Below are 230686 nucleotides of genomic sequence, written 5' to 3'. Positions count from 1 at the left end.
TGCGGCATCAATTCCCGAATTTCATCATCAGTCAGATATGACATAGCCGCCCCTCATCGTTTGCGATGCCCGGTCATACTCTCAAACACACCGTCACGTAATATCAGCGCGTGCAGTAATGCCGCCGCCAGATGTCCCACTATGGTCACAAACAGCAACAAGGCCACGAGCGTATGCAGTGAACGTAACAGAGCATAGGCATCGTTATTGATGGGCAGTATGGGAGGTAATACTATGCCGCTTCCAATTGTTATCGGGTAGCCAGCTGCAGAGAGCATCGCCCAGCCAATCAGAGGCTGAGCCAGCATCATCGCATATAATGCCCAGTGTGAAAGATGAGCCAGCGCGCGCTGCCAGACTGGAATCGAGCGGGGCAAGACTGGCGTTGCGGTAAAGAAACGCAACCATAAGCGCACTAACACCAGCAGCAATATCATCAGACCCAGCGGTTTATGAAGAGAGACCATCAGCGCGTGCAGCGAAGAAACAGTAGATACCATAGCGACGCCAATAAACAACATGGTCAGAATCGCGATCGCCATTAACCAGTGCACCACGCGCAGCGCGGGGTGAAAATGCGTAACCTGTTTCATAATGCGTGTCCTGACTGTTCAGACTGCTCGCGGGTGCGAAGATTGTAAGATTTGGCATAAGCAGCCGAACGCCCATTGAGGAGCGGATCGCTGGAGCCGGTTATGCCATCTGGCAGGATCAGAGGGTCGTAATTGATATCATTACATGCTCCCTGCTGCTGCGGCACCGCACGCTCTATGCGGAGCGTTCCGGCATTGATTGTCTGCCGGTCAGCGGGCCAGGCTTTGGATGCATCGTCCTCAGGATCGCCTGCGCTGGCTAAAGTGATAATTAAATCCCATTCCAGCGGCGCACTCTCCAGGCGCTGTTGCAGATCTGCCTGCAGAAAGTTTTTATCCTTCCTCTCCGCAGCCGTTATTGGCTGACGCGGCGTGTGCGGCACCATACTCCACCGAACCAGATGTTTATTATTTCCTTTATCGACAAAGAAGAAGGCGTTAAGGCTATTAAACCGATCGCTGCCCCAGCTGGATGAGGGGACGTACTGTTTTGCCCAGCTCAGAAACGGGGCGATTTCCGGATGCTTATGAAGGAGGTCTTGCATAGCTGTCGGGCTCGGTTTTCCTGTCGCCGGGTCGGGTCGCGAAGCTATCTGCTGGTCATAAAATCCCTGCGCCGTTGACACCGGGAAAAACGGAATAGCATTCATCCCGGTGCGCCATTGCTCTCCATCTGCCAGCTGAAACAGTAGCGCCATACTGCGGACAGGAACGGCATAATCGGCTGCGTCCGGGTTACCGCCGGCAATCGCGAACCGCCCCGTCACCGGCGTATTGATCCCCTGCGCAAAGAGCGCCGCGCGTGAGAGGCCACTGGCGTTACCGCTGGAAATAAAATTGCCCACCACGCATACGCCTTTGGCATGATTGCGGCGGTAGCCCGGGTGTTTTCCGCCCGACTGCTCAAGAACGTTAATAAGTTTATCAGCGGAGAGGCGCTGCGGGGCCAGCCAGCCACCGACCCATAAAAACAGAAGTATCAGTGCCAGCGGAACGGCAGCAACCAGTAAAAGGCGTGCCAGTTTATGCCTGAGTGAGGGTAAGGAGTGCGACATGTTAGGGGCTCATCTGTGTGCTAAGAGCAGATAAAACGAACCAGCGAGCAGCTTATTCCCGTTGCCAGATAATTTTTTATGCAATGTCAGAGGGCGAGCGGTAAGTCGTTATTTCTACAGACAGTCATATGCCTACTGAAAATTAGCGGCGGGCAGGGAAACAGAACAGCAGCACAGGACGTCGGGTTATAAAAACAGGATGTTAAAGGGCAGGCAGATGCTTTGCCCCCGGCTGTCTGATAACAGAAAAGGGGGCGTCTAAACAAAACCTCTGCCTATGAGGCTATCGTGCCGCGCACGATAACTTTCCCGGGTTTGCTGTCACTGTCCGAAACGCGCCGGATAGCCAGATTGAGCGCCTGCCAGGCTATCTCCTGCAAATCATGGGTAAAGCAGGGGAAATGGAAACCGTAAATCTCAGCGTGGGAGACCTCATCAATACTGAAGAGATTGACCTGCTCCATAAGCCTGAGCTTATGTTCGATACAGGCTTTAACGATACCCAGCGAAATCTGGTTATTACAGCCGACAAAATAATCCGGGGCCGCGTGGCTGCTAAGCCAGCGGCTGGTTTCACGCCAGGCAGCATCCATAAAAAAATCGGCATGCAGAACTTCAAACGATTCCACCTTGCCCAGCAAAGCCGCCTGTAAACCGGTCACCCTTTCGCGCGCCACGTTTGAATTTTCTGGCCCGGAAACCACGACGACCCGCTTTGCCTGGTGCTCCAGCAGCCAGCGTCCGGTCTGCAAACCACAGTCCAGATTATCGATATAGACGCCGCTGCAATGCGAAGCCTGCAGTTCGCGATCGACCAGCACCACTGGAATATTGAGTATCTCCAGCCGCTTCATATAGGCAGGATGATAGTTAACGTCATTGGAAATCACCGAAAGGATGATGGCATCAACGTTATAACCAATCAGCTTATCGATAATGCGGTCTTCCGCTTCTTGCGATTCATACGAGTCAAACACCAGCGTGTCGTAACCCATTTTTTGCGCTTCCAGCGTCATCAGCCGCGTCAGCCCGCCAAAAAAGGGGTTAGCCATATCAGGATTGACGATGCCGATTGTTTTACTCGCTTTCGCTCGCAGGTTGCGTGCGGCGGCATTCACCACATAGCCAAGCTGTTCAGCCGTATCGCGAATGCGTTGTAGCGTTTCCGGATGCACTTTCTCAGGCTGCGAAAAAGCCCGGGAAGCGGTAATTTTACTGACGTTCGCTTGCGCGGCGACGCTTGCCAGCGTCGCCTTTCGTCCCCGACCTGCTGCCAATTGCGGCTCCTTTATTAAAACACATCATTTTGTATCATTTACAAATCATGACAGATCCAGTGGCGGGAAGCTAACGCTGATTTTTATGCCAGTCGGTTAACACGGGGATCGGTAAAAATATCCAGTTCATCGCGGCTCTCGGATGAGAATTCCGAGACAACGGCGCCCTTATCGCCTGCCTGGAACCAGTGGCGGGTATCCGGCGGAATAGTGTACTGCTCTCCTGGCCGCAGTAAAACGTAGCGGGTACAGGTATACCAGGCTTCGCTGCCTTCTGGCACCTGACAAACCGGCTGCCCGTCGGCATCGTTTTGGGTCAGGCTGTCATCATCGACAAACAGATAGACCTCGCCCCAGCGACAGCGAAACGTTTCCTGCTTGCCTGGCGTCCCCTCGAACGGCGGGTGCCGATGTTCTGGGCAGGTCTGTCTGGGAAACAGCACCAGCTCTTTGGCGCAATAGCGCGGCGAGTTTATATAGGTCAGCAACTGCAGGCCGGAAGCGGGGTAGTCCGGCAATCCAAACGTCGCGACCTCAATGCGATTTACCTCTTCATCCGTCAGCGTTATCTCAGCCTGTCGCAGGAAATTAAACGTCTGTTGTACATATTCATTCATCGCTTTCATGGCGTCCTCACTTCATCATAATGGTATCGATATCATTTATTGCAGGCTGAGCAGCGATAATCTGTGATCGCCTTCAATGATATTCATCCTGTGGTAGCTGGGTTGTTTACTTATTTGACGAATATTTAACAGGCGTCACGGTTTTATAGCATTTTTTTCGACAGTATCGCCGCATCGCAATGATATCGATACCATTAAAATGATCTTAAAAGGAGCGGAGATGAAAGCGTTAGTACTGGCAGAAGCGGGCAAAATAGCTATTGAAAATCGCGAGTTTGATGAGACGCTTGGCGACAACGACGTCGAAATCAAAATCCATTCCGTAGGCATTTGCGGCAGTGACGTTCACTACTATCAGCATGGCCGTATCGGTCCTTTTGTCGTTGAGGCACCGATGGTACTGGGTCATGAAGCCTCTGGCGTCGTGCTGGCTACCGGCAAGAATGTCACACACGTTAAACCCGGCGATCGCGTCTGCATGGAGCCGGGCATTCCTGACCTTAATTCAGCCCAGTCGCGCGCCGGGATATACAACCTTGATCCCGCCGTTCGCTTCTGGGCGACGCCGCCGGTGCACGGCTGTCTGCGCGAAACCGTCATCCATCCTGGCGCTTTTACCTTCAAGTTGCCGGACAACGTCAGCTTTGCGGAAGGTGCGATGGTAGAGCCGCTGGCAATTGGCATGCACGCCGCTACCAAAGCGGGCATCAAGCCTGGCGATATCGCGCTGGTGATCGGCGCCGGTCCTATCGGCGTGGTGACGGCGCTGGCCGCGCTGGCAGGTGGATGCTCAGACGTCATCATTTGCGATCTGTTTGATGAAAAGCTGGCGGTCGCCGCTAACTATGATGGGCTGCACGCCGTCAATATCAAAAGCGGCGACCTGGCCGCTAAAGTAGCTGCGCTAACCAGCGGCAACGGCGTTGATGTGGTGTTTGAATGCAGCGGCGCTAAACCCGCCATTGCGACCCTGGCGGAACATGCCGCGCCTGGCGCGACCGCAGTGCTGGTTGGCATGCCGATCGATGCCGCACCAATGGATATCGTGGCCGCGCAGGCGAAAGAGATCACCTTCAAGACCATATTCCGCTACGCCAATATGTATCCGCGCACCCTGCGTCTGCTGAGCAGCGGCAAGCTGCGCGTGCAGCCGCTGATTAGCCAGACCTATAAATTTAGCGAAAGCGTCGCCGCCTTTGAGCGCGCGGCGGCCGGTAACGCCTCTGATATCAAAATCATGCTGGAAATGGAGTAACCCATGTCGCTCTTTGCTGGCATTGACTGCGGAACACAGGGCACCAAAGTCGTGATTGTCGACAGCGAGCAGGGCGCGATCCTCGGTGAGGGCAGCGCTGCTCACCCTCTTATCAGCGACTCAAACGGCCGCCGTGAACAGCAGGCTGGCTGGTGGATCGAGGCGCTTGTCGCCGCATTCCATCAGGCGGTTTCCCACGCGGGCGTGGATGCGCGCCAGATCAAGGCGCTGGGCGTATCGGGTCAGCAACACGGCTTTGTGCCGCTGGACGAGCAGGGCACGGTGCTGCACAACGTCAAGCTGTGGTGCGACACCGAGACCGCTGATGAAAACGAGGCGCTGCTGGCGCAGCTGGGCGGCGTAAGCGGTTCGCTGGCACAGTTAGGATTGATGGTGGCGACCGGTTATACCGCTTCGAAAATCATCTGGTTTAAACAGCAGCATCCAGAGCTCTGGTCCCGTCTGCATACCGTGCTGCTGCCGCATGACTACCTTAACTTCTGGCTGACCGGAGAGCGCGTAATGGAGTATGGCGACGCTTCCGGCACCGGCCTGCTGAACGTGCGCACCCGCGAATGGGATCGACGTATCGTCGACCTGATCGACGACAGCGGACGCCTCTGGAATGCGCTGCCGCCGCTCAAAAGCGCTGAAAGCTGTATCGGCACGCTGCGTTCAGAAGCGGCGGAAAGGCTGGGGCTCTCTACCGCCACGCGCGTCGCGACCGGCGGCGGCGACAACATGATGGCCGCTATCGGCTCCGGTAATATCGCGGTCGGCACCCTAACCATGAGTCTCGGCACGTCCGGCACGCTGTTCGCCTGGTCCGCTGCGCCGGTTGTCTCCGAATCAGAAATGATTGCCGGTTTCTGCTCCAGCACCAACGGCTGGCTGCCGCTGATTTGTACGATGAATGTGACGTCGGCGACCTCTGCGGTGCAGGCGCTGCTGGAGGAAGATGTCGACGGATTTAATCGGCTGCTTGACCAGGCTGAGCCGGGCGCTGGCGGATTAGAGATGCTGCCTTTCTTTAACGGCGAGCGCGTGCCGCAGCTGCCTTACGCGCGCGCCAGCCTGCACAACCTCGACAGCGACAACTTTACTCGCGCCAATCTCTGCATGGCTGTGGTGGAAAGCGCCACCTACGGGCTGCGCTACGGCATGGAACTCTTTCAACGTCAGGGCATATCACCGCGCGAAATCCGACTCACCGGCGGCGGGGCCCGCAGCCCGCGCTGGCGACAGATTGTGGCGGACGTGATGAACTGTCCGGTGGTTTGCCTGCAGGTAAAAGAGACGGCGGCGCTGGGCGGAGCGATTCAGGCCATGTGGGCCACCGCGCTGGCGGAGGAGCCCCACCAGCAGGCCGACGGCGTGCTCAGCGACCTGTGCCAGCGTTTTGTTTCGCTTGATGAATCCACCCGCGCCGCGCCTGATGCCAGACGTCAGCCGCAGTATGACGCGCTTTATCAACGCTACCTGCAACGCCTGCAACAGGCTTACCCGGAGGCATCACTGTGACACGCGACCCGCAAACCCAACAGCCCGCTTACCTGCTGGAAGTCACTGGCGTAAAAAAAGCGTTTGGCCCGGTCGTGGCATTGAAAAACGCTGAGTTCGCCCTGCGGCGGGGTTCTATCCATGCGCTTTGCGGCGGGAACGGCGCCGGAAAATCGACCTTCCTGAGCATCCTGATGGGCTTTATTCAACCTGACGGCGGCAGCATTTTCATCAACGGCGAACGCTGCGAGTTTCATCATCCCAGGGATGCGCTGGCCGCCGGGATCGCGATCGTGCAGCAGGAGTTAAGCGCGATCCCCGATCTGACTGTGGCAGAAAATATCTGGCTGGGACGGGAGCCGCGTCGCCTGGGGTTTGTTGATTTCGCCACCATGAACCAGCGCACGCGCGACCTGCTGAAAGAGCTCGATTTTCACCTCTCCGCCACTGAAAAAATGCGCAACCTGAGCGTTGCCGAACAGCAGCTGGTGGAGATCGCAAAGGCGCTCTCGCATGCGGATGCCGACATTATCATCATGGACGAACCCACTTCCGCGATAGGGGAAGAGGATGCCAAGAAAATTTTCCAGACGATCACCCGGCTGGCGCAGAAGGGAAAAGGGATCATTTACGTCTCGCATCGGCTGTCCGAAATTTTCCAGATCGCCGACAGCTACACCATCTTTCGTGACGGCGCTTATATCCATGAAGGATTTATCGCTGATATCACCCGCGAGCGGCTGATTGAACACATCATTGGCGGCGAATATGACAGCGAATTTGCCAAGTTTAATCAGCCGGGCGAAGAGGTGATGATGGAGATTAAAAACCTGCGCTGGCGTAACAAGATCAAGGATATCAGCCTGCATCTTAAGCGGGGCGAGATCCTCGGCATTTATGGTCTGGTTGGCTCGGGACGCAGTGAGTTTCTCGATCTGGTATTCGGCATCAACCATGCCGACAGCGGCACTATACAGCTGGGCGATACCCTGCTTGGGCGCCACTCACCGAAAGAGGCGATTAAATGCGGCATCGCCTATGTCACCGAAGATCGCAAACAGACAGGACTGGTGCTGTGCCGTTCGGTCAGCGAGAACATCAATATTTCCTCCTTTAGCGCCATCAGCCGGTCGGGCTTTATCAATGAAAAGCGGGAACGGGATCGCGCCAGCGAGATGATCAAACGCTTTAACGTCAAAACGCCGGATGGCGATCACATCGTCGGCAACCTCAGCGGCGGCAATCAGCAGAAGGTGGTGCTGGGACGCTGGGCGCTGCTTGATCCAGACGTTTTGCTGCTGGATGAACCTACGCGCGGCATCGACGTCGGGGCCAAAAAAGAGATCTACCGCTTTATGTCGGAATTTGCCCTGAAAAACAAAGGGATCATCATGGTTTCCTCCGAACTGTCGGAAATCATCGGCATGAGCGATCGCATTCTGGTCTTCCGCGACGGGCAGGTGGCTGGCGAATTAACGGCGGCGCAGGCCACCCAGGCCGAGCTGATGAAGCTGGCGGTATAACAAAGAGATAACAAGATGAACGGTACACATTCAATGACACCCGGGGTTTCGTTTTTTACGCGCAATAAGCGCCGTATGCACAAGTACGGCATCATTATCGCGTTCTTTGTGCTCTGCCTGATTGTTGCGGCGATCGGCGAGGTTCAGGTAGCGAAGGGCGCCTGGACCAGCAACTACTTCCTCAGCAATGAAAATATGCTGATTGTACTGCGGCAGGTATCGATCAACGGCATTCTCGCTATCGGCATGACCTTCGTCATTATTACCGCTGGCGTGGATCTCTCGGTGGGATCGGTACTGGCGCTGAGCGGTATTGTCGCCGCACGCTTCGCCACGAATAACAGCGGGATGGCGATTGGCGACACCGCGCATGCGGTCATGATGCCGCTCATTATCGCGCTGGGTATCGGCATTATCTGCGGCCTGATTAACGGCACGGTGCTCGCCCGTTACCGCCTGCAACCCTTTATCGTCACGATGGGCATGCTCTCGGCAGCGCGTGGCCTGGCCATGCTGACCACCGACGGCAACCCGGTTTCACAGCTCAATCGCGACTTCCGCTGGCTGGGAAATGGCTACGTTGCGGGCATTCCGGTACCGGTGATCATTTTTATGGTGCTGTTTGGCCTCGCCTGGCTGCTGCTCAACAAAACCATTTTTGGTCGCTACATCTATGCGGTGGGCGGTAACCCCAAAAGCGCCCGTACCTCCGGCATTAGCGTGGTGCGCATCAAGGTGCTGGTTTATACCCTGTGCGCCGGGCTGGCAGGCGTTGCGGGCCTGATCCTGACTGCCCGTACCGGCTCCGCCCAGACCAATGCCGGCGCAGGTTATGAACTGGACGCTATCGCCGCCGTTGTGATTGGCGGCACCAGTATGGCAGGCGGCGTTGGCACTCTGCTCGGCACCTTCTTTGGCGTGTTGATAATCGGCGTGATGAATAACGGCCTCGATCTGCTGGGCGTGCAGTCCTATTACCAGCAGATCATTAAGGGCGCCCTGATTGTAGTGGCTGTATTACTCGACCCTTCGCGCAAACAACAGCGCGATTAACCCTACTTATATAAAAACCCGACCAGGAGATAAGAATGAAAATAAGCAAAATGGCATTGCTCGCCTCGGCAATGATGATGGGCCAGATGGCGGCGGCACAGGCTGCGCCGGTAAAAATCGCGGTGCTGATGTACGGCAACAAAGCTGAGTTTGTCCAGCTAATGGAACGCTACGGCAAAGAGCATCCGGCAGTGAAAAGCGGCGATGCGGTATTGACCTTCTATGATGGCCGTTACGACGCTTCGGTACAGAATGACCAGGCCGCTACCGCTATTCAGACTCGCGCTGACGCCATTATTGTTAACCCGATGGATTTTGAAGCCAATATCGACATCGTAACCAATGCCAACGAAGCGAAAATTCCGGTAGTCGTGACCAATGCCCGCCTCAATACCGAAGAGATGACGTCGGAAGTGGTCTCGAACGACGAACTGGGCGGCTATCTTGAAGCTAAAGCGGTGCTGGATAAGCTCCAGTGCAAAACCAAAAAAGTGAATGTGGTTATCATCGAAGGGCCGAAGGGCGGCAGCGGTGAAATTCAGCGTGGTAAAGGCAACGACAAAGCCATTGCCGAATGTGGCCCAGGTCAGGTGACCGTGCTGGAGCGTAAGACCGCCAACTGGTCGCGCGCCGAAGCGCAGCCGCTGATGGAAAACTGGCTGCAGAAACATCGCGGGAAAATTAATGGCGTAATTGGGCAGAACGATGAGATGGCGCTGGGCGCTATCGAAGCGATCAAAGGCGCCGGGCTGAACGTAAAAGATTTTGCCATCGCGGGCGTTGACGGCGTCTCTGATGCCATCCACGCGGTGCAGGCTGGCGAAATGGTTTCCATCCTTCAGGATGCGAAAGGGCAGATGCAGGGCGCTATCGACGTCGCCATGCGCGCGGCGAAAGGCGACAGCTATAAGCCTGAGTCCGATATCTGGAAACAGTACGCGAAAGAACTGGCCTGGAACGGCGGCACCAGTAAGCACTATTACATTCCCTGGACGGTGGTAACGCCGGAGAATGCGCAGCAGCTGCTGGATGCGCGCAAATAAAAGGCATCAGATAAGCGCTTTTGTCGGGCAACAAAATGGCTGGCAAAAGTTGTCGAAGTAAGAGGTTCAGGCGGGTGGAGAATGAGATAAGGCATTCTCCGCTTCTGCTTTAACCAGAAAACGCTCGCCCGACCGAATAATCATTCAGAACCCTTCCTGCCGCAAAAATAGTGTAATTTTTTTGCAACTTAAATCAATTTTCGATCAGCGACTTAAACGCAAACGGGCCGCCACGCGGCGTTTCTTCAGGGTTCGCGGTTAAAGCCGCCATCAGACAGGCCGATAAATTATACAGTTTCCATGAGGTATGTATCGGTAATGTTAACAATCAACCACAACGAATATGCCGCGCTGGCAAGTAAATCAATGAATAAAAGCGCGTCAGTACTGGATGAGGTTATTGAAAGGCTCTCATCAGGCTCACGTATCAACAGCGCAAAAGATGACGCAGCGGGACAGGCGACCGCTAACCGCATGACGGCCAACGTCAATGCGGACAGTGCGGTTTCGCGCGGCCTGAACGACGCTATCAGCTATGCGCAAACCGCAGAAGGCAGTTTAGGTACTGTCAGCGATATGCTTATTCGCGCGAAAAGCCTGGCGATCCAGGCTGCCAACGGCACGCTCTCCGATGCCGACCGCGCCAGCGTTAATACCGAGTATCAGCAGATTCTGGCAGGCATCACGGATATTTCTGAGCAAACGGAGATTTTTGGTCAGTATCCGCTGGCCACCGACGATCCCGATCTGCCTCCTGCACTGTTAGGCAACGTGCAGCCGATCAAAAACAGGTTTCCCGTTGCGGGCCAAAGTTACTCGTTCACCTCTGGCGTGGTGCCGCTGGCCTATATCCCCGCGGGTGCCACCCACATTACCATCAGCATTGACTCGCTGAGCCAGGATGATGACCTGCAGCTGTTCACGCGCGACGGCAAACATCTGGTGGGTACGCCGATCAACGGCAGCGATCCCGACTACACATGGGTGAGTAAGGGGATTACCGATGACGCTACCGCGACCGCTTCGCTGTTGACCAACGCTAACGGCTTCGCCAGCGGCGCTGCCTATGACGATTCGCAGCTGCTTCAGGGCGGGGCGAGCTGGGCGCTGAACGGCAGCGCCTCAATGAGCTATAACGGCATGAACATCAGCTACAGCGGCGATGGGGATCGTTACGAAGACAAAACCACCGGCGACTATAACAACGGCGCTATCCTCAGCAATCCGCTGGAGCGGATTAGCCTGGATAACGTCACCGAAGATCTGATTGTAGTGGTGGTCGGCAATGGTTCCTTTACCAGCCAGCTCACCTGGGGCATGCTGCCGGAACCGACCACCACGCCAGCGGATCCGCCGAAGCAGAGCCGACCGTTCGACGTAGTGACCAGCGCCGATTTCGGTCAGCAGATGCAGACTGACACCCTTGAGCCAACGCCGGCTGATTTGAAAACGCTGGGCCTCAAGAATACGACGCTGTTAACCCCTGGCGATATCTCCGTCACGATGAAAGCGCTGGATGCGGCGCTGGATAAAGTCAGCGCTTATCGCTCTCAGTACGGTGCGAAGATCAACCGTTATGAATCGAATAAAACGGTTCTGGCGCAGCAGAGCATCGACACGCAGTCGGCGCGCAGCCGCATTCAGGATGCGGACTACGCTCAGGAAGCGAGCCGTCTGGCCCAGGCGCAAATTTTGCAACAGGGTCAAAACGCGGTGATGAAGATTGCCAATCAGACGCCGGATATGGTGCTGGCGCTGCTGCGTAGCTAACGCTTTTTTCTGTCGTTCACTCTCCGTCACGCCAGTTTCACGTGCTTTCTCCTCTCTCCTCCGTATGACCAGGGATGGTTTTCTCCCACTCTTCAGGGCTGTTACGCCACAGCGTATCTGCACTCCTCAAGTGAAAGTCTTTGCGCTTAACGCCGCTGTTTCGCTAACGCCTCCTCTCTTATTCTTTCTCTCACGCAAGGCAGCCTGATGAAAGGCGGCCCTGATAAATGAAGCGAGAAATTTTAAACCCTCATAAAGGAAAAGAAGCCATGAACACTGTAAAATCCGCCCTGATCGTCGCCATGCTGTCATCTGTATCCTTCGGCAGCTTTGCTCAAACCATTACCGCAACGGGTTCAACGCTGGATGAGGCTGAAGCGCGTATTGCCCGGCAGGCGAAACAGGCAGATTCCACCTATAAAATCACCGAAAGTTACGCCGGGAATCAGGTACATATGACGGCGGAATTATTTAAATAGCAACGGCACTGAGTGAAAAAGGCCATATTTAAATGGCCTTTTCTCATTACACGCCCTGATTGCCCGCGAAGTAGCGACGCTGTTAGCTCCTCACTAAACGTCTTCTCATTACTGAATTATCTCTTCGCCCTTCCAGCCAAAACCTCTTTTAACCGCTTTCTCTCTTTTCCTTTTATCCTGCCCTGAGCGATAGTCGTCCGCCGCGATTTTCACTCGCCGAGTGAAAGTGTTGATGTCGCCTCCCCGTTTTTCCGCGCATAAGGCTCCCGTAATCTCCCGGTAACGAAACCGCAGCAGCCCGCTGACCGGTGCAATTCACTACTGGGATGGAAAATGCATACAACAAATATATTGAAAACCGCAGTGGCGCTCTCTGTCGCCTTGGCTATCGGAAGCGTCGCCGCAGCGACGCACAGCAGCAGCCCGCTGGCGCTCGACCAGCTGGCGCAGGACCGCGCTATCGGTAAGCCAGAGGTGGTGACAACCTTTAACGGCGCCATGCCCACCGGCGTTACCGTTACCCGAGAGGGCCGTATCTTCGTCAACTTCCCGCGCTGGGGGGATAACGTCCCTTTTACCGTCGCGGAAGTGAAGAATAACCGTCTGGTTCCCTACCCGAATGCGGCGGTAAACCGGGCAGATAACGCCAAGCCTGGTTCGCATCTGCTGAGCGTGCAGAGCGTCGTGGCGGATGGTCAGGGAAGGGTGTGGATACTGGATACGGCCGCGCCGGGTTTCTCGCAGCCTGTCGCAGGTGGAGCGAAGCTGGTGGCGGTGAATCTGAAAACTAACCAGATTGAAAAAACCGTTATCTTTCCGGCAGAGGTGATCAGGCCCGCGACCTATGTGAATGATATGCGCTTTGACTTCCGCATCGGCAAAGCAGGCGTGGCCTACGTTACCGACTCATCACTCTCTGGTACCGGCGCGATTATTGTCATCGATCTTGAGAGCGGCAAGGCGGTGCGTCGGCTGGAGGGCGATCGCTCAACCTCGCCTGAGCCTGGCTTTTCGCCGGTCGTTGAGGGCGAGACCCTGCTGCAGCGCCATGCGGACGGCACAACCGCGCCGTTTAGCGTGGCTTCCGACGGCATCGCTCTCTCCCCGGACGGTCAAACGCTCTACTTCAGTCCACTTTCCGGTCGTCATCTTTATGCGGTATCAACCGCACTGCTGCGCGATCCGCAGGTGACAGAGGCGCAGCTCTCCGCAGCGGTCAAAGATTTAGGTGAAAAGGGCGCGTCTGACGGGCTGGAAAGCGATGCCAGCGGCACGCTTTATGCGGGAGACTATGAGCGCAATGCTATCCGCAAACTGCCCGTCGGCGGTCAATGGACCACCCTTGCGCATGGCCCGGCAATCCTCTGGCCGGATACGCTGTCGGTCGGGCCGGATGGCTATCTCTACTTCACCGTAAACCAGCTGAACCGTCAGCCTGGCTTCCACGGCGGTAAAGATCTGCGCCAGAAACCCTACGCCCTGTTACGCGTGAAGATTAACGCGTCGCCGGCACCGACGCGCTAACCGGGAGCAGGGGCCGCAGGCCCCTGTTATTCAACCTCACAGGCGCAAGGCGGGATAACGGCCCGTGATGCTGATAAAAATGAATTTAGTGAAACAGGCTTTTCACCGAAATCACCATAAGCAGCACGCCGCCAGCGATATTGACATATTTTTTCAGGCGCACAGGATCGGCGTTCCTGGCTGAAAATATCAGAGTATGGCTGACGGCAATAAGCCAGAGACTCATTACCATGACGTGCACGGACGCCAGCGCCAGATAATCAGCGATGCCGCCCTGATGACCGGCGAACTGCGAAACAACCGTCAGATAAAACATAACGGCTTTGGGGTTGAGAATATTAGCCAGCCACGCCTCTTTTACCGTAACGGAAACGACGCCGCCCTCAGGTGACGCCTGCCTGGCTTTGATACCGCTGCGAATGAGTTGTATGCCTAACCAGAGAAGATAGAGCGTGCCTGCAATGCGCAAAACGCCAAAAAGCGCCGGTACCGATGCAAGCACAGCGGTAATACCGAGCCCGATAAGCAGGGCATGGGTGTAGATGCCCAGCGCAGTGCCGGTCAGCGTGCTGAAAAGCCCTTTACGTCCACTGGCGAGCGCGCTATTCATCACCAGCGTAAAGCTCGCCCCAGGCGAGAGGGCGACAGGCAACAGCGCGGGGATAAAGCCGGAGAGATTGATATCCATCGTTTCAAATTAGCAACTTCCCACCTGCCGCGCTAAATATTTACGGCGAGACGGGAAAGATAAACAGAGCAACGCCTTTACCCGGCGCGGTCTGGCTTATTGATGACGGGCAGCTTTTACTTATCCCGTCCGGCAGTCCAGGGATTAAACGCAGGTTCGCTGTTTTTTTCGGCTGCGGGCTTATCCAGCGATTCCAGATAAAGCGCTTCAACTTCGGCGCGCGCCCAGGGCGTACGGCGTAAAAATTTCAGACTGGATTTAACGCTCGGATCCTTCTTAAAGCAGTTGATATTGATCCGCTTGCTCAGTTCCGGCCAGCCAAAGCGCGTCACTAACGCATTTACCTGCATCTCCAGCGTGACGCCGTGCAGCGGGTCTTTAGCGCGATGATCGGTCATGAAAATTCCTCTTTATATAGAGCGCGAAGGTTACAAGAAAGCCGAAGCAGCAGCAATCAAAGGCTATTCAGAGTACACTCATCGCTGCGAATTCACTCAGGACGGTACGTTATGAACGATAAAAAGATGATCTCCATCGACCAGTTCGACGCGGATGAGCGGCTGGCGGTTGAAGGCGTTTTAAAAGGTTTAACAGAGAAGTATCGCCAGCGCACCGGCAAAGAGCCTGATGCAAAGAAAGAGAAAGAGTTTACCGCCGAAGCCAGGCAGCAGATCATGAGCGTTAAGCTGACTAAAGAGAAAGCCCGGGCGGATAAAGCTAAAAAGGCGCCGACGCGCAGAAAAAAACCGGAAGCGATGAAAGAGAGCGAAGTCAGCGATTTCAGCTGGAAGGCCTCGGTTATTAAAGGCCGCCGCTAGCGGGCCGTTAAAAGGGGCTGCGTCAGTCTGGCTGATGCGAGGAGAGAGACAAAATAACGAGTATGAATAAGCGCGCATCTTATTCATACTCTGCATGCTCATCTGTTAACTGCAGCGCGTCCGGGCGTGGGCGCGCCTGTCAGGCGCATCGTTTTACGATTCGGCTTCGGTCAGCGAGTACTTCTGGCCCCATGCTAAACGTTTTATAAAAACGCACCTCCGATCCACCCCGCCGCGTATAGATATCTGCGAACATCGAATCTTCCCAGGTATACACCGACACCCTTTCGTTTTCATGTTCAAGGTGCGTGGTATTATCTTTCTGCACAACGTCGGTGGAAGACCAGCCGCGATAGATGCATTCACTTAACTGTCCGGCGCTTTTATCGCTAACCTGATTAAAATCAGCGGATTTCATTCTTGTCTCCTGCGGCGTTACCTGGCAGCCGCATAAGAGAAACAGGGCGATCAACAGCGGTAACTTATTATTACGCATCGGAAAGCTCCCCGTCAGATCTGAATAATGCAAAGGCCGGTTGTTTTGCCAGAGGGTTAATTGCTACACCTCAGGGCTTAATATGAGTATATGAGAGGGCGGGTTATTTACCAGATGCTGGAACTATTATTAATAACGCCTTTCTTTTTAATTAAACCTTTAACTATGGATGATTTTAAAAAAGGCGGTGTGTTGCTGCGCACAGTTTCAAGCGGCGGCCCGACAGCGGAGTGAACCGCTTCGGACGCGCGCGGAAAATTGTTTTTTCTGCAGAAAAAGCGTGACGTTAAGCGTCACGCGCAAGATAGAAAATGAGGAATATGCCCGGCGCGCTTTCTACCTCCAGCGCGGTATAGGTGTAATGATTTATCTTTCCGTCGTTATCGATGATCGCTTTATTTCCGGCGCCGACTTTATTGACGTTCTGAACGTGCCACATTGTGCGGAACAGCTCGCTGCGCGCAGTAAGATCGCGGATCACCTTTTCAAACTCTTCGCTATGATTACTGGCGGCGTAATAGGCGCGGAACGCGGCGATGTTGTGTCTGGCCGCCTGGTCCCAGTCATGAATTTTCTTTTTATACCCATCATTAATAAAAATCAGCTTCAGGGAATTGCGGTCCTCTTCAGGAATGGTTGACCAGTCGAATATCTGGGCGCGAGCCGCCTCATTCCAGTAAAGAATGTCCATATTGGCGCGGCGAATAAACGCGGGATGTGGCGACAGGGCATCGACCATGGCCGTTACCTCGCATGGGATAACCGCATTGATCGCCGGCGTGTTCCTCTTACCGAAAATCAGGGCGTCGAGATAATCCTGCTCAGTGGGGGAGAGCTGCAGCACCTTGCCAATGCGCTGCAGCGCTGCAGAGGAGATGCGAATGTCGCGGCCCTGTTCCAGCCAGGTGTACCAGCTGACGCTGACGGCGGCGAGCTGGGCGACCTCTTCTCTGCGCAGGCCCGGTACGCGGCGATGACGGTTGCTGAACCCATAATCTTCCGGATTAACGCGCGCGCGATAATAAACCAGAAAGTTTTTCACATTCTCATTGCGCGTCATTTGTACTCCTGGGTATGACCTCTGGTCATAGGATAATTCGCCCCATTTTTGGCTAAGCCCTGCGGTTTTATTATGGCCGCAAGATTAAGTGACTTAGCGAGCAAAAAGCAAAATATGTCGATTCAACCTTTATCTGAGCAGGAACATTTGAGCCATCGCCCGCCGGGCGCCATCGGCACGCTGTTGACCGGCATTCTGACGCTGGTGGCGGTGATGGGAATTGGCCGCTTCTCTTTAACGCCGCAAATCCCCCTGATGATAAAAGAAGGGGCGTTAACGCTCTCCAGCGCAGGCATTCTGGCGGCGATGAACTATATCGGCTACTTACTGGGTGCACTTCACGTCAGCCGTTTAAAAAAACATCATGCGGCTTATTTAAAGATCGGCCTGGCGGCAACAGTTGTGGTGACGCTACTCTCTGCCACGACCGGGAATTTTGTTTTGCAGTCTCTGTTTCGTTTTATTTCCGGCGTGGGCGGTGCATGGGCGCTGATTATCGTGACCTCATGGACACAGCTGACGCTGGCGACGCATCAGGCGCCCCGGCTTTCAGCTGCGGTTTTTACCGGCCCCGGCATCGGCATTACGTTAACCGGTCTGCTGGCATGGGGCATTGCCGCATGCGGCCTGCACGCTTCACAGGCCTGGTTTGTCTACGGAGTGACGGCCGCCGCCGCCGCGCTGCTTATTTTTAGCCGCCTGCCGCGCAGCCTGCCCGCTTCAGCCCGGCCGACTAAGGCGGAGCCGTTCAGCCGCAACCTGAAATATCTGCTGGCAGCCTATAGCCTGGCGGGTTTTGGCTATATTTTGCCCGCGACCTTTTTATCCCAGATGGCGCATAGCTTTTTTACCAGCGGCAATCAGGCTGCGCTCTTCTGGCCGCTGTTTGGTCTCGCTGCGGTAGCGGGTGTTTTACTGGTTATCGCCTTCGCTTCACGTCTCAATACCCAGCATGCGCTGGCGGCTGCGATGATCGTGCAGGCGATGGGCGTCGCCAGCGTGGTGATATTTCACGATGTTAAAGGACTGCTTATCGCCACCTTGCTGACCGGCCTGGGCTTTCTCTCGATAATGCAGCTCACCATGCGCCTTGCGCGCAATATCTCGCAGGGCGCCATTGCGCGAACCGTGGCGGTGCTGACCTCAGGCTATGCGACTGGACAGCTGGTCGGCCCGCTGGTGTCGTCGGCGAGCGTAACGCTGTTTCACTCGCTGCATCCTGCGCTGCTGCTGGCTGCGGCCGGTCTGGCGTTCGGCGGGCTTATGGTGGCCGTCGCGATTAAACGCTAAAAAAGCGGCGCTGCTCTGGTTGTGCGGCGGCTTCTGCTGCAGAATCGGCGTCAGTTGACAAAGGGACAATCAGATGGCGCGCACTCATACTATCGTAACGCTGGCCAGACGAGCCGCTATCGGCGTCGCCGTTCTGCTGCTGGTTTTTTTCATCGGTCGGATTTATCAGTCGGAGCAGGGGCCGCCGCTGCATCTCTGGCACAGCTGGGTTGCTGATGAGATGACGCCCGCTGAGATGGACCGCGCCAGCTTTGCCGATTACCAGCGGCAGGAGGCGCGCATCTTTCAGGATATGAAAGTTAACCTTAACGATGCGTTGAGCGAGGGGGATAAAAACGCCCTGAACCGCTTTTATCCGGGCAGCGCGGTCTACCCGGCGCATTTCCAGACCGACTGGAACCGTTCGTTTGTCCTGATGCCCAAAGGTGAAATTCGCGGCGCGGTGGTGCTGTTGCATGGTCTTACCGACTCGCCCTATAGCGTGCGCTATCTCGCAGAAGATTATCGGCAGCGTGGGTTTGTCGCCGTTGCGCCGCGTCTGCCGGGACATGGTACCGCGCCAGGATCGCTCACGGCGGTAAGCTGGCAGAGCTGGATGGCGGCGACCCGGCTGGCTGTGCGGGAAGCGACCCGCCTGGCGGGAGCGCAACGACCGCTTCATCTGGTGGGCTATTCAAACGGCGGCGCGCTGGCGATGAAGTATGCCCTGGAGAGCCTGAGCGATCGGCAGCTGCGCGCGCCGCAGCAGATCGTTTTGCTGTCGCCGATGATCGGCGTTACCGGCTACGCCCGCTTTGCCGGGATTGCGGGCTGGCCCGCACTTTTTCCTGCCTTTGCCAGAGCGGCCTGGCTTAACGTTCTTCCCGAATATAACCCTTTTAAATATAACTCTTTTCCTGTCAACGCCGCGCGTCAGTCCTGGCTGCTGACGCAGTCGTTGCAGGCGCAAATTGTGCAGGCGTCAAACAGTGGGCAGCTTGCCGCGCTTGCGCCTGTGCTCACCTTTCAGTCGGTCATGGACGCCACGGTCAGCACCCGCGCGGTTGTCGATGCGCTTTATCGTTATCTGCCGCGCAACGGCAGCACGCTGGTGATCGTCGATATCAATCAGGCCGCTAATATGAGCGCGTTATTCCGCGCGCCTCTCACCACGGCGGTCAGTCGTCTGCTCCCTTCCGCGCCGCGCACCTGGCGTAGCGTGGTGATAACTAACCGGACGCCTGACACATACGAGACGGTCGCTCGCACTCTCCCGCCGGGTGAGGCGGCAGAGCGGGTAGAACCGTTAAAGCTGTCATGGCCGCAGGATATGTTCTCTTTATCGCATATCGCTGTGCCTTTCCCTTTGAGCGACGCCCTCTATGGCGAACAGCCCGACGAGCCGAACCGCTATGGCATCTCGCTGGGCATGATCTCGCTGCGCGGGGAAACCGACAGCCTGACGGTAGGGCCGGAAACCTTTATGCGGGCCACCTCAAATCCTTTTTTCAGCGACATGATGGCGCGCATAAACGCGCATATTTCCTGCAGCAGCGCGGCGGATTACCTTGCCTGCATCGGCCGGTAACGCTCGGCCAGCCACCCGCCAGACAAAAAAGCCCGCGCAAGGCGGGCAGCAGAGAGTGTCTTTAGTTTCTTGATTTCGTAGGCAACACGTTGCTGTGTGTTACTGCTTTAGCATAGCGCAGCGGCACCGATTTTCGCTGTGAGGAACGCAACGTTCTGTCGATATCTCTGAAAGGCGATAACGGCGGCAGGTCAAAAAAAGCATTTATACTCATCATTCTGCTGGTTCGCTGAGGACGTTGTGATGAAGCAAGATGAGATCTTTCTGTCCGATATGACACGCATTTTTTTGGGACAGACACCGCCCGTTTTTTTACTGGAAGTCGTCGGCCGCGCCGTTCTGTTTTTTGTGCTGATTATTCTCGCCATGCGCCTGCTGGGCAGGCGCGTCGCCTCGCAATATACGCTGATTGAGCTTTCTGCCGTGATCGCGCTGGCAGGCACCATCGGCGTTCCGCTGCTGGATGAAAAACGCGGCCTGCTGCCGCCGTTGCTGATCGTGGGCGGTATCGTCGCGTTGCAGCATCTTCTCGGCATGCTCAGCGTGCGTAACCGTCGCCTCGATCAGCTTTTGACAGGCCGCGCCAGCGTGGCGCTGAGCGAAGGCCGACTCGATCTTGATTCGCTGCAGTCTACCGCGCTGTCGCGTGAAAAACTTTTTTCGCTGCTGCGCGGACGCGGCGTGCAGCAGCTGGGTCAGCTGAGCCGGGTCTATATTGAACCTTCGGGCGCCCTGACGCTGGTATGGAGCGACACGCCGGGTGCCGGACTCGCTATTGTGCCTGAAAGAGACAGCGAACTGCGCGAGGCGATGCGTGACAGCGAACACTGCGTCTGTACGCGCTGCGGCCAGCTTGAAAGCGCGGGCTTTGAGGAAAACTGTCGCGCCTGCGAAGCCAGGCAGTGGGCGCCCGCATCCATTACGCTGGAGGACTGACCTTTTATGGAAATGCTGCATAAGTGGCTGATTGGCGAAGCGCCCTGGAGCTTTGCTTTCGAAGTGCTGCTGCGTTTTGTCATTATCTATCTGGCGCTGCTGATTGTGTTGCGTCTTATGGGACGCCGGTTTGCCGGTCAGCTCAGCATCGTTGAGCTGGCGATCATGGTGATGCTCGGTGCCGCCATCGGCGCGCCGCTCCAGACCCCGGAAAAGGGCATTCTGCCTACCGTAGTGCTGCTGGTGACGCTGGTAGGCTGCTTTCGCCTGCTTTCCTGGCTCACTTTTCGCTCGCATAAGATGGAAATCCTCAGTCAGGGCGACGCCACGATGCTGGTGCAGGACGGCAGGCTGGCGCAGGAGCATTTGCGTCACGCGGAGCTTTCCCGCGCGCGCATTTTTTCCGAACTGCGCGCGCTGGATATTCAGCACCTTGGCGAAGTGCGGCGTGCCTGGCTGGAGCCGTCTGGACGCGTCAGCCTGCTGCGCTATCGACAGCCGCGCTCCGGACTGTGGATCCTGCCGGGTCAAAGCAAAGAGTTTGACCAGCGCATCCTGGTGGATAACAGCTACGCCTGCGGCAACTGCGGTTATGTTATTGAACAGCGATCGGCACCGGAGGAAGCGTGCCGCTACTGTCGGCATTCGCACTGGGAGCGCGCTGTTAAACGGCTGGGCACCGATAAACTCTATCAGGAGCGATCGCGAGAAGCGCAGAATGACGATACGGCGGCGTAGTCAACATCAGGCCGTCTGCTGCTTAAGCAAACCTTTCTCAACGGCCAGGCCTGAAACGCCAGCCACGCTGACTTATGCAAAACGCAGCAGCGGCTTGCTGGTTCTCCCGGCGGAACGCCACTCTGTAATGGCCGCACGCCAGTCGTCGAAGGCGTAGCAGGTTGCGCTGCCTGTTATGCTTTGCGCCAGCGCTGGCCAGAGACGTGCAAAGATAGCCTGCCACGCCTGGGCGTCCATCGCCGGAAGGTAGTTTCTGATATGGAACCAGTGAACGCGCGGTAGAGCCTGGCGCAGAGGGAATGCCTGCCCGGAGAGCAGGCCGTAAGAAATAAACTGGCCGGATGTCGGCATCCGTTCCCGTATCTCTTCCGCCAGCGCGCCGCCCGTCGCGTCATATACCAGCGCGGCGCGGGCAGCATAGTGGTGCAGGGCTGCGCTGTCGTTCTGCTGTACCGGCGTTATGCCGCACGCCTCCAGCCGCGCGGCATGGACCGGTGAACGATGAACGCCCGTCACGGAAAGCGCGCCCGCCTTAAGCGCCCACTGTCCCGCCAGCAGCGCGCAATCACTGCCAGCCGCCGTAAGCAGCAGGTGTTTACCCGCAGGCGAAAAGTGGTCGAGCATCAGCCGGGCCGCAAGGGGATTGATATAAGCGCGTGCGGCCAGGGTGTCGTCTATATTCTCCGGCACCCTGATCACCCTGTCGGCAGGAACGTCGGTAAAGCGTTGCCAGGTTCCTTCGCCCCGCAGGGCCAGCACGCGTTTGCCGAGAAGAAAGGCGTGGGAGGGGGGCGCTTCGGTGACGACGCCTGTGCCTTCATAGCCAGCGATTTGCGGCAGCGCGATGCGGTGCTGGTAAGCGCCGGTTATCGGAATTAAATCAGAGGCGTTAACCGGCGCGAGGCGCATTTTAACCCGGACAGCGCCCGCGGCAAGAGGCGGTTTCGGTGCCGCTTCCAGAGAGAGAACCTGTTCAGGCTCACCGAAATGTCGATACCAGAGAGCCTGATTAAGCTTCGATTCTTCAGCGCCTGTTTTCATGGTTTACCTTGATCCTGACTCATCTGCACTGCCTGTACAGTCCCTTTTTAAAACAAGAAGTTAGTCGCTCGAAAAGAGTGGCGGAGACTGCCGCTAGAAAGGGCGGTCGCGCCATTGAATACATCGTTTTTCTTGCGCTCCGTTTGGCTTAACGCTCCGTTTTTGCCTATATCTGGATATTAACCCTATGCGTTATTGCCAGAATCTGGAGCGTTATGCCGTCACTCCGCGATACTCAACCTGCCTCTGCACAGGTGCTGTACCACGCCTTTGTCCTGCTACTGGTCACCGTCGCCGGACTGACCGACTCCCTGCTTTATCAACACAGTAAAGAGCTTCTGGCGGTCTATATTACTGGCGATACCAGCAAACTGGCGCAGTCTCTCCAGCAGGGCGATGTTGCTAAGGCGCTGCCATTGCTCGGCATTATATTCGCTTTTTTTATCAGCACCACGTTTACCGCCTGGCTTGGCAACCGGCTTGCTGGCCGACGGGCACCCGTTCTGCTGGCGCTGGTCGCGCTGCTCTTTTTTGTCGCCTGGCCTGCCGGCGCGCCTGATTACCCTTATTCGCTGGTGGTGCTTATCGCTCTGGCGATGGGCGCGCTCAACCAGGTTTGCAGCCAGGAGTCTGGCGTGACCTTTATGACTGGCACGCTGGTCAGACTGGGCCGCATCCTGGCCAAAGGAGAGGTTGCCACGGCCGCGCCGCTGGCGCTTCGCTGGCTGGTCTGGCTGTTATCAGCCTGGGCAGGCGCGCTGCTTGATGCCCGGTTTCCCCCATTCGCCTTACTGGTTATCGCCATCTGGTCGCTGATGCTGGCTGCGTTCAGCCTGTTTAGCGCCATTGAGCGATGCTTTACCACTCAGGACGCCTGAAAAGGAGACACTATGTCGCATAAATCACCGAAGTTCGCATCTGCTGGCCCAGGAACCGCGACCGGCCCACAGCTGCCCGTTGCGGGCAAACCGCTCCCGCCGCAGCCGATAGATATCGGCCGCGTTGAACAGCAGAGTATTACCTTTGAAAACTGGAAAGGCGCGGGCGATCGACCTGAGCCGCAGCCGCAAACGCTGCGCGCGCCAGAAAAACGCCTGGGCGTGGCGATTGTCGGGCTGGGACGTCTGACGCTTAATCAGATCCTGCCCGCTTTTCGCCAGAGTCAGCTTGCGCGTCCGGTTGCCCTCGTTTCCGGACATCCAGAAAAGGCGCGCGTCGTCGCGGAGCAATATGGCATCGATCCGGCTGCCATCTATGGCTACGACGAGATGGCGCGCATGGCGGAAAACAGCGAGATTGAGGCGGTGTATATCGTGACGCCCAATGGCCTGCACCGCGATCATGCGCTGGCGGCGGCAAAAGCAGGCAAGCATGTGCTGTGCGAGAAGCCTATGGCGAATACCTCGGCGGAGGCGCAAGAGATGATCGCAGCCTGCCGGGAGGCTGGCGTCAGGCTGATGATCGCCTACCGCTGCCAGTATGAGCTGTTTAACCTTGAGACGGCGCGCCTGACTCAGTCCGGCGAGCTTGGCGCGCCGCGCATTATACATGCGACCAATACACAGGTGCACGGCTCGGGCGACCAGTGGCGCGTTCGCGCCGCGCTGTCAGGTGGCGGCGCGCTGCCTGATATCGGCCTCTACTGTCTTAACGGCGTGCGCACCATGCTGGGGGAGGATCCCACCGAGGTGTACGCGCAGATAGTGAATCCAGTAGGAGATGAGCGCTACAAAGAAGTAGAGGAAACCCTCTCCTTTATGCTGCGTTTTCCTTCAGGCGCTATCGCTAACTGCGCGACCAGCTACGGCGCGCATGAGTGCAAAAATATGGAGATTCGTCTCGAGAAAGGGTCGCTGGAGCTGGAAAATGCGTTTGCCTACCAGGGACAACGTCTTTATGTGGCCCAGCTTCAGGATGGCCAGGAGCAGATGAGTGAGATCCGGCTCGCGCCGCAAAACCAGTTCGCGCTGGAGATTGACCACTTCGCTGACTGCGTCTTGCATGACCGCACGCCGAACACGCCGGGCGAGGAGGGCTTGCAGGATCATCTGTTAATGGAGGCGATCTATCGTTCCGCGCGGGAAGGCGTGCCGGTTAAGATCGATGCCGCATCCGCGCATCCGCCCGTTCCTGCCGACGCGCGTTAGTTAGCAGGCCGCGCCTGGGGTTAGCGATCCAGTTCATACTGAACGGAGAGCTGGCCTTTTTTCTCTTTGATCTTAAGGATGCGAATGGTGCCGATCTCCGCCGTATTCAGCACATGGGTGCCGCCGCAGGCGTAAGGCTTGAGATCGCCCCAGGTCACCAGGCGTTTGCCTGCTGCTTCGCTGATGGCGCGTCTGTCGCCGCGCTTAACCAGCGCCGCCACGTCTGCGGTGAGGTCGTCAACCGTGACGGGGAGTAAGGCTCCAGCGGGTTCGAAAACGATGCGTCCTTCACCCGGCTTATGGTTGCCTTTTATTCCCAGCCAGCCATATTTTTCCCCCGCCAGTCCAATAAGATGACCGGCTGAGTGGTAGCGGGAATGGAACGCGCGCAGGTCGGCATCCACCCTTAAATGCGCCGGACCGATTTCCAGCGCGCCATCGGTGAAATGGACAACCTCATCGCCATCCTGCACCGCCTGCAGCATGTTTACGCCGTTGATGGTGCCTCTGTCAGAGGGCTGCCCGCCGCCCTGAGGATGGAACAGCGTCGCGGAGAGAATGACGCAGAAGCGATCTTCGCCCTGAGGCGTGCAGCTTATTACGCTGGTCTCGGTTTCAAGCGCATCGCTGTTGTAGTAGCGTTTTTCTGTCACGGCGACTCCTGTCAAACGAAAGTAAGGCAGCAGCATACCTGAGTCTGCAGGTGATAAAAAAGGGGGGCGTTGTTGCAGTGAGGGGGAGAGACAGTGCGCGAGCATCCCTGCTCAACATACAGTCCGTTAAATAGCTTCGCGGAACTCCGGCCAGGCGACGGCGGCGCCGGTATCGCTGAACAGGCGGCCCTGGAAGTTGATCACGCCCGCTGCTTCCAGCCACATCCACTCTTCCGGACGCTCGATACCGGCGGCGATGACGGTAATTTCCAGCGCCGAGCAGCATTTGATAATGGCCTGCACTACCGCCTGTTTCGGGCCGCTGCGATGCACATCGCGAATAATACCCGCGTCGATACGAATGCGGTCAGGCTGTATGCGCGTCAGCATCGAGAGTCCTGCCGAACCGTCGCCGAAGTTATCGATCGACAGACTGATGCCCGCTTCCTTAAGTTGTCTTACCGCGATCGAAAACGCATCGAGCTGAGAAATCACCTCAGTTTCGCTGACGCCGATAATCACCTGTTCCGGCACCAGGTCGGCGCTGCGGATTTCATCCACGATAATGCGCACCGCTTCGGGAATCGCTACCAGCGTCATTGGCAGCAGGCTGACGTAGAGCGGCATGCCTTCCGGGCAGGCTCTGCCCGCCTGGGCGAAGGCCTGTCTGGCGGCATTCAGACTCGCCTGATATTTTGGCAAGCCTTCAAGCGCGGTGCCGTCGCCGAGCGTCGCGATAGCTTCGATCGCCGTCACCTGGCGACCCAGCGGGTCGATAACCGGCTTAAAGGTCACGCCGCGATCGACCGGCCATGCCTCTGATGCGCCCGTTTGATCGGCAATGAAATCCCAGTATTCAACCGGCGGCACTTCAAAATAATTCTCTTTTTCGCGCGATTCGACAAAGGTGCGCAAAAACTGCAAACCACGATCGTCATAGGTCAGACGATAGCGCGATGTCCCTTTATCCAGCACCGCCTGCAGCACGGTTGAGCGATCGTGTTCGCGCAGGTCGAACAGCTCCATACCCGCGTTGCCGAAACGGCGTGACGGCGAATAGTCGCGCATCAGTTCCACTACGTTATGGTGACGTTTGTCGTTGCAGATTCTGCCATAGATATCCAGCACGCCCGCTTCCGGTCCTTCAAGGATCTGAAAAAAGTGGGTGCCGTTGAACAGCAGAATACCCGTTACCTGATGTGAGGCGTTAAGCAGGCTTGCCTTCTCCACCATACCCGGCAGGGATTTGACTGGAACCTCGTCAGCGATGTGGCTGCGATAAATTATTGTTGTAAGCATGAATGCTCCGGTTTCGTGATTGTCGACGTCACCTTAACAGCTACAGGCAGGGCAACGCCAATTAACGCTGATTAATTTGTGCGTTAACAGGATTAAAGCGGTCTGTTCTGCCAATAAAAGCTAAATAAAAAAGGAAATTCAGCCAATTTCCCCCAGGGGTAGAGGTAAAAGTTAATGATTATCCATAATGCAACTGACTGTATTTGCTGTTGATTAAATTTAAAGTATCAGGTTTTTCCGCTTTACCGCTTCGCTTTACGTGGAGTTACATATTTTGCTGAATTTAGGACTCATCTTGCCGATCTCTTTTTCGGGATAAAAGCCGCTTCTTTACAAAAATAATAAATGTGTACAAGTTCCCAGGTCACTAAACTGACAAATGAGGTTATGCAAAATTCGGAAAAGGAGGAAATTACGTGTTATTTCGCAACGATGAGATAGGCCACGCCATTATTGGCGAAGCGGTTATCAGCCTGGCTCTCGGTGAGAAGGAAATAAGCGTTGAGACACTCATCGCTGAGCTTAGTCTGATGGCGGAAAATGAAACGCGTGCCGCAAGGCTCACTGAAATCACGGAGGCCAGACGCTGGCTAAAGCGTTATCAGCATCATGACAACCGGGATCGTACCGAATTGCACTGGCTGACGGTAGCGAGTCGGGAAGATAAGGGAAGACACAGCGAAGACGTTATTCGGCTCCGGTCGGAAAACGACGATGAAAGATAACCTCATTATCGGGCGCGTCTGACGCGTCCCGGCTGGAGATCGTTGTCAGGGAAGACACCCGCTTTATCCGCCTTTTCGTTACCTGCCTGTAAAGTTGTACAACTTTACTAAACCTTCTTTTCGCCGCTTTAACGCATGGTTAAGCAGCTGTAATGACAGATTAAGCACTTTTTGCACAAAAATAAGACCTGTACAACCTCGTAAAGGCTGTACAACTTTGTAAGAGTTGTATAACTTTACTGCAGGCTCTGATGAGCACTATTTAATCAATTGTTAACGCAGAGGATTTACCATGCGCCATAACGTCGTCATTTCAGACACAGTTCGCTATATCAGCAACGCTGCGCAACCGTCGCAGCAGGAAACTCTGGGTCAGGTTGTGACGGAGATCCTGCGCGCCGGTCAAAATCTTAACCGAAAAGCGCTCTGCTCGCGCCTTATCCGTCGCCTGGAGCTGGCTTCTGGCCCGGAAGAAGAGCAGCAGCTTCACCAGCTTATCGGTATGCTTTTTTAATCGCTCATCTTCGCGGCGATCATTTTTTATTCAGGTTAACGCTCAGGCTTCAACGGATTCGCCTGACCTTAACATCCTTGTTAACGGCACTGCTATTCATTTCGCAGGCCATACGATAAGAATAGCTCATGCAAACATACACTCATTCTCAGCGTACCCTCTCTGCCGAAGCCGAAATTCTTCACCATTTTCGCGAGGCGGGCGATCGTCTCGAGGCGGAATCCCGGGTGCTGGACGCCGCTATTCGCGATATTGTTATCCACGGAAAGCGAGTGACCAGCAAAGCGATCATTATCTATCTTATCGCTGAGCTGGAGAGCACCAATGATGTTGTACAGCTCGACGTCCTGCGCCACTGCCTGGAAATCGTGGTTGGACGCACGCCGGACGACGAAGGCATTTGATCAGCGATGCGCCGTCTGGCCTGCAGGCGTCGGCGCGGCAGTTTCAAACTGGCCCTGCGACGCCATAACGGAGCAGCTCAGCGCGGCGGCAAGGGAAACGGCAATCCAGATTTTCATGGCTCTCTCCTGTTCTCTTTTCGTTAAGCGTCTTAAGCCTGGCACGCGAGCGCGCCAGCGAAAGTCGTTATAAAGATAAAAGGATTTTTCTGAGAGCGGCTGGAGAGGGGAACGGCGAACAAAAGCTGCCGGTCTTAGTGCAGCAATCTTTCTGCCGCAGGATGACCCGACAGCGATTCATGCGATCCGTAATGAGCGCGTAGTTCATCATGCACTTGATTGATGGCGTGACGCATCGCCATCAGGCGCTCACTGTCCTGTTCTGTTTTTAGCTGACGTTGCAGCGTTTCCGTCACGGCGCGCCAGGAGATCTCCGCACCTGCACTCACTAACTGCATGACAGCTTCGCCAATAACGATATTGGTCATCTTATCTGGTGAATGATTTTCCATATTTCCTCGTCTCGCCCGAAATATGCAAAAAGCTTAGCACAGGAAAACCTGGTTGCAGGCCGTTCCTGCGCTAAACGACCGCTATCGCCGGAGACGATAAATATCTGCGAAGTAGAGATAGCCTTTTTTATCGTACTGGCTCTTCAGACGCGTCTTCTCTTCATCGCTAAGAACGTTGCCAGCAAGCAGCGATTGAATAAAGGCCTCGCGTACGTGAACTTCCATATACCAGTCGCCGGTGTAGCAGTTTTTCAGCGCGCCTTTATCAATATCTTTTACTTTATATGAGGGGTTGATATGGAAAAAGAAAAAGAAATTACAGATGGCGAATATTACGCAGCAGACAATATATTCAATAGTGCCGAATGAGGAGGAGTAAAGCAGCACGCCCATAGTGATAATAAACAAAAAACACATTAAGCCATAAAGGCCCGGGTATTGCTTAATAAAAGAAACGTCAAAATAGGGGCGGTCGTTGCGATTTTCAGCGCGGTTAATTTGATCCAGCTCCTGCTGCAATAAGCTCTCTAATTCACTATACATGTAACTGCTCTCTGCTAAAAATAACCCCAAAAGTATAGATGAATTGCCTTTGTTTAGACACCGCTTTTTAAGCGCAAAACAAAGGCAACCCGTTAACAATAGAGCGAAGCGTTAATCGGGATAATTGCGCAACCGGCCTACCGCCAGGAAAAGCTGGCTGCTGCAAAAAAGATAAAATATCAGCTCAGCTCAAGCGCCTCGATGACCTCAGCGACTTCGCGCCTGTGCGCGGCCGAAAGTGGCTGAAGCGGACGAGGCAGCGCGTCGTGATCGGTCAGTCCGAGTATCCCCGCGGCGGCGGCCATTACGCGAATGCTGCCGCCGTGCTTGCGGTACAACGCCCAGAGCGGATCCAGGCGCGAAGATAGCTGCATGACTCGCGCACCATCGCCCTGCGCGGCAGCAGTGGTGATCGCTTTCGCCGTATGGGGAAAGAGACCGCCGCAGACGGAATACCAGAGATCGCAGCCGGCATTGAGACCCGTCCCGGCGAAGGCGTCGCCGCTTACGCCAAGGCTGACTCGCTGCGGCAGAGCCGCGCGCAGCTGCCTGATATGGGCATGCGCCTTATCCGTATCGGCTGGCACGCCGGGAATTTTAATTGACCGTACGCCGGGCAGCGCGGCGATGCGCTGATAAAGCTCAACGGAGAATTCAACGTGCGTCGTAGCAGGATTGTCGTAAACGCAGACTGGAACCGAAGCGTGCCGCGATACCGTTTCGAATAAGCCAAAAACTTCATCGTCGTTCAGCTTTTGATAACTGACCGGCGGCAACAGCAGCGCGCTGGCGCCCGCGCGTTGAGCATCATCAACCAGGTGCAGCACTTCAGCCGTGCTGACTACGCCGACGCAGACCATCACTGGAATATTATCGGCATGCTCGACGGCCAGAGCGGCGACGCGCGCTCTTTGCTGTCGTGTCAGATAGGCGTAGCTGCCCGTCGAGCCCAGCGCGCCGATCGCGTCAACGTTTGCCGCCGTCAGACGCGCAAGGATGCGGGTAAACCCTTTTTCGTCAACGCCCGATGCTGTAACGGGCGTAAGGGGAAAAGCGCTCAGGCCGGTAAACATAGCAGGGTCCTGGTCTCGTTTAATGGAAGGTTCAGCGCGCTTTATCATGCGCCGTCATAGGCAAAGCGAGCGGAATATCATTCGCGCAGGTGTAGCTATGCGGCGCGTCCGATATCGCCACAGCTGAGCAGCCCGCCTGCAGCGTAAAAGCTTCGTCATTGTCCGTTAGCAGCAAGGTCCCGGCGGCGATATGAAGCCGTTCTGGGTTTTCCTGCGGATGGCCGGGAACGCTGCGGCTCATCATTGCTGACAATACGGAAGCCACCGATACCTGTAAAGAAGGAGAGCCTGTCTGAGCAGGCGCTTGCAGTGCTTTACGCTGCTGACTAACGGGCTTGATAAGGTGATGCCCGGTACAGGCGTTCACGCAGGTTGAGCCGATATAAACGCCTGTTTGGCCCTCAGGCTCGGGAAGAGAAAATAAAATGGGTATCGGTTTCGCTGATTAAATAAAGGTTTTTCGCTTCGCCGCTGGGCGAAACAAACACCACATCCTGACCAATGCTGAGCGGCGCAAACGCCTCAACCGGCTGATTATCTTTCTGGATCTCGAGCAGCATACGCGATTCAAAAGCGCGATCGGCAACGGTGTCGAGATGATAGTGGCAGCTAAAAGAAAGCTCAGGCTTATCGAGTATATAAAACTGTCCGGACGGCATAAGCTTGACCTCGTCAGTTAAAACAGCGCGGCAAAAAAGCCGGTGATTGATTTAGTGTAGCTATAAAAGCAGGGAGGAGCGTCAGAAAAGAGGAAGCGGCCGCCTGAATGCTTGCGGCTTTAAGTTAGCAGGCTAATAATCGCATGCGCAAAAAAGGTTAAAGTCAGCATAAGTTTTTATGAGACTATTCTTAAGCCCCTTCAAGAGCTAAGCCATTACGAGTGCCGGAGATAAGCGCCGGGTGGGGCGTATCCCTGACTTCTGGTCCCCTTTTTATGCGAGGACGGACAGGAGCAAGAAAAATCGCCATTCCATGGCGAACAACATCCTGAAGGTACCTTACTCAGAATTACCCGGCGGACGACGGCTTTTTTGGCCACCTTTCCGGCCCGCTTCCCTGGCTCTGTCAGGATTGTTCCTGAAATTGCCTCCGCTGGCTTTGCCTCCTGCGCTGCCTGCTTCTTTTGCGCGTTCCGGATCGTTAGCAAAATTACCAGCACCGCCTCTGTACTTCTGTTGTGTCATAGACAGAACTCCTATCAATGTTCCATTAGATAAAAGGACTAGCTAGTCACCCTTTAAGCGTAGCCCGGGGTTCTCTCTACGCAAGTGAACATCACAGCAAAAGGTGCGGTTTTTCGGGAACTTAACAAAGCTGCAGGGCGTGCCGCTGCGCGCAGCGGCATAATGAAAGAAAAAGGTGCAATTGTCTGAAACGCCAGGTATTCAGGCGTAAGGCGAGCGATTTTCTTCAGATGGCTGAGCGCGATGGCGCGAAAGACGCCAGAAATCAGAGCCGGAAGGGTGCTGATAGATGCGCAGCGAAAACAGGCCGACGACCGCATAGATATACTCAAAAATCGCCGACTGCGAGTTTTCATAATCGGCCCACAGCGTTGACGAGGTAAAGCAATAAACCTCGATCGGCAGGCCATCGGGCGAAGGCTTGAGCGCTCGCACCACGATATACATATCTTTGCGAATATCGTCGCGCTGCGCCAGCCATGCCGTCAGGTAGTGGCGGAACACGGTAAGATTGGTCATGCCGTTTTCAATAAACCAGCGATCGCCCACGGCGCTGATATCACGACCGTCGAGCAGCGCAGAGAGCGGTTCGCTGACGCCGCGCAGCTGCACCATCGACTGCAGCATCTCCTGATTGACGAAAGTGACGGAGTCGAGGTCGAGATAGAAGCTGCGCATAATACGACGCGCTCCCGATGAAAACATCGCCTGCCAGTTGGTGTAGGTTTCCGTCAAAAAATTCTTGGTGGGAATGCGGGAAATGGTATTGTCCCAGTTGCGAATAGTAATGGTATGCAGCGCGATATCCGTTACTTCGCCGCTGAGATTTTTATCCGGCATCTCAATCCAGTCTCCCAGCTGCAGCACATCGTTAGAGGAGACCTGAATATTAGCCACCAGCGACAGCAGCGTATGCTGAAAAACCAGCATTAAAACCGCCGCGGCCGCGCCCAGACTCGAAATAATAATCACCGGCGATTTATTCGACATAATCGCCAGGATCATAATCGCCGAAAGAATATGCACAAAGATTTTGCCGATCTGGATATAGCCTTTAATCGAGTGATTCTTGCGCTTCGACTTTTTTGAATAGGAGATGTTAACGATCTCCAGCACTTCATTAAAGAACAGCGATAAATAGACGAAGAACAGGATGCCGCATAGCGTCCTGATGGCTATTTGCAGATGCTCGGGCAGCTCGGGCATAAACTGCAACAGATAGTAGACGGTGATGACAGGAATAAAGTTGGAGAGCTTCTCCGATATCCTGACATCTTTATCCAGCGGGACGTCGCTTTTATGGGCGCTGAAAAAGACCTTGCGAACGACTTTGACCACGAAGAACTTGCAGACAAGATGCGCAATCATGCCGGCGAGGATCAGCATAATAATATTGAAGGTGGTTGAAAAGGCGACATTTCCCTCAATAAAGCCCATTAGATCATTAAAATAGTGCATTTTTACCACGTACTGAGAAAGGTAGAGCGAAAGTTAAGCATAAAACGGAGAGTGATGATAAGCGACGAATGCGTCACCGCATTGTTGTAAAGAGGTGACAACGCCCAGACGGAGCCGGGCGAGGGATGCCATATTGACAGACTAAGGCTGAAGGAGAGCCGACCGCCTTACGCCGCCGGGCGACGCGTCAGAGCAGAGAATCCGGATTGGCTTTAGCCGCTTTTTTCTCCTCCTCGACAGCCTGTACGGGATCGGCCGCGCTCAGCCAGCGATCGAATTTCACATAGGTCTCGATAAAGGATTTAAAGTAGACGGTAATGCCGGTGACATTCTCTTTTCGCTCCATATAAGCCACCGCCAGTTTAAACGCATCCTGATTTTCAAATTTCACGGGCTTTTCTCTCCTGAATTACGGGTTTATTCAGCGTAGCCTGGCGTCGAAACCCGCGCCTGTGCATCTGTCAGCTTTTTCCCGCAAGGCGCGGCGGATATTGACGACACATGACCCGCAGCGCCTGCATCATAACCTTACGCGCTTCGCTTTACATCAGGATAAATCAGCAATCTTTATCCGCCTGCCCGCCGCAGAGGAGCGCACCATCGCTTCGATAATGCGTTGATTCTCGAGACCGAAACGAAAATCCGCTACTGGCGCGCGCGCGCCGCTCAGCACGCCAATCAGATCGAAAATCTCAATCACCTTGACGTCGAAGTAGCCGAGACCGCCGCCCGCGAAATCGAAACCGAAAAAGCCGCTAAAAGCGTCCACCTGTGAACCGGCATAGAGCGTCTTAAAGCCGCGATCGCGTTTATCGTCGCCGTAGCGCGCAATTTTTAGCTCATTAAAGCGTTCGCCGTCCATCATCAGCGTGCCTGCCGTACCGGAAATCTCCCAGACGATGCCGAACACTTTGCCGGCCGCAATGCGTGAGGACTCGATGACGCCGCCGGCGCGATTCTCAAAGGTCACCAACGCCTGAAACTGATCGTCATTCTCTACCGCCAGGCGCGCGGCGTGCCGATCGGCCTGCGCGCCATAGCCAGAGCCGCTGCCCGGCGCAGGACGGCTGTCGATAAAGATTTGTTCCTGCCCCACGACGCTCTCAACCGGGCCCATCAGATACTGTGCCACGCTGATAACGTGCGAACCTAAATCGCCCAGCGAGCCGGAACCCGCCTGTTCGCGCGAACAGCGCCAGCTCCAGGGCAGTTCAGGATCGTTAAAAAATCCCTGATCGAACCAGCCGCGAAAGCGCGTCGGCGTACCGATATCGCCGCGCGCGATAAGCTGTTTCGCCAGCTGCGCGGCGGGCGTTTTAATATTATTAAATGCCACAAAGGTTTGTACGCCAGCACGTTCCGCTTCTTCCACCAGCATCTGCGCATCGGCGAGCGACACGGTAAGCGGTTTTTCACAATAAACATGCTTTCCGGCGCGGATCGCGGCCAGCGCCATATCGACATGCATACTGTTTGGCGTAGTGATATCCACGATATCGATCTCGGGATCTTCCACCATAGCCCGCCAGTCCGCGGTTCCCTGGCGGAAACCGAATCGCTGCGCCGCTTCCTGCGCCAGCGCAGGCGTGGCGTCCGCAAGAGTATGCAACAGCGGCTGCAGCGGCAGATCGCGGTAAAGCAGCGCGGCGCGACGCCAGGCGTCGGCATGCGCCTGACCCATAAATCCTGAACCAATCAGGCCAACGTTAAGGTGTTTTTTGCTCATGCGAGACTCTCCTGGGGAAGAATATGACGGGCGACATAGCGCTGGGCGCGCGTGACCGTCTCGAGCGGCGGCGCGATGGCGGGATCCTGCTCGGCTTCAACCACCAGCCAGCCGCTGTAGCCGCGCTCGGCGATAAAGCGCGACAGCGGCGCGAAATCGACGTCGCCGTCGCCCGGTACGCAGAACAACCCGTTCAGCACTGCCTGGTTAAAGGTCCAGTCGCTGGCGCGCGCCTGCTGCAGCCGATCGGCGCGCACATCTTTCAGATGGATATGGCAGATTCGATCGGCGAAGGCGTCAATCAGCAGCGGGTAAGAGAAGCCCGCCGCACAGGCATGGCCGGTATCGAGCAGCAGGCCGACATCGGGCGAACAGGCGTTAAGCAGAAGCGCGATTTCATCGAAGGTTTCCGTCGTCATCATCAGATGATGGTGAAAGGCGAGCTGCAAACCATAGTTGCGCAGCAGCGCCTCAGCGAAGCGCGACAGACGCTCAGCATAGGCTTCGAGGCGGTCGGCGGGCAGCAGACGGCGCTGCCGCAGCGGGATATCAAGCGCATTTTCCGCCATCCATCCGCATTCGCCGTAAACCATTACCTTCGCGCCGCCGCGGCTGAGCAGGGTTGCGTGCTGCTGCACCGCTTCAAGCTCCGCCTCCACGCTGCGCTCGGTAAGAAAGCCGTCGTACCAGCCAGAAATCAGCTGCAGATCGTGCTGGCCCAGCAGCAGGTTGAGCGCGTCGGCGTCGCGCGGAAACAGGCGGCTCAGCTCTACGCCCTGAAAGCCAGCCTGTGCCGCTTCGCGCAGGCACTGCTCTGCGGTCGTGCCTGCACCCAGATGGTGGAGCACTTCATTAACCCATGACAGCGGGCTGACGCCCAGCTGAGGCGCGGCGGTGCCAGGTGAATAAAAGGTGTTGTGACGCATTTTTCCTGCTTCCTCAGAGAGTGAAAACAGGAAAAAAATAAGGCAGGGCGATCGGCCAGGCTACGTCCATTTTGAGTGATTAACATCAACCGGGGCGCGCCAGACGGGGGCTTCGGTCAGGCGTTGACAGGAAGGATAGTCATCTCTTTTTTATTCAACACCACAGAATTATCCGGCACATTTTTATTAACGAAAGACATCGCGCCAACGAGCACATTATTCCCGATATAGATATCATCACCGATAATACAGCTATTTGCGCCCACCTCTACCCTATCGCCGATATGAATATGACCGGACTGACTGGTATGCCGCACGCCAATCGTGACGTTTTGCTTGATGTGAAAGTTTTCGCCAATAATGCAGCGGTGCGAAATAACGATGCCGACAAAGTGCGAAATACGAAGCCCAGCGCCGATTTGCGTGCCGGGGTGAATGTCGCAAGCGTATTTAATGCGCAGTTTTCGAACCAGACGAATTGCAAGCTTGCGGTGACGTTTGCTCAGATAAAGATAATTCGCTATACGCCACCAGAAGTAATAACGTCGGCCCGGACATTTTATCGCTCTATGTATAGTTTTAGACCATGAAAAAGGGGCGGAAGAAACCATGACCTCTTGCTTCAGGCAGCGTTTCAAATGTTCTAAATGAGGGTCGCTGTTTGCCATTTATTTAACCAGCTGCAACTTAATAGCGGCGCATTATAGCTGGCTTAATGGAGCGGGGATAGCCCGGCCTTAACGTTTTGCGAGCCATTTCCCGGCAAATTATGGGCCTGATATTTACATTCAGGTCCGTTGCCGGAAAGCCGCCGTCGCGCAGTAAAAGCAGGCAACGGCGGCAGGGGCGACGTCAGAAGGTATACGTCAATCCGGCATAGTAAGCGCGGCCGGGTTCGTTATAGGTCGATGCGCCCGAGTTTTCACGGTAGATACGCTTGTCCAGCAGGTTACTGACGCCTGCATTGGCGCGCAGGCTCTTCGTCAGATCGTAGTTGAAATTAAGGCCCAGCACCGAATAGGCGCCGATTTCACGCTGCGACATCGCGCTTTTGGTATCCAGACGCGTTTCTGAATACTGGCGCGGCTTCTGACGGCCATACATTGTCCAGTTGATATTGCCCGAGAGATCGCTAGTTATCTGCCATTCCAGCTGCGAGTTAATGGTGTACTTGGGAATAATCGACAGCGGATTACCGGTCTCTTTATTTTCCGATTTAATCATGTAAGTGGCATTGCTGCGCCATTCGAGAGTATCTTCGACCAGCGGCACCGTCAGGTTGCCCTCCAGCCCTTCAACCACCGCTTTACCGCCGTTTTCCCAGCGCAAAATGTTATAGCCGTTGGACGCTTTGCCAACTATCTCGCTGCCGGCAACAATTTTGTTTTTGTAATCGTTGCGGAACCAGGTGATGCCCGCCACATAGCCTTGCTGGGTATACTCAATACCCAGCTCTTTATTGACGCTCACCTCTGGCTCAAGGTCGGCGTTACCCAGCAGGTAACAGCTACCCGAGGTTATATTCTTCGGACAGCCGTTGCCGCGCGTCGCGAGCAGATAGCCTTCGGTAGACTGATAAAGATTAGGCGCTTTAAAGGCGCGGGCGATCCCTGCCTTAAGCTTGAAGTGGTCTCCCAGCCCCTGCGACAGGTTCAGGCTCGGACTCCAGTTGGCGCCAAAACTGTTGTGGTAGTCGAAACGAATGCCGGGAATAACTTCGGTAGTGTCGGTCGCGGCGATATTATCTTCAAAATAGAGCGAGCTGAGAGTCGCGCTGTTGGTGCTGCTGCGATCCGCCGCGTTGCCGCTGACGCTGCCGATAGTGACCCCCGACGAATTGGTGCCCTGCATTGATGCGGGATCGTTGAGCTTGTCATGATTCCACTCCGCACCCAGCGTCACCGTCTGTTCGCGCAGCCAGTCGAGCGGGAAGTTAATTTCCGCGTTGCCGCGATAGCTCTCCAGTCGACTGGTGTCGAAGGTGTTGCTGTTGATCATTCCTTCGACGCTGCCTGTGGTTCCCTCTTTGAGACGCGTATTGTTGGTTTTTTCATAGTTAAAGGTCAGCTTCGAAAGACCCCAGTCCCAGATGCCGTTATGCGCCAGGCCGTAAGACTGGCGGTAAAGCCGGTTGGTTTCGCTGCCGACCAGCGATTCCACCAGCCCATTGGCGCTGTTATTGCCGTTGCTGTTTTGCGTATCGCCTGCGTAGATATTGCCCTGACGGCTGTAGCCCCAGGAGAAATCAAGCATCTGCTCTGGATTGATTTTCCAGGAGAGTACCGTGTTGATATCTTTATTGCGCACGCCTTCACGGCCTGCCGCATAGGAGCCGTTTTGCGCGGTGTTGATATCCCAGTCGTCGGCGTCGGTTTTATTAATATTGCCATACATACGCATGGTCAGCGCGTCGCCCGCCAGCGGCCCGCTCAGGCTGAAGTTGGCGCGCTTAGTCGCCCCCTCTTTGCTGTCTTCCGGCTGGTTGGTAAAGAGCGAGAATGAACCGTGCCAGTCGGTGGTTGGTCGTTTGGTGATGATATTCACCACGCCGCCCGCCGCGCCGGAGCCGTAGCGCGCCGCCGCCGGGCCGCGGATGACCTCAATACGCTCTACCATTTCTGCTGGCACCCAGTTGGTATCGCCGCGCGTGTCGCGCTCGCCGCGCCAGCTGTAGCGTATGGAATTACGCGACGAGACCGGCACACCGTCTACCATGATCAGCGTGTTTTCTGGCCCCATGCCGCGAATATCGATCTGGCGGTTATTGCCGCGGCTGCCGCTGGCGCTGTTGCCGGTCAGGTTGACGCCGGGCATTTTACGGATGATGTCGGAGAGATCGTTAACCGGCGGGCTTTTTTTAATATCTTCCGCAGTAATAGTAGACACGCCGGGCTGCTGCTTCAGCTTTTGCTCAGCGGTGACCAGCATCGCCTCATCATCCGCCAGTGCTTCTGTCTCTTCTGCGGCGCTGACGCCCGTGGCGCTCAGCAGACCGGCAATCAGCAGGGCGCCGGGACGCTTTCTGACATTGAAGGTTACATTCACTTAATCTTTCTCCCTGATATGTTTATCAATGTAAGCAAATGCGCATGATAATGAGAATGATTATCATTGTATAGATGGTGAAAGCATCTTTACATTTCTGCACAGTAGGTTAATTAGCAAACAGGAAAAATTTCAGTCCAGAACGAGACGCGTTGTGCCGCCCGCGAGGGGATAAAAAGAGGGGGAGTGTCGATGGAGCAGCAGAGAGAGCTTTTTAGCTAACACATCGGTAACCAGGCAGGCTGAACCCATTAAATCACATGCGCGCGTTCAGGAAAGGAACAGTCTCGCTTCCCGCGAATGCGACCATACATGCGAAGAGGCGCATCGCCGAAGGGGGGGAAGAAAGCCGGGAAAAGCGCAGGGTTCATCTGTCCGGCGTGCAGGCGGTGGTCAGCGCCACCGCCTTTACGCCGTCTGAAGGCTGAATACGCGGCGCTACAGCCTGGCGATTAACGTCTGCGCCAGGTGGCGAAGATCTTCATCGTCGCGTAACTCGCTGCTGGCCAGCAGTGGATGCTGGTCGACCAGCGCCGCGCGCAGTTTGCCCGCGACATCCACCGGCGTCGCCAGTGACTGCTGGCGGGTGCGTCGCTGGCGCAACACTTCGCCGCCGCTGAGGAACAGCGTGACCTCATGGAAGCGCAGCGCGGGGTTAATCGCGTCCGGCGGCGCACTCTCATCAGGCTGGCGCGTGATCTTCGCCGCCAGTGTCATAATTTGTGGATTGATCTCGCCTTCGGCAAAGTCCGCCATGCGCAGGTCGCCATAAATCAGCATGGCGGCAATGACATACTCCAGGCTAAAGCGTGCCTCAATGCCGTTTTTCGGCTGCCGTACCGAGGCGGCAATATCGCCGCCTGGTGGAAATGCGACGGTAATGCGATCGATGGCGCTAAGCAGTTCAGCCGCAGAGCCAGTCCAGCGCTGGCGGATCTCGCGCGTCGCCTCCGCTGCGCTGTGCGTACCGGCGCAGGTGGCGAAGGGCTTGAACTCCAGGCCTGGCGCCGCGATACGCCAGGGCGCGCCCCAGCCCTCAGTGAGCTTTTCTCTTTGGGCCTGGTTGCTGCTTCCCAGCGAGATAAAAGCCTCCAGTACGCCTTCTGTCTGTCCGTCGAACCCCGCCAGCGCCAGCTGTGCGGCGCGCACCGCGCGCTCTGCCGCGAAGCCCGCGTGCAACGGCTTCACCGCTGAGCCAAACTGCGCGCGCAGCCCGCTCGCCTCGGTGGCGGCGATGCCGAGCAGCACCGCACACTGGCGCGCATCCGCGCTGGTAAAGCGCGCCAGCGCGGCGGCGGCGGCCAGGGTGCCGAGCGAAGCGGTATTGTGATAGCCGAGCGTATAGTGCTGTTGCGTCATTGCCAGGCCCAGCCGACCGGCCATCTCCACGCCGGTGATATAAGCATCCAGAAAACGCGCCACGTCAAAGCTGTCGCTTTCCGCCGCCCACGCCAGCAGCGCTGGCAGGATAACCACGCTGGGATGACCGCGGAAGTCGGCGTGAAAATCGTCGTAGTCGAGCGCGTGTCCGGCATAGCCGAGCAGCAGGGCGCGCGATGCCGGTCCGCTGTCGCGGTAAAGCCCCTGCAACAGCGGCAGGCCACTGTCCGGCACCTGCCGGTTAAGCACCGGCCAGCTCACGGCGAGAAAATCCTGTACGCCCTGACGCGCGTGCTGACGCGCGGAGGTATCGGCTGGCGCCAGACGAATAAGCTGGCTGAGCTGCCCGGTCAGGCTCATAGCCTTGCCGCCGGATAACGGAAAAAGCGCATCACTGTCTCCCTGGGAATAAGCAGAACTCAGAGGGTAGCAACAAAGGCGCAGATGGCTATATCTGAAATATCACTAAGCTTATGCAAATTTGTGAATAAGAGGGGCCAGTTATAAGGTTGCCTGAATAAACGGTTGTCGTACTATGTCTTACCGATACGCGTGAAACGCAACGTCGCTAACATTCTGTTAAAGCGGGTTTTTTAGCCAGCAACTCGATACGTCGTGTTAGCCTTCGCTTTACCGCCCGCCTGAGCGGTCGGCAGACAATGGTAGCCACGGCTTTTTCTCATTGCGGGCATATCGTCAGCGTGCTGGCTGGACGGGCAAATGCTATGCACGCTACTCTGGCACCTGCGGGTTCGTCCTTTATAGCGCTGACGAACCGGGCGCGGCGCAGGTAAAGCGCTTATCGCCACCGATCATTTTTATCGACGCCCAAAAAGGGCGCTTATCGCAATCAGGGAAACAATATGGACAGTTCATCTGCAAAAAATCGTCTGCGTCTTGGTCTTTTCGTTCAGCCGGTAGGGCATCACGTCAGCGGCTGGCGCCTGACCGAAGAGCTGGGCGCACCCACTGATATCGACTGGCTGATCCGCCTGGCGCAGAAAGCGGAGGCGGGTCGTTTCGATCTGTTTTTCGTCGGCGATGCGCTGGCAACCAGTATGTATCGACTGCCGTCCACCATGGCGCGTCTTGAACCGCTCACCATGCTGTCGGCGGTCGCGGTGAACACCCGGCGTATCGGCCTGGCTGCTACCGCATCGACCACCTTCAGCGATCCCTTTACCATGGCGCGCACCTTCTCCTCTCTCGATCATATCAGCCGTGGTCGTGCCGCCTGGAACGTAGTGACCTCTTTCTCTGCCGACGTAGCGAAAAACTTCAGCCGCGATGATATGCCGAACCACGCCGAGCGCTATGCGCGGGCGCGCGAGTTTCTGCAGGTCACGAACAAGCTGTGGGAAGGCTGGGAAGAGGGCGCAGTACAGCCGGATCCGGCGTCGGGACAATACTTTGTTAACGACAAGATTAACCCGATCAACCATGTCGGCGAACATTTCCAGGTGCAGGGGCCGCTGAATATCACGCGTTCACCGCAGGGTCGTCCGGTGATCATCGAGGCAGGCTCCTCCGCCGACGGGCAGAAGCTCGCCGCCGAAACTGCTGAAGTGGTCTTTACCGCTGCCGCCAGCCTGGAAGAGGCGCAGGCCTTTTATCAGTCGCAGAAAGCGCAGATCGAAGCGGCGGGCCGTAATCCGGAGCATGTGGTGATTATGCCGGGCGTGATGCCGATTGTCGGCCGCACGCGCGAGGAAGCGAAAGCGCTGTGGAAAGAGCTGAATACGCTGGTGGATATCGACAACGGGCTGAAACAGCTCTCGCTGCGCTTTGGCATGGATCTCTCTACCTACCCGCTGGATGGCCCGGTGCCGGAAGTGCCGCTGGGCGAAGGCAACCAGAGCCGCGTGAAGCTTATGACCGATATGGCGAAGCGCGAGAACCTGACGCTGCGCGAGCTGGCGGCTATCGCAGCGGGATCGCGCGGGCATCGGGTTATCGTCGGCACCGCGGAAGATATCGCCGACGACTTCCAGCTCTGGCTGGAGCAGGGCGGCGCGGACGGCTTCAATATTATGCCAGCCATCATGCCGGAGCAGCTGGATCTGTTTGTGGAGCTGGTTATTCCAGAACTGCGTCGTCGCGGCCTGTTCCCAACGGAGTATGCCTACGCCACGCTGCGTGAAAACCTCGGCCTGCCGACGGTCTGATGGTTGAGACGCTTTACCGCCGTCGGACGGCGGGGCGTCAAAAGCGGTAAAAAAAGGCGCTGAATATCAGCGCCTTTTTTATCAGATCAGGAACTCGTCCAGCGAGCCACCTGCATCCAGCACTTTTTTAATCGGTGAAGGCGTGCGGCCCTGACCGGTCCAGAATTTGGTTTCGCCGGTTTCATCCGTGAACTTATATTTAGCCGGACGCGGCGCGCGTTTCGCTTTTGGTTTACTTTCGCTCTGCGCCAGATCGGCCAGGTCGGAAATATCAATGCCGTCTTTCATCAGCATCTCTTTATACAATGCCAGCTTTTCCGCTTTTTCTTTTTGCGCGGCTTGTTCAGCATTCACTTCTTCACGGCGTTCTGCGACAACGACAGAGAACTTTTCGAGCATTTCGTTTAACACGTCTAGCTCAATTTCTCGTGCCTGAACGCGCAGCGTACGAAGATTATTCAATGCTTTCAGCGCATCACTCATGGATATAACCCTTAACGAATCAAAATATGTAAAGCGCGCAGTTTACGGTAAAAAAATGATAAAGGAAATAAGCTGAAGCACAGATATAGCCGGTAAAAGAAAAGAGCAGTTGCTCACCCGTCTGGGTTAATGTGGTAGCATAAAAAAACAAGACCAAATATAAAGCAGCCTGTCGGCCAGCAGGTACTGAATAGCATGAGCGTCTGCAAAATGGCCGTGATAATGCCATAAAGCAGGGCGCTTCTTTTATCTTTCATCTGTTATCTGGTTGAAAAAATGGCATTTATACAGCTCAGGCCATTATATCGTCGGTGATTTTTTACGCTTCACTTATTCAACAGCGCCTCAGGAATAAGCGGCAGAGGGTTATATGCTTGTTAAACAGTGGGCCTTTTCGCAGCGTTATCGTTGATGTTTGAAATATTCCCAGGGCGGGAAAGTCAGGGGGTAAATATCGTGGCGCAGCGGTAGTGACGCGCGAAACCATCACGGCAGCTAAATTAGCGTAGGTCGTTCCACTATCGGTGAATATGAAATAAATTTTCTCTGTCAGGCAGAAGCCTGTTGCTATATTAGTCAGTGTTTAATCATGGAATTAAATGCGCTGTCTCTCTCTTATTCCCGACTGCAGGAGCGGAAATAGCGCTGTTATAGCGGAAGTGTCAGAAAAGAGTAGAGCGGCTTAAGGTGACTATGTGTTCAGATGAATACCGACCCTTAGCCTGAGCGGCAGCGTTAATGCATGCCGCCCGGTTGTGCCACAACCTGTGCGCTTTCCGGTAACTTCCAGTTCTCCCGCGTTTTACAGCCTTCACCCCTGAATAAACCCCTTAATTATCAGTGGTTTTAATGCCTTGCCGCGCTATGGGCATTTTGCAGCATTTTTTAACAATTGCTTGCAATGATAATGGCAATGCGTATATTTCTCATTTGCTTTATTACAGGATCGCGTCAGTACAACGTCTTACAGCCAGACAGGCCCTGTGCTCCGGCAACCAGTGGCAGCCACACCTAATAATGAAAAAGAGGAACAGCGATGTCTTTTGATGTTCACCGCGTCAGGGAACAGTGCGAGGGCGGTTGCGCCAGCGCCATGAAACACCCTCTGCAACGCTCGCTGCTGGCCATGCTGATCGCCGCCAGCGTCGCGCAAAGCGCTCAGGCCGCCGATACGGCCGCCCCGGACGAGCAGACGCTTAACGTAGACGCCAGCGTCAGCAGCACCGGACAGCAGGCCGCCCAGGATTACAGTGTGCCGATCACCCGCGCGGGCACCAAAATGGCGTTGACCGCACGCGATATTCCGCAGTCGGTTACCGTGGTCAGCAAGCAGCGCATGGAAGATCAGCAGCTTCAGTCGCTGAATGACGTGCTGCATACCACCACGGCGATTACCGGCGTGAGTAGCGATATGGATCGCACGACTTACTACGCTCGCGGTTTTCCCATCGACAATTTTATGGTCGACGGCATCCCGACCACCTTCGCCTCGCGCTGGAATCTCGGCGATGCCCAGTCCGATATGGCGCTTTATGAGCGTGTGGAAGTGGTGCGCGGCGCAACCGGTTTGCTGACCGGGCCGGGCAACCCCTCCGCCGCCGTCAATATGGTGCGGAAACATGCTGACAGCAAAACATTCACCGGCAGCGTCTCTGCTACCTATGGCAGCTGGGGTAAACAGCGCTATGTCGCCGATCTCTCTACCCCGCTAAACAGCGACGGCAGCGTGCGCGGTCGTCTGGTCGCTGGCTATGATGACAAGAACAGCTTTATCGAACGCTACGGCGCGCAGAAGCAGTTTGTCTATGGCGTAGTGGACGCGGACCTGACTGATTCCGCGACCCTTTCCGTAGGTTATGAGTTCTCGCAGGTCAATACTGACTCGCCGATGTGGAGCGGCACGCCGCGCTGGTACACCGACGGCACGCAAATCCATTCCCGTCGCGGCTATAACACTGCGCCGGAGTGGGCCTACAACGATAAAGAGAACAAGAAACTCTTCGTTAATCTCAAGCAGACGTTCGACAACGGCTGGGACTTTACGCTGAACGGCACGCATAACGAGATGTTCCTCGACAGTAAGCAGCTCTATCTTGACGGCTACTTTGATAAAACCAGCGGCCTCGGCGTTTCGCAGTATGCAAACTATCCGGTGGTGGGCGGAACCGGCTATAACACCGGCAAGCGCAAAGTCGATGCGGTCGACGCCTTCGCCAGCGGCCCCTATGAGCTGCTGGGCCGTCAACATGAGATGATGCTGGGCGTTAACTACAGTCGTCAGCAGAATAAGTATTACAGCGCCTGGGCCAATATCTCGGCGGACGAGCTGGGCGATTACAATAACTTTAACGGCGACTTCCCGGAAACCAGCTGGGGCTCGCGCGCGCTGACCGACGACAGCACCACGGTCCGCCAGAAATCGGTCTATCTGGCGACGCGCCTCTCGCTGGCCGATCCGCTGCATCTGATCCTGGGGGCGCGTTATACCAACTGGAATCGTCAGACGCTGACCACCGGCGAGGAGCTGGAAAAGAACAATATCACCCCTTACGGCGGGTTGATCTACGACTTCGCGGAGAACTGGTCTGCCTACGCCAGCTATACCTCGGTATTCCAGCCGCAGGATTACCGCGACAGCAGTGGCGCTTTCCTGTCGCCGGTTATCGGGAAAAACTACGAGGTGGGCGTGAAATCTGACTGGCTTAACAGCCGTCTGACCACCACGCTCTCGGTGTTCCGTACCGAGCTGAACAACGTTGGCGAAGACACCGGTCAGATTATTTCAGGATCGCAGTCGACCGCTTACGTAGCGAAAGATGGCGTAGTCAGCCGCGGCGTCGAGTTTGAGCTGAACGGCGCGCTAACTGATAACTGGCAGATGACCTTCGGCGGCACCACCTATCTGGCGGAGGATCGCGACGGCAACGCCTATAACTCGCAGCTGCCGCGCACCCGCTTCAACCTCTTTACCCGCTATCGCCTGCCAATGCTGGAGCAGCTGACGCTGGGCGGCGGCATAGACTGGCAGACGCATACCTGGCAGGATGTCGGCGCGCCGGAAGGGAACGGCACGTGGCGCGCGCGTCAGGGCAGCTATGCGCTGGTGGATCTTTTCGCGCGTTATGACGTGTCGAAAAATCTTTCGCTGCAGGCTAATCTGAACAACCTGTTCGACAAAGAGTATGACACCTGGGTTGGCGCCTATAACGTCTACGGCGAGCCGCGCAACTTCTCGGTATCGGCGACCTATCGCTTCTGATAAGGCTTCGGCCCTGTACAGCAACGCCGCCGCAGGTAACCTGCGGCGGCGTTTTCGTTCTGACAAATGCTAACGGCCATTTAAGCAGTTTTATTCTGTAATGACCCGCTGTGCTGTTTGTTGATAAAGGTCGCTATGCTAGCTGGTGCATCAGCACGCATATTCGCATCACCTGTTTTCCTGGTTAATCAGTAGTGCACTGTTGAAAGCGCATCTATTCTGCCGCTTTTCGTCGGAAACCCCGGTCGATAAGCATGTATTGTTCGCGCGCATAATACTCTGCTTTAAATTCGGGATTTATTTATATTTGCCGGTAGTAAAAAGCGTCTTTTTTCGGCTGCTTATTTATTACCGCACAAGGGACGCAAAAACGCTATTCCGTCCTTTACCGGCTAAGCCGCTCCGCCATTTTCATCGCGTTACTGAAAATAGCCTCGGCAATTGCGGGCGGGATATCGGCGGGCAGTTGCTCCCTGACGCGCGCCACGGCGGCCGGAAACGCCTCCGCGAAGAAAGCGAGGATCTGCGTCATCCGTTCGGTGGAGAAGCGGACGCTTGCCGCCGTGGCGAGGAAATGGCGCGGAAAGATTTTATCGATTTCCACTTTCTTGCCCTTCGACGCGGTGAGTCCCATCGCCAGCTTCAGTTCGCGAATATTGAGGCCGGTGCCGCCCAGTACCGGATAAGCGGAAAGAATGTCGTAGAACGGCGTCAACCGGTAGCTTCCACCACGCTCGATATAGAGCGAAAAGTTCTTCGCATGCCCGTCGGTCGCGCCGATCAGCCACTGGAACACCTGAAACTTCATAAAATCGTCGCGATCCTCCAGCGCATTGCTGGAGCCCATCAGCAGCGACATGATCGCCGTAATGCCCGGCCCGCCGTCAGATTCATATTTTGTCGCGGAGGCGAGGCCGAGGCTCTGGCAAATATCCTCCTGCGGCAGGCGCAAAAGCCGCGCACCGTCAGCGCTCCAGCGTCGGTCGAATCGCTCTACCGCCAGCGCGCGCAGCTTGCCGGCCGTGATAATGGCGGCGTCAGGCACGCGAAAACCCAGCTCGCGCGCCAGCGCCAGGCAGACATATTCGTTTTCCACGCTGTCGCGCATATCGAGCGTCGCGAAAGGCTGCTTAATTTCGCCGATCGGCAGCTTAATGATATGTGACGTGGGCGTCGGCCCCTGAGGGACGGCCCAGCCCTGAGGGGTTTTCAGCAGCGCGGTTTTTTCCTGCGCGCCCGCGACGGAAATGCGGAAGTCGCGCTCTTCCGGGATCATCCCCAGCGGAATATCGCTCTGGTACGCCGAAAGTATTTTTTCCAGCCGCGCGGCGTCGAGCGGTTCATAACGTACAGAGAGATCGGGCGCGGCGGCCTCAACGGGCAGCAGCATCACCGCGCCGACGCTGTCGCGGCCTACTTCCCGCAGCAGATCGAATGGCTGCATCGACTTCGCCCGATAACGGTTAAGAATGCGCTCTCTGACGCGAGGATTATCAGGCAGCAGGTTATCAAAGAAGTTGATGACGCTGGCGGAGGCGATAGCGGGGTACTGCAGCGGCAGCGAGAGCGACAGCGGCCTCGCCAGCGGATTGCTCAGCCAGCCTGGCTCATACTGAAAGATATGCGCGCCATTTTTCTGGCGCGTCAGCGTGCCGACGCGTTCGCCGTTCATCCAGGCGTTGAGCTGATCCATTACCACTCCAGCTCCTTGCCGCTCTGCGTCGATTTACTCTGAATCACCAGCTCCTGCTCCAGCGACTGCAGGATCTTAAACAGCGTGGTTAGCGTAGTCTTGTCAGGATTATTTTCAAAGTTCGACACGGTGGCCTGTTTGATGCCGACCCGGCGCGCCAGGTCGCTCTGCGTCCAGCCGCGCTTCTGCCGTTCAAGCCTGATCAGATGGGCCAGCTGTTGTGGGCTGTAGATCATCGCTGCTCCTGTGGTAAGGCGGGGAGGGAATATATCCCCTCACGCGGATAAAAAAGAAATTATACCCACCAGAGGATAAAGTAAAGCTTATCCGCACCCGCGGATAACTCAGCGGCCCCAGCGGCTTTGCAAATAGCGCACCGCCGGTTGCGTCTGCGGCTGTTCGAGGTAGTTTTCCCGGAACAGGATCGTGCCATCGATGCCTGGCGTGGACTCGTTCAGGTCGAGCTGTTTTTTTAACTCCGGCACGCCGTTCCCGACCGTCCAGTCCGGCTCGGTGCGCGACGGTTCGCCCACTTTATAGAGCGCCACGCCAATATAGAGACGCGTATGGGTCGGCTTCACCACATCCGCCCACCAGTGCGCCAGCACGTCGTAACGCGCCGCCTGCCGCGCAAAAGGCCAGTAAAGCTGGGGAGCGATATAGTCGAGCAGCCCTTGCTGCACCCAGCGCCGGGTATCGGCGAAGGCTTCGTCATAGGCCGCCGCGCCGCGCGTGTCGGAACCAGCCGCATCGTGCGACAGATTGCGCCAGACGCCTGCCGGGCTGACGCCAAATTGCACCTGCGGCTTAAGCTGTTTGATGGTGCGCGAAACCTGTTCGATCAGCAGCTGCGTATTGTGGCGCCGCCAGTCCGCCTTCGAGGCGAATCCCTGGCCGTAAGCGCGGTAGGTCTGGCTGTCGTTAAGCGGCGAGGCGGAGGTTTCTGCATAGAAATAGTCGTCGAACTGCACGCCATCAACGGGATAGCGCGCCACGACCTCCGCCACGATGCTGGTAATCCAGTCGCGCGCGTCCGGAATGCCGGGATCGAGCACCAGACGGTCGCCAGCGGTGCGGATCCAGTCGCGGTGCAGCACATACACGCTGGCGGGATGGCGCGTCAGCGTGCGGTTCAGCCCGGCGATCGTCGAGGGTCGGGTATTGACGGCGACACGGTAGGGGTTAAACCAGGCGTGCACTTTCATGCCGCGCTTGTGCGCTTCATCCAGCATAAACGCCAGCGGATCGTAGCCGGGATCCTCGCCGATAGCGCCGGTCAACATATCGGACCAGGGCAAGATATCTGAGCGCCAGAGCGCGGTGCCGTCCGGCTTCACCTGAAAGAAGACGGTGTTGATGCCGAGACTTTTCAGCCTGTCGAGTTTATCTGTCAACGCCTGCTGCTGCAGGCGGATGCGCAGCGCCGCGCTGCTGACGTTGACCGAATTAACCGGCGGCCAGTCGAGACGGGAGACGGTCGCCAGCCAGACGCCGCGCATTGGCTGCTGCGCGGGGGCAGGCTGCGTTTTTTGCGACGGCGTCACGGTGGGAAAGGGCGTCACCAGCGACTTTGGCGGCTCGGAGGCGCAGCCGACCAGCAGCAGCGCGGCGGCAAGCAGGGATTTTTTGCGCGCCGTAGAGAAAAAACCGAGGGAACCCTTGATGATAAACTCCTTTTTAGCTGTTCCTTTATCTGAGGTTCCTCATTCTCAGGTTATTACGGCGCAAGTCAACCGCCAGGCCGCCGCGCGCTTACTGATGAAAGCGCAGCGCCAGGTTAAAGCCCTGTTCCGCCGGTACTACAATGGCATCCTGCGCTTCGCGGAAGGGGATATCGCCCAGCAGCAGGCTCGCTTTGACCTTCTCCAGACTGTCACTGCGGAAGCTGAGCGCAGACATACGCGGCGAGCCGTCATAATCCTCCGGCAGCGAGCCGAAGCGCGTCTGCGCATAGGCGGCAGAGGCGAAACGCACCTTCGCTTCCCCGGCCTTCAGCACGAACGCGCCATCCTGACAGGCCAGAATGCGATCCGCGCCGAATAAATGGCTGTACACCTGGGCGGCGTGCGCCGGGTCCTGCGCCACAATGACAAACTCGCTGATGGCCTGCACGCCGTTAGGGTGCGTCTGCCAGGCGGCCTGCCACACTGCATGCGGCGTGTCGTGCTGGCAGAAGAAGCTGCGGCCGTTGGGGATCAGCGTCGGGCGCAGCCGTACGGTACGAAAGTGCGCCTCGCTCGCTTCGCCGTCCGGCAGCGTCACCGGGCGGTGAAACGAGGCGGGCGCATCGCCATCCAGATCCTGACGCTGCAGATGCAGAAATGCGCTCTCTGCATCCTGCGTTTTCCAGACCAGCCCGGTCAGGCCGAGCGGCGACTGCCACAGGTCAGCGCGTCGTTCACCGCGTCCCGGCTCGTAGCCCAGCAGCTCCAGATAGTTTTCGCCGAAAATCGCCAGATGGTTGCTGGAGCCGAGCGTATGGTGGCCGCGCTCGCTGAGCTGAAAGCCGAGCCGACGATAAAGCGCGCTCGCCTCATCCAGCCGATCGGCCACATTAATGACTGCGTGATCCAGCACCGGTACAGGAACGGGGATCGCCATCTCTTTTTTCCTCTTTTTCGTCATGCGCTGGCCAGGATATCCAGCGCGCGCGGCACAAGCTGAGTAAAGTAGCTCACCGCCGGTTCGATAATGCCTTCATTGGGATCGAACCCGGGATGATGCAGCCCGCATTCGCTGGCGCTGCCGATGCTGACAAACGCGCCCGGCACATGGTGCAGGTAGAAGGCGAAATCTTCGCCGCCCATCTGCGGCGTGCCGCGTTCGGTACGAAAGCCGCTCGCCTGCGCCTGCGCCAGCATAAAATCGGCCCAAGCGGGCGTGTTTACCAGCGCAGGCGGGCCAGCGATCCACTCCAGCTCCGCCTGTGCGCCGAAGCCGGCGGCGATGCTGCCGATGAGCTGACGCATCTTGTGCGGGATGGCGTTGCGAATCGCATCGTTGTGGGTACGCACCGTGCCTTCCAGCTCCACGCTTTGTGGCAGCACATTCCAGGTATTGCCCGCGGTAAAGCGCGTCACGCTGAGCACCACCGACTCCAGCGAACTGAAGACGCGGCTCGGCAGGGTCTGCAGCGCGGTCACGATATGACTGCCGATCACAATGGCGTCGATACCCTCATGCGGTCGCGCGGCGTGTGCGCCCCGGCCATGAATATGGATGGTGAAGCGGTCAACGTTGGCGTAAAAGGCGCCGCCGCGCGTGCGCAGCGTGCCGAGCGGCAGGTCCGGCGCGTTATGCATGCCGAAAATCGCCTGTACGCCCTCCAGCGCACCGGCGTCAATCAGCTGCTGCGCGCCGTTAAAGGTCTCTTCCGCCGGCTGGAAGAGAATGCGCACGCGCCCTGGCAACTGTTGCTCCTGCTGCCGCAGGCGGTGCGCCACGCCGAGCATTATCGAGGTGTGCAGATCGTGGCCGCAGGCGTGCATAACGCCAGGCTGCTGCGACCTCCACGGTCGGTCGATAGCCTCGTCGATGGGCAGAGCGTCGATATCGGCGCGCAGCGCAATCAGCGGTTCGCCCTGGCCTGTCTCTGCTACCACGCCGGTTTTCAGCGCCAGCGGCAGCAGGCGAATATCGCCCTGCCGCAGCCAGCGCGTGATGCGTTCCGTGGTCTGAAATTCATGATTCGACAGTTCAGGGTGCTGATGCAGCTCGCGCCGCCAGGCGATCAGTTGGTCAGGTGACAACATACTTATCCTTGTGCGTCAGAAGGCAGAAAGGGCTCGCCGAGCGTCAGCATCAGACGGTTTGCCCAGGCGAAGAAAGCGGTCGACTGCACCAGATCGAGCTGCGCCAGCGTATCCAGCCCCTGCTGGCGCAGCGCCTGAAGCTGCGCCTGGCTGGCGACGGGCGGCGTAACGGAGAGCGAGGCGGCGAAATCGATATCGGCGGCCCAGCGCGGCGACTGACCATGCGACAGCGCCGCGCCGGGCGCGACATTCAGCAGTTTCTGCACTGCATCTTTATCTTTAGAAAGCTGCGCCGCCTTGCGTGCATGTACCGAGGCGCAGTAAATGCAGCCGTTGATCTTGCTGGCTACCGTAGCGGCCAGTTCGCGTTCGGCGCGCGATAAACCGCCGGCGGTATAGAAGATGCCCTTGTCAGTCAGGGTGCGCTGCTCCAGCACCGGCTGGTTGCGCGCCAGCAGGCGGAAATAGTCGGAGTCGCTGTGGCCGAAACGCGCCAGAATCGCCTGCTCTTCGGCGTCAAACTCCGCCAGCGGCTTCGCCGCCAGCCAGGGTTCCCAGCCGAGTTCCGCCTGGGTAAAGGCGGTGGGCGCGGTTTGCCCGCTGGCGGTGCGTTCGGCGCTATGCCAGCGGCCTGCGACGGCGGCGCGCGGCGGGGGACTCGCCTCTTCACCCTGTAGCAGCCGCAAACCGGCAAGCAACCGACTCTGGAAGCTGATAAAGGCCACCAGCTGCGCCAGCGTGACTACGCCGCGCGCGCTCCAGCCAGCGTCGCGCAACGCCTGGATATGCTCAGGCGCGGCGGCGACCGGCTCAAAGGTAAGGCGTCTGGCAAAGGCCAGCGCCTGTGTCTGGCGCGCGGCGTCGCCGAGCGGCTGGAACGCCTGATGCGCGGCATAGTGCGCGCGCAGCCGTTCAGCGCCATGCCACTCCGCCACCTGCGCCGCCAGCGCGACGCGTTCAGTCAGCGGGAAATCGGCCTCCTGCTGGCTGAACAGCACCTCATAGCTGCCCTGCGTATGCCGGGTGGCGGCATCGCGCGTGGCGCGCGCCTGCGCCAGTTCGCTGGCGGGATCGATATCGGCCAGTTCGGCCAGCAGATCGTGGGATTGAGTCATGATTTCTCCTGAGAAGTCAGCGTGCGCAGCCAGGGCGCGATCTGTTCGGCGATAAGTTCAATGGAGCGCAAGGTATCGGCGTGCGACGGCTCGACGGAGTGCACCTGAAAAGAGATATCGGTAACGCGCGGCAGCACGCTGTCCTGCGCCAGCGCGGCGCGCACCCGGGCGGGATCGCCGATATGGGCGTCGAACTGCGCGAAAATATCGTCCAGCGACTCGCCACGCAGCGCATGCCCGGCGGCGCGATACTGCTGCGCCTGATGACGAATGCCCGGCTCGGCGACGCGACGCGCCCAGGCGTCCGAATCGGCGACAAAAGCGGTGCGCGAGGCGAGAATGCGCGGCGCGACGCCCGCAGGCAGCGCGGCAAGGTAGGCGTCGATAAGCGGGTTCTGTATCGCATCCAGCGCGCGCGCCGGATCCTCTGCCGGACCCGGCTGAGTGCGCGACAGCATCAGGCCGTGCCCGGCCGCTCCGGCGCGCGCCGCCCCCTCAGCGGAAAAGGTAGCGATCCAGACGCGCTGCGCCAGCTGCGGCGCGGCAGGGTAAAGATGATTATCGGGATGACCCAGCGAATCGCCGCGCCAGGCGCTGAGCAGCTGGTGCAGGTTATCGGCGAATGCGGCGGCGCGCTGTTCAAAGGTCAGGCCGAAGGGCAGAAAGGAGGCGGGCGTGCCGCCGGAGCCCAGGCCGATTTCCAGACGTCCCTCCGCCAGCAGATCCAGCACCGCCGCATCCTCCGCCACGCGCAGCGCATTCTCCATTGGCAGGGTGATGATCGCCGTACCGAGACGGATGGTGCGGGTATGCGCCGCCGCGTGCGCCAGAAAGACCAGCGGAGCGGGCAGGCCACCCTCCGCTTCGTGAAAATGGTGCTGCGCGATCCAGGCGCTGTCGAAGCCGAGCCGTTCGGCGTGCTGGATCTGTTCGGTTGCCAGACGGTAGCGCTGCTGCGCAGACACCTTCTCCAGCAGCCGGGTAAAAAAGCCAATGCGTCGCGTCATGCGGAAGCCCTCATTCGCTGAGTAAAGCGGGGAATAGCGGCGATCAGTTCGCGGGTGTAGGCGTGACGGGGAGCGGCAAACAGTGTGACAACGTCACCGCTTTCTACCACTTCGCCTGCACGCAGTACCGTGATGCTGTCAGCCATATGGCGCACCGTCGCCAGGTCATGGGTGATAAACAGATAGGTGAGGCCCAGCTCGTTCTGTAGCTGTTGCAACAGCAGCAGAATTTGCGCCTGAACAGTGACGTCGAGCGCCGAGGTCGCCTCGTCGAGCACCAGAATATCGGGGTTGAGGATGAGCGCGCGGGCAAGGGCGACGCGCTGGCGCTGGCCGCCGGAAAGCTCGCGCGCGCCGCGCGACAGGAGCCCGGCAGGCAGCGCCACACGCTCCGCCACCGCCTCGGCGCGCTGCCGACGTTCAGCGGCGCTGAGCCGTTCGAAATTGCGCAGCGGCTCCTCAATAATCTCCCGCAGCGTCTGACGCGGATCGAGCGAGGCGAAGGGGTTCTGATAGACAAACTGAATTTTACGCCGCAGCTGGCGCAGCGCTTCGCCGCGCAGCCCGCTGACCAGCGTGCCGTCCAGCGTGACGCTGCCGCTGTCCGCCTGTTCAAAGCCGAGAAGAATGCGCGCCAGCGTGGTTTTACCAGAACCCGATTCGCCTACCAGCGCATGGGTCGAGGCGCGCGCGACCTGGAAACTGACGTTATGCAGCGCCTGCAGCCGCTGGTTTTTACCCAGCGCAAAGGCTTTACCGATAGCGCTGACGCTGATAGCGGGCGTCGCCAGGCGGTCCGGGACGCGGCGCGTAATGCGATGCGGCGCGGCATCCCGCAGCAGCTGGCGGGTATAGGCGTGCTGCGGCGCGCCAACCAGCTGCGCGGCAGGCGCCGACTCCTGAATCTCGCCATTGCGGAACACCATAATGCGATCTGCGCGCTCGGCGGCTAACGCCAGATCGTGGGTGACGAACAACACGGCGGTGCCGGAGTCGCGGCGCAGCGCGTCGAGCAGATCGAGGATGCGCTTCTGCACCGTGACGTCGAGGGCGCTGGTGGGTTCGTCGGCAATAATAAGATCGGGGCTGAGCGCCAGCGCGATAGCGATCAGCACGCGCTGTTTCATGCCGCCCGATAGCTGGTGCGGATACTGAAGCGCCCGCTGTTCGGGATGGCTGAGGCCGACGCGGGTCAGCAGCTCCACCACGCGACGCTGGCGCTCTTCACCGTTGAGCGCAGTATGCAGGCGCAGGATCTCCTCGACCTGCGCGCCAACGGTTTTTACCGGATTAAGGGCGTTGCCGGGATCCTGCGGCACCAGGCTGATGCGCACACCGCGCAGTCGGTCGAGGCGTTTTTGCGACCAGTCGGCGATATCTTCGCCGTTCAGGCGGATCTCTCCGCCGTCGCGGCGGGCATTTTCCGCCATCAGTCCGATAATCGCCTGCGCGGTGGTGGTTTTACCGGAGCCTGATTCGCCTACCAGCGCCACCATTTCACCGGCCTGAAGTTCGAAGCTGACGTCGTGTACCACCTGACGCCATTGATGCCCGCTGCGATAGCTCAGGCTGAGATGTTTAACCGCCAGCAGCGGTAGAGATGTGCTCATCGGCGTCCTCCTGCAATCTGAACGCTGATGCGACTGGCGGCGAGCACCACGGCGATCACCAGCAGACCGGGGAACGTGGTCAGCCACCACGCGGTAGAGAGATAATTCCGCCCTTCGGCGATCAGCAGTCCCCATTCAGGCGCGGGTGGTGGCGTGCCATAGCCGAGAAAACTGAGCGTCGAGAGCGCCAGAATCGCCTGGCCGAACTGCAGCGCGGCGAAGGCAATCGCGGGCGTCAGCGCATTGGGGACAATATGGCGGCGCAGCACGGCGAAAAAGGTGCCGCCGCTGCCGAAGGCCGCTTCGACATAGTCGCTGTGGCGGATACGCACGACTTCGCCGCGCGTCAGCCGGGCAAAGCTGGCGATCGACGCCGCGCCCACCGCCAGCGCGGCGTGCAGCGTGCCGAAGCCGAGCAGGATCAATACGCTGAGCGACAGCAGCAGCGAAGGAATTGAGAGCAGGACATCGACGGCGCGCATGATCAGCGCCTCGGTTCTACCCCCGGTCGCGCCCGCCAGCACGCCGAGCGCACTGCCTGCCGTCAGCCCCATTGCCACCGCGATGGTCGCGGCGGAGAGCGACGCCGAGGCGCCGTAAACCATGCGCGCCCAGAGATCGCGTCCCAGCTGGTCGGTGCCGAGCCAGTGTCCCGCCTGCGGCGCAAGGCGCTGCGCGCCGGAGATGCCTTCAGTGGCGCTGTAGTGGGTAAAGAGCGTCGGCGCGATCGCCGCGCCTGCCGCCAGCAATAAAACCAGCCATGCCAGCCACAGGCCCGGCTGAATGCGCAGCGCCCGACGTCCAGCGGCCGGCGTGGCGCGCCGCGCAGAGGCGTAATCAACCAGGCTCACAGGGCACCTCCGGAAACAGGTTGCAAACGCGGGTCGAACAGCGGCATCAGCAGATCGACCAGCAGGTTGATCGCCACAAAGCCGAGCGCGGAGATCATCACCACGGCCTGAAGAACCGCGACATCCTGGTTATTGACCGCCTGCTGCGTCAGCTGACCGAGACCGCCGAGGCCGAACACGGTTTCGGTGATTAACGCGCCGGCGATTAGTTCGCCCAGCAGCAACCCGGCAATGGTCAGCACCGGCAGCATGGCGTTACGCAGTACGTGACGCCAGAGCACGCGGCTTTCGCTTGCGCCTTTGGCGCGTGCCACTGCCACAAAGGGCTGGGTAGAGACCTCGTCGATGCTGCGCAGCAGGATCTGCGCCAGCGGCGCGGAGATCGGCACCGCCACCGTCACGATCGGTAACAGCAAGCCCTGCCACGGTGAAGGATTGATTACCGGGATCCAGCGCAGCTGGAAAGAGAAGATCTGAATCAGCGCAATGCCGAGCCAGAAAGTCGGTATCGAGATAAAAAGCGCGGGCACCGACTGTAACAGCGACCGCACTCCGCGCAGCGCGGGCAGACGGGAGAGCGCCGCCAGCCCGAAGGCCAGCAGCGTCGCCAGCAGAAAACCGCACAGCGCCAGGCGCAGCGTGCCCGGCAGGCTGTCGGCGAGCTGCGCGCTGACTGCCACGCCTGCCTGTACCGAAAAGCCGAAATCGCCGTGCAGCATGGCGAACAACGTATGCAGATATTGCCGCCATAGCGGACTGTCCGCGCCGTAGGCGAGGCGCATCTCCGCTATCTGCTGTGGGCTTAGCCCAAGGTCGGGGTTCTGAAATTTGATCAGCACCGCGTCGCCGGGCAACACCTGCAGCAGGACAAAAGAGAGAGTAAAGGCCGCCCATAACACCAGCAGGCCGCTACTCAACCGATGCAGCAGATAGTGTCTCATCGTTCACCCCGCCTTAATGTTTTTCCAGCCAGACGCCGTAGAACGCCGGGCGGCCGACCGCTTCGAAGCGCAAGCCTTTCAGCCAGGGCGCGCCAGCGAAGACCTGCGGCTCCTCGAAGATCGGGATGACGTAGGCGTTATCCAGCAGATAGCGCTGCACGTCGCCAGTCAGCTGCAGGCGTTTCGCCGGATCGACCTCGGCGGAGATAGCCAGCAGCAGGTTATTCAGCCTGTCGTCGCGAAAGCTCCTGACTTTGTCGCTGGAGCCGCCTTTTTGCAGCAGCGCGTCGCGGTTGGCGGGATAAAACTGACTTTTCACTACATCCGGATCGGCGCGGCCCACTTCCGAGACGGTAAGCGGCGTCTTCAGCGGATCGAGGCTGTCGAAGGTTTTGCTGCCGGCGTCGCCCGCTTTAACCGTCAGCGCAACGCCAACCTGACGCCACTGCTGGGCGATTAGCTGCAATACCTCTTTGTTTTGCGGCTGCGGCAGCGATTCATAAACCGTCAGCGCCAGCGGTTTGCCCTCTTTTACGCGAATGCCGTCGGCACCCCTTTTCCAGCCCGCGTCGTCCAGTAGCTTTTTCGCCTGTTCCGGGTCGAATGTTAATTTATCGCTGAGGTCGACGAAGCCCGCCGCGCTGGCGGCAATGACCGATTTCGCCTGCGGATAGGCGGGGGAGAAGAGGGTATCAACTACCTGTTTCGCATTAGTGGCGTGCAGCAGCGCCTGACGCACGCGCAGATCGCTTACCAGCGGATTGTCGGGGCGGAAGCTGATGCTGTCGTTCACGCCGCGCGTCGGTGCCGCGTAGAGAGGAAACTGCTGGTCCTTCGCCTGTTTCTCATCATAAGCCTGCACCTGGCGGATCACGTCTGCCTGGCCCGCCAGCAGGGCGCCGATGCGCACGCTGTCTTCCGGCGTGACGATGATTTTTATGCCGTCAAGGTTGGCCGGACCCTGCTGCTGCGCATTTTTCGGCCCCCACTGATAATCCTTACGCGCGGTCAGATCGACCTCGCGGCCCAGCTTTTCGTCGCTGACCACAAAGGGGCCGGAGCCGATAATATGGCGCGCGTCGCCAAGCTGGTCGAAATTACGCGCCAGCGTACTGAGCGAGACAAGGCCGGAGCCGATGGTCGCGGTGCCCTGTAAAAAACCGGGTGACGGTTTTTTAAAATAAAACTTCACCGTCAGCGGATCGATAACTTCGCTGTGATCATAGTTATTAATCACCTCGGATACCGGCAGGCGTTGCGCTTTATTTCCCAGCCCGTAGGTGTCGAAGTTTTTCGCGACTGCACTGGCATCCAGCGGCGTGCCGTCAGAAAAGGTCACGCCAGGGCGAATTTTAAAGGTGTATTCGGTGTTATCCGCATTGCTGCTCCAGCTCTCCGCAATCCAGGGCTCGACCTGTAGCGTCTCAGGATTTTGCCAGGTGAGCTTATCGGTGATCTGATTAAGTATGCCGCCGTTGGGATAGAAGCCGCCGGCGGGCGGATAAAGCGTGGTGTGCGCCTGCTGCTCAAGGTAGATCAGCGTGCCGCCTTTTACCGGCGTCTCCGCCGCGTGAACCGTGAAACTCCCTGCAAGCAGAGCAAAAGCCAGTGCGCGCGGCAGCGGCGAAAAATGAAATCGCGTCATGTGAATTCCTTTGTTATCAGCTGCCTCAGAGGCGGAATTCATCATCGGACGCGGCGCAAGGCAAATGAACCAACGAATTGAGCAAAGCTTATCTGAAAATAACAAATGGCGGTTCGCACAGGCGAACAGCGTTTATCACAGAAGGCAGCGGATATATTTTTTGGTTATGTTTTTTGGGGATAAATAAGACAGTCTTCCTGGTGCGAGGGAAATGGCACTATGCCATTTTTTAATTTTCTTTTTAAAAGTAAGGGGGTGATTGCCGTCCAGAGGCCAGAACTGGTTTACGAAAATGCTATAGATTTTCTTAAGTGTAATGTCCGCTAATGACATTCATTTTGCGTAAAAACGGCAGGAAACCTGCCGGGTATGCTCCTTATGGGGCGCGAAAATTTTAACGCCTGCTCTTAAAGAGGAAGCCATAGATGATAAAAATAAAATTTAGCGATGTGTAATTCAGGATGTGCGACGCTCATTCCATGAATCTGTATACTGGATATTACCATCAACAATTTTCCAGCTGATTTTTTCATACTGTAAGCTTACGCTCTCAACGTGATTCATTTTTTCATTCCCTGCTAATTTAACATTAGGCACGCCACAATTGACGCCGGTGATTTTGACGTTTTCCATCAGCACGCTGTAATAGCAGACTTCCTGTCCGGCATCGTCGATGTGATAGAAACAAATTTCTGCACTTTTAAGCGTCTGGCCAGTAGCCGCAGCCTTGTAAAGATAAGGGGTTGAGCTATCAACCTCTTTTTCGATCATCATTGCTGAATGTTGACGCGTGCCAGTGATTTTACCCGTTGCGCTGTCTACGGGCAGATTAATACCATGACTTAATCCGAGAATTTCTATACTGCCTTCGCGATCCTGAACGTCTACAGAGCCTTTAATATCGGCGCCGCCGTCATCTTTTAACCACATATAGGGAGGGATTGGCATATTAATGTGTCCTTATTTTACGAAAGGTTTTCATTATAGTTAAGTAAATTAGTGCAGTGATTAAGGTTACTATAACTACATCGGTATAAAAATAAGCATCATCGAGTGATTCAGCGTTTATATCTCCGCTTATAACAAGATCCAGTTTGCATGCAAAATCATGACTTATGAAACTATCTGGATTCGAGAGCGTTCTTCCTGTGGTAATGAAAATTGTTATTAATAATGTTACTTTAGCGAACTTACGGGCAAGTATTCGTGCCATTGGATATTACCTCAATCCAGCCACGAGCCATTAGTGAACGCATACAAGGAACCTGTACCAACGTTGTATTAAGCAGTGCATTCCTGATAAGTGCATAATCAGTATCATGGGCAATGGTTATGCATCCTTCTGATAAAGTGCCAGGATGCAATCTAAAAATTCCGCGATAAATCGGCGTCCTTTAAAATAAAAGTTCCCGGCAGAGCCATTTAATTGTTCCTTTAGCGAGTGCAAATGGCATTAACACCTTGGAGATCCTGCACGTCTACAGAGACTTTAATGCCGTTGTCGTCGTCTTTTTCCAAATACAGGGAGGAATTGGCATTCATCTACTCCTTATTTTATAAATAATTTTTGCTGAAATAACATACAGGAAAACAGCTGATAACGTTGACGCTACTATATCAGTGAAGAAAAAGAGATCATCGAAGTTCTCCTGGCTTGAATATCCATAAAGCCAGTGGGAGAATTTTGACGAAGTTTCATAACTTATGAACTTTGAAGCATCGATGAACATGGCAGATATATAAAAAAAAAGAGAAAAAGGATGGTTTTAGAAAACCACCTGATTAGTCTTTTAATGATTTTAAGAACAGGTATTCGATGCATTAGCAATTACCTCAACCCAGCCGCGAGCCATCAGGGAGCGCATACAAGGAACTTGCATGGGCGTGGTTCTTAATAATGCATTCCTGATTATCGCGTAGTCAGAGTTGTGAGCGATAGTTATACATCCCTTTGACACGGTGCCGGGATGAAGGCGAAACAGGCCTCGGTGAACACCATCTACCCATGTACCGTCATCTATTCCGAAATCATCTTTATATAGAGCAAACCATTCCGAATGGCTAAATTCAGCACCGTGAAATATTTTGTTAAACAAATCTTTAACACCGGAAATTTTTCTGGAAATAAACCCGCCCTCTCCACGTTCTACTATCCAGTATTTACCAGGTGGAATTGGTCCATTAAATGCTATGGCCTTGCACCCCGCATGATTACGATATATTCCATTGCCTGAGTGCGCCATGAATACGCCAACGCCGTAGAGATTAAAAGGCGCGTAATCGGCATCGTTTAATATAAAAGTCCCTTGTAGAGCCATTTACTTGTTCCTTTAGCCAGTAAAAAGTATTAACCGCCAGCCAGGGCATGAAAGACTTGTCTGAGAGAGTGTAGGACGAACAACTATTTTATATTAATTAATTTACTTATTTAGTAAATATATCTCCTGAAAGTATTGCTTCCCATTTAGGAGGGGATGTTACTTATCAAGTCCGCCGCTTTTGATTGTTATGTTTATATGCTGTGGTTTTAAAGCGGGGTTCAATTAACTCCAGAAAGCCAAATTTTTGCTTCCTCTGCTCACCCAAGCGTCTCTTTCGGTAATTACTGGTTAGTGTTACTTCTTCTGTTTTGTCACCATCACTCACCGTCAGTCTATATGCCTGTTTCGGCAAAACATTCCCGTTTAGTTTGTTAGCCCTGTCCCACCAGGGAAAGTAAATAAACATATACAAAGAATCCGCACATAATTGCATGTTTTATAAAGGTGTTGTAGTGGAACCCAGCATCCGATCTACCCGATATGAATAAATTAAATATGTATGAAACAATAACATGTTTTACGAACTATTAACCTCGCCTCACACTGAGCTGCAACTGAATATGAATGAGGAAAGGTGAATGTCATATCGTCTGAGTCTGCTGGATAAATCACCGGTGCTGGCGGATGAGTCGGCCAGCAGCGCGTTGCAGCGCACATTGCAGCTGGCGCAGCTGGCGGAACGCTGGGGCTATCACCGTTTCTGGCTGGCTGAACACCACAATATCGCGCAGCTGGCGAGCCCGTCGCCGGAAGTGCTGATCGCCTGGATTATCGCGCAGACGCAGCACATTCGCGTCGGCTCCGGCGGCGTAATGCTGCAACACTACAGCCCCTATAAGGTAGCGGAAAACTTCAACCTGCTGGCGTCGCTGGCACCGGGCCGCATCGACCTGGGCGTCGGCAAAGCGCCGGGCGGGCTGCCGCTATCGACCCGCGCGCTGCAGGCGGGCGTAAACGCAGAGGCGAAAGGGAGCTTTGCCGATCAGCTGCGCCAGCTAAGCCAGTGGCTCGATGCGGCGCCGCAAAAGGCGGTCGACGAAGAGAGTCTGTACGCCACGCCGCTGCCGTCGCGCCCGGCCAGCCGCTTTCTGTTGGGCGCCAGCGAAGAGAGCGCGACGCTGGCCGCGCAGCAGGGCTGGCAGCTGGTATTCGCCGCGCACCTCAACGGCGACAGCCAGCTAATGGAGAATACCCTCGCTACCTACTATCGCCTCAGCGGTCAACGCGCCCTCGTCGCGGTCCAGGCGGTGGTGGCTGACTCTCCGGCTGAAGCGGATTTACTGGTAAACGGCCTGCGTCACTATCACGTTAAGGTCAACGGTGGGCAGGGAGTCAACGTCGGCAGCCTGGAGCAGGCGGAACGCTACGTGCGCCAGGGCGGCTTTACTGATTATGTTATCGAGCCGCGTACGCCTTCGCTGCTCAAAGGCACCGCCGCGCAGGTGCGTGCCCAGCTGGACGCGCTGCATCAGCGCTATGCCGTCGAAGAGTTCATTATTGATACGCCGATCGGCGAGCCGAAAGCGCGCATACGTTCGCTGGAGCTGCTGGCGGCCACCCATCTGGTCGCGGCCTGACCCTGGCGGAGGGAAACAGCGATGAGCACTACTTTTGATTCACAGCTGATTGCGTGGCGTCGCGAGCTGCATACCTGGCCGGAGCTTTCCGGCAAAGAAGAGGCGACCACCGCGCGCCTGCGCGCGTGGCTGCAGGCGGCGGATATCAGGCTGCCTGATTACGCGTTGAAAACCGGGCTGGTCGCGGAGATCGGCCAGGGCGACGCCCTGATCGCGCTGCGCGCCGATATTGACGCGCTGCCGGTGCATGAAACGAGCGGTATGCCTTTTCACTCGCGTCATCCCGGCGTGATGCACGCCTGCGGCCATGACGTGCATAGCGCGGTGATGCTGGGCGCGGCGCTGCTGCTGAAGCAGCATGAAGCGCAGCTCAAGGGCCGCGTGCGCATCCTGTTCCAGCCCGCAGAAGAGATCGCCGCCGGCGCGCGGCAATTTATCCATGCCGGCGTGCTGGAGGGCGTACAGGCGATCTTCGGCATGCATAACGAGCCGGGCCTGCCGACCGGCGTTTTCGCCACGCGCGGCGGCGCGTTCTACGCTAATGCCGATAAGTTTATTATCCGCGTCAGCGGCAGGGGGGCGCACGCGGCCCATCCCGAAGAGGGCACAGACGTTATCGTCGCCGCCAGCCAGATTATCCAGGGGCTGCAAAGCCTGACCAGCCGCAGTTTCAATACTCTCGACAGCCTGGTGCTGAGCATTACGCGTATCGATGCAGGCAAAACCTGGAACGTGCTGCCCGGCAGCGCGGAGTTCGGCGGCACCGCACGCACCCACGATCTCAACGTGCGCGCCGGGCTGGAAGCGCGCGTGCGTGCGCTGGTGACCCATTTCGCCGAGGCGGCGGGCGCGGAAGCGACCCTGAGCTGGCATGCGGGGCCGCCGGTGCTGGTCAACGATGCGCACTGGGCGCGCGTCGCCAGCGAGATCGCCGAACAGGCAGGCTATCGCGTGCAGACCGCCGATCTGCATCTCGGCGGCGAAGACTTTGCGTTCTACCTGCAGCAGGTACCGGGCGCGTTCGTCAGCATCGGCAGCGCCAGCGCGTTCGGCCTGCATCACGCCTCTTTTAACCCCGACGAGGCGCTGATCGCGCCCGCCGCGCGCTACTTCGCACAGCTGGCGCAGCACGCGCTGCAACAGCTTAACGCGCGATGTCGCGACGCCATCCTGACCTGATCCCCTGAACTGAACGGCATTCGCGCGGCCCGATCCGCCGCGCGCGATGCACCGCTGCCACAAAAACAGAGAGAACATCATGACGAAGAGAGAACTTCGACTGGGCACCATTCTGCATGGCGCATCAGGCAATATGTCCGCCTGGCGGCATCCCGCCGCGCAGGCTGATGCCAGTATCAGCTTCGACTACGCGAAACGCATCGCACGCAAGGCGGAAGAGGGCAAACTCGATTTTCTGTTTGTCGCCGACGGCCTCTATATCAATGAAAAGTCGATCCCCCATTTCCTGAACCGCTTCGAGCCGCTGACGCTGCTGTCGGCGCTGGCGGGCGTCACTGAACATCTGGGGCTGGTGGGAACGGTATCGACCTCCTACAGCGAACCTTTTATTACCGCGCGTCAGTTCGCCAGCCTCGATCACCTGAGCGGCGGCCGGGCGGGCTGGAACGTGGTGACTTCGCCGCTGGAAGGCTCGGCGAAAAACTTTTCGCGCAGGCAGCATCCGGAACATGCGCTGCGCTATCGCATCGCCGACGAATATCTCACCGTGGTGAAAGGGCTGTGGGATTCGTGGGAAGAGGGTGCCTTCGTACGCGATAAAGCGAGCGGCAAATTCTTTGACGCCAGCAAGCTGCACGCCATCGACCATCATGGTGATTTCTTTCAGGTGGCCGGGCCGCTGAATATTCAGCGCACGCCGCAGGGGCGTCCCATCGTTTTCCAGGCGGGTGCGTCCGAAGATGGCAAAAAGCTGGCAGCGCGTCATGCCGACGCCATTTTCACCCATCAGGCGACGCTGGAAGAGGCGCAGGCGTTCTACCGCGACGTGAAGCGGCAGCTGGTGGACAATGGCCGTCAGCCGGAAGATCTGCATATCTTTCAGGGCGTAAGCGTTATCGTCGGCGACAGCGCCGAGGATGTGGAGCAGCAGTATCAGACCACCGCCGCGCTGGTCTCTGTTCAGGATGCGCTGAACTATCTGGGCCGCTTCTTCGATCACCATGACTTTTCGCAGTACCCGCTGGATGCGCCTTTCCCGGATATCGGCGATATCGGCCAGAACAGTTTCCGCAGCACGACCGATGAGATCAAACGCAAGGCGCGCGAACACCACCATACGCTGCGCCAGGCGGCGCTGGAAGCGGCGACGCCGCGCCCGCTGTTTCACGGCACGCCGGAGCAGGTCGCAGACGGCTTACAGCACTGGTTCGAGCACTTCGCCGCCGATGGCTACATCATTCAGGGCGGTACTCCCGATACCTTTGAACGCTTCGTCGACCGCGTGGTGCCGGTGCTACAGGCGCGCGGTCTGACGCGACGCGACTATCCCGGCACCACCCTGCGCGCCAGCTTTGGCCTGAAGGAACCGGTCAATCAGTTCTCACAACAATAAGAGCACCTTCGCTATGCAGAATAATAAAACTTACATCGCCGCTCTGCTGCTGCTGACCGCCGTCGGCTCCGCTTACGCCGCAGGGACCAGCGTCGCGTACAACGGCCAGCGCGTCAGCCTTGAAGCCAATAAAGCGCCCATTCATACCGCAAAAAATGACCAGGCAGTGGCGCAGTTGCCCGCGGGCCATCGCTTTGTGGTGCCGGGCGCCTTTACCGTGGCGGTCGCGGCGCAGAATTCGCCGCCGCTGACGGTCTTCTCGGACGATAACAAAACCCTGCTGGGCAGCGAGGTGGATATCGCCCGGCTGGTGGCTGACAGTCTTGGCCTGAAGCTCAACGTTGTACCCACCTCCTGGGAAGACTGGCCGCTCGGCGTCGCCTCCGGCAAATATGACGCGGCTATCTCCAACGTCACCGTAACCAAAGCGCGCAAAGAGAAGTTCGATTTCGCGACTTACCGCCGCGATACGCTCGGTTTCTACGTTAAGGCCGACAGCAAAATCAAGGCGATCGGCAAGCCGGAAGATATTGCCGGACTGCGCATTATCGTCGGCTCCGGCACCAATCAGGAGGCGGTATTGCTGGCATGGGATAAAGCCAATCAGGCGAAGGGACTGAAACCTTTCTCTCCGATCTATACCAAAGACGACGCCTCTCAGACGCTGGCGCTGCAGTCGGGCCGTGCTGACGCTTATTTCGGACCAAACGTTATCGGCGCCTGGAAGGCGGCGCTGACCGGCAAAACGCGTCTGGTGGGCAGTTTCGACGGCGGCTGGCCGAAGGTGGCGCATATTGCCGTTACGGTGAAAAAAGGCAGCGGCCTGGCCGAGCCGATCAGCACCGCGCTTAACGGCGTGATCCAGAACGGCGACTATCTCAAGGTGCTGAACCGCTGGGGCGAGGGCGTGGAGAAGATCGACCATTCAGAAATCAATCCGCCTGGACTGGGCGACTGAGAGGTGAAGCATGAGCCAGCTAACTTTTCGCGAGGTGTCGCCGGAAGCACCTGAGCTGCAGCCGATTTTAAGCGGACTTTTCGCCTTTTACGCCTCGCGCTACGGCGACTTTTTCCGCAGTAGCCAGGAAGTGGAGAAGACCGAATGGTATCTGCCGCCGCATGGCCTGTTTATCGTGCTGGAGCGCAACGGCGAGATTATCGCCATGGGCGCCTATAAGCCCTTTGACGCAGAGACCGCCGAACTGAAGCGTATCTGGACGCGCGGCGATCTGCGCCGTCAGGGGCTGGCGCTGCAAGTGGTGCAGGAGCTGGAGCGGCGTGCGCGGCGCGCGGGCTACCGGCGTCTCTACCTCACCACCGGCTTTCGTCAGCCGGAAGCGGTGCGTCTCTATCGCGCGCACGGCTACCAGCCACAGTTTGACCCCAGCGGCGATCTGGAGCGCTACGGGCAACCGCCCTACGACGGCCGTCTGCGTTTTACCAAAGTTATCGACGTCAACGGCGTCGCCCAGGCGAGTTAAGGAGCGAAAATGAACGGCGATCATCAACAGTTAAAAGTGGTGCCGGCGCGTTATCCGGCCCGCACCCTGGGGGCGCTTGTCGCCCTGTTTATTCTGGCTGGCGTAACCGAGTCGGTAGCGCTTAACCCACGCTGGGAGTGGGGCGTATTCGCCCGCTGGTTCTTCGACCCGGTGATCCTGCACGGTCTGGGGCAGACGCTGCTGCTGACGCTGCTCGGCACCCTGTTCAGCCTGATTTTCGGCGGCGTGCTGGCGCTGGCGCGCCTCTCTTCGTCATGGCTGCTCAGCGGCCTGGCCTGGGGCTACATCTGGCTGTTCCGCTCGCTGCCGCTGATTGTGGTGCTGATTATTCTTTATAACTTTTCCTATCTCTACGACACGCTGTCATTTGGCATCCCTTTTACCGCGCTGGCCTGGGGACATTTCCAGACCATTAACGTGCTGGGGCAGTTTCCGGCGGCGGTGATCGGCCTGACGCTGGTGCAGGCGGCTTACAGCGCGGAGATCATTCGCGGCGGCTTTCTCGGCGTCGATCATGGACAGACAGAGGCTGCCTCGGCGCTCGGCCTCTCCGCGACGCGCCGTACCTTCCGCATTATTTTGCCGCAGGCGCTGCGCGCCATTATTCCCACCGCCTTTAACGAGATCATCAGCCTCGCTAAAGGCACGGCGATGGTTTACGTGCTGGCGATGCCGGAACTTTTTTACACCATCCAGATGATCTACAACCGCAATCAGGAGGTTATTCCGCTGCTGATGGTGGGCGCCGCCTGGTATCTGATTATCACTACGGTGCTGTCGGTGATCCAGCACGGCGTCGAGCGCTGGCTGGCGCGCAGCGTAACCCGCGATGCGCAACCTTCGCGCTGGCGCCAGTGGCGCAGCCGCCTGAACCCCGTCGCCGTAAATGAGGAGATTAGCCATGTCCGAAGCCATTGATTACCGTAAGGCGCATACCGCCGGTGCCATCAGCATCACCGGCGTCAGCAAAAGCTACGGACGCCATAAGGCGCTGGATAACGTCTCGCTTGAGCTGGATCCCGGTTCGGTAACGGTGATTGTCGGCCCGTCCGGCTCCGGCAAATCGACATTGCTGCGTACGCTTAATCATCTGGAGCGCGTCGATGAGGGATTTATTCAAATCGACGGTGACTATATCGGCTACCATCGGCGCGGCGACAAACTTTATGAGCTCAAGGAGAAGGCGATTTTGCGCCAGCGCATTAACGTCGGCTACGTGTTCCAGAACTTTAATCTGTTTCCGCATCTGACGGTGCTGCAAAACCTTATCGAGGCGCCTGTCGCGCATCGCCAGCTCTCGAAGCGCGACGCCGTTACGCGCGCGGGCGAGCTGCTGGACATTGTCGGGCTGCGCCATAAAGCCGACGCCTGGCCGCGTCATTTGTCCGGCGGCCAGCAGCAGCGTATCGCTATTGCGCGGGCCCTGATGCTTAACCCGCGCGTCATGCTGTTTGACGAACCGACGTCGGCGCTCGATCCAGAACTGGTCGGCGAAGTGCTCGACGTGATTAAAAAGCTGGCGCAATCGGGCACCACGCTGGTGATTGTGACGCATGAAATCGGCTTCGCGCGCGAAGTGGCGGATAACGTCGTGTTTATGGTAGATGGCAAAATCGTCGAACAGGGCAGCGCGACGCAGGTGCTGAATAATCCGCGCCATGAGCGCACGCGCCGCTTCCTGGCGCGCGTGTTATAGGGCAAACAAGATGAAACGTTTTTTACTCGCCGCGCTGCTGCTCGGCGCGGGCCAGCCTGCGCTGGCGGAACCGCTCGACGCCACGAAAAATGAGACGCCGATTGACGCGCCGATGAACCCAGAGGCGATAAACAAAATCCCGCAGGGCTTCCATTTTATCGAGCCGGGCTATCTGACCGTGGCGACCACCAGCAACAACTCGCCGCCGCTTGGGCTGCTGGCGAGCGACAATAAAACGCGCATCGGCAGCGACGCCGATTTTGCCCGGCTGCTGGCGGATAGTCTTGGGCTGAAGCTGCGCCTGGTGCCCGCCTCGTGGGAGGACTGGCCGCTCGGCGTAACGGCCGGACGCTATGACATCGCGCTGTTTAATATCGCGGTGACGGAAGAGCGCAAGAAGAAGTTTGACTTCGCTACCTACCGCGCCGATGGTCATGCGTTTCTGGTAAAGGCAAATAGCGCCATCAGCGCCATTAACAAAGCGGAGGATATCGCAGGGCTGCGGATTATTGTCGGCTCCGGCACGAATCAGGAGCGTATTCTGCTCGGCTGGGATGAGCAGAACCGCGCGAAAGGATTAAAGCCGGTGACGCCGGTTTATCTCACTGACGAGGCGGCGGCAACGCTAACGCTGCTCTCAGGGCGTGCCGACGCGCTGTTTGGGCCGCAGTCGATGGCCGCCTGGAAGGTGGCTTCGCGCAGCGATATGAAGATTGTCGGCTATGGGCCGGTGCGATCCTGGGTGGCGGTGACAACCAAAAAAGGCAACGGTCTGGCGGCGGCACTGCAGACGGCGTTGAACGGCACCATGAAAGGCGGGCAGTATCAGCAGGTGCTGAAGCGCTGGGGTGAGCAGAATGAGGCGATAGAAACGTCGCAGGTGAATCCGGCTGGAATTGTTTACTGACGCTGTCTGCAACAGGGAGAGGGGCTTTGGTTAACTCCCGCATCCGTTTCTGCTCAGTCGCCGGTTGCAGGAAGCGCAGCAAAAAGGGGGCAGATTGCAAAAGGCGGCGGGAATGCAAACCTGCAGTGCAGGTTATTTACTTTAATAATCAGGGCATCACTTTGCGAACAGTGCGTGATGGACGCTTCTGATGTAAACGATTTACTCACAGACTTTGAAAATCAAACGATACATAACATGGAGAATATGTTTAAGGAAAATATCTATATCCGTCGCGTTGGCGTTTATCACACAGGTCCCGGTATCGAAGGCCTGAACAAACTGGCGCTGCTGCATGATAAAAAAGACGCCGACAATGGCCATCAGGACAATACCTGTTCCCGTCCTCAACCGGTAACGGCTGAAAAGGCAGAACTTTTTTTCTGTTAAACTTTTTGAGCCGTCGTTGAGCATAAATGGCGTCCTGGTAATAATAAAATTAAAAGTAATCATACCATAGAGTCTGGCGCTACGTTGCTAACGCGCGGCATAATTTACATGACTTGCTGAGTACTGTATTGACCTTTATCAATACAATGCGCTGATTTATTGTCGGGAGATGTGCAGCAGACGCGATGCCATATCCATTCGCCTGACTTTCATGAAAATCCGAATAATCAGGAAACGCCAGCAATAATAGCGCGTTGCTCCTTAACAGGCGAACTCGTGGTTAAGCGTTTGGCTGGGAAAAAGAGATCGGCCGACACTGTTTATTTATTTCATCCTCAATGTCGCGTGCCTTCGCGTGCTCCACCAGCCCTTTAAATTTTCGCTTAAGTTCGATGCCAGACGGGGTGCAATCATTGAGATTAGCCAGGTATACGGCTGCGCTATAGGCGTTATAGCACCGTTCTGCATCCGCTACATGCTTTTTACATTCGCTAAACAGACGAAAGGTAGCGTTCGGTGCTTTAACCAGTCGTTCAATTTCAGGGTTGCTTCGCACTGATTTCAGCACTTTTGGCATGATTACCAGGCTTAATATTAGGGCGCTTATAGAGAGAAGCGTGATAAAACATTTGTAGGACATATTTCCGCCTTGGCATGTTTTGCCTTTCTTCTACTCTATCCTGATCCCATCGGAACGCCTTGCTAAAATTAATTACAGCGCCATGCTCCCCCGGTAATCACGACATTCGTCTCCTGAGAACCGCCGCCTGAACCGTCATAGTAGCCGCTGGTGCCAGCGCGGTTGGTAATTAATGAAACGGTGTTGCCGCCCAGTTTTGCTGTCTGGTTACGCAGTGAGTTCAACGCGCCCGTTTCCAGATTTGCATTCGATGTCCATCCTCCGGTAAGAAAATTATCTTGATCGCCAGTAACCGTGCCTAAGAAAGTACAGTCACCTTTTGGATCGCCATTCATGACTCTGACATTTTGCGCGTTTGCATCCAGATGATTTGCGCTACAGGCAGTAAGGAATAATGGAAGGAGTAGCAATAACTTTTTCATTAAAGAGACCTTGAGTTGCAATCTGACAGGAAGACATAAGCCTATTTCAAAAAAATTATATCCAGATGAGCTTAAATATAAGCTCAATGAGCCTTCCCCTGCTGCACGGTTTACTGTGGTGACGTTTTATTTTTGTTTGGCAGCATGGCTGACTTTGTTAATTTAAAACATGCTTTATGATCAAGAACTCTGTTGTGAAGAATAATAGCGAATAATTGTCAGAAATAGCGTTGCTTTCGATCGGCTGCAGCACGAGTTCTTTTTGCAAGCGTCCGCTGCCATCTTTTTTCTGAAACGCGTTTTATCATTAACATCGCAGCCGTATGAAAACTGGCGTCTCTCCCTGCCTGACGGGGGCTAAACGGGCAGGCTGTCTTCTATCCTTTGAAATTCACTTAAATAAGTCAGGCAGGATGGAACTTAAGTGAAATTTCCAGGATTACACAGAAGGTGCGTTCACCCAGCGGGTGAGCGAAATTTTCAGCGCTGAAGGCAGTGAAACATACCAGGCGAGGCTGCTGGATAATTTCATTGCTGCAGGCGAGCATCCTGATGGTTCAGACTGGATTTTTTACAATGACGACCCCGGCTTAACAGCGGAAAACATCTCGAAACAGTGAAAGCGCGGCGAAACGCCAACGGCAAGCCGGGGTTCAAAACCGAATCTTTTACCGCCTGCCTCAACCGACTAACTGAAGCGGGTAAAAACAGGTTGGGAAACGCAAAAGGTGGGGCAGCGGCCTTTGCGCGCCATTCGCTGCCAGCAGTATAATTCTTTTAGTCCCTTCTTTGCGTCAGCTAGACTCTACTCCATCAGCCACGTCTTTTTACGTGGAGCAGCAAAAAACAGGATAACAGGCAGGAACAAATTTTCCTGCGCTCCTGATAAAACCATAATAATTTTAAAGGTTTGAAATGAAAATCCGCTTTCTGTCAGCCCATGAGCATAAGCTGACCGAGGTACGCAAAATCCTCGAACCGGTCGGCGTCGACGTACTGCCCATCGCGCGCCGTATCGAAGAAATCCAGACGGAAAACGAACTTGAACTGGTCCGCGACAAGCTGACCAAGGCGTTTTCCATTATCGGACGTCCGCTCTTTGTCGAACACACCGGGCTCTATCTCGACGGACTGAACGGTTTGCCCGCCGGCCTGACGCGCATCTTCTGGAACCGGCTAGAGGCTGAACGTTTCGCCAAGCTGGTGCAGGGGCTGGACAGCCAGGCGGTGACGGCGAAAACCGTGCTGGGCTACTGCGACGGACGCAAAATGTATCAGTTTCATGGCGAAGTACGCGGCACTATCGCAGCTAAGCCCGCCGGGCCGCGCGAGTTTCAGTGGGACTGCGTTTTTATCCCGGAAGGCTATAACCAGACCTTCGCTGAAATGGGCGAGCTTAAAAACGAGATCTCCATGCGTAAGCTGGCGCTCGATCGCTTCGCCGACTTTTTGAAAAACGCCCGAGGAGTGGCATGAAACCTGAACTGAAACGCGCCTACGATTCCGGCAAACTGATTCTGTTCGCTGGCGCGGGAATATCACGCAATCTGGGCTTGCCGGAGTGGCATGAACTTATTGCCCATCTGGCTAACGAGCTGGGCTACGATCCCAAAATATTTAATACATACGGGACTCATCTGTCGCTGGCGGAATACTACAAACAGAAAAAGGGCTCGCTGGGGCCGCTGCGCAGCTGGATGGATCGAGAATGGCATCGGCCAGACATTGATGTCCGATCGTCCGAAATTCATACGATGATTACGCAGGGCAATTTCAGCCGTATCTATACCACCAATTACGATCGCTGGCTGGAAGCGGCGCACGAGGCGCACGGCGTGCCCTACAGCAAAGTCGCGAACGCTGCCGATCTGGTGGCGCTGACCGAAGACAAGCGGCATATCATCAAGCTGCACGGCGATTTCGACGACGATACCTCCATCGTACTGGATGAAAGCAGCTATTTTGAACGCCTCTATTTCGACTCACCGCTTGATATCAAACTGACGCACGACGTGATGGGAAATTCGGTCCTGTTTGTCGGCTACAGCATCAGCGATTTTAATATTCGCCTGTTGTTCTACCGTCTGACCAAAATGTGGAGCAGAACAGGGCTGGCTACCGCGCGTCCGAAATCTTATCTCTTTACTAACCGCAACAATCCCGTGGCGCGTGAAGTGCTGGGACAATGGGGGATCGAGATGATCGTGTCGGAAGAGGACGACCCGCGAAAAGCGCTGGCGGAATTTCTCAATGATTTGATTTCATAAGAAAAAATATTCATCCCTTCAGCACGGCGACGCATTTTAAAAAAGGATGCAATCTCGCCACAGGAGAGATATACTGTATATATTAACAGTATCGGAGAGGCAAAAATGGCTGTCGAAATTAAATACGTAGTCGTCAAGAAGGGTGAAGAGAAAATGACGTTTGCCAGCAAAAAAGAGGCGGATGCCTACGATAAGATGCTCGATATGGCGGAGGCCTTTACCGACTGGTTAGCGCAGCAGCAACCCGATATGGATGAGTCTCAGGCAGAAACCCTTGGCCTGCTGCTCGCCGAGCAGAAAGATGCGATTCAGCATATTCTGCGCACCAGCAAGCTGCCAGACGCCGCGGATTCAGCGGACGCGACGAAAAAGGTTCGCGCAACAGAAAATGCTGATGAGAGCGTTGAAGGCGAAACCGCACAGGCAAAGAAAGTGCGCGCCGTTAAAGCTGCTTAATTCCTTATAAAAAACGCGTCGCAGCGCTTTCGCTTGCGGCGCGTTTTTATTTTACAGGAAGGATATTTATCGTCAGGGTCACAGATATGTCAGACCCGCAGGTCTCGCCTGTGTCAGCGAGCGAACAGAGAGAAAGTGCCGAAATAGTAGCTCGCCATCCACGCCACATAGAACAGCCAGACCACTAAACCCACCGTCAAACCCATTTTACCTGTCATAAGCCTGCCTCCATTAAATGTGCGGTTGTACAAACCGTTGACACAAATTGACAGAAGGTGTCCTGACGTGGATTGTTCTGGATCAAAAAACCTGCATACAGCGGTGAAATGCCAAAACGGCTCAGATCAATAATTTATTTTTTAGCCGCGCGCTGCTTTGTTCTTTCCGCCGAACGCTGTGCGCTGGCCAGCACTTCGGCGAGACTGACGCCGTTCAGTTTCCCGTGCTGCTTTATCACGCGACCATCGACGATAACCGTGGTTACATTTTGCGGCTGCGCTGAATAGAGCAGCAGGGCTGCCGGATCGCCGCCGCCAAAGCCGCTCATGTTCAGCGTATCGGGCGTGATGATTTGAATATCGGCGCGTTTACCCACCGTCAGCGATCCCGTTTCTTTATCCAGACCGAGCGCTTCAGCGCCGCCAAGCGTCGCCATTCTTAATAGCTGGCGTGGTTTAGGCAGGGCTTCGTCAGCCGCTGCGCCGCTCATCGTCAGCGCCGCCAGGCGCATATTCGCAAACATATCGCCGCTGCCCGCCAGGCTATTGCCGTCAATGCCGAGCCCGAGACGCGTGACCGACGCGAAATGATCGAGCCGGGTCAAGCCGTAACCAACATGCTCCTCGCTTAAGGGCGTAACGGCCAGCGACGCGCGGGCTTTTTCCAGCGCCTGAAGCTGTGCTGGACGGGCATCGGTGGCGTGTACCAGCGTAACAAAGGGCGCAAGATAGTGCCGCGCAATCAGCGCATTAAACATGGCGTCCGGCTCGCCGCTGATATGCACCTGTACAGGCAGATGATGATCTCTGGCCCACTGGTATTCGCGATCGCGCATCGCCCAGTTCTGCTCATCTTTTAGCTCGCGCGGCAGACGCCACGCGAGACCCACTCTCACGCGCGGATCGTGGCGATCGGCCAGCGTGGCGGCGTGCTTCGTGTCGATGGGAAAGCGCGTTGTTTTATCCGGGCCGCCGTAAAAGAGGATGGCGCGAATGCCTGCGTCTCTGAGCGCGCTAAAGCCGGCATCGCCCCATGCCGGGCCGTGAATGTTATCGAAGAAGTCGCCGCTGGTGGTGATACCGCCATTTACTAGTTCCAGCGCGCCGGTATAAATGGCGGTATAGATATCCTCTGGCTGCATCGCCTGACCCAGCGCGCTGCTGACGGGGAAAAATTTCCCCTCGCCGTTGCGAAACTGACCGCGCATGGTGGTCACCCAGAGATGAGAGTGGGCATCGACAAAGCCGGGCAGAACAAAGCTGCCCTTTGCTTCAATGACCTCAGCATCTGGCGCCGAGAGGTGCTCGCCGACAGCGACGATAGCATTATTGCGGATAAGGAGATCGCCCTGCGGCAGATCGTCGCCGTCGGACGTCATCGGCATCACATAGCCGCCGCGGATTAACACCGTTTTATCCGGCGCGGCGCTTACCACGCTGGTCAGTAGCGCAAAAAGCAGCGCGCTTAGCGCAGGTGAGCCGTATCTCGTCATCCTCTTTCCTTTATTCGGCCTGGCTCAGGTGACGCTGGAGCTGCTGAATGCCCCACAGAGCGAGCTGATGATCTTCTTCTGAGGGCAGTCCACTGACGCTGACCGCGCCAAAGACGACGCCGGACATATTAATTAACGGGAAAGAGCCGCCGTGATCGGTATAGTCGCTCTGCGCTATCCAGTTCTGTTGCTCCATTGGTTTGCCGTTCTGCTGGTTGTTCAGGCCGACTAACATTGAGGCGTGGCCAAAACGCAGGACGGTGTTGCGCTTGCGCGTCATCCAGGCGAGGTTATCCGGGCTGGAACCGGGCAACGCAGCGAGAAAAAGCGTTTGACCGAAGGCGTAAACTTCAATCGCGACGGGCCAGTTTTCTGCGCTGGCGCGCTGCTGGAGGCTCTGTCCGAGTTGCCAGGCGAGCTGGAAATCAAAATGAGATAAGCGGCTTTCAGATTGCTGTTGCTGGATATCCTGCGCGGTTAGCTGCATAGTTACGCCCTGTTAAATGGAATGTAAATTCCATTTAACATAGCAATAAACGTTTTTTTCCGCTACGTGGAGGGGAACGTCAGCGAGATATTCAGAGAAGGTCGGTGCGATCGCCGCGCGTGGTCGGGTGGGAGATCACCAGAAATTCGACGTCGCTATCGCTTTCATTGCGAGCCTGATGTTTCGCCTGCGGCGGGATTTCCAGCCCCTCATGCGCGCTGAGCGAATGAACCTCCCCTTCAAGTTCCATTCGTAGCGTTCCGCTTAAAACAAAAAAGAACTGTCTGCTCTGCGCGTGATAGTGGCGTATTTCCTGCGTTTTAGGTGGCATACGCTCATGAATAACGCTGAGATCCTGTCGCTTAAGCAACGTCCAGCCATCGCACTGGGAACCCCATAAATAGTGTTCGGCATTCTCTTTTGACACCATGCTAATGTCTCTTTTGTCAGGAGGAGACATTAACATAGCAATTTTATCCGTCAGTCACATCTGCTCTGATATTACCTGCCGTTAAAATTTGGCTTAGTGGCTGTCTTGAAAATATTTCAGGTGCTGCCAGGGAATGTTATTTGTGCGCATTTATTGCTCACTCCGGCATTAAGTCAAATAAACACCAGACCACGCTCTAAAGAGAAGCTCTGTGCTTTTATGTAGCGATATGACGTTAACTGCGGGAAAAATAAACCCAGGTAAAGCGGCAGGAAAGGGAGGGGCAGTAATAGAATCACCTGCGGCATGGCTAAAATGCATTCATTTTTTTGCGCTGACCAGTGAGAGGTTATCGTCGGTTATTCGCCGACCATTAATTAATTTTGTTTAACTCACGTCGCTGTTTTTTTATCGAAAAACTTACACTTGCCTGACGAAATCCTGCCTTTTATTCTGTGCGCGCTATTCAAGGATAACTTAATTTTCACTCAGGATATTAAATGAAAAAGAGCACCGTTGCGGTAATGATGATGGCCGCGCTTTCAGGAACCGCGTTTGCCGCATCCTCTCCTTTTACGCCGAATTTCTCTTCTGACAGCCTCAGCGTTTCCACCTCGGTGGGCATGCTGGGCGGAAAATCTAAAGAGCTGGTGTATGACGCCAGTAATGCGCGTAAAGTCAGCCAGCTTGACTGGAAAATCAGGAACGTCGCTATTCTGAAAGGCGACATCGCCTGGGATGCCTTCTCCTTCCTGACGCTGAACGCGCGCGGCTGGACATCGCTGGGTTCCGGTTCGGGTCATATGGATGACTACGACTGGCAAAATGCTCGCCAGTCGGGCTGGACCGATCACTCGTCACATCCGAGCACCGATGTGAACTACGCCAACGAATACGATCTGAACGTGAAAGGCTGGTTCCTGCAGGATGACAACTATAAAGTCGGCGCGGTCGCGGGCTATCAGGAGACGCGCTTTAGCTGGACAGCCTATGGCGGCACGTTTAACTACGACAACGGCAACTTTATCGGCAGCTTCGCCGATCGCGAGCGCGGTATTGGTTACAGCCAGCGCTTCTCTATGCCTTATGTCGGTCTGGTCGGCCAGTATCGCATTAACGATTTCGAGTTCAACGCGCTGTTTAAATTTAGTGACTGGGTACGCGCCCATGACAACGATGAACACTATATGCGCGACCTGACCTTCCGCGAAAAAACCTCCGGTTCACGTTACTACGGCGCAGCGGTCGATGCAGGCTACTACCTGACCGAACATGCGAAAGTATTCGCTGAGTTTACCTGGAACAAATACGAAGAAGGTAAGGGCGGCACGCAGGCGATTTATAATCCAACCGGCGAGTCGGTCTCCTATGGCGGCGACGCGGCGGGCATCTCCAACAAGAACTATACGATGACGGTTGGTCTGCAATATCGCTTCTGATGAAATAAAAAACCCGCCGTCGGCGGGTTTTTTTGTTCAGTCAGCAGGACGAGTCGATTACTGTGCCGCCCGCTGTTTGCTGCGCGAACGCAGTTTTTTCACCAGACGGTGCGCCTCCGCTTCGCTGGCTACCGCAGGCGAGGAGCCGCGCAGCGGTTTGCGCGCCGATTCATGCAGCGTCAGCACGGTCAGCAGACCAATCACGCCTGCGCCCATCAGGTAGTAAGCGGGCATCATCAGGTTATGCGTGGTATCCACCAGCCAGGCGGTGATCAGCGGCGTGGTGCCGCCAAACAGCGACACAGACAGGTTGAAGCCGATCGCCAGCGCACTGTAGCGAATGTCGGTAACAAACAGCGCCGGCAGCGTAGCGGGCATGGTGCCGCTAAAGCAGGTATGGAGCACGCCCAGCACGATCAAACCGATGAACACCAGCCACATATTGCCCGATGTCACCAGCATCATGCAGGGAATCGCCAGCAGGATCAGGCCGACCGCACCGCTGCCGATCACCGGACGACGACCCAGGCGATCCGCCCAGTGTCCCCAGAACAGCGTCAGCGGCATCATGACAAACATCACCACCATGATGAGCAGCAGGCTGCTCAGCTCGCCCATGCCGAGAATACCGGTCAGATAGCTTGGCATGTAAGAGGTCAGCATGTAGTTGGAGACGTTGAACAGCAGCACCAGACCGATACATTTAAGCATCGGCTTGCGATACTTCTTCAACATCTGCATAACCGTCAGTGCCGGTTTGCTGTGCTCAAGCGCCTCCTGCTTTTCCATATGTTGCTGAAACGCCGGTGTCTCTTCCAGCTTCAGACGGACATAGAGACCGAACAGGCCGAGCGGAGCGGCGATAAAGAAAGGAATGCGCCAGCCCCAGTCGAGCATGGTTTGCTCAGGCAGAGCAGAGGTCAGCGCCGTGACCAGACCTGCGCCTAACAGATAACCTCCGAGCGTCCCGAACTCCAGAAAGCTGCCCATAAAGCCGCGACGGTTATCAGTTGAATATTCAGCGATAAAGGTCGCCGCGCCGCCATATTCACCGCCGGTGGAGAAGCCCTGTACCAGACGCGCCACCAGCAGCAGTATCGGCGCAAGAATGCCAATACTGGCGTAAGAAGGGATCAGGCCGATACAAAAGGTACCGATCGACATCATGATCATGGTCATCGCCAGCACTTTCTGACGACCGATACGATCGCCCAGCGGACCAAACACCAGCCCGCCGATGGGGCGCACAAGGAAGGCGGCGGCGAAGGTGCCGAACGCCGCGATCAGCTGCGCGGTGTTGCTGGCATTGGCGAAAAAGACCTTACCGATGGTGACGGCGAGATAGCTGTAGACGCCGAAGTCGAACCACTCCATCGCGTTGCCCAGCGCCGCCGCGCCGACTGCGCGCTTCAGCATGTCATTGTCGACAATAGTGATGTCGTCGACTGTCAGTTCTTTTTGCTCTTTCTGCTTTTTCTGCCAGAAATGCTTTTTTGCTTTATCTGTGGGTTGATTCCCGATGCTCATATTATCCTCATTGAAATAATGAGGCTCTTATAGCTTTCGTCGCCGTACTGCCAGCAAAACAAGGGGAAGAAAGCTATAAGCAGCCTGTTAAAATAAATTACGGCAGCTCGTTTACACGAATTTACCTTACTATAAAAACGGCCTCGCTTTCAAATTAGCAGATTTTTAGACTGGCATAGCCGATTAACCAGGCAATTGCTGCCACAGTAAAACGGCACGCTGGTTTTAAACGCTGTATCTCAGCGAGTTATCCAGAAAAGGACGTCGTCAGAAAATAAGACTATTTGGCAATAATGTTGCGGAAAGGTAAATCGGAGCGGAAATAACCTGACGTGAAGTAAGGTTATAGGCTTCAGGTATTTTGCTTTTCAAACTCAGCAGAATTAACCCTGTTTTAAATATGGGTTTAAGCCGCTCGATAATGTCATCAATCTGTCACCGACAAAATAACGCGTTATCGCCGCCGCCAGCTAACATTCAGAGATGAAGTTAATTCGTACCCGGACGTCGCGCAGGCGTACGGCTCGCTTTCTGGAGGGATTATGGCCCGATTTAGTGATAAGCGTATCCTGATTACCGGCGGCACCAGCGGCATGGGGCTGGCTGGCGCGCAGCGCATCCAGGCGGAAGGTGGCCGCGTTGCGGTAACCGGCCGCAATGCAAGCCGACTGCAGTACGCCAACAGCGTGCTGCATGATAACGCGCTGCTGCTGCGCAACGATGCCTCGCTGGAGGCGGATATCGACGCGCTGGGCGAAGCGGTGGAAAAGTGGGGCAAACTGGATGGACTCTGGCTCAATGCAGGCTATGCCGAACTGGGCGAGCTGGAATCCGTTACGGCGGAAGCCTTTAACGCCATGATGAACGCGAACGTGCGCGGACCCATGCTGCAGCTTGCCAGGCTCTCGCCTCTGCTTAACCCCGGCGCGTCGGTAGTGGTGACCTCATCGTCGTCAACCTATGAAGGCGCGGCGACCACCAGCCTGTACGCTGCCACCAAAGGGGCTATCGTGGCGATGGCGCGCAGCTGGGCAACCGCGCTCGCACCGCGAGGCATCCGGGTAAATGTGGTGATTCCGGGACCGATCGAGACGCACTTTCGCGATTTCATGCCGGAAACGGCGCGCCAGCAGTTTGAGAGTTTTATTGTCAGCCAGGTGCCGCTGAAGCGGGCAGGGAAGGCGGAAGAGGCGGCGGCGGTCGCGCTGTTTCTGCTCTCCAGCGACGCCTCTTATGTGACCGGCAGCCAGTACGCGGTCGATGGCGGACTGGTGCGCTATTAAAACAGGGGCAGCCTGGGCTGCCCGCTAAGCGATTATCCCGGATAGATACCGCGTTCTTTACGCGCCATCAGGATGCGTTCACAGGCGACGATATAGGCCGCGGTACGCAGCGAACAGCTCTTCTCATTGGCTTTGTTCCAGACGTGCACCATGGCGTCGGTCATGATTTTATCCATACGCGCATTGATCTCTTCTTCGCTCCAGAAGAAGCTCGCCATATCCTGCACCCATTCGAAGTAGCTGACGGTTACGCCGCCTGCGTTACAGATAACGTCCGGCACCACGATGATGCCGCGCTCGGCCAGCATGTCGTCCGCCTCGGGATAGGTTGGGCCGTTAGCGCCTTCCAGCACCAGCTTGCAGCTCAGCTTCTCGGCACGCGCGCGTGTGATCTGGCCTTCGAGCGCCGCTGGAATAAGAATATCCATCTCGGTGCGCCAGAACGCCTCTTCATCGATCTTCTGCGCGCCAGGGAAGCCGAGGATCTGCTTGTGCTCCAGCTGCCAGCGCGACAGCGCGGCCATATCGATGCCGTCAGCGTTGGCGATGGTTGCGCTGTGGTCCTGAATCGCCACCACAGATGCGCCTGCCTCAGCAAAGAGACGCGCCGCCTCGCTGCCAACGTTGCCGAAGCCCTGAACGGCTACGCGTGCGCCCTCGACGGGAATGCCTGCGCGGCGCGCCACTTCGCGGCCGGTGATAAAGACGCCGCGCCCGGTCGCCTTCTCACGTCCCAGCGAGCCGCCAAGATGAACCGGCTTGCCGGTGACCACGCCGGTCACGGTGGTGCCGTTATTCATGGAGTAGGTATCCATCATCCACGCCATGACTTTGCTGTTTGTGCCGACGTCCGGCGCGGGGATATCTTTCTGCGGTCCGATAATGATGCCGATTTCGCTGGTGTAACGGCGCGTCAGACGTTCCAGTTCGCCTTCTGACAGCGCAAAGGGATCGCAGCGGATGCCGCCTTTAGCACCACCGTATGGCAGGTTGACCGCGGCGCACTTGATGGTCATCCACGCGGAGAGCGCCATCACTTCGTTCAGATCCACATTTGGATGGTAGCGAACCCCGCCTTTACCCGGGCCACGCGACAGGTTGTGCTGTACGCGGTAGCCTTCAAAGTGGCGGATAGAGCCGTCATCCATCTGTAGAGGAATATCGACAATCAGCGCGCGTTTAGGATGACGCAGCGTATCGATCCAGCGTGCCAGTTCGCCCAGATAGGGCGCGACGCGGTCGATTTGCTGAAGGTAGGTGGACCAGGCAGATGTACTGTTTTCAGACGCGTAGGATAACTTTTCCATAAAGACCTTTCTTTTTTAAAGTCGTTTATTATGTGTTGCCGTGGATGAATAGCGGATCTGACCGCTCCCCGATAATTTACCACTTACAGAAGAAAGATAATTTTTCTTACGCCGTCGAAAAAAGCGCTTCTGCTTCATTTTGGTGCAGTACAGTGCATAAATACTGCAGCTAAGCGCGACTGCACTGAATAAAGATGCCGAAATGTTGCATGGAGGTTGCATAGATGAAATTTATTGTCACTTTTCAGTTCCTTGAGTTGTCTCATAAATTGAACAAATTGCGTCCGCTCCGTATTGACTTTAGCACCGGAAATTAGCCGCATGAGCCAGGCTAATGGGTTGATTACTTTTAGTAATGACGGAAGGCGTAAGAACAGGATTAAAGCGCCAGAATCGCTTCGATCTCAATTTTAAGATCGGGCGAAAAAAGGCCACTCACCTGCACCAGCGAACTGGCGGGCAAATGATCGCCATAATAACGAAACAGCACCTTGCGCAGCGCGTCAATATCCGCAAAAGAGGTGATAAATAACGTGACTTTCAGCAGCGCACTGAGCGTGGTGTTTTCTGCCTCAGCGATATGCTGGAACTGTTTAAATATTACCTCAGCCTGTTCTGCAATCGACCCTGTTTGCGCCGTGCTGCCGAACGCCGTGAGACCAGAGACGTAAAGTCTGTTTCCCTGTTTCACCGCATGAACATAAGGCGCTTTTACCTCACCCAGCGCGGGATAATTTATTCTTTCAATGGCTGCCATATTCATAATCCTTTTGTTTCGGGAGAGTGAAATAACGCGAAATATCTGCCTTACCGCCAGTCAACAATATAGTTCAGTAACGTGACAATTATTCGATTTCGCTTTTTCGGCTGGCTTGTTGCCATTGACCATCATAATCGCGCGATAACCTATTGCCGCTGTTAATAAAGCACTTTTTCGCTATATAATTGTAAATACAGCGAAAGTGGTTATTATCCGTCACCATTTCCTGCCGTTAATATCACCTGTAAAAACTGGCAAAATAAAAATGAAATTTACATCCCGCGCGCTTTTCCCACCCCGTCTCCTCAGTTTACTTATTTTCGCTGCCCTGCAGACGCAGGGCGCACAGCCGTCAACTGATGACACGCTGGTGGTTTCCGCCGCGCCGACGGCCGATTCAGGTCACGAAGACGCTACGCAAAAAAGCGCCATGCTGGGCAACGCAGGCAGACAGGCGGTTCGCAACACGCCTTTCTCTGTTCAGTCGCTTTCCCGTGCCATGATGAAGCAGCAGCAGCTGAAAAGCGTCAGCGCGCTCTATCGCTATATGCCGTCTGTTCAGGGCGACGGCGCGCGTCCCCAGACGCGCGGCATGCAGGGCAGCGTGGTGCAGAACAGCATGATTGACGGCCTGAACGTCGTCTCGACGACCGATTACGCGGCGGAGCAGTTCGACCATATTGAAGTGCTGAACGGCCTGGCCGGTTCGCTCTATGGCCCGGCTAACCCGGCAGGGCTGTTTAATTTCGTTGCGAAGCGCGCTACCGATCTGCCGCAGCATCGCCTGACGGTCGGCGGTGGCACCGGGGGCAATCACAAGGTTGCTGCGGATTTCAGCGGGCCGCTGGATCAGAACGATCGCCTGCGTTACCGCCTCAATGTCCTGGATGACGAAGGCGGCGGCTATGTCAGCGGCAGCAAGGTACGTCGTCAGCTGTTTAGCCTGGCGCTCGACGCTAATCTCAGCGACAGCACCGTGCTGGAGACCAGTTTCAGCTACTACCACTATTATGACAAAGGCCTGCCGGGCAAATTCGCGCTGGGCAAAGGGCTGACTTTCCCGGCTGCGCCCGATCCAAAAAAGGCGGGTCTGGGACAATATTATGCAGGCGATGATAACCATACCCTCACCGCAGGGCTTCATCTTAAACATGATTTCGACGGCAACTGGCAGGGCGAGATTGGCGTGCTGCGCCAGATCGCCGATCGCGAATCGACCGGCGTGACCAATACCTTTACCGATCGGGCGGGGCACTACACCACCACCACCTCATCCTCGACCGCCAGCCGCTTTACCATCAACAGCTATATGGCGAACCTTAACGGCGAAGTGGATACCGGCTGGCTACACCACCAGATCGCCACCGGCGTACGCGGCTTTGTCTGGAAGAACATGAATCCGGTGCATGGCGGCACGTCGACGCTGGGCAGCGCCTCGCTGGAACAGCCCGCGCGCTTTAATGAACCTGACTATCCTGACTTTACCGATCGCTATCACTCTGCCACGGCGACGCAGCACGCCTTTCTGCTGAGCGATAATCTTCAGTTTTCTCCGCAGTGGAGCCTGCTGCTGGCGGGCAGCGAAAGCCTGTTAAGCTCGGCAAACTACGCTAAAAGCGGCGCGCGCAGCAGCGAATCCTCCAGCAGCGGCTTCTCCGGCTCCGCCAGTCTGATGTATAAGCCGGTGGATCCGCTGACGCTCTATGTCACTTATGCGGACAGCCTGCAACAGGGCGACACCGCGCCGACGGGCGCAACTAACGCAGGCAATATTCTTGCCCCTTATCGCAGCAAGCAGGTGGAAATTGGCTCCAAGCTGGCGATTAACCGGCTGCTGCTGACGGCGGCGCTGTTTGAGATCAAACGTCCGTTCGCCTATACCAACAGCAGCGGCGACTACGCGGTTGACGGCGAGCAGCGTAACCGCGGCGTTGAGCTGATGGCGGATGGCGACGTAACGGAGAGGCTGCATCTCTATGGCGGCATGACCTGGCTCGACCCGCGCCTGTTTGATACCGCCAGCAGCGCGACGCAGGGCAAGCAAATTGTCGGGCTGCCGCGCTATACCGCCAGCCTGTTTGCCGCCTGGGATCTGCCTGGCATCAGCGGCGCCGATCTGCACGGCGGCGCGCGCTATGTCGGGCGTCGCGCAACGGACAATGCGAATGAGGGATGGGTGAGCGGCTATACCACGCTGGACGCGGGCGCCGCTTACAAAACCCGTCTGATGAACACTGACACTACTTTCCGCCTCGACGTGACTAACCTCACCAACCGTCACTACTGGACCAATATCGTGCCGGGCGGCCTCAATGGCTACAGCGGCGCGGGCTATGCCAGCGCGTCGATTGGCGAGCCGCGCCAGGTGCAGGTTTCGATGCAGCTCGATTTTTAAGGAGCCGGAGCGATGAAGACATTAATAGGGAGCGCCCTGGCGCTGGCGCTGTGGGCGGGCGTGGCGCCTGCCGCCACGCTTACCGACGATCTCGGGCAAAAGATCGAATTGCCGCATCCGGCGCATCGCATCGCCGATGCCTGGTATGCGCACCACTCGCTGTTGATGACGCTGGGCGCGGGCGATCTTATCGTCGCCACCGTCAACCATCCGGCAGACCGGCCGTGGATGTTTAAGGTGCAGCCGTCACTGGGGCAGGCGCTTCAGGCGCACGGCAAAACCTTTTCCAGCGAGGCGTTAGTGGCGCACCACGTCGATGCGATCTTCGTTCCCGCGCAGGATCCTGATGCGATCGGCTATCGTCAGGCTGCCATTCCGACCTTCAGCATGCAGTTTGACGACGTCGATTCGATGAAGCGCTCCCTGCTGACGACCGCCCAGGTCGTCGGCACGCCGGAGGCGCAGCGTCGGGCGCAGCGCTATAACCGCTATCTGGATGCGCAAATCGCCGCCGTCAGCACCAAAACCGCATTGCTGACAGAGGCACAGCGACCCCGCGTGCTGCATATTCAGTCGCTGCATCCGCTGAAGATTGACGGCAGCCAGACGCTGATTGATACCTGGATCCGGCTCGCCGGAGGAAGAAACGCGGCGGCGCAGGTGAAAGGCAATATGAAAGAGGTCTCGCCAGAGCAGATTATCGCCTGGGATCCTGACGTCATTATTATCGGCGCGGGAGCGGGCAGGCTGGAAGATTCTCAGTATGCCGCGCTGTTCAGGGGCGTGAAGGCGGTGCAGCAGCATCGCGTGCTGCAAAATCCGTCAGGCGTTTTCCCCTGGGATCGCTATGGAACGGAGGTGGCGTTGCAGATCCTGTGGGCGGCAAAGCAGCTGCATCCGCAGCTCTTCAGCCAGCTCGATATTGTCGCCGCCACCCGGGCTTTTTATCAGCGCTTTTATGATTACCCGCTGCGCGCTGATGAAGCGGAGCGGATACTCGCCGCTTTGCCGCCAGTTTCAGGCTGAAATCGCCAGCCGCCGTCTCGCTGAACAAAGCGTGCGGCGGCTGGCGTAAAAAGCAGCGAAACAGGCGAATTCGGAACATGCCGACGCATTGTCTGCTGGGAGAAAGTGTGACGTAGCGCTAAAATAACGCCTTGGTCGCAGCAGAGGTCAGACAAATATAATGATTGCACGTTTTTCCCCGATAGCCCTTTTCGCCGTTGTCGCACTCAGCGGATGCGCGAAAAAACACTCTTACCAGGACGATCCCTCGTTTACCGCAGGCCCCGCACAGGTCAGCGTTTCCCATGTCATGACGCGTACGGATGACGGCTCATCGGTGTATGTGACCGTGGACGGTAAAGACGCCGGTACGCTGAACGGCGGGCAGAGTAAAGATCTCTTTTTGACGCCGGGTAAACATAAAATCGGCGGCTACGTAGCCACTCTGTTTGGTCTGGGACGCGTGACCATCAATCCGGTCGAAGTTACGACCGCGAAGGGCGAAGTGAAACATGTCGCCTATGAAGTAAAAAGCGATAAACCCACCTTTACCGAATGGACGCCGCCTGCCGAAGGCTAAGCGCGCCTCCGGGCCGGTCACAGGCTGACCGGCCTCGCCATTTCGCTCAATTTCTCCCTTCGTTATCGCTCTCCCGCCTGCATGACCGCATGCCGCAGCTTTATCTCTCTCTTGTTGATTATATGCAATCATAATTGAGCATATGTGAGCACGATCAATTTATTCCTTCGCCCGTTATCCTATAAATTCTCACGTGACGCCTTCGCCAAGAAAGTGCGCTGATTAAATTTAATCAATCTGCTTCCCTACAGGAGACCAACGTGGCAAATCAAAACGGCAGCATTCGCTGCTCAGAACCTGAGGCTGCGCCATCGCGCCGCTGTAAACCCTACGACGCGCGCCTCTGCATTTCAGGTTTGATCGTGGCGGGGCGCTAGCTCGCCAGCACGGGGCATCACTCATCAGAACACAGACGGGGGTTAATACCTCCACGGTTTCGCTCGTCCTCAAGAGAGGCTCAGATGAATACGTTTAACGCTGAAGACACCCTGATCATTGTCGGCATCGTGGCGGCTTATATCCTGTTCACCACCTGGCTGACCTGGCGGCTGCGCAGCAAAAGCAGCGGCGATTTTATGGAAGGATCGCGCGCCATGCCGGCGCTGGTCGTTGGCATCCTGCTGATGTCGGAATATATCGGCGCCAAATCGACCGTCGGTACCGCGCAGGCTGCGTTTGAAGATGGTTTTGCCGCCTCCTGGTCGGTTATCGGCGCGGCGATCGGCTTTCCTCTGTTTGGTTTCCTGCTGGTCAAACGCATCTACAGCACAGGCAAAATTACTATTTCCGGCGCGATAGCGGAAAAGTATGGCAACACCACTAAAAACATCATTTCGGTGATCATGATCTATGCACTGCTGCTGGTGAACGTAGGCAATTATGTCAGCGGCGCGGCGGCGATCGCGACCATCCTGAAGGTTAATCTTCCGGTAGCAGCCTTTATTACCGCCATCGTCAGCACCTTCTATTTCAGCTTCGGCGGCATGAAAGGGCTGGCATGGGTCACCATGTTGCACAGCGGGCTGAAGTATCTGGGCATTATCGCCATAATGAGCTTCGCGCTTTATAAGACAGGCGGCTTTACGCCGATGATTGAACAGATGCCCAGCTACTACTGGACGTGGGATGGCCATATCGGCGCCAGCACCATCGTCGCCTGGCTCATCGGCACTATCGGCTCCATCTTCTGCACCCAGTTTGTCATTCAGGCGATCTCCTCGACAAAGGATGTGCGTTCGGCGAAGCGCGCCACCTGGGTCGCCTTCTTCTTCTGTCTGCCGATCGGTCTGGCGATTGCGGTTATCGGCGTGGCGGCGAAATATCTGCACCCGGAGATCAACAGCCTCTACGCCATGCCGATTTTCCTGCAGGATATGAATCCCTGGATGGCGGGAATGGTGACAACGTCACTGGTGGCGTCGATCTTCGTCAGCGTCAGCACCGTCGCGCTGGCCATCGCCTCGCTGGTGGTAAAGGATTTCTACGTGCCGTACCGTAAACCGACGCCGGAGCAGGAGTTCAGGGCGACGCGCTGGCTGTCGTTGATCATTGGCTTTCTGCCGCTGATTTTTGTGCTGCTGGTGCCTGAAGTGCTGAAGCTCTCATTCTTTACCCGCGCAATTCGCCTGTCGATCTCGGTGGTGGCGGTGATCGCCTTCTACGCGCCGTTCTTCAAAAGCGCCCGCGGCGCTAACGCCGGTCTGATTGGCGCCTGCGTGGCGACGTCAGTCTGGTATCTGCTGGGCGATCCGTTCGGCATCAATAATATGTATATCGCGCTGGTCACGCCGGCCATCATTATGGCGATCGATCACCTGATCCCAAACCGACAAGAACATAAATCGCATCAGAGAGTTGAACAGAGGGGAGTCTGATATGTCTGTAACCGTTAACCGCGATGGCGTGCTGCGCCCGGCCGAACAGGACGCACGCGTCATCACGGCGATGCTGCCGTCACCCTGTCCGCAAAACCATGCGGCCAATATCTTCCCGCTGCCGGACGGCTCGCTGATGTGCGTCTGGTTTGGCGGCACCCAGGAAGGCGTGGCGGATATCTCTGTCTACAGCTCGCGGCTGACGCCCGGCGCCGATCGCTGGAGCGAGGCGGTGAAGCTCTCTGACGACCCGGCACGATCGGAACAAAACCCGGTGCTGTTTCTTGCGCCGGACAAGGTGCTGTGGCTGCTCTGGACGGCACAGGTCTCTGGCAATCAGGATACGGCTATCGTGCGCTTTCGCCAGTCGCGCAACATGGGCGTAACCTGGGGAGCGATTGACACGCTGCTCGACCAGCCCGGCACCTTTATCCGCCAGCCGATCACCGTGCTGGAGAACGGTAACTGGCTCCTGCCGGTGTTCTACTGCCGTACCCGGCCGGGTGAGAAGTGGGTCGGCAATGATGATATCAGCGCCGTGAAAATCTCCAGCGACAACGGCAAAAGCTGGCGCGACGTCGAGGTGCCTGAAAGTCTCGGCTGCGTGCATATGAATATCACCCCGCTGCCGGGCGGTACGCTGCTGGCACTCTATCGCAGCCGCTGGGCAGATCATATTTACTACAGCCACTCAGAGGACGGCGGTGAAAGCTGGTCGCAGCCGGAGCCCACCTCGTTGCCCAATAACAACTCTTCCCTCCAGGCCACCACCTTGCAGGACGGCACGCTGGCGCTGGTGTTTAACAATATGAGCGCGGCGGGCGCGACGGAGCGGCGCGCCTCGCTCTATGACGAAATTGATGACGGCGACGACAGCCGAAAAGAGCCGGAAGCGCGCGAAGGGCGCAGCGCATTCTGGGGAGCACCGCGCGCGCCGATGACGGTGGCGATCTCACCGGACGGCGGCAAAAGCTGGCCGTGGCAGCGCAACCTCGACGAAGGCGATGGCTACTGCATGACGAACAATTCACAGCAGAAACTCAATCGCGAGTTTTCTTACCCCAGCATCAAGCAGAGCGCAGACGGCGATCTGCATATCGCCTACACCTGGTATCGGCAGGCGATCAAATATGTGCGCCTTTCGCCAGACTGGGTTAAGGAGACGTCATGATTATCGGTAATGTGCAGGCGTTAGCAATGGCGGGCCTGCCTGCTGCGCTGCGCGCCATTCTTGAACGCGAGGATTGCAGACTCGCGGCGCTGCGGCAGCGCGAAGATGGCCGTTTTCAGCCGGAGGATGCAGAGTGGTTTTGCCATATCGGTCCGGCGCAAACCGAACCAGCCGCGCAGCGCCATACTGAATATCACCGCCAGTGGGCCGATATCCAGCTGGTGCTGGACGGCAGTGAAATCATTAACGCCAGTCAGCAGAGCCTGGCGCAGCCGGAGGATGAAGAGCGTAAAGCGGATCTGTTTATCGCCAGCGTGCAGGCGTTGCCGGTCTCGATGCGCTTAAGCACGGGAGACTTTGCGGTGTTTCTGCCCGGCGAGCCGCATCAGGCGCTGTGCGCGGCGCCGAGGTCGGAAAGGGTGCGCAAGGCGGTGTTTAAAATTCCACGTTCGCTTCTGGAGGTGTAGATGCCGCATGCGATTGTGACCGGAGCCAGCTCCGGCATTGGCGAGGCGATCGTCACGTTACTGCTCGACCAGGGATGGCAGGTGACGGGACTGAGCCGTAGCCGGGTGTCGCGCAATAACGCCTGTTTCCGCAGCGTTCAGGTGGATATGACGGATGAGCCTGCGCTTATCCGTACTCTTGCCGATCTGCCCGCACCGGATGCGCTGGTGCATGCCGCCGGTATGATGGCCGCCGCGCCGGTAGGCGAGATTAATCTCGGCGTCAGCTCGCGCCTCTGGTCGCTGCACGTCCGCGCGGCGGAAATCCTTGCCAGCCGCTTTGCGCCTGTAATGGGTGAGGGCGGCCGTATTGTACTGATTGGCAGCCGCACCTCGCGCGGAGCGGCCAGTCGCTCACAGTACGTCGCGACCAAAGCTGCCATGGTCGGTATGGCGCGCAGCTGGGCGATCGAGCTGGCGCCGCGCGGCATTACGGTAAATGTAGTCGCGCCGGGCGCGACGGAAACGCCGATGCTCTCGCAGCCGGGACGCGAGGCGTCAAAGCCGGTCATGCCGCCGATTGGTCGGCTTATCCAGCCGCAGGAAGTGGCTGCGCTGACGGCTTTTATCCTCTCGCCGCAGGCTGCCGCGATTACCGGCCAGGAGATGGTGATCTGTGGCGGCGCCTCGCTGTTTTAGGAGGCGGCGTTAAGCTGCGAGAGCTGCGCGCCGAAGTGTTGTTCGATCACCTTAAACGTTTCCAGCGCCTTAATGCGGTAGAGCTGTTCGGAAGGGTGAATACAGTCGGGCGACATCATCGCGCGCCACGCTGGCATCTGTTGAATACGCTGGTACTGACTGACCAGCGGCACCTTTTCCGCGCGGGCGACGGCGTCGAGCCGCGCGGCATAAGGCGCGACATCCCATTTTTCCGCTTTGCCGCACAGCGGATGCGGCTCCTGTAGCACCACGGCTTTGCCGTTCGCTCTGGCGCTGTCGATCAAGGCTGTCATCACTTCGCTGTAGCGTTGCGGACTCACCTGATAGGGCTTCTCTATATCGTGGAAGTGGTAATGCCGTGCGTCGTTGGTGGCGAAATTGAGCAGGATTAAACGGGCGTTTGAGCGTTTCATCGCCTCCTGCCACGGCGGGTTATGCTCATATTTATAGCGGCCATTCAGCAGCTCGATCGCCTGCGCTGAGGGCGCGCCGCGATTAAGGACGCGTACGCCGCTGCCGTACTTCGCCTGTAAAAGCTGATTCAGTACGGCAATTTCATTGTGCTCGCTGACGATATTGCGCAGCCGACCCTCTTCCCGCACTGCCAGTACCCCTTTCGTGCTCGATCCTCCCCAGGCTTCAATAATAAAAGTGCCGGGCGAGGTAGTTTGCGCGACCGCCGGGGATGAAACTTTCATCATCAGCGCAATATATAGCGCCATTTTCAAATGGAATTGTTTTTGCAGCATATCGTTCTCAGCGCGTTGTCTGAATGGAATATCACGAATAAAGTGTGACTTTCATCAAGGTAACAAATTTAATTAGCAGCCAACAACCCTAAAACTGCCGATGGTTAGCGGCAAAATTATATCAATGCTTTGTTTTTTTACGGGCTCTCTTTTCAGGGTTAATCAAGATGAGCCGATCTCGGGTCTCATTTTCGCTGGATAAATTAAGCAAATCCTCATTCGTAAGCGCTATTTCTTATTTTGTCTGGTCTTATCTGTCGCCTCGTTTGGGGAAGTAAGGCCAGCGTCAGCGCACACCGCAAAGGCCAGAAAGGGTGATATAAAATTAACTTATTGTATTTTATAGCTTAATCGCGGTTTTATTTTTATGGGGATTTATTTGATCAGGCTATTTTTAACTGGCGTTTTTCCTAATTAGTCTGGTTACCTCCAGGCATATTCCTAATGTCCGGTCAGCAGAATGATTTTTAACGTTAAGTAATGATACGCTTTGCCAACACCGGCCATTCAGGGATATTCCGATTTTTGCGTGGCTCACTTCATCAGGTCAGGATTATTTCTCTTTCACGTTTCGTTGTTTAAATGCGACGCGAGAGGGGCTGCGTTCTGACGACTTTTTGAGAAGGGTATAACGTGGAAAATAAAGCGTTTCTCTCAAGCCGGAATATCGGCCTGGATTTCCTGCGCGCGCTGTTAATTCTGGAAGGGGTTTTATATCATGCCGCGCGAAGTCTTCCTGGTGGAAATAACTGGTACTATGTTTCCGGGAAAAATGAGGCGGACGGTTTTACCGCGCTAATCGAATTTGTGCATACCTTTCGTATGGAAGCCTTTTTCTTCCTGTCGGGGATGTTCTCGGCGATGGTCATCCTGCGTAAAGGCACCGACTTCTTTTACAGTAACCGCAAGATGCGCGTCGTCGTGCCGCTGATCTCCGCTTTCCTGTTTATTCCCGGACTGATGTATCTCATTAACGCCTTAATCGACGGCGAACCCTTAACGACACAGGGCGCGCTGGGTGCCTATACCTCGCTGCACCATCTCTGGTTCCTGGTGTCCCTTACGGCGATGTCGTTTTTGATTCCGGTGAGCCTCTATCAGCGCGCGGCGGCGTTGATGCGACGCCTGCCTTTCCCGCTGCTGGTGGCGGCGCTGGTTGTCGCGGCGAACATGTTCTTTGTGGTGAAGTTCTTTGTTAAAGACTTTGGCGAATGGGTCAACTTAATTCCGGTTACCGCGCGCTTTATGGTGTTCTACGCGGCGGGCTATGCGCTCTATCTCAACAGCGATCAGATCCCTCGTCAGGCGCGTAATTTTCTGGTCAACACCAAAGTGGTGCTGGCGCTGGGCGTGGCCTGCTGGCTGGTGTTCTATGCCATCTACCACTACAACATCACCAGCAGCCTGAAATACCTGCCGGTGCTGTGCGCCAGTCTTTTCTCGGTCATCTTCTCTTACTGGGTGGTATTCACCTTTGAGAAGCTGCGCATGAAAGAGAGCCGTCTGGTGAGGGGTGTAGTGGATTCCGCCCTGGTGATATATATCATGCACTACCCGCTGGTGATCACCTTCGCCTGGCTGCTGGACGGCTACCTGCCGGATGCGCTGCCGGTGACCTATGTCGCGGTGGTCACGCTGCTTGGCCTGATCTGCAGCGCCGTGCTCTATTTGATCATTAAACAGCTGCCGCTGATGGCGTTGCTGTTCGGTCTGAAACCGGCCCGGGTGCAGAACGTTCCGGCTACCGATCCCCGCGGTTAAGCGCCTTATCTTGCCTGTTGCCCGCCGGACGCTGTTCGGCGGGCATTCTGTTACAAACCTCTTCATTTGAATGCAATAAAAGCGGTTATGCTCTTACTACTTCAGACAACCGTGTAGCGAAGGGATCATGATTGTAAATTGCATGGTATATCGCCCAGGCCAGACCGGGCAGGAATTAGATGTAGAAAAAATCAGTGACGTTATCAGCGATCCAGATGCCTTTATCTGGATGGGGCTCTATCAGCCCGAAGCGGAATTTATGTATAAAATTCAGCGCGAGTTCGGACTGCATGACTTAGCGGTAGAGGATGCGTTATGCGCGCACCAGCGGCCTAAAATCGAACAGTATGGCGAGTCGATGTTTATCGTGGTGAAGACCGTCAGTTCGGAAAACGAACATCTTCACTTTGGTGAAACGCATATCTTTATCGGTAAAAATTTCCTGATAACGCTGCGTCACGGCGCCTCCGACAGCTATTCCCCGATCCGCGAGCGCGTGGCGCAAAACAGCGACTTGCTCGATCACGGCCCAGGCTATCCGCTCTACTGTATTCTCGATTTTATTGTCGATCGCTATGGCGAATATACCGCCTCGCTCGGCGACAAAATTAATGAGATGGAGGCGGCGCTGTTCCGATCCGAATTCGATAATCTCGCGGTGAAAAAGGTCTATCGTCTGCGTCGCGAACTGTTAAGCCTGCGCAATGCGGCGCAGCCGCTGGAAGAGATTTGCCAGCAGCTGGTTCGCCTGCATGAAGATATCGTACCGAAAGAATTGCGCGCCTACCTGCGCGACGTGCAGGATCATGCGCGTCATGTGGTGACCGACGCGGAGGACATGCGTGAAATGCTCACCAGCGCCATGCACGTTAACCTGGCGATGGTGGCGGTACAGCAGAACGAGGTCACGAAAAAGCTGGCGGGATGGGGTGCGATACTGGTGATCCCTACGGTGATTTTCAGCATGTATGGCATGAACTTTAAAGATATGCCGGAGCTGAACTCGCCGCTGGGCTATCCGATAGCGCTAGGCGGAACCATTGTCGGCTGCTTCCTGCTCTGGCTACGGCTGCGCAAGTCGGGCTGGCTATAAAGCTGATGCCGCGACGCGCTGCGCGCCGCGGCGTAACGGCTTACTCTTCGATAGAGGTCAGCAGCGCATTTTGAATAATGCGCTGCGCCTTGAGCGGATTCTGCTCCCGCTGCGCCGCCTGCAGCGCGGGCATATCCAGTTTATCGAGCGCGCGATAGATGTGCTTGAGAAAGCGGATAGAGAGGTTGGCGGCTTCAACATGATCTTCGCGGAACGGGAACTGGTCGAGTTGCCACACGCCATCCCAGTTATTGCACTTCAGCACGTAGAAGAATTCGAAAATTTCGGTCATATGCACGGTGCCGACCACCAGATCGTCATCCCAGCCGCGCAGGTTATCGTTCACATCCATACCGAACAGGCGGCCGCGATCGATAATCAGCTGCGCAGAACCGGCCGGTGACTCCCCGGCAAACAGCGCGTGGCCGAAGTCGAGCAGGATCCCTACGTTGTCCAGACCGATCTCTTCAATACCCAGCAGCGATTTCGCCGCTGAATCCCAGGTCATTTTTACACGCGGCTCACGCGGCTTGTATTCAATGGCGAACTTCACATCCGGATTCGCCCCGGCCAGTTCGCGCATGCCGTCAACCGCCAGCTTCCAGAGATTTTTATGATCGACCTGGAAAGGGTAATCCCAGCCGTCCTGACCGGGCCAGACTTTAACGTAGTTCGCGCCCAGTTCGCGCACCACGTCGGCCGCTTCGTTCATCAGCGCCAGCGCGTCGGCGCGTACCGCCGCATCTGGGTGGGTAAAGGCACCGCGTGAGAATTTGCGCAGATAGATTTCCGGCGTGACGCCAATCGCTTTCAGCCCCGCCTCCTGCAGCGCCTGCTTCACCTCGTCAACCGAGACGCCAGGCGTAAAAGGATAGGGGACGTCAACATAAGAGAGATCTTCAACTTCGGCGGCCAGCTTGATCTGGTCCAGCGTGCTGAGCGCCGGGCCGTAGCCGTCAACCGCGTAACGATCGATGTAATTCGCGAAATGCCACAGGCCAGCGCCAAACTTCGGATAATTATAGTGACTCATTGCCGATATTCTCCGTTCAGGATGCAGACAGAAGCGTGGTCGGATTGCCGCAGCAACCCACGTGTGAATATATATTCATTAGGGATTATATATTCCATTGTGCGGGCGTAAGCGGCTGCGTTGCCAGTGGAGAGCGCAATAAATGTAAGATGAGTCACATAAAATCGTGGGTTCAGGAAAAGGCACGCGCAAACGCGGGGCTGCCTCTGGCCCCCGCGCTGACGCGACAAGGCCTTTTCGCCGCCAGACTGGAATTGCCCGGTTCGGTTTAAACCTTGCCGGTTTTTACTCGCTTGCCGATATCCCTGAGCTGAGAGTATTTCTCCAGCAGCTGGGGCCCGTCATCCAGGCTCATGGCAAACATCCACATGTAAGTCATGACCGAATAGACGTGCCCGGCATCATGACTTTCCCGCATTGTCATCATCAGAATGGTCGAGCCGAAAAGCAGGGCGGCCACCGCGCCGATAGAGAGATAGCCGAGCGCCTCGCGGTCCGACAAGGCGATGCGCAGCCTGGCCAGCACGCGGTAGTGGCGCACCAGAGGAGATGCCGCTGCGCTGCTGACCATACTGACCTCTTTTTCCAGACGGTTATTCAGCCGCAGGAAAAGCCGTTCATTGGTGCTGGTAAAGCGCCGCAGGAAAAGGCTAAAAAACGCCAGGATCCCCAGGCAGGCGATGCCGGACCAGAACTCGATAAACAACAGCATCACCGTCGCGCCGGTGATCGATGCTACTGTGGTGATCAGCACCGGCAGGTGCTTTTCAAAAAAGTCGACAAACTCCCGCGAGAGCGTGACGCGGGCGGCAACGGTAGAAGGCGGCTGATTTTCCCGACGCTGCGCCAGCACAACAGATACCGCCAGCTCGGCATAGATGCGCGCAAAGGTGCGCGTGTCCACGCTTCGCCGGGCGGCGCCGGTCAACCACATAACAAAAACCAGCGCGGCGTAAAGTACGGCATGTATCGCTTTACCTGCCAGGATGGCGTTCACGGCAAAGCCCGCCAGCAGCGGATAAAGCAGATAGATAAGATTTTCGCCGACCACCAGCATCAGCGTCACGGCCAGTTTCCTGCGGTGACGCTGCCCCAGCAGTTTCAGGGTAGTGGCTGCGCCTGGCTTTATGTCCGCTTTTTCATTTAAATTCAGGGGTTGCATAGTGTATTTTCAACGTAAGAAAAATATTGAGCAACTGCTCAATAATGTTGCCGCAGTCTATTTGAGCGGTTGCTCAAAGTCAAAGGGGGAGTAGGTGAAGAAAAACGCAGAGGAGCTAAAAGCACGCATACTGGATGGCGCAGTGGCGTTGTTCATCGAAAAAGGGATAGAAAAAGTCACCACGCGTGAACTGACCGGCTATCTGGGCATATCCCGCAGCCATATTTACCATTACTTTAGCGACTGGCAATCACTCTGCCTCGCCGCGCTGGCGCGCTTTATGGAAAGCGAGCTTGATGAGATTGCGGTAAAAATGGCAGGTCTTTCGCCATGGGAAAAACTCACCGCGCTGGTGGGCTACTACCTTCCCAGCGCGCCCTTAGCTGAATGGCAGCTTTATGACTCCCTCTGGCGCATGGCGGCCAACAATCAGGCGTATGCCGATCTGGCGGAGGCCAATATCAGTCGATGGATGACGCTGGTCGCCGGGATCATTGATGAAGGCGTAGAAAAAGAGGCCTTTCGGCCCGCAGACATAAACCGGGTGACCCGCCAGCTGGGAGCCCTCCTCAACGGCTATGCGGAAACCCTGATCGTTAACCCCAGCCCGGAAAAACACTGCACTGCCGCAGAAGATATAGCGGATTTCATCCGCCTGGTTCTGGGCGAGCCGCCCTCAGCCACCACGGCGGGAGCATGACGGAGCATCAAAAAAGAAAAAGCCCCGCTTACCCAACAGAGGCTTTTTGATTGATAACCTGGACTTAGCTAAAGCCCGCACCCAGCAGCTGTTTTTCAACACGGCAGCCGGGCATCATCGCCTGCAGACCCGCGATAAGCTCGTCACTGGCCTGATGCAACGCATCCATCGGCATTTCCGGCAGGCTCTCCAGAATAAACCACATGTGTTGCGCGCTGGCGTCCAGGCGGGTACGCACGCCCTGGCACCAGTTCCAGCGCCGACAGGTAACGCCGAGATCGTCGCGCCAGATCACCTCGCCCGGCTCTGGCGTCTCTTCGCAGGGTTCGCCTGCGTTCAGGGTATCAAACCGCTCACTGCCGTCGGCGCGCACCAGACGTGCGTCGCCGACATAGGCTGCGGCATTCTCGCCGCCAATCGGCAAGGCGTATTTAATACTGATGGCGTTATAGAGATCGACGACCGGATCGATGGCGGGCAGTGAGCCATCGCGGACAACGCGTTTACGTAAGGCTTCAACCGAACTCGGCGTCCGGGCGGGTTTTGCGCCGAACGCTTTGAAGGCCTCGCGCCAGGCGGCAATATGCGCCTCAGCGTAAGGCACATCCTGGGCGACGACAGCGTGGCAGGCGTCGTTAAGCGCATCACGCGCAACCTGTGGGTGCTGCACCTCGCTCGCCTCAACGAGAATACTGATCGCGCGAAAGCCCGGCGCCAGCGCGATGACGGTGAGTTCGACGGTAGGGGAAAAAGAGAACATTGCTATTCCTTATAAGTAAAGACTGGATGAAGTGTAGCGAGGGATGCCCGCCGCTGCCTCTCTTCCTCTCTGGCATCGCTGAGTCAGCGCATCAGGCCAGATAAAAATCCAGGAATATGCTGAATCCATGGCAAATTACATGCCTTTTGCTGTGCGACTGTATTATTTGTCTATACTGAAACTGGACTTGATAATTTTAGTGAGGGAATCATGAAAAAGACGATTATTGCACTTTCTGCTCTGATGCTGGCTGCTCCGGTTTTTGCGGCGACTACACATGCTACCGATGACACCGTGGCTGAAGCGCATAAAGGCGCAGATACGGCGAAAGAAAAACTGCATAAAGTGCAGGACACCGGTTCCGAGCAAAAGCTGAAGGCGGAACATGCTGCCGAAGGTAAAAGCGACGCGACCACCAGCAAAATCAGCGAAGGTTCGCAGAAAGCCTGGCACAGCACCAAGCAGGGCAGCGAAAAAGCCTGGGATAAAACCAAGCAGGGCGCTGAAGGCCTGAAAAATAAAGCGACAAACTAAAGAAAATGGCCGGTTGAACCGGCCATTTTTTTATCCTCTCTCCGCCTTCAGGCGCACCGCAGACCGTCCCGCCAGCAATGACACCGCAGCCATCAAAATAATCCCCCAGCAGTAGTAATTAGCCGTGGCGACAAGGCCCAGTAGCGGAACCGCGAAACCGGCCAGCAGCGCCGGCAGCGCAAAGGCCAGATAGCTCTTTACCAGAAAAGCGGCGAACAGCCCGGCGCGCTCATGGCTCTCCGCCAGCGGCATCACGATTTTTATAATGGTCGAAAATACTGAACCGAATCCGTGACCGGCTACAGCCGTGCCAAAAAACAGCAGCGTCGTCAGATGATGATTAATGCCGATCAAGGTCAGGCTAATGCCCGCTATCAGGGCGAGCGTGCCGATAAACAACGCGCGCTGCGGCGGCCAGCGGCGGAAGATAAATACCGATGCCGTGGCGCTGAGCATCAAGGTCGCCACCACGGAGCCGCCGACGAACGGCGAAGTCAGCCCGGTAGTGAGGATGACCAGCGTCGGCATCAGCGACAAATAAAATCCGCCCAGTGCCCAGGTCGCCACATTTACCGGCGCCAGCCGCAGTAGCGGCCCAAGCGCGCGCGGCGGAATGGCCACGTTCGGCTTCAAAGCGCGTAACGCGCCCGGTACAGGCGATACGGTTTCGGGCATCAGGGGCAGCAACGCCAGCGCCAGCAGCATCAGCATAAACAGCAGAGCGTACACCGAAACGGTAGGGTAAGGGGCGAAGGTCACCAGAAGCGCGCCTGTCATTGTCCCTGCCAGCATGCCGAGAAAGGCCGTAATGGAATTCAGCAGCGGGCCGCGCACCTTATCGCCGTCGAGGATCGTCGCGCCAAAGGTCGGCAGCGCGATACCGGTCGCTACGCCCTGAATAATGCGCGCGGCAATCAGCATTCCTGCCGAGTCCGCCAGCATAAACAGCGCCAGCGCCAGGGCATTGCACAAGAGCGCCGCCAGGATCATCACGCGCCGACCGGTAAAGTCGGAAAGGCGGCCAAACGTCAGCAAGGCGATAAGCAGGCTAAATGCATAGCTGGCGAAAATCAGCGTAATGGTGACCGGCGACAGATGGTAGAGGGCATGATAGAGCGGGTAGAGCGGCGTCGGCGCGCTGCTGGTCGCGGAGATAAGCGTAGCGCAGACAAAGCTGTAAAGCGTAATACGTGCAGCGTCGGCTGCGGGCAGTGCTGGCGAAGCGGAAGTCATGATAATCACCTTAAAGCAAAATATTAGCTTTAAGTGAGATATACTTGCTTTTTTGCGTTAACGCAATATCTTTGCATTAAACAATTTCTGTCGTTTTTAGTCTTTGCTGAGAGGAAAAAGATGGCCAGGGAGATGATCAGGCAGGGTGGACGCAGCGCGCGTATTCAGGAAGAAGTGCACAAGGCGGTCAATACGCTGCTGAAAACATATGATCGCAACGAGCTTACGGTACCGATGGTGGCAGAGTCGTCAGGCGTCACGCCATCTACGATTTATCGCCGCTGGGGCGACCTGTCGCAGCTGCTGGCCGACGTCGCCGTTGCGCATATGCGTCCGGTCAGCGAACCCGAAGACAGAGGCGATATGCAGGGCGACATGGAGGCGTTTATCCAGCAGTATGCCGAAGAGATGTCGTCGAAAGTCGGGCGGCAGATGCTCGTTGATATTATCGGCAGCGGCGGCAGCAGCGCGACTGTGAAATGCTGCGGCTTTACTTATCAGCACCTGGAAACACTGCAAAAGCGCGCGATAAAGCGCGGCGAAACGGGGTTCTCCGTTGACGAGGCGATGGACGTCGTCGTAGCGCCGGTGATCTATCACATTTTGTTTGAAGATCGCGAACCCACGTCTGACTATTGTCGCGAGCTGGTGGCGCGGCTGTTTCAGCGGGGAGATCGCTGAAGCAGCGTCTGCTGGCAGATCTGAACAGCAGAACAAGCAGACGTCGCGATAAGCAAAGGACTTTGTAGTTACAACATACTTTTTGAGAAATAAGTAAAACAGTCAGCAAAGTGCCCAATGCAGCTTAAACAAGCCCAACAGCAAAAAGAGACGGGAGGAAGATGAAGCGGAAAAGGGCGTTGGCAGAACTTTCTGGCTTTAATTTCATGCGGCTTTTTGCCAGCAAAAGCTGCTGTATTTGATATCGCGCAGAAAAGGCTCTCTGATAAATCGTTATATATATTTGTAAACAGCGGTAGCCCGTGGATAAGAATCTTTATTCCCCTCGAAAAGCTTTCTGATTTTTTTCTTGTATTAAAGGACAGGATTCAGGGAAGGGCAGCTTAAAGCGATTTCTGACTTTTATTGCCATTTTCTTTGATTTTTATCAAATTGACTTGCGGCGCAACTGGTCATCTATTTTAAGGCTGCTAAAATATACCTAAAATTAGGTAGTTAACTCTGTACCCCTTATTCCTCAACTCAGCGTTGCTTTGCGCTGAATCATAAAAGCCCCTACAAATCCTCTTGTTTTTACGGCCTGCTGCGATAGGCTTATTACCTATTCTACAGGACGGAATATTTCGCCGAATAACGACGCCTGATTTAACCGCTATTTCTTTATTAAAGGCAAAACGTTTCTGGCGTCGTCATCTGATTATCATTCAGATTCGTATAAATACGGATTTATTCAGTTTCTCATTTATTAATTTTAAATACTACTCGCAGACAGCGGGAGAGATCCGTCTGCTGCTTATTGGGAGGATATGTGAGCGTAAAACCTCATTCCACGCACACCAGGCACAGCGCACTTGAAAACTGGGCGCCGGAAAATAAACAATTCTGGGAAAGCCAGGGCAAACATATTGCCCGGCGTAATTTAATTATTTCCGTTGGCGCGCTGCTGCTCGCGTTCTGCGTCTGGATGCTGTTCAGCACCGTGGCGGTCAACCTTAACCGGGTGGGATTTAATTTCACCGTCGATCAGCTCTTCTTGTTAACGGCTCTGCCTTCTCTCTCCGGGGCGCTGTTTCGCGTGCCTTACTCTTTTGTCGTGCCGGTAGTCGGCGGTCGTCTCTGGACGGTGATCAGCACCGCCGTGTTGATCATTCCCTGCGTCTGGCTGGGTTTCGCCGTTCAGAATCCCAACACGCCTTATGGTGTGTTTATCATCATTTCGCTTTTCTGCGGTCTGGCAGGCGCTAACTTCGCGTCAAGCATGGGCAATATCAGCCTCTTTTATCCCAAAAGCAAACAGGGCTCGGCGCTCGGCATTAACGGCGGCCTGGGCAACCTGGGCGTCAGCGTGATGCAGCTGATTGCGCCGCTGATTATCGTGGTGCCGTTCTTCGTAGGCGGCGCGACGCTGGAGGATGGCAGCCAGCTGTGGCTCGCGAATGCGGCCTGGATCTGGGTGCCGCTGCTGGCCATCGCCGCTATCGCCGCCTGGAACGGAATGAACGATATCGCTGGCATGCGCGCCTCGCTGCGCGAACAGCTGCCGGTGCTGAAGCAGGGACACCTCTGGACGCTGGGGCTGCTCTATCTGGCTACCTTCGGATCCTTTATTGGCTTTTCGGCGGGCTTCGCCATGCTGGCGAAAACGCAGTTTCCGCAGGTGGACATTATCCATCTCGCCTTTTTCGGCCCGCTGCTCGGCGCGCTGGCGCGCTCGGCAGGCGGTTTTCTCTCTGACAAATTCGGCGGCGTGCGCGTAACGGCCATCAATTTCCTGCTGATGACGATCTTCTCCGCGCTGCTGTTCCTGACCCTGCCCGGCACCTCCGGCGGCTCGTTCCTGAGCTTCTATGTGGTGTTTATGGGGCTGTTCCTTACCGCCGGACTCGGCAGCGGCTCAACCTTCCAGATGATCGCGGTGATTTTCCGCCAAATCACCATGGACCGCATGACTGCGCAGGGTCGTAGCGCGGAAGAGGCGCAACATGCCGCGGTAACCGATACGGCGGCCGCGCTGGGCTTTATTTCCGCCCTGGGCGCGGTGGGTGGGTTCTTTATCCCGAAAGCGTTCGGTACCTCACTCACGCTGACCGGTTCGCCCGTCGGCGCCATGAAAATTTTTCTGGTCTTTTACATCGTTTGTCTGCTGTTGACCTGGCTGCTGTATGGCCGTCGCAAAACCAATAACAACTAAGCAGAGCAATGAGCACTAACCATACTGGAGATGCGCAATGAGCAAACTTCTCGACCGCTTCCGCTATTTCAAACAGAAAGGCGACAGCTTCGCAGAGGGGCACGGTCAGGTCTATAACACCAACCGTGACTGGGAAGACAGTTACCGGCAGCGCTGGCAATATGACAAAATCGTACGCTCGACGCATGGCGTTAACTGCACCGGCTCCTGCAGCTGGAAAATCTACGTCAAAAACGGCTTAGTCACCTGGGAAACGCAGCAGACCGACTACCCGCGTACGCGCCCCGATCTGCCCAACCACGAGCCGCGCGGCTGCCCACGCGGCGCCAGCTACTCCTGGTACCTCTACAGCGCCAACCGGCTGAAATATCCGCTGGTGCGCAAGGTGCTGCTGGAGATGTGGCGCGAGTCGCTGGCGCAGCACAGCGACCCGGTCGATGCCTGGAACGCCATTATGGCGGACAGCGAAAAGAGCAAAATCTATAAATCGCAGCGCGGCCGCGGCGGTTTCGTGCGCGCCAGCTGGAAAGAGCTGAACCCGCTGATTGCCGCCGCCAATATCTGGACCATCAAACATTATGGTCCAGACCGCATTGCGGGCTTCTCGCCGATACCGGCCATGTCGATGGTCTCCTATGCGGCAGGGACGCGCTATCTGTCGCTGATTGGCGGAACCTGCCTGAGCTTCTACGACTGGTATTGCGACCTGCCGCCGGCGTCGCCCATGACCTGGGGCGAACAGACCGACGTGCCTGAATCCGCCGACTGGTACAACTCTAACTACATTATTGCCTGGGGCTCCAACGTGCCGCAGACGCGCACGCCGGACGCCCACTTCTTTACCGAGGTGCGTTACAAAGGCACCAAAACGGTTGCTATCACGCCTGACTATTCAGAAGTCGCCAAGCTGTGCGATCAGTGGCTGGCGCCGAAGCAGGGTACCGACAGCGCGCTGGCGATGGCGATGGGCCACGTTATCCTGAACGAGTTCCACCTGAAAAACCCCAGCGACTACTTCCTCAGCTACGCGCGTCGCTACACCGATATGCCGATGCTGGTACTGCTGGAACCGCGCGAAGATGGCAGCTATGTACCCGGACGCCAGCTGCGCGCGGCGGATCTCGCCGACAGCCTCGGCGAAGAGAACAACCCGCAGTGGAAAACCGTGGCCTGTAACCAGGAGGGCGATCTGGTTGTGCCGAATGGTTCGATCGGTTTCCGCTGGGGCGAAAAGGGCAAATGGAACCTTGAGCCGAAAGCGGCGGGTACGGCGATTGAGCTTACCCTCTCGCTGCTCGATCGGCGCGATGCGGTGATGGACGTCGCTTTCCCTTACTTCGGCGGCATCGAAAACCCGCATTTCCGCCATGTGAAACAGGATGAAGTGCTGCTGCATAAAGTGCCGGTCAAAATCCTGACGCTGGCCGATGGACGCCAGCTGCCGGTCGCCTCGGTCTATGATTTGACGCTGGCCCATTACGGCCTGGATCGCGGCCTTGACGACGTTAACTGCGCGCGCGACTACAACGACGTGCGCGCCTATTCGCCCGCCTGGGCGGAACAGATTTGCGGCGTGCCGCGCAGCCAGATTGAAAAAATCGCGCGCGAGTTCGGCGAGACGGCGCACAAAACGCACGGACGCTCAATGATCATCGTCGGTGCTGGCATGAACCACTGGTATCACATGGACATGAACTACCGGGGGCTGATCAACATGCTGGTGTTCTGCGGCTGCGTCGGTCAGACCGGCGGCGGCTGGGCACACTATGTCGGCCAGGAGAAACTGCGCCCGCAAACCGGCTGGACGCCGCTGGCGTTCGCGCTTGACTGGAACCGTCCGCCGCGCCAGATGAACAGCACCTCGTTCTTCTATAACCACGCCAGTCAGTGGCGCTTCGAGAAGCTGCAGGTCAGCGAACTGCTGTCGCCGCTCGCCGACGCCAGCCAGTTCAGCGGCCAGCTGATTGACTTCAACGTGCGCGCCGAACGTATGGGCTGGCTGCCATCCTCGCCGCAGCTTGGCATCAACCCGCTGCGCATCGCCGAAGAGGCGAAACGCGCCGGGCAGTCTGAACAGGCGTGGACCGTCGAGGCGTTGAAGTCCGGCAAGCTGCGTATGGCGTGCGAAGATCCTGACAACGGCAACAACCATCCGCGCAATATGTTTATCTGGCGCTCAAACCTGCTCGGATCCTCGGGTAAAGGCCATGAGTATATGCTGCGCTATCTGCTCGGCACCGAGAGCGGCATTCAGGGCGAGCCGCTGAGCGATGAGGATGAGCGCCCGGAAGAGCTGGAGTGGCGCAGCGCCGCGCTGGAAGGCAAGCTCGATCTGTTAGTCACGCTCGATTTCCGTATGTCCAGCACCTGTCTCTTCTCCGATATCGTGCTGCCTACCGCCACCTGGTACGAGAAAGACGACATGAATACCTCGGATATGCATCCGTTTATTCATCCTCTTTCCGCCGCGGTCGATCCCGCCTGGGAATCGAAAAGCGACTGGGAAATCTATAAAGGCATCGCGAAAACCTTCTCGGAACTTTGCGTCGGCCATCTTGGCGAAGAGACCGACGTGGTGCTGCAACCGCTGCAGCACGACTCCCCCGGCGAGCTGGCGGCAGGCGAGGTGCGCGACTGGAAAAAAGGCGAATGTGATTTGATCCCCGGTCAGACCGCGCCGCAGATTATCAGCGTGCAGCGCGACTATCCCGCCGTCTATGAACGCTTTACCTCTGTCGGGCCGCTGCTGGAAAAACTGGGCAACGGCGGCAAAGGCATCAGCTGGAACACCGATAAGGAAGTCGATCTGCTGCGCCGTCTCAACTACACCAAAGCGGACGGCGTCGCCAAAGGCCAGCCGATGATCAACAGCGCTATCGACGCCGCCGAGGTGATTTTAACCCTGGCGCCGGAAACCAACGGCCAGGTAGCGGTTAAAGCCTGGCAGGCGCTGGGCGAGTTTACCGGCCGCGACCATACCCATCTGGCGCAGCCGAAAGAGGAAGAGAAGATCCGCTTCCGCGATATTCAGGCGCAGCCGCGCAAAATCATCTCCAGCCCGACCTGGTCAGGCCTGGAAGATGAGCATGTCTCTTACAACGCCGGTTACACCAATGTGCATGAGCTGATCCCATGGCGCACGCTCTCTGGCCGCCAGCAGCTTTATCAGGATCACCCGTGGATGCGCGCCTTCGGCGAAGCGTTCTGCGCCTACCGTCCGCCGGTCGATACGCGCAGCGTGCAGAACCTGGGTCATATCCCCTCTAACGGCTTCCCGGAGAAGGCGCTCAACTTCCTGACGCCGCACCAGAAATGGGGCATTCACTCCACCTACAGCGAAAACCTGCTGATGCTGACCCTGTCACGCGGCGGCCCTATTGTCTGGATGAGTGAAACGGATGCGAAAGAGCTGGGCATTGAGGATAACGACTGGATCGAGGTGTTCAACGCTAACGGTGCGCTGACGGCGCGTGCGGTGGTCAGCCAGCGCGTCCCGGCGGGCATGACCATGATGTATCACGCGCAGGAGCGCCTGATGAATATCCCGGGTTCGGAAGTGACCGGCCAGCGCGGCGGTATTCATAACTCCGTGACGCGCGTCTGCCCGAAACCGACCCATATGATCGGCGGCTACGCCCAGCTGGCTTACGGCTTTAACTATTACGGCACCGTCGGCTCCAACCGCGACGAATTTATTATGGTGCGCAAGATGAACAAGGTGAACTGGCTGGATGATGAAGGCCGCGATCAGGTACAGGAGGCGACAAAATGAAAATCCGCTCTCAGGTCGGCATGGTGTTAAATCTCGATAAGTGCATCGGCTGTCATACCTGCTCCGTCACCTGTAAAAACGTCTGGACCAGCCGCGAAGGGATGGAATACGCCTGGTTCAATAACGTGGAAACGAAACCTGGCGTCGGCTATCCCCACGCCTGGGAAGATCAGGAAAAATGGCGCGGCGGCTGGATCCGCAACATTAAAGGCCGTCTGGAGCCGCGCCTCGGCAACCGCTCCTCGATACTGATGAAAATCTTCGCCAATCCGGTGGTGCCGGGCATTGACGATTACTACGAGCCGTTTACCTTCGACTACCAGCATCTGCACACCGCCAAAGCGGGCAAAAGCCAGCCGACGGCGCGCCCGCGCTCGCTGATTAGCGGGCAGCGCATGGACAAAATCCACGGCGGCCCGAACTGGGAAGAGATCCTCGGCGGCGAGTTCAGCAAGCGTTCGGCGGATAAAAACTTCGATGCGATGCAGAAGGAGATGTACGGACAGTTCGAAAACACCTTCATGATGTATCTGCCGCGCCTGTGTGAACACTGCCTGAATCCCGCCTGCGCGGCAACCTGTCCGAGCGGCGCGATCTACAAGCGCGAAGAGGACGGCATTGTGCTGATCGACCAGGACAAATGCCGCGGCTGGCGTCTGTGCGTCAGCGGCTGCCCCTATAAAAAGATCTACTTCAACTGGAAGAGCGGCAAGTCGGAAAAATGCATCTTCTGCTATCCGCGCATTGAGTCGGGTATGCCGACCGTCTGCTCGGAAACCTGCGTCGGCCGCATTCGCTATCTCGGTGTGCTGCTGTATGACGCCGACAAGATCGCCGAAGCAGCCAGCACCGAGCACGCAACCGATCTTTACGAACGTCAGTGCGACGTCTTCCTCGATCCCAACGATCCGCAGGTGATCGAAGAGGCGCTGAAGCAGGGCATCCCGCAAAACGTTATTGATGCCGCGCAGGCGTCGCCGGTGTGGAAGCTGGCGATGGACTGGAAACTGGCGCTGCCGCTGCACCCTGAATATCGCACGCTGCCGATGGTCTGGTATGTGCCGCCGCTGTCGCCGATCCAGTCAGTGGTAGATGCGGGCGGACTGGTATCGCAGAGCAGCGTGCTGCCGGACGTCGAAAGCCTGCGTATTCCGGTGCAGTATCTCGCCAACCTGCTGACTGCTGGCGATACCGCGCCGGTGCTGCGCGCCCTGAAGCGCATGATGGCGATGCGTCACTACAAACGCGCGCAGAGCGTGGAAGGCGTGACCGACACGCGCGCCATTGAAGAGGTGGGCCTGAGCGAGGCGCAGGTAGAAGAGATGTATCGCTATCTGGCGATCGCTAACTACGAAGACCGCTTCGTGATCCCCACCAGCCATCGCGAACTGGCGCGCGAAGCTTTCCCGGAGCGCAACGGCTGCGGCTTTACCTTTGGCGACGGCTGCCACGGCAGCGACACCAAATTCAACCTGTTCAACAGCCGTCGTATTGACGCGATCAATATCGGCGATAAAGCGGGAGGCGAATAATGGTGCTGATTAAAGTTGTCGCCCTGCTGCTGGAGTATCCCGACGAGGCGCTCTGGCCGTTGCAGGACGACGTTCGCGAACCGGTCAGCGCGCAGGATCCGGCGCTGCTGCCCTTTATTGACCGCTACTTCGCCACGCCGCCGCTGGATATGCAGGCGGAATGGTGCGCGCTGTTCGAACGCGGCCGCGCAACCTCGCTGCTGCTGTTTGAGCATGTGCATGCAGAGTCGCGCGATCGCGGTCAGGCGATGGTCGATCTGATGGCGCAGTATGAGCGCGCCGGACTGGAGCTGGACTGCCGCGAACTGCCGGATTACCTGCCGCTCTATCTGGAGTATCTCAGCCTGCAGCCGGAGGCTGAGGCGCAGCAGGGACTGCTGGATGTCGCGCCAATCCTGGCGCTGATCGGCGGGCGCCTGAAAGAGCGCGGCAGCGACTTCAGCGCCTTATTCGATACGCTGCTGAAGGTGGCGAACAGCCCGCTGAGCAGCGAAAGCGTGGCGGCTCAGGTCGCCAGCGAGACGCGTGACGATACGCCCGCCGCGATGGATGCGGTCTGGGAAGAGGAGCAGGTGAAGTTTATCGATAACAACGCCTGCGACAGCTCGGCGCAACAGCAACATCAGCGGCGCTTTCGCGACGAAACCGCGCCGCAATATCTTGATCTCTCCGCTGGAGGAACAGCCTGATGCACTATTTAAATGTGTTGTTCTTTGATATTTACCCTTATCTGTGCGGCACCATCTTCCTTGTCGGAAGCTGGCTGCGTTATGACTACGGTCAGTACACCTGGCGCGCCTCATCCAGCCAGATGCTGGATAAAAAGGGCATGCGCTTCGCCTCGAACGTATTTCATATCGGCATTCTTGGCATCTTCTTCGGCCACCTGTTTGGCCTGCTGACGCCGCACTGGATGTATGAGCCGTTCCTCGCTATCGCCACCAAGCAGAAAATCGCCATGGGCGCAGGCGGCGTCTTCGGCATCATGACGCTGGTGGGCGGTTTCCTGCTGCTGAAACGTCGTCTGCTTAACCCGCGCATCCGCGCCACCTCAACACGCGCCGATATCGTCATCATCGGTATTCTGGTGGTGCAGTGCACGCTGGGCCTGACCTCGATCCTCTTCTCCATGCAGCATCTCGACGGCGTGGGCATGATGAAGCTGGTCGGCTGGGCGCAGGCGATCGTGACCTTCCAGGGCAACGCCTCGCACTGGCTGGATGGGGTAGAGTGGATTTACCGCGTACACCTGATCCTCGGTATGACGATCTTCCTGGTGTTTCCCTTCACGCGTCTGGTTCACGTCTGGAGCGCGCCGGTGGAATACCTCACGCGTCGGTATCAGGTGGTAAGAGCCCGCCGCTAAGCGTTACCCTCAGCGCCAGCCATTCCTGCGGCTGGCGCACTATTGCTCCCGCCGCTGATTGACTTTTTCTTAACGCTGTCGCGCCTTTACAGTAACTGAGATAACGCCGTTTTATTGAAGTTAACTAACGTTTTTATTCACTCCTTTTAGTTTCACGCTGCGACAAGGATCGCTTCCCTCCCTACGCTTAATCTCAGGCATTAATAAAAGGTGAAGCGTGCATGTTAATAAAAATGAAGCGAGAGCGATCGCATACTGAAGACCGTTATCTTGCTGTCTGGCTGGCGACGGCGGCCGGTTTGCTGAATGCCATGGCGTTGGGCGCATTTGGTTTTTTTCCTTCACATATGTCGGGCAATACGTCGCAGCTCTCCAGCGAAGTGAATAACAGCGATCTGCGCGACCTTACTTTTCTCGGCTGCCTGTTGCTTGCCTTTGTCGCGGGTGCGGTAACGGCGCGACTGGCGGTTATCGCTGGCCTTAAACACAATCTGCGCACCATATTTTGTCAGGTGCTGACGGTGGAAGGCGTTGCGCTGCTGTCTCTGTCGCTGTTCGAAATCTTTTTCTACTCCTCCGGCAATAACCGGGAAATACTGGTGCTGCTGGGTTTTCTGATGGGCGTACATAACGCCACTTCGACGCAATTATCTAACGGGCGCGTGCGCGCCACTCACATTACCGGCACCCTGACCGATGCGGGCATCTCGCTGGCGTCTGTGCTCAGCGCCATGCTGCGACGCGATCCGTCGAAAAACGCGCATGCGCAAAAGAAGCAGTTAAAAACGCATCTGACGACGATCTTTTCGTTTCTGGGCGGCGGCATCGCCGGGCTCTGGCTGTTTCGGCTGGCGGGGTTTCACGCCATGGCTGCGCTGGGCGCGATCCTTATTCTGCTGGCGCTGGCCTCTATGGCGCTGACCCTGATGAAAGTGAGAGGAACCGCTTTCGCTGTAAGACGCTGATCATTCCAGGTGAATAAGCCGGTAAGCGTACATCAGGAATTTTGTTACATATCAAAACGTAACTCTGACGGACGCGGCTGATGACCTGCCTATACTTTCATCAGTTGTGCTCCCTGCTTACCGGCCCGCCAGGGCCTCATCCTGCGAGGTTATTATGATCACGCTTCATCATGCGATTAAGATCGCCGCGCCGCGCCCGGCGGTGTTCTCCGCACTGACCGATATCGAACAGATGGCCGCCTGGCATGCAGGTGAAATCGAAGGGGAAATTGCCGCAGGTAAAATCCTGACGCTGCGGCCGAAACCGGAAACCCACTTTAGCTGGCGTACAGAGACGCTTGAGCAAGACAAACGCATTGTTCAGACCTCGCTGATTGAAACCGACAGCCACGCCGGGAAAACCCTCTCTTTTCAGCTCTCCGATCTTGAGGATGGCCGCACGCTGGTTGCGCTCACGCATGGCGAATGGGCCGTGGACGATCCGCACCTGCCGTTTTGCAACACCTACTGGGGAGAAGTGCTGTTTCAGCTGAAAACGTATCTGGAAACCGCTTAAGGAGAAGCTGCTATGCCACAGAAAAAACCCGCCACCTGGCGGCTGGTCAAACCCGGCGAATCGCATCCGCAGGGCTGGCATGTTCCGCCGGTTAACGATCTGCGCTCCGCTATTGAACTGCTTAAAACCCTGCCGGGTCACTACATTGAAACCGATCGCGAGGTCGATCCGAACGCTGAACTGGCGGGCGTTTATCGCTATATCGGCGCAGGCGGTACCGTGATGCGCCCGACGCGCATCGGCCCGGCGATGACGTTCAATAAGATTAAAGGCTTTCCCGACGCGCGTGTACTGGTGGGATTGATGGCGAGCCGCGAGCGTGTCAGCGCGCTGCTGGGCGCGCCGGTGCGCGAACTGGGTATACAGATGGCGGAAGCGCGTAAGAACGTGACGCCGCCGGTGATGGTCGATAAAGCCCAGGCGCCCTGTCAGGAGGTGGTTTATCGTGCCGACGATGCGGGTTTCGATCTGCGCAAGATCCTGCCCGCGCCAACCAATACCAGCGAAGACGCTGGCCCCTTTTTCTGCCTGGGGCTAGTGCTCGGCAGCGATCCTGACGATCGCGATAACGCAGACGTCACCATTCATCGCCTCTGCGTACAGAGCAAAGATGAGCTCTCTATTTTCTTCGCGCCGGGGCGTCATATCGACGCTTTCCGTCAGAAAGCGGAGGCGGCAGGCAAACCGCTGCCGGTGTCGATCAATATGGGGCTCGATCCGGCTATCTACATCGGCGCGGAGTTCGAAGCGCCGACCACACCGTTCGGTTTCAACGAGCTGTGCGTAGCGGGCGGCCTGCGCGGCAAGCCGGTGGAGTTGGTAGAGTGTCTGAGCGTTAATCAGCGGGCGATTGCGCGCGCTGAGGTGGTGATTGAAGGGGAGATCCTGCCGGGCGTGCGCGTTAAAGAGGATCAAAACAGTCATACCGGCAAGGCGATGCCGGAATTCCCCGGCTACACCGGCGAAGCCAATCCCGCGCTGCCGGTTATCAAAGTGAAGGCGATCACCACGCGGCGCAACCCCATCCTGCAAACGCTGGTAGGGCCGGGCGAAGAGCACGTCAGCCTGGCGGGGATCCCCACCGAGGCGAGCATCCATATTGAATGCGAAGACGCGCTGCCGGGACTGGTGAAAAACGTCTATGCCCATAGCGCAGGCGGCGGGAAGTTCCTGGCGGTACTGCAGGTGCAAAAACGCAACGCAGGGGATGACGGCATGACGCGGCAGGCGGCGCTGATTGCGCTGGCGGTCTATCGAGAGTTAAAAAACGTGATTCTGGTGGATGAGGATGTCGATCTCTTCGACACCGATGACGTGCTCTGGGCGATGCAGACGCGCTATGTTGGCGATCTCGATACCCTGTTTGTGCCGGGCGTCGCGGGCCATGTTCTCGATCCGTCGCAGCAGCCGTTCTACGATCCGCGCCTGACGGCAAAAGGTACCACCAGCAAAACTATCTTCGACTGCACGGTGCCTTATCACCTGAAAGAGCACTTTATCCGCGCGCAGTTTAAAGAGGTCGATCCCAGTTTATGGGCGCCTGAGCTGTTCGGTAAGCCGAAGGAGTAAACCCGGGGCAATAAAAAAGCCGGTAATTTTCATTACCGGCTTTCGCTTTCAGCGTCTGGCGGTTAGCCCACCAGCGGCTTCGCGGTTTTCTCCACCAGCGCCAGCAGGACTTTAACATCCTCCAGCGTCACGGTCGGGTTAAGCAGCGTCAGCTTCAGGCAGGTTACGCCGTTGTGCTCGGTGACGCCAACGTTGGCGCGGCCCGATTCCAGCAGCGCGTCGCCGATACGCTGGTTAAGCAGCGCGGTTTCGGCGAGATCGCGGCAGCCCGTTTCCGGGTGGAAGCGGAACAGCACGCTCGCCAGCTGCGGCTTCATTACCAGCTCCAGCAGCGGATGCGCGCTGATATATTTCGCGACCTGCTGTGCCAGCGTAACGCCGTGATCGATGATCGCCGCGTACTGCTTCTGTCCCAGCGCTTCCAGACCCATCCACAGTTTCAGCGCGTCGAAACGGCGCGTGGTCTGCAGAGATTTAGAAACCAGGTTCGGCACGCCCGCCTCTTCGTCGAACTCAGAGTTGAGGTAGGCAGCCTGATAGCGCATCAGCTCGTAGTTCGCCGCATCTTTCAGCAGGAACGCGCCGCAGCTAATGGTCTGGAAATACTGCTTGTGGAAGTCGAGCGTAACGGAGTCCACCAGCTCGAGGCCGTCCAGATAGTCACGGTATTTTTCCGACAGCAGCAGCGCGCCGCCCCAGGCCGCATCGACGTGTACCCAGATATTATTCTGGGCCGCCAGCGCGGCGATGTCACGCAGCGGGTCGATCGCGCCGGCATCGGTGGTGCCTGCGGTGGCGACAATCGCCAGGATCTGTTCGCCGTTGGCTTTCGCCTGGGCGATTTTTTCCGCCAGATCGGTGACGTCCATACGGGCGTATTCGTCAGTTTTCACCTGGGTGACGCACTGGTAACCCAGGCCGAGCAGCGCCATATTCTTCTGTACGGAGAAGTGGGCGTTTTCGGAACAGAACACCTTCAGCTTGCGCAGGTCGCCAACCAGGCCATCCTGCTGCACAGAGTGGCCCTGACGCGCGAAAAAGGCGTCGCGCGCCAGCATCAGGCCCATCAGGTTGCTCTGGGTGCCGCCGCTGGTGAACACGCCCGCATCGCCCGCTTCATAGCCGACCTGGGCGCGCAGCCACTCGATCAGCTTCATCTCAATGATGGTGGCCGACGGGCTCTGGTCCCAGGAGTCCATGCTCTGGTTGGTGGCGTTGATCAGCACTTCCGCCGCCTGGCTGACAACCAGGCTCGGGCAGTGCAGGTGCGCCACGCACTGCGGATGATGTACCGCCAGGCTGTCTTTCAGGAAGAACTCGACCGCGCGCTCGATGGCGGCCTGGTTGCCCAGGCCGGTCGGGTTGAAGTCCAGCGCGATACGCTCACGCAGTTCAGCGACGGTTTTACCCTGATACATCTCAGGCTGCTTCAGCCACTCGACGACCGCTTTGCTGCTCTGCTCAATCACCTGCTGGTAGGCTTCGATGCTCTGCGCCGAACCCGCGAGGATCGGATTTAATTCAGACATTTTAATCCCGCTCCACTTAAACCGGCTGAACGCCAGCGGCCAGCAGCGCCTGCTCGAACTTGTCGAGGAACACTTCCAGCTCCTGATTGGTAATCAGCAGGGAAGGCAGCAGACGCAGCACGCAGCCGTGACGACCACCGCGCTCAAGGATCAGACCAGATTCGAAGCATTTCTTCTGCAGCAGCGCAGAGAGGTCGCCATCTGCCGGATAGCAGCCCAGCTGATCTTTGGCTTCGTTCGGCTTAACGATCTCAATACCGATCATCAGACCCAGACCGCGGACGTGACCGATAACCGGGAAACGCTTCTGCATTTCGGCCAGTTTGCCTTTCAGCCACTCGCCTTGCTGCGCCACTTTATCCGCGATGTTCTGCTCTTTAAGGATCTTCAGCGTGGTCAGGCCGGTCGCCATCGCCAGCTGGTTGCCGCGGAACGTACCGGTATGGTGGCCGGGCGCCCAGGCGTCGAACTGCTTTTTAATGCCGAGTACGGCCAGCGGCAGGCCGCCGCCGACAGCTTTAGACATCACGATGATATCGGGCTGAATGCCTGCGTGTTCGAAAGCGAAGAACTTACCGGTACGCGCGAAGCCCGCCTGCACTTCGTCGATGATCAGCAGAATGCCGTGTTCTTCGGTCACTTTGCGGATGCGCTGCAGCCACTCGGCCGGTGCCGGGTTCACGCCGCCTTCGCCCTGAACGGCTTCCAGAATCACCGCCGCAGGTTTGCGCACGCCGCTTTCAACGTCGTTGATCAGGTTTTCGAAGTAGTAGGTCAGCGCTTTCACGCCCGCTTCGCCGCCAATGCCCAGCGGGCAGCGGTAGAGGTGCGGATAAGGCATAAACTGCACTTCCGGCATCATGCCGTTTACCGCTTCTTTCGGCGACAGGTTGCCCGTTACCGAGAGCGCGCCGTGAGTCATACCGTGGTAACCGCCAGAGAAAGCGATCACGCCGGAACGGCCGGTCGCTTTTTTCGCCAGCTTGATCGCCGCTTCAACGGCGTCTGCGCCGGACGGGCCGGTAAACTGCAGCTTGTACTCTTTACCCTGACCTGGCAGCAGCGACAGCAGGTATTCAGAGAACGCATCTTTTAACGGCGTTGTCAGATCGAGAGTATGTAACGGCAAGCCGCTGGTAATGACATTTTGGATGCTCTGCAATACGTCAGGATGATTATGACCCAGCGCCAGCGTACCCGCGCCTGCCAGGCAGTCGAGGTACTCTTTATTGTCGGCGTCGGTAATCCATACGCCTTTAGCCTGGGTAATCGCTAACGGTAACTTGCGGGGATAACTTCTGACGTTTGATTCGAACTCAGCCTGACGGGCCAAATAGGTTTCATTGTTTGCGTTTGAAGTGGCATCTAAAGAATCAATACGGACTTTATCCGTCATCATATCTCTCCTACAACCGAGGCAATCGCGTGTGCCGCAGTTGAATAAATGTAAAAAAACGGGTTACCTGATTTTAGGCGCGGCCAATATAGAGCTTTTGCGATTCGGGCTCAATCTTTTATTTTGTTTAGATTTGTTTGCGCTTATTTAAAAACAATCGTTTCTGAGGCCGTCGCCAACAGGGAAAGCATGCGCGAGCCTGATGACGCCTGTGTTAAAGCGATGTGACGGCGTAGCGTTCAGCGGGTTTTCAGCCACGGTAAAAAAGCGTAACCGAAGAAGAAACAGGCAATTAAACGCCCTTTTTGTTGATGTTATAAACAAAAGAGCCGCTGAAAATTATCACTACGTAAATTAAACTGCTGCGCAAAGGTTAAGTTATATAAAAGGCTTAACCTTACGTGCGGGAAACATATTTAAACCAAATTGTTTGCGTAAGGAAACTTTAACGCAGCAGCGAAGGAACCAGCGCGGCGTAAACGGAATCGTGCAGCACGCGTTGCGCTTCAGAAGTCAGACTGTGGTTTTGCCACAAAGTAATACCGATACGACCCGCCGCAGGCAAAGGCGCCTCGACGATCTGCAGATTACGCGGCAGGCCGATGGGCGATCGCAGCGTAATGCCCAGACCAGCCTGAACGGCCGCCCAGATACCGCTGAGGCTCGGGCTGGTAAAGACGATGCGCCACGCGATGCCGGCGCGATCCAGCGCGGCGATGGCGCGGGTGCGCATCTGACAGGGCGCATCAAACATCACCAGCGGTAAAGGTTCACCGCTCGCCAGCAGCGCCTTTACCTCCATCTGCGACGAGGCGATCCACACCAGCGGACACTCTCCTAAAAATTCACTCTCCGCGAGCGCCTCTTCAGGCTGCCACAGCAGCGCGATATCCACCTGTTTCTCTGTCGCCGCCTGGCGCAGCGCGCGGTTGCGGTCAATGCGCGCGGTGATGCTGAGTCCCGGATGCTGACGAGTCAGCTGACTCAACAGTCCTGGCATCAAAGACTCCCCAAAATCCTCCTGCATAGCGATACGCAGTTCGCCTTGCAGCATTTCACCGCGAACGGCGCGCTGCGCTTCGTCATTGAGCGCCAGCAGGCGGCGCGCATAGCTCAGCAACATCTCGCCGCTGGGCGTGAGTGCGAGCTTGCGGCCTTGCTTCACCACCAGCCCGGTGCCGCACTGCATTTCCAGCTTTTTTAGCTGCGCGCTGACGGCGGAAGTTGAGCGGCAGAGCCGCTCGGCAGCCAGCGCGAAACTGCCGTATTCGATGCCCGCTACGAAGCTGCGCAGCGCATCCATATCCAGAGAGAGCGGGATTTTGTTCATAGCGTCCTGAAAATCGGGATGTACGGTTCTGAATAATTCGATTTTCAGGATAGTAGCAGAAGGCGACACTGACGCTGAACAATAAATAAGGAGCGGCAATGAATAAAACACGTGATCGAGACACTCTTACGCAGGTATCGCCAAAGCTGGCTGAAATCACACAAGACCTGCTGTTCGGCGATATCTGGCAGCGAGGCATTCTGACGCCGCGCGAGCGCAGCCTGATTACGCTGGCGTGTCTGGCTGCGCTGGGGCGCGAGAAACAGCTTCCCTGGCATATCCGCTTCGCCGGAGAAAACGGGATAAGCCGTAGCGAAATGAGCGAGGCCTTTACCCATCTGGCTTTCTATGCCGGCTGGCCTGCCGCCGTGACTGCGCTGCACCATTTGTCAAAGGACGAACTGCCAGAGGAGGAAAGCCCATGCCGCTGACCCGCATCACGCTTCATAAGGACGTCAGCGCATCCCGCATCGCGTTGATTTCAGACATCCTGCATAACACGCTGGTGGAGGCTTTCGATGTTCCTGCACAAGATCGCTTTCAGATTGTGGAAAAGCTGCCCGCCGCGCAGCGTATTTATGACAGACACTATCTGAGTGGCACGCGCAGCGACGATTTCATCCTCTTTACGCTGCTGGCCGGGAGGCCGCGTTCGGCGGCGCAAAAGTCCGCCTTCTGCCGCACGCTGGCGCAGCGACTGACGCAGCAGCTGCAAATCGATCCTGACGACATCATGGTGATCATCCAGTTCAACACCGCGAGCGACTGGAGTTTCAGCAACGGCAGAATGCTTTCCCAGGAGGCGCTATGATTTTGATGCAATACCGTTTCACGCTGTCGGCAGACTACGACATGGACATTATTGAGCGGCGCATCGCTGAAAACGGCGCGAAGTTTGATGGCTTCCCCGGCCTGGTATTTAAAGCTTTTCTCTACGCGCGGCGCGACTGTGGCGCAAAAGAGAACCGTTACGCGCCGCTCTATCTCTGGCGCGATCCCGCCGGGATAATGCAGTTTTTACAAAGCCCCGGTTTCGCCAGGCTTGCACAGGATTTTGGCTGGCCAGCCATCCGTACCTGGCTGGGAATGAAAACGCCGCCGATCGAGACGCTGCGTGATGCGCGTTTTGTCACGCTGCGGCCTGTGCCGGTGGCACCCTATAGCGACCTGAGCGCATTGGATCTGGAAGCGGCGCTGGTGGGCTGGGATATTTCGGGCCAGTCATTGCTTCAGGTCGATTTCGCCAGCGAGATGCCAGTAGTGCCGGGCGACCTCTATCGTATCGGCTACCTGGCCTGCGGCAAGCCTGTTATACGAAACGCGGTAACATCCTGAAAGAAAAAATTTAACATCTTTAGCTTTGCTGCCGCCGCAGTCGCAGTCTGCTCGCCTACGCTAAAAAGGTTTAGCACTGGAGAGCAACGTCATATGAAACATCAAAACAGAAATATTGGTATTGCGCCTTATGGCGGTTCGGCAGGGGGCTGGGGCGCGCTGAAAGCGGTAGCGGATGCGATTCGCGGTCAGATGTCGGTTAAGCAGGATGTGATAGCGCTCTTTAAAGTTAACCAGCCGGAAGGATTCGATTGCCCGGGCTGCGCCTGGCCCGACCCACAGCACCGCTCCTCATTTGAATTTTGCGAAAACGGCGCCAAAGCGGTCTCCTGGGAAGCGACCAGCAAGCGCACCACGCCAGAATTTTTCGCTGCCCATACCGTCAGCGAGCTGTGGCATCGCAACGCCTTTGAGCTGGAAGGCGAGGGGCGACTGACGCACCCGATGAAATATGACGCGGCCAGCGATACCTACCAGCCCATTGAATGGGAAACTGCCTTTAACGAAATCGGCGCACTGCTGCGAAGCTATGACGATCCCGACAGCGTCGAATTCTATACCTCGGGCCGCGCTTCCAATGAAGCGGCCTTCCTCTGGCAGCTGTTCGCGCGTGAATATGGCACCAATAACTTCCCCGACTGCTCGAATATGTGTCACGAACCGACCAGCGTCGGGCTGCCGCAATCAATCGGCGTGGGCAAAGGCACCGTCGAGCTGGAAGATTTCGATCACTGCGATTTAGTGCTCTGTATCGGCCATAACCCAGGCACCAACCATCCGCGCATGCTGGCAACGCTGCGCGACGTTTCGAAACGCGGCAAAACGATCGTGGCGATCAATCCGCTGCGCGAGCGCGGCCTTGAGCGTTTTACCTCGCCGCAAAGCCCGATCGAAATGCTGTCGATGGGATCGACGCAGCTGGCGTCCACCTATTATAAAGTTCGCGTCGGCGGCGACGCCGCGATGCTGAAGGGCGTCATGAAGTGCCTGCTGGCGATGCATGAAAAGGCGCTGGCGGCGGGTGAGCCGGGCGTGCTGGATGAAAGTTTCATCAGCGAACATACCGAAGGCTTTGAGGCGCTGAAAGCGGACCTTGAGGCGACCGACTGGTCGCATATCCTGAAAGTCTCCGGCATGGAGCTTGAAGAGATTCAAAATATTGCGCATCTCTACGCCGACGCGGAAAACACCATCATCTGTTACGGCATGGGGATTACCCAGCATCAGTACGGCACGCAAAATGTTCAGCAGATCGCTAACCTGCTGCTGATGCGCGGCAATATCGGCAAGCGCGGCGCAGGTATCTGTCCGTTACGCGGTCACTCCAACGTTCAGGGCGATCGTACCGTCGGCATCACCGAAATCCCGCCGCAGTGGATGCTGGACAATATTGAAAAAGTCTTTGGATTCAAACCGCCGCAGAAGCATGGGCATGGCGCGGTTGCCGCCATCCAGGCGATGCGCGACGGCAAAGCCAAAGCGCTGCTCTGTCTGGGCGGCAACCTGGCGGAGGCGATCTCCGATCCGCAGGTCACGTTCGAGGCGATGCGCAAGCTCGACCTGGTGGTGCATATGGCAACCAAGCTCAATCGTTCGCATCTGCTGCTTGGCAAACATAACTATCTGTTCCCGGTGCTGGGGCGCACCGAAATCGATCGCCAGGCGTCTGGTGAGCAGAGCGTGACGGTAGAGGATTCTATGTCGATGGTGCACGCCTCGCGCGGCACGCTGAAGCCCGCCTCGCCCTATCTGAAATCGGAGCCGGCACTGGTCGCCTCGCTGGCGAAAGCCACCCTGCGCAACTCGCGCGTCGACTGGGATAAGATGATTGGCGACTACAGCTTTATCCGCGACGCTATCGAGGCGGTTATCCCTGGGTTTGACGATTTCAACAACCGCATCATGACGCCGGGCGGCTTCCGCCTGCCGGTGGCGGCCTCGCAGCGTAAATGGCTGACGCCGAGCGGCAAGGCGCAGTTTAAGGTGATGCAGGGGATCAATGAAGATCCGCGCTCGCTGAAGTGCCACGATCTGGTGCTGACGACGCTGCGCAGCCACGATCAGTACAATACTACGCTCTATGGCCTTAACGATCGCTATCGCGGCGTGACCGGTCGTCGCGATGTGCTGTTTATGGCGGCGGACGAAGCGGAAAAACGTCAGTTCCGCGTCGGCGATAAAGTGAATATGGTGGCGCTCGATCCTGAGGGCAACCGCACCGGGCGGCGGCTCGATAACCTTACCGTGGTGGTGTATGACATGGCCCCTGGTTCGGTTGCGGCTTACTACCCGGAAGCCAACGTGATGGTGCCGCTCGACAGCCATGATACCGAGAGCGGTATCCCCGCTTATAAGAGCATTCCGGTCGAGCTGGAGCTGTGCGAAGCGCCTGTCGAGACCTCAGGCGCTCTACGGTAACAATAAAAAGGCCGCGCAAGCGGCCTATTTTTTACCTATACCATTAAGTATTTCCAGCGCATCGTCGGGCAGCGTTAGCTGCGCCGCCGCCAGATTCTCCCGCAAATGCTCAGGCGACGAGGTGCCGGGAATCAGCAGAATATTGGGCGAACGTTGCAGCAGCCAGGCAAGCGCCACCTGCATCGGCGTAGCGTTAAGCTGCTGCGCCACCTGGGTCAGCTGAGTAGACTGCAACGGCGTGAAGCCGCCGAGCGGAAAGAAGGGCACATAGGGAATGCCTTGTGCGGCGAGCTTGTCGATAAGGGCATCATCCTCGCGATTAGCAAGATTATAGAGATTCTGCACGCAGGCGATCTCAGTCAGCTGTTGCGCCTCTTCCACCTGACGCGCGGTGACGTTGCTCAGCCCGATATGGCGGATCACCCCTTGCTCTTTTAATTCAATCAGCGCGTTAAGCTGCGGCATCAGCGAGCCTTCGACCGGTTTTTGTGGGTTGATCATGCTGCGCAAATTCACGACTTCAAGCACGCCGAGATCGAGATTGCGCAGGTTGTCTTCTACCGCGCTAACCAGCTCGTCGGGAGAAAACGCGGGTAGCCAGCCCCCTTTTTCATCGCGTCGCGCGCCAACTTTGGTAACGATAATCAGATCTTCAGGATAGGGATGCAGCGCCTTTTTGATCAGCTGATTGGTCAGATGCGGGCCGTAAAAATCGCTGGTGTCGATATGACGAACGCCTGCCGCGATGGCATCGCGCAGCACCTGTAGCGCACGCGCCTCGTCTTTGGGCGGGCCAAAGACGCCGGGACCCGCTAGCTGCATCGCGCCATAACCCACACGGCCGACCTCATCATCGCCAAGACGATAGCGAAGGGGAACCTGAGACATAATAACCTCCTGGTGAAAGGGACTCAGTAAGTGTAATCGTTACAGCCTGATTCAGCGTCTGAAGATAACGGCAGGTAAAAGAGGGAAGGCGGCCGCTCAGGCGACCGCGGGCACTTGCGGAAAGAGATGGTGGACACGGCGATCGGGGCCACAGAGCAATACCGGATGGCCTTTATCCAGATACGTCATATAGTGCTGATGCATCAGCTCCGTCAGGCCTGCGCCACACCATAAAAGATGATGCTGATGAGAAGAGGCGGGCTGATGGACGGCGCTAAAATGCCGGACTTCGACGCAGAAACCCTGGCGGCTCAGTCTGATCGCCTCCAGCCAGATCTCGGTTTTATTTTGTTCGCTCAGGCTTTCCAGCAGCAGCGGGACGGCGGCGGTGCGCGTAGCGTTACGCATCGCGCTGCCCGCATGGGCGACAATCAGGCGGTGAAAGCGCTCTCTGCGTCGGCCTGCGCCAGCGCGCACGTCGTCGCGCAGCCACTGATTGAGCGGCAGCAGAAGCTGTAACACGAAATCGTCGCCGGTAAAGTTACTGGCGAGCTTGCGCAGTAATACGTTCAGCGACTGCTCGCTGCCATATTCCAGCTGCCAGAGCATATCGCCGCGTCGCGCCGCCCAGCCGCCGGTACGCAACGGGCGCTCGGTCTCCTGCGCGGCTCTGATCTCGCGGATGGTGGCACCCTGGCTGGTAAGACGTGTCATATCCAGCACGTCCTGAAGCTGCGCCTCAGACCATTCGTTACCGGATACATATTTATTAATGAATCCGCTACGGTACCAGCGCTTCAGATTAAGAAGAGCGGCTCCCGATATCGCGCAGATGGTTTCAGATGAGTAGGTCATATGCTGTCCTTGAACGGAGAGCGAATAGCCACCGCTTCGCACAGTGGATGAATATCCAGTCTGAACCTGTCGCCGCGAAATTAATACAGCATAAAATATTGTTTTACTTACCGTTTGGCTTTTTCGGGTGCAGGTGTCCTTTGGAATTAGCGACTTAGCGAGTAACGAGATGAAATGTGAATATTTTATTTAAGCTGTTGATTTTGATCTTAAGGAAGTGATGCGCCGCGCCCTCACCGCCGACTCGCAGAAGCCCGCTCTGCTTACTGCGCGTTAAGGCTTCTGTATGCTTAACTTATCAGAAGTATTTCAGAGAGGCGGGACATGAAACTGAAAAGGAGAAGCGATCGAGCGATAGCGTTAAATCGCTCGCTGCCCAGAAGCATCGCGCTGGCCGGGCTGGTGCTCACGCTGGCGGTTATCGGGCTTAACCTCTGGACAATGCGTGAAGCCTGGCGCGATACCATTATTCAGGCTGAACAGATGGCGGAAAACCTTTCTGTATCCCAGGCGCGCCAGGCGGATGACACCATATTGCAGACGGAGCTGTCATTACGTCAGGTGCAGCATCAGCTGATGAGCCAGATGGCGACTGGCGTCGACAACGCCGCACTCAGCCATACCATGCAGGAGCTGGCGAGCCGACTACCGCAGCTACACGGTCTCTTTTACTACAGCGCCGATGGAAAATGGCTCGCCACTTCTGCGGCGCACATCCCCAAAGGAATTAATAACGCCGACCGCGAATATTTCCACTTTCACCGCGTGAATCCGCGTGACAGCGTGCATATCGGGCCGGTGCTGCGCAGCCGCAGCACCGGCGAGCTGGTGATACCGGTATCGCTGCGCGTCAATGACCTTTCTGGCGGCTTCAACGGCATTTTGCTCGCCACCATTCGGGTCGACTATTTTCGTCACTACTACAGTTACTATGAGCTGGGCCCGCAGGATGTCCTGGTGCTGATGCTGGCGGACAGCACGGTGCTCTATGCGAGGCCGATGCCCGACAGCTTTATTGGCAAAAACCTCTCATCCAGCCATCTTTTTCAGGCCATGCTCTCCAGCTCGGATAAGGGAAGCGGCCAGTGGCGGGCGGCGCTGGACGGCAAGGCGCGTATTTTCGGTTTTGCCCGCGCCGAGCGCTATGGGCTGGTGGTGGCGGCAGGCTACGATAAACACGACCTGCTGAAAAAGTGGCTTAAAGGGCAGGTTGAATATGTACTGTTCGATCTGGCGTTGCTGGCGGGGATTATGCTGCTTGGCGCTTATATTCTTGGTCAGGCGAGACGCAGTCTGCGCTATCAGCAGGAGCTGACTCGCCTGCGCGACGAGCTGACGGCGGCTAATCTTTCGCTGGAAAACCTGGCGCACGCCGACGGCCTGACCGGGCTGGCGAACCGCCGCCAGTTCGATCTGTTTTTACAGCAAAGCCTGCTCGACGCGGCGGAAAAAAATCAGCAGGTGTCGCTCATCCTGATGGATATCGACTATTTCAAACGTTACAACGACACCTACGGCCATGTTGCTGGCGATGCCTGTCTGAAGGCGGTCGCCAGCGCGCTGAAAGCGCTGCCGCTGCGCAGTACCGACAAGGTGGCGAGATATGGCGGCGAAGAGTTCGCCATTATTTTGCCCGGCGCGACGGGGCCGGATGCGTTAAATATCGCCAGCGCGGCTGTGGAGGCGGTCAGCGCGCGTAATATTCCGCATGACTCCTCTTCCATCGCCGCCCATGTCACCCTGAGCGCGGGATGCGCCACTTTTCTGCCGGAAAAAGACCGCCCGGAGCCGCAGGCGCTGATCGAGCAGGCGGACGAGGCGCTCTATCTGGCGAAACATAGCGGGCGCAACCAGGCGAGGCGTTGCGCTTAAGCGTTAAGAGGAGGATGACGTGGCGCAGTAGGTTTCAGCAATTTGCGCCAGCGGCTGAGGTTTTCCGATGTAATAACCCTGCAGGCCGTCGCACTCCATCTCCTTGAGCTGCTCCATCTGACAGGCGGTTTCGACGCCTTCCGCGGTGATGCTCAGCGAATAGGCTTTGCCAAGCCCCACCATGTTCTGGACTATCTTTCGCGCCTGCGAGGAATCGTTAAGCGGAAAGATAAACGATTTATCAATCTTGATGCCGTCGAACGGAAAGGTGCGCAGATAGTTCAGCGAGGCATAGCCGGTGCCGAAATCGTCGATCAGAAACTTCACGCCCAGCGCCTTGATCGCCTGCATAATCTCAAGGGTGGTTTCGGGGTCCTGCAGCATGGCGCTCTCCGTGACCTCGATCTCCAGGCGGCTGCTCGGCAGCCCCGTGGCATCCAGCGCGGCGCGGATGCGCCTCGGCAAGCCCTTATCGCTGAATTCCACTGCGGAGAGGTTAACTGACACCGCCAGTCCTGGCAGCTCGCGGTGCGTATCTTCGCAGGCCCGCAGCAGCACCCAGTCGCTCAGCGCGCTGATCAGCCCGGTCTCCTCCGCCAGCGGAATAAACTGATCGGGCATCAGCACGCCGTGCTGCTTGTGGTGCCAGCGCACCAGCGCCTCGACGGCGGTAACGCGCGCGGTGCGCACATCGTAGCGCGGCTGCCAGGCGAGCCGCAGCTGATCGCTGTGGATCGCTTCACGCAGCTCACGCTCCATCTCGCGACGCTGCACGATCTTCTCTCCCATGTCGCGCTGGTAAAAGACCCAGTTATTGCGTCCGGTGTTTTTCGCCTTATAGAGCGCGATATCCGCATAGCGCAGCAGATCGCCGGGGTTGGTGCCATCCTGCGGCGCCAGCGCGACGCCCAGACTGGCGCCGATAAAGACTTCGCCGCCGTTAATGGCGAAGGGCTGATTGATTTGAGTAATGATGCGGCTGCAAAGATCGCTAATCTCTTCGCGGGTAGGGATGTCAGAGACGAGCATGACAAACTCATCGCCGCCGAGACGGGCGGTCATGCCGGCATCTTTCAGGCAGGCGTTGAAGCGCGCCGAGACCTCATGCAGCACGCTGTCGCCTGCGGCATGGCCGTAGAGATCGTTAACCGGCTTAAATTTGTCCAGGTCGATCATAATCACCGCCAGCGGCCTGTCGCTTTGCAGCGCGCCGTTGAGCTTGCCCGCCAGGCAGGCGTTCATCTGCGCGCGGTTGGGCAAGCCGGTCAGCTCATCGAACTGCGAGAGATAGCGGACACGCGCTTCCGCCTCAACCTCCAGCGTGACGTCGGTAGCGGTGCCGCGATACCCCTCTTTGCCCTGCGCCAGCGTCACGGGCCGCAGCGTCAGATTGCAGAAGCGAATATGCTGCTGCGCAGATCGGTAACGACAGCGCAAGAGCGTCAGCGGCTCGCCGGGCTGCTCCCGCTGCGTCAGGCGATCCAGTAGGTCGTCATCATCGAGCAAAAAGGCGTGCAGCGGCTGTTGCAGCCAGTCCTGGCTGTGGTAGCCGGTAACGGCGGGAAAGCGTCCGGAAATCCAGGTAAAGCGCAGCTGCGCATCCGCTTCCCAGATCCAGTCGGTGGTGCTCTCCGCCACGTCACGAAAGCGCTGTTCGCTGGCGGCAAGCGCCTGCTGGCTCTGCTCCAGCAGAAAGGTGCTGACGTCGCTGTTGCGCGCCTTGCGCAGCGCGCTGCGCATGAGCATAGCGGCGGAAAAAAAGGTGGCGCACATCATCAGCACCAGCAGCGGCAGCAGCCAGGTGAGCAGCGCGCCGCCGGGATTATCGCTTTGCCACTTTAGCGTGACTGCGCCGCCCAGCGCGGGGATGCCATAGCGGTCACCTTCCTCTGCGTCGCTGGCAGGCGCGTCGGTATAGCTGAGCTTTTGAATACCATACTCCGCGCCCAGGCTCTGCAGCTTCGCAGGCGTCAGGCGATCAACAAAAATCATCACCGAGGGCGGCCCGGCGACTTCCGCAACGCTACGATCGCCGCCGGTGGTGATCCAGGCGGCGCCGACCAGCGCAACCTGACCGTGAGAGCGTACCAGGCAGGATATTGCCTTTCCGTCGCTCTGCTGCAGGCGCTGCTTCAGGGCGTTAAGGGGATCCTGCTCCAGCCACGCCTGAAAATCTTCCTGCTGCAGCGTGCCGTTGAGCACGCTGTAACGGGTCTGGCCGCCGGGCGTAATAACGAATACGCCCTCATAGCTGAAAGTGTTAAACAGCGATCTGCCCAGATTCTGTTTTTGCCACGCCCATTCAAGGTTAAGGGTGCGGTGCAGATTGTTATAGGCTTCGCCCCATTCAGCGTTATCGCTCAGGTGAAAGCGCATGCTCTCTTCACGGCTGGCGAAGGCTCTGTCCAGCAACAGTCCGCTGCGATGATTCGCTTTATCATTCAGATCGTCTGCGACGCAAAGCAGCGCGGTCAGCGCGGCGAAAAAAGAGAGGCCGAGCAGAACCAGCATAATAATCATCGGTTTTCTGACCAGGCCGCGGGCGCGTCCGTCAGAGTAAGGGTGAAGAGCATAAGAAGTCATAAGTAGTCGCCGCGCCAGAGAAAGTCGAGAAAATCTGTTCCAGATGCACGTCTCAGTTATCGGCAGCAAAGGGGCTGGACTACAGCGCTGGCGTGAATGAATTGTGACAATAAAGGGGTCCGGCCGCTGCGTGGGCCGGACGCAAGCGTCAGTTACTTATCGCTTTTAGAAAGGTTTTCAAACTGTTGAGTAAGATAGGAGCTGGTATTGTTCAGTACGCTCATCATCTTATCCAGGTTGGTGAACTGCGTTTTATAACGCGCAATGGTCGCGTCGATTTTCTTGCTGGCCTGATTGTACTGATCGGTCAGCTGATTCAGCTTCTTACTGATGCTGTCGGTCGCGCTCTGTAGTGCCCCTTTGCTGTTGAGAATGGCGGTCATGCTGTTTGCCAGACCGGTAGCGATACCGCTTTTCTTACCGTCGCCGGTGAAAATATCGCGCATCGCATCCGGCTTCACCGACAGCATGTTGCCCAGCTTATCGGCATCCAGTTTAAGCTTGCCGGTAGTAGGGTCAGAAGTAATGCCGGTCTGCGACAGGGTTTTATAAGTGGCGGAACCGGACCCGTTGGCGAGAATGCCTTTCAGCTGCGTCTGAATCAGGCGTAACGTGCCGTCGCCCAGCAGCGCGCCATTTTTCGTATCCTGATCTTTGCCTGCATCGACCGGCGTATATTTGGTCAGGGTCGTCATCGTGTCCTGCAGACTGTTGTAAGCATTGACCCAGTCGCTAATGGCGGTTTTGGCTTTGGCGGTGTCGCTGACGACGCTCAGGGTCTGGTTGCCGCTGGTGACGTCGTGCAGCTTCAGGGTGATGCCCTCAACGGCGTCGCTGATAACGTTGCTGCTGCTCTCGATATGGACGTTATTGATGGTCAGGCTGGCATTTTGCGCCGCCACATTCTGCTGCATGCCGCTGGCGCTCGCCGCCGGGCCGAAACCGATAAAATCCTGCAGCGCATCGTCGCCTTCCACGCTAATCGCCTTCACCGCATGGCCGGTACCGGTCTGGGTAGAGGTCATCGACAGGCGATAGCTGGCGTCCGATACGCGAATAATGCTGGCGCTGACGCCGGCGTTCGCCTTGTTGATGGTGTCGCGCAGCGCGGTCAGCGAGGTTTGATCTTGCGTCAGGGTGATGCTGGTCTCTTTCCCGTCCTCCGACAGGATCTTCAGCGTGCGGCTTGCCGCATCATTGCCCACCGGCGTTTTGATATCGCCTTTCGCCGCGCTGGTCAGGGTTTGCGCCTGCGCCAGCTGCGTCACGCTGATGCTGTACTTACCGGCCACCGCGCCGCCGTCTGAGTCGGCGCTAAAGGCGGTCGAGCTGCTTGACGTCGTGGTTTGCGTGTAAAGGCCCGCCTCCTGCAGTTTGCTGTTAGCGGTCTGAAAAGCCTGTACGGCGGTTTTCAGCGTGCCGTAGGCGGAGAGCCTGGCGGTCGCAGCGGACTGCTGCTTTGAAACAGGGGCAAGTACTTGTTTTTCCGCGCTAGTGAGTTTGTCCAGTATGTCGCTTAGCTTAAGTCCAGAGCCAATGCCTAATGTAGAAACGCCTGCCATATCACTTCCTTTTGGTAATAGTCGCTAACATCCGTTATCGGCAGCATTACTTAAACCTTAAATAATTTTGTGTGAATCCTTACGAAATGCTTACAAAGGAAGTAAGCGAAGCGGGGTAATTTAATTAATTAAAGCCAGATTGTTGCCGATTATAAGGAAGCTAAACCCTGCCTGAACGCATAAGGTCAGGGGCGCTTACCTTATGGAGACCAGGATGAACATCACCCAACGCCTGCTGTTGGCATTCTCGCTGCTGTTTGGCGCGATTATTTTACAGGCCATACTGGCTATCTCTCTGCTGTCCGGTTTTCAGGATCGCTTTGAATATGTCCAGGCTAACGCCATTCCCTCAATTAAAGATGTCGGGAAAATGATTGATGAGAGTAATCAGCTGGCGCTGACGCTCTACAAGCATCAGATCCAGACCGACGACGCGAAGTTTGCCGATGTGGAAAAGACGATCACTGCGCAGCTGGCGCTGCTCAAATCGCAGATCGATTACTACATGGCGAACGATATTTCCAACGATGAGGATAAGCGGCTGAGTAATCTCGCCTATGAACACCTGCGTGCCATTAACGATCGGCTGCCTGCGTTTCTCGCCGCCTCACATGCGCATCAGAATGCGGTGAGCGTGGGGTTGATTGAGGGGAGTGATGGCGTCGGCGCGGCTATCCGCGACATGATTGCCGATTACCAGAAACAGCTGACGCTGAATATCGACATCAGCAACCAGCTGCGTGATACCAACCGCGGCCTGTTTAAAACCGTCTTGTGGGCCACCATCGGCGGCGTTATCGCCACTGTGGTGCTGTTCGGCCTCTTTTCGATCTTCACTATTTTGCGCATTCGCCGCAGCCTGTCGGCAATGGGTAAGGTGATGGCGAGCGCCAGCGAAAACCTTGACCTGACGCTGAATGCCGATGAGAGCCGTCGCGATGAAATTGGCAATATGGCGCGCGCCTTTAACCATCTGATGCAGCGCGTCGCCTCGGCGCTCGTCTCGGTCAACCAGGCGTCGCAGTCGGTCAGCAGCGCCTCGGTGCAAATCTCCGCTGGCAATGAAGATCTCTCTTCGCGCACTGAGCAGCAGGCGGCGTCGCTGGAGCAGACGGCGGCCAGCATGACTGAACTGAGCGAAACCGTGCGCCAGACCGCGGACAATACGCGTCAGGCGAGTCAGCTGGCGGCCAACGCCAGCACCCTCTCTGAGAAGAGCGGCGAGTCGCTGACCACGATGCTGGCGACGATGGATAACATCCGCGGCAGCTCGCGCAAGGTAAACGAGATCGTTTCCATGATTGAAGGCATCGCGTTCCAGACCAATATTCTGGCGCTGAATGCGGCGGTAGAAGCGGCGCGCGCAGGGGAACACGGTAAAGGTTTCGCCGTGGTGGCGGGTGAGGTGAGAAACCTGTCGCAGCGTTCAACCACCGCCGCCCATGAGATTAAAGCGCTGATTGAAGCCTCTCATCAGCTGACGGAAGCGGGCGCTGCGCAGGCAAGCGACGTCGGCCGCAATATGGACGTGATGAAAGATGCGATTCGTCAGGTAAGCGATTTAGTCGGCGAGATCGCCGCCGCTGCGGTCGAACAGAGCCAGGGCATTGCGCAGGTGCATCAGGCGGTGAACCAGATGGATGATGTAACCCAGCAGAACACCGCGCTGGTCGAAGAGGCTTCGGCGGCCTCGCAGTCGCTGCAGGAGCAGGCCAGCGCGCTGACTGAGCTGGTCGGCAAGTTCCGCGTCGGTAACGATGCGGAGGTCGCCGCGGCGCGCACGCCAGCGGTTCAACCGTCGCGTCGATCCCCTGCGCCGCAGCGCGTAGCGGTGATTAACGAGGCGGAGTGGCAGAGCTTTTAATGTAAAGAGACGCTTTTAAGGCTGCTTACCGACTCGGTAAAGGATCGGTTAAACCAACCTTGAGCGGTACAGAAATCCGGAAACGATGCCGTTTCCGGATTTTTTTCGCTTAAGGGGATTCAATGATGTAAAACCCTTCCGCTGCGCCCGGTTCCGTGAAGTAACGCGTTATAGCGTCAAACTGTTTGTCAGTCGCGGAAAGCCAACAAAAGACGATAAGGGTCACGGATGAACGAGAGGGGAAAGGCTGGCAAATCAGCGATCGCGATGGGCCTTACTGCTCAGACCGGTCAGGGCAATCTGCGCGCTAACCGGACTGAGTATTGATCAGGCTCTGCGTTATTTAGCCAGAATCTCTCTTCTGACAATCTCTGCGCCTGCGCTTAACGCGTTCAGCTTCCCATTCGCCACGCGACGCGGCAAGGGGATCATGCCGCAGTTAGTGCAGGGATAGAGCTTATCGGCGTCGACAAACTGCAGGGCTTTGCGTAGGGTGTTGGCGACTTCCTCTGGCGTTTCAATCGCATTGGTCGCCACATCAATGGCGCCGACCATCACTTTTTTGCCGCGGATCAGCTCAATAAGATCCATGGGAACGCGAGAGTTCTGGCACTCCAGCGAAACGATATCGATACTGGATTTTTGCAGTTTAGGGAAAATTTCTTCGTACTGTCGCCATTCTGAACCCAGCGTCTTTTTCCAGTCTGTATTGGCTTTGATGCCGTAGCCATAACAAATATGGACAGCGGTTTCGCATTTCAGTCCTTCAATCGCCCGTTCTAAGGTAGCGATACCCCAGTCATTCACCTCATCGAAGAAGACATTAAACGCAGGCTCATCGAACTGAATAATATCTACGCCAGCCGCCTCGAGTTCTTTGGCTTCCTGATTGAGAATTTTGGCGAACTCCCAGGCGAGTTTTTCACGGCTTTTATAGTGGCTGTCATAAAGCGTGTCGATCATCGTCATCGGGCCAGGCAACGCCCATTTAATCGGCTGGCTGGTTTGCTGGCGTAAAAATTTAGCATCATCAACAAAGACAGGCTTCTGGCGGCTCACTTCGCCGACGACGGTCGGGACGCTTGCATCATAGCGATCGCGAATTTTAACAATTTCGCGCTTCTCAAAATCGACGCCGCTCAGGTGCTCGATAAAGGTCGTGACAAAATGCTGACGCGTTTGTTCGCCGTCGCTGACAATATCAATACCCGCCTGCAATTGATCCGCCAGGCATAAACGCAGCGCATCTTTTTTGCCGTCAGCTAATTCATCGCCCTGCAGTTTCCAGGGCGACCAGAGCGTCTCAGGCTGAGCGAGCCAGGAAGGTTTAGGTAAGCTGCCAGCAGTTGAAACAGGTAATAACTTTTTCATAAAGGTGACCTTGTGTATTTTTTTAATCAAAGCGCGAAATTAGCAGCCCACTGCTCAAGAACAGTCTGGTAGGGTTTAATAAAGGTTTGCTCGGTAAATTTTCCCTGCTCAATAGCTAACTGGCTACGCTCTTCTCGATCATAAACAATTCGGGTTAATGAATAATCCTGATGGTTCAGGTCTGGCTGATAGCATTTTCCAGCGGCCGAATTTGCATTATATATCTCAGGCCGGTAGATCTTCTGGAAAGTCTCCATCGTGCTGATGGTGCTGATAAGCTCAAGATTAGAGTAGTCGCTCAGTAAGTCACCGCTGAAGTAAAACGCTAACGGCGCAACGCTATTAAGCGGCATAAAATAGCGAACCTGCAGTCCCATTTTTGCAAAATAGCGATCGGTCAGGGAGGGATTATCCTGTTGATACTCTACGCCCAGTACAGGGTGCTGATTACTGGTTCTGTGGTAGATGTTTTTACTGGAAACGCTCAGGCATATCACCGGCGACTTTTTAAACTGCGCCCTGTAGGCCTCTGACGCAACGAAACTTCTGAAGATCTTGCCGTGCAAATCGCCAAAATCGTCCGGGATAGTGAACTCCGCTCTGTTTTTATTATGCTCTGATAACAGTACGCTAAAATCGTAGTCCCGCACGTAAGAGGAAAAATTATTGCCGGCAATACCCTCAATGCGCTCGCCGGTTTTGCGATCGACGACGTTTGGTTTCAGGATTTCGATCACCGGAAAAGAAGCGTTATCGCCGTTAGCATTAATAATCATCTCCACGGAAATGATATCAAGCTCGACGGCATAGCGGTCTGCTTTAGGGTTATCCCAGTGCGCCAGCGAATTAAACCGGTTGTCTATCATCACTAACGCATTGCGCAGGTTCTCCTGGCGTTTCGCCCCCCTGGCTAAATTAGCAAAGTTGGTCGTAATGCGCGTATTTTCAGAAGGGTTATAGTTCTCGTCGAAACGAAGGCGTTTAATAGCGAAGCTGAAATTTTGAGTCATCGTAATCTGGTATCCTAATTTATGATGTGAAACTTGCTCTTAATTGTTGCTGCTCAGGATATCCCGATTTTCTTTGCTTGTTTTCTCATCCACTACTCTTCATATTACTATTAGTTAACAACTCTGCATCTTTTATGCCTGAGTCATGCATTGAGTAAAAGTGATTTAAATTCACTGAACATGAATAACGTTCATGTTGGGCGCCGAGCAAGAAAAGCCAGCATGGAAGCGAAGGTGTCCTGGGGAACTCAACGGTGGAATGATGACTGGCATTAGCCGCGCGCGCAGCGCTTGTGACGCGCGAAAGGAACGCTCTCTGACTGGCCGCCCCCTCGGCCCGAGACGAATTAGGGCAAAAATAAGACGACCGCATTAAGTAAATTTTAATTGCGTATAAACATCCGCTAAAGTGCTAACAAATATAAGCATTTCCTCTCAGTTAATCTGCGTTTTTAGTGGTGGCGATCCGTTCGCCATGTTATTAGTTCTGCATGCCGTTATTTAATGTCCCGCCTGCTGGAGATAATAATGAAAAAAAGTTTGCCCCTCGCTTTATTGCTTTCGCTCAGCGCGTTTAGCCAACTCTCTGCTGCTGAGCAGACGCTGCGTTTTGGCGTTGATCCCACCTTTCCGCCGTTTGAATCCAAAGCCAGCGATGGCTCGCTCCAGGGATTTGATATTGATCTGGGCAATGCCATTTGCGCGCAGGCGAAGGTGACGTGCCAGTGGGTGCAGACAGGCTTCGATAGCAGCATCCCGGCGTTACAGGCGAAGAAGTTTGATGCCATTCTCTCGGCAATGTCGATGACGGAGAAGCGTCGCGAGCAGGTGGATTTTAGCGATATGCTCTACATCACGCCGAGCGCGTTGCTGACGCCGAAGAACAGCGCCCTGACAGAGAACACCAGCACACTGCGCGGCAAGAATATTGGGGTGGCGCAGGGCACCATTCAGGAAACCTATGCGAAAGCGAAGTGGGCGCCGCAAGGGGTCAATATCGTCTCCTATCCAAACCAGATGGAGATATATCCGGATCTGGTGGCTGGTCGTCTTGACGGCTCGCTGGCGAATGCGGTGTCAGCGGCTCAGGGATTCCTGAATACGCCGGAAGGCAAAAATTATGTTATTAAGGCAACGCTGGTTGATAAAGCGCTGCTTGGCAACGGCGTCGGTATTGGCCTGCGCAAGGGTGACGCGGTCCACCTGAAGCTGATTAATGAGGCGCTGGCGGCGCTGCATGCTAACGGAACCTACGATCGGCTGGCGAAGAAGTATTTTGAATTTAAGGTCTATCCTTAATGACTTACGCGTTTTTGCCCGTAGCCGCTGCTGAAAGGGGCAGCGGTAAGGGGGGCGGACGCAGCCAGCCGCAGGAGAAGCCATGACCGAACTGCCACATTACACCTCTCAACGCGGCCGCTTTGTTGCTGCTGTTGCTCGCCAAAACGGCACCCTGACCTCGTATAAACATCCGCTGCCAGGCCCACAGGGCGAGCCCCTTTACACAGATGTTGCCGTACTGGGCGATCTCCACGCCTCTAAAGTGATGCTGATAATCTCCGGTACGCACGGCGTGGAAGGCTATTACGGATCTGACAGTCAGATTAACTGGCTCAATCAGTTCAGTCTCACCTCCTTACCCGATGATACTGCGATTGTGCTGCTGCACCTGCTTAACCCCTGGGGTGCGGCCCATCTGCGGCGCGTCAATGAAGACAATATCGATCTCAACCGTAACTTTATCGATTTCAGTCAGGCTGCGCCCGCCAACGCGGATTACGCTGAGTGGCACGGGATCTACCACGGCGAGCGGGCTAAAGCTGACCAGCTGCTGCAGGAAACCCTTAACAGTGCAGGTTGGTTAGCGATTAAACGCGTAGTGGAAGCGGGGCAATATCAGTTTGCCGACGGCTTATTCTATGGCGGCCAGCAACCCAGCTGGTCTTATCGCACTCTGCAAAGCATTATTGAGCATCATCTTTCACATGCGACGACCCTACTCAGCTTTGATTTGCATACCGGAGCCGGAGCCTGGGGACATCCGATGCTGCTCTCTATTGCCGAACAGCCTGTCGACGCCCATCAGTGGGGAAAAAGGATCTATGGTGAATGGCTGACGCTGTTGTTCACCGGCCCCGGACGGGAGAGTGAAACCGGCGTGACCGCCACCGCCACGGGATATCTCTCGCCGTTCCTGCTGAACGCGTTGCCCGATACGCATATTTTGCCGCTGGTCGTGGAGTGCGGCACCTTTCCCGGCGAAGAGATGCATCGTCGGGTACGCGAAGACCACTGGCTGCATTTGCAGGGCGACCCGGCCAGCGAAGCGGGGCGCACTATCAAACAACGCCTGGTGGAAGGCTTCTGGCCCGCAGATCGCGACTGGCGCGATCTGGTGGCGTTTCGCACCCAGCAGATTTTCAGGCGGGGATGGGAGGGTTTATTAAGTCTCGATCACAACCGTCCATAAAAGGTCATGCGTGCGGTTTCAGACAGCGCAATGCCCGGCTGCGTATTATAAGCCAGCACGGCCAGCATCCGCGTGATATCGCCTTCGGTGGGCGTCACGCGGTGTAATGAATTGCGCCCGCGGAACAGCACTAAATCCCCGGCCTCAATCGCCAGCGCATCAACCGGGTGCCGCTGATCCAGTACGGCGGCAACGCCGTCAAAGTTCATCTCTCCGGCATCGGCGTCGCGCAGATCCTTCACATACTGGAACACGCCGCCAGCGCGCGGCTTCTGCACCAGCAGGGTGATGGCGAAAGAGGATTTATCAAAATGCCAGCCAAGCTCTTGTCCATCCGGCGCATAGTGCAGGTTGATGGAGGAGAGGGGATCGGCATAGGGATAGAGCGCGGTTTCACCCAGCACATCGCACAGAAAATGTTTAAACAGCGCATCATTATAGAGCTGGCGCAGCGGCGAATCAGCGGCGATAAGATCGTCGGTGATGCAGCCTTTGGTGCTGCTCACATCACGGTTGCGCGGATGATCGGCGCTATAGGCTTCATCAGGCTTCATCAAATAGACATTGTGCTTGCTGAGGGTGTGATATGCCTGATGGCGCTGCGCCTCACCTTCGGCAATGATGGCCTGCAGCGCGGCGGGTTGTAAAAACTGACGCAGCACCAGCGCGCCGTGCTGGTTGAGCTGTTCGCGGCAATCGCGCCGCCAGTCGGCGTCGGCAAGCGGGTGTAAATCAAAACGGATCAAAGCGGACATAGCGGCAGTTCTCATCATTTCAGGTGGTTGAAAACTGTAACTTGCTGATATGTTAATGCATAACGATATAAATTTAACGGCCTGTTAAGGAAAGCTTAATGCCTGCTCAGTCACCGCGGTTACCTAAAATCAGCGTTATTCAGGCGTTCAAGGTTGCGGCGGAGCTGGGCAGTCTGGCGAAGGCCGCCGCTCAGCTGGCGCTGACGCCTGCGGCGGTAAGTCAGCAAATCCGCCAGCTCGAGGAGCAGCTTGGCAGCGCGCTGTTTGTGCGTACCCAGAGCGGGGTAATGTTAACCGAGACCGGCAAAGAGTACCTGCGCTATGTGACCGAAGCCTTTGACATTCTGCATCTCGGCCAGCAGAACCTGCGTCATGCTGCCGTCATGCCGAAGCTGACACTCTACGCGCTGCCTGCGCTGGCTTCAAAGTGGCTGCTACCCCATATCATGCAGTGGTGTGAACACTGTCCGGATATCGATTTATCGCTGTATGGCACTCATGCGCAGGTGGATTTTAACGCCACGCCAGCGGATTTTGTCATCTGTTTCGGTGAAGAGCGTTATCCGCAGCTGGATAAGCAACGTCTGTTTCTGGATGAGGTCGTGCCGGTAGCCAGCCCGGCTCTGCTACAGCGTTATCCGCCTGGAAGCGCGCTCAGTCAGGCGCCGCTGATTCATCTCGACTGGGGCAATGAAGGGCGTTTTCTGCCTGACTGGCGTAGCTGGTTTCTCGCTAAGGGAATGGCAGGCGCGGCGCCGCAACCGGCGTTACGTTTTAATCTCACCTCGCTGGCCATAGACGCCGCCGTATCCGGCGCGGGGTTACTGCTGGGACAAAAGCGGCTGATCGCCGCTGAACTGGCGCGTGGCGACCTGGTGATGGTCGATACGCTGAGTCTGCCGCTCAGTAAACCTTACTTTCTGGCGTGGCCGCAGCGTTCGCGCAGCCAGCCGGGCAGCGAAGCATTGATAAACTGGCTCACGCGATTAGCGGGCTAACGCCCGAAAGGCTATGGCGCAACCTCAAACTCCATCTGGTTACGCGCCAGCAAACGGTTCTCTCCATTGACAATTTTCACCGACACGCGCAGCGTTCCATTTCGTGACGGTGTCACCGGCAGCTCCACCACTTTTTTACCGCTGTCGGCCGCGATGTCCACCTGCTGCTTGCCCTGCGCCAGAACCTTATCGCCCTGGGCTATGCGCCACTCCAGCCGGGTGCCTTTGTACGCCACCGGCAAATCGTTAATCGCCCACAGATTAAACTGCCCCGGCTGTCCGGCCTTCCACTCCAGACTCTTCGGTTCTATCGAAGGTAGCAGCGGCTGATAGGCGCGCTTCAGCGCGAAATAGCCCGCTTTGGGATGGCGTAAATAGTCCACCACGCCCCAGTTGGCAGAGGGCCAGGTTTCAACGAACATAAACTGAAAGAGGGCGGTAACCGGCTGAAAACGCTGGCGGCGATAGCTTTCCGCCGCGAGGGCGACAAGCTGCGCCTGATAGCGCTGGGTATTGGCGATAAAGGTGTGAATATTCTCGCCGCGTGAGATTTTCGCATTCTGAAAGGTCTGGATGGGCTGGAAATTATGGTACTTCCAGCGCGTCCATTTAGGATCGCCCGGCTGGGTGGTGGCAGGCCAGAGTTCACTGCGCGGGATAAAGGTGCGCAGCGTGGCAAGCTCCGGCAGCGCCTGCGCGCCGAACTCGGTAATGGTGGCGGTTTTCGCCGGCTCCAGCAGGTTCGCCATGGTGCCAAAGTACCAGCCAGCCCAGTAGTGCTCCTCGACGGCGGAGAACGGATGGACGATACGGCTGTTATCTTTCGCCAGCGTATCGGCCACGCGCTGCATCAGGTTGCGGTTGAGATCTTTATTCCAGTCGGGAAAACGCTTGCCCATCCACGGCGAATTAAACGGCGGCTCGTTTTGCCCGCCCCAGACCACGATAGCGGGCGAGTTGCCGAACTGCTCGATCATCTCCTGGGTTTGTCTGGCGGCGTTATCGGCGAAGGCGGGCGTGTCGTTATAGCCCCACTGCAGCGGCACATCCTGCCAGATCAAAAGCCCGCGCTCATCCGCCGCCTGATAGAGCGCGCGGCTCGCCACATGGCCATGCACGCGGATAGCGTTGGCGTTCATCCGCTCGACCAGATCGAAATCACGCCCGTAGCGCGCCTTGTTCATGGTGCTGAGCCAGGGGGAGCCGATATAGTTGGTGCCGCGAATAAACAGACGCTGACCGTTAATCAGCCAGCCCTGATTTTGCGCCTGCTCCACAATCTGGCGTAAACCTGTACGGCTGCTGCGCTGGTCGAGGATGCCCTGTTCGTCGCGCAGCTTGACCTGCACCTGATAGAGCGCCGGTTTGCCGTAGCCCTTCGGCCACCAGAGCTGCGCCTTCGGCATCGGCAGGGTGACGGCGATGCGCTGCGGCTCATTGCCGGTTGGCTGAAGCGTCACGCTCTGCTGCAGATGATAGGCGCCTCCGCTGAAATTATCGGGCCGCGCGGTCAGATCCAGCGTGGCCGCTTTGGATGCCGGGGCGCGATAGACAAACTCAACGCGCAGGCGCGGCTGCGTCAGGCCCTGCGACCAGTCCGGCCGGAGAATCACATTATCGATCGCTACGCTGCGGCTCAGGCGCAATCTGACCGGCGACCAGATGCCGCCGGAGTTGGCGTCCTGGCCCTGCGGCGACCAGGCGCCTCCTGGTCGGGAGTCGTGCTGGTTAAGAATGCCTTTCATCAGATTTTTACGCAGCGGCCAGTTCTTCTGCGGATCTTCCAGCGGGCTGTCGACGCGTACCGCCAGCTGGTTATGGCGCGTCAGGCTGCCGGTAATGTCTACCGCGAAACGCTGGAAATAGCCTTCATGCTGCGCCAGCTTCTGTCCGTTAAGCCAGACGTCGGCGAAGTAGTCAACGCCGTCGAACTCCAGCGTCGCCAGCCGATCGGCTGCCTGCTTCGGCAGGGAAAACTGGGTGCGATACCAGAGCGCGCCCTGGTGATCCCAGCCGGCGCTGTACCAGTTAGCCGGCACGCGCAGCTTACGCCAGGTCTGGTCGCTGCCGCGCCAGCCAACAAAATCGGCGTCATTTGCGTCGTGGGCGCGCCACTCTCCCGCCAGCGACCAGCTCTCAGGCGGGGAAAGTTGCGCCGCAAACAGCGGCGCGCAAAACAGTACGCTCAGCGACAGGGCGTAACGCATCATGACTTCTCCTGCAGTTGGCGAAGTTGGGCGGAGAGCAGATCAGACTGCTGCTCCAGCTGGGTGATTAAGGCAGCGCTCTCCAGCTGCGTTTCCTCGCGAGCCGAATCTTCCAGCGACTGTAAAAACCGGGTGAAGGCGTCGAAGCCGAACGTAGAGGCTTCGCCGCGCAGCTTGTGCGCCAGGCGGCGAATGCGCGTCATATCCTGTTCGCTCAGGGCGCTTTTCAACTGCGCTATCATTTCCGGCAGCCCGTCGGCGAACAGGGTCAGCAGTTCACTCAGCAGCGCGTCATCCAGACCGAGACGCGTCGCCAGCGTCTGACGATCGGGCGGCGATGCGGGCGCAGCGGGCTGCGCGGGCGCAAGCAGGGTGATGACGCGCAGTATCTCGTCGTTAAGCGTTTCCAGACTTACCGGCTTCGCCAGATAGCCGTCGAAGCCGTGTTGCAGGCAAAACTCCTTATCCCCCTTCATGGCGTGCGCGGTCATGGCGATAATGCGCTGATGCGATCGACCGGGGCGGCTCGCTTCGCGCTCGCGGATCAGGCGCGTCGCCTGCTCACCATCCAGTTCGGGCATTTGCAGATCCATCAGGATCAGATCCCATTTTTCCTTATCCAGCTGTTCAAGCGCCTCGAGGCCGTTGCTGACAATGGCGAACTGGTGGCCCAGCCGCGTGAGAAAATGTGCGGCCAGCTTCTGATTCACCAGGTTATCTTCAGCCAGCAGAATGCGCAGCGGGTGCTCTGCGCTGGCGGCGAGATCGCGCACGCGCTGGGCAGGCGCGGCGTCGCTGGCGGGCTGCAGCGCAAGCGCCTGTATCAGAACGTCATACAGCTCGCGCTGGTCGACCGGTTTGCCGAGGAAGTAGTTCACGCCGATGCGGGCAAGCTGATCGGCATCCATAAAGCGGCTCATGGAGCTGAGCATAATGATCTGACAGTCGGCCAGCGCAGGCGTGGATTTGATCTCCTGCGCCAGCGTCATGCCATCTTTATCCGGCATCTGCGCATCCAGCAGGATCAGCGGAAAACCGGCGTGCGTTTGCAGCATAGCCAGCGCGTCAGCGGCGCTGGCCGCCAGGCTGGGCAATAAGCCCATATTGCGCAGCATATCGCTCATAATCAGGCGGTTGGTGGCGTTATCGTCCACCACCAGCACCGGCACGCTGCCGAAACGCGGGGACGTTTTTAGTGCGTCGCTGACGGGCTGCGGCGGCGCAGGCAGGGTAAAGCTAAAGACGCTGCCTTTGCCCGGCTCGCTCTCTACGGTAAGCTCGCCGCCCAGAATCTCCACCAGTCGCGCGGAGATGGTCAGCCCCAGGCCGGTTCCCCCATATTTGCGCGTCGTCGAGGTGTCCGCCTGGCTGAATGACTCGAAAATCAGCTTCTGCTTGTCAGCAGGGATGCCGATGCCGGTATCCCGCACCTGAAAGCGCAGGCGGTGGGTCTGCGCATCGCGCCGTACGGAAAGCTCCACTTCGCCGGAAGGGGTGAATTTCAGCGCATTGCTGGCGAGATTGGTCAGGACCTGGCGCAGCCGCACGCTGTCCGCCGTCAGCGTATCGGGCACATCCGGCGCAACATTGACCAGCAGCTCGACATTTTTTTCCGAAGCGGCAGGCATCAGCGGCCGCATCAGCCCATGCAGAAACGCCCGCAGCTGAAACTCTTCCTCATCCAGCTCGATTTTCCCCGCCTCGATTTTAGAGTAATCGAGAATATCGTTGATAACCCGCAGCAGCGTGTGCGCTGAGTGGTAGACCAGCGTCATATATTCGCGCTGCTCAGGCGTCAGCTGGGTATCAAGACAGAGCTGCGTCATGCCGAGGATGCCGTTCATCGGCGTGCGGATCTCATGGCTCATATTGGCGAGGAAAATACTCTTCGCCTCGTTTGCGGCGCGCGCGGCGGCGAGCGCCTGCAGTGAAAGCTGCTCCGCCTCTTTGCGTTTGGTGATGTCCTGCAGCGTACCGATAACGCGCGCGGTTTCGCCTTTGACGGTGACGCTCGCCACCTGACCCGACAGCAACATCCAGCGGTAGTTCCCGTTACGGTGTAACAAACGAATTTCGCTTTCAAATACCGGCAGCTGCTGATTGCTGGCGCTGGAGAAGAGCTGTTGCAGCGGCTCGCGATCGTCGGGATGCAGCAGCGTATCAAGGAAGCTGGCGCTGTAGTGCCAGGTCTCGCGCGGATAACCCAGCATATTGAGCAGCGCGTCATTGACCTGCAGCAGATCGTTTTCCTGCTGCCAGTCCCAGATGCCAATCTGGGTGGATTCCGCCGCCAGCACAAAATCGGCGTGTAGCTGACGGCGGGATTCGTTAATCAGTTCGAATCCCGACATATCAATATGCAGGCTGACGATGCCGCCTTCCGGCGTGCGGTTGTGCTGCACAAAGACCTGGCGGTTGCCGATACGGCGCATTTCGCTGTGATTATCGAGACGGCAGCGGCCGATCAGGTTATCGATCATCGCCTGACGACCCTGCTGATTTTCCGTCATAAAGGCTGAGGTGATGAACTCCTCCGCCAGCTGCGACAGCGTCATGCCAAGGCGAATGCGCTGCTCTATGCCGGGATAGAAGCGCACTACCTGATGGTTAAAGGCGATCAGACGCTCCTTATCGTCATACATCAGCACCGCCGCGCGCAGCGAGTCGAGCGCTTTAGGAAGCTGGCTTTCAGGCATCACGCCTCCTTAATTCAGGTTGCCGCTCAGAGCAGCGTTGTTAAGAGGAAAACAGCGTTTCGGCGCGGTAAAAGGATCTTCCAGCTGGCGACGGAAATAGCTCTGATCGCTCAGCTCGCTGTCGCGCAGCAGCGCGCCCATGTTCGCCTTAAACAGCAGCGCTTCCAGCACCATGGCGTTGGTGGAGAGCGTAATGGCGCGGTTGTAGTCGCCCGTCGCCTCGACGCGCCCTTCAAACCAGCCGCGCTGCGGATCGTTTTGCCGCTGCGTCATGCTCATCAGCGCGTCGGTAAAGGGGGTCTGCCACAATGCCCAGAGTCCGAACACCGCGCGGGTCGAGACCTGCGCCAGACGCGGCACCCATTTGCCGTCGTCAGCCAGCGTGTTCCAGGCGTAGCCGTTGGCGAAAATAGTGTCGTTAACGTGCCAGGGTGGGGCGGAAATATTGAAATCGCTGCGGGCGGTCAGGATGTTTTTCTGCTGCCAGCGCATCTCCTGCACGCGATAGACATTGCTGGCGCGCTGGCGCTGAAGCGTGACGATATCGCGATCGGCGCCGGGCAGCGTCCAGGCGTACTCCATTCCGCTCAGCACATAAGGCGTGGTGGTGATCGTCGCCGGCGTCCAGGTGGTGCGCGGATCGCGCGCATCAATATCCAGCGCCAGCCCGTCGATAATGACATGCTGCGCAGGCGGGCGGAGCGACTGATCATTGGCGAACCCCCAGAGTCCGAATCCTGCCGCGCTGTATTCGCTGTCGCCCAGACGGCCTTCAGCCTGCGGCGTCAGCTTTTGATCGCGCATCTGTCCGGCATAGAGCTGCCCTTTATCATCCACTACGCGACAAAAATCCCAGCGCAAAATCACGCGCTCCAGGTATTCGCTGTACTGAGGATGAAACGCCGCCACGATGCGCAGCGCCATCATCAGCCGCGCCATATCCTTCGCCGACCAGCCGACAACCTGCGGCGTATTGGCGTAGCCCACCATGGCAACGCTGGTGGCGCTGTAGAGCAAGTTAGGTACGTTGGCTGACGTGAGCGGCAAACGATTCAGGGTGCCGAGGATCTGCGTCAGCCGTCGATCGAACACCTCATCGTCGATCAAATCGAGCTGGCGCGCCGCGGTGAGCGCGATCAGGGTGTCGCCCATCTGCCAGAGGCTGACCACAGGACGGTTATCGCTGCCGTTGACCAGCCCGGTTTGCGGCTGGAGGTTATTCTCAAAATAGCGCCAGGCGATGGTCGCCCAGCGTCGCTCCTGATCGTTCAGCGCGCCGAGCCGCGCGGTAGTGTGCCAGCCGCCGTTCACCAGCCAGCGCCAGCCTGCCGCCTGATTCCAGGCCAGCAGACCGATAACCAGCACTATCGCCAGCAGCAGCGCGAGACTTATGCGGATTACTGTTTTAGGCATGTCGTCGCCACCGGCGGTAACTTAACGGGCGCCTGGCTGTCGCAGCGCGCGCACTTGCAGGCCCGGCACGACGGGGCGCTGCGTACGGCTGTGCCGCTCTGCTCACACCAGTTCTTAATGCCTGGCGTTACGTTAAGGAACGGGCGGTTGCGCGGCGTGTTGTTCGGTTCAAAAATATCGACCAGCCGCTTCTCCCACATCGAGGGCGCATAGCTGGCTTTACGCGGATCGTTGCTGTTGAAGCGCAGCAGTTTGCCCTCTTTTTTAAACAGCAGCGCTTCCAGCATGATGCCGTTATTGTTGGCGGTGAACTCTTTGATTGGCCCGTCGCCGTTTTCATACAGCCCTTCGTAATAGCCTTTGTCTTTCTCGTCGGCGTTTTCGATGGCGTCGAACAGGCGGTCGGTATAGGGCGAGTTCCACAACACCCACATGCCAAGCGCGGCCTTAAGCGATACCGCCGCCACGTTAGGCACATACTGTCCCTTGTCGGTAATGGTGTTCCAGTTATAGCCGTCGCTGTAAACCGTGTCGTAAACGAAGTAAGGGGATTTATCGAGCTGATGCTCCGATCGCGCCGTCAGCACGCCGGTGATCATGTAGCGGTTTTCCTGCGCCTGATAAACGCGGTCGGCGAAATTTTTCATCCACGGATGGCTGAAGCCGGTGGCGTCGTTATCCCGGTCGTCGGCGTTGTCCCAGCCCATTTCCAGCCCGTGCAGCAGGTAGGACTCCGTCACGACATAGTTGTGCTGGCTGGTCATGCGCGGATCGCGCGTGTCGTAAGGTACCAGCACGCAGTAGATATCGGCCAGCGCGTAAGGTTCAGGGCGGCTGGCCTGACAGGTGGAGAATCCCCACAGCTGATAGCCTGCCGCAGCGTACTCTTCATAGCCAAGACGCCCTTCCTGAACATACTGCGGCTGTTTATTGCCGTCGAGATAGGCGCCATAAAGCGTGCCGCAGTCATCCACAACGTGCGTAAAATCCCAGCCCAGCACCACGTTGTCGATACTGTTGCCATGTTCCGGGTAGCGCTCTTTGATAATTTTCAGCCAGAGCAGCATACGGCCGATATCGATAGCGGAGAAACCGATCTCCCCCGGTTTGTTCAGGTAGTCCACTTTCTGGCCGGTAATGGTGTTATAGGCCTTGTTAGGCACCTGATTCTGAAACAGCACCAGCTTGTTCAGGGTCGCCAGGAATTGCAGCAGACGGCGGTCGAACTCCGCCTTATCGATAATGCCAAGCTCGCGCGCCGCCGTTAACGCCGCCAGGTAGGAGGCGCTGTCCCACATGGTGGTGGAGGGGTATTTGTTTACCGCATTTACCAGCCCGGTAGTGGGCTGATAGTTCGCCACGAAATAGGACCAGGCGGTTTTCGCCACCGCCATTTCACGCTCGGTCAGCTCGCCATGGCGCACCTTGTAATCTGACGCGGGCAGGCTGATAGCCGCCTTTATAGCGGGTGACAGAAGCATCAGCGCAGCCAGCAGGGCAGCGAAGCCGGACTGACGAAGCCATAAAAATCTCATTTCGATGTTACTCCTTGTTGCTGCGGCTGCTGAACGGGTGAAGGGGCGGCGAGACAGGCCAGGCAAAGTAGCTGCCCATGGGCGATATAGGAGAGGCTTTCCAGCACCATCGCATTGGTATCCGCATCGATAGCGGCGTTAACCGAGCCGTCGGCGTTGAAACCCGCTTTCCAGCCCTTGCCGGGTTCAATCATCGGCAGCATCTCTTTGCGCAGCGCCTCGCTCCAGCGGTTGCGGAACAGCGCATACCAGGCGAAGGCGGAGCGGGTCGAGGTGAGGGCGTGACTGGCGAGCGACTCGCTGGCGCTGGCATGGATATTCTGAATGGGCAGCGGCTGGCTACCCGGCAGCGCGCCGACGAAATCGGGCGCCTGCTCGGCGTAGTCGCTGTTGATCACACCCGCGTCGGAAGGCGTACCGGTGCGGTTCTGCACGATCTGCATAATGCGCCAGGTGATTTCGCCGCTGCGGGCGTCAAAGCCCTGCTCAAGCCCGGTCAGCAGATAGGGCATGCTGACCAGAGAAGGCTGCTTGCCCCAGGGCGTGCGCAGCCCCTCATCGGGCACCGCATGGCCGTCGATCTCGACCAGCTTCAGGCCGTCCGGCGGCTGGCTGACCGCCAGACCGGCTGCGGCGTTGATCAGCCGCAGCACGCTGCCCGCATAGAGGCGATAGCCGTAACTGCCGCGCGGATCGTCAGTGCGGATCACCCAGCGATTGACCGGCAAACTCGCGCCCTGCGGCCCGCTGCTTTGCAGCAGACCGGCGAGCTGCCAGCGTGAAAGCAGCTGACTGACCGCCGCCGCGTGCTGCGGATAGCGCCACAGCAGGATCTGCAGCGGCATCAGCAGGCGTCCCATATCAATGGCCGATCCCGCGTTTTCATCTGGCGAAGGCAGCGCCTTTAGCGTATCGGCTTCGTAGAAGGCGGCGGGCAAGCCGTCTGGCTTCAGCGGCAGCTGGCCCAGCGCGTCGAGCGCCGAGGCAATCCGGTCGTCGAACTCCGCATCGGGGATAATGGCGAGCTGTTTCGCCGCGATAGCCGCGAGCAAGTAGCTGCCGGTGCTCCACAGGCTGAGCCAGGGCTTGTCCGCTTCGGCATTCACCAGCCCGTTCGCCTGGGTGTTATTAACAAAATATTGCCAGGCGATACGCGCCCAGACTGCCTCGTCAAAGGTCAGCTCACGCTGCTGCGGCAGAGGCGGGAACGACTTGCTGAGTACGATGCCGTCTGTGCTCTCAACGCGCGTCGGCATCTGTCGCTCGACCCACAAAACAATGGCGAAGCCGATCAAAAAGCCGATCAGAATGGTGAGATAGCTGCGCGCGCTGTAAATGCCCGATTTCAGGCTCATTCCGCTTCCGCCTCCTGCGTGGCAGGCGGCGTCCACATCGCCGCCATAATCATGGGCATCATGGCGGCGATATTGACCGCCCCCCAGAAAATATTAATGACATAGCCCGAGGGATCGTCGACGTTGCCGCGCGCCACCTGAATGCCTCCCCAGATCAAGCCGAGCAGCGTCAGCGCCACGATAGCCAGCTGCGGCTTCACCAGATAGAGAAACCGACCCGACTGTCGCTCTTTCGGCGTGACGTGAAACTTTATTTTCTCGCCGCGCAGCACCGTGCCCAGGGCGCGCAGGTTAACGGAGAAAAAGGCGAGATAGGACGATCGTCCATCCCAGGCGGAAATGCCCCAGGTACCGAACATAAACGCCAGCTCCGACACGATAAAAAAGGGCAAAAAGTGCAGGTAGAACGGAGTCGAATAGGCGGAGACGGGGGGAATGCCGGTAAAGAGATAAACAAGCGGCGAGATCAGGAAAACGGTATTCCAGATACAGGCGAGATAGGACCAGAAGGTGGTGCCGTACATCAGGGTCTGGCCGAGGCTGAGCTTAAAACGGCGGCGGCTGAATATTTTGTCATGGAACAGAATGTCCAGCGAACCCGCCGCATATTTAAAGCGCTGAATCATCCAGGTCAGCAGATCCTGCGGCGAAAGCATTTTGGACTCGATGCCGGGATGCATAACCGAACGCCAGCGGCGTCCGCTGTCGCCGTGCAGCACGATAGAGGTGTAGATATCTTCCGAGACGTGGAACTTGTAAGGCGTCAGCTCCGTATCGGCAATAACATGCGGGCGCATCGCCTGGCTCAGGGTGGCGCGCATCTCCTCATCGCGGATATCGCGCGTATGGCGTGATATCTCCTCTTCGACGCTAAAAACATAGCTGCGCAGCGCCGCCTGCATTACCGCTTCGCGGCGGTGCACCGAAGCCGCGCCGCAGCAGAACGCCGCGTTCGCCCAGTTGCGGCGGCGCAGGATAACGTCGTAAAACATGCGCGGATCGTTGAAAAAAGGATCGTTGCCGATGGTCAGCCGACCAAACAGACCTTCTGTCGCGCGGCCGATAAGATAGCCCGGCAGACCGGCGCGGCGGCGCAGCCAGGCGGAGAGGCGTTCCCCTTCAGGCAGATCGTAAAACCACTGCGGCGTCTGTACCCAGGCGACATCCGGATCGCGGAAATAGCCCAGCGTATTGGCCAGCAGGCTGGGAAAAACGCGGGTATCCGCATCGCAGATCACCAGGAAATCGCCGTCGGTCTGCTCCATACCGTTGCGAATGTTGCCCGCCTTAAAGCCGATATTGTTTTCACGGGTGATGTAATTCACCCCTTCCTGCTCGCAGACCGCGCGCATCTCCGGTCGACGGCCGTCGTCCAGCACATGGATAGCGAGATCGAGCGGCGTGGGATAGGTCAGCTTAAGCGCATCCCGGATAGAGAGACGCACCAGCTCAGGATCTTCAGAGTAGGTGGCGATAAAGAGATCCACCTTCGGCGGCCGCGGATCGGTGCGGTCCTGTTCAGGCAGGCACTGATTAATCTCCTCGGGCGGCGCCGGACACGGCGGATCTTTCACCTGCCAGATATTAATGGTGAAGAGCAGCGTGCCGAGCCAGGCGAGCGTTTCCGCCAGCGCCAGCGGAACGGCATACCAGAGCGCGTCCATATTAAGCGACTCCATCCAGCGCCAGCGGATGTAGTTCGCGCCCAGTATCAGGCCAGCAACGGCCAGCACCTGCCAGAGCCTCATCACCCAGAGCGGCGTATGAAGCGGGGCAGGCGGACGGCGATGTTCAAAGCGTGAAAAGTAATAATCCATGGCGTCTCGTTTCGATAGCGGAAGCGTCTGTTGGTTATCTTTTCACCTGGATGCAATAATCAATTCATTAACTTAACAAATAACAATAAGTAAATAATTTTTATGGTTATACCTTGCCGCTTACGCCGAAAGATTAACAGCTTTACCATCAGTCAGCTTGTTTAGATTTATATAGTATTAAATTACAGGTATTTACAAGGTGATTGAGAATTTTTTCATTTCGGCGTGACTTAAACGGCAACAGCGCTAAACTTCTTCTTACAGAGTAAAGATCTGTTTAATTTAACTAACAAGAATACTTACATCACTTACGGTAATGATTTATGGCGGATGTGGCGTTTGAGCCTAAAGCGGTAAGCGTCGACTGGCGTGCGTGGCGCTATGCCGTGCCCGGCAAGCGCGATCTGCGTGTCGATATGCTGCGCGGCATTGCGCTGGTGATGATGGTGGTGGCGCATACCGAGCTGCTGTCGCTGATTAATATCTTTACCTGGGAGCGGTTCGGGCTGACCACCGGCGCGGAAGGTTTCGTTATTCTGTCGGGCTTTATGCTCGGCATGCTCAACCGTCAGCGACTGCAAAAAGAGGTGCTGTTAACCGTAAGCTGGAACCTGTGGCGGCGAGCCGGGAAAATCTATCTGGTCAATCTGACCATCATCTTTATCATGCTGCTGCTGTCGCGCCTCCCTTTTATCAACACCTTTGAAGTGACCCACTTCGTCGATCGCTATTCCGGCACCGTCTGGTCGCTGTTTCCCACCACGCCGCAGATTAAAGAGACCTGGTTCAATATCATTCTCTATCTGCAAATCGGACCGCATCAGACGCAGATCCTCGGACTTTATATCTGCCTGCTGCTGGCCAGCCCGCTTTTTCTGGCGCTGCTGCAGAGCCGTCGCGTGGGATGGCTGCTGCTGGCCTCCCTTGCGGGTTACGTCAGCTATCACCTCTGGCCGACGCGGCTGACCGTCGCGGAGTTCGAGTTTGCCTTCCCGCTGCTCGCCTGGCAGTTTATCTATGTGCTGGGAATGTGCTGCGGCTGGTACAAGGATGAACTGATGTCGCTGGCGCGCACGCCGGGCGGCTATATCGTGATGGGTCTGATGGTGATCTACGCGCTCGTCATGATGTTCGTCGCGCAGAACCATACCAACCCCTTTATGCCTTCGTTTCTGCTGCTGCACGTTATCCCGCCCGCCGATTTCAACTGGTTTTATTACCATCTCGCCAGCAAAAATGCGCTCGGGCCCTGCCGCGTGCTGAACGACTTCAGCCTGATGCTGCTGGTTTATCTGGTGCTGACTTTCTGCTGGCGGCCCATTGAACGCGCCTTCGGCTGGTTTCTTATTCCGCTGGGACAGCACTCGCTTTACACCTTTATTTTGCACGTCTTTGTCGTGATGGCGGTCAGCCAGTTCGTCCATTTCGACCTCTGGCACCAGGCGTGGCTACGCAACACGCTTATTCATATGGCGGCCCTTGGGCTGCTGTGGTGGATGGCGAAAAAAGAGATTGGCGGTCGTTTTATCCCTAATTAAGCGAGGAGCGCTGCATGATTCACCCTGGGCTTCCGGCCAGAGGAGCAGGATTGCTGATGATCGCCTTCGTCGCCAGCGCGGCGATGCCTGCCTGCGCCGCCTCGTCCGACAGCGGAGCGGCCGCAATGCATGATGAGTCGGTACCGGCGGCGGCCGTCTCAAGCCGCTGGGGACGTCTTTTTGCCGGCAACAAAAATAAATTTTCCGGCGCGCTGAGTTTTTCCAGCGGATTAAAAGATCAGTGGCTGTCGATCCCTAACGGCTCAGAGAGCGCGGAACAAAAGAAAAAGGTTAATCAGCTGCTTAATCTCAGCCTGCAGTATTCCCCTTACAGTTTCTGGTTCGCCAACATAACGATGCGCGCGCCGATCACTAACTACTCGAAGTACGATACGGATTTTCATTACAGCTTTGGCTACGACGACTGGCATCCAAATACCTTCAGCCTGGTTTACAGCAACTATGGCGAAAACCGCCTGTTTCCGTCAGGCACTGCGCGCCGCACCTACCTTGAACAGGGCGCTTTAACCTTCGCCTATAAATTTTCGCTGCCGAAGGATCTGGAAAAGCATCTGCTCATCAACAAAGGGGACGCGCTGACCTGTCAGCTCGGCGTCAGCTGGGTGCCGCGCTACTACTCGCTGGCGGATAACGACCTGCGCTCGAACAAAGAGGTCGGGCTGGGCGGCTGCGGTTACACCTTTAAGCAGCACTTTTTTATCCGCGCCACCGCCTTCTGGTTTCCGCATCATGAACAACAGCAGCCCTGGAACGGCGACTACAGCTACAGCTTTGGCTATGCAACCTATACGCCGGGATCTTTCTCTATCCAGTACAGCAACTACAGCGGCACGCGCTTTCCCGGTCGGAGCAGCGCCAATGCCAAATTTCGTGAGGGCACAATCTCGCTTATCTGGTTCCTTCCTTTCTGAGGTTTTCTATGGATGCGCTTCAGCCTCAATCCGTATTAATCGTTGATGACGCACTGCTCTATCGCAGGCTGCTGGCTGGACTGCTACAGCAGTGGGGCTATCAGGTTTTCGAAGCGGAGAATGGCGAGCAGGCGCTGGCGCTGCTGGCGCAGGAAACGGTGAGCCTGGTGATTAGCGACTGGGAGATGCCGGTCATGGATGGCCTGACGCTTTGCCGTCAGATCCGCCAGCAGCTACAGGATCGCTATATCTACATTATCGTTCTTACCGTGCGCGACAGCGTGGAGGATCTGCGCGTCGGTTTCGCCGCCGGCGCGGATGACTTTTTGCGCAAGCCGGTTAATCAGGTCGAACTCCAGGCGCGACTGCACGCGGGCGAACGTATCCTGCGGCTGGAGGCGACGCTGGCGAGCAAAAATCGCCGCCTCAGCGAGGCGCTGGCGCAAATCGAACAGGATTTGCAGGCGGCTGCGACGCTACAGCGCAGCATTCTGCCGCCGCATCATCTGCGCCAGGGCGACTACTTCGCCGACTGGCTGTTTATGCCCTCCGCATGGGTTTCCGGCGATCTGTTCCATCTCTTTCCCCTTAATGACCATACCGTGGGATTTTACTGCGTCGATGTCGCCGGGCATGGCGTGACGGCGGCGATGATGTCGGTGGCGGTGGCGCGCCAGTTTCTGCATGGCCGCACGGTCGATCCCTTCTTGTTCGACGGCGCGGCCATCACGCCGCCGTCGCAGGTGGTGCGCATTCTGAATGCGCGTTTTTGCGCCCAGCATCCCGAGGTCACCAGCTATTTCACCATGGTTTACGGCGTGATCGATCGCCGCAGCGGCGAAGGGCGGCTCTGTCAGGCGGGGCATCCTACCCCTTTTATCGTCAGCGGCGAGGGCGAGGTGCGTGAAATCGGCGAGGGCGGCCCGCCGGTCGGGCTGCTTGAGCATCTGGACTGGGACGAGAGCGCCTTTCATCTTGCGCCGGGCGAGCGGCTCTGCCTCTACAGCGACGGCATCAGCGAGTGCGAAAATGCAGAGCAACAGATGTTTGGCGCAGCGCGTCTGGAAACATTGCTGGCTTCGCTTCATAAGCACGCGCTGGAGGATCTGCTGGCGGCGGTGGAACAGTCACTTAATCAGTGGCGCGGTCTGGCATCGGACGAAGCCGTCTCCGCGGCGGATGATATCTCCTTGCTGGTGATTGAGCGGCAGCAAGGCTTAACGGGAGAAGCGACATGAAATTTGAAACTGAAAAGCTCGACAACGCCTTTGTATTCACGCCGGTGGTGCGACGACTCGACGCGTCGGTGGCGCTGCGTTTCAAAGAGGCGGTGGCGGGGGTGATCCAGCAGGGCGAAACCGCGCTGATTCTCGACTTTTCGCGCGTAGACTTTATCGACAGTAGCTGCCTGGGCGCGCTGATCTCGCTGCTGAAACTGCTGAGCGGAAAGGGACAGCTCGTGATCTGCGCGCTCAACAGCAATATTAAAGCGATGTTTTCGCTGACCCGCATGGATCGGGTATTCACCCTCTGCGCTGACCGCAGCGAGGCGCTCGCCGCGCTGAACGGAGGATGAGCAATGTCCGAACACACCCAGCAGAAAGCGCTACGGCTGCCTGCCACGATTAATAGTCTGACGACGCTCGGCATCGCGCTGCGTCAGTTTCTGGCCGGGCTGCCGGTGACCGAGGTCTGGATCTATCCGCTCGATCTGGCGTTATGCGAGGCGGCAAGCAATATTATTCGTCACGGCTACCATGACGATGCGACGGCGCACTACCGGGTCTGTTTTAGCCATGACGGCCGTGAGGTAACGGTAACGCTCTATGACAGCGGCGTGCCTGTGCCAGAGGAGAAGCGTCAGCCGCCGGTAATCGATCCCGACGCGCCGTTAACGCTGGAGAACCTGAGCGAAGGCGGCCGGGGTATGCAGCTTATCTTCTCCGGCGTGGATCGGGTCAGCTACCGCGAGGGCGAGGATGAAAACCAGCTGACCCTGATCAAAACGCTGCCTTAATTCTCCGGGCGGAACAGCTTCTGTACGAACTCAATATAGGCCGGACGCCAGACATCCATCTCATGCCCCAGCGCAGGGTAAGTATGCCAGTCGCTGTGAATGCCGCGCTGGTCCAGCTGCGCCTTGAGGCCGGTCATATCGCGCCCGGTAATGATGTCCTCTTCGCCGCTGACCAGCGTCAGCAGTTTTAGCTGACGGTTGATGGCGGCGGGCTTTTTCAGCTGCGCCGCCACGCGAAAATCGGGTACGGATTCGGTGGTCACGCCGCTGAAAATCCCCAGCCAGGCGAACTTATCGAGATGCCGCATACCGCTGACCAGCGCCTGATAGCCGCCCTGCGACAGCCCCGCCAGCGCCTGACTTTCGGCCTCTTTCCGCACCGGATAGCGATCGGCGACGAGCTGCATAATCTCCTCTGTCAGCTCTTTGTCCGCCGCCTGTGCATTGCGCGGATAGAAGGTTTCGCGACGGGTGGCCGGGGCGAAACTTTCAGGTATCGCCCCCGCGGCGTCGGTTTCAGTATCCGGCATCACGACCAGCATCGGCACGATTTTCCCCTCGGCGAGCAGGTTATCCATAATTTGCGGCACCCGTCCCTGAACCAGTGCCGAAAGGCCGGTATCGCCAAAGCCGTGGTAGTAATAGAGCACCGGCAGCGGAGGAGAGTCGGCGCGCGTGCCGGGCGGCACCCAGACGGAGATACGCCGTTCGCGGTTCAGCGACGGCGAGTGCCAGGTCAGGGTATGGATCTCGCCGTGCAGCACGTTGCGCTCATCCAGCAGGCTGCCGGGCACCAGAATCAGACTGGTATTCACCTGACGCTGCGGTTTCGCCAGCGCGTTACCCGTGTCGACGCTGCGAAAGCCGTCCACATTAAAAAAGTATTCATATAAGCCGGGCTGCATGGGTCCGCTGGTAAGCGACCAGATGCCGCGATCGTCTTTGGTCATAGGATGCGAGACGTAACGATCGGGCGTAGGGCCGGTCACTACCTCGACCGCTTTGGCGTCAGGCGCCCATAACCGCCAGGTTATCGTGTTGTTATCATTGGCCTGACTGGTATATTGCTCCGGCGGCAGGCTCTCGGGCGGGCGCTGAGGAAGCGGAATAGCCAGCAGTGAATGACTCCATACCGCCAGACTCAGGCCCAGAAAGAGGCAGCGAAAATTCATCAGATATCCTTAACAGAATGCAGGTCCGTTAAGTGTGGCATAAGCGGGGAAAAATGAACTGCCGCCCGTGAATTTTGCTGCCTCTCTGACGCTGTGTCAGTTGAGATCGCGCCCGTTGCTGGCGATCACTTTTTTATACCACCAGAACGATTTTTTACGCGTGCGCGCCAGGGTGCCGCCCCCCAGATCATCTTTATCGACATAGACAAAGCCGTAGCGCTTGCTCATTTCGCCGGTTGAGGCGGCGACCAGATCGATGCAGCCCCAGGTGGTGTAACCCATCACCGGCACACCGTCGTCGATCGCCTGCGCCATCGCCCGGATATGCTCGCGCAGATAGCTGATGCGGTAGTCGTCGTTAATGCTGCCGTCCGCTTCCACCTTGTCCTGCGCGCCCAGCCCGTTCTCCACCAGAAACAGCGGCTTTTGATAGCGGTCATACATCATATTCATGGTGATGCGCAGCCCCAGCGGATCGATGCCCCAGCCCCAGTCGCTGCGTTTGATATGCGGGTTGGTCAGAGACTTCACCACGTTGGCGGCGCTGCTGTTGCGCTCGTTCATCTCCGCCGAGGCGCAGCGCGACGCGTAATAGCTGAACGACACGAAATCGACGCTGTTTTTCAGGATGTCGGCGTCTTCGCTCGCCATCTCAATGGTGACGCCTTTCTCCCGGAACAGGCGGGCGGCATACGTCGGGTAGGCACCTCTCGCCTGCACATCAATAAAGAAGAGATTCTCGCGATCCTTCTCCAGCGCCGCCCAGACATCTTCCGGCCTGCAGGACCAGGGGTAAAAATTGCCGCCCGCCAGCATACAGCCCACCTGGTTGGCCGGGTTGACCTCATGGGCGATACGGGTCGCGAGGGCGCTGGCGACCAGTTCGTGATGCGCGGCCTGATACTTCACCTGATCCTGATTTTCTCCCTCTTCGAACACCAGACCGGCGCCGGAAAAAGGGCTGTGGAGCAGGATGTTTATCTCATTAAAGGTCAGCCAGTATTTCACCAGACCGTCAAAGGCTTCGAAGCAGGTGCGCGCATAGCGAGCGAAGAAATTAACCATTTTGCGGTTGCGCCACGAGCCATACTCCACCACCAGATGCATCGGCACATCAAAATGGCAAAGCGTGACCAGCGGCTCGATGCCATATTTTTTACACTCTTCGAACAGGCTGCGATAAAAGGCAATGCCTTCCTGATTCGGCTCTGGTTCATCGCCGCGCGGATAGAGGCGGCTCCAGGCGATGGAGGTCCGGAAGACGCCGAATCCCATCTCCGCCATCAGGGCGATATCTTCTTTATAGCGATGATAAAAATCGATCGCCTCATGGCTGGGGTAATATTCATCGTCGCGCAGGCTAAAGCGCTTCTCCAGCCCCAGCTTTACCGGCATGCGCGCGGCGCCGTGCGGGATCATATCTACCGTTGTCAGGCCTTTCCCCCCTTCCAGATAGCCGCCTTCAGACTGATTCGCGGCTAATGCGCCACCCCATAAAAAACCTGCTGGAAATGTCAGTTCCGACATAAATTACCTCAATGATGAACGGCTGCCTTAACGGGCTCGATCGATTCCGCCTTTGCGGGCGAGGCGCTGGCCTCGGGCGCGCTTTCCGGGATATCTTCAAAGCCTAAAATCAGAGTCAGAATAAATGAGAGCACCACAGAGAGCGCCATCACCGCCACCACCCAGACGATGCTCATGGGGTTAGCGGGATCGAAGAACTGCACGCTGGTAAAGAGTCCCGGCGACGCCATCGAGTGGCTGGCCAGCCCGCCGACGCCCGCCACCGCGCCGCAGATAAAGCCGCTAATCAGGCAGGCGACCAGCGGACGCTTCAGGCGTACCGCCACGCCGTAAAGCGCCGGTTCGGAGATGCCAGCGACGATAGCGGAGGCCGCGGCGGCGAGGGCGGTCTGGCGCAGCTCGCGGTTTTTGGTTTTGAAGGCGACCGCCAGCGAGGAGCCGCCCAGCGACAGGTTGGCGCCGATTTCCGACGGCATCACCATACCCTCTTTGCCGCTCTCGGCGATGGTCTGAATAATGGTCGGCGTAAAAACGCGGTGCATGCCGGTCATTACCAGCAGCGGCCAGATGGCGCCCATAATCGCCACCGAAAGCCAGCCAAGATAGCCGTGTACGGTATAGACCACGGCCGAAATGCCGCTGCCGATCCAGATGCCCAGCGGGCCAATCAGCAGGATGGCGATCGGCGCGGCGATCAGCACAATCAGCATCGGTTTCAGGAAGTTTTTCGTTACCGCTGGCGTAATGCGATCGACGATGCGCTCGATATGGGACAGGATCCAGGTCATCACCAGCGCCGGGATCACCGTGTAGGTGTATTTCACCGGCGTGACGGGAATCGAGGCGAAGTCAACCGCCTGGCCCTGCGCCGCTTTCGCCATCAGATCGATAAAACCGGGATGCAGCAGCACGCCCGCGATCGCGATCGCCAGCGACATATTGGTTTTGAACTTGATTGAGGCCGACGCGGCGACCATGACCGGCAGGAAGAAAAACGCGCCGTCGCCAATGACCGTCAGGATAGTCAGCGTAGAGGAGCCTTTCGGCAGAACGCCGCTCATCTCCAGCACCATCGCCAGCAGCTTCACCATCGAGCCGCCGATAATGGCCGGAATCAGCGGTGACATGGTGCCGACCAGCGCGTCGAGAATGCCCGCGCCGATGCTTCTCAGGGTAATTTTGCGTTTTACCACCGCGCCGCCAGACGCCTCAGGCGTGCCGAGCGCCAGGATCGCCTGATAGGCTTTCCCAACGTTGTTGCCGATAATGACCTGACACTGCGTATCGTTATCGACCACGCCCATCACGCCGGGCAGCGCTTTGAGCGCGGCGCTGTCGACTTGCGCGCGATCTTTTACAACAAAACGTAAGCGGGTCATGCAGTGGGTGACGGATTCGATATTCTGCATTCCGCCCAGCGACTGCACGATGGCGCGAGAGACTTCTGCATAGGGATTAGGCATGGTTTTGCGTCTCTGTTGTTATGGGTAGAGTGTTTTACCGGCGGCTGGCTGTTGTAGGGACAGATTGTGCGCTGATTCACGATGGCGACAGAAGACGCCATAGGAAACCGGTTTCACAAAATCATGAACAGTTGCAAAATTGATAACAAGATGGCGGAAGCGGTTATTTTTCAAACCGTGACTGGCGTCACTTTCCAGGTTTATGCTTATCAAGGCGCGTCTGAGGTTGAGTAGACTGCACAGCTGATTGAGGGAGAAGGGAAAATTTATGGCCACCATACTTGAGGTCGCGAAAAGGGCGGGCGTCTCTAAGGCGACGGTTTCCAGGGTGCTGTCGGGCAACGGCTATGTCAGCCATGAGACGCGGGAAAAGGTGACGCAGGCGGTGGCCGAAACCGATTTCCGGCCTAATTTGCTGGCGCGCAATCTGTCGGTAAAATCGACCCAGACCATTGGCCTGGTGGTGACCAACACGCTTTACAGCGGCAACTACTTCTCCGAGCTGATGTCCCATTCCGCCCGCATGCTGGAGCAGCAGGGCCGTCAGCTGATCCTGGCCGACGGCAAACACAGCGCGGCGCAGGAGCGCGCGGCAATCGACTTTCTGCTCGATCTTCGCTGCGACGGCATCATTATCTATCCGCGCTTTCTTACCGTTGACGAAATGGACGAGATTATCGCGCAGCGCAAACAGCCGGTGCTGGTAGTAAACCGACGGTTACGACAGCATCACAGCTACTGTATTTATGCCGATCAAAAGCAGATCAGCGCGATGGCGGTAAAAGCGTTAATCGATCTTGGCCATCGCGATATCGGCTTTATTACCGGCTCGCTCGATTCGCCAACCGGGGCAGAGCGCCTTGCCGGGTATAAAGCGGCGCTGCATGAGCGCGGCATACCGTTACGCGAGGCGTTGATCGCAGAAGGGAAATGGCATGCGCAGAGCGGCGCGCAGGCGACAGCCGCCCTAATCAACAGCGGCTGCGCCTTTAGCGCGCTGGTCGCCAGCAACGATGAGATGGCGATCGGCGCTATCAGGCATCTGACGACGGCGAATATTGCGGTACCAAAGCAGGTGTCGGTGCTGGGCTTCGATGATATCCCCCTGGCGCCTTATATCGTTCCTGCGCTTTCCAGCGTCCGCATTCCCGTTACCGACATGATTCAGGAGGCGATTGCCCGGCTGTTAGCCATGCTGGATGGCGGCTCGTGGCAGGAGGCGGAGGCTTTTGCCGCCAGCCTGTCGCTGCGCGAATCGGTGGCGCCCGGTCCGTTCGCGTCCTAGCTGACGCTGGCGGCTAACCACTTTTCCAGCTGCGCCAGCTCGTCATACTGAGCGGGAAATGCCGTTTGCAGTCGCGCGACCGCGGCGGCCAGCGCATCCGGGCGATAGGCGACGCCCTGAAGTCCGGTCTCCAGCGCTTCCAGCGGTGTAGGGTTAAGGCTGTCGGTAAAAATCTGGCAGCGGCTTATTACGCCGCGTTCGACATCAAAGTGGATCTCTACGCCGCCCCAGGCAAAACGCGTATCAAGCAGGTGAGTAAAGTCGGGCGACTGGCCAAAGTTCCACTCCCAGCTGCTCTGCCGCGCAAACTGTTCGGCAAAGCCAGGCAGATCGGGCAGCGCATCCGGCGATATGCGTTCCGGCTGGCAGCGTGCCTGATAATAGTCGAAGAAAGCTTCGGTGACAGCGTCACAAATGGCGGCGTAATTAATGTCCGGCGAGAGTTCGGTCAGGTTCGCCACGCGCGAGCGCACCGAGGTAATGCCTTTGGTTTGCAGCTTTTTGATGTCCGGGTTGAGATAATTCGCCAGCCGCGATAAATCGGCATCGATCAAAAAAGTGCCGTGGTGAAAGCCGCGGTCGGGCGTTTCATGATAGGCGGAACCGGAAATTTTCCGCACCTCGCCGCCGCGCGTCACGACGATATCGTTGCGTCCCGACGCCTCCGCTTCGATTCCCAGCGCGTTCAGCGCGCGCAAAATAATGCCGGTCGACACGCTTTTATCGTACTCCGGCTTGCCCGCCATAAAAGTAAAACAGGCGTTGCCTAAATCGTGAAACACCGCGCCGCCACCGCTGCTGCGCCGCGCCAGCTTAATGCCATCCTGCGCCATGCGCCGCGTGTTGCACTCTTTCCAGGGATTTTGCGCCCGGCCGATAACCACGGTTTCAGCATTGCGCCAGAGAAATAATACCTTTTGCGTGGCGGGCATCTGCCGGTAAATGCACTCCTCTACGGCGAGGTTAAACCAGGGATCGTTTGATTCCGAAAGCAGTAAACGCAGCGTGGTCATCTCTTCTCCTGAGGCATTGAGCAAAGCGGCTGACAATCTTAACGCGCTTTGCAGCCGGTAAAATGATAGCGCGTGCTCTGATTAAGACGGCTTAAGGTTTCCCTAAAGTTAACAGGGCATGCTGCTTTCTCCTGTAAACAGATGGACTGCAAGCATGTTTTTCCCGCTCAATAAAAGACCGACGCTAAATCGGCTCTCTTTTCTGTTGCTCTTTTCGTTTTATATCGCCGTATTTCTTAACCTGGCTTTTTATCACCAGGTTATTGCCGCCTTGCCGCTTGATAGCGTTCGCAACTGGCTGGTCTTTCTCTCTATGCCGCTGGTGGCGGTTTCCGTCATTAATATTGTGGTGACCATCGCCTCTTTTTTGTGGCTCGATCGGCCGCTCCTGGCGCTGTTTATTCTGGTCTCCGCAGCCGCGCAATATTTCATCTGGAATTATGGGGTGATTATTGATCGGTCAATGCTGGTTAATATTCTCGACACCACGCCGTCAGAAAGTTTCGCCCTGATGACGCCGCAGCTGGTGATTACGCTGCTGCTCTCCGGCGTGGTGATGGCGGGCGTGGTTTTCTGGGTTCGCGTGCGTCCTACAAGGCCTTTCTGGAAAAGCGCGGTCTATCGCCTTATCAGCGTGGCGGCGTCGGTTATTTTTATCCTGCTGGTGGCGTCGTTGTTCTATAAGGATTACGCCTCGCTGTTCCGCAATCAGAAAGAGCTGGTGAAATCGCTCAGCCCGTCAAACTCCGTTGTCGCGACCATCTCCTGGTACAGGCACAACCGGGATCTCAATCTGCCGCTGGTTAAAATCGGCGAAGATGCGCACCTGTCGCCAGCGATGCAAAACGGCAAAAAGAACCTGACCATTTTAATCGTCGGTGAAACGTCGCGGGCGGCGGATTTTTCTCTGTCAGGCTATCAGCGTGAAACCAATCCGCTGTTGAAAAAAGATGACGTTACGTATTTCCCGCATACCGCATCCTGCGGTACGGCAACGGCGGTTTCGGTTCCCTGTATGTTTTCCGGTATGCCGCGTGCGCATTATGATGATGTGCTGGCCGGTCATCAGGAAGGTCTGCTGGATGTGATCCAGCGTGCCGGTATCAAAGTCTTGTGGAACGATAACGACGGCGGCTGTAAGGGCGCCTGCGATCGCGTGCCGCATCAGGATGTCTCCAGCCTGAACCTGGCGGGGATGTGTATTAAGGGCGAATGTTACGACGACGTGCTGTTTCACGGGCTGGAGGATTATATCGATCAGCTACAGGGCAATGGCGTTATCGTTCTGCATACTATCGGCAGCCACGGCCCCACTTACTACAATCGTTATCCGCCGCAGTTCCGCCGTTTTACGCCAACCTGCGACACAAACCAGATTCAGGATTGTTCGCAGCAGCAGCTGGTGAATACCTACGATAATACCTTGCTGTATGTCGATTATATTGTCGATAAGGCGATCAAGCTGCTGCAGTCGCATCAGGATAAGTTCACCACCAGCCTGGTTTATCTCTCCGACCATGGCGAATCGCTGGGCGAGAACGGCACCTATTTACACGGTATGCCTTACGCCATCGCGCCAGAGGTACAGAAGCACGTACCCATGCTGATCTGGCTGTCGCCGGATTACCAGCAGCGCTATGGCGTGAATAAGAGCTGCCTCGATAAGCTGGCGGCGGAAGATAACTTCTCGCAGGATAATCTCTTCTCCACCATGCTGGGGCTGACCGGCACAGCGACAAAAGTCTATAAAGCGGAAGATGATATTCTCACTTCCTGTCGTAAAAGCTAAACGCGAAAGCCCTGCAAATGCAGGGCTTTTTTCTGGTTATCGTTTTAACGTCGCGCCGCGGCTGTTAATGACGTCGCGATACCAGTAGAAACTCTTTTTACGGCTGCGCTTCAGCGTGCCTGAGCCATCCTGATTGAGATCCACATAGATAAACCCGTATCGCTTAGCGACCTCCGCCTTTGAGGCGCTAATCAGATCGATAGGGCCCCAGTAGGTATAACCCATCACCTCAACGCCATCATTAATCGCTTCCCAGACCTGCACCAGGTGATCGTTAATGTAGCGGATACGGTAGTCGTCGTTTATCTGGCCATCGGCGTCGGGCTTATCCTGCGCGCCCAGGCCGTTTTCAACGATAAAAAGTGGTTTCTGATAGCGATCCCACAGCGTGTTAAGCAGTGTGCGCAATCCGATCGGATCGATCTGCCAGCCCCATTCTGAACTCTCAAGGTGCGGATTGGGCACCATATCAAGAATATTGCCGCGCAGCTTCTCAGCCTGGCTCACATCGGCCGTCGCGCATCCAGACATGTAGTAGCTGAATGAGATGAAATCGACCGTATGGCGCAGCGCGTCAAAGTCCGCCGGCTCGGTCTGCAGCTCAATGCCCTGTTCGCGAAAGTCGCGCTTTATATAGCCAGGATAGTGGCCGCGGCACTGCACGTCGCCGAAGAACTGCCAGCGTCGATTCTCTTGCAGGGCAGCAAACACATCTTCAGGTTTACAGGTAAGGGGATAGATTAAGCCGCCAAGCAGCATATTGCCGATGCGCGCATCTGGAATAAGCTCATGACACGCCTTGACCGCCAGACCGCTGGCGACCAGCTGATGATGAATAGCCTGATAAATATCTCCCTTCGTGCAGTCGCCTTGTAGGCCCACGCCCGTTAACGGCGCATGCAGCGACATATTGATTTCATTGAAGGTCAGCCACAATTTCACCTTGCTGCGATAGCGCGTAAAAACGGTACGCGCATAGCGCTCAAAAAAGGCGATAAGCTTACGATTACCCCAGCCGCCATAGTTCTGCACCAACCCCCAGGGCATTTCATAGTGTGACAGTGTCACGAGTGGCTGAATGCCGTGGCGCGCCAGTTCGTCAAACAGCTTATCGTACCAGGCCAGTCCCGCCTCGTTCGGCTCCCGTTCATCACCCTGCGGGAAGATGCGCGTCCAGGCGACAGAGACGCGCAGGCAGGTAAAGCCCATCTCGCGAAACAGCGAAATATCGTTGGGATAGCGATGATAAAAGTCGATAGCGATATCTTTAATGGAAAAGTCGCCAGGCCTTCGTTCTACGACCTGGCCGAAAATGCCCTCAGGCAACATGTCGGAAGTCGACAACCCTTTGCCATCTTCCCGCCAGGCACCTTCAACCTGATTGGCTGCCAGCGCGCCTCCCCATAAAAAATCATCCGGGAACTGAGTCTTCATTGACGTCTCCTTTTGTCGCAGCGCTTAGTCGGCGCGCTGTGGCTGTGGTAAGCCTGCTATTACTGTCAGCAGGCAGGCTAAAATCAGGGAAAGGGCGGTGCCGCCGATAGCGCCCCAGACAGAGTTATCGATCCCGGTTGAGGGGATGATCTGCGCAAGGGTAAAAATACTCGCCAGTCCGAACGAGTAAACCTGGCTATGGCTTAACGCGATAATAGCGCCGCCAAGCGCGCCGCCGATGCAGCCGAAAATAAAGGGGCGACGGTTAGGCAGCGTAACGCCATATACCGCGGGCTCGGTAATGCCAAACACGCCTGAAATAGCGCTGGAGCCCGCCAGCGTCTTCAGGCGCGCATCGCGGGTTTTCAGGAAGACGCCCAGGGCTGCGCCGACCTGCCCGAAAACGGCAGGCAGCAGAATCGCCATCATGGGATCCTGGCCCATCACTGCCATGTTGTTCATCATGAGCGGGATCAGTCCCCAGTGTACGCCAAATATCACGCAGACCTGCCACACCGCGCCGAGGATACCGCCTGCGAGCCAGGGCACGGATTGATAGACAAGCTGGAAGCCATCCGCCAGCAGTTCGCTCAGCGTGGTCGCCAGCGGCCCGATAGCCAGAAAGGTCAGGGGAACGGTAACGGCAAGACAGATCAATGGCGTAAAGAAGCTTTTCACCGACGCGGGCATGATCCTGTCGCACTGACGCTCCAGCCAGCAGCAAAACCAGGCGGCGCAAATGACCGGGATGACCGAAGAGGCGTAATTAATAAAAACGATCGGCACCCCGAGAAAGGTAAAGGTTTCGCCTGTCTCCGCCGCCTGGAAAGCGGCCTGTATATTGGGGTGAACCAGCGCGCCGCCGATAATCAGGGTCACAAAGGGATTGCCGCCAAACTTTTTCCCGGCGGTATAGCCGAGCACCAGCGGTAAAAAGTAAAACAGCGCGTCAGCCGTAGCGAATAATATTTGCCAGGTGCCGCTGCTGTCGGTCAGCCATCCTGCCGCCTGGCAGAGCGCGAGAAAGCCTTTCAGAATACCGCAGGCCGCCATTACGCCGAGAAAGGGGGTGAATATACCGGAAACCACATCGATAAAGGTTGCCAGCAGCGTCTGCTTTTCTTTGCTCTGCTGCGGCGCGGCGCGCTTTTCGTCATTCAGGCCCGCCTCCTGACAGATCGCGGTGTAGACATCATGAACATGACTGCCAACCACTACCTGAAACTGTCCGCCGCTTTCGACTACCATAATCACGCCTGGATTGGCTTTAAGTTTTTCCGCGTCCGCCTGACTGCTGTCGTTAAGTTTAAAGCGCAGTCGGGTGGCGCAGTGTACCAGACTGTGAATATTCTCTTTCCCGCCGACATGGCTGAGTATGTCCTGCGCGAGCGCCTGATATTTCATATTTATATCCGCAATGGTTCAAGATTTAATAAAGCGCAAAAAAAACCTGAGAGAACTTATTACAGCGTTGCTGTCACAAGCCTCTCAGGTTTTGCCTGTTGTCAGTAACAACCCCGAAACCCTATGAAATTAACAGCCAGGGGAAAGGGAGTCCAGCGCAAGCGGGAGCGGTAATTGTGATATCGCTCAATAAAAACCGCATTAAACCTTATTTTGTCGCGAGGGAAGAATATTTAATTACTTAAATGATTAACGTGAATTCTTATTTGGAGCTATATGGCGGGGTGCGGCTTTCACCTTCTTTTTACATGAATAGCCAATTAAAACGAACTATTTTATCTCATTCGGTTGAATCTTTACTGGCGCATCCGGCATCAGAAAAGATCGGGCTCCGCCTTTGCTGATGGTTAATCGCGGCTACGCTGCTGCGTCTGTTTTATGGCAGGCAATCGTCTTATTTAATTTAATCGGTATTAGTAATGCCCCTGGCTGGGCTGATGCGTAGAAACGATAAAACGGGTAGGTTTTATTTCACGAAGGCAGAACATAACGAAAGGGCATTCGGATTTCGTCAGGCAGCGGTTTGAATTCGTATTGAATTAGCGCTCAGCACATCTGTTATTTCGAATAGATACTCACGCGCATGGCTGAGCCTGACGGAATATAAAGAGTAAAGCGGCGGGATGACGTGACAACGTCACGATAAAAGTTAACTTCTGAACCAGATAGCTAAGTAGCTTATAACACTTAAAAAAGCGATCAGCAGCGCCAGGTATTCGTCGCGTTTAAAAGACAAAACAGATTTCATTTCACTCTCCTCAGTAACTGAGTAGAGTTTTACACTTTGCAGCTTAGTGAAACCTTAAGACTTCATATTAATGATACTGAGAGCCAGAGATAAAAGCGAATAAACCGGCCCTGAAAACAGGGCCGGCAGCCTGTTAGCGGTTAGCTTTTAACGTGCCTTTTAAGCCATGCGGCTCTGAACGCAGATATTGCGGCGGCGCGCTCGCCTGGTCGCCCAGCTCGGCAGCTGCATGCCATGGCCAGCGCGGATCGTAAAGTACCGCGCGCGCCAGCGCCACCAGATCGGCAGTGCCTTCCTGCAACACCGCTTCCGCGTGTTTCGGTTCGGTAATCAGGCCAACGGCGATGACCGGAATATTGACCTCTTTACGGATGTCGCGCGCAAACGGCAGCTGATAGCCCGGACCGACCGTAATCGACTGCTGAGGCGCAAGGCCGCCGCTCGATACGTGCACGTAATCGCCGCCTGCTGCCTCAATCTGCTTACTGAATTCAATCGACTGATTATTATCCCAGCCGCCTTCTACCCAGTCGGTGGCGGAGATGCGCACGCCGACCGCAATGGAATCAGAGACCGCTTCACGCACCGCGCGGAAAACTTCCAGCGGGAAACGCATACGATTTTCCAGCGAGCCGCCATAGTGATCTTCGCGATGGTTGCTTAGTGGCGACAGGAACTGATGCAGCAAGTAGCCATGCGCGGCGTGCAGTTCAATGAGTTCAATACCCAGTCTTTCGGCGCGCTTAGCGCTATCGACGAACTTCTGTTTAATACGCGCCAGGTCGTCGCGATTCAGCGACACCGGCGGGCGTTCGCCATCATGAAAGGCTTCCGCAGAAGGCGCTACGGTTTCCCAGCCGCCCTGATCAAGCGCAAGCTGATGACCGCCTTGCCATGGCGCCGCGCACGAAGCTTTGCGGCCAGCGTGCCCCAGCTGGATACCAACAGGGACCGGCGAATAGGCACGGACATCTTCAAGGACGCTGCGTAAAGCCGCTTCTGTGTCATTGTCCCACAGGCCAAGGTCGCCCGGCGTGATACGGCCGATTGCCTCAACGGCGGTGGCCTCAATAATCAGCAGCCCCGCGCCGGAAAGCGCCAGCTGCCCAAGATGAATGCGATGCCATGCGGTGGCTTTACCTTCGCTCGCGGAGTACTGACACATGGGCGCAATAACAATGCGGTTTTCCAGTGCCAGCTTACCAATGTGCGTTGCGCTAAAGAGTTGACTCATGAATACCTCATTTCCATGTAATAACTGCCCCGAATCACAAAGTGTAATCGACTACTGGCAGATCATTGGCTTAATGCAAAAAAATAGCATAAAGGCGGAGCGCGAAAGTTTACATTTGTGGCGGAGCACAGGATGCGACAGCAAGAAAAGAGCGTCATGATTACTAATTAACCCATCCAGGCACAATAATTAATCAAAATATAAATCGATCGCGCTACGTGAATTCTGTAGAAAAAGCAGGGGGAGAGTGCTGCAGAATTAGCGTAGCGTTGCCATTTTGCCGTACATAAAACAACCGACAGCCGCTATATAACTTTATATAATGTCTATTATATAAAGCCAGAAGGTTAAAACAGGTAGGGTGCTGCGGAGACAACCGGGCGCCTGACAATTATGTCCGGCGCCCGGCTGTTATTACGCCGTAGTTTTACGGTTCGTCAGTAATGATTTCACCGTTTCGGCCGCACGTTTGCCCGCGAGGAAAGCGTGGTCAGAGTTGTAATATTCCCATTCGCTGTAGCGACCGGAAAGGTGGATGCCCTGCGCCGCCAGCCAGTTACGGATCAGCGCCACGTTCGCTTTACGCTGATGATCGTACACCACATAGGCGTAAGGCATATCGACTTCATTGGCCGTGACAATCACATCATCTTCGCGAATGATGCCGACGCGTATGCAGTCGTCAATGCAGCGCTGAATCAGCGCGTCGCCCTCATAAGGCAGAGGCTGATCGGCGCGATAGGTGATTTCGCACGTCAGGCCGAAACCGCCTGGCGGATTACACTCTGGACTGGCATTGCCCTGCAGGAAAATCCGGTGGAACAGGGTATCGCCAGGGTAGTAGATCCAGTGTTTATCGCTCAGATCGGCGCGGCCAATTCCCAGATTGACGCAGCGTACTGAAACGTGGCGCAGCAGCGAGGCGGCTTTCTGCACCGCTTCCGGCGCGCGATTGCCCATCAGGCGCACCAGCTCAGGCAGCGGCAGGGTGCTGATCATCTGATCGTAATGGTAATGGCGGCCATCTTTCAGGGTCACGCTGCGGGTTTGTGGCTGGATTTCAGCAATCTCTGAATGTGTCTCGAGCGCACAGGAGAGATGCGGCAGGAAACCATTCATCAGCGCCTGAAAACCGCCGCGTTTAGGATAGCCAAAACGGGCATTAGGGCCGACCGGCTTATCCAGCGGCGCCAGTGCGCCGGAGATGATCTGCTGAAGATCGGGTAACGGAACGCGGCCGCCAAGCCAGGAGGTCTCCATATCGGCGAGCGGCGTTTTCCACAGTTTGCGGTTGTAAGGAACGGCAAAATGGTGAGCGATGCCTCTTCCCCAGGTACGGAAGATAAAGTTTTCAAAATCCTCTCCCGTTTCATCAGCACCCGCAGGTTCTGTCGCTTCAGCGCCGAGCACGCCATCGGCGCAGCAGTCGCGACATTCTGTATTCGCCGCCTGGCGTACCGCGCTCAGCGGTGCCGCCTCCTGCGTTCCCGTGACACCGTAACGGGCTTCAATCGCGCCCAGCACGCACTCGCCGATCACCTCTGCCGGCAGGCCATGCAGCGCTGACTGGAAGGGATAGCGCGTAAACACATCGTGGCTGTAGACCCAGGCTTCGCGCGTCTGCCAGTGCAGGTTATCGCCAAGCAGTTTGTCATAGAGCTGAAGCACATAAGGATCGTTAGAGAACATGATGTGCCCGGCGTAATCGAAGGTAAAACCTTTATCTTCAATTGAGCGGCACCAGCCGCCAGGCTTTTCATTTTTCTCCAGCACGACCGCGCCTTCGCCATAGTGATAGCCGGCGCTCAGACCGGTCGGCCCCGCGCCAAGAATCAAACACTCCACCGGACGCAACGTTACCGCGCGTACGCCTTCAGCCGTCTCCGGCACTTTAGCGGCGGCAGCGGGCTGGACGAACCTGTCGCGCAATGCCGCGATATGCGTCTGCATCTGCTCAGCCGTATGGTCCCAGGACGTATCGGCGATAATCGCCGCCATCTGCGCCGCCTGTTCGCGACGCTGTTGCTCGCTCAGCTGTAAGGCTTTTTCGCACGCCTGAATAAAGCCCTGCGTGGTATCAGCAATGCTGACCACGTCGCTAAAATGGCGCACCACATCCGGCACCGCCGTACTCACAATCGGCAGCTGCGCCGCCATATACTCCAGCACTTTGGTCGGGCTGATAAAGCGGGTGGAGGCGTTCAGCGCAAAAGGCATCAGGCAGACGTCCCATCCGGCCAGGAAATGGGGCAGCGCTTCATAGGGCTGCTGACCGAACCAGTGCAGATTGGGACGCTGCGGCAGGCTGCGGGGATCGATCTTCACTACCGGGCCGACCATTGCGATTTGCCATTCGGGATGGGCATCAGCCAGCGCGCCAATCAGCGCGACATCCATACGCTCATCAATCACGCCGTAATAGCCCAGTCGCGGTCCGGGCAGATTTTCCTGCAGCGGATGACCGTTGCTGCGATCGAGCGCCTGCTCGAAATGGGCAGCATCAACGCTGCTGGGGAAACAGTAAACGTTTTGGTGGCGGTGCTTTTTCGCTTCATACAGGCTGGTGCCGCCGGTAAAGACCACATCGGCGCGGCTCAGCAGAGCGGATTCGCGCTGCTGCAGCTGGCGCGGCGCCATCTGAAAGGCGGAAAGTTCATCCATGCAGTCATAAATAATGGCGCTGGGATTGAAGCAAGCCAGCAGCGGCAGCGCCATCGGCGTATAGAACCACACCAGCGGCTGTTCATCTTTATCCAGCAACGTGGCGAGCAGAGGCTGCAATACGGCGATTTGGCTGTCGTGAAAGCCCGGCGCGTCAACGTCGGTATGCGGTTCAATTACGGTGACGTTGGGCGCAGGAGAGCTGAGCTGCAAACCTGCCTCGCCAGGTCGGTAAACCGGCTCTTCAATAAACAGCACGCGATGATGCTGTGCAAGACGCGACAGTAAATGCTGTGGACGTTGAAAGACAAAACCCCAGCGAAGATGACTAAATACCACCAAAACGGACTGTTTCATATGGAACTCCTGTGGCGCGCTGACCGGTGACAAAAGGGCATGAAACCGGTGTAGCGAACGTTGTGATTGCCGCAACGCTGCGGCGGTAGGCTGGTGTAACAGACGCGTAAAATCAGGGGCGATGTCCCAGAGTCCGCTGCGCGGCCAGTGATGGGGATCTTCCCAGAGAGGACTTTCAATAATGGGGTAGATACAGACGCCGAGGATGTCGCAGCCAGCAAGCTGCGCCTGAGCGATCTGCGCGGCGATATGCGTCATCCAGGCGGGACGTCCGCTGCCGACATGGCTGGTCTCCGCCAGCAATACCGGGCGCTGATAGCGCTGCGCTAAAGTTGTCAGCATCTTATGCAACGGCATTCTTCGTCCATCGCCCAGATGCCACGCCAGCCGCTGATTGGAGTTCGTTTCCCACTGGTTAGCGTGATAGTAGTTAGCGCCGACGATATCGAGATAGCGAGGCGCGCCGCCCAGTTCAGGCTCGCGCTTGCCGACCAACATATCCCAGGCCTGAAACTGTGAGGCGTTAAGATCGGCGGTGCGCTGGTAACAGGCTTCGCTCTCTTCATCGGGAACCAGATAGATAATGGGATCGCAATGAAGAAAGCGCGCCCGCGGATCGACCAGCCAGATCGCATCGCAGCCCGCTATCGTCGCGCGCACCAGCTGGCGTTTAATGGCATCCGGCTCCGCATCGCGATGGTTGCCGAACAGCCCGACCGAGAGTCCCCAGCTGAGAAAAGAGATCTCATTCATCGGCGAATAGACCGGCGGAGAGCTATACCACGGCGCCAGAAAGGCGGCGAAGCGCTGGCAAAAATCTGCAAAGCGCGGGATAAAATCGTCGGCAAAGAGATCAAGATCGTCCGGCCAGCCGTAGTGACAAAACGTCCAGTTGATCTGTATGCCCAACTCTTGCGCCGCCTGCATTTTGGCCCGCACGATGGCGTAAGTCTGTTCAGGATCCTCTTCCGCCTGACGCCAGCCGATGCTCTCGCGTACGGTGCGAATGCCAAACTGCTGTAAAGCGGCGTAGTCGCTGCGGAACTGCGTTTGATGGTCGGTCAGAGCATCCATGACCAGTCGCTGGCCTGCCGTATTTATATGGTCGGCGCCTTCGTACCCGGCCTGCCAGAAGCTAGAAAAAGGCAACATCGTATCCTCCTGTTTAAAATTCAGGATAAAAAGAGTCCATGCTGTCGCGCAGGCAGGGGACTCCCCGGCATAGCAATCAGGATGGAACAGCTAATGAGGTCAACGTTGCTGTTGTGAATTCCGTGTCTGGAAATAAAGCTGATCGCGACTGGCCAGGCCTGGCCGCAGTAAAAGCGTTATCCCGCACGCAGAGAAAAGGAAATAGAAGGTTGTTATTTTCAGTGAGCAATCACTGCTGATCGAAGTATAACCCCGCGCTGTCTTCTCACAAGTAATTGAAGGAAAAGAAAAAAGCAAAGCGGCAACCTGAAGAGTAAATAAAGTGAGAAAACCTGTATAACTTTCTGAGATTAAAGGCCCTGCGTTTACGCGCCGCCGCCGCGCTGGCTCTGCAACAGCGCATGCCGTTTAGCGCCACAGCATCGCAGAGTCCGGCGGCGCTAAACCGCCTCGCGGCAGTGGCGACAAAAGTGGCTCTCGCTGTCGCCCAGCACGCGACGTAAGAACTCCTGTGCGCGCGCTTCCTGAGGCTGCAGCAAAATGTGCTGCGCGGGTCCTTGTTCGACAATCTGCCCGCTATGCAGAAAACAGACGCGATCGGCAACCTCACGCGCGAACTGCATTTCGTGCGTGACGACAATCATTGTCATACCTTCCTGCGCCAGGGTGCGCATGACCTGCAGCACCTCGCCGACCAGTTCGGGATCGAGCGCTGAAGTAGGCTCATCAAAAAGAATCGCTTTTGGCTGCAGCGCCAGCGTGCGCGCAATCGCCACACGCTGCTGCTGCCCACCAGAGAGTTGAGCAGGCCAGGCATTGATTTTGTCCGCCAGCCCCACCAGCGCCAACAGGGATTTGGCGCGCTTTTCCGCTTCCGATCGCGACTCACCGTTTACATGAATCGGGCCTTCCATCACGTTCTCCAGCACGCTGCGGTGCGGGAAAAGGTTAAAGCGCTGAAATACCATACCGATCTGGCGTCGCAGATCGTTAATGCTTTTATGGCGACTATCGACGCGCTGTCCCAGCACGCGGATTTCGCCGCCTTCATAGCTTTCCAGCCCGTTGATGCAGCGCAGAATGGTCGACTTGCCGGAGCCGGAGGGGCCTATCAGGCAAACCACCTCGCCGGCGTTAACGGTAAAACTCACGCCTTTCAGCACTTCAACGCGGCCGAATTTTTTATGCACCTCGTCGATTTCAATCATCTCAGGCTCCTTTCATTTGACGTTTTTCCAGCCGTTTGGTCAGGGCCATCAGCGGCATACATAGCAGCAGATAGAGCACCGCCACCAGCGTATAAACGGTGGTGTTGTCAAAAGTTGAGGCGGCGATCAGCTGTCCCTGGCGGGTCATTTCCGTGACGGCGATAGTGGAAGCGAGCGCGGAGTCTTTCAGCATCATTACCAGCGTGTTGCTGTAGGGTGGCAGCGCAACGTGAAACGCCTGCGGTAAAATCACGCGACGCATCGCTTTAGTAAAACTCATGCCCATTGAGCGCGCGGCTTCAAACTGGCCGCGATCGACAGACGCAATGCCGGCGCGAAATATCTCAGCGATATAGGTCGAAAAACAAAAGGCGATGCCAGTGACGCTGGCCTGAAACGAGGTCAGGGTTATTCCAATGTCAGGAAAGACAAAGTAGATATAAAACAGCACCACAATCATCGGCAGGCCGCGCGTAATATTAATTATCGTCGCAACCGGCCAGGAAATAATTTTCCATGGGCACATCTTTGCCGCCGCAAATATCAGCCCCAGCGGCGTACTGATCACCAGCGACAATATTGTGATGGCGATCGTCATTTCGGCCCCTTTCAACAAAAAGGGCAGGTAGGTGTGGAGGCTGCTCCAGTCCATCTTAAGCTCCTGATCGTTCCGCACAATGCGTGTCGGGGCAACGCTATTTCATTATAATGAATATCGCTGTTGGCAAAGCGCTGTCAATAAATACTCAGGCAAAGGAGATAGCTATTACTTATTACCCCTATAAGAAACAGCTATAGATGGGCGAAAGGGGGAAAGCAACGGCTTTATCCGCAATATGTGAGATATGGCGTTTTCACAAAATAAAACGTTGACAGCGGCAACATTAATTTCATTATAGTGAAAAAGACGTTCGCCCTTTTCATATCGATACAGGAGTGAGTTATGTCTGTTGCCCCTAAAAAGCGCCTGCTAAATCTCTTTATGGCGATGAGTATGGCTGCCGCCGTCAGCGTGAGCGCTCAGGCGGCCACGCTGACGGCGGGTTCGCCTCCCTCCAGCGCGCCGACCACTTTCCTGAATACGCAGAACGGCAAAATCGAAGGCTTTATGCCTGACGTTGCGGCGGAAGTGGCCAGGCGCCAGCATCTGGAGATGAACTTTACCGCCGTGCCGTTCCCCACGCTGATTCAGTCAGTCATCGCGGGAAAGATCGATATGATCGTAGCCGGTATGACGCCGACGCCTGAGCGGGCGAAACGCATCGGCTTTTCGCAGCCGGTTACCGCCTTCGGCGCAGGACTGGTGGTGCGCGACGACAACACCAAAAAATATGCGTCGGTGCAGGATCTGAAAGGCGAAATCGTAGGCAGCATGGCGGGCACGGACTATACGCAAAGCCTGATGCAGAGCGGTATCGCCAAAGAGGTGAAGGTCTATGATAGTCCCGCGGATATGACGCGCGATCTCTCACTGGGCCGCATTGCGGCGGGCATGAACGACTATCCCATTCTGAAAGCGCAGGTGAAAGCGGGCGGACTAAAAGGGATGCATGTCGTGGAGGGTTATAAGCCTGAGCATGTCTCTCCCATGGCGTTCGGTGTGAAAAAAGGAAACGATAAGCTGCTGGCGGAAATTGACAGCGCCTTAACCGCGATGAAGCAGGACGGCTCGCTTCAGACCATCAAAGAGAAGTGGGGCATGCCTTAATTAAGCGCAGGGCGACCGCCAGGCGTGACGGCAACGGAAGATCATCAGATGAAGAATGCAACGCAACATCAGGCGGAACCTGGCGCCGCCGAAACGGATATCGGGTCGCGGCTGAAAACCCTGCGCAAGGCGCGCAATCTGACCATTACCGAACTGGCATTGCTGGCGAACGTTTCCGCTGGGGCGATCAGCCAGATTGAACGCAACCTGACCAATCCCACCGTTCGGGTGCTGGAACAGCTTCGACAGGTGCTGAAAGTGCCGCTGACGGCCTTTCTGGAAGAGAGCGACGTATCACTGCGCGGCGCGGAGCATTACGTCCGCCGCCGCGCGGAACGGCCGCACTTTAACGTCGGCAAACGCGGCATCGCCAAAGAGATGCTGTCGCCGTCGGGCGATCACGATATGCAGTTTATGGTGATTCATCTCCCTGCGGGCGTTCGCTCCGACGAGATACTGATTGGGCAAGGCGAGAAGGCGGGCATCGTACTGGAAGGGGAACTGACGCTGGAAATCAGTGGCGACACTGCGCGCCTGATGACCGGCGACAGCTTTCAGTTCAAAAGCCACCTGCCGCATAACATTTTCAACCATACGGACAGCGACGCCAGAGTGTTGTGGATTATGCATATCCCGCCTGAGCAGCATCTCTGAACGCCCTGAATATAAAGGTTCTTCTATGCGCATAAAAATCAATGCCGTTACGGACAGCCCGACCTTTCCTGAGCAGGTTGACGTTATCGTTATCGGCGGCGGCATTATCGGCACCTCCGTCGCTTACGAACTGGCGAAGCAGGGCGTTTCCGTGGCGCTGTTTGAAAAGGGCGCGATCGGCGGTGAGCAGTCCGGACGCAACTGGGGCTGGGTAAGGCAGCAGAACCGCGACCTTTATGAACTGCCGCTGGCGATGCGCAGTCTGCAACGCTGGGAGGAGCTGGGCGGCGAAATCGGGCTGGATCTCGGCTTTCGCCGCAGCGGCATTCTTTACGGCACGCAGAACGAAGCGGACGTCGCGCGCTGGGAAAAGTGGGGCAAGCAGGCAAAGCAGATCGGTTTCGTCAGCCAGCTGCTTTCGCCTGAAGAGGTGCGTGAACGGCTGGGCGATCAGGCGCGCTGGGCAGGCGGCATCTGGTCGCCGACCGACGGGCGCGCCGAGCCTTCGCTGGCCGCGCCCGCTATCGCCGTCGGCGCGCAAAAGCTAGGCGCTTCTGTTCATCAGCGCTGCGCAGTGCGCGGGCTGGATATCAGCGCCGGACGTGTTTCCGGGGTCTGGACCGAGCGCGGCCGCGTGCGCGCCAGCCAGGTGATCTGCTGCGGCGGCGCGTGGAGCTCTCGCTTCTGCAAGCAGTACGGCATAGAACTGCCCAGCGCCAATATCCTCGGCACCGCGTTTAAAACCACGGCGGCGCCGGAGGTGATTCAGGGCTGTCTGAGCATGCCGGAGCTCTGTATCCGTCGTCGGCTGGACGGCAGCTATACCGTGGCCATTCCCGGTCGCGGCCAGCTCGATCTCGCACCGCAAAATATCCGCTACGCGACAAAGTTCTATCCCATGTACCGCAGCAAGATCGCCAAAAAGCTCAAACTTCGCCTGAACGGCTCCTTTTTTAACGGGCCGGAGGCAGCAGGATCCTGGTCGAACAACGCGGTTTCGCCGTTCGAGAAAATTCGCGTACTCGATCCCAAACCCGATCGACACATTCTGGACGAAGCGCTGCGCACGCTGGTTAAGGCTTTTCCTGCGCTGGAAGGTATAAAAATCGATCACGCCTGGGGCGGCTGGATTGATACCACGCCGGATCTGGTGCCGGTTATCGACGAAATGCAGCGCGTGCCCGGCCTGTTTATCGCGTCAGGCTTTAGCGGACACGGTTTTGGCATCGGCCCTGGCGCGGGCCTGCTGTGCGCGCAGCTAATGACTAACCATCAGCTCTTTACGGATATTACGCCTTATCGCCTGGCGCGCTTCGCCAGAGGCAATGCAATCCGCGAGCCGCAGATGATGTAAATGCAAAAGCCCGCCGTAGCGGGCTAACGCGGACTACTGACGCAGCGGTTTCCCGCGCACCGGCATCTCGCCAGCGACAAAGTAACTAGCCGTCGAGGCGGGAAGCGGCTGGCGACCGCGAATATTATCCGCGATTTTCTCGCCGATCATAATGGTCGTCGCATTCAGGTTGCCGGTGATGATCAGCGGCATAATCGACGCATCGACAACGCGCAGTCCTTCCATACCATGCACGCGTCCTTCCGCATCCACTACCGCCATTTCGTCGCTGCCCATTTTGCAGGTGCCGCACGGATGGTAGGCGGTTTCCGCATGGTTACGCACAAACTCATCCAGCTGCTCGTCGGTTTCGCACGCCACGCCGGGGCTGATCTCGCGGCCGCGGAATTTATCCAGCGCAGGCTGATTGATAATCTCGCGCGTAATACGGATCGCATCGCGGAATTCTTGCCAGTCCTGCTCGCTGGACATGTAGTTGAACAGAATGGCCGGATGACGACGCGGATCGCGCGATTTGATACGCACATGGCCGCGGCTCGGCGAGCGCATCGAGCCGACGTGACACTGGAAACCGTGGGCGTTGACCGCGTTCGAACCGTTGTAGTTAATGGCGACCGGCAGGAAGTGATACTGAATATTCGGCCAGGCGAACTCTTCGCGGCTGCGGATAAAGCCGCCCGCCTCAAAGTGGTTGCTGGCTCCGATGCCGGTGCCATTAAACATCCACTCTGCGCCGATCTTCGGCTGGTTCCACCACTTCAGCGCGGGGTAGAGCGAAACCGGCTCTTTACACTCGTACTGCAGATACATCTCCAGGTGATCCTGGAGGTTCTCGCCCACGCCGGGCAGGTCGTGCACCACGGGAATGTCAAAGGAGTTCAGCAGGTCGGCGGCGCCGACGCCGGAGCGCTGCAGGATTTGCGGGGATGCGATGGCGCCAGCGCAGAGCAGCACTTCACGCCGCGCATGCGCCTGATGTGACGTGTTGCTCGCGCCCAGCAGATACTGCACGCCGACGGCGCGCTTGCCGTCGAACAGAATGCGATCGGTGATGGCATGGGTAACGATTTTCAGGTTCGGCCGGTTTTTCGCCTGGTCGAGATAGCCGCGCGCGGTGCTGGAGCGGCGTCCCTGCGGCGTAACGGTGCGATCCATCGGGCCGAAGCCCTCTTGCTGATAACCGTTAAGGTCTTCGGTGCGCGGATAGCCCGCCTGGACGCCCGCTTCTACCATAGCGGCGAACAGCGGATTGTTGCCAGCCTTCGGCGTCGCCACGCAGACGGGGCCATCGCCGCCATGGTAGTCATTCGGCCCGATATCGCGCGTTTCCGCTTTGCGGTAGTAGGGCAGGCAGTTGAGATAACGCCAGGACTCCAGGCCCGGCGCCTCCGCCCAGCCGTCGAGATCCATCGCATTGGCGCGGATATAGCACATGCCGTTGATCAGCGATGAGCCGCCCAGCCCTTTGCCGCGGCCGCACTCCATGCGGCGGTTGTTCATATAGGGTTCCGGCTCGGTCTCGTAAGCCCAGTTGTAACGTTTTCCCTGTAAAGGGTAGGCGAGCGCCGCAGGCATCTGCGTGCGAAAATCCATACGGTAATCAGGGCCGCCCGCTTCCAGCAGCAGAACCGTGACGTCGCTCTCCTCGGTCAGTCGGGTAGCCAAAACGTTTCCTGCGGATCCGGCTCCGATAATGATGTAATCAAATTCCATTCGTCGCTCCTCAGGTTTAATCATTAATCAAAATACAGACTGAAAACGGCTCAGCTCGACCTGCACAGACTTCACCTGGGTGTAGTTCTGTAGGGTCATCAGCCCGTTTTCCCGGCCGACGCCGGAGTGCTTATAGCCGCCAACCGGCATCTCTGCGGCTGATTCGCCCCAGGTATTGATCCAGCAGATACCCGCTTCAATCTGGTGAATAACGCGGTGCGCGCGGTTGAGATCCTGAGTGACCAGACCGGCCGCCAGTCCATACTCCGTCGCGTTGGCGCGGCGTACCACTTCCTCTTCGCTCTGGTAAGTCAGAATCGACATCACCGGCCCGAAGATCTCTTCGCGCACGATGGTCATCTCATCGCGACAGTCGGTAAAGACGGTGGGCTCGACCCAGGCACCGTTGTCGAAGTCCGCGCCCTGCATGCGTTTGCCGCCGCACAGCAGGCGCGCGCCTTCCGCAACGCCGCTCTCGATGTAGCGCATAACGTTATCGCGATGGCTGAAGCTCACCAGCGGGCCAAAGTTAGTCTCTGGATCGTTCAGATCGCCAGCGCGGATGCGCGCGATGCGCGCCAGGATTTTCTCTTCAAACGCCGCCTGAAGGCTGGCCGGTACAAAGACGCGCGTGCCGTTGGTGCAGACCTGGCCGGAGCTGTAAAAATTGGCCATCATGGCGATATCGGCGGCCAGATCGAGATCGGCATCGTCGAAAATAATCAGCGGCGACTTCCCGCCCAGCTCCATGGTGACCTCTTTCAGGGTCGATCCTGCTGCGTTGGCCATCACTTTTTTACCGCTGGCGACGCCGCCGGTAAAAGAGACTTTATCGATGCCGGGATGCCCGGTCAGCAGCTGGCCGGTGACCGCGCCGCTGCCCGGCAGGACGTTGAAAACGCCGTCCGGCACGCCAGCTTCGCTGTAGATCTCCGCCAGCTTCAGGGCGGTAAGCGGCGTCACTTCGCTCGGCTTAAAGATCATCGCGTTGCCCGCTGCCAGCGCCGGCGCGGATTTCCACAGCGCAATCTGAATCGGGTAGTTCCACGCGCCGATGCCCGCGACCACACCGAGCGGCTCGCGGCGCGTATAAACGAAAGAGGTGTCGCGCAGCGGGATCTGCTGCCCCTCCAGCGACGGGATCAGACCCGCGTAATACTCCAGCACGTCTGCGCCGGTGACGATATCCACGCTGGCGGTTTCGCTCAGCGGCTTGCCGGTATCCAGGGTTTCCAGCTCGGCCAGCTCGTCGTTGCGCGCGCGCAGAATATCCACCGCGCGGCGAAGGATGCGCGAGCGCTGCATGGCGGTCATCGCCGCCCAGACTTTCTGGCCTTTACGCGCCGCTGCGACGGCGCGGTCGACGTCAGCGCGGCCCGCTTCATGAACCTTCGCCAGCACTTCGCCATTAGCGGGGTTGATCGTGTCAAAGGTGTCGCCAGCCGCTGCGGGGACATAAGCGCCATCAATATAGAGGTGCTGCTCTGCGAATCGGGACATGGTTTCTCCTTATCAGGAATGAGTGTTGCCAGCTAACTGCTGGCGTATGAACTGAGTAGTGAGCGAACGCGCAAGCTGTAAATCGAACGGCTTGCCGCCCAGCGCCGCGCGCAACCAGAGGCCGTCGATCAGGGCCGCCAGCCCGTAAGCCGCGGTCCGCGCCGCCTCGCGCGGCAGCTCGCGGCGAAACTCCGCAGCCAGCGATGAGAAGAGACGGCTGCTGCTGACGCGCTCCAGCCGGTTAAGCTGGGGTTGATGCATGCTGCTTGACCAGAAATCGAGCCAGGCCTTCATTGCCGCCTTATGCAGCTGGCTTTCGTCAAAGTTGCCCTCAACGATGGCGCAGAGACGCGCTTCGGTGCTGGCACCTGCCAGCGGCTTCAGCCTGCTCGCCACCGCGTCGCGCAGCTGGCGCGTCACATCGCGCATAGCGGCTTCCAGCAGGCCGTTTTTGTCTTTGAAGTAGTGACTGATGATGCCGGTCGATACGCCTGCGCGCCGCGCAATCTGCGCGATAGTGGCGTCGTTAATTCCGACTTCATTAATCGTCTCCAGGGTTGCATCAATCAGCTGCCGACGTCGTATCGGCTGCATTCCCACCTTTGGCATGACAAGCGCTCCGCCCTAACACAAGTGCACTATTAGAACTTTTATTGATTGAACGTTCAATATAAAAAAGAATGTTGTTAGGATACTGTTCCTTGATTGTTGCAAAGCGCAACGTATCGCTTCACGCTTTACCGCTACGCTTAACTGTCAGGAGGAGAAAAATAAAGGAGACGCGTTAATACGCGGAGGGCAATATAACCTGTTGAATTTATTATAAACCAGAGGTAACTGATGATTAATCCACCTGCAAGTGAAAAGGACAGAATCAATCCCGTAGTGTTCTATATTTCGGCCGGGCTGATTCTGACATTTTCACTGGTGACGATTCTCTACAGCGAACAGGCCGGCGCATGGATCCAGACGGCAGTGAACTGGGTATCGTCTACGTTCGGCTGGTATTACATGCTGGCCGCTACGCTTTACATCGTATTCGTGTTGTTTATGGCCTGTTCGCGTTTTGGCGCGATTAAGCTCGGCCCGGAACAGTCAAAGCCGGAGTTCAGCCTGCTGAGCTGGTCCGCCATGCTGTTTGCCGCGGGCATCGGTATCGACCTGATGTTTTTCTCGGTGGCGGAACCGGTAACGCAGTATATGCAGCCCCCGGAAGGGGCAGGCCAGACTTTTGAAGCCGCGCGGCAGGCGATGGTCTGGACGCTTTTCCACTACGGTCTGACGGGCTGGTCGATGTATGCGCTAATGGGCATCGCGCTGGGCTACTTCAGCTATCGCTACAACCTGCCGCTTACCATCCGCTCGGCGCTCTATCCTATCTTCGGCAAACGTATTAACGGCCCCATCGGACATACCGTCGATATCGCCGCGGTGGTCGGTACGATATTCGGCATCGCCACCACGCTCGGCATCGGCGTCGTACAGCTCAATTACGGCCTGAACGTGTTGTTCAATATTCCAGAGGGGCTGGGCGCGCAGACCGCGCTGATCGTGCTGTCGGTCGTTATCGCTACTATTTCGGTCACGTCCGGCGTCGACAAGGGCATTCGCATTCTCTCCGAACTGAACGTGGCGCTGGCGCTCGGTCTGATCCTGTTCGTGCTCTTTTTCGGCAAAACCGATTTTCTGCTTAACGCGCTGGTGCTCAACGTCGGCGATTATATCAATCGCTTTATGGGCATGACGCTCAATACGTTCGCTTTCGATCGCCCCACGCAGTGGATGAACAGCTGGACGCTCTTCTTCTGGGCATGGTGGGTCGCCTGGTCGCCGTTCGTCGGCCTGTTTCTGGCGCGCATTTCACGCGGGCGCACCATTCGCGAGTTCGTACTGGGCACGCTGATTATTCCTTTTACCTTCACGCTGCTGTGGTTGTCGGTATTCGGCAATGCCGCGCTCTATGAGATCATTCACGGCAACGCCGGATTTGCGCAGGAAGTGATGGCGCATGCGGAGCGCGGCTTCTATCTGCTGCTGGAGCAGTATCCCGCCTTTAAGCTGAGCGCTTCGGTGGCGACCATCACCGGGATGCTGTTTTACGTCACGTCGGCGGATTCCGGCTCGCTGGTGCTCGGCAACTTCACCTCTAAGCTGAAAGATATCAACAGCGATGCGCCGAACTGGCTGCGTATCTTCTGGTCTGTCGCCATCGGCGTGCTGACGCTGAGCATGCTGATGACCAACGGCATCTCCGCGTTGCAAAACACCACGGTGATTATGGGTCTGCCGTTCAGCTTCGTGATCTTCTTTGTTATGGCCGGTCTTTATAAATCGCTGAAGGTGGAAGATTATCGCCGCGCCAGCGCCAGCCGCGATACGGCGCCCTATCTGGCGGCCAGCAGCGATCGCCTGAGCTGGAAAAAGCGCCTGTCGCGTCTGATGAACTACCCTGGCTCGCGCTATACCCAGCAGATGATGGACGGCGTGATCTTCCCTGCGATGCAGGAGGTCGCGAAAGAGCTGGAGCTGCGCGGCGGCCGCGTCACGCTCAATCGCATGGAGACAGAAGATAACGCGCTGGGCTATATCGATTTGCGCGTAAACCTGGGCGAAGAGCAGGATTTTGTTTATCAGGTGTGGCCGCAGCAGTATTCGGTGCCGGGCTTTACCTACCGCGCGCGCAGCGGTAAATCGACCTATTACCGGCTGGAAACCTTCCTGCTGGAAGGCAGCCAGGGCAACGACCTGATGGACTACAGCAAAGAGCAGGTGATTATCAATATTCTCGATCAGTACGAGCGTCACCTGAACTTTATCCATCTGCATCGTGAAGCGCCGGGCAACAGCGTAACCTTCCCCAGCCTGTAACGCCCCGGCTGGCGCTACAGGCCACAGGGTAAACTGTCGCGCAAAGGCGCGCAGGAGAAGCGAGCAGGGATGCCGCTTTTACCCGCAAATCATTCGCGCGCTGCGCCAGCGGTCATAGTAGATATGCTCCGCCTGGAAATCCGCAGCGCCCGCTTTGCCGGTCAGACGAATGGCCAGGGTAAAAGCAAAATCGAAGGCGACACCCAGCCCTCTGCCGCTGAGCAGGTTGCCATCCTCAACCACGTCCGCCATCACATACTCGCCATCCTCGTAGTGCATCCAGAGCTCGCCGGAGCAGGTATAACGACGTCCCTTCAACAGCCCATTACCCGCCAGCACGCGCGCTGCTGCAGAACAGATGGGCGCAATGAGCTTGCCCGCCTCGTCGTGGCGCTGGATAAACGCGCTGACTGCCGGATTTGCGGCAAGGCTGGTGGTACCTTCCGGGCCGCCGGGAATAATCACCGCATCGAACAGCGGGTGCTGCTTTTCTTCAAGCAGCAGATCGGCAAGCGTGACCACGCCGTGATAGCTGACCACCTGACGATCGGGATGGCAGGCAATGGTCTTCACCTCAATCCCCAGGCGGCTAAGTATATCGAGGGTAATAAAGGCCTCGGCTTCTTCAAAGCCAGGCGCCAGTAAGAGTGCAGCTTTCTTTGACATCCTCTCTCCTTGCAACTGTCATCTGGAACGGATCAAATAAAAGTAAAACAGCGTTTCATTTATATCCTGGTTATCCCGTAATTGACAGTATCCCTGGCCTGAGGAAAGGGCTTTCCTGAAACCGAGCCAGAGGCGAAGCGGATTAATGCGAACGCATTCCAGCGTGATGCTCTCTTACTATGGCAACAAAATCATTCACATAGTCGATACCGGACTTTTCAGGCAGCGCCGCCAGCCATATGTCGGAAAAGAGCCCGCGCTCGGTGATCGGTAAGGTCGTCACATAGCCTTTTTGTGCATAGTTCGCCACGGCCCAGACGGGCAGGGTTGCGATCCCGCGCTCGCTGGCAACCTGCTGAACGATGGCCATTGTCAGCTCCGTTGTTTTACGGCGAACAGCCATGCCGGCTGGCTTAAGCAGCTTTCTGATGACATCAATACGCTCCTCCGGCACCGCATAGGTAATCAAGGTTTTATCAGCAAAGTCTTCCGCTTCCAGCCAGGGCCGGGCGGCCAGAGGGTGGTTTACCGGCAGAACGCCCAGCATCTCGTATTCAAACAGATGGTGGTGAACCAGATTTTCAGTCTCTTCAACCTCGTCCACGATGGCGACATCGGCCCGATCTTGCAGCAGTAGCCCCACAGGATCGGACTGAAACCCTGAGACTATTTCTACTTCAACGTCATGCCATTTTTTTCGAAACGCATCCATCACCGGCATTAGCCATTCGTAGCAGGTGTGGCACTCTAACGTAACGCGCAGTACACCGCGCTGGCCGTCTGCAAACTGATAAAGATCGCGATCGGCCGCCTGCAAGGCAGGGACGACATGTTCCGCCAGCTGCAGCAGGCGTTTACCGGCAGGCGTGAAGATAACCGGCGATGTTTTTCTTAAAAACAGCGTAATGCCGTAGTGATCTTCCAGAAATTTTATCTGCTGTGACAGTGCAGACTGCGTAACGTGCAACGCCATCGCGGCACGCGTCAGACTGCCGGTACGCTTAAGGGCCAGCAGCGTGTGCAGATGCTTTAATTCAATCGGGGTATCAGATGCCATGGTTAACCGAAGCAAGGTGCCTGTGCGCCCAGTGTATCTAACAGAGCTGTGCGGATACAGAAAAGCGCGGGCGAGGAGGGTGAAACCCTTATTAAAAAATAAGGGTTTCCGCTAACAATTAGATTAGGGCAGCGAAGCGTTAAGTCGCTGGGCTGCTTTTAGCAGATTATCTTCAGAAACGGTGACATAAGATAACCGTAACGTTGATTTGTCAGGATTATCACAGTAGAAGAATTCCCCAGGCACATATACCACACCGTTTTGCAGGGTCGATTTTAACCATTCAGTGGTATTAAATTCATAGTTAAACGTGGCCCACAAAAACATTCCGCCCAGCGGACGATGGAAGCGAATACGCTCGCCCATCTCAGACTGAAGCGCCGCGCAAAGCGCATCGCATTTCTTTTTATATTCCGTACGGATTAAATCTATCTGCGACGTTAATCTGCCGGTTTCTAAATAGTGACGCGTAAGAGACTGTGACAGGGAACTGGTATGTAAGTCTGTCGCCTGTTTAAGGATGACCACCTGCTGTTTCAGCCAGTCGGGCAATGAAATCCAGCCAACGCGTGCGCCTGGCGCCAGGATTTTTGAGAAGGTCGAGGTATATATGACGCGATCGCTTGCCTTCATCTCTTGCGCAAAAGATTTGAGGGGCCTGAACGTTTCGTTGGTGAAGTTAATTTCGCTGTAGGGATCGTCTTCGAAGATAATAAAATCGTGCTCTTGCGCTAACGCAACCAGCTTCTGACGGCGGGAGGCGGAGAGGGTCACGCCGCTGGGATTGCCAAAAGTCGGCACAATATAGACGGCTTTAATCTTTTGCCGTTTCACCAGCTCTTCGAGTTCGTCAACGATCATCCCTTCGCCATCGGTGCCGACAGAGGCCAGACGGGCTTCGGCCAGCTGGAAGACCTGGAGCGCGGCCAGATAGGTTGGGCGCTCAACAACAATAGTATCGCCTGGGTTGATTAACGCTCTCGCCAGTAAATCCAGCGACTGCTGAGAGCCAGACGTCACAACGATATCATCGGGCGTCGAGTCGATGCCGCGTTCAGACATAATCTGAGCGATCGCCTCTCTTAATTTCGGATCGCCTTCACTGAGTCCATACTGAAACGCGTCGCGCCGCTCTGTTGTCATCAGGCGGTCCATCGCTATCTGTAGCCCCTCGGTATCGAACAGATCCGGATTGGGGATACCGCCGCCAAGGGATATAACGCCTTCCATTTTGCTGTGCTTCAGCAGCTCGCGTATTGCAGATGATTGCAGGTGTTTAACTCTGTGGGCCAGGTTGTGCGACAACATAGATGTTACCTTTTTCTAAATTTAACCCTGTTTAGATAACACAGTTCATTGATTCTGATAATGGCTTTCTGCTCTCTATCCGCGTAACCCGGCATTAAATTTCCCACTATTACTGCGGTTAATGATGACCCGCGGTTTTACTTACGTTATTCGATTAATTCATCGTCAACAGGGTGGAGTGCATTTATTTCGGAGCGGGATAATTGCTTATAGAAAACATAGCCACATAAGCCGCACGTTATTTCACCTGCCATGACGTAGCGGGAATAAGGTCACTTAACGAAAAGAGTGTAATAAGACGTTTTACAGGCGTTATTAGCCAGGGAGGTGCATTTGACTGCAGAGGCTAAAGCGCCTCCACGCGTGCCAGCCAGCCGAATGCGCAGGCGATCCGTTTGTAGCGCGTGATCGCCTGGAAGTCATTACATGCTCAGCAGTGCGTAGCCCTGGTTTTGCAGGGTGGTCACCGTTGTGAGCGCCGAAAGAGTATGGATCACAGGCTCGGCAATCCAGTGCGGGTCATAGCGGTGCCAGGCCAGCGCCTGGTCGCATACGGTGACCTGAACGCCCTGTTTTTTCAGTTCAGAGATAAGCGGGAGGTTGGGGTTATCCATACCAAAACGCGCCTTAAAGTGAGCGTTATCCAGCATCGCCGGGGTTGCCTCGCCGTTTACCGCCACCACAAATTTCAACTGCTGCACCGGTACGCCCGCCGCTACGTAGGTATTCACCACTTGCGCAACCTGCTCCAGCGCCGGGTTAACCTGGTCTCGCTTTTCCGCACCGCGGCTTACCTTGAAAACCACCTTGTTGCTGAGCGCGGCGTTCGGTTGAAACGCGGCGTTCGCTTCGTAGTGGATTTTGCCATAGCCGCTCACCGCGGGCGCCGTCCAGCCCAGATCCGGATCAACTGACCTCGACAGCGTCGGCTTTGCAGGCCGCAGCATATCGCTTTGGGTCAGAGCTGCCCCAGCAATGCCGCCTGCAACGGCAACGATCGCGCTAATGACAACGGAACGCATTCTGTTCTCCCTGGATTTTGTGAAAGCGCTTTGCGGCACTGCGTGGCCGGAGACGCGCGTTTCAGAATAGTGGTCGTTCAGATAATTTTTAACCTGGTCTGAAGTCCATATCACCCTTTTTGACGCGCTTTACCACTTATTCAGATTTGTTCTAACAATATAATGAATTTTTCTTAGCAGCCGTTTTTCTCCATGATCAGGGGACAGAGGAGAAGATATGACTACTTTAACGCTACATAAATGCCAAAACGGGTTAAGGCATGTTGCCCCCGGTCTGCTGCTTACCGCGGCTATCGCCCTGATTACGGCCTGGCTTGGCAACCTGCCGTCTGTGGCTCAGCTGGGGCTGGGTGCGCTGACGCTGGCGATCATCGGCGGGATTATCCTCGGTAATACGCTTTATCCCGCTCTGCATTCGCACTGCGATGAAGGCGTGCAGTTTGCCAAACAGAAGCTGTTGCGCCTTGGGATCATTCTGTACGGTTTTCGCCTCACCTTTCAGCAGGTGCTTGATGTGGGTATCAGCGGCGTCATCATTGACCTGCTGACCCTGACAAGCACCTTTATGCTCGCCTGCTGGCTGGGCCGCCGGATCTTAAAGCTGGATCGCGAAACCGCATGGCTTATCGGCGCCGGAAGCAGCATCTGTGGCGCGGCTGCCGTACTGGCTACTGAGCCGGTCATTAAAGCCGCCGCCTCAAAAGTTGCCGTCGCCGTTGCGACGGTGGTTATTTTTGGTACCGCCGCCATCTTTTTGTATCCGTTTATCTGGCATCAGGTTGCGCCGCTTCTGCCGGGCGTCAGCCTGACGGAGTTTGGTATTTACACCGGTTCAACTATGCATGAGGTCGCGCAGGTAGTGGCGGCAGGCCATGCCATTAGCGGTGAAACCGAAAATGCAGCGGTGATTACCAAGATGCTGCGCGTATTAATGCTGGCGCCGTTCCTGGTGATTATCGGTCTGATGGTGCGTCGCGGTTCGTCTGCGCCGGGCGGCGCAAAACAGCCGCTTATTTTCCCGTGGTTCGCGCTCGGATTTATTCTGGTCGCGCTGTTTAACTCTGCGCATCTGATTTCAGCCCCGACAATTGCCGTCATTAATCAAGCCGACAATGTGCTGCTGGCGATGGCGATGGCGGCGCTGGGTTTGACGACCCACATCAGTCAGCTGAAAAAAGCAGGGCTGCGCCCGCTGCTTTTGGGCCTGATGCTGTTTATCTGGTTAATCCTGGGCGGGGGGCTGATTAACTTTGCGGTTCACCACTTTTTTAGCTGAGAACAAATAAATAGAGGCCAGGCGGAGTAGGTGCGCCCGGGCTGAGAAGTCCGGGCGCAAAGCATTACCAGCTGTAGCTGAGCGTCGCGAACAGCGTCCGGCCGGAGCCGTAGAAGCAGGCTGTCGTGCCGCTGCAGGAAGAGACGTAGTGCTTGTTGGTCAGGTTGTTGACGTTGAACTGAACGGTAGTGCCTTTCAGAGCGGAGCTGGCTTCGCCCAGATCGTAGCGGGCCATCACGTCATACAGGGTATAGGCAGGCACCTTGAACGCTTCGGTATTGTCGCCGTAGCTGGTGCCGGTGTAGCGCACGCCGCTGCCCAGGGTGAAACTTTTCAGAGGCCCTTGCTGGAAGGTGTAGCTGCCCCAGAGCGAGGCCATATGGCGCGGGATGGCGGCGGGCGCTTTACCGATCTGAGCGGTGGTATTGCTCTCTTTGATTACCGCGTCGGTAAAGGTGTAGCTGGCTATGACGGCGATTTCTGGCGTCAGCTGCGAGTGCAGTTCCGTTTCCACACCCTTTGAGCGCGTCTTCCCAATCTGCTCGTTATAGCCAGTCATGCTGTTGTACGAAGTAATGTTCTTCTGATCGATGTCGAACAGCGCCAGGCTCAACACCGTGTCGCTGCCTCTCGGCTGGAACTTCAGGCCCACCTCCTTTTGTTCGCCGGTTGTCGGCTTAAATGCCGCGGAACCCGGCGCGCCTGAATCGAGGTTAGGCTCAAACGAGGTGCTGTAGCTGACGTAAGGCGACAGGCCAAAGTCAAAGGCATAGAGCAACGCCGCGCGGCCGGTGAATTTATTGTCGTTTTGTTGAGACAGGCTACTGTCGGTGCGATCCAGGGTGCGGACCTCGCTCCAGTCGTGACGGCCGGACAGCAGCAGATTCCAGTTTTTCCACTCCAGCTGGTCTTGCAGGTAGAGACCTATCTGGTCGAGCTTTTTCACGCTGTCGGTGGTTTTGGAAAGCTCGCTTTCATCGACAGAGATACCATAAACCGGGTTAGCCCAGTCGAAGTTATATTTATCTCCCCCTGCGCGCCACAGTTCACTGGTGCTTTTATTCCACTTGTAATCGAGCCCGGCGACAAGGTTATGGGAGAGGGCGCCGGTATCAAATCTGGCGTTCAGGTGATTGTCGAAGGCGAGCTCATCGGTACTGGTTTTTTCACGCTGGGCGCGGCGGCCGATATTGGTGTCGGAGATTTCCGGGTTGTTCCAGGTGTAGACCAGATATTTGTATTTACTGTTTATATTCGAATAGCGCAGGTTCTGCACCAGCGTAACGTTTTCATTGAAGCTGTGCTCAAACAGATAACCCACCGACGTTTGTTCGCGCTTCGACTGATTCCATGAGGGATCGCTAACGTTCATATCATAGGGAATATACTGCCCGTTAGCGGACGCGGTGACGGTGCCGAGGGAAGGCAGGAAGTTACGGTAGCCCGCTTTAGGATCGTTCTGGTAGCTGGCCAGCAGGGTAAAACTGGTATCGCTGTTCGGCAGCCAGGTCATGGCGGGAGCAATCGCCAGCCGCTGTTGTTTATAGTCCTTAACGAACTGGTGCTGGGTGCTGGCGATCCCGTTCAGGCGGTAGAGCAGGGTGCGTTCATCGTTCAGCGCGCCGCCGAAATCAAACGCCGCTTCGCCGAGATATTTATTACCGCCGCGCACCTGAATTTTGTGAATTGGCTCAGCGGTTGGGCGTTTGCTGGTCATATTGATGATCCCGCCCGGATTAACCTGGCCGTAGAGCACAGAGGCTGGGCCGTGCACCAGCTCCACGCGCTCAAGCAGCCACGGGTCGATGTTCCCGGTTGTGCTGCCCTGACCAGCCAGCCCGTAGCTTAATCCATCAAGAAATTTTGGGGCGTAGCGAAAGCCTCGCACTATCACCTCATCGTTGCGGTTGGAGGAGCCACGGTAATTGGTGAACACGCCGCTGGAATAGTTCAGCGCATCGGCAACCGTTTTGGCGCCCTGCGCATCCATCTGGTCACGCGTCACAACCGAAATGTTCTGCGGCGTTTTGACCAGCGGGGCCGCCATTTTGGTACCAGCGTCGCTGCTTTTGGCGACGATGCCCTTAAGCGGCGCGGAGGGAACCTCAGACGAAGTCGCCGTCACTACCAGTGTTTCATCCTGCTTATCGGCGGCATACAGAGGAAAAGAGGAAGCCAGCAGCGTGGCCAGCAGGGTAAAACCACGCTTACTGGTGTAGGGCGAGGCGCTTGCCGCCGCCAGCTGTTTGTTTTTTATCATCATCATTGTCTCTTGAAGTATCCGTTTCTGAAGAAGCTCTAAAACTCAGTGCGTAATGATGAGTCGGCGGGGCTTTTTTGCCGCTTCTCTGAGCGAAACCAATCGGTAATGCATTGAACTGAAACGGCGCTCCTGTCCGAAACGTCAACAACCATATTGTAAGAGTAAATTATTATCAATATCATTTGCGTTATTATCTGGTGCTAATACATTCGTTATTTAACACCGACAAGTAACGCGTTTTGCAGACATGGCAGGAGGGAATATGGTGCCATTTTCAGCTGGAGCGGCCGCCGCTTTACTGGCAGAAAACGAGGCAGGAAGCCAGGCGTGGTGGCAGCGGATAGCGGAGATCGGCACGCCGATTGTAGAAGGGACGTCAGATGCATCACGCCTGAAGCTGACCTTTTTCTGGCGCGATCCGCAGGGCAATAAAATTGCCTCTTCCATTTGCCGGGTATACCTCGATATAAACGGCGTAACAAATCATCACAGTTTTTCGCCCGTTAGTCTTAAGCGTCTGCCCGGTAGCGATATCTGGACCGGGTCGGTTCAGCAAGCCAGTGACTGGCGCGGCAGCTACAGCCTGATTCCGATCGGCGAAGCGCAGCTTCCGCCGCAGCCGAAGGGGACGCCCGAACAGCAGTGCAACCAGCAGCGCGCGTGGTGGCGCTCGCTTTTTCCTTTCGCAATTGCTGACCCGCTAAATCCTTGCGCGCCGCATGGCAACGCTCGCGGGGTGCGCTTGTCCGGCATTCATCTGCCTGAGGCTCTCAGCCAGCAGGCATGGCTTGCAGTTGATGCCGGGCGCGCGCCTGAGGTTGATGAAAAACGTTTTCGCCTTGAATGGCACAGCACGCGGCTGGGTAATCGGCGACGCTGCTGGCTCTGGCGGCCCGAAGAGGCAGAAGAGGCAGATCTGCCGCTGGTAGTGGTGCTGGACGGGCAAAACTGGGCAATCAGCATGTCGCTGCTTCCGGTGCTGGAACAGCAAACCCGGCAGGGGGATCTGCCTGCGGCGGCGTGGCTGATGATTGACGCTATTGACGACGTCACTCGTTCCCGCGAGCTGGCGTGCAACGCTGATTTCTGGCTGGCGGTACAGGAAGAGCTTCTCCCTCTTGCCAAAGAGATCGCCCCCTTTACTGACGATCCCGCCTCAACCGTGGTGGCCGGGCAGAGCTATGGCGGTCTCGCTGCTCTGTACGCCGGGCTTAACTGGCCGCAGCGGTTCGGCTGCGTGCTCACTCAGTCAGGCTCTTTCTGGTGGCCAAACATGAAGTTTATGACCCACTACGAAGCGCGCGAGCAGCACGAGAAAGGTTATCTCACTCAGCAGGTTTCACGGCGGCCGAACGCCGTTCCACTGCGCATATTTCAGGAAGCCGGGCTGCTTGAACAGGACATTCTTTTTGTGAATCAGCAAATGCGTCAGGCGCTGCTTGAGGCCGGGCATAAAGTACATTACCGCAGCTACCACGGCGGTCATGACGTGCTGTGCTGGCGCGGAGGCTTAACTGATGGCGTTTGCTGGCTGCTCGGACAGCATCTCATGCAGACGCGCCAGCCGGATTCCAAGGCCGCTGCGTTCAACTAAAGGGTCGCTTTACGCGGGCGCTGCCGGCTTCAGCCATGCTGTTCGACGACGCGCAAATCAGGGCTTTGTGCCGAACAAAGCGTTCATCCGGGCAATAAGCCCCATCGCGCTGTAATAGTCGAGGCGGAACGTTTCCGATCCCATGGCGTAAACCTGTTTAGCCTTCACCGCAGGCTGGTGGGCGAGCAGGGGGCTGGCGAGCAGGGCTTTTTTATCGCTTTCGTCAGCGGCGAACAGCAGCAGCGTTTTTCCGGTCAGGCCGTTGACGAGACTCTCTCCCTCAAGCTGGACGATATCGTGGCGTTTACCCTGCGTGGCGCGCGGGCGAACATTTTCCGGCAGCGACGCCAGTTTGAACCCCGCCTTGATCAGGAACTGCCCCTGCGCTGAATCCGCTGTAAAAACCCTGGTCGACTGTGTTATCTCATCCCAGACCATGGCGTTTACCGGCTGCGCAGGCAGGCTAATTTCCTGCTTCATTTTCTCAAACGCTTTTTCTGCTTCCTGAATGCGCTGCTGCGCCTGCTCTTCATGGCCGGTGATCCTGCCCAGCTGCATTAAGAGCTGCTGCCAGCTTTTGTCGTCATATCTCACCACCAGAACCGGGGCCAGGGCTGCCATCTGATCATACTGCGCCTGCGAAGAGTCGCCGCCCGTGGCGCTGATTAAGATGAGATCCGGCCTTTGCATCGCAACTCTTTCCACGCTGATTTCGCCCCAGCCAAGCCTGGCGACCCCGCGCTGATGCGCAATATCTCCCCACTGACGGAAAAAGCCCTGTGGGTCGGAAATCTGGCTGGAAGGCGTAGTGGACGTGCTGGCGACAACCGGAGCGTCAATAGCGAGCAGCGAGCCGGTCAGGGTCTCGCTCGTTGAAACAATACGCTGCGGAGCCTGTGCCAGGGTTTGCGTGCCGTGGCGATCCTGAAACTGACGCGGCCAGGCTTCATCCTGGGCAACGGCGTTATGAATGAAAAGCAAACTACAGAGGAACAACAACCAGCGGCGGGCTAAAACTTTGCTCACGGCAACATCCTTATTTTGTTGAGTAATGATTCTCATTTTCATACTGAGGTAGTCAGGACGCAAGGATTAATCCGGCATAGACGCAAGGCCTTTTGCTGGTGTGAAGCTAAACATTAACGGGTATCCTTAAGAGCGGTTTCGGATAGCTTAAGTGCGCATAATCATGATTATGTTAAATGAGATATCAGTAATACGTAGCGTGGGCTGTTCTGGATGCTTCACTCTTCCCCTTTCTCCCTGAACGGCTAAGACCACTATACTTTTATTTTTACATATCACGCCCGAGCCTTTTAACCTTCTCTCCTTATTACCCTCGCGACTCCCTCATGTAACAACTATGTCAGAGGGTAATCCTGGTCCAGCGGACCCAATACCAGCGATACCGCGGCACGAAACAGGTGTTGGCTTTCGCTACAATAAGTCGCTGCTGTTCAGGCCAGACTTAATTTCAGACGTAATCGGTATACCCTTTTGTTCCCTGAGTAAACCAGGTGTTGCGATCGTTTGGGGTTAGCGGCATCGCCTGGGCGATCCGCTCTGGAAAGTCCGGGTTTGAAATAAAGGGTCGGCCAAAACTTACTGCATCACCGATTCCCTTTTTCAGAGCCTGCTCAGCCCGAGCGACGCTAAAGTCTGAGTTCAGGATTAAGGGGCCGCGAAAATAAGGTCTCAGCTCCTCAGCCAGCGGAGGCTGCTCCCCCACGCCGAAGGTGCCATCAATCGGTGGTTCCCTTAACTCAAGGTGAGCAATCCCTATTTCTGAAAGCATCCCCAGCGCCATGCGAAAAAGCGGAACAGGATCGGAATCGCGTATGCCCTGAGTCTCGCCATTGGGGGAAAGACGTACGCCAACGCGGTCTGCGCCAACTTCATCTGAAACACTCTGCGTAATTTCTGCCAGCAGGCGAATGCGATTCTCTTTTGAACCGCCATAATTGTCTGTTCGGTGATTATCGCTGTCGCGTAAAAACTGATCGATAAGATAGCCATTCGAGGCATGAAGCTGAATGCCATCAAAACCCGCGTTTATGGCATTTCTGGCTGCCTGTCGGTACTGGTTGATAATCGCCGGGATTTCGTTGAGTTCGAGCGGGCGCGCCTGTTCATATGCCGTGTTTCCTGAATAGGTATGAGCATGTCCGGGCGCAGTGGTGGCTGACGCCGAAACAGGTTGTTCCCCACCCATGCTGGAGTGCACCACGCGGCCCATATGCCAGAGCTGCGCAATGATCCGCCCACCTGCGGCATGCACTGCTGAGGTGACGCGCTGCCAGCCCGCTATCTGTTCCGCATTCCATATGCCTGTGGCATAGGGCCAGCCCAGACCTTGCCGGGAAATACCAATAGCTTCGCTGATAATCAGACCAGCAGAAGCGCGCTGGGCATAATAATCGGCCATTATCGAGGTGGGCACGTTATCTTCTGTGCCACGGGCGCGCGTCATTGGCGCCATGATGAAACGATTCGGTGCCATAATGGCACCCAGTTGCAGGGGCTCAAAAAGCAGACTCATTATTCTCTTCCTCCTGGTTAAAGACTGGTCGGCTCAGACGAGTCGCTGTCCACCATCGATATGCACTACTTCGCCATTCATAAAAGGGTTCTGCATCAGAAACAGCACGGCGGCGCCCGCCGCATCTGCGGAAACAATTTGCTTTAAGGGAAGCTGTGCACTTAAGGAAGCGATGTAACCGTCGCGCGCTGCCCCGAGCGTACGTCCGAGCAGAGCTGTATTTGTGGTGCCTGGTGAAAGGGTATTAAAGCGGCGTGGCGCTAACTCCAGAGCAAGACCGCGGGCAAAGCCTTCCATAGCTGAAGAAGCCGCGGCTAATACAGCGGTACCCGCTGCGTTGGGACGGTCAGCCAGGACGCCGGAGATAAACGTGACGGATGCAGTTTCGCTGAGTCGGTCGCCAAGCGCCCGGAGAATATCGACTGAGGCCCAGATGCGCTCGTCAAAAGCGCGTCGCAAATAGTCCGGTTCGGCTTCCATTATCTTTCCTGCCACAAAGGAGCCTGCCAGAAGTACCAGATGATCAACATCGTCAACGTCTGACAAGGCTGCGTTGACGGCCTCCCTGTCAGTAATATCCGCACTGCGCCAGTTGAAACCATATTGCATCGCGACGCTGGCAGTACGATCAGGATTCGAGCCGATGATGGTGACTTTTGCTCCGGCATCTTTTGCCTGAATCGCTGCAGACAGGCCGATGCCGGAGCTTCCGCCAAAAATCATTACGTGACTACCGGTGATGCCGTTTGGTCTGGACGTGACGGACAGCGCTTCTGTTGTGTTCATGATTAACTCCGGGAAAGTTGGATTTGGTAAATGACCGTTCATGAACATACTAGGGGATTTTATTTGCTGATTTAATGGCGCTAATGCTCACTCTGCAAGTGCCATGATGGAACAAATCAGAGCAAAAGCCTGGAACTTTCAGGTAACAAAACAGGGAGGTCACTACATAAATTGCAGGCTTACATGCTGACGTTTTCAGTAACCATCGTGAATCTCTCTTTCAGCATGGCAGCTATGCAGCTTTAGCGTGGCGGGTTTGTTTTTTCTTCCCTTATTTTCAGGTCATTCTCCCAGGGTGTCGGGGAGGCGAAAATCTCGCTCAGCAGGTCGATAAATACCCTTACGTTTATGCTGTTACGCCGGCTTTCAGGCCATAAGGCGGTGATCCAGGCTCGATTGAAAGCAAAGGCTGGCATCACCGGAACAAGGGTTCCGTTTCTCACATGCTGCGCGCTCATATAGGTGGGCAAAAATCCGATTCCCCCGCCCGATATAACTACGCCCGAAACTACCTCGCTGGCGTCCGCCATCATCCAGGCATTAACGGGATATTCCTCTATTTCATTATCCATACTGAATGCCCAGCGAAATACCTGGCCTGTACTTTGAAACCGGAAATTAACGCAGTCATGATCTTTTAGCTCGTCAGGATGCACAGGCGTACCTTTACGTTTCAGATAAGAGGGAGAAGCAAATGCGCTAATGCGGTGGTGGCCCAGTCGTCGAGCAATTAACCGTGAATCCGGAATACTTCCTACCCTGAGAGCAACATCAATGCCCTCTGCCGTCATATCGCTGACCTGATCGTTGATACGAATATCTACAAAAATATCTGGATAGCGTTCATGAAAAGCGGGTAGAGCCGGTGCAAGTATATGGACCGCAATGGGCCAGGGCGCCGTCACTCGCAGCAAGCCAGAAGGCCGGCTTCTGGCAGAAATGACTGCCTGTTGAATATTTTCGGCCTCCTGCAAAAGCTGCAGGGCTTTTTCATAAAGTACTCTGCCCTCCTGAGTCAGATGCAGGGAGCGCGTTGTTCGGGTAAAAAGCGACAGGTTCATCTGCTTTTCCAGCCGGGCAATGCTTTTACTGACGGCTGAAGGAGAAATACCCAAGGCTTTGGAGGCTGCGGAAAAGCTGCCAAGTGATGCCGCGCGAGTAAAGGCTATAAGACCTGTCAGTCGCTCAATAGATATCTGTTCCATAAGGGCATCTGTGCAGTGAGAATTCAGGTTTTCAAATCATATAAAAATGAATCATTGCTGAACAGAGCAACGCTCTTTAATAAATCTGGCATTACGTGGGCATTAGATACAGGAAGCGTAATACGTTAATCAGCCCCTCTCATCGCCCCGCCTCTGGAACAAAGCGGGGGATAATGGTTTAACGCTCAGGCACAAATTCACGTTGTTAAAGTGGGTCACTCAACCGCCAGACGAGTCAGATTGCTACGAGATTTCTCACACCCTCGCTTTCCATATCCTCGCCTCTCCCTCGCTGGATAATTTCTCCCCGCGACATCACCAGATAGCTATCTGCCAGATCGGCTGCAAAATCGTAAAACTGTTCCACGAGCAGAATTGCCATATCGCCTTTTTTTGCCAGCTGGCGAATAACTTCACCGATTTCTTTGATAACAGAGGGCTGAATACCCTCTGTAGGCTCATCCAGAATAAGCAGCTCTGGTTTTCCAGCCAGCGCACGACCAATGGCAAGCTGCTGTTGCTGACCTCCGGACAGATCACCTCCCCTTCGCGCTTTCATCTCCCGCAGCACCGGGAACAGCTGATAAATCTCTTCCGGCACTTTTTTAGCCTCTGAGCCGGAGAAGCGTGCCAGGCCCATCAGCAGGTTTTCTTCTACCGTCAGGCGTGGGAAAATTTCGCGTCCCTGCGGGACATAGGCAATGCCTGACTGCATGCGCTGATGCGGCTTACGGCTGTTAATCACCTTATCCTGCCAGCGAATCTCACCCGATTTAGCCGGGATTAACCCCATCAGACATTTTAACAGGGTCGTTTTGCCTACGCCGTTGCGTCCGAGCAGACAGGTAATTTCGCCTGGCTTCGCCTCAAAAGAGAGGCCCCGCAGAATATGGCTGCCACCATAATATTGATGCAGTTTTGATACTTGCAGCATTTCAGCGCCCCAGATAAACGTCAATGACCCGATCGTCCGCCTGTACTTCGCGTAACGACCCCTCAGCCAGTACCTGGCCCTGATGAAGTACCGTGACATGATCGGCAATGGCTTCCACGAAGCCCATGTCATGCTCGACTACCATTAGCGAGTGTTTGCCTGCAAGACTGCGAAATAGCTCGGCTGTGTATTCGGTTTCCGCATCGGTCATGCCAGCAGCCGGCTCGTCGAGCAGCAGCAGATGTGGCTCCTGCACCAGCAGCATGCCGATTTCGAGAAACTGCTTCTGACCGTGAGACAGCAACCCGGCTTTGCGCTGGCGTTCGCCGCCGATGCGCAGCAGTTTGAGCACGTCATCAATGCGATCCTGCTGCTCACTATCCAGCCTGGCGCGCAGGCTGGCCCACACAGACTTATCGTTTTTCAGCGCGATCTCCAGGTTTTCAAACACCGTTAACGCCTCAAATACCGTGGGTTTCTGGAATTTGCGGCCGATGCCGGCACGCGCAATCTCGACTGACGACATCCTGGTCAGATCCTTGTCCTGGTCATAGATCACCAGCCCGCTGTCAGGACATGTTTTTCCGGTGATCACATCCATCAATGTGGTTTTGCCTGCGCCATTAGGCCCTATCACACAGCGCAGTTCGCCAACCCCGATTTCCAGTGACAGATCGGTCAGCGCCCGAAAGCCATCAAAAGAGACGTTAACGTTGTTCAGCTGTAAAACGGGGTCCGTCTTCTCCCGATGACGATCTGCCGGGTGGGGTTGAGTAAAAAGTTTTTCAGTCATTACGCCTCCGACGCAGCAGGCCAATTACCCCACGCGGCAGGAACAACGTGACAAGGATAAACATCAGGCCAAGGAAGAACAGCCAGAACTCCGGGAAAGCCACGGTGAACCAGCTCTTAGCACCGTTCACTATCGCCGCACCCAACAGCGGACCAATCAGCGTGCCGCGGCCACCGAGCGCAACCCAGATGGCCGCTTCAATAGAGTTGGTCGGCGACATTTCGCTGGGGTTGATGATGCCGACCTGCGGTACATAGAGCGCGCCAGCCAGCCCACATAACACCGCAGAGAGTGTCCAGACAAAAAGTTTGAATCCTCTGGGGTCATAGCCTATAAACATCAGCCGGTTTTCTGCATCACGTACCGCTGTCAGCACGCGGCCGAACTTGCTGCGCGCCAGGGCAAAGCCAATACCGAGGCTGAACAACAACAGCAACAGCGTGGCGATAAACAGCCCAATGCGTGTGCTGGTGGCGGTGACATTAAAGCCGAGCAAGGTTGTGAAACCGGTAAAGCCATTATTGCCGCCAAAGCCGGTTTCATTGCGAAAGAACAACAGCATGCCCGCATAAGTCAGCGCCTGCGTCATGATCGAGAAGTACACCCCTTTGATTTTCGAGCGGAAGGCAAAGAAGCCAAACACCAGTGCCAGCACGCCAGGCACAAGGATGATCAGACACAGTGCCCAGGCAAAATGCTGAGTACCTGCCCAGAACCACGGCAGCTCGCTCCATGACAAAAAGGACATAAAAGCGGGTAAGCCCTCGCCCGAAGCCTGACGCATAAGGTACATGCCCATGCCATAGCCACCCAGCGCGAAAAACAGACCATGTCCGAGCGACAGTAAGCCGGCGTAACCCCACACTAAATCCAGCGCCACGGCAACAACCGCATAGCACAGTATTTTGCCGAACAACGTCAGCGTATAGGTTGAAATAGCCAGCGGATGCGCGGCGGGTAACAGTGCGCAGAATGGCAGCGCCAGCAGCAGGACGGTGAAGGCTGCGCCAAGGCTGATGCTCAGGCGCGGTATTTTACGCGCCAGCGTTAAGGTTATGGGTTGGCTCATCAGTCAGTTACCCTCCCTTTGAAGGCAAACAGGCCCTGTGGACGTTTCTGAATAAACAGCACAATCAACACAAGGATGAGGATCTTTCCCAGTACCGCGCCAATCTGTGGCTCCAGTATTTTGTTAAGAATGCCCAGCCCAAAGGCTGCTACCACGGTGCCCGCCAGTTGCCCTACGCCACCCAGAACCACCACAAGGAAAGAGTCGATGATGTAGCCCTGGCCGAGTTCAGGCCCCACATTACCAAGCTGTGACAGTGCCACGCCGCCAAGCCCGGCAATTCCTGAACCGAGGCCAAATGCCAGCATATCAATGCGTCCGGTCGGGACGCCGCAGCAATCCGCCATCGCCCGGTTTTGCGTTACGGCCCGGACATTGAGGCCCAGGCGCGTTTTATTCAACAGCAGCCAGGTGAGCGCCAGTACAGCGAACACAAACAGGATCACCGCAATACGGTTATACGGCAGCACCAGGTTGGGTAGCACCTGAAGCCCGCCAGAGAGCCAGCCTGGGTTGGCTACCTCAAGGTTTTGCGCGCCAAACAGCATACGCACCAGCTGGATCAGCATCAGGCTGATACCCCAGGTGGCGAGCAGCGTTTCCAGTGGACGACCATACAGATGCCGGATAATGGTGCGCTCCAGCAGCATGCCCATCCCGGCGGTCACAGTAAACGCCACCGGAAGCGCCAGCAGTGGATACCACGCCAGCCACTCAGGTGCGAACTGCTGGAACAGATTCTGGACAAACCAGGTGGCGTAAGCCCCCAGCATTAACATTTCGCCGTGCGCCATATTGATCACGCCGAGCAGACCGTAGGTGATGGCCAGACCGAGCGCGGCCAGCAGCAGAATGGAACCCAGTGAGAGGCCGGTAAAAGCCTGACCAAACAGGTCACCCCACATCAGTCGGTGCCTGATTTGTTGCAGACTGTCAGCGGCAGCGGCGCGCACCCTGGCGTCAGGTTCGTTGCTTGTCTGGGTTAAACGATTAAGGCTGGCCTGCATAGTGGGATCGGTAGATTCGCCAAGCAGCGTAACGGCTTTGAGACGCACTGTCGCATCGGGGCTGGCAAGTTGCAGGCTAGCGGCCGCCATGACCAGCGCCCTATGCACCTGCGGGTCTTTTTCTACTGCAAGGCGTTGTTCAATCAGCGGCAGCTGATCGGCAGCACCGTCATTCTGTAGCTGCTGTGCGGCACTTAATCGGATTACAGGATCGTCACTCACCAACTGGTGTGCGGCCAGAGCGCTGGCAATCAGGAGACGCAGCCGGTTATTCATAAACAGCTTTTGTGTGCCGCCGCTGGGTTGCAGAGCGCTGTCCAGCGGAATAAGCCTGCCGTCTTGTTTGCTGAACGGCTGCTTGTTCTGGTCAATTACTACGCTTTCTTTACGCAGCGCCTGTAACAGCGGCAAGCGGCTGGTCTGAGGCGCAGCGGCCCACTGTAGCAGTAACGTTGCCTGCTGCGTGCGGCTGGCGGCGGCGAAATCAGCGCCATCGCCAGCGTGAGTAAGCCAGGGAAGGAGCAGGAGCAGCAAACAACAGATGTAGCGTTTAAAATTCATTATTGCGGCCTTCTGTGTATGGCTCAGTGCCCCTCAGGATCCTGAGGGGCATCATTTTAATTCGACGTCTTCACCGGATAATCAGGCTTCTTATCATTACCGGCGATGTACGGGCTCCACGGCTGAGCGCGTACTGGCTGTTCGGTCTGCCACACCACATTGAACTGGCCGTTCTCTTGCACTTCACCAATCATTACCGGCTTATGCAGGTGGTGATTGACCTTATCCATGGTCAGCGTGAAGCCATCTGGCGCATTGAAGGTTTGTCCGGCCATCGCCGCCCGCACTTTATTCACATCGGTCGTGCCCGCCTTCTCAACTGCCTGTGCCCACATATGCAGCCCTACATAGGTCGCCTCCATCGGGTCGTTGGTCACCACCGTCCCTGCGTTCGGCAGGTTATGTGCTTTGGCATAGGCGCGATAGTCAGCAACGAACTGGGTATTCGCTGGATTATCGATTGATTCAAAGTAGTTCCATGCCGCTAGCTGACCAACCAGTGGTTTGGTGTCTATACCGCGCAGCTCTTCTTCACCTACCGAGAAAGCGATCACCGGAATGTCGGTAGCTTTAATGCCCTGGTTGGCCAGCTCTTTATAGAAAGGAACGTTGGAGTCTCCGTTGATGGTGGAGATCACCGCAGTTTTACCACCGGCTGAGAATTTCCTGATGTTGGACACGATAGTCTGGTAATCGCTGTACCCAAACGGTGTATAGACTTCTTCAATATCTTTATCCTGAACCCCTTTGGTATGCAGGAAGGCACGCAGGATCTTATTGGTGGTGCGTGGGTAGACATAATCAGTCCCGAGCAAGAAGAAACGTTTCGCGCTGCCACCCTCTTCGCTCATCAGATACTGCACCGCCGGGATCGCCTGTTGGTTTGGCGCGGCGCCGGTATAAAACACATTGGGCGACATCTCTTCACCCTCATACTGCACCGGATAGAACAGCAGTCCGTTTAGCTCTTCAAACACTGGCAACACCGACTTGCGTGAAACTGATGTCCAGCAGCCAAACACCGCGGCGACTTTATCCTGCGTAAGTAACTGGCGGGCTTTTTCAGCAAACAGTGGCCAGTTAGAGGCCGGATCGACCACTACCGGTTCCAGCTTTTTGCCCAGGACACCGCCTTTAGCATTGATCTCATCAATGGTCATTAAAGCCACATCTTTCAGCGGTGTCTCCGAGATCGCCATGGTGCCGGACAGCGAAGACAAAATGCCCACTTTGATGGTGTCGGCAGCCTGCGCGCCAAAGGTAAAGCCAAGAGTGGCCAGGGTAGCAGAGAGCGCTAAAGCTTTAAGCAACGAACGTCTTTCCATTATTAACTCCCTAAGTGTATTGATTTTTTTATTCAACAGGTTGAAGTCGGGCCTGCTGCAACATATGCAATGTGATCTTTCTGACCTCTGCCTTACTTACGGCAATGTGACTGGTTAAAATGCGCTGCGCCTCCTCAGTCTGTTGCTGGAAAACTGCCTGTAAAATTTGAGCATGTTCCCGGTAGGTCGCATCGATACGATCGTCACGCGTAAAGTCGAGACGGCGGATAATGCGGATCTTTTCAGTTAACTCTGTGTGGATACGCGCCATTTCCTGATTGCCAGCGGCCGTTACCAGCGCTATGTGAAATGCTTCGTCCTGTGCCGACACCGCCTGGCCATCTTCCAGCCGTAGCGCGTCAATCCAGAACGTTTTCAAGGCGGCAAGCACTTCGGCACAGGCACTCGGTGGCAGTGCGCACAGACGGCGTACCGCTTCCCGCTCCAGTACGGTGCGCAAGTCGTACAGTTCCTCAAAATATTCGAAGTCAAACGGCTTCACCTGCCAGCCACTGCGGAACCACACTTCCACATAGTTTTCTCGCTCCAGCCAGAAGAGCGCCTGGCGTACAGGCGTGCGGCTCACCTCCATCCGCTCGGCGATCTCGTTTTCACTGAAGCGATCGCCCGGCATTAAACGGAACGCAAAAATGTCCTGTTTCAGCGCCTGGTAAACCTTTTCCGCCAGTGCTTCCGGACGGTTTCTGCTACGTGGGCCCTGCTTCATGCCCCCCCCTGTTCCAGCCACAGCAAGGTGTCGCCCGGGCTGACTGGACGTCCGGCCTGACAGGCGATGCGTTTTACTGTGCCGGCTTGAGGCGCGACAATTGCCAGTTCCATTTTCATGGCTTCCACGATGATCAGCGTCTGCCCCGCTTCCACCGTATCGCCCGGCTGAACCAGCACTTTCCAGATGTTGCCGTTCATGTCAGCGCACACTCCCTGCGCACCTTCATCCTCTTCAACAGCCACCAGCGTCTCTGTAGCGGAAGGTGGCGTACTCTCCTCTTCCTGTGCCCAAAGCGTGACTTCCTGCTCAAACGCAGCGGCCTGGCGCTGTCGAAAGGCAGCAATTGAGTCGGCATGCTCGGTGAGAAATTGCTGATGTGCGGCGAAGTCGAATATCGTTTCTTCAATGCGTATCGCTGCACGCCCTTCACGGAAGTCGTCGCGCAGCTGTGTGAGCTCTTCTTCGCTAACCGGATAGAAACGTACCTGATCGAAGAAGCGCAGCAGCCAGGGCTCGTCTGCCAGGAACTGATCGTTTTTGAGGAATTTATTCCAGATAGGCAGCGTACGGCCGACCAGCTGATAACCGCCCGGTGAGTCCATACCATAGATGCACATGTACATGCCGCCGATGCCCACGGTCCCTTCCGCTGTGAAGGTTCGCGCCGGACTGTATTTAGAACTGAGCAGGCGATGGCGGGGATCGACCGGCACCGCGCATGGTGCGCCAAGATAAACATCACCCAGGCCGAGGATCAGGTAGCTGGCATCGAAAAGGGTATCCCGTACGGCTTCGCGGCTCTCCAGCCCGTTGATACGCTGAATAAAATCAACGTTGTTTGGTAACCATGGCGCGCTTTCGCGTACGGTTTCTTTGTAGCGTTGCACCGCGCCGAGCGTGGCGCTGTCCTCAAATGCCATCGGCATCCAGACAATGCGTGACGATACTTTCAGCTCACTGACATCGCCCAGCCCCGCCTCCAGCTCCAGCAGCAAGCGCATTAACTGTTGCTGGCTGAGGTGCAGGCTGTCATAGCGTACCTGCAACGAGCGCACGCCAGGCGCTAACTCCTCAACACCCGGAACCGCACGCGCGCGCAGCGCATTCATCAGGAGATGCACACGCAGACGCAGCGCCAGATCCAATACGTTATCGCCATATTCAATCAGCACATATTTGTCACCGGCCTGGCGGTAAACGACGGCAGGCGTGGTGGCAGTAGCCGGTAAGGCGGCCAGTAAGGCGGCAGCGCCAGTGGGGCTTGCGGTCAGCGACGGCACTTCAAAAGCCGGTACGTGGGTGCTGCGCAGGGTCTCCACGCTGTGCGTCTGCGCTTTCTCCAGCGCCACCGCTTCTTCAACACTGATGGGATGGAAACGGATGCGGTCGCCTGGCTTCACCTGACCGACTTTCCACAGTTCGGCTTTAGCAATGGTCACCGGACAGACGAAACCGCCAAGGCTTGGGCCATCATGTGTCAGGATCACCGGAAAATCGCCGGTAAAGTTCACTGCCCCAATCGCATATTCGCAGTCGTGTACATTGGAGGGATGCAGCCCGGCTTCGCCACCATCGGCGCGCGCCCAGCCAGGCTTAGGCCCGACTAAACGTACGCCAAGTCGGTTCGAGTTGTAATGCACCTGCCAGTCGCTGGAAAAAAACTCATCGATAGCGGCCTGTGTAAAGAAATCCGGCGCGCCATGTGGTCCGTACACTACCCCGATGCGCCATACTGTGCCGTAATGGGGAACCAGCGCATCATCGAGCGCCTGCGGTTCGCTGACCGGCGCAGGCGTGGTGCAGGCAGGCAGCTGCGGCTGGGAGATCGGCAACATGTCGGCTACACGTAAAGTGCGCCCGGCATGGCCACCAAACTGGCCAAGTGAAAAGGTTGAGCGGCTGCCGAGGTATTCTGGCACGTCAAAGCCGTTACGCACGGCTAAATAGGTGCGACAGCCACTCCGTGCGCGGCCTAACGTCAGCGTCTGACCAGCTTTGACTGTAACTGGCTGCCAGTAATGTATGCTTTCCCCATCCAGGTCGGCAGGGCAATCCGCGCCAGTGAGGGCAATTACGGCGTCGCTATGGAAGCGCAGCGTTGGTCCCTGCAAAGTTAACTCCAGACCGGCAGCGCTTTCGTGGTTACCGACAATGCGGTTGGCAAGGCGGAAGGCTAAATCATCCATCGGGCCGGAAGGCGGTACGCCAATATCCCAGTAGCCGAGACGGCCAGGGAAATCCTGAATAGTGCTGAAAGTCCCTGGTTTCAGCACCTCAATCACGCTGGCGGAGGGGGTGAAGCTGTCGAGGAAACGCGTCCAGACATCGCCTGTGTGAAAGGCCTCAGTGGCGACAACCTGGCGGAGGTAGTCAAGGTTAGTGGCGATACCGTGCAGCTGCGTGGCACCCAGCGCCTGTTGCATCTTCTTCAGGGCAGCTTCACGCGTGTCGGCATGAACAATCACTTTGGCGATCATCGGATCGTAAAATGCAGAGACCTCGGTACCGGTGTCGATCCAGCTATCAATGCGTACGTCATCGGGGAACGTAACGTTAGTCAATACGCCAGGACTCGGCTGAAAATTTTTCAGCGGATCTTCGGCATAGATACGAACTTCAATAGATGCGCCATTTGGGGCTTTTTGCAGGCGCGTCCAGTCAATGGCATCACCCGCCGCGACCTGGAGCATGCATTCAACCAAGTCGAGACCGGTCACGCATTCTGTCACCGGATGTTCTACCTGCAGGCGGGTGTTTACTTCGAGAAAATAGAACCTGTCCTGTTCAGCATCATAAATATATTCAACGGTGCCTGCGCTGCGGTAGCCGACCCGTTCGCCGAGACGTACAGCGGAAGCCAGCAGCGCTGCACGCGTGGCCGCCGGAAGATTGGGCGCAGGGGTTTCTTCCACCACTTTTTGGTTACGGCGCTGTAGCGAGCAGTCACGCTCGCCCAGGGCGACCACCTTGCCACGGCCATCGCCGAAAATCTGCACTTCAACGTGACGGGCGCGATCAATACAGCGCTCAAGGAATACGCCGGCATCGCTAAAGAACTGCTCGCCCAGACGGCGCACGCTTTCCCATGCGTTGCGCAGTGCGTCTTCGTCCGCACAGCGGTTCAAACCAATTCCCCCGCCGCCTGCTGTGCTTTTCAGCATCACCGGGTAGCCGATAATTTCTGCTGCGTTAATCGCCTCTTCTAATGAAGTCAGCAGCGGTGTGCCCGGCGTCATGGGTACGCCAGCGCTGGCGGCCAGTTCGCGGGCGCGGTGTTTCAAACCGAATTCACCTATCTGCTGGGCTGTTGGACCAACAAAGGTGATACCCGCTTCTTCACAGGCGGTGGCAAAAGACTGGCTTTCAGAAAGGAAACCGTAGCCCGGCCAGATTGCTTCTGCACCGGCCTCTTGAGCGGCGGCAAGGATCTTATCAATGCACAGATAGCTGTCGCTGGCTTTCTCCCCTTCGAGCGCGATCGCCACATCAGCCTCTTTGACGTGGCGCGCGTTGCGATCAACATCAGAATAGACGGCCACGCTTTTCACGCCGAGGCGCTTCAGGGTACGAATGGCGCGGCAGGCGATTTCACCACGATTAGCAATCAGAACGGTGCTGAACATGATTATTTACTCCCTTGTGAGACCAGCCAGTTGCGCCAGCCGCCAGACTCAGTAATTTCCAGCGCTTGCGACAGCGCCGCTGGCTCACAGATAAAGCCTTTTACAATGCGGCCATCTGCCAGCGTGAGTGAGCCAATGCCGAGCGGGGCCGGGATTTCCGCCACGAACTCGCCAAAACGCGCCAGGGGGATATCCCATAGCTCTACGGTAATCGCCGCGCCGCTATCACTGCGCAGCAGACCAGGCTTCTTAATCGGGCCATCGAGCAAGGCAAACAGGCGGTAATGGCTGGCCGTACATGTCTCTTCGACCAAAACGGCGTTACGGCTGGTAAGCTGGAAATTGAGCGGCATGCCGGTGAGATGTGCGCCTACGACCGCTACACGCACATGATCGCTGGAATCGGGTAACGCGGCCGGTTGTGTGGGCTGTGGTTTGCCAGTCGCACCCAGAGGGAATGCCATCTGCTGCTGCCAGCGCAGCCCAAAACAGGCCAGAGCACGATCCTGCCAGGCTGGCGCAATCAGCGTGATCCCGGCAGGCAGTCCATCGGCACGAAACGGGCCAGGCAATGCCAGCGCACTGAGATCGGCAAGGTTGGTGAAGTTGGTGTAGGTGCCGAACTGAGAGTTGTAGTAGACCGGTTCCTGCTTCATCTCTTCCAGCGTATGGATGGTGGGAGACGTTGGCACGACCACGGCATCAAACTGCGCCATCGTTTGCTGGATTTGACGCGTAAGTTCGGCTCGCAGGTATTCCGCCTGATAGGCCTCTACTGCTGTGTATTTCAGGCCGTTGCTGACGATGCCGTACACCACTGGGTCCATCTCTTCCGGGCGGTTGATCATCTCGCCTACCGCCACGGTGCGCTCGGCAACCCACGGACCGTAATAAAGCTGCTCAGCTAACTGATGGAAGGGAGCAAAATCGACAGGGTGCAGCGTAGCGCCGCTCGCCTTTAGCTGCTCGAGGGCGCTATACCAGGCGGCTTCAGCCTGCTTGTCACCAAAAAACTCCGGCGTTGCCGGGATACCAAAGTCTGGTTTTGTTTTGAAACTGGCGGGCGCAGTTTGCGGGTTATTGCGTGAATAGGCGTCATCGGCATCGTAGCCGCCTGCGGCAGTAGCGACAGTAAAGGCATCTTCTACCGTTAAGGCAAACACTGAAATTGTGTCGTTCAGGCGACAGGCGGGAACCACGCCCCTGGCAGAGAACCAGCCTTTCGTTGGCTTAAGACCGACAATGTTATTGAAACCAGCAGGCACACGGCCAGAACCGGCAGTATCGGTGCCGAGAGAGAATCCGACCAGCCCACGCGCCAGCACCGAGGCGGAACCAGAGCTTGATCCACCGCTGACATAGGCGGGATTAAAGGTATTGCTTACCTCACCAAATGGAGAGCGTGTACCGACCAGTCCTGTTGCGTACTGATCCAGATTGGTTTTACCGATTACGACTGCACCCGCTGCCTTCAGCTGCGCGACGACGAAGGCGTCCTCTTCTGCGGTATAGGCAAAAGCAGGACAGGCTGCAGTGGTGGGCCAGCCTGCCACATCAATATTGTCTTTTACTGCAAAGGGTACGCCAAACAGCGGCAGTGCAGCCGGATTGCGCAGGTAGTTCGGCAGTAAGTGCTCGATTTGCGCCTGCAATTGTTCAGGTGTAGCGAGGTAAATCCAGGCATTATCCTGCTGATCAATAGCGTCAAGATGTGCCGCCAGCAGTGAAGAAATAGAGTGCGGATCTTGCTGATAACAGCGTTGCCAGTCCTGAAGGGTAAAACCGAACGTGTAAGCCATGTATGAATTCCATCTGGTATACAAGATGGAATTCATAAGGCATAAAACATGCCAAATGTATAATCACCTGTTTTATAAGGTAATTAATGAAAATTATTTTTTATTGATATTACGTATGATTGCTTTCAGTGCAAATATCGCACTGATTTAATGCAGCAGGTTGTAATTGAATTAATCGCATCTTAATAAATTAAGGAGGGTGAGAAAGATGCACGCTGATACTTCAGGCAAGCTTTTTATGGGCAGTTAATGTAATAAGCAGTTCCGTATATTACCGAGGAGACTTTACACATAATGAACAGAGATCTACATAGTGTAAGGCGAGCGTTACGTATAACGATGTCACCACAGAGAACGTTGCGAGAGGCCCTCTTTGTTGCCTTTTCATTAATACCAGGCAGAAGCTCTCAGCCGCGGTGATACTGCCTCTTGAACCTCAGAGAAGCTGAGAAGTGTGCATTAAACGGTGCGTAGCGATCTACTGTCAGCGAACCCGGCTACTCACGCGCCATCAACCGCGCCACTTTCTCCCGATCTTGCGACTGACGCGGGTTAAACACCACCAGACTCAACCCCGGCTTACCTTCTACCGCAAAGGTGCTGTATTCCAGTTCCAGTACGCCTTCATCCGGCAGCCGCAGCGTTTTAATTCCTTCGCCATGCTGGCTGACTTCCTGCGATTGCCACAGCTGACGGAAGGTTTCGCTCATGTTACTCAGCTCCTCCACCAGCGCGCGCACATGCTCGCTGGCCCCGGTACGCGCGACGTCGGCGCGAAAATTGGCCACCATGTGTCGCGTCACGTTATGCCAGTCCGGCAGGCGTTTTTTCATGTTTTCATCGCGGAACATCATCAGCAAAATGTTGCGCTGCTCCGGCGGCAACTCAGCGTAATCAACAAATACTTTGGTCGCTGCGCGATTCCAGGCGACGACATGCCACTCGGCGGTTTTCACCAGCGCAGGGGTATGCGTCATACAGTCGAGAACGCGCTGCAGCGAAGGCGTCACATCAGCACCCGCTTGCCAGGTCACGCCCGGCAGGCGATTTTGCGCCAGCAGAAACAGATGATCGCGTTCGGCAGCACTTAACTCCAGCGCTCTGGCCAGACGTTCCAGTACCTCTTCCGATGGCGCGCCGCCTCTGCCCTGCTCTAACCAGGTGTACCAGGTCGTGCTGACGCAGGCACGTACTGCCACTTCTTCGCGCCGTAATCCCGGCGTACGGCGGCGCAGCAGCTGATAGCCAAGTTTAGCGGCGTCGAGTCGCTGGCGGCGCTCACGCAGAAAGTTGCCGAGCAGATTGTCGTCCTGAATGGTCATAGTGTGAGCCTGTTAGTGCGTATACCTGTATAAGATCTCGGCTGTTCGCCGCGCTCGCTTTTTATCATAGTGCTTTTACACCCAATGACAGGAGCACGAATATGCGAATTTTTGTGACCGGTGCGAGCGGCTTTATTGGCTCCGCCATTGTGAAAAAATTGCAGGCGCGCGGTTATGACGTGCTGGGTCTGGCGCGTAGCGATGCGTCGGCGGAGAAGCTGCAACAACAAAAGGTGCGGGTGATTCGTGGGGATCTGGAAAATACCGCCAGCTTGCGCAGCGCCGTTGAACAGAGCGACGGCGTGATTCATGTGGGTTATATCCACGATTTCAGCCGCATGGATTATGCTGCAGAGGTTGACCAACGCGCGATTCTGACGATGGGCGAGGTACTGGCGGGTTCAAATCGTCCTTTGGTAGTGACAAGCGGCACCGCGCTGGTATCGCCAGGTCAGCTCGCCGTTGAGCAGACGCGCCCCGCTATCGGCCCACATCCGCGTTCAAATTCCAATGTGGCTGCGCTGACGCTGGCCGATCGCGGGGTGCGCGTTTCGCTGGTGCGCTTGCCCCCCACGGTGCACGGCGCGGGCGATCACGGCTTTGTACCTATGATTATTAATATGGCAAAGGAAAAAGGCGCGGCGGTCTATATTGGCGATGGCGCAAACCGCTGGCCTGCGGTGCATCGTGACGATGCTGCCGAGCTGTTTTGTCTGGCCGCTGAACATGCCGCAGCGGGTACGATTCTGCATGCGGTGCAGGAAGAAGGTGTTCCATTCCGCCACATTGCGGAAACCATCGGTGCCGGTTTAGCGCTACCGGTAAAAAGCCTGACGCTGGAGGAAGCCAGAGAATGGCTGGGCTGGATGGCCTTCTTTGCCTCGATGGATAATCCGGCTTCCAGCGCATGGACGCGCCAGGCCTTTAACTGGCAGCCAGACGGACCGGGACTCTTGCAGGATATGCGCGAGACGACCTACTTTCGCGAAGTCATGTAGTCCTCATAAAGGGCGCCACTGTAAAACAGTCTGATAAATCCGTCATCCCCGTGAGATAACGGATTTTTACAGATCATCAGCGCTGTTTAACCGGGCAGCTCCGGTTGAAATAAGTAGCCTTAGCGAAAGTCGTGCCCAATGGCTGAGATAAAAAAGCCCCTTTTGGGGCCACTTTTCTGCTGGGTGTATAACTGCTATCACAGCGCCTTCATGATTTACTCCTCTTGACGCCACGTCCCCCAACATACCGCAGGCAACCGCAACCGGTTAGCTGTCAGCGCGCCATTAACGTTCCTCAGTGAAAGTAAGTAGCCTGCCCGCATCTACTGCGCAACGGCCGGTGGTTGCCGAAAACGGATCATTAATGAGCACCTGAAGGAAAGTAAGGATGAGTTACTGCTGCGTGGTGTTAACAGAACAGAGGTCATTTTCCGAAAAACAGCCTTTGCACGCGCGCAAAACGGTCATTCCCACAGAAACGGTCAACTTCGGTCATTAAGGCTGAGTGGGAAAACAGGTATGGTAGAAATGTGTGTCTGGCTCATCCCTTCAACTTTCCACTTTAAATTGATGCACCGATCACACATAGCTCTCTACTTCTCTGGTCGTTGCAAAAAACAAGGTGATTTAAATCACTCTTTTCCATGATGTTAAAAAGCCTTGTCACATTTCAGTCTGGTGCACATTTTACATTTCGTTAATCCCCTAATTTATTTACATCGGAGGTCATCATGTTACCTGTTGAGCGCCAAAAACAGATCCTGGAGGAAATAACACTTAATGGCAGAGCCCTGGTAAAAGAGTTAGTAAAATCCTGTCGTGTTTCACAAGAAACAATTCGTCGGGATTTATCTCAACTTGAGAAGAAAGGGTTAATTCAGCGTAGTCATGGCGGCGCAATACTGGCCCACAGGCATCAGGGAAACTTACCTGGCAAAAATAATAAAGCCAGTGAACATGAATCTCCCTTTCGTCTGAGAATGAATGAAAATACGCAGGCGAAAACCTTGATAGCCAAACGTGCGCTGAATTTTATCAGCCCCGGTGACTGTATCCTGCTGGACAGCAGCACAACCTGTTGGTTTCTGGCGCGGCAACTGCCTGATATCGAGCTGACAGTCTTAACGAACTCGCTGCGGGTGGTGCAGATACTGGCAGCGAAGAAAAACATCCGTACCATCTGTTTAGGAGGTGAATATTCAGATCACAATGAAGATTTCAACGGCGTTGTGGCAGAGCAACCGCTAAAAGATTTCCTGATCAATAAAATCTTTTTTTCCTGTAGCAGTTTAGGAAGCGATGGTTATTTACGCGCCACAAATGAAAATAACGCGCATTTAAAACAACAAATGCTGCTGGCGTCAGAAAGGAAATATTTCCTGATTGATGCGGGTAAGTTCCTGCGCCCTTCTTTTGCGCGGATATGCCACTACCGGGATGTTGATTTTTTAATAACGGACACATTTAAGGATGAAGCTTTACGTCAGGAACTGGCATGGAACGGCGTCAATATTATTGACTGTTCTCAACGTCAACAAACGATGCAATTAATAAATCATCAGGAATCGTGATAATGAAAAAAACACTTCTCGTCTGTTCCCTGCTTGCCCTCTTCTCTACGGCTTCTCTTCATGCTGCTGACAAATTGCGTATGGGCGTGGTTGTTAAGGTCGGAGGCATTCCCTGGTTTAATGCAATGGAAGCGGGCATCAAAAGCGAAGCAGCAAAAGAGGGAATTGATGCATGGATGGTCGGGCCGACCTCTTCCGACCCGGCTTTACAGGTTCGTGCGATTGAAGATCTCATCGCCCAGAAAGTGGACATTATTGGCGTTGTCCCCAATGACCCAAAAGTGCTGGAGCCGGTTCTCAAGCGCGCCCGCGATGCGGGTATCAAAGTGCTGGTGCATGAGTCGCCTGATCAAAAGTATGCCAACTGGGATTTTGAACTGGTCGATGCCAAAACACATGGCGAAAACCATATGAAAGCGCTGGCTCAGTGCATGCATGAAGAGGGTAAATATGCCGCCTATGTGGGCAGTTTAACCGTACCGCTGCATAACGCCTGGGTGGATTCCGCTGTTGCTTACCAGAAAGCGCACTACCCCAACATGCAAATGGTGGGCGACAAATTTGGCGTCGGCGAATCACTGGATGACTCCATCAGAACCACCAACGAATTAATGTCCAAATACCCCGACCTTAAAGGCGTTATCGCCTTCGGTTCACAAGGCCCCATCGGCGCAGGCCGCGCTGTGCTGTCGCGTAACAAAACTAACGCGGTTTGCGTAATTGGATCTTTCAGTCCTGGACAGGGACAGATGTTAGTCAACCGTGGCGCGATCAAAGGCGGCTATATCTGGAACCCGATGACAGCAGGCGAAGTTTTTGTCCGTCTGGCCAGCATGTTGCAGAAAAACGAACCCATCACCAACGGTATGTCGATAGAGGGCCTCGGTCAGGTGAAGGTTGATGAAAGCACCCACACCATTCTTGGCAACAACACGGAAAGCCTGGACAAAACCAATCTGCCACGGCTGGTCAAACTGGGGCTGTAATATGCAACTTATTGAAGAAAAGAGGCTAATTGCTGTCGACAGCCTCTCTAAAACATTCGCAGGCAATCGGGCATTAAGCGACATCTCATTAACGCTAATGGCAGGAGAAGTGCATTGCCTCGCCGGGACTAACGGCTGTGGTAAAAGCACCCTGATTAAAGTGATTTCCGGGGTGCATGCCCCGGACAGCGGTAGCGCTATTACGCTGGAGAATGGCGATGTGTTTCCGCGCCTGACGCCAAAACAGGCGCGCGATTTTGGCGTACAGGTGATTTATCAGGATCTGTCGTTGTTTCCCAACCTCAGCGTGGCCGAAAACATCGCGTTCGAACAGAATCTCGGTAGCCTGTTTGGCTGGTATAGCGCAAAAAAGCTGCGTGCAAGCGCAGAACGCATCATCAGCGAACTGAAGTTTGATCTGCAACTTGATGCCCGACTGGCGGAGCTGTCGATTGCCCAGCGACAGCAGGTAGCGATCTGCCGTGCGCTGGTGGCAGACGCGCGCCTGGTGATTATGGATGAGCCTACCGCATCGCTGACCCGTACCGAAGTGAACCAGCTTCTGCGCACCGTACGTTACCTGAAAGAAAAGAACATCTGCGTCGTTTTTGTCAGCCATCGTCTGGATGAAGTACTCGAAATCTCCGACCGTGTGACGGTGATCCGTGATGGCCGCAAGATTGGTACCTGGCCCGCCCGGGAAATGGACGGACATCGCCTGACTGAACTAATGACCGGCCTCAAACTGGATTACCACCTCAAAACCCCCTGCTTTAACCCCCAGCGCAAAATGCTGGAAGTGGAGAACCTCAGCCGTAAAGGACAGTATCACGACGTGAACTTCTCACTCTGTGAAGGAGAGGTGCTGGGCCTGTGTGGCTTACTGGGCTCAGGCCGTACCGAGCTTGCGCTTTCGCTGTTTGGCATGACGAAACCCGATAGCGGCAAAATCTGGCTCGACAGCAAACCGGTGCGCTTTCGCAATCACGAGGACGCGATTAAATCCGGTATTGGTTACGTTTCGGAAGACCGGCTGACTTTGGGGCTAATTCAGCAACAATCGGTGGCGGATAACATGGTGTTGTCAATTCTCGACCAGCTTCGCAACCGTTTCCACCTGATTGATGAATACCGAAAAAACAAGTTAATCCATAACTGGATCCAGCAACTCGGCGTCCGTGTCGCCGATCCAGAGCATGCTATTTCTACGCTCTCAGGCGGCAACCAGCAAAAGATCGTGCTGGCAAAATGGGTACTTACGAATCCGAAAATCCTCATTCTTGATTCCCCCACCGTTGGCGTTGACGTCGGCGCCAAGGCCAGTATCTACAGCCTGATCCACCAGCTGGCGCAAGAGGGCATGTCCATCATTTTGATCTCTGATGAGATCCCGGAAGTCTATTACAACTGCGACCGCATCCTGCACTTCCGGGACGGGACGGTCCACGCCGAATACCAGCCGCAGCTGGTCGAGCAGAGGCAACTGGCGGAGGTGATCAATGCTTAACCTCTCTTTCTTCAGGCCCCGCTCCAGTCAGGGCTGGCTGGCCTGGGTTTTGCTGTTTTTTATCGTGCTGTTTTCCTTTACCAGCGATCAGTTTATGACGCTGCAAAACCTGCTCGATCTCACAGAAACCTATGCGGTGACGGGCATTTTCGCTCTCGGGCTGTTTGTGGTGCTGGTGACAGGCGGCATCGATATCTCTTTTGCGGCCGTGGCTTCAGTGGTGCAGTACATTATCGCGTCGCTGTTTATCCAGTTCGGTTTCGATAATGCGCCGCTCAGTATTGTGCTGGCTATCGCCTGCGGCATGCTGTTCGGGGTGATTAACGCCGTGCTGATCTACTGGCTGCGGATCGTCTCCATCATCATCACTATCAGTATGCAAGCGCTGCTGTTCGGCATGCTGATGTGGCTCACCGAAGGGCGCAGCCTCTATAACCTGCCGGAATGGTGGACAACGCTGCATAACGTGCTGCCCTTCAGCGTTGGCGGCCAGACTTACCAGGTTGGTTTGCCGCTGACCATCATGCTCATCATTGCCGCTTTCACCTGGCTTCTGCTCAACAAAACTCACCTGGGGCGCCAGCTTTACGCCACCGGCGGCGATCAAGAATCGGCGCGCCGCATCGGTATCAGAGTAGGGCTGATTCATATTCTTGCCTATGGCTACCTTGGCGCGCTGGCCGCTATTGGCGGTCTGGTTCAGGTCTATCGCGTAGGAGAAGTCGTGCCAAACGCCTTAGTCGGCGGAGAGCTGGACGTCCTGGCAGCCACTGTATTGGGCGGCGCCAGCCTGATGGGCGGTAAAGGCACTGTCACCGGTACGCTGATGGGCGTCTTTTTGATCGCCATATTGAAAAACGGCCTCAACCTGGTGGGTGTCTCCAGCTATTTCATGAACATCGTAATAGGCGTGGTGATCATGGTTGCTATCACCGTCACCCATTACAAAAAGCGCAAAGAGACCGATGTCAGCTTTGTCTAACGAGAGAGAGTGCCATGAAACTGAACCATTTGTTGACCAGCGAAAAGGCGCATCCTGGCCTGTTGCTGCTGATTGCGCTGGGGATAGCCGCCTTTAGCCTGCTGTTACCGGGTCGCTTTCTGACCGGCTCCACTTTTATGAGTATGGCATTTCAGTTACCTGAACTGGGGCTGCTGACCCTGGCCATGTTTATCGCCATCCTGAGCGGCGGCCTGAATCTGTGCATCATCGCCACTGCGAACCTGACGGCACTTTTTATCGCCTGGGTGCTGCTGCGGTGGATGCCTGCCGATGCCGGAACCGGCATGCAGTTGCTGTGGCTGTTTATCGCACTGACGGGCGCCGCCTTGATTGCCACCCTGATTGGCGTGATCACGGGTCTGATGGTAAGCCGGGTTGGCGCCCATCCCATTCTGGTGACGCTGGCGACCATGATGACGGTCAACGGCATCGGTATCTGGCTGACGCGCGGTGCGGCCGTCAGCGGCATGCCGGACGTGGTGCGCGCGCTGGGTGCAGATATCTTCCTTGGCATTCCTTTGCCGATGTGGCTGTTCTTTTTTACCGCCGGCGCGATGGCGCTGTTCCTGGGTAAAACCCGGGCCGGTAAATATATCTATATGGGCGGCAGCAATATTAATGCGACCTGGTTCAGTGGCGTGAACACTCACCGCCTGATGATTCTGGTGTATGTCATTTCCAGCCTGCTCTGTGTTTTGGCGGGTCTGGTCATGATGGCGCGCTTCAATTCTGCCCGTGTTGGCTATGGCGATTCATATCTGCTGATTACCGTACTGGCGATTATTCTGGGCGGTACCGATCCCAACGGCGGATTTGGCCGCGTCACGGGCGTCGTGCTGTCGTTAATTACCCTGCAAATCCTCTCTACCGGCTTCAACCTCCTGAACATCAGCCAGCATTTTAGTCTGGCGATGTGGGGGGCGCTGCTGATTGTGGTGCTGGGCCTGAAATTCTTTAAAACCCGATTTTTCCATTCCCGTGCAGTGCGTCGCAGTGCCTTACTTGCGCGCCAGGCCGGCCTGACTAAAAAGAAGGAAGTCTGATGCGTACTCTTATATCTCCCTCTCTGATGTGCATGAACCTGATGGAAATCAAGCAGCAGCTGGCCGTACTCGACGCACGCGCTGACTTTCTGCATATCGATATCATGGATGGCCACTACGTTAAAAATCTTACGCTTTCGCCGTTCTTTATTGAGCAAATACGGCCTTTTACCCAGGTAGCGCTGGATGTGCATCTGATGGTGGAAGAGCCTACCGATTTTATCGAGGTCATTGCCAAAGCGGGCGCCGATTATATCTGCCCTCACGCGGAAACGATTAACCGTGATGCTTTTCGCGTGATTAACCAGATTCGCTCGCTGGGTAAAAAGGTGGGCGTGGTATTAAATCCCGCCACGCCGGTGTCCTTTATCCAGAGTTACATCCACCTGCTGGACAAGATCACGGTGATGACGGTTGATCCAGGCTATGCCGGCCAGCCCTTTATTGTGGAGATGCTCAAAAAGATTGAAGAGCTACGCGATCTAAAAAACCGTCACGACTATCGCTACCTGATTGAAATTGATGGCTCCTGCAACCAACGCACTTACAACCTGTTACTGGGCGCGGGCGCGGAAGTGCTGATTGTCGGGACGTCCGGACTGTTTAACCTCCATGAAAACCTGGAGACAGGCTGGGACATGATGGTGAATCACCTCGAACAGGCGAAAGGTACGTTACAGGAGTCAGCATGAGTGAAACCTGGCTGGGGATAGATATTGGCGGTACCAGCACCCGCTTGCTGACGCTTCGAGGTGATGAGTGGGGAGGATTTCAAAAAGTTCCTACCGCAAGCTGGGCGACGATGCCCGATGCGTTAGGTGCGCTGGCGGGCCTGATAAAAGCGGTACTGGTTGAGCAAAAAGTTTCTGGCGTGATGCTGGGACTACCCGGCATTCTCAGCCGAAATCGACAGCAGGTGATCTCACTCCCTTTTATCCAGGCGCTGAATAACATTCATGTCGCAGCCCGCCTTAGCGAGATGACAGGCGTTCCGGTTGCGATGGATAAGGATGTGAATCACCTCATGCTGTGGGATCTGCTCCAGCTTGAGCAGATGCCGGATAACGCGGTCGGACTCTATCTGGGTACAGGAATGGGCAACAGCCTGTGGGTTAATGGCCAGTTTTATCATGGTGAACACGGCGGCGCAGGAGAAATTGGCCATATTCCATGGGCAGATAACGATCTGCCTTGCCCGTGCGGCAACCAGGGCTGCGCTGAAACATTGACCTCTGGCCACTGGTTGAGTCAGTGGGCGCAGCGCAACGTTCCCCATACCGATATGTCGCAATTATTTACGCTGTATGGCAATCATTCCGAGTTACAGCAGTTTGTTACCCGGCTGGCAAAAATTATCGCCAGCGAGATGAACATACTGGACCCGCAGTATTTGATTCTGGGCGGTGGCGTGCTGGCAATGAACGATTTCCCACTGGCGTGGCTGCAAAACCAGATTGAGCGCTATCTGCGTCCACCGGTTACGCGAAGCGAGTTGAAAATTATCATCAGCCACGCCACCGACCAGACCGGGGGCCGCGGCGCCTGTCTGGCCGCCGCGCGCCGGTTCGGGAGGAGCTTATGAAAGGAAAAGTGTGTGTTTTTGGCTCGTTTAACCTGGATATTGTCACCAAAATGTCGCGCTTTCCGCTGCCCGGTGAATCTTTAGTGGCCCATAGCAGTATGATGGGCCCCGGCGGTAAGGGTTCAAATCAGGCCACGGCCGCGCTGCGTGCCGGCGCCCGCGTTCATTATATTGGTAAGGTGGGCAATGATGATTTCGGGCAGTTTGCGCGACGTCATCTGGAGAAAACCGGCTTCGACGCTATCACTCTGTTTACCTGCAAAGAGAAGCCCACCGGCAATGCGATGATCTATGTGGCCGGCGACGATGCAGAAAATATGATTTCAGTCTATCCCGGCGCTAACCTCACCGTAACCACCGCCGAAGTTAACCGCTGTCAGCCAACCGTGGCCGCCGCGGATATTCTGCTGGTGCAGCTGGAAAATAACCTTAGCGCCATCCAGCGCATGGTGAGAAACGCGCGTCAGGCAGGAACCTATGTAATCGTCAATCCTGCGCCCTGGCAAAAAGTGAGCGCGGCGTTTTTGAAAAACATCGATCTCTTGACGCCAAACAGCACGGAGGCCTCTCAGCTTACCGGCATTGCGGTGAAGGATTACGCCAGCGCACAGCGTGCAGCGGAAGCGCTGCACGCAACGGGTGTCCGTCAGTTGATCATTACTCTGGGAATGCAGGGCGCGCTGTTATCGACCGAAAAATATCTTGCTCACATTCCTGTTTATCCGGCGCAGCCGGTCGACAGCACCGGCGCGGGCGACTCCTTTAATGGCGCGCTGGCGGCAAGGCTTGCCGCCGGGGAGCCGCTGGAACAAGCGGCACTCTTTGCATCCGCCTACGCCTCGGTCTGTGTTGAACGGGCAGGCGCGGCCAATGCGATGCCGCTCTATTCCGATGCGATAGCACGCATGCAGCAATATCCGGAACTGACGGTTACCTTCGTTGAACAGGTTAGCGCCGAAGCGACGTAACAGCTGTAACGGTGCGCGTATCCGCCCTCACCCTACCCTATATAAATAAAAACCGGAGATAAAAATGAAGAGAATTGCTGCTGCCCTGATCTCTCTGACGCTATGCGGCCATGCACTGGCAGCTGAACCTCTTAAAATGGGGGTAGTTGTCAAAGTAGGCGGCAACGCCTGGTTTAATTCCATGGAAGAAGGGATTAAAAAAGAGGCGGCAAAAGAGGGAATCAATGCCTGGCAGGTCGGGCCGACCGCACAGGATCCGGCGCAACAGGTCAAGGCTATTGAAGATCTTATCGCTCAAAAGGTCGATATCATCGGTGTCGTGCCTGTCGACCCGGCGGCGCTCGAACCCGTGCTGAAGAAAGCCCAGCAGGCAGGCATTAAAGTGATCACGCATGAGTCCCCGTCGCAAAAATATGCCGACTGGGATTTTGAACTCGTCGATGCCAAAACCTTTGGCGAACGACACATGCAGCTTATGGCGCAGTGCATGCATGAGCAGGGGCAATACGCCATCATTGTCGGTAGCCTTACCATCCCGTTGCATCGTGTATGGGCACAGTCGGCGATTGATTATCAAAAACAGCACTATCCCAACATGCAACAAGTGGGGGATCTCTTTGGTACAGGCGAGTCGGTGGATGAATCCATGCGTGTGACCAACGAGATGATGAATAAGTATCCTGATTTCAAAGGCATGATGGCGTTTGGATCGCCTGGCCCGGTCGGTGCGGGGCGTGCTGTGGCAAACCGTCGAGCCAAAGACAAAGTCTGTGTGGTAGGGGCTTATAGCCCAAGCCAGGCCGCGTCGCTGGTGCGCAGCGACAATATCAAAGGCGGCTATATCTGGAACCCCATGACAGCTGGTGAGTTGTTTGTACGTATCGGAAAAAGGGTGGCGGAGAACCAACCCATCCAGCAAGGTACTCAAATTGAAGGGATGGGCAAGCTACGTGTTGATAGCGCCAGCCATACGCTTTTTGGCGACAGCCTGGAGAGCCTGGATAAAAACAACATGAAAAAGTTGATAAAAATGGGCCTGTAAGGAGGCGATGTGAGCGCACGTAAAATCATTATTGATACCGATCCGGCGATTGGCATTCCCGGTACTGACGCTGATGACCCTATCGCTATTATGCTGGCCCTTCAGGATCCGCGACTGGAGCTGGTGGCAATTACCACCGTATTTGGCAATTGCCCACCGCTGCTAGGCGCACGTTGCGCCACGCGTATATTACAGGTGGCGCAACGGACCGATATACCGGTTGCCGTGGGCCAGGCGCTTCCCCTGAGCGGTACCTTGCCTGAATTGTTGCAAAAAGCGTATCAAGGCCCACGCGGACGCGAAGGAAGTATTACTCTGCCTGAGGCGGAAGCGTCGCATTGCGGTCAACATGCCAGCGAGCTGATTATTGACATGGTGCGCAAGTATCCAGGGGAGATCTCGCTGGTCTGTATCGGCGCGCAAAGTAATCTGGCGCTGGCTTTAATCAAAGCGCCGGAAATTGCGCCATTGATTAAAGAAGTTGTAATGATGGCCGGCGCGCTGGGTATGGATGCGACATGGGGGCGTGGCAACATTACCCCCGTGGCAGAATGCAACATTTGGTTTGATCCGCAGGCGGCAGATATCGTCTTTCGCTCCGGTATCCCACTTTCTATGGTAAGCCTTGATGTGACCAATGCTGCGACCGGTTTAGTCCTGACGCATGAACATCTTGCCAGCCTTACTGAGGATAAACCGCTCAACACTTTGTTTAAACAGGTTTGCACCAGTTATTTCGACGCCCCAATGTTTGACTGGTCAGAAGGATGCGTCCTGTACGATCCGTTGGCAGTAGTCGTTGCAGCGGATGCGTCGGCTGGCGTCTTCGAAGAGATGGCGATCGGAATTGAAACAACCGGTCATTTAACGGTTGGCCAGACCGTTCCATTACGGAATAAGCCTGCTAATGTTCGGGTTTGCACAAACATTGATGGGCAAAGGCTCGTTAATGACATTGTGCGCACCATTACACATTAATCCAGTGCCATGACTGACTCAGTGAATTTGAAATGATTATTTGAGAAGGAATCGAAGGGCCATTATAAAGCCAGTAATCACATTGCTCATAAAAGGTTAACCCCTGTAGCAATTGCTTTTCATGTCCTTCGAAACCCCCTTTTACTTTGCCCGTACGCAGCCGCGGCACACAGCGAAGACAGGCGCTCTGTTTGATGAGAAATATCGTGTTTTAACCATATTCTCCCGGCCTGTCTCATTCGGTGGGATGGCGGATGCCGGTCGGTTCTCTGTATCAAATCAGCATCGGCAGTGTCGCGCTGGCGGTCTGCTGGCTCAATGTAGAATACCGACTGTCGTGCGTCATAAGCTCCCGTATAAGCACCTCAACCAGCAGCATGGTCCCTACTTTGGCGCTCAATGATCCGGCATTTAGCGGCCCTTCCGGCCTTGCAGCAACCAGCAGCATATCGGCAAGTTTCCCTAACGGGCTACTCAGCGTATTACTCAACATCAGTACGCGAGCCTTTTGCTTGCTGGCAAGTTTTACCGCATACATCAGATCCTTCGTTGAGCCAGAGCTGGAGATGGCTATCACCAGGTCGCCTTCCTTCACAGTAGATGCATTCATTGCGGCCCGATGCATATCATTAAACAGCAGCGCGGATTTACCCAACCGGAGCAGTCTGTAGTGCAGGTAATCCCCGGTAATCGCGCTGGCCGCGACGCCGTAGATTTGAATCGAAGAAGCCTGATGCAAAGCGAGGCCTGCCTGACGAAGCACCTCGCGGTTAATGAACTTTCCGGTGTCTCTCAGCGCCTGTACCGATTCTTCTACCAAAATATCAATGTTGTCGCCGCCATCAGGCGTGTCCGGATGGCTCTGCTGAATATCGAGCGCCAGCGCCATTTTGAATTCTGTATAGCCTTTACATCTCAGATGACGACACAAACGGGTAACGCTCGCCTCACTGGTTTCGCTCTCCTTAGCCAGCTCTGTAATGGTCAGATACAGCACCCTTTGCGGCTCAGTGAGAATAAAATTCCCGAGCTTTTGCAGCGTCGGGCTAAAGCCCGGCAGGCCTTGTCGCAGGTGCAGCAAGATATTCTCGTTTTCCGTCATTGGACCTGTCCCTATACCCGATATGCATTGCGCATAGTGTGCGTAAAGCCCCTCGTTTAAGCCAGAAGATTCCATTATAAGTAATCGCTATCACAATAATGATGATAATTTTCACCTAATAAATGTATTTATGATAATAATTTTCATCACAACAATACATCGGGGAAATTTATGTCGATCTTCAGTGGTGCTTTATCAGGCGGCTGGTTTGAAAAAGCGCAGCGCTTTGGAAAATCGTTTATGCTGCCGATCGCGGTGTTACCCGCCGCAGGATTACTGCTCGGCATGGGTGGCGCACTCTCTAATCCCAATACAATTAAGGCTTATCCATTCCTGGACGTGGCCTGGTTGCAGGGGATCTTTACCATCATGGCGAGCGCGGGCTCGGTGGTCTTTGCTAATCTCGCGGTCCTGTTTGCTGTTGGTGTTGGTGTCGGTCTGGCGAAAAGCGATAAAGGCACAGCGGGTCTGGCTTCGCTGCTGGCCTACCTGGTAATGAACGCCACCATTAATGCCCTGCTCTCGCTGACAGGTGTGCTGGCGACGACAAATATCGGCGCTGTGGGCCAGGGTATGGCGCTCGGTATTCAGACACTGGAAACGGGCGTGTTCGGTGGTGTGGTTATTGGCCTAATCACGTCGTGGCTGCATAACCGTTATAACAAGATTGAGCTGCCACAGTTCCTGGGTTTCTTTGGCGGATCGCGATTCGTGCCTATCATCAGTTCACTGGTCGCAATTCTGGTTGGCGCAGCAATGACGGTGGTCTGGCCGCATTTTCAAAAGCTGATTTTCGGACTGGGGAATCTGGTCGATGCTACCGGCTACCTCGGCACCTTCATCTACGGCTTTGTACTGCGTATGCTTGGCCCGTTTGGCCTGCATCATATTTTCTATCTGCCATTCTGGACTACCGCGCTCGGCGGCAGCGAAATGGTTAACGGTCAATTAATTGAAGGCACGCAACGCATCTTCTTTGCACAGCTTGCCGATCCTGCTACGCATGAATTCTATATCGGCACTTCGCGCTTTATGTCCGGGCGTTTTATCACCATGATGTTCGGCCTGATCGGCGCCTGCCTTGCCATGTACCACACCGCCAGACCGGATAACCGCAAGCGGGTGGCCGGGCTGCTGCTGTCAGCTGCACTGACGTCGTTCCTGACAGGTATCACTGAGCCTATTGAGTTTTCTTTCCTGTTTATCGCGCCGGTTTTGTATGTGATCCATGCTGTGTTTGACGGTCTGGCGTTCATGATCGCGCATATCCTCCATATCACGATTGGTCAGACATTTTCTGGCGGCCTGATCGATTTCATTCTGTTCGGCGTACTGCAGGGCGAGGACAAAACGCATTGGCTGTACGTGCCGTTGGTCGGCGTTCCCTGGTTTCTCCTTTACTACTTCACTTTCCGTATTGTGATTACGCGATTCAATTTCAAAACGCCGGGGCGCGAAGATGCGACAGCAGAAACAGAAAGCGCGCAGATGCAGACAGGAGAACGTCCTCAAAAGGTCATCACGGCATTGGGGGGCAAAGAGAATATCGCGGAGCTGGATTGTTGCGCCACCCGTCTGCGCATCACGCTGGTTGACGTCACGAAAATGAATGAAGTTGCTCTGAAAGAGACAGGTGCACGCGCTGTCGTTCAGCACGGAAATGGCGTGCAGGTAATTTATGGTCCTCACGTCACCATTATTAAAAATGAAGTTGAGGAGTTACTTGCGCTATGAAAGCAGACATGTTGGTTAAAATTAAGGGTCAGCTGATCGTTTCCTGCCAGGCGCTGGAAAATGAACCGCTGCACAGTCCCTGGATTATGTCGCGCATGGCCGTGGCAGCAGCTGAGGGAGGCGCAGCGGCTATCAGAGCAAACAGCCTGCCTGACGTTCAGCAAATTCAGGTGGCGGTTGACTTGCCAGTGATTGCTATCCTCAAGCGGGATTACAGCGGAAGTGAGGTATTTATTACCGCCACTCTTCAAGAAGTCGATGAGCTGATGGCGGCGAACCCACCGATGATCGCCATGGATGCAACCATGCGTCGGCGTCCGGGTGAGCTGCAGTTATCCGAACTGGTCGCTGCCATACGCGAACGTTATCCAGATTTGTTATTGATGGCCGATATCGCGACTGTCGCAGAAGCCCGCCATGCGGCATCGCTGGGCTTTGATTGTATAGGCACTACGCTGCATGGTTATACCCGGGAGACAGAGGGACAGAGCCTGGCGGACAAGGGCTATGCATTTCTTCAGGAGGTTATCGAGGCCGTTAAGGTTCCTGTCATCGCAGAGGGTAATGTTGCGACGCCAGAGATGGCGGCGGATTGTCTGAAGCTGGGCGCGCATGCGGTTGTGGTTGGCGGAGCAATAACACGTCCGCAACAGATTACGCGCCGCTTCGTTAAAGCGATGTCCTCGCCAACGTGATGCCACCAGCAGGCTCCTTTTCTTCTGGAGCCTGCTTTAACCTTCCGGTTAAGAAGCAGCACTTGCAACTCCAGAAGGCGCTATAACCAGCCTTCACCGGAACGGCAACCTCAGCGATAACAGGTGAGAGTCCTCACAAAAATCGCTTCTTATCCACGTAATTCCCCCTTATCAGGTCAACTGAAAATGTGAGCATGATCATCGGAGTTGAGCCAGATTAAGTTCACTGAGCAGCCATGTTTTGAACACCTCCAGCGCAAAATGCATGTGCTGATAACGCGGAAAAACCAGGTAGTGACCAATGTAATGAATTTCACTTGTGCTGCTCACCAGCGGGCACACCAGCCTGCCGCTTGCTATTTCGCGTTCTGCCAGCAATTTTGACTCCAGAACAACCCCTAACCCGTCAACCGCAGCGGCAATGGCCATAAAGCTACGGTCAAAGCGAAGCCCGTAATGGCGAGGCGGCGTCATGTCATTCGCCTGAAACCACCCTTTCCACTGGTACAACTGCACATCGCACTGAATCAAGGTGAGCGCGTAGAGATCCTCCGGTTTTCGCAGCCTTTCAGCCAGCAGCGGGGAACATAACGGCGTCAGTTCTTCAACCGCAAGGGGGATTTTCTCATAAGGTGACGGGCGAGGCTCGCCGTAGACGATATCCAGGTCAAAGTCATCCTGTTCAAAACGCGCGTATTCCGTGCTGGCTGAAAGTCGCAGATCGATATGAGGGTTCTCGCGGATGAAACTGCCGAGACGTGGTAACAGCCATTGATGAGCAAAACTCGGTGCGGTATGAAGGCGCAGCGGTCTGGATTCATCGGCCGACACTAATGAAAGCCCCTGCTGCATTTCGTTAAACCCGCGCTGTATGTGCTCAAGCAGTATCGCCCCTTCTTTCGTCAGCGTGATTTCCCGCGTGCTGCGCTGAAAAAGCCGGACTTCAAGCAAACTTTCCAGTTTGCGAATGGCATGACTAATCGCACTGGGCGACAGTTCCAGCTCAGCGGCAGCCAGTGCAAAAGCGCCTGTACGGCCTGCCGCTTCAAAAGCCCGTAACAGGTTAAGAGGCGCTTTTCGCAAGAGTGTCATTCATGAATCCTTTTCACCTGTTGTTGTATTTATTGCTTTTGTCAGCCCTCACCCGAACAGCATAACCTCATCGCATACCGCGACAGGCGGGGGATCACAATGAGTCATCTCTTTAGAGCGAGCCGTTAACACTGATGAAAGATGACTTCATACGTGAATAAGTTAGCACGCTGTCCAGATGTCATCTGTCGATGCGTCCTCGCTTTTTATATTCACCTTTAAAAGGAGCAGCAAATGAGCACGATTGCAGATCCTGGCATCGTATCGGCTGAATCACTTAACAGACTTACACAGCATGCCTGGCATATACGCCGCTTCGCCCTAAGAATGGGTGAAGTGCAGGGTCAGGGCTACATTGGCCAGGCGTTGGGTCTTGCCGACATGCTGGCGGTGGCCTGGTGTCACGCCATGCGCTTTGATCCTGACAATCCAGAATGGGAAGGTCGAGACCGCTTTTTGCTCTCCCATGGTCACTATGCGATTGCACTTTACGCTGCGCTGATTGAAGCCGGTGTGATCCCTGAAGAAGAGCTGGAAACCTACGGCTCGGATGACAGCCGTCTGCCGATGTCAGGAATGGCAACCTATACACCCGGTATGGAGATGTCCGGTGGCTCTCTGGGCCAGGGGCTTTCCATTGCCGTAGGCATGGCGCTGGCGCTACGCCATAAAGGCAATTCAGCCTTTGTCTACAACTCAATGTCTGACGGTGAACTCGATGAAGGTGCGACATGGGAAGCCGCAATGTCGGCCGCTCACCATCAGCTCGATAACCTGATCGCGCTGGTGGATATTAATCAGCAGCAGGCCGACGGTCCCTCACAAAAAATAATGGGTTTCGAGCCTCTGACCGACAAGTGGCTGGCCTTTGGCTGGGATGTGCAGCGCGTTGACGGCAACGACATTGCCGCGGTCAAAGCGGCATTTGACCGCGCGCGTCAGCTAAAAGAGCCCAAACCGCGCGTCATTCTACTGGATACGCTGATGGGTAAAGGCGTTCCATTTCTGGAAACGCGTGAGAAAAACCATTTTATTCGTGTTGATGCTGATGAGTGGCAAAAAGCCATAGCCATTCTCGATAAGGCAGAGGAGGAACGCGCATGAGCAGCGTCGTTGAAAAGAAACCCCGTTTAACCACCTCGGCCATGATTGCTTCTATTGCGGCAGAGGGTCAGAAAACCGTGTCGGCACCTTTCGGTCATGCGCTCGTCAAAGCGGCGCAGACCCGGCCAAATATTGTTGGCCTTACTGCCGATCTCTCCAAATATACTGACCTGCACATCTTTGCCCAGGCCTTTCCTGAGCGCCATTTCCAGATGGGGATGGCGGAACAGCTGCTGATGGGCGCAGCCGGCGGCATGGCGAAAGAGGGAATGATTCCGTTCGCTACCACATATGCCGTATTCGCCACCCGCCGTGCTTACGACTTCATTCATCAGGTGATCGCGGAAGAGAACCTCAACGTGAAAATTTGCGCTGCGCTGCCGGGTCTTACCACCGGTTATGGCCCCAGCCATCAGGCAACCGAAGATATCGCCTTAATGCGCGGCATCCCTAACCTGACAATCATTGATCCCTGCGATGCCCTGGATACCGAACAGGCTGTCGCCGCTGCGGCCGATCACAACGGCCCGGTATATATGCGTCTGCTGCGCGGGAAGGTTCCACTGGTACTTGATGAGTACGATTATCAGTTTGAACTGGGTAAAGCCAAACTGCTGCAGGACGGGCGTGACGTATTGCTCATCTCCAGCGGCATCATGACGATGCGGGCGCTGGAAACCGCAAAAGCGCTGGCGCATGACAAGGTTGATGTCGCCGTGCTGCATGTGCCGACCATCAAGCCTCTCGATACGGCCACGATTATCGAGCAGTGCCGCCACAGCGGACGTCTGGTGGTGGTTATTGAAAACCACAGCGTAGTCGGCGGGCTTGGCGAAGCGGTAGCGACGGCATTAATGCGCGCGCAGATCATGCCCGCGTTCCGTCATATCGGGCTGCCGGACGCATTCCTGGCCGCAGGAGCGCTGCCTACGCTGCACGATCGCTATGGCATCTCCACTTCATCCCTGATCGGCGCGGTTAAAGGCTGGCTTGTATAAGGAGAGCAAAATGAAAGTGGTATTCGTCGGCGTAGGCGCTATCGGCCTGCCAATGGCATTACAGATCAAGGCAGCCGGGCATGAGGTGCAGGGTGTGGATGTCGCCGAAGCGTCCCGGCAGCGCGCGCGAACGCAGGGTATTGATGCCGTAGAACGATACGCCCTGACAGACAAAGCTGATGTTGTCGTGGTCATGGTTGCCACGCCTCAGCAGCTTGCGGCGCTGGTTGAGGAGTCACTGCCGAAAGTAACCGGTCAGTGCTGGGTAATCATGTCGACGGTCGGCCCCGACGCAATCACTACTGCTGCAGAACAGCTGCAGCGTGCAGGCGCCAGCGTGGTTGATGCGCCTGTTACCGGCGGGACCGCGCGGGCCAGCACCGGGGAGCTGGTGATTTTTGCGGCGGGTGAAGAGGATTCCCTCAACCATGTCGCCCCGGTTCTGACCGCCATGGGCACGATGAAAGTGGTGGGAAACCGGCCGGGCGACGGCCAGGGAATTAAGGTGATTAACCAGCATCTCTGCGCCGTACACATTGTGGCCGCAGCCGAAGCACTGAACCTTGCTCAGTCGCTGGGATTAGATCCTGCACAGGTTTTGCCGCTTGTTGAGGGTGGCGCGGCGGGCTCCTGGATGTTGTCGGACCGTGGCCCACGCATGTTACAGAGCACAGATGTGGAGGTTTCCAGCGCCATTAATATCTTTGTCAAAGACAGCGGTCTGGTGGCAGACGCAGCTACGGCATGCCACGCAGACGTTCCACTTTTAAAAGTGGCTCATGCCCGCTATCTGGCTGCAGCACAGGCTGGCCTGGGGCAACGTGACGACAGCCGGGTAATTGAAACCTGGTACCGGCCATAAGTGTTTACCCGGTTCTACCGGCGAAACTATCGAAACGGGGTCAATAATGAAAACTCACTCTGTACCTGCTAATCATAAAAATAACCCGGTGAAAGTGTCCATCGCCTCCATGACAGGCTCGGCGGTTGAAAGCTACGATTTCTTTATTTACGGTACGGCAGCCGCGGCATGGTTTGGGAAAATCTTCTTCCATACCGAGGAGCCTGTTGTCGGTATCATGGCGGCCTTTGCGACTCTCGCAGTGGGCTTTCTGATGCGGCCAGTGGGCGGTTATCTCGCTGGTCATTTTGGCGATCGCTATGGCCGTAAAGCTGTGCTGTTCTGGTCATTGCTGGCCATGGGACTGGCAACCGTTTTGATAGGCGCCCTGCCGACTTATGAACAGGCCGGCATACTGGCCCCCATTTTGCTGATCCTGCTTCGCATGATACAGGGCATCGGTTTTGGTGCTGAATGGGGAGGTGCAGTGCTGATGGCGTTTGAACATGCACCGGAGAGGAAACGGGGTTTTTATGGTGCCGTGCCGCAGCTTGGTATTCCCCTTGGCCTGCTGCTGGCTAACGGCGCTTTTCTTCTTTCTGGCGCTCTGTTTGAGGGTAACTGGGTATGGCGCGTGCCGTTCCTGATTTCCTTCATTATGGTGGCTATCGGCATCTTCATTCGCATGAGCGTAGCGGAATCACCAGAATTTGAAAAAGCGAAAGCGGAGAAGCGCATCGTTAAGCAACCGGCACTTGAAGTCATCCGTCGTGACTGGCGCACCATTATGAATATCGTGGGGCTGCGGCTGGCTGAAACCGGCGGTTATTACATTACGACGAGCTTCATGCTTTCTTATGTCGTTCTGGCAGAGATTACCGATACCCGTCATGTGTTGTGGGGAACGCTCATTGGTTCTGCGCTGGGTCTGGGCAGTCATCTCTTTTACGGCGCGCTAAGTGATAAAATAGGCCGCCGTCGGGTATTTCTGACTGGCGCGCTATTCACTATAGCCTTTGGTATCCCAATGTTTATGTTGATAAATACTGGTGCTGTCGTGCTGATAATTACTGCGATCGCACTATCACTCTTGCTGAGCCATGACCCGATTTTTGCCGTGGAATCAAGCTGGTTTTCCGAACAGTTCCCGGCCCATATACGCTCGTCAGGTATTTCACTGGGCTATAATGTGGCCTCTGTCGTGGCGGGGTTACTGCCGTTTATTGCTACCGGCGTCTACAGCATGGTGGGCTGGATCGGACCGGCAATCATATTCTCGCTTCTGGGCGTGCTTTCTACCTGGTGCGCTTTACGCACCCCTGAGACGGCGCCAGCCAAAATGAGAAAGGAGAATAAAATAGTTGCCAGCGCAGCAAGCCCAACAAATGGATAGCCAGTGACTAACCTGCTTATCTTAGCGGAGCACTCCCGCCTCTGGCGTTCAGGGGCGGGGGGGAATTAATTCGTAGCCATAAAACAAGAGAACAGGTCGTGTTTCATTAATTGACAATAAGTCCCCTGCGCAATTCCTTCCAATACCGTTGATGCAAAAGGGTACAGAGCATCAAACAGACGTGCATGATTAATTATGCCTTCACGCGGATCGGTGCTTCACGGTCGCTCCGTACATTCTCTTCATCGGCAAGCATTTTCATGACTGACTGAGGCATATGTACGCTGATAAACTCTACGGGCTGGTTGTCAAAGCGCGACGCCTGAATAGTACCAGGGTTATATAAGGTAACCTGGCCGCTTTTAACATATGTGTTTTTCCCTGATAACCATATCTCCTCACTACCCGTCAGATTCGCACTAATAACCTGTTCATCATGGAGATGTTTTGGAAAGCCAGAGTTCCTGGCTTGAATACGGGAGCACTCTATCCCATTCCGGCTAAACCACTCTGCAGACTGTAATGACAGCTTATCTGACCTTATGCAGTAATTGTGAATAATTATTAATACTTCCTCAAACCACTTGCTGACCGTTTTTTCACCTATTGGTTTAGAGCCCTTCTCTGTATGAACCGGACAGCATTCGTTCGCGACGTCCAGGCCTGCAAAAGTCATTTATTGTTTTAGGGCTGGGATGCGCACGGCCTGGCTACAAGCGCTGGAAGAGAAAATCATTGACGACATCTTCAGGCGCGATAAGGCGCTGAAGGTTCGCACAACGAATGCTAGACTTCACATCCCGGCTGATCTTCTAAAGGCAACTTATGAGCGTCGTCCACGACACCACGGCAAAAGACCGAACGCCTCTCCGTCCCAGAGTGATCATTTACGGGGTCGGATATTACGGTATGGAGGCTGTGCGCCTTCTCGTCAAAAAAGGCTGGCAAGTGGTTGCGGCGGTGAATCGCGCAGGCCCTAAGATCGGCGTGGATCTCGGGCGGCTCGCTGGACTGAATGAAGATTTGGGCGTTGTCGTACAGGACTGTGAAACTGCCGACTACGCTGCCATGGATGCAGACATCGCGCTTGTTGTGCAAACAGAGAGACTGAGCCTGAACTTTGCAGCTTATCAACGTCTGCTGGGAGCCGGTATCAATGTTATTTGCCACGGTTCAGAGTCCTATTTTCCGCAAGGTGCCGATCCCGACTTAGCCGAAAAAATCGATGCGCTGGCCAAAAGCAACGGGGTGACTTTTACCGGGACGGGCATTTGGGATTTTTCTCGCATCTGGGCGGGACTGCTGATTGCCGGGCCCTGTACCGAACTCCGCTCGCTCACGCATCGCAGCCTGACAAACGCAGAGCTGGCGAATGAACGCATGATGCGCGCCTATGGGGTTGATATGACGCAGGCTGAGTTCCAGGAAAAAGTAACCAACGTACCCGGCCAGCTGGGAGAGTTGTATAAAAGCATACCGGCGCACGTGATGCATGCGCTTGGCTTTACCATTAAAAACGTGACCGAAGTACGCGAGCCCGTGCTCTCCGATCAACCCGTGTGGTGCCGTACCCTCAACAGGTATCTGGCGCCCGGTACCACGCTCGGTCTTCGCATCATCGCTTCTGTCGAAACGGTTGAAGGGCCTTCAGCAAGCGCGCACATTGAACTGCGTCTGCTCGCACAAGGTGAGTCTGAAAACATGACGTGGGCGGTTGATGGCAGACCACCATCCAAAATCCGCATCGACCGCGCCGATGGCGTACACACCTCGGCAGCCTGCATGGTGAACCGTATTCCAGATGTTATCGCTGCTGCGCCCGGGATAAGGCTAATCTCGCAGTTGGGTCCACTTCGACCCTCGCTAACCTGAATGCTATAGCGACCGTTGCGAGTCGCGTCACAACATCAAAGAAATAAAAGGTTATTACACTGCCCGGCGCTTATTACCTCTTTTTTATTTTTTAATTTACTATTTATTTTTACTGGAAATATCTTTATCTGACTCCCGGACCCGGCTTACGCTTTGCCGCTTTACGCTATTTATCATAATGACTTACGTGACTACTTTTATATATCAGGATCTTTACTCTAATATCATCTCTTTGTTAATGAACATAAAAACAGCAAAAATCAGAGCCATTAATAAAAGATTTATTTAAGGAATAATCCTAAAGCTTGCGCATTATAATGAATAGCATTACGTCCTGATGGACATTTTAACGATGAAGTGATGTTATACACTTCACCTACCTCCAACACATTTCCTTTCAAATTATTTAATTCAGCAAAAATTGCCCGAAACGTAACGGTTAATGTTATGCGGGCTTTGTCTTTTCTCTGTTGAGGAAAACATCTTGTCTAAATTAAACCTTGTACTTCTGGGCCTTATAACGGCGCAAGGATTTATCCCTGCATTCAATCTCTCGGCCGCCGTATTAAAACCTTATACGCCGGAGCGGAACGACAATAAGGTGGGCGCTTATTGTCTCTGTAACGGCAGTACGCAAACGCTGAGCGGCCTGCCACAATTTGCACCGGGTAAAAGCGGTGAAACCCGCGTGACGATAGGTGAATTGCAGAGCGCTGGCCGCATCGTCGATGACAATCTTACAGGAGAGGAGCGGATTGCTCTCGGCCCACAAAACCTTGATGTCATCATTCCCGACTTTGAGTCCAACACCTACACCTTATATAAAGTTTACGATTCCGCTTCGATTGCCGATCTGCCTGTCGTCAGCCTTACCACGGCAGTGCCTGATTATGTCGATGTGAATGATGGCCAATATATTAATGCGCGCGTGGCGTCGGTAAGTAACGGCACCCTGAATATCGATATTGGCAGGCATGGCGCAGCCACCCGCGCCAGCACAAATAGCTGGTCGATGGCGGCTAAAGAGAGTGAATTATTTACTGCCAGCAAACAAGGACACCTGAACTGGAATTCAGACAATCGCATTACCTTTACCGCTGCTACGCCGCCCTATGGCGGTGACCGGTTAGCCTATAACATGGGCAACGTGGTGAACTACAGCGGCGTTTTCAGCGTAACGACATCAGATGGCGCCACCAGCACGTTTAACGTCAACAACCTTAGCGAT

Annotated in this window: 196 protein-coding genes and 3 pseudogenes (2 of these 199 cut by a window edge); 95 read left to right on the top strand and 104 right to left on the bottom strand. The window is 56.3% G+C overall.

Translation table 11 applies throughout. The features are described from left to right. From D7S44_RS16105 to D7S44_RS16085, 5 genes are all read right to left on the bottom strand, one after another. Nucleotides 1-44, bottom strand: the 5' end (the start) of a protein-coding gene (locus D7S44_RS16105; RefSeq protein ID WP_120456561.1) for an RNA polymerase sigma factor. 466 nt of this gene lie to the left of the window's left edge; only the first 44 of its 510 coding nucleotides appear in the window; it begins with the start codon at nt 42-44; the stop codon falls past the left edge of the window. A gap of 9 nt (nt 45-53) precedes the next feature. Continuing rightward, nucleotides 54-593 carry a cytochrome b gene (locus D7S44_RS16100; RefSeq protein WP_120456560.1) on the bottom strand — a complete coding sequence of 180 codons (540 nt, stop codon included), beginning with the start codon at nt 591-593 and terminating at the stop codon, nt 54-56. Continuing rightward, complete coding sequence (locus D7S44_RS16095; RefSeq protein ID WP_120456558.1) at nt 590-1648, bottom strand: catalase family peroxidase; 1059 nt, start codon at nt 1646-1648, stop codon at nt 590-592. The genes D7S44_RS16100 and D7S44_RS16095 overlap by 4 nt, the downstream gene beginning before the upstream one ends. A 275-nt stretch (nt 1649-1923) precedes the next feature. After that, the gene (locus D7S44_RS16090) at nt 1924-2925 is read right to left on the bottom strand and encodes a LacI family DNA-binding transcriptional regulator (RefSeq protein ID WP_120456556.1); all 1002 of its coding nucleotides are present in this window, start codon (nt 2923-2925) and stop codon (nt 1924-1926) included. Nucleotides 2926-3008: 83 nt separating this feature from the next. Then, nucleotides 3009-3551, bottom strand: coding sequence for a D-lyxose/D-mannose family sugar isomerase (locus D7S44_RS16085; protein ID WP_371315504.1), 543 nt, complete (start codon nt 3549-3551; stop codon nt 3009-3011). Nucleotides 3552-3771: 220 nt separating this feature from the next. Between D7S44_RS16085 and D7S44_RS16080 the strand changes: the two genes are divergently transcribed. The 8 genes from D7S44_RS16080 (at nt 3772) to D7S44_RS16045 (ending at nt 13698) form a co-directional block, all read left to right on the top strand. Continuing rightward, a complete protein-coding gene (locus D7S44_RS16080) occupies nt 3772-4806 on the top strand; it encodes an NAD(P)-dependent alcohol dehydrogenase (RefSeq protein ID WP_120456554.1) in 1035 nt (344 codons plus the stop codon). Between the two features lie 3 nt (nt 4807-4809). Next, nucleotides 4810-6327, top strand: coding sequence for a xylulokinase (gene xylB, locus D7S44_RS16075; RefSeq protein ID WP_120456552.1), 1518 nt, complete (start codon nt 4810-4812; stop codon nt 6325-6327). Beyond that, complete coding sequence (locus D7S44_RS16070; RefSeq protein WP_120456550.1) at nt 6324-7829, top strand: sugar ABC transporter ATP-binding protein; 1506 nt, start codon at nt 6324-6326, stop codon at nt 7827-7829. Before xylB ends, D7S44_RS16070 begins: the two co-directional genes overlap by 4 nt. A 33-nt stretch (nt 7830-7862) precedes the next feature. After that, a complete protein-coding gene (locus D7S44_RS16065) occupies nt 7863-8882 on the top strand; it encodes an ABC transporter permease (RefSeq protein WP_371315560.1) in 1020 nt (339 codons plus the stop codon). A 35-nt stretch (nt 8883-8917) separates the two neighbouring features. Continuing rightward, a complete protein-coding gene (locus D7S44_RS16060; RefSeq protein WP_120456547.1) occupies nt 8918-9925 on the top strand; it encodes a substrate-binding domain-containing protein in 1008 nt (335 codons plus the stop codon). Nucleotides 9926-10243: 318 nt separating this feature from the next. Then, a complete protein-coding gene (locus D7S44_RS16055) occupies nt 10244-11695 on the top strand; it encodes a flagellin N-terminal helical domain-containing protein (protein WP_120456545.1) in 1452 nt (483 codons plus the stop codon). A gap of 269 nt (nt 11696-11964) precedes the next feature. Then, complete coding sequence (locus D7S44_RS16050) at nt 11965-12174, top strand: YdgH/BhsA/McbA-like domain containing protein (protein ID WP_120456543.1); 210 nt, start codon at nt 11965-11967, stop codon at nt 12172-12174. A gap of 333 nt (nt 12175-12507) precedes the next feature. Next, nucleotides 12508-13698 carry an L-dopachrome tautomerase-related protein gene (locus tag D7S44_RS16045; protein WP_120456541.1) on the top strand — a complete coding sequence of 397 codons (1191 nt, stop codon included), beginning with the start codon at nt 12508-12510 and terminating at the stop codon, nt 13696-13698. A gap of 85 nt (nt 13699-13783) precedes the next feature. Here D7S44_RS16045 and D7S44_RS16040 read toward each other — a convergent pair whose 3' ends face one another. Continuing rightward, nucleotides 13784-14386 carry a LysE family translocator gene (locus D7S44_RS16040; protein WP_120456539.1) on the bottom strand — a complete coding sequence of 201 codons (603 nt, stop codon included), beginning with the start codon at nt 14384-14386 and terminating at the stop codon, nt 13784-13786. Between the two features lie 116 nt (nt 14387-14502). Then, complete coding sequence (locus tag D7S44_RS16035; protein ID WP_120456538.1) at nt 14503-14784, bottom strand: VF530 family protein; 282 nt, start codon at nt 14782-14784, stop codon at nt 14503-14505. 111 nt (nt 14785-14895) lie between these two features. Here D7S44_RS16035 and D7S44_RS16030 point away from each other — a divergent pair, with 111 nt between their 5' ends. Continuing rightward, nucleotides 14896-15204, top strand: coding sequence for a hypothetical protein (locus D7S44_RS16030; RefSeq protein ID WP_120456536.1), 309 nt, complete (start codon nt 14896-14898; stop codon nt 15202-15204). A gap of 139 nt (nt 15205-15343) precedes the next feature. On the opposite strand, the gene D7S44_RS16025 is transcribed toward D7S44_RS16030, so the two are convergent. After that, nucleotides 15344-15700: a hypothetical protein gene (locus D7S44_RS16025; protein WP_120456534.1), complete on the bottom strand. Its 357-nt coding sequence runs from the start codon at nt 15698-15700 to the stop codon at nt 15344-15346. A gap of 286 nt (nt 15701-15986) precedes the next feature. After that, nucleotides 15987-16760 (bottom strand): helix-turn-helix transcriptional regulator, encoded by a 774-nt coding sequence (locus D7S44_RS16020; protein ID WP_120456533.1) that lies wholly within the window; start codon nt 16758-16760, stop codon nt 15987-15989. 114 nt (nt 16761-16874) lie between these two features. On the opposite strand from D7S44_RS16020, the gene D7S44_RS16015 reads away from it, so the two are divergent. The 4 genes from D7S44_RS16015 to D7S44_RS16000 all read left to right on the top strand — a co-directional run bounded on the left by D7S44_RS16015 (nt 16875) and on the right by D7S44_RS16000 (nt 21291). Beyond that, complete coding sequence (locus tag D7S44_RS16015; RefSeq protein ID WP_120456531.1) at nt 16875-18050, top strand: YbfB/YjiJ family MFS transporter; 1176 nt, start codon at nt 16875-16877, stop codon at nt 18048-18050. 73 nt (nt 18051-18123) lie between these two features. After that, on the top strand, nt 18124-19617 hold the full coding sequence (locus D7S44_RS16010) for an alpha/beta hydrolase (protein WP_120456530.1): 1494 nt from the start codon (nt 18124-18126) through the stop codon (nt 19615-19617). A 243-nt stretch (nt 19618-19860) separates the two neighbouring features. Next, nucleotides 19861-20553 carry a DUF421 domain-containing protein gene (locus tag D7S44_RS16005; RefSeq protein WP_120456528.1) on the top strand — a complete coding sequence of 231 codons (693 nt, stop codon included), beginning with the start codon at nt 19861-19863 and terminating at the stop codon, nt 20551-20553. 6 nt (nt 20554-20559) lie between these two features. Continuing rightward, nucleotides 20560-21291 carry a DUF421 domain-containing protein gene (locus D7S44_RS16000; protein WP_120456527.1) on the top strand — a complete coding sequence of 244 codons (732 nt, stop codon included), beginning with the start codon at nt 20560-20562 and terminating at the stop codon, nt 21289-21291. A gap of 72 nt (nt 21292-21363) precedes the next feature. Here the strand turns inward: D7S44_RS16000 and D7S44_RS15995 are convergent, their stop codons facing one another. Then, complete coding sequence (locus D7S44_RS15995; protein WP_120456525.1) at nt 21364-22332, bottom strand: zinc-dependent alcohol dehydrogenase family protein; 969 nt, start codon at nt 22330-22332, stop codon at nt 21364-21366. A 215-nt stretch (nt 22333-22547) separates the two neighbouring features. Between D7S44_RS15995 and D7S44_RS15990 the strand changes: the two genes are divergently transcribed. Together D7S44_RS15990 and D7S44_RS15985 are read left to right on the top strand one after the other, a co-directional pair. Continuing rightward, a complete protein-coding gene (locus D7S44_RS15990; protein ID WP_120456523.1) occupies nt 22548-23210 on the top strand; it encodes a DUF1275 family protein in 663 nt (220 codons plus the stop codon). Nucleotides 23211-23222: 12 nt separating this feature from the next. Beyond that, nucleotides 23223-24479 carry a Gfo/Idh/MocA family protein gene (locus D7S44_RS15985; protein ID WP_120456521.1) on the top strand — a complete coding sequence of 419 codons (1257 nt, stop codon included), beginning with the start codon at nt 23223-23225 and terminating at the stop codon, nt 24477-24479. Between the two features lie 20 nt (nt 24480-24499). On the opposite strand, the gene D7S44_RS15980 is transcribed toward D7S44_RS15985, so the two are convergent. Next, the gene (locus D7S44_RS15980) at nt 24500-25132 is read right to left on the bottom strand and encodes an alanyl-tRNA editing protein (RefSeq protein WP_120456519.1); all 633 of its coding nucleotides are present in this window, start codon (nt 25130-25132) and stop codon (nt 24500-24502) included. Between the two features lie 126 nt (nt 25133-25258). Continuing rightward, entirely contained in the window at nt 25259-26431 is a 1173-nt protein-coding gene (locus D7S44_RS15975; RefSeq protein WP_120456517.1) for a diguanylate phosphodiesterase, read from the bottom strand. 416 nt (nt 26432-26847) lie between these two features. Between D7S44_RS15975 and D7S44_RS15970 the strand changes: the two genes are divergently transcribed. The 3 genes from D7S44_RS15970 to D7S44_RS15960 all read left to right on the top strand — a co-directional run bounded on the left by D7S44_RS15970 (nt 26848) and on the right by D7S44_RS15960 (nt 28074). Then, entirely contained in the window at nt 26848-27156 is a 309-nt protein-coding gene (locus D7S44_RS15970; RefSeq protein ID WP_120456515.1) for a hypothetical protein, read from the top strand. 292 nt (nt 27157-27448) lie between these two features. Beyond that, on the top strand, nt 27449-27670 hold the full coding sequence (ycgZ, locus tag D7S44_RS15965; protein WP_120456513.1) for a regulatory protein YcgZ: 222 nt from the start codon (nt 27449-27451) through the stop codon (nt 27668-27670). Between the two features lie 128 nt (nt 27671-27798). After that, complete coding sequence (locus tag D7S44_RS15960) at nt 27799-28074, top strand: biofilm development regulator YmgB/AriR family protein (protein WP_120456512.1); 276 nt, start codon at nt 27799-27801, stop codon at nt 28072-28074. A 251-nt stretch (nt 28075-28325) separates the two neighbouring features. On the opposite strand, the gene D7S44_RS15955 is transcribed toward D7S44_RS15960, so the two are convergent. The 13 genes from D7S44_RS15955 to D7S44_RS15895 all read right to left on the bottom strand — a co-directional run bounded on the left by D7S44_RS15955 (nt 28326) and on the right by D7S44_RS15895 (nt 40278). Next, nucleotides 28326-28583 carry a hypothetical protein gene (locus tag D7S44_RS15955; RefSeq protein ID WP_120456510.1) on the bottom strand — a complete coding sequence of 86 codons (258 nt, stop codon included), beginning with the start codon at nt 28581-28583 and terminating at the stop codon, nt 28326-28328. A gap of 81 nt (nt 28584-28664) precedes the next feature. Continuing rightward, a complete protein-coding gene (locus tag D7S44_RS15950; RefSeq protein WP_120456509.1) occupies nt 28665-29126 on the bottom strand; it encodes a YlaC family protein in 462 nt (153 codons plus the stop codon). 179 nt (nt 29127-29305) lie between these two features. Next, complete coding sequence (locus tag D7S44_RS15945; RefSeq protein ID WP_120456507.1) at nt 29306-30199, bottom strand: dihydrodipicolinate synthase family protein; 894 nt, start codon at nt 30197-30199, stop codon at nt 29306-29308. Nucleotides 30200-30230: 31 nt separating this feature from the next. Continuing rightward, a complete protein-coding gene (locus D7S44_RS15940; protein WP_147402114.1) occupies nt 30231-30464 on the bottom strand; it encodes a cupin domain-containing protein in 234 nt (77 codons plus the stop codon). A gap of 136 nt (nt 30465-30600) precedes the next feature. Then, nucleotides 30601-30858, bottom strand: coding sequence for a hypothetical protein (locus tag D7S44_RS15935; RefSeq protein ID WP_120456503.1), 258 nt, complete (start codon nt 30856-30858; stop codon nt 30601-30603). A gap of 339 nt (nt 30859-31197) precedes the next feature. After that, nucleotides 31198-31383 carry a con-10 family general stress protein gene (locus tag D7S44_RS15930; RefSeq protein WP_120456501.1) on the bottom strand — a complete coding sequence of 62 codons (186 nt, stop codon included), beginning with the start codon at nt 31381-31383 and terminating at the stop codon, nt 31198-31200. Nucleotides 31384-31584: 201 nt separating this feature from the next. Next, complete coding sequence (locus tag D7S44_RS15925; RefSeq protein ID WP_120456500.1) at nt 31585-32841, bottom strand: mechanosensitive ion channel family protein; 1257 nt, start codon at nt 32839-32841, stop codon at nt 31585-31587. A 187-nt stretch (nt 32842-33028) separates the two neighbouring features. Continuing rightward, the gene (locus D7S44_RS15920) at nt 33029-33232 is read right to left on the bottom strand and encodes a hypothetical protein (RefSeq protein ID WP_120456498.1); all 204 of its coding nucleotides are present in this window, start codon (nt 33230-33232) and stop codon (nt 33029-33031) included. Nucleotides 33233-33388: 156 nt separating this feature from the next. After that, nucleotides 33389-34567, bottom strand: a complete 1179-nt coding sequence (locus D7S44_RS15915) for a Gfo/Idh/MocA family protein (protein ID WP_120456496.1) — start codon at nt 34565-34567, stop codon at nt 33389-33391. Beyond that, nucleotides 34564-35493, bottom strand: a complete 930-nt coding sequence (gene iolE, locus D7S44_RS15910) for a myo-inosose-2 dehydratase (protein WP_120456494.1) — start codon at nt 35491-35493, stop codon at nt 34564-34566. The genes D7S44_RS15915 and iolE overlap by 4 nt, the downstream gene beginning before the upstream one ends. A 116-nt stretch (nt 35494-35609) precedes the next feature. After that, nucleotides 35610-36161, bottom strand: coding sequence for a serine acetyltransferase (locus D7S44_RS15905; protein WP_120456493.1), 552 nt, complete (start codon nt 36159-36161; stop codon nt 35610-35612). A 184-nt stretch (nt 36162-36345) separates the two neighbouring features. Next, nucleotides 36346-38538: a TonB-dependent siderophore receptor gene (locus tag D7S44_RS15900; RefSeq protein WP_120456491.1), complete on the bottom strand. Its 2193-nt coding sequence runs from the start codon at nt 38536-38538 to the stop codon at nt 36346-36348. A 438-nt stretch (nt 38539-38976) separates the two neighbouring features. After that, entirely contained in the window at nt 38977-40278 is a 1302-nt protein-coding gene (locus D7S44_RS15895) for an MmgE/PrpD family protein (RefSeq protein ID WP_120456489.1), read from the bottom strand. A gap of 503 nt (nt 40279-40781) precedes the next feature. On the opposite strand from D7S44_RS15895, the gene D7S44_RS15890 reads away from it, so the two are divergent. Then, nucleotides 40782-42083: an LLM class flavin-dependent oxidoreductase gene (locus D7S44_RS15890; RefSeq protein ID WP_120456488.1), complete on the top strand. Its 1302-nt coding sequence runs from the start codon at nt 40782-40784 to the stop codon at nt 42081-42083. A gap of 81 nt (nt 42084-42164) precedes the next feature. Here the strand turns inward: D7S44_RS15890 and D7S44_RS15885 are convergent, their stop codons facing one another. Then, a complete protein-coding gene (locus D7S44_RS15885; RefSeq protein ID WP_120456486.1) occupies nt 42165-42566 on the bottom strand; it encodes an H-NS family histone-like protein in 402 nt (133 codons plus the stop codon). Between the two features lie 1036 nt (nt 42567-43602). Here D7S44_RS15885 and fhuE point away from each other — a divergent pair. Then, entirely contained in the window at nt 43603-45825 is a 2223-nt protein-coding gene (fhuE, locus tag D7S44_RS15880) for a ferric-rhodotorulic acid/ferric-coprogen receptor FhuE (protein WP_120456484.1), read from the top strand. A 385-nt stretch (nt 45826-46210) separates the two neighbouring features. Here the strand turns inward: fhuE and D7S44_RS15875 are convergent, their stop codons facing one another. The 14 genes and pseudogenes from D7S44_RS15875 to D7S44_RS15805 form a co-directional block, all read right to left on the bottom strand. Beyond that, a complete protein-coding gene (locus tag D7S44_RS15875) occupies nt 46211-47518 on the bottom strand; it encodes a type II toxin-antitoxin system HipA family toxin (protein WP_120456483.1) in 1308 nt (435 codons plus the stop codon). Next, the gene (gene hipB, locus D7S44_RS15870) at nt 47518-47754 is read right to left on the bottom strand and encodes a type II toxin-antitoxin system antitoxin HipB (RefSeq protein ID WP_120456481.1); all 237 of its coding nucleotides are present in this window, start codon (nt 47752-47754) and stop codon (nt 47518-47520) included. The genes D7S44_RS15875 and hipB overlap by 1 nt, the downstream gene beginning before the upstream one ends. A gap of 108 nt (nt 47755-47862) precedes the next feature. Then, the gene (locus tag D7S44_RS15865; RefSeq protein WP_179256413.1) at nt 47863-49185 is read right to left on the bottom strand and encodes a glycoside hydrolase family 10-like protein; all 1323 of its coding nucleotides are present in this window, start codon (nt 49183-49185) and stop codon (nt 47863-47865) included. A gap of 85 nt (nt 49186-49270) precedes the next feature. Next, nucleotides 49271-50119, bottom strand: coding sequence for a VOC family protein (locus tag D7S44_RS15860; RefSeq protein ID WP_120456476.1), 849 nt, complete (start codon nt 50117-50119; stop codon nt 49271-49273). Nucleotides 50120-50139: 20 nt separating this feature from the next. Further along, nucleotides 50140-51270, bottom strand: coding sequence for an amidohydrolase (locus tag D7S44_RS15855; protein ID WP_218834550.1), 1131 nt, complete (start codon nt 51268-51270; stop codon nt 50140-50142). 2 nt (nt 51271-51272) lie between these two features. Then, nucleotides 51273-52385: an alkylhydroperoxidase domain protein gene (locus tag D7S44_RS15850; protein WP_120456471.1), complete on the bottom strand. Its 1113-nt coding sequence runs from the start codon at nt 52383-52385 to the stop codon at nt 51273-51275. Further along, nucleotides 52382-53392, bottom strand: a complete 1011-nt coding sequence (locus tag D7S44_RS15845; RefSeq protein ID WP_120456470.1) for a putative FMN-dependent luciferase-like monooxygenase — start codon at nt 53390-53392, stop codon at nt 52382-52384. Before D7S44_RS15845 ends, D7S44_RS15850 begins: the two co-directional genes overlap by 4 nt. Next, nucleotides 53389-55002 (bottom strand): dipeptide ABC transporter ATP-binding protein, encoded by a 1614-nt coding sequence (locus tag D7S44_RS15840; protein WP_120456468.1) that lies wholly within the window; start codon nt 55000-55002, stop codon nt 53389-53391. Before D7S44_RS15840 ends, D7S44_RS15845 begins: the two co-directional genes overlap by 4 nt. After that, the gene (locus D7S44_RS15835) at nt 54999-55853 is read right to left on the bottom strand and encodes an ABC transporter permease (RefSeq protein WP_120456466.1); all 855 of its coding nucleotides are present in this window, start codon (nt 55851-55853) and stop codon (nt 54999-55001) included. Before D7S44_RS15835 ends, D7S44_RS15840 begins: the two co-directional genes overlap by 4 nt. Beyond that, nucleotides 55850-56794, bottom strand: coding sequence for an ABC transporter permease (locus D7S44_RS15830; protein WP_120456464.1), 945 nt, complete (start codon nt 56792-56794; stop codon nt 55850-55852). The genes D7S44_RS15835 and D7S44_RS15830 overlap by 4 nt, the downstream gene beginning before the upstream one ends. Before the next feature lie 13 nt (nt 56795-56807). Then, the gene (locus D7S44_RS15825) at nt 56808-58439 is read right to left on the bottom strand and encodes a TIGR04028 family ABC transporter substrate-binding protein (protein ID WP_120456462.1); all 1632 of its coding nucleotides are present in this window, start codon (nt 58437-58439) and stop codon (nt 56808-56810) included. A gap of 456 nt (nt 58440-58895) precedes the next feature. Next, the gene (locus tag D7S44_RS15820) at nt 58896-59387 is read right to left on the bottom strand and encodes an Hcp family type VI secretion system effector (protein WP_120456461.1); all 492 of its coding nucleotides are present in this window, start codon (nt 59385-59387) and stop codon (nt 58896-58898) included. Nucleotides 59388-59629: 242 nt separating this feature from the next. Next, nucleotides 59630-59824, bottom strand: a pseudogene (locus tag D7S44_RS15810) (tlde1 domain-containing protein); the annotation flags it as partial. A gap of 414 nt (nt 59825-60238) precedes the next feature. After that, nucleotides 60239-60757, bottom strand: coding sequence for a DUF2778 domain-containing protein (locus D7S44_RS15805; RefSeq protein ID WP_120456457.1), 519 nt, complete (start codon nt 60755-60757; stop codon nt 60239-60241). Between the two features lie 581 nt (nt 60758-61338). Here D7S44_RS15805 and D7S44_RS15800 point away from each other — a divergent pair. From D7S44_RS15800 to D7S44_RS15765, 8 genes are all read left to right on the top strand, one after another. Further along, a complete protein-coding gene (locus tag D7S44_RS15800; RefSeq protein WP_120456454.1) occupies nt 61339-62337 on the top strand; it encodes an MsnO8 family LLM class oxidoreductase in 999 nt (332 codons plus the stop codon). A 21-nt stretch (nt 62338-62358) separates the two neighbouring features. Then, the gene (locus D7S44_RS15795; RefSeq protein WP_120456453.1) at nt 62359-63516 is read left to right on the top strand and encodes an amidohydrolase; all 1158 of its coding nucleotides are present in this window, start codon (nt 62359-62361) and stop codon (nt 63514-63516) included. A gap of 79 nt (nt 63517-63595) precedes the next feature. Beyond that, nucleotides 63596-64909, top strand: a complete 1314-nt coding sequence (locus D7S44_RS15790; RefSeq protein ID WP_120456451.1) for an LLM class flavin-dependent oxidoreductase — start codon at nt 63596-63598, stop codon at nt 64907-64909. A 13-nt stretch (nt 64910-64922) separates the two neighbouring features. Continuing rightward, nucleotides 64923-65867: an ABC transporter substrate-binding protein gene (locus tag D7S44_RS15785; RefSeq protein WP_120456450.1), complete on the top strand. Its 945-nt coding sequence runs from the start codon at nt 64923-64925 to the stop codon at nt 65865-65867. A 10-nt stretch (nt 65868-65877) separates the two neighbouring features. Then, nucleotides 65878-66390 carry a GNAT family N-acetyltransferase gene (locus D7S44_RS15780; protein WP_120456448.1) on the top strand — a complete coding sequence of 171 codons (513 nt, stop codon included), beginning with the start codon at nt 65878-65880 and terminating at the stop codon, nt 66388-66390. A gap of 9 nt (nt 66391-66399) precedes the next feature. Next, a complete protein-coding gene (locus tag D7S44_RS15775) occupies nt 66400-67329 on the top strand; it encodes an amino acid ABC transporter permease (protein ID WP_120456446.1) in 930 nt (309 codons plus the stop codon). Beyond that, on the top strand, nt 67313-68107 hold the full coding sequence (locus tag D7S44_RS15770; RefSeq protein ID WP_120456444.1) for an amino acid ABC transporter ATP-binding protein: 795 nt from the start codon (nt 67313-67315) through the stop codon (nt 68105-68107). The genes D7S44_RS15775 and D7S44_RS15770 overlap by 17 nt, the downstream gene beginning before the upstream one ends. A gap of 10 nt (nt 68108-68117) precedes the next feature. Beyond that, entirely contained in the window at nt 68118-69014 is an 897-nt protein-coding gene (locus D7S44_RS15765) for an ABC transporter substrate-binding protein (protein WP_120456443.1), read from the top strand. A 201-nt stretch (nt 69015-69215) separates the two neighbouring features. On the opposite strand, the gene D7S44_RS23345 is transcribed toward D7S44_RS15765, so the two are convergent. The 3 genes from D7S44_RS23345 to D7S44_RS15750 all read right to left on the bottom strand — a co-directional run bounded on the left by D7S44_RS23345 (nt 69216) and on the right by D7S44_RS15750 (nt 70505). After that, nucleotides 69216-69467, bottom strand: a complete 252-nt coding sequence (locus tag D7S44_RS23345) for a hypothetical protein (RefSeq protein WP_147402113.1) — start codon at nt 69465-69467, stop codon at nt 69216-69218. Between the two features lie 256 nt (nt 69468-69723). Beyond that, entirely contained in the window at nt 69724-70083 is a 360-nt protein-coding gene (locus D7S44_RS15755) for a hypothetical protein (protein ID WP_120456439.1), read from the bottom strand. A gap of 68 nt (nt 70084-70151) precedes the next feature. Further along, the gene (locus D7S44_RS15750) at nt 70152-70505 is read right to left on the bottom strand and encodes a DUF4156 domain-containing protein (RefSeq protein WP_120456437.1); all 354 of its coding nucleotides are present in this window, start codon (nt 70503-70505) and stop codon (nt 70152-70154) included. A gap of 443 nt (nt 70506-70948) precedes the next feature. On the opposite strand from D7S44_RS15750, the pseudogene D7S44_RS23900 reads away from it, so the two are divergent. The 4 genes and pseudogenes from D7S44_RS23900 to D7S44_RS15730 all read left to right on the top strand — a co-directional run. Beyond that, nucleotides 70949-71125: pseudogene (locus D7S44_RS23900) on the top strand (bacteriocin immunity protein); the annotation flags it as partial. Nucleotides 71126-71420: 295 nt separating this feature from the next. After that, complete coding sequence (locus tag D7S44_RS15740; RefSeq protein WP_120456436.1) at nt 71421-71981, top strand: non-canonical purine NTP pyrophosphatase; 561 nt, start codon at nt 71421-71423, stop codon at nt 71979-71981. Next, nucleotides 71978-72772, top strand: a complete 795-nt coding sequence (locus D7S44_RS15735; RefSeq protein WP_120456434.1) for an SIR2 family protein — start codon at nt 71978-71980, stop codon at nt 72770-72772. The genes D7S44_RS15740 and D7S44_RS15735 overlap by 4 nt, the downstream gene beginning before the upstream one ends. Before the next feature lie 105 nt (nt 72773-72877). After that, the gene (locus D7S44_RS15730) at nt 72878-73228 is read left to right on the top strand and encodes a YebG family protein (protein ID WP_120456433.1); all 351 of its coding nucleotides are present in this window, start codon (nt 72878-72880) and stop codon (nt 73226-73228) included. 352 nt (nt 73229-73580) lie between these two features. Here D7S44_RS15730 and D7S44_RS15725 read toward each other — a convergent pair whose 3' ends face one another. From D7S44_RS15725 to D7S44_RS15715, 3 genes are all read right to left on the bottom strand, one after another. Beyond that, on the bottom strand, nt 73581-74939 hold the full coding sequence (locus D7S44_RS15725; RefSeq protein ID WP_120456431.1) for an amidohydrolase family protein: 1359 nt from the start codon (nt 74937-74939) through the stop codon (nt 73581-73583). A 10-nt stretch (nt 74940-74949) separates the two neighbouring features. Continuing rightward, the gene (locus D7S44_RS15720) at nt 74950-75426 is read right to left on the bottom strand and encodes a heme-degrading domain-containing protein (protein WP_120456429.1); all 477 of its coding nucleotides are present in this window, start codon (nt 75424-75426) and stop codon (nt 74950-74952) included. Nucleotides 75427-75517: 91 nt separating this feature from the next. Beyond that, nucleotides 75518-75856 (bottom strand): cupin domain-containing protein, encoded by a 339-nt coding sequence (locus tag D7S44_RS15715; protein ID WP_120456427.1) that lies wholly within the window; start codon nt 75854-75856, stop codon nt 75518-75520. A gap of 500 nt (nt 75857-76356) precedes the next feature. Between D7S44_RS15715 and D7S44_RS15710 the strand changes: the two genes are divergently transcribed. Beyond that, nucleotides 76357-77295 carry an omptin family outer membrane protease gene (locus D7S44_RS15710; RefSeq protein WP_120456426.1) on the top strand — a complete coding sequence of 313 codons (939 nt, stop codon included), beginning with the start codon at nt 76357-76359 and terminating at the stop codon, nt 77293-77295. Between the two features lie 57 nt (nt 77296-77352). Here the strand turns inward: D7S44_RS15710 and proP are convergent, their stop codons facing one another. Further along, nucleotides 77353-78822, bottom strand: coding sequence for a glycine betaine/L-proline transporter ProP (gene proP / locus D7S44_RS15705; protein WP_120456424.1), 1470 nt, complete (start codon nt 78820-78822; stop codon nt 77353-77355). Between the two features lie 542 nt (nt 78823-79364). Here proP and D7S44_RS15700 point away from each other — a divergent pair. After that, complete coding sequence (locus tag D7S44_RS15700) at nt 79365-80105, top strand: SDR family oxidoreductase (RefSeq protein ID WP_120456422.1); 741 nt, start codon at nt 79365-79367, stop codon at nt 80103-80105. Nucleotides 80106-80137: 32 nt separating this feature from the next. On the opposite strand, the gene D7S44_RS15695 is transcribed toward D7S44_RS15700, so the two are convergent. Together D7S44_RS15695 and D7S44_RS15690 are read right to left on the bottom strand one after the other, a co-directional pair. After that, complete coding sequence (locus D7S44_RS15695; RefSeq protein ID WP_120456420.1) at nt 80138-81412, bottom strand: Glu/Leu/Phe/Val family dehydrogenase; 1275 nt, start codon at nt 81410-81412, stop codon at nt 80138-80140. Nucleotides 81413-81791: 379 nt separating this feature from the next. Then, on the bottom strand, nt 81792-82169 hold the full coding sequence (locus D7S44_RS15690) for a RidA family protein (RefSeq protein WP_120456419.1): 378 nt from the start codon (nt 82167-82169) through the stop codon (nt 81792-81794). A 268-nt stretch (nt 82170-82437) separates the two neighbouring features. On the opposite strand from D7S44_RS15690, the gene D7S44_RS15685 reads away from it, so the two are divergent. The 7 genes from D7S44_RS15685 to D7S44_RS15655 all read left to right on the top strand — a co-directional run bounded on the left by D7S44_RS15685 (nt 82438) and on the right by D7S44_RS15655 (nt 90342). Next, nucleotides 82438-84567 (top strand): TonB-dependent receptor, encoded by a 2130-nt coding sequence (locus D7S44_RS15685; RefSeq protein ID WP_120456417.1) that lies wholly within the window; start codon nt 82438-82440, stop codon nt 84565-84567. Nucleotides 84568-84579: 12 nt separating this feature from the next. Continuing rightward, nucleotides 84580-85593 (top strand): ABC transporter substrate-binding protein, encoded by a 1014-nt coding sequence (locus tag D7S44_RS15680; RefSeq protein ID WP_120456415.1) that lies wholly within the window; start codon nt 84580-84582, stop codon nt 85591-85593. A 160-nt stretch (nt 85594-85753) separates the two neighbouring features. Then, nucleotides 85754-86152, top strand: a complete 399-nt coding sequence (locus D7S44_RS15675; RefSeq protein ID WP_120456414.1) for a hypothetical protein — start codon at nt 85754-85756, stop codon at nt 86150-86152. A 461-nt stretch (nt 86153-86613) separates the two neighbouring features. Then, nucleotides 86614-88026: a sodium:solute symporter family protein gene (locus D7S44_RS15670; RefSeq protein WP_120456412.1), complete on the top strand. Its 1413-nt coding sequence runs from the start codon at nt 86614-86616 to the stop codon at nt 88024-88026. Between the two features lies 1 nt (nt 88027). Then, nucleotides 88028-89197 carry a sialidase family protein gene (locus D7S44_RS15665; protein WP_120456411.1) on the top strand — a complete coding sequence of 390 codons (1170 nt, stop codon included), beginning with the start codon at nt 88028-88030 and terminating at the stop codon, nt 89195-89197. Next, nucleotides 89194-89664 (top strand): NanQ anomerase/TabA/YiaL family protein, encoded by a 471-nt coding sequence (locus D7S44_RS15660; protein WP_120456409.1) that lies wholly within the window; start codon nt 89194-89196, stop codon nt 89662-89664. The genes D7S44_RS15665 and D7S44_RS15660 overlap by 4 nt, the downstream gene beginning before the upstream one ends. Then, on the top strand, nt 89665-90342 hold the full coding sequence (locus tag D7S44_RS15655; protein WP_120456407.1) for an SDR family NAD(P)-dependent oxidoreductase: 678 nt from the start codon (nt 89665-89667) through the stop codon (nt 90340-90342). Here the strand turns inward: D7S44_RS15655 and D7S44_RS15650 are convergent. Continuing rightward, nucleotides 90339-91112: an SGNH/GDSL hydrolase family protein gene (locus D7S44_RS15650; protein ID WP_240629469.1), complete on the bottom strand. Its 774-nt coding sequence runs from the start codon at nt 91110-91112 to the stop codon at nt 90339-90341. The two genes, D7S44_RS15655 and D7S44_RS15650, sit on opposite strands and share 4 nt — an antisense overlap. A gap of 633 nt (nt 91113-91745) precedes the next feature. On the opposite strand from D7S44_RS15650, the gene D7S44_RS15645 reads away from it, so the two are divergent. After that, nucleotides 91746-92873, top strand: coding sequence for an acyltransferase family protein (locus tag D7S44_RS15645; protein WP_120456405.1), 1128 nt, complete (start codon nt 91746-91748; stop codon nt 92871-92873). A gap of 127 nt (nt 92874-93000) precedes the next feature. After that, nucleotides 93001-93966, top strand: a complete 966-nt coding sequence (corA, locus tag D7S44_RS15640; protein ID WP_120456404.1) for a magnesium/cobalt transporter CorA — start codon at nt 93001-93003, stop codon at nt 93964-93966. A 40-nt stretch (nt 93967-94006) separates the two neighbouring features. Here the strand turns inward: corA and D7S44_RS15635 are convergent, their stop codons facing one another. Next, nucleotides 94007-94999 carry a sugar phosphate isomerase/epimerase family protein gene (locus tag D7S44_RS15635; protein ID WP_120456402.1) on the bottom strand — a complete coding sequence of 331 codons (993 nt, stop codon included), beginning with the start codon at nt 94997-94999 and terminating at the stop codon, nt 94007-94009. Nucleotides 95000-95267: 268 nt separating this feature from the next. Next, on the bottom strand, nt 95268-96161 hold the full coding sequence (locus D7S44_RS15630; RefSeq protein WP_120456400.1) for an ABC transporter six-transmembrane domain-containing protein: 894 nt from the start codon (nt 96159-96161) through the stop codon (nt 95268-95270). Between the two features lie 94 nt (nt 96162-96255). Between D7S44_RS15630 and D7S44_RS15625 the strand changes: the two genes are divergently transcribed. Further along, the gene (locus D7S44_RS15625) at nt 96256-96861 is read left to right on the top strand and encodes a TetR/AcrR family transcriptional regulator (RefSeq protein WP_120456398.1); all 606 of its coding nucleotides are present in this window, start codon (nt 96256-96258) and stop codon (nt 96859-96861) included. Between the two features lie 64 nt (nt 96862-96925). Here D7S44_RS15625 and D7S44_RS15620 read toward each other — a convergent pair whose 3' ends face one another. Continuing rightward, a complete protein-coding gene (locus tag D7S44_RS15620) occupies nt 96926-97621 on the bottom strand; it encodes a B3/B4 domain-containing protein (protein WP_120456396.1) in 696 nt (231 codons plus the stop codon). Nucleotides 97622-97831: 210 nt separating this feature from the next. Between D7S44_RS15620 and D7S44_RS15615 the strand changes: the two genes are divergently transcribed. Then, nucleotides 97832-98155, top strand: coding sequence for a hypothetical protein (locus tag D7S44_RS15615; RefSeq protein ID WP_120456394.1), 324 nt, complete (start codon nt 97832-97834; stop codon nt 98153-98155). A 30-nt stretch (nt 98156-98185) separates the two neighbouring features. On the opposite strand, the gene D7S44_RS15610 is transcribed toward D7S44_RS15615, so the two are convergent. After that, entirely contained in the window at nt 98186-99388 is a 1203-nt protein-coding gene (locus tag D7S44_RS15610; protein WP_120456392.1) for an MFS transporter, read from the bottom strand. Between the two features lie 120 nt (nt 99389-99508). On the opposite strand from D7S44_RS15610, the gene D7S44_RS15605 reads away from it, so the two are divergent. The 9 genes from D7S44_RS15605 (at nt 99509) to D7S44_RS15565 (ending at nt 112020) form a co-directional block, all read left to right on the top strand. Continuing rightward, nucleotides 99509-100069: a TetR/AcrR family transcriptional regulator gene (locus D7S44_RS15605; RefSeq protein WP_120456390.1), complete on the top strand. Its 561-nt coding sequence runs from the start codon at nt 99509-99511 to the stop codon at nt 100067-100069. A gap of 808 nt (nt 100070-100877) precedes the next feature. Next, a complete protein-coding gene (locus D7S44_RS15600) occupies nt 100878-102260 on the top strand; it encodes a NarK family nitrate/nitrite MFS transporter (RefSeq protein ID WP_120456388.1) in 1383 nt (460 codons plus the stop codon). A gap of 37 nt (nt 102261-102297) precedes the next feature. Then, on the top strand, nt 102298-106032 hold the full coding sequence (locus D7S44_RS15595) for a nitrate reductase subunit alpha (protein ID WP_120456386.1): 3735 nt from the start codon (nt 102298-102300) through the stop codon (nt 106030-106032). Then, the gene (narH, locus tag D7S44_RS15590; RefSeq protein ID WP_120456384.1) at nt 106029-107564 is read left to right on the top strand and encodes a nitrate reductase subunit beta; all 1536 of its coding nucleotides are present in this window, start codon (nt 106029-106031) and stop codon (nt 107562-107564) included. Before D7S44_RS15595 ends, narH begins: the two co-directional genes overlap by 4 nt. Continuing rightward, nucleotides 107564-108253: a nitrate reductase molybdenum cofactor assembly chaperone gene (gene narJ / locus D7S44_RS15585; protein WP_120456383.1), complete on the top strand. Its 690-nt coding sequence runs from the start codon at nt 107564-107566 to the stop codon at nt 108251-108253. Before narH ends, narJ begins: the two co-directional genes overlap by 1 nt. Then, nucleotides 108250-108930 carry a respiratory nitrate reductase subunit gamma gene (narI, locus tag D7S44_RS15580; protein ID WP_167456978.1) on the top strand — a complete coding sequence of 227 codons (681 nt, stop codon included), beginning with the start codon at nt 108250-108252 and terminating at the stop codon, nt 108928-108930. The genes narJ and narI overlap by 4 nt, the downstream gene beginning before the upstream one ends. A gap of 221 nt (nt 108931-109151) precedes the next feature. After that, nucleotides 109152-109895 (top strand): YoaK family protein, encoded by a 744-nt coding sequence (locus tag D7S44_RS15575; RefSeq protein ID WP_120456379.1) that lies wholly within the window; start codon nt 109152-109154, stop codon nt 109893-109895. Nucleotides 109896-110049: 154 nt separating this feature from the next. Beyond that, nucleotides 110050-110451, top strand: coding sequence for an SRPBCC domain-containing protein (locus D7S44_RS15570; protein WP_120456378.1), 402 nt, complete (start codon nt 110050-110052; stop codon nt 110449-110451). Nucleotides 110452-110463: 12 nt separating this feature from the next. After that, on the top strand, nt 110464-112020 hold the full coding sequence (locus tag D7S44_RS15565) for a UbiD family decarboxylase (RefSeq protein WP_120456376.1): 1557 nt from the start codon (nt 110464-110466) through the stop codon (nt 112018-112020). Nucleotides 112021-112082: 62 nt separating this feature from the next. Here the strand turns inward: D7S44_RS15565 and D7S44_RS15560 are convergent, their stop codons facing one another. The 3 genes from D7S44_RS15560 to D7S44_RS15550 form a co-directional block, all read right to left on the bottom strand. After that, a complete protein-coding gene (locus D7S44_RS15560; RefSeq protein WP_120456374.1) occupies nt 112083-113549 on the bottom strand; it encodes a pyridoxal phosphate-dependent decarboxylase family protein in 1467 nt (488 codons plus the stop codon). A gap of 16 nt (nt 113550-113565) precedes the next feature. Further along, entirely contained in the window at nt 113566-114948 is a 1383-nt protein-coding gene (locus D7S44_RS15555) for a diaminobutyrate--2-oxoglutarate transaminase (RefSeq protein WP_120456372.1), read from the bottom strand. Between the two features lie 442 nt (nt 114949-115390). Further along, on the bottom strand, nt 115391-116275 hold the full coding sequence (locus D7S44_RS15550) for a LysR substrate-binding domain-containing protein (protein WP_120456371.1): 885 nt from the start codon (nt 116273-116275) through the stop codon (nt 115391-115393). Between the two features lie 98 nt (nt 116276-116373). On the opposite strand from D7S44_RS15550, the gene D7S44_RS15545 reads away from it, so the two are divergent. From D7S44_RS15545 to D7S44_RS15530, 4 genes are all read left to right on the top strand, one after another. Next, entirely contained in the window at nt 116374-116706 is a 333-nt protein-coding gene (locus D7S44_RS15545; RefSeq protein ID WP_120456369.1) for a carboxymuconolactone decarboxylase family protein, read from the top strand. Then, complete coding sequence (locus D7S44_RS15540) at nt 116697-117086, top strand: tautomerase family protein (protein WP_120456368.1); 390 nt, start codon at nt 116697-116699, stop codon at nt 117084-117086. Before D7S44_RS15545 ends, D7S44_RS15540 begins: the two co-directional genes overlap by 10 nt. Next, nucleotides 117083-117610, top strand: coding sequence for a DUF4865 family protein (locus tag D7S44_RS15535; RefSeq protein WP_120456366.1), 528 nt, complete (start codon nt 117083-117085; stop codon nt 117608-117610). Before D7S44_RS15540 ends, D7S44_RS15535 begins: the two co-directional genes overlap by 4 nt. A 93-nt stretch (nt 117611-117703) precedes the next feature. Then, on the top strand, nt 117704-120028 hold the full coding sequence (locus tag D7S44_RS15530; RefSeq protein ID WP_120456365.1) for an FdhF/YdeP family oxidoreductase: 2325 nt from the start codon (nt 117704-117706) through the stop codon (nt 120026-120028). A 24-nt stretch (nt 120029-120052) separates the two neighbouring features. Here D7S44_RS15530 and D7S44_RS15525 read toward each other — a convergent pair whose 3' ends face one another. Both D7S44_RS15525 and D7S44_RS15520 read right to left on the bottom strand, forming a co-directional pair. Continuing rightward, on the bottom strand, nt 120053-120916 hold the full coding sequence (locus tag D7S44_RS15525) for an oxidoreductase (RefSeq protein ID WP_120456363.1): 864 nt from the start codon (nt 120914-120916) through the stop codon (nt 120053-120055). A 96-nt stretch (nt 120917-121012) separates the two neighbouring features. After that, nucleotides 121013-121771 carry a hypothetical protein gene (locus tag D7S44_RS15520; RefSeq protein WP_120456361.1) on the bottom strand — a complete coding sequence of 253 codons (759 nt, stop codon included), beginning with the start codon at nt 121769-121771 and terminating at the stop codon, nt 121013-121015. Between the two features lie 324 nt (nt 121772-122095). On the opposite strand from D7S44_RS15520, the gene D7S44_RS15515 reads away from it, so the two are divergent. Beyond that, a complete protein-coding gene (locus D7S44_RS15515) occupies nt 122096-123643 on the top strand; it encodes a GGDEF domain-containing protein (RefSeq protein ID WP_120456359.1) in 1548 nt (515 codons plus the stop codon). Nucleotides 123644-123646: 3 nt separating this feature from the next. On the opposite strand, the gene D7S44_RS15510 is transcribed toward D7S44_RS15515, so the two are convergent. Together D7S44_RS15510 and fliD are read right to left on the bottom strand one after the other, a co-directional pair. After that, nucleotides 123647-126226: a bifunctional diguanylate cyclase/phosphodiesterase gene (locus D7S44_RS15510; protein ID WP_272867890.1), complete on the bottom strand. Its 2580-nt coding sequence runs from the start codon at nt 126224-126226 to the stop codon at nt 123647-123649. Between the two features lie 152 nt (nt 126227-126378). Next, nucleotides 126379-127788 (bottom strand): flagellar filament capping protein FliD, encoded by a 1410-nt coding sequence (gene fliD, locus D7S44_RS15505; RefSeq protein WP_120456358.1) that lies wholly within the window; start codon nt 127786-127788, stop codon nt 126379-126381. Nucleotides 127789-128002: 214 nt separating this feature from the next. Here fliD and D7S44_RS15500 point away from each other — a divergent pair, with 214 nt between their 5' ends. Continuing rightward, nucleotides 128003-129652, top strand: a complete 1650-nt coding sequence (locus D7S44_RS15500) for a methyl-accepting chemotaxis protein (RefSeq protein ID WP_120456355.1) — start codon at nt 128003-128005, stop codon at nt 129650-129652. A 339-nt stretch (nt 129653-129991) separates the two neighbouring features. Here D7S44_RS15500 and D7S44_RS15490 read toward each other — a convergent pair whose 3' ends face one another. Then, a complete protein-coding gene (locus D7S44_RS15490) occupies nt 129992-131023 on the bottom strand; it encodes a methionine synthase (RefSeq protein ID WP_120456593.1) in 1032 nt (343 codons plus the stop codon). A gap of 26 nt (nt 131024-131049) precedes the next feature. Then, complete coding sequence (locus D7S44_RS15485) at nt 131050-132033, bottom strand: DUF1852 domain-containing protein (protein WP_120456353.1); 984 nt, start codon at nt 132031-132033, stop codon at nt 131050-131052. A 528-nt stretch (nt 132034-132561) separates the two neighbouring features. Here D7S44_RS15485 and D7S44_RS15480 point away from each other — a divergent pair. Continuing rightward, the gene (locus D7S44_RS15480; RefSeq protein WP_120456351.1) at nt 132562-133332 is read left to right on the top strand and encodes a transporter substrate-binding domain-containing protein; all 771 of its coding nucleotides are present in this window, start codon (nt 132562-132564) and stop codon (nt 133330-133332) included. A gap of 82 nt (nt 133333-133414) precedes the next feature. Next, nucleotides 133415-134503, top strand: coding sequence for a DUF2817 domain-containing protein (locus tag D7S44_RS15475; protein WP_120456349.1), 1089 nt, complete (start codon nt 133415-133417; stop codon nt 134501-134503). Here the strand turns inward: D7S44_RS15475 and D7S44_RS15470 are convergent. Further along, complete coding sequence (locus D7S44_RS15470) at nt 134488-135258, bottom strand: HalD/BesD family halogenase (RefSeq protein WP_120456347.1); 771 nt, start codon at nt 135256-135258, stop codon at nt 134488-134490. The two genes, D7S44_RS15475 and D7S44_RS15470, sit on opposite strands and share 16 nt — an antisense overlap. Before the next feature lie 98 nt (nt 135259-135356). Here D7S44_RS15470 and D7S44_RS15465 point away from each other — a divergent pair, with 98 nt between their 5' ends. Continuing rightward, nucleotides 135357-136256 (top strand): LysR substrate-binding domain-containing protein, encoded by a 900-nt coding sequence (locus D7S44_RS15465; RefSeq protein ID WP_120456345.1) that lies wholly within the window; start codon nt 135357-135359, stop codon nt 136254-136256. Nucleotides 136257-136267: 11 nt separating this feature from the next. Here D7S44_RS15465 and D7S44_RS15460 read toward each other — a convergent pair whose 3' ends face one another. From D7S44_RS15460 to D7S44_RS15435, 6 genes are read right to left on the bottom strand one after another with little or no spacing between them, the layout of a single operon-like run. Further along, nucleotides 136268-138466, bottom strand: a complete 2199-nt coding sequence (locus D7S44_RS15460; protein WP_120456343.1) for a glycoside hydrolase family 2 protein — start codon at nt 138464-138466, stop codon at nt 136268-136270. Continuing rightward, nucleotides 138463-141159 (bottom strand): response regulator, encoded by a 2697-nt coding sequence (locus D7S44_RS15455; RefSeq protein ID WP_120456341.1) that lies wholly within the window; start codon nt 141157-141159, stop codon nt 138463-138465. Before D7S44_RS15455 ends, D7S44_RS15460 begins: the two co-directional genes overlap by 4 nt. Before the next feature lie 9 nt (nt 141160-141168). Next, nucleotides 141169-142572: a DUF3131 domain-containing protein gene (locus tag D7S44_RS15450; protein ID WP_120456340.1), complete on the bottom strand. Its 1404-nt coding sequence runs from the start codon at nt 142570-142572 to the stop codon at nt 141169-141171. Continuing rightward, complete coding sequence (locus D7S44_RS15445; RefSeq protein WP_240629475.1) at nt 142557-144053, bottom strand: DUF3131 domain-containing protein; 1497 nt, start codon at nt 144051-144053, stop codon at nt 142557-142559. The genes D7S44_RS15450 and D7S44_RS15445 overlap by 16 nt, the downstream gene beginning before the upstream one ends. A 50-nt stretch (nt 144054-144103) precedes the next feature. Next, entirely contained in the window at nt 144104-145462 is a 1359-nt protein-coding gene (locus tag D7S44_RS15440; RefSeq protein ID WP_120456338.1) for a DUF3131 domain-containing protein, read from the bottom strand. Further along, complete coding sequence (locus D7S44_RS15435) at nt 145459-147279, bottom strand: glycosyltransferase family 2 protein (RefSeq protein WP_120456336.1); 1821 nt, start codon at nt 147277-147279, stop codon at nt 145459-145461. Before D7S44_RS15435 ends, D7S44_RS15440 begins: the two co-directional genes overlap by 4 nt. Nucleotides 147280-147602: 323 nt before the next feature. Here D7S44_RS15435 and opgC point away from each other — a divergent pair, with 323 nt between their 5' ends. The 5 genes from opgC to D7S44_RS15410 are packed head-to-tail and all read left to right on the top strand — an operon-like array spanning nt 147603 to nt 151766. Next, on the top strand, nt 147603-148817 hold the full coding sequence (gene opgC / locus D7S44_RS15430) for an OpgC domain-containing protein (protein ID WP_120456334.1): 1215 nt from the start codon (nt 147603-147605) through the stop codon (nt 148815-148817). A 14-nt stretch (nt 148818-148831) separates the two neighbouring features. Then, nucleotides 148832-149749 carry a hypothetical protein gene (locus tag D7S44_RS15425; RefSeq protein ID WP_371315497.1) on the top strand — a complete coding sequence of 306 codons (918 nt, stop codon included), beginning with the start codon at nt 148832-148834 and terminating at the stop codon, nt 149747-149749. A gap of 8 nt (nt 149750-149757) precedes the next feature. After that, nucleotides 149758-150987: a PP2C family protein-serine/threonine phosphatase gene (locus tag D7S44_RS15420; RefSeq protein ID WP_120456332.1), complete on the top strand. Its 1230-nt coding sequence runs from the start codon at nt 149758-149760 to the stop codon at nt 150985-150987. Next, nucleotides 150984-151325, top strand: a complete 342-nt coding sequence (locus D7S44_RS15415; RefSeq protein ID WP_120456331.1) for an STAS domain-containing protein — start codon at nt 150984-150986, stop codon at nt 151323-151325. Before D7S44_RS15420 ends, D7S44_RS15415 begins: the two co-directional genes overlap by 4 nt. 3 nt (nt 151326-151328) lie before the next feature. Further along, nucleotides 151329-151766, top strand: coding sequence for an ATP-binding protein (locus D7S44_RS15410; protein ID WP_120456329.1), 438 nt, complete (start codon nt 151329-151331; stop codon nt 151764-151766). On the opposite strand, the gene D7S44_RS15405 is transcribed toward D7S44_RS15410, so the two are convergent. From D7S44_RS15405 to ascF, 3 genes are all read right to left on the bottom strand, one after another. Beyond that, nucleotides 151763-152938 (bottom strand): alpha/beta hydrolase-fold protein, encoded by a 1176-nt coding sequence (locus tag D7S44_RS15405; protein ID WP_120456328.1) that lies wholly within the window; start codon nt 152936-152938, stop codon nt 151763-151765. The two genes, D7S44_RS15410 and D7S44_RS15405, sit on opposite strands and share 4 nt — an antisense overlap. Nucleotides 152939-153034: 96 nt before the next feature. Next, nucleotides 153035-154465, bottom strand: a complete 1431-nt coding sequence (locus tag D7S44_RS15400) for a 6-phospho-beta-glucosidase (RefSeq protein ID WP_120456326.1) — start codon at nt 154463-154465, stop codon at nt 153035-153037. A gap of 8 nt (nt 154466-154473) precedes the next feature. Next, nucleotides 154474-155928 carry a PTS cellobiose/arbutin/salicin transporter subunit IIBC gene (ascF, locus tag D7S44_RS15395; protein ID WP_120456324.1) on the bottom strand — a complete coding sequence of 485 codons (1455 nt, stop codon included), beginning with the start codon at nt 155926-155928 and terminating at the stop codon, nt 154474-154476. A gap of 268 nt (nt 155929-156196) precedes the next feature. On the opposite strand from ascF, the gene D7S44_RS15390 reads away from it, so the two are divergent. After that, nucleotides 156197-157213 (top strand): LacI family DNA-binding transcriptional regulator, encoded by a 1017-nt coding sequence (locus D7S44_RS15390; protein ID WP_120456322.1) that lies wholly within the window; start codon nt 156197-156199, stop codon nt 157211-157213. Here D7S44_RS15390 and lplA read toward each other — a convergent pair. Then, a complete protein-coding gene (lplA, locus tag D7S44_RS15385; RefSeq protein ID WP_120456320.1) occupies nt 157210-158226 on the bottom strand; it encodes a lipoate--protein ligase in 1017 nt (338 codons plus the stop codon). The two genes, D7S44_RS15390 and lplA, sit on opposite strands and share 4 nt — an antisense overlap. Nucleotides 158227-158380: 154 nt before the next feature. On the opposite strand from lplA, the gene eptA reads away from it, so the two are divergent. Continuing rightward, nucleotides 158381-160015 carry a phosphoethanolamine transferase EptA gene (gene eptA, locus D7S44_RS15380; protein WP_120456318.1) on the top strand — a complete coding sequence of 545 codons (1635 nt, stop codon included), beginning with the start codon at nt 158381-158383 and terminating at the stop codon, nt 160013-160015. A gap of 36 nt (nt 160016-160051) precedes the next feature. Here eptA and D7S44_RS15375 read toward each other — a convergent pair whose 3' ends face one another. The 6 genes and pseudogenes from D7S44_RS15375 to D7S44_RS15350 form a co-directional block, all read right to left on the bottom strand. Then, nucleotides 160052-161449 (bottom strand): glycoside hydrolase family 1 protein, encoded by a 1398-nt coding sequence (locus D7S44_RS15375; RefSeq protein WP_120456316.1) that lies wholly within the window; start codon nt 161447-161449, stop codon nt 160052-160054. 42 nt (nt 161450-161491) lie between these two features. Then, nucleotides 161492-162853 (bottom strand): annotated as a pseudogene (locus D7S44_RS15370) (PTS transporter subunit EIIC); the annotation flags it as partial. 941 nt (nt 162854-163794) lie between these two features. Further along, entirely contained in the window at nt 163795-164895 is a 1101-nt protein-coding gene (locus D7S44_RS15365) for an NADH:flavin oxidoreductase/NADH oxidase (protein WP_120456312.1), read from the bottom strand. Nucleotides 164896-165309: 414 nt separating this feature from the next. Continuing rightward, complete coding sequence (locus D7S44_RS15360; protein ID WP_120456310.1) at nt 165310-169065, bottom strand: FAD-dependent oxidoreductase; 3756 nt, start codon at nt 169063-169065, stop codon at nt 165310-165312. A gap of 440 nt (nt 169066-169505) precedes the next feature. Continuing rightward, nucleotides 169506-170273 carry an amino acid ABC transporter ATP-binding protein gene (locus D7S44_RS15355; RefSeq protein WP_120456308.1) on the bottom strand — a complete coding sequence of 256 codons (768 nt, stop codon included), beginning with the start codon at nt 170271-170273 and terminating at the stop codon, nt 169506-169508. 1 nt (nt 170274) lies between these two features. Then, nucleotides 170275-170925 carry an amino acid ABC transporter permease gene (locus D7S44_RS15350; RefSeq protein ID WP_120456306.1) on the bottom strand — a complete coding sequence of 217 codons (651 nt, stop codon included), beginning with the start codon at nt 170923-170925 and terminating at the stop codon, nt 170275-170277. A 291-nt stretch (nt 170926-171216) separates the two neighbouring features. Between D7S44_RS15350 and D7S44_RS15345 the strand changes: the two genes are divergently transcribed. Genes D7S44_RS15345 through D7S44_RS15335 form a run of 3 tightly spaced genes read left to right on the top strand, consistent with a single transcriptional unit; the run spans nt 171217 to nt 173989 of the window. Beyond that, on the top strand, nt 171217-171981 hold the full coding sequence (locus D7S44_RS15345) for an ABC transporter substrate-binding protein (RefSeq protein ID WP_179256411.1): 765 nt from the start codon (nt 171217-171219) through the stop codon (nt 171979-171981). Nucleotides 171982-172029: 48 nt separating this feature from the next. Next, the gene (locus D7S44_RS15340) at nt 172030-172635 is read left to right on the top strand and encodes a helix-turn-helix domain-containing protein (RefSeq protein ID WP_120456304.1); all 606 of its coding nucleotides are present in this window, start codon (nt 172030-172032) and stop codon (nt 172633-172635) included. A 25-nt stretch (nt 172636-172660) separates the two neighbouring features. Next, nucleotides 172661-173989 carry an NAD(P)/FAD-dependent oxidoreductase gene (locus D7S44_RS15335; RefSeq protein WP_120456302.1) on the top strand — a complete coding sequence of 443 codons (1329 nt, stop codon included), beginning with the start codon at nt 172661-172663 and terminating at the stop codon, nt 173987-173989. A gap of 33 nt (nt 173990-174022) precedes the next feature. Here the strand turns inward: D7S44_RS15335 and betA are convergent, their stop codons facing one another. The 3 genes from betA to betI are packed head-to-tail and all read right to left on the bottom strand — an operon-like array spanning nt 174023 to nt 177811. After that, entirely contained in the window at nt 174023-175702 is a 1680-nt protein-coding gene (betA, locus tag D7S44_RS15330; RefSeq protein ID WP_120456300.1) for a choline dehydrogenase, read from the bottom strand. A gap of 27 nt (nt 175703-175729) precedes the next feature. Further along, complete coding sequence (gene betB, locus D7S44_RS15325) at nt 175730-177202, bottom strand: betaine-aldehyde dehydrogenase (RefSeq protein WP_120456298.1); 1473 nt, start codon at nt 177200-177202, stop codon at nt 175730-175732. 12 nt (nt 177203-177214) lie between these two features. Further along, nucleotides 177215-177811 (bottom strand): transcriptional regulator BetI, encoded by a 597-nt coding sequence (gene betI, locus D7S44_RS15320; RefSeq protein WP_120456295.1) that lies wholly within the window; start codon nt 177809-177811, stop codon nt 177215-177217. Nucleotides 177812-178042: 231 nt separating this feature from the next. Here betI and D7S44_RS15315 point away from each other — a divergent pair, with 231 nt between their 5' ends. Beyond that, nucleotides 178043-180070 (top strand): choline transporter, encoded by a 2028-nt coding sequence (locus D7S44_RS15315; protein ID WP_120456293.1) that lies wholly within the window; start codon nt 178043-178045, stop codon nt 180068-180070. A gap of 78 nt (nt 180071-180148) precedes the next feature. Here the strand turns inward: D7S44_RS15315 and D7S44_RS15310 are convergent, their stop codons facing one another. The 4 genes from D7S44_RS15310 to D7S44_RS15295 form a co-directional block, all read right to left on the bottom strand. Beyond that, nucleotides 180149-180736, bottom strand: coding sequence for a DJ-1/PfpI family protein (locus tag D7S44_RS15310; RefSeq protein WP_120456291.1), 588 nt, complete (start codon nt 180734-180736; stop codon nt 180149-180151). Nucleotides 180737-180878: 142 nt separating this feature from the next. After that, the gene (locus D7S44_RS15305; RefSeq protein WP_120456289.1) at nt 180879-181793 is read right to left on the bottom strand and encodes a LysR family transcriptional regulator; all 915 of its coding nucleotides are present in this window, start codon (nt 181791-181793) and stop codon (nt 180879-180881) included. Between the two features lie 123 nt (nt 181794-181916). Further along, nucleotides 181917-183101, bottom strand: coding sequence for an aminotransferase-like domain-containing protein (locus D7S44_RS15300; protein WP_120456288.1), 1185 nt, complete (start codon nt 183099-183101; stop codon nt 181917-181919). A gap of 422 nt (nt 183102-183523) precedes the next feature. Next, nucleotides 183524-184123, bottom strand: a complete 600-nt coding sequence (locus D7S44_RS15295) for a DsrE family protein (protein WP_120456286.1) — start codon at nt 184121-184123, stop codon at nt 183524-183526. A 217-nt stretch (nt 184124-184340) separates the two neighbouring features. Here D7S44_RS15295 and D7S44_RS15290 point away from each other — a divergent pair, with 217 nt between their 5' ends. Further along, nucleotides 184341-185399, top strand: coding sequence for a YeiH family protein (locus D7S44_RS15290; protein ID WP_120456284.1), 1059 nt, complete (start codon nt 184341-184343; stop codon nt 185397-185399). Nucleotides 185400-185463: 64 nt separating this feature from the next. Here the strand turns inward: D7S44_RS15290 and D7S44_RS15285 are convergent, their stop codons facing one another. Then, complete coding sequence (locus D7S44_RS15285; RefSeq protein ID WP_278450366.1) at nt 185464-187665, bottom strand: TonB-dependent siderophore receptor; 2202 nt, start codon at nt 187663-187665, stop codon at nt 185464-185466. Nucleotides 187666-187924: 259 nt separating this feature from the next. Between D7S44_RS15285 and fes the strand changes: the two genes are divergently transcribed. Continuing rightward, the gene (fes, locus tag D7S44_RS15280) at nt 187925-189256 is read left to right on the top strand and encodes an enterochelin esterase (protein ID WP_120456282.1); all 1332 of its coding nucleotides are present in this window, start codon (nt 187925-187927) and stop codon (nt 189254-189256) included. Between the two features lie 57 nt (nt 189257-189313). Here fes and fepB read toward each other — a convergent pair whose 3' ends face one another. From fepB to D7S44_RS15215, 13 genes are all read right to left on the bottom strand, one after another. After that, complete coding sequence (fepB, locus tag D7S44_RS15275; RefSeq protein WP_240629467.1) at nt 189314-190282, bottom strand: Fe2+-enterobactin ABC transporter substrate-binding protein; 969 nt, start codon at nt 190280-190282, stop codon at nt 189314-189316. Nucleotides 190283-190730: 448 nt separating this feature from the next. Further along, nucleotides 190731-191795, bottom strand: a complete 1065-nt coding sequence (locus tag D7S44_RS15270) for an alkene reductase (RefSeq protein WP_120456280.1) — start codon at nt 191793-191795, stop codon at nt 190731-190733. Between the two features lie 33 nt (nt 191796-191828). Continuing rightward, complete coding sequence (locus D7S44_RS15265) at nt 191829-192581, bottom strand: SDR family oxidoreductase (RefSeq protein WP_120456278.1); 753 nt, start codon at nt 192579-192581, stop codon at nt 191829-191831. A gap of 242 nt (nt 192582-192823) precedes the next feature. Next, nucleotides 192824-193786 (bottom strand): LysR family transcriptional regulator, encoded by a 963-nt coding sequence (locus D7S44_RS15260; RefSeq protein WP_120456276.1) that lies wholly within the window; start codon nt 193784-193786, stop codon nt 192824-192826. Between the two features lie 235 nt (nt 193787-194021). Continuing rightward, nucleotides 194022-194720 carry an urea ABC transporter ATP-binding subunit UrtE gene (gene urtE / locus D7S44_RS15255; RefSeq protein WP_120456273.1) on the bottom strand — a complete coding sequence of 233 codons (699 nt, stop codon included), beginning with the start codon at nt 194718-194720 and terminating at the stop codon, nt 194022-194024. 1 nt (nt 194721) lies between these two features. Beyond that, entirely contained in the window at nt 194722-195513 is a 792-nt protein-coding gene (gene urtD / locus D7S44_RS15250; protein WP_120456271.1) for an urea ABC transporter ATP-binding protein UrtD, read from the bottom strand. Further along, nucleotides 195506-196582 carry an urea ABC transporter permease subunit UrtC gene (urtC, locus tag D7S44_RS15245; RefSeq protein WP_120456269.1) on the bottom strand — a complete coding sequence of 359 codons (1077 nt, stop codon included), beginning with the start codon at nt 196580-196582 and terminating at the stop codon, nt 195506-195508. Before urtC ends, urtD begins: the two co-directional genes overlap by 8 nt. After that, entirely contained in the window at nt 196582-198150 is a 1569-nt protein-coding gene (gene urtB, locus D7S44_RS15240) for an urea ABC transporter permease subunit UrtB (RefSeq protein ID WP_120456267.1), read from the bottom strand. Before urtB ends, urtC begins: the two co-directional genes overlap by 1 nt. A gap of 56 nt (nt 198151-198206) precedes the next feature. Further along, nucleotides 198207-199475: an urea ABC transporter substrate-binding protein gene (gene urtA / locus D7S44_RS15235; protein ID WP_120456265.1), complete on the bottom strand. Its 1269-nt coding sequence runs from the start codon at nt 199473-199475 to the stop codon at nt 198207-198209. A gap of 28 nt (nt 199476-199503) precedes the next feature. Continuing rightward, nucleotides 199504-200202, bottom strand: coding sequence for a GntR family transcriptional regulator (locus tag D7S44_RS15230; RefSeq protein WP_120456263.1), 699 nt, complete (start codon nt 200200-200202; stop codon nt 199504-199506). Beyond that, nucleotides 200199-203828: an urea carboxylase gene (gene uca, locus D7S44_RS15225; protein ID WP_120456261.1), complete on the bottom strand. Its 3630-nt coding sequence runs from the start codon at nt 203826-203828 to the stop codon at nt 200199-200201. Before uca ends, D7S44_RS15230 begins: the two co-directional genes overlap by 4 nt. Before the next feature lie 2 nt (nt 203829-203830). After that, nucleotides 203831-205627 carry an allophanate hydrolase gene (gene atzF, locus D7S44_RS15220; RefSeq protein WP_120456259.1) on the bottom strand — a complete coding sequence of 599 codons (1797 nt, stop codon included), beginning with the start codon at nt 205625-205627 and terminating at the stop codon, nt 203831-203833. 497 nt (nt 205628-206124) lie between these two features. Then, nucleotides 206125-206949 carry a helix-turn-helix transcriptional regulator gene (locus D7S44_RS15215; protein WP_120456257.1) on the bottom strand — a complete coding sequence of 275 codons (825 nt, stop codon included), beginning with the start codon at nt 206947-206949 and terminating at the stop codon, nt 206125-206127. Nucleotides 206950-207050: 101 nt separating this feature from the next. On the opposite strand from D7S44_RS15215, the gene D7S44_RS15210 reads away from it, so the two are divergent. The 11 genes from D7S44_RS15210 to D7S44_RS15160 all read left to right on the top strand — a co-directional run bounded on the left by D7S44_RS15210 (nt 207051) and on the right by D7S44_RS15160 (nt 218627). After that, nucleotides 207051-207947, top strand: a complete 897-nt coding sequence (locus D7S44_RS15210; RefSeq protein ID WP_120456255.1) for an SDR family oxidoreductase — start codon at nt 207051-207053, stop codon at nt 207945-207947. A 731-nt stretch (nt 207948-208678) separates the two neighbouring features. After that, complete coding sequence (locus D7S44_RS15205; protein WP_120456253.1) at nt 208679-209518, top strand: DeoR/GlpR family DNA-binding transcription regulator; 840 nt, start codon at nt 208679-208681, stop codon at nt 209516-209518. 2 nt (nt 209519-209520) lie between these two features. After that, nucleotides 209521-210504 carry a substrate-binding domain-containing protein gene (locus D7S44_RS15200; RefSeq protein ID WP_120456251.1) on the top strand — a complete coding sequence of 328 codons (984 nt, stop codon included), beginning with the start codon at nt 209521-209523 and terminating at the stop codon, nt 210502-210504. 1 nt (nt 210505) lies between these two features. Further along, nucleotides 210506-212011 (top strand): sugar ABC transporter ATP-binding protein, encoded by a 1506-nt coding sequence (locus D7S44_RS15195; RefSeq protein WP_120456249.1) that lies wholly within the window; start codon nt 210506-210508, stop codon nt 212009-212011. Continuing rightward, nucleotides 212004-212993 carry an ABC transporter permease gene (locus D7S44_RS15190; RefSeq protein ID WP_120456247.1) on the top strand — a complete coding sequence of 330 codons (990 nt, stop codon included), beginning with the start codon at nt 212004-212006 and terminating at the stop codon, nt 212991-212993. The genes D7S44_RS15195 and D7S44_RS15190 overlap by 8 nt, the downstream gene beginning before the upstream one ends. A 14-nt stretch (nt 212994-213007) precedes the next feature. Next, complete coding sequence (locus D7S44_RS15185; protein WP_120456245.1) at nt 213008-214057, top strand: ABC transporter permease; 1050 nt, start codon at nt 213008-213010, stop codon at nt 214055-214057. Beyond that, entirely contained in the window at nt 214057-214749 is a 693-nt protein-coding gene (gene alsE, locus D7S44_RS15180; protein ID WP_120456243.1) for a D-allulose 6-phosphate 3-epimerase, read from the top strand. The genes D7S44_RS15185 and alsE overlap by 1 nt, the downstream gene beginning before the upstream one ends. Continuing rightward, on the top strand, nt 214746-215639 hold the full coding sequence (gene alsK / locus D7S44_RS15175) for an allose kinase (protein WP_120456241.1): 894 nt from the start codon (nt 214746-214748) through the stop codon (nt 215637-215639). The genes alsE and alsK overlap by 4 nt, the downstream gene beginning before the upstream one ends. After that, nucleotides 215636-216607, top strand: coding sequence for a ribokinase (gene rbsK, locus D7S44_RS15170; protein WP_120456239.1), 972 nt, complete (start codon nt 215636-215638; stop codon nt 216605-216607). Before alsK ends, rbsK begins: the two co-directional genes overlap by 4 nt. A gap of 58 nt (nt 216608-216665) precedes the next feature. After that, nucleotides 216666-217649 (top strand): substrate-binding domain-containing protein, encoded by a 984-nt coding sequence (locus D7S44_RS15165; RefSeq protein WP_120456237.1) that lies wholly within the window; start codon nt 216666-216668, stop codon nt 217647-217649. Nucleotides 217650-217658: 9 nt separating this feature from the next. Continuing rightward, a complete protein-coding gene (locus D7S44_RS15160; protein ID WP_120456235.1) occupies nt 217659-218627 on the top strand; it encodes a nucleoside hydrolase in 969 nt (322 codons plus the stop codon). A gap of 274 nt (nt 218628-218901) precedes the next feature. Here the strand turns inward: D7S44_RS15160 and D7S44_RS15155 are convergent, their stop codons facing one another. Further along, nucleotides 218902-219729, bottom strand: coding sequence for a MurR/RpiR family transcriptional regulator (locus D7S44_RS15155; protein ID WP_120456233.1), 828 nt, complete (start codon nt 219727-219729; stop codon nt 218902-218904). Between the two features lie 171 nt (nt 219730-219900). Between D7S44_RS15155 and D7S44_RS15150 the strand changes: the two genes are divergently transcribed. Both D7S44_RS15150 and D7S44_RS15145 read left to right on the top strand, forming a co-directional pair. After that, the gene (locus D7S44_RS15150) at nt 219901-221463 is read left to right on the top strand and encodes a maltose/glucose-specific PTS transporter subunit IIC (protein ID WP_120456231.1); all 1563 of its coding nucleotides are present in this window, start codon (nt 219901-219903) and stop codon (nt 221461-221463) included. Next, on the top strand, nt 221460-222158 hold the full coding sequence (locus D7S44_RS15145; protein ID WP_120456229.1) for an N-acetylmannosamine-6-phosphate 2-epimerase: 699 nt from the start codon (nt 221460-221462) through the stop codon (nt 222156-222158). The genes D7S44_RS15150 and D7S44_RS15145 overlap by 4 nt, the downstream gene beginning before the upstream one ends. Before the next feature lie 198 nt (nt 222159-222356). Here the strand turns inward: D7S44_RS15145 and D7S44_RS15140 are convergent, their stop codons facing one another. Then, on the bottom strand, nt 222357-223250 hold the full coding sequence (locus D7S44_RS15140) for a LysR substrate-binding domain-containing protein (RefSeq protein WP_120456227.1): 894 nt from the start codon (nt 223248-223250) through the stop codon (nt 222357-222359). A 234-nt stretch (nt 223251-223484) separates the two neighbouring features. Here D7S44_RS15140 and D7S44_RS15135 point away from each other — a divergent pair, with 234 nt between their 5' ends. Genes D7S44_RS15135 through D7S44_RS15120 form a run of 4 tightly spaced genes read left to right on the top strand, consistent with a single transcriptional unit; the run spans nt 223485 to nt 227586 of the window. Next, nucleotides 223485-224354, top strand: a complete 870-nt coding sequence (locus D7S44_RS15135) for a transketolase (RefSeq protein WP_120456225.1) — start codon at nt 223485-223487, stop codon at nt 224352-224354. Then, complete coding sequence (locus D7S44_RS15130) at nt 224351-225352, top strand: transketolase family protein (RefSeq protein ID WP_120456223.1); 1002 nt, start codon at nt 224351-224353, stop codon at nt 225350-225352. Before D7S44_RS15135 ends, D7S44_RS15130 begins: the two co-directional genes overlap by 4 nt. Before the next feature lie 10 nt (nt 225353-225362). Then, entirely contained in the window at nt 225363-226214 is an 852-nt protein-coding gene (locus D7S44_RS15125; RefSeq protein WP_120456221.1) for an NAD(P)-dependent oxidoreductase, read from the top strand. 46 nt (nt 226215-226260) lie between these two features. Next, nucleotides 226261-227586: an MFS transporter gene (locus tag D7S44_RS15120; RefSeq protein WP_120456219.1), complete on the top strand. Its 1326-nt coding sequence runs from the start codon at nt 226261-226263 to the stop codon at nt 227584-227586. A gap of 193 nt (nt 227587-227779) precedes the next feature. On the opposite strand, the gene D7S44_RS15115 is transcribed toward D7S44_RS15120, so the two are convergent. Continuing rightward, on the bottom strand, nt 227780-228262 hold the full coding sequence (locus D7S44_RS15115; RefSeq protein ID WP_240629466.1) for an AraC family ligand binding domain-containing protein: 483 nt from the start codon (nt 228260-228262) through the stop codon (nt 227780-227782). 149 nt (nt 228263-228411) lie between these two features. On the opposite strand from D7S44_RS15115, the gene D7S44_RS15110 reads away from it, so the two are divergent. Together D7S44_RS15110 and D7S44_RS15105 are read left to right on the top strand one after the other, a co-directional pair. After that, nucleotides 228412-229458 (top strand): NAD(P)H-dependent amine dehydrogenase family protein, encoded by a 1047-nt coding sequence (locus tag D7S44_RS15110; RefSeq protein WP_147402112.1) that lies wholly within the window; start codon nt 228412-228414, stop codon nt 229456-229458. A gap of 484 nt (nt 229459-229942) precedes the next feature. Next, nucleotides 229943-230686 carry the start of an autotransporter outer membrane beta-barrel domain-containing protein gene (locus tag D7S44_RS15105; RefSeq protein ID WP_120456215.1) on the top strand. It continues 5262 nt past the right edge of the window, so only the first 744 of its 6006 coding nucleotides appear in the window; the start codon lies at nt 229943-229945; the stop codon falls past the right edge of the window.

This window comes from Pantoea piersonii (assembly GCF_003612015.1).
Classification (GTDB): domain Bacteria; phylum Pseudomonadota; class Gammaproteobacteria; order Enterobacterales; family Enterobacteriaceae; genus Pantoea; species Pantoea piersonii.
The sequence above is the reverse complement of the archived record's forward strand: the minus strand, read 5'-3'. Positions and strand labels throughout refer to the sequence as shown.

What these genes read in the sequence shown, in the direction of transcription:
- D7S44_RS16100 (WP_120456560.1), bottom strand. Translation starts at nt 593, where the DNA reads ATGAAACAGGTTACGCATTTTCACCCCGCGCTGCGCGTGGTGCACTGG.
- D7S44_RS16095 (WP_120456558.1), bottom strand. Translation starts at nt 1,648, where the DNA reads ATGTCGCACTCCTTACCCTCACTCAGGCATAAACTGGCACGCCTTTTA.
- D7S44_RS16085 (WP_371315504.1), bottom strand. Translation starts at nt 3,551, where the DNA reads ATGAAAGCGATGAATGAATATGTACAACAGACGTTTAATTTCCTGCGA.
- D7S44_RS16080 (WP_120456554.1), top strand. Translation starts at nt 3,772, where the DNA reads ATGAAAGCGTTAGTACTGGCAGAAGCGGGCAAAATAGCTATTGAAAAT.
- xylB (WP_120456552.1), top strand. Translation starts at nt 4,810, where the DNA reads ATGTCGCTCTTTGCTGGCATTGACTGCGGAACACAGGGCACCAAAGTC.
- D7S44_RS16065 (WP_371315560.1), top strand. Translation starts at nt 7,863, where the DNA reads ATGACACCCGGGGTTTCGTTTTTTACGCGCAATAAGCGCCGTATGCAC.
- D7S44_RS16060 (WP_120456547.1), top strand. Translation starts at nt 8,918, where the DNA reads ATGAAAATAAGCAAAATGGCATTGCTCGCCTCGGCAATGATGATGGGC.
- D7S44_RS16055 (WP_120456545.1), top strand. Translation starts at nt 10,244, where the DNA reads ATGTTAACAATCAACCACAACGAATATGCCGCGCTGGCAAGTAAATCA.
- D7S44_RS16050 (WP_120456543.1), top strand. Translation starts at nt 11,965, where the DNA reads ATGAACACTGTAAAATCCGCCCTGATCGTCGCCATGCTGTCATCTGTA.
- D7S44_RS16045 (WP_120456541.1), top strand. Translation starts at nt 12,508, where the DNA reads ATGCATACAACAAATATATTGAAAACCGCAGTGGCGCTCTCTGTCGCC.
- D7S44_RS16040 (WP_120456539.1), bottom strand. Translation starts at nt 14,386, where the DNA reads ATGGATATCAATCTCTCCGGCTTTATCCCCGCGCTGTTGCCTGTCGCC.
- D7S44_RS16035 (WP_120456538.1), bottom strand. Translation starts at nt 14,784, where the DNA reads ATGACCGATCATCGCGCTAAAGACCCGCTGCACGGCGTCACGCTGGAG.
- D7S44_RS16030 (WP_120456536.1), top strand. Translation starts at nt 14,896, where the DNA reads ATGAACGATAAAAAGATGATCTCCATCGACCAGTTCGACGCGGATGAG.
- D7S44_RS16025 (WP_120456534.1), bottom strand. Translation starts at nt 15,700, where the DNA reads ATGCGTAATAATAAGTTACCGCTGTTGATCGCCCTGTTTCTCTTATGC.
- D7S44_RS16020 (WP_120456533.1), bottom strand. Translation starts at nt 16,760, where the DNA reads ATGACGCGCAATGAGAATGTGAAAAACTTTCTGGTTTATTATCGCGCG.
- D7S44_RS16015 (WP_120456531.1), top strand. Translation starts at nt 16,875, where the DNA reads ATGTCGATTCAACCTTTATCTGAGCAGGAACATTTGAGCCATCGCCCG.
- D7S44_RS16010 (WP_120456530.1), top strand. Translation starts at nt 18,124, where the DNA reads ATGGCGCGCACTCATACTATCGTAACGCTGGCCAGACGAGCCGCTATC.
- D7S44_RS16005 (WP_120456528.1), top strand. Translation starts at nt 19,861, where the DNA reads ATGAAGCAAGATGAGATCTTTCTGTCCGATATGACACGCATTTTTTTG.
- D7S44_RS16000 (WP_120456527.1), top strand. Translation starts at nt 20,560, where the DNA reads ATGGAAATGCTGCATAAGTGGCTGATTGGCGAAGCGCCCTGGAGCTTT.
- D7S44_RS15995 (WP_120456525.1), bottom strand. Translation starts at nt 22,332, where the DNA reads ATGAAAACAGGCGCTGAAGAATCGAAGCTTAATCAGGCTCTCTGGTAT.
- D7S44_RS15990 (WP_120456523.1), top strand. Translation starts at nt 22,548, where the DNA reads ATGCCGTCACTCCGCGATACTCAACCTGCCTCTGCACAGGTGCTGTAC.
- D7S44_RS15985 (WP_120456521.1), top strand. Translation starts at nt 23,223, where the DNA reads ATGTCGCATAAATCACCGAAGTTCGCATCTGCTGGCCCAGGAACCGCG.
- D7S44_RS15975 (WP_120456517.1), bottom strand. Translation starts at nt 26,431, where the DNA reads ATGCTTACAACAATAATTTATCGCAGCCACATCGCTGACGAGGTTCCA.
- ycgZ (WP_120456513.1), top strand. Translation starts at nt 27,449, where the DNA reads ATGCGCCATAACGTCGTCATTTCAGACACAGTTCGCTATATCAGCAAC.
- D7S44_RS15960 (WP_120456512.1), top strand. Translation starts at nt 27,799, where the DNA reads ATGCAAACATACACTCATTCTCAGCGTACCCTCTCTGCCGAAGCCGAA.
- D7S44_RS15955 (WP_120456510.1), bottom strand. Translation starts at nt 28,583, where the DNA reads ATGGAAAATCATTCACCAGATAAGATGACCAATATCGTTATTGGCGAA.
- D7S44_RS15950 (WP_120456509.1), bottom strand. Translation starts at nt 29,126, where the DNA reads ATGTATAGTGAATTAGAGAGCTTATTGCAGCAGGAGCTGGATCAAATT.
- D7S44_RS15945 (WP_120456507.1), bottom strand. Translation starts at nt 30,199, where the DNA reads ATGTTTACCGGCCTGAGCGCTTTTCCCCTTACGCCCGTTACAGCATCG.
- D7S44_RS15935 (WP_120456503.1), bottom strand. Translation starts at nt 30,858, where the DNA reads ATGCCGTCCGGACAGTTTTATATACTCGATAAGCCTGAGCTTTCTTTT.
- D7S44_RS15930 (WP_120456501.1), bottom strand. Translation starts at nt 31,383, where the DNA reads ATGACACAACAGAAGTACAGAGGCGGTGCTGGTAATTTTGCTAACGAT.
- D7S44_RS15925 (WP_120456500.1), bottom strand. Translation starts at nt 32,841, where the DNA reads ATGCACTATTTTAATGATCTAATGGGCTTTATTGAGGGAAATGTCGCC.
- D7S44_RS15915 (WP_120456496.1), bottom strand. Translation starts at nt 34,567, where the DNA reads ATGAGCAAAAAACACCTTAACGTTGGCCTGATTGGTTCAGGATTTATG.
- iolE (WP_120456494.1), bottom strand. Translation starts at nt 35,493, where the DNA reads ATGCGTCACAACACCTTTTATTCACCTGGCACCGCCGCGCCTCAGCTG.
- D7S44_RS15905 (WP_120456493.1), bottom strand. Translation starts at nt 36,161, where the DNA reads ATGGCAAACAGCGACCCTCATTTAGAACATTTGAAACGCTGCCTGAAG.
- D7S44_RS15895 (WP_120456489.1), bottom strand. Translation starts at nt 40,278, where the DNA reads ATGAGCCTGACCGGGCAGCTCAGCCAGCTTATTCGTCTGGCGCCAGCC.
- D7S44_RS15890 (WP_120456488.1), top strand. Translation starts at nt 40,782, where the DNA reads ATGGACAGTTCATCTGCAAAAAATCGTCTGCGTCTTGGTCTTTTCGTT.
- D7S44_RS15885 (WP_120456486.1), bottom strand. Translation starts at nt 42,566, where the DNA reads ATGAGTGATGCGCTGAAAGCATTGAATAATCTTCGTACGCTGCGCGTT.
- fhuE (WP_120456484.1), top strand. Translation starts at nt 43,603, where the DNA reads ATGTCTTTTGATGTTCACCGCGTCAGGGAACAGTGCGAGGGCGGTTGC.
- D7S44_RS15875 (WP_120456483.1), bottom strand. Translation starts at nt 47,518, where the DNA reads ATGGATCAGCTCAACGCCTGGATGAACGGCGAACGCGTCGGCACGCTG.
- hipB (WP_120456481.1), bottom strand. Translation starts at nt 47,754, where the DNA reads ATGATCTACAGCCCACAACAGCTGGCCCATCTGATCAGGCTTGAACGG.
- D7S44_RS15860 (WP_120456476.1), bottom strand. Translation starts at nt 50,119, where the DNA reads ATGGCGATCCCCGTTCCTGTACCGGTGCTGGATCACGCAGTCATTAAT.
- D7S44_RS15855 (WP_218834550.1), bottom strand. Translation starts at nt 51,270, where the DNA reads ATGTTGTCACCTGACCAACTGATCGCCTGGCGGCGCGAGCTGCATCAG.
- D7S44_RS15850 (WP_120456471.1), bottom strand. Translation starts at nt 52,385, where the DNA reads ATGACTCAATCCCACGATCTGCTGGCCGAACTGGCCGATATCGATCCC.
- D7S44_RS15845 (WP_120456470.1), bottom strand. Translation starts at nt 53,392, where the DNA reads ATGACGCGACGCATTGGCTTTTTTACCCGGCTGCTGGAGAAGGTGTCT.
- D7S44_RS15840 (WP_120456468.1), bottom strand. Translation starts at nt 55,002, where the DNA reads ATGAGCACATCTCTACCGCTGCTGGCGGTTAAACATCTCAGCCTGAGC.
- D7S44_RS15830 (WP_120456464.1), bottom strand. Translation starts at nt 56,794, where the DNA reads ATGAGACACTATCTGCTGCATCGGTTGAGTAGCGGCCTGCTGGTGTTA.
- D7S44_RS15825 (WP_120456462.1), bottom strand. Translation starts at nt 58,439, where the DNA reads ATGACGCGATTTCATTTTTCGCCGCTGCCGCGCGCACTGGCTTTTGCT.
- D7S44_RS15820 (WP_120456461.1), bottom strand. Translation starts at nt 59,387, where the DNA reads ATGCCAATCCCTCCCTATATGTGGTTAAAAGATGACGGCGGCGCCGAT.
- D7S44_RS15805 (WP_120456457.1), bottom strand. Translation starts at nt 60,757, where the DNA reads ATGGCTCTACAAGGGACTTTTATATTAAACGATGCCGATTACGCGCCT.
- D7S44_RS15800 (WP_120456454.1), top strand. Translation starts at nt 61,339, where the DNA reads ATGTCATATCGTCTGAGTCTGCTGGATAAATCACCGGTGCTGGCGGAT.
- D7S44_RS15795 (WP_120456453.1), top strand. Translation starts at nt 62,359, where the DNA reads ATGAGCACTACTTTTGATTCACAGCTGATTGCGTGGCGTCGCGAGCTG.
- D7S44_RS15790 (WP_120456451.1), top strand. Translation starts at nt 63,596, where the DNA reads ATGACGAAGAGAGAACTTCGACTGGGCACCATTCTGCATGGCGCATCA.
- D7S44_RS15785 (WP_120456450.1), top strand. Translation starts at nt 64,923, where the DNA reads ATGCAGAATAATAAAACTTACATCGCCGCTCTGCTGCTGCTGACCGCC.
- D7S44_RS15780 (WP_120456448.1), top strand. Translation starts at nt 65,878, where the DNA reads ATGAGCCAGCTAACTTTTCGCGAGGTGTCGCCGGAAGCACCTGAGCTG.
- D7S44_RS15775 (WP_120456446.1), top strand. Translation starts at nt 66,400, where the DNA reads ATGAACGGCGATCATCAACAGTTAAAAGTGGTGCCGGCGCGTTATCCG.
- D7S44_RS15770 (WP_120456444.1), top strand. Translation starts at nt 67,313, where the DNA reads ATGTCCGAAGCCATTGATTACCGTAAGGCGCATACCGCCGGTGCCATC.
- D7S44_RS15765 (WP_120456443.1), top strand. Translation starts at nt 68,118, where the DNA reads ATGAAACGTTTTTTACTCGCCGCGCTGCTGCTCGGCGCGGGCCAGCCT.
- D7S44_RS23345 (WP_147402113.1), bottom strand. Translation starts at nt 69,467, where the DNA reads ATGCTCAACGACGGCTCAAAAAGTTTAACAGAAAAAAAGTTCTGCCTT.
- D7S44_RS15755 (WP_120456439.1), bottom strand. Translation starts at nt 70,083, where the DNA reads ATGTCCTACAAATGTTTTATCACGCTTCTCTCTATAAGCGCCCTAATA.
- D7S44_RS15750 (WP_120456437.1), bottom strand. Translation starts at nt 70,505, where the DNA reads ATGAAAAAGTTATTGCTACTCCTTCCATTATTCCTTACTGCCTGTAGC.
- D7S44_RS15740 (WP_120456436.1), top strand. Translation starts at nt 71,421, where the DNA reads ATGAAAATCCGCTTTCTGTCAGCCCATGAGCATAAGCTGACCGAGGTA.
- D7S44_RS15735 (WP_120456434.1), top strand. Translation starts at nt 71,978, where the DNA reads ATGAAACCTGAACTGAAACGCGCCTACGATTCCGGCAAACTGATTCTG.
- D7S44_RS15730 (WP_120456433.1), top strand. Translation starts at nt 72,878, where the DNA reads ATGGCTGTCGAAATTAAATACGTAGTCGTCAAGAAGGGTGAAGAGAAA.
- D7S44_RS15725 (WP_120456431.1), bottom strand. Translation starts at nt 74,939, where the DNA reads ATGACGAGATACGGCTCACCTGCGCTAAGCGCGCTGCTTTTTGCGCTA.
- D7S44_RS15720 (WP_120456429.1), bottom strand. Translation starts at nt 75,426, where the DNA reads ATGCAGCTAACCGCGCAGGATATCCAGCAACAGCAATCTGAAAGCCGC.
- D7S44_RS15715 (WP_120456427.1), bottom strand. Translation starts at nt 75,856, where the DNA reads ATGGTGTCAAAAGAGAATGCCGAACACTATTTATGGGGTTCCCAGTGC.
- D7S44_RS15710 (WP_120456426.1), top strand. Translation starts at nt 76,357, where the DNA reads ATGAAAAAGAGCACCGTTGCGGTAATGATGATGGCCGCGCTTTCAGGA.
- proP (WP_120456424.1), bottom strand. Translation starts at nt 78,822, where the DNA reads ATGAGCATCGGGAATCAACCCACAGATAAAGCAAAAAAGCATTTCTGG.
- D7S44_RS15700 (WP_120456422.1), top strand. Translation starts at nt 79,365, where the DNA reads ATGGCCCGATTTAGTGATAAGCGTATCCTGATTACCGGCGGCACCAGC.
- D7S44_RS15695 (WP_120456420.1), bottom strand. Translation starts at nt 81,412, where the DNA reads ATGGAAAAGTTATCCTACGCGTCTGAAAACAGTACATCTGCCTGGTCC.
- D7S44_RS15690 (WP_120456419.1), bottom strand. Translation starts at nt 82,169, where the DNA reads ATGGCAGCCATTGAAAGAATAAATTATCCCGCGCTGGGTGAGGTAAAA.
- D7S44_RS15685 (WP_120456417.1), top strand. Translation starts at nt 82,438, where the DNA reads ATGAAATTTACATCCCGCGCGCTTTTCCCACCCCGTCTCCTCAGTTTA.
- D7S44_RS15680 (WP_120456415.1), top strand. Translation starts at nt 84,580, where the DNA reads ATGAAGACATTAATAGGGAGCGCCCTGGCGCTGGCGCTGTGGGCGGGC.
- D7S44_RS15675 (WP_120456414.1), top strand. Translation starts at nt 85,754, where the DNA reads ATGATTGCACGTTTTTCCCCGATAGCCCTTTTCGCCGTTGTCGCACTC.
- D7S44_RS15670 (WP_120456412.1), top strand. Translation starts at nt 86,614, where the DNA reads ATGAATACGTTTAACGCTGAAGACACCCTGATCATTGTCGGCATCGTG.
- D7S44_RS15665 (WP_120456411.1), top strand. Translation starts at nt 88,028, where the DNA reads ATGTCTGTAACCGTTAACCGCGATGGCGTGCTGCGCCCGGCCGAACAG.
- D7S44_RS15660 (WP_120456409.1), top strand. Translation starts at nt 89,194, where the DNA reads ATGATTATCGGTAATGTGCAGGCGTTAGCAATGGCGGGCCTGCCTGCT.
- D7S44_RS15655 (WP_120456407.1), top strand. Translation starts at nt 89,665, where the DNA reads ATGCCGCATGCGATTGTGACCGGAGCCAGCTCCGGCATTGGCGAGGCG.
- D7S44_RS15650 (WP_240629469.1), bottom strand. Translation starts at nt 91,112, where the DNA reads ATGCTGCAAAAACAATTCCATTTGAAAATGGCGCTATATATTGCGCTG.
- corA (WP_120456404.1), top strand. Translation starts at nt 93,001, where the DNA reads ATGATTGTAAATTGCATGGTATATCGCCCAGGCCAGACCGGGCAGGAA.
- D7S44_RS15635 (WP_120456402.1), bottom strand. Translation starts at nt 94,999, where the DNA reads ATGAGTCACTATAATTATCCGAAGTTTGGCGCTGGCCTGTGGCATTTC.
- D7S44_RS15630 (WP_120456400.1), bottom strand. Translation starts at nt 96,161, where the DNA reads ATGCAACCCCTGAATTTAAATGAAAAAGCGGACATAAAGCCAGGCGCA.
- D7S44_RS15620 (WP_120456396.1), bottom strand. Translation starts at nt 97,621, where the DNA reads ATGTTCTCTTTTTCCCCTACCGTCGAACTCACCGTCATCGCGCTGGCG.
- D7S44_RS15615 (WP_120456394.1), top strand. Translation starts at nt 97,832, where the DNA reads ATGAAAAAGACGATTATTGCACTTTCTGCTCTGATGCTGGCTGCTCCG.
- D7S44_RS15610 (WP_120456392.1), bottom strand. Translation starts at nt 99,388, where the DNA reads ATGACTTCCGCTTCGCCAGCACTGCCCGCAGCCGACGCTGCACGTATT.
- D7S44_RS15605 (WP_120456390.1), top strand. Translation starts at nt 99,509, where the DNA reads ATGGCCAGGGAGATGATCAGGCAGGGTGGACGCAGCGCGCGTATTCAG.
- D7S44_RS15595 (WP_120456386.1), top strand. Translation starts at nt 102,298, where the DNA reads ATGAGCAAACTTCTCGACCGCTTCCGCTATTTCAAACAGAAAGGCGAC.
- narH (WP_120456384.1), top strand. Translation starts at nt 106,029, where the DNA reads ATGAAAATCCGCTCTCAGGTCGGCATGGTGTTAAATCTCGATAAGTGC.
- narJ (WP_120456383.1), top strand. Translation starts at nt 107,564, where the DNA reads ATGGTGCTGATTAAAGTTGTCGCCCTGCTGCTGGAGTATCCCGACGAG.
- D7S44_RS15575 (WP_120456379.1), top strand. Translation starts at nt 109,152, where the DNA reads ATGTTAATAAAAATGAAGCGAGAGCGATCGCATACTGAAGACCGTTAT.
- D7S44_RS15570 (WP_120456378.1), top strand. Translation starts at nt 110,050, where the DNA reads ATGATCACGCTTCATCATGCGATTAAGATCGCCGCGCCGCGCCCGGCG.
- D7S44_RS15565 (WP_120456376.1), top strand. Translation starts at nt 110,464, where the DNA reads ATGCCACAGAAAAAACCCGCCACCTGGCGGCTGGTCAAACCCGGCGAA.
- D7S44_RS15560 (WP_120456374.1), bottom strand. Translation starts at nt 113,549, where the DNA reads ATGTCTGAATTAAATCCGATCCTCGCGGGTTCGGCGCAGAGCATCGAA.
- D7S44_RS15555 (WP_120456372.1), bottom strand. Translation starts at nt 114,948, where the DNA reads ATGATGACGGATAAAGTCCGTATTGATTCTTTAGATGCCACTTCAAAC.
- D7S44_RS15550 (WP_120456371.1), bottom strand. Translation starts at nt 116,275, where the DNA reads ATGAACAAAATCCCGCTCTCTCTGGATATGGATGCGCTGCGCAGCTTC.
- D7S44_RS15545 (WP_120456369.1), top strand. Translation starts at nt 116,374, where the DNA reads ATGAATAAAACACGTGATCGAGACACTCTTACGCAGGTATCGCCAAAG.
- D7S44_RS15540 (WP_120456368.1), top strand. Translation starts at nt 116,697, where the DNA reads ATGCCGCTGACCCGCATCACGCTTCATAAGGACGTCAGCGCATCCCGC.
- D7S44_RS15535 (WP_120456366.1), top strand. Translation starts at nt 117,083, where the DNA reads ATGATTTTGATGCAATACCGTTTCACGCTGTCGGCAGACTACGACATG.
- D7S44_RS15530 (WP_120456365.1), top strand. Translation starts at nt 117,704, where the DNA reads ATGAAACATCAAAACAGAAATATTGGTATTGCGCCTTATGGCGGTTCG.
- D7S44_RS15525 (WP_120456363.1), bottom strand. Translation starts at nt 120,916, where the DNA reads ATGTCTCAGGTTCCCCTTCGCTATCGTCTTGGCGATGATGAGGTCGGC.
- D7S44_RS15520 (WP_120456361.1), bottom strand. Translation starts at nt 121,771, where the DNA reads ATGACCTACTCATCTGAAACCATCTGCGCGATATCGGGAGCCGCTCTT.
- D7S44_RS15515 (WP_120456359.1), top strand. Translation starts at nt 122,096, where the DNA reads ATGAAACTGAAAAGGAGAAGCGATCGAGCGATAGCGTTAAATCGCTCG.
- D7S44_RS15510 (WP_272867890.1), bottom strand. Translation starts at nt 126,226, where the DNA reads ATGACTTCTTATGCTCTTCACCCTTACTCTGACGGACGCGCCCGCGGC.
- fliD (WP_120456358.1), bottom strand. Translation starts at nt 127,788, where the DNA reads ATGGCAGGCGTTTCTACATTAGGCATTGGCTCTGGACTTAAGCTAAGC.
- D7S44_RS15500 (WP_120456355.1), top strand. Translation starts at nt 128,003, where the DNA reads ATGAACATCACCCAACGCCTGCTGTTGGCATTCTCGCTGCTGTTTGGC.
- D7S44_RS15490 (WP_120456593.1), bottom strand. Translation starts at nt 131,023, where the DNA reads ATGAAAAAGTTATTACCTGTTTCAACTGCTGGCAGCTTACCTAAACCT.
- D7S44_RS15485 (WP_120456353.1), bottom strand. Translation starts at nt 132,033, where the DNA reads ATGACTCAAAATTTCAGCTTCGCTATTAAACGCCTTCGTTTCGACGAG.
- D7S44_RS15480 (WP_120456351.1), top strand. Translation starts at nt 132,562, where the DNA reads ATGAAAAAAAGTTTGCCCCTCGCTTTATTGCTTTCGCTCAGCGCGTTT.
- D7S44_RS15475 (WP_120456349.1), top strand. Translation starts at nt 133,415, where the DNA reads ATGACCGAACTGCCACATTACACCTCTCAACGCGGCCGCTTTGTTGCT.
- D7S44_RS15470 (WP_120456347.1), bottom strand. Translation starts at nt 135,258, where the DNA reads ATGTCCGCTTTGATCCGTTTTGATTTACACCCGCTTGCCGACGCCGAC.
- D7S44_RS15465 (WP_120456345.1), top strand. Translation starts at nt 135,357, where the DNA reads ATGCCTGCTCAGTCACCGCGGTTACCTAAAATCAGCGTTATTCAGGCG.
- D7S44_RS15460 (WP_120456343.1), bottom strand. Translation starts at nt 138,466, where the DNA reads ATGATGCGTTACGCCCTGTCGCTGAGCGTACTGTTTTGCGCGCCGCTG.
- D7S44_RS15455 (WP_120456341.1), bottom strand. Translation starts at nt 141,159, where the DNA reads ATGCCTGAAAGCCAGCTTCCTAAAGCGCTCGACTCGCTGCGCGCGGCG.
- D7S44_RS15450 (WP_120456340.1), bottom strand. Translation starts at nt 142,572, where the DNA reads ATGCCTAAAACAGTAATCCGCATAAGTCTCGCGCTGCTGCTGGCGATA.
- D7S44_RS15445 (WP_240629475.1), bottom strand. Translation starts at nt 144,053, where the DNA reads ATGCTTCTGTCACCCGCTATAAAGGCGGCTATCAGCCTGCCCGCGTCA.
- D7S44_RS15440 (WP_120456338.1), bottom strand. Translation starts at nt 145,462, where the DNA reads ATGAGCCTGAAATCGGGCATTTACAGCGCGCGCAGCTATCTCACCATT.
- D7S44_RS15435 (WP_120456336.1), bottom strand. Translation starts at nt 147,279, where the DNA reads ATGGATTATTACTTTTCACGCTTTGAACATCGCCGTCCGCCTGCCCCG.
- opgC (WP_120456334.1), top strand. Translation starts at nt 147,603, where the DNA reads ATGGCGGATGTGGCGTTTGAGCCTAAAGCGGTAAGCGTCGACTGGCGT.
- D7S44_RS15425 (WP_371315497.1), top strand. Translation starts at nt 148,832, where the DNA reads ATGATTCACCCTGGGCTTCCGGCCAGAGGAGCAGGATTGCTGATGATC.
- D7S44_RS15420 (WP_120456332.1), top strand. Translation starts at nt 149,758, where the DNA reads ATGGATGCGCTTCAGCCTCAATCCGTATTAATCGTTGATGACGCACTG.
- D7S44_RS15415 (WP_120456331.1), top strand. Translation starts at nt 150,984, where the DNA reads ATGAAATTTGAAACTGAAAAGCTCGACAACGCCTTTGTATTCACGCCG.
- D7S44_RS15410 (WP_120456329.1), top strand. Translation starts at nt 151,329, where the DNA reads ATGTCCGAACACACCCAGCAGAAAGCGCTACGGCTGCCTGCCACGATT.
- D7S44_RS15405 (WP_120456328.1), bottom strand. Translation starts at nt 152,938, where the DNA reads ATGAATTTTCGCTGCCTCTTTCTGGGCCTGAGTCTGGCGGTATGGAGT.
- D7S44_RS15400 (WP_120456326.1), bottom strand. Translation starts at nt 154,465, where the DNA reads ATGTCGGAACTGACATTTCCAGCAGGTTTTTTATGGGGTGGCGCATTA.
- ascF (WP_120456324.1), bottom strand. Translation starts at nt 155,928, where the DNA reads ATGCCTAATCCCTATGCAGAAGTCTCTCGCGCCATCGTGCAGTCGCTG.
- D7S44_RS15390 (WP_120456322.1), top strand. Translation starts at nt 156,197, where the DNA reads ATGGCCACCATACTTGAGGTCGCGAAAAGGGCGGGCGTCTCTAAGGCG.
- lplA (WP_120456320.1), bottom strand. Translation starts at nt 158,226, where the DNA reads ATGACCACGCTGCGTTTACTGCTTTCGGAATCAAACGATCCCTGGTTT.
- eptA (WP_120456318.1), top strand. Translation starts at nt 158,381, where the DNA reads ATGTTTTTCCCGCTCAATAAAAGACCGACGCTAAATCGGCTCTCTTTT.
- D7S44_RS15375 (WP_120456316.1), bottom strand. Translation starts at nt 161,449, where the DNA reads ATGAAGACTCAGTTCCCGGATGATTTTTTATGGGGAGGCGCGCTGGCA.
- D7S44_RS15365 (WP_120456312.1), bottom strand. Translation starts at nt 164,895, where the DNA reads ATGAGTCAACTCTTTAGCGCAACGCACATTGGTAAGCTGGCACTGGAA.
- D7S44_RS15360 (WP_120456310.1), bottom strand. Translation starts at nt 169,065, where the DNA reads ATGTTGCCTTTTTCTAGCTTCTGGCAGGCCGGGTACGAAGGCGCCGAC.
- D7S44_RS15355 (WP_120456308.1), bottom strand. Translation starts at nt 170,273, where the DNA reads ATGATTGAAATCGACGAGGTGCATAAAAAATTCGGCCGCGTTGAAGTG.
- D7S44_RS15350 (WP_120456306.1), bottom strand. Translation starts at nt 170,925, where the DNA reads ATGGACTGGAGCAGCCTCCACACCTACCTGCCCTTTTTGTTGAAAGGG.
- D7S44_RS15345 (WP_179256411.1), top strand. Translation starts at nt 171,217, where the DNA reads ATGTCTGTTGCCCCTAAAAAGCGCCTGCTAAATCTCTTTATGGCGATG.
- D7S44_RS15340 (WP_120456304.1), top strand. Translation starts at nt 172,030, where the DNA reads ATGAAGAATGCAACGCAACATCAGGCGGAACCTGGCGCCGCCGAAACG.
- D7S44_RS15335 (WP_120456302.1), top strand. Translation starts at nt 172,661, where the DNA reads ATGCGCATAAAAATCAATGCCGTTACGGACAGCCCGACCTTTCCTGAG.
- betA (WP_120456300.1), bottom strand. Translation starts at nt 175,702, where the DNA reads ATGGAATTTGATTACATCATTATCGGAGCCGGATCCGCAGGAAACGTT.
- betB (WP_120456298.1), bottom strand. Translation starts at nt 177,202, where the DNA reads ATGTCCCGATTCGCAGAGCAGCACCTCTATATTGATGGCGCTTATGTC.
- betI (WP_120456295.1), bottom strand. Translation starts at nt 177,811, where the DNA reads ATGCCAAAGGTGGGAATGCAGCCGATACGACGTCGGCAGCTGATTGAT.
- D7S44_RS15315 (WP_120456293.1), top strand. Translation starts at nt 178,043, where the DNA reads ATGATTAATCCACCTGCAAGTGAAAAGGACAGAATCAATCCCGTAGTG.
- D7S44_RS15310 (WP_120456291.1), bottom strand. Translation starts at nt 180,736, where the DNA reads ATGTCAAAGAAAGCTGCACTCTTACTGGCGCCTGGCTTTGAAGAAGCC.
- D7S44_RS15305 (WP_120456289.1), bottom strand. Translation starts at nt 181,793, where the DNA reads ATGGCATCTGATACCCCGATTGAATTAAAGCATCTGCACACGCTGCTG.
- D7S44_RS15300 (WP_120456288.1), bottom strand. Translation starts at nt 183,101, where the DNA reads ATGTTGTCGCACAACCTGGCCCACAGAGTTAAACACCTGCAATCATCT.
- D7S44_RS15295 (WP_120456286.1), bottom strand. Translation starts at nt 184,123, where the DNA reads ATGCGTTCCGTTGTCATTAGCGCGATCGTTGCCGTTGCAGGCGGCATT.
- D7S44_RS15290 (WP_120456284.1), top strand. Translation starts at nt 184,341, where the DNA reads ATGACTACTTTAACGCTACATAAATGCCAAAACGGGTTAAGGCATGTT.
- D7S44_RS15285 (WP_278450366.1), bottom strand. Translation starts at nt 187,665, where the DNA reads ATGATGATGATAAAAAACAAACAGCTGGCGGCGGCAAGCGCCTCGCCC.
- fes (WP_120456282.1), top strand. Translation starts at nt 187,925, where the DNA reads ATGGTGCCATTTTCAGCTGGAGCGGCCGCCGCTTTACTGGCAGAAAAC.
- D7S44_RS15270 (WP_120456280.1), bottom strand. Translation starts at nt 191,795, where the DNA reads ATGAGTCTGCTTTTTGAGCCCCTGCAACTGGGTGCCATTATGGCACCG.
- D7S44_RS15265 (WP_120456278.1), bottom strand. Translation starts at nt 192,581, where the DNA reads ATGAACACAACAGAAGCGCTGTCCGTCACGTCCAGACCAAACGGCATC.
- D7S44_RS15260 (WP_120456276.1), bottom strand. Translation starts at nt 193,786, where the DNA reads ATGGAACAGATATCTATTGAGCGACTGACAGGTCTTATAGCCTTTACT.
- urtE (WP_120456273.1), bottom strand. Translation starts at nt 194,720, where the DNA reads ATGCTGCAAGTATCAAAACTGCATCAATATTATGGTGGCAGCCATATT.
- urtD (WP_120456271.1), bottom strand. Translation starts at nt 195,513, where the DNA reads ATGACTGAAAAACTTTTTACTCAACCCCACCCGGCAGATCGTCATCGG.
- urtC (WP_120456269.1), bottom strand. Translation starts at nt 196,582, where the DNA reads ATGAGCCAACCCATAACCTTAACGCTGGCGCGTAAAATACCGCGCCTG.
- urtB (WP_120456267.1), bottom strand. Translation starts at nt 198,150, where the DNA reads ATGAATTTTAAACGCTACATCTGTTGTTTGCTGCTCCTGCTCCTTCCC.
- urtA (WP_120456265.1), bottom strand. Translation starts at nt 199,475, where the DNA reads ATGGAAAGACGTTCGTTGCTTAAAGCTTTAGCGCTCTCTGCTACCCTG.
- D7S44_RS15230 (WP_120456263.1), bottom strand. Translation starts at nt 200,202, where the DNA reads ATGAAGCAGGGCCCACGTAGCAGAAACCGTCCGGAAGCACTGGCGGAA.
- uca (WP_120456261.1), bottom strand. Translation starts at nt 203,828, where the DNA reads ATGTTCAGCACCGTTCTGATTGCTAATCGTGGTGAAATCGCCTGCCGC.
- atzF (WP_120456259.1), bottom strand. Translation starts at nt 205,627, where the DNA reads ATGGCTTACACGTTCGGTTTTACCCTTCAGGACTGGCAACGCTGTTAT.
- D7S44_RS15215 (WP_120456257.1), bottom strand. Translation starts at nt 206,949, where the DNA reads ATGACCATTCAGGACGACAATCTGCTCGGCAACTTTCTGCGTGAGCGC.
- D7S44_RS15210 (WP_120456255.1), top strand. Translation starts at nt 207,051, where the DNA reads ATGCGAATTTTTGTGACCGGTGCGAGCGGCTTTATTGGCTCCGCCATT.
- D7S44_RS15205 (WP_120456253.1), top strand. Translation starts at nt 208,679, where the DNA reads ATGTTACCTGTTGAGCGCCAAAAACAGATCCTGGAGGAAATAACACTT.
- D7S44_RS15200 (WP_120456251.1), top strand. Translation starts at nt 209,521, where the DNA reads ATGAAAAAAACACTTCTCGTCTGTTCCCTGCTTGCCCTCTTCTCTACG.
- D7S44_RS15195 (WP_120456249.1), top strand. Translation starts at nt 210,506, where the DNA reads ATGCAACTTATTGAAGAAAAGAGGCTAATTGCTGTCGACAGCCTCTCT.
- D7S44_RS15190 (WP_120456247.1), top strand. Translation starts at nt 212,004, where the DNA reads ATGCTTAACCTCTCTTTCTTCAGGCCCCGCTCCAGTCAGGGCTGGCTG.
- D7S44_RS15185 (WP_120456245.1), top strand. Translation starts at nt 213,008, where the DNA reads ATGAAACTGAACCATTTGTTGACCAGCGAAAAGGCGCATCCTGGCCTG.
- alsE (WP_120456243.1), top strand. Translation starts at nt 214,057, where the DNA reads ATGCGTACTCTTATATCTCCCTCTCTGATGTGCATGAACCTGATGGAA.
- alsK (WP_120456241.1), top strand. Translation starts at nt 214,746, where the DNA reads ATGAGTGAAACCTGGCTGGGGATAGATATTGGCGGTACCAGCACCCGC.
- rbsK (WP_120456239.1), top strand. Translation starts at nt 215,636, where the DNA reads ATGAAAGGAAAAGTGTGTGTTTTTGGCTCGTTTAACCTGGATATTGTC.
- D7S44_RS15155 (WP_120456233.1), bottom strand. Translation starts at nt 219,729, where the DNA reads ATGACGGAAAACGAGAATATCTTGCTGCACCTGCGACAAGGCCTGCCG.
- D7S44_RS15150 (WP_120456231.1), top strand. Translation starts at nt 219,901, where the DNA reads ATGTCGATCTTCAGTGGTGCTTTATCAGGCGGCTGGTTTGAAAAAGCG.
- D7S44_RS15145 (WP_120456229.1), top strand. Translation starts at nt 221,460, where the DNA reads ATGAAAGCAGACATGTTGGTTAAAATTAAGGGTCAGCTGATCGTTTCC.
- D7S44_RS15140 (WP_120456227.1), bottom strand. Translation starts at nt 223,250, where the DNA reads ATGACACTCTTGCGAAAAGCGCCTCTTAACCTGTTACGGGCTTTTGAA.
- D7S44_RS15135 (WP_120456225.1), top strand. Translation starts at nt 223,485, where the DNA reads ATGAGCACGATTGCAGATCCTGGCATCGTATCGGCTGAATCACTTAAC.
- D7S44_RS15130 (WP_120456223.1), top strand. Translation starts at nt 224,351, where the DNA reads ATGAGCAGCGTCGTTGAAAAGAAACCCCGTTTAACCACCTCGGCCATG.
- D7S44_RS15125 (WP_120456221.1), top strand. Translation starts at nt 225,363, where the DNA reads ATGAAAGTGGTATTCGTCGGCGTAGGCGCTATCGGCCTGCCAATGGCA.
- D7S44_RS15120 (WP_120456219.1), top strand. Translation starts at nt 226,261, where the DNA reads ATGAAAACTCACTCTGTACCTGCTAATCATAAAAATAACCCGGTGAAA.
- D7S44_RS15115 (WP_240629466.1), bottom strand. Translation starts at nt 228,262, where the DNA reads ATGACTTTTGCAGGCCTGGACGTCGCGAACGAATGCTGTCCGGTTCAT.
- D7S44_RS15110 (WP_147402112.1), top strand. Translation starts at nt 228,412, where the DNA reads ATGAGCGTCGTCCACGACACCACGGCAAAAGACCGAACGCCTCTCCGT.